The sequence below is a fragment of the Photobacterium jeanii genome (assembly GCF_001650345.1).
Lineage (GTDB): Bacteria > Pseudomonadota > Gammaproteobacteria > Enterobacterales > Vibrionaceae > Photobacterium > Photobacterium jeanii.
Window position 1 is genome coordinate 173,015 of record NZ_LVHF01000029.1, and the last position, 230,686, is coordinate 403,700.

A 230,686-nucleotide genomic window follows, 5' to 3' on the forward strand; every position below is an offset into this window, starting at 1 on the left:
TACTAAAAGTACTCAGCCCTTGTGCTCACAGAGTTGAGCACAACTGAAACACCTTGTGTTCACACAAGTTACTTAATTAAAGGAATAATAATGTTTACTATAAATAAAACGTTAATAGCGACCTCAATAGCCGCTATTCTCGGATCAACATCAGCATTGGCACATACTCCAATTGATCTCGCAATTGCCGATCAAGACCAACTTGCAAATATGCTTGTACGTAAAGGGCAATTAAGCGCTGACGCCTCACCTCAACAACGTGAAGCCGCAGTTCAAGCATATATTGAACGCAAGCTAAACCATGGGTTGCAAGGTGATGCCCAATTTGGCAAAAAAGCCTTAATTGAACGAGCAAAAGTCCTAAAATCTATTGAAGCCAACAAAGGGCCGCAAAAACAACGTTTGCTTGCTTTTGAAGTTGCGACCAAGCGAACCGACAAAGTACTGGCTCTGTTAGTAGATTTTCCCGATCTTCACTGGGACAACAATCGCCTCACCAGTGAGCATACCCAAATGCTCTACGATAACTACGATCACGACCACTATCAAAGCTTGTTGTTCTCAGACACTGGTTACACTGGTCCTAATGGTGAAAACTTCATTTCAATGCGCCAGTATTATGAAAGCGAATCAGGTAATACCTACAGTGTGTCTGGTGAAGCTAAAGGCTGGTACCGCACCAGTAAAAATGCCAGTTACTATGGTGGTAACTCACCAACAACCGATGGTGATAAAAATGCGCAAGAGTTAATACGAGAAGCACTAGCTCAGTTAGCACAAGATCCTAGCATTAACCTTGCTGATTACGATATCGAAGATCGATACGACTACGATGGCGATGGTAATTACCGCGAACCCGATGGCGTGATCGACCATTTGATGATCTTCCATGCATCTGTCGGTGAAGAGGCCGGTGGTGGTGTATTAGGCGATGACGCCATTTGGTCTCACCGCTTTAACCTTGGCAAACCTTATGTATTAGCTGGTACATCAAGTGGTATAGCAGATCGCTTTAATGGTCAGTACGCGGCTTATGATTACACCATTCAACCAATTGATGCTGCCGCAGGTGTATGTGCTCACGAATACGGCCATGACCTTGGCCTTCCAGATGAATACGACACAAAATACACAGGCAAAGGTGAGCCTGTTTCTTACTGGTCTATCATGTCATCAGGAAGCTGGGCTGGTAAAATTGGCGGTACTCAACCAACAGCGTTTAGTTCTTGGTCAAAAAGTTTCCTTCAAGAAGCTATCGGTGGTAATTGGGTTAACAACCAACAATTCTCTTTAGCAGATCTCACTAAAGAAGCGCAAACCGTTAAGCTATACCAAACAACTGATAACGGAAAACCAAACCAAGTTCGTATTGACCTGCCGAAGAAACACATTCCAGCTATCAAACCATTCGAAGGTGATACTCAGTTCTATTCTGATCGCGGTAATAACCTTCGCAACTCAATGGCTTCCAATGTACAAATTCCAGACGCGAGTAAAGTCACACTAAGCTTTAAAGTCTGGTATAGCATTGAAGAAGGCTACGATTTTGCCCGTATATTGGTTAATGGAAAACCTATCGCAGGTAATATCACCACCAATAATGATCCATATAAAACAGGACTAGTCCCTGCTCTAACAGGTGATTCAAACGGTTGGGTAAACGCAGAGTTTGATTTAACCGCGTATGCTGGCCAAGAAATCACGCTTGGTTTTGATTACCTCACTGATGGCGGTGTCGCTAAAGAAGGGGTTTACATTGATAACCTTACAATCCTAGCCGATGGTAGCCAAGTTGCTGTCGCAAAAGGGGAAAGTGACGATACCCTCGCCTTTAATATGAAGGGTTACGCGCTAAATCAAGGTTTCCACGAGGCAGATCATTACTACCTACTGCAATGGCGTAGCCACAATGATATTGATGCAGGCTTAGCAAACATCAAGCGCATGGGACAAATGATGAGCTTTGAACCTGGCTTAGTGGTTTGGTATGTCGATAAGTCATTGACCAACAACTGGGTAGGCAAACACCCAGGTGAAGGTTGGTTAGGTGTTGTCGATGCTGATCAACAAGCTCTTAAATGGGCGAATACAGGAACACCAGCACAAACCCGATATCAAGTACGTGACGCTGCATTTTCAAATCAGGACCAAGCACCGCTTCGTTTAGTATCTGCTAATGGCGATGTACTAGAAGACAGCAGCCTGATTGCTAACGCGCAATTCAAAGACGAGGATGATTACACCTCTCCTGAAATCCCAGATTCAGGTCGTAAGCTGACTCCATTTGGTTTAGAAATTGATGTCATTGAGCAAGCTGCCAATAACAGCTATGGCGTTGTTCGTTTATCCGTTAAAGAAGAGCCAAACGTGGCGCCAGTAGCAACCTTCAAAGCAGCGACCGAGGCTCTAACCTTAACCACGACCAACACAAGTAGTGATGAAGACGGTAATATTGTTTCTTATGCTTGGGACTTTGGTAACGGTGCTAGCAGCAATGAAGCTGCGCCAACCTACACCTATGACAAAGCAGGTAGTTACACTGTTACCTTAACAGTGACAGATGATCGTGGCGCAACTGCAACCCAATCACAAATCATTGAAGTGATTGAGCCGAACAAACTGCCTCAAGTTTCAGCTAAGTACATTCACTTAGGACGTTTAACCACACTATGGTCAACCAGTGAAGATGAAGATGGACGCATTGTTGATACCGAGTGGCACTTACCAAACGGTAAAGTAAAACGCGGCAAAGTCATCATGCACCTCTTCCCTAGCTATGGAAATCACGATGTTACTCTACGAGTAATGGATAACGATGGTGCTATCGTCACCAAAACCATCAAAGTAGATCTCTAATCTCATCGTAAAATGATACAGCCCACCTCAATCTGACAGCTTAATCTAGTAAGCACAAAGATAGAGCTGGGCTGTCTTTTTCGCTTCCGTGTAAAGTAATAACAAACCGCATGCACTGTTATTTAAATAAAAAAATCTACAACCAATAAAAACTCCACCACAGCAAAGCCATGGTGGAGATTGAGTTTAGTTATACTTAGTAAGCTCGCTTAATTGCTTACTTATCGCGGAACACATCAACGTAGCGTGATTGGTATTCAGCACCTAAATCTAACACTTTTAGGTTATCCATATCAGTCCCAACTGGAATGTTAGTCAGTTCACCATTAGACAATTTGTAACCTAAGACTTCTTTCGTGAATTTATTACGTAAGAAACGTTTGTTACTTACCCACTCCCATGTTTGAGAAAGGTTCGCACTACAAGTCTCAAGTTTGGTCACATCCATACCATCAAGACAAAGATTTGAATCCGTCGCACTTACGTAACGATTATCGGCATCAAAAATAAACGCTTGAGAATGTTTAGACGATTCACAACGACGAGTTTTAACCGTGTCATTAGCATTTAATTCAATACAACGATTATTAAAACTAGCAAGTTGCAAGTTAACAGGGCGAGCACCTGTAAATACCGGATGTTCCCAATTAATAGTAAAGCTTACATTCTTACCAACACGTTTAACTTGATTATCTTCGTCCTTAGAATAAAAATGACGTAAGCTAATAAACGGACGTATCCATGAGTAATATCTAAATCCAGTAATACCAACAGAAGAGTTAATATTTACTTTAGTCGCACCTGTTTCTTCTGGATTTGCAGAGTAGATTACCTCCATTTTAGGTGTAAAGTTAGCATAACCAATTGGGTTAATCTTATTCAAGTAAGCAGGAATCCCATTTGGTGCAGTGTAACCGTAAACAGGGTTATTCAAAATAGAATATGCTGTAGGATATTGCTCACGCTCCCATTTAAAAGATACGTTTTGCTCATTTCGATTAGCTTTCGTCACGCCATAGTCAAAAGTTTTAAATGTTAGGTGTTTTTCTTGCTTCCAAACTGCCGATGCGCCGAAATTACCTTTCGCTCCATCTTTATTAGCTTCTAGCGTGCCACTAATACCAAACTGGAAAGATGATGTTTCTTTATTATCATAATTGGCATTTAAGTTATTAGATGGAATCGTTCTTAAAACTCTTGCTTTGCGGTTTGAAGCGGTGAAATCAAAAGTGTAATCTCGAGCTATCGCTGTCGTTGTCCACTCGGCCTCATTACCACCATTAGGCCATGAAATGCCGTGGCTCGTTAAGTATAAACCGCGTAAGTTTTTATTCAGTGAGATCCCGCCCCCTGTAGTAGAGTCATCAATCGCAACCCTTACTAATTTGGCATCAGGTGTTGAGTCACCGATAGAACCAAACGCTAAAGAGCGCTGCATGTTAACCTTGTAGATCAAGGAGATATTAGCATCCTGACACATATCACGAGATTCTTTACCATCAAAGGTATTCCACTCGATTTTACAGTCTTGATCAGAGATTTGACGGCTAGCATTTACGTAGAAAGCCACATTAGGAACAGGAATCTGTTTAGGTACTAGCGGTTGATATGGGTCGTCAGACATTAACGCTAACGCCATTGGCTCATAGGTACGATTAAGAATAGTGACATTTTGATCGCCACTGCCCGTTAATTCCGTAAATAACAATGACTCTTTATATTTAGTAATTGCGACATAATCAGCGTCAAATGAGATACCAAAAATACGGCTGAATAGCTTTTTCGCTTTTATTTTATCGCTATAATCAAATATCTCAGTAAAATCGATTAAGTATCTTCCTCCTTCATCTTTGACAATCTGATCAACTCGGTCAAATCCTAATGAGAGATCATCATTATCATTGAGCCAATATTTGGCGTTAATATAACGCAAACCTTCTGGGTCATTGATACGACTAACGATATTAACAGCATCCCCTACTGGTTCATACATAGAGAATGCTTCTGCTTCGTGATATTGGCTAGCCTGAACTGAACAAGAAAATAATATTGCAGCAAGCGGCGTGAGTGCGAACTTATATTTATTCACCATTTTACCTTCCAATTATTGGTTAGATGGAATTTATTATTAATTCTTACTTGAATGTTGCCTGCATGATATTAATTGCACAAAAATGCCCCCACAATAATATAAGTTTTATTTTGTGCTAGATATCGAATTATTTATTCCATTGAGGTATAGATGGATGACAATATATTTATTACGATACAAGTGTATAATTAAATAAAAAGACGAGCACACTGCTCGTCATTTTATTTTTATAAAATATATTATCTAGCACTCGACTGGATAACGCGTCTCTGCGCCCCACTCTGTCCATGAACCGTCGTATACAGCTAAATTGGTTCTTCCTGTCTGCTCTGCTGCTAACGCGAGAATACAGGCAGTAATACCTGAGCCACATGTAAAGATGTACTGCTGCTCTTGCAGCTGAACATCAATGTCGGTTTTATCCAACGATAATGCTTCAAAGTACTGTGCTAATTTTTCACTCTTCGCTAAATGTCCATCTACAACTAATTTAGCAAAAGGTAGATTCTGAGCATTAGGCATATGACCACTGCGAACACCTTCTCGGGGTTCTGGTTGCTCGCCATTAAAGCGCGCCTTTGGCCTAGCATCAACGATGGTAACCGCGTAATTGTTAAGTTGACGATTAACAGTATCCGCATCCACCAGCCAATGTGGCTGAAAGTTAGCACGGTAATCAACGGTAGCGCTAATAGGCATCTCACCTTGACTAAGTTGTCCACCCGCTTGTACCCAAGCCGGCAAGCCGCCATCAAGCACTGCAACATGTTGGTGTCCCATTGCTCGAAACATCCACCACACTCTCGGTGCTGAGAAAATACCTTGGCTATCGTAAACCACAATTTTACTTTGATTGGTGATCCCAAGTTGCGTCACTTGCTCTGCAAACAATTCAGCCGATGGAAGCATATGCGGTAAAAGCGAAGCGTGATCTTTAATCTCAGTATCAAAATCAAAAAAGCGAGCCCTTGGAATCGCTTGCTGTTGCCATTCCTCTTTTGCGTTTCGCTCTGATCCCGGCATAAACCAGCTTGCATCAAGAACAACTAAATCAGGTTGGTCAATGTGCTGCTTAAGCCAAGCAGCTGTTACGAGTGATGAAGGTATTTCCACAGTTCGTCCTTACAAAATTGTCAATTTGTCAGATCCATCAGGGTATTAACGTCTTTCCTACTATAAATTTATAGAGTGTACTTACTCAAAGCATTTATTAGGCAGCGATGACAATAACAAAAATAGCATTGAAAAAAGCCATATTAGGTAGCGTCATTATTGCTTCCTGCCCTAATTATGCGCTTGCAGATACCAAGCAAACAGTTTCGTTCTCGATGGAGAACGATGGCATAGTGCAACAAGATAAAAACTACACCAATGGGATTTTTCTCGACTATGCCTCCGCAGCCAGCAAAGACATTAATCAAACGGCACCTTCCCCCTTTGCCACTGTCGCAAGTTGGTTACCTCTGCACGATGACAGTTGGCAAGGTTGGCGTATCAGCCTTGGTCAGCAAATGTGGACTCCGAGTGATATCACGTTAACCACACCACAACCCAATGAGCGCCCTTACGCTGGATTGTTATACCTAGATTTTGGTGTTCATCAATTTAATCATCAGGCCACTGATAAACTTACCTTAAAACTCGGCACCGTAGGACCAAATTCTTTTGCAGAAGATGCACAAAAGTTTGTCCACCGCATTACACCATCTGAACAACCTAAAGGTTGGGACTACCAAATCGATAATCAGGTGATTGTTAACCTCAACTATGAAGGACAGCGGTTGCTTCATCGAGCAAGTACACCATTAGGGCGTCAATGGGAATTCACAGGAGTAGGTCGACTTGATGTGGGTAACTTTCGCAGTGAGGCTGCCATTGGAGGCATGTTTCGGTGGGGAAAAAACTTAACCGACAACATGGGAGCAGCTAGCTTCAGCACTTCACAATTTAGTGATGTTGCTATGTTGTCTGCTAGCCAGTCGGGTTATTTCTTATTTGCTGGCGTTGAAGGTCGTTATCGTTTCAACGACATCACAATTGAAGGTGATAAACCACAGGAGGTTGATGATGTTACCCTTCAGCACTGGCAAGCTGGGGTCGTTGCTGGTGTGACTTTTTACCGTCAACGTTGGGGGATCAACCTCACAATGGCTGCTAACTCAAAAAATTATCAGGAAGATAATTTAGACGTTAACCTATTTGGCGCATTTAAAATTTTCTATCGCTATTAGCACTAATATCTTCATATTCGCCATCAATCACACGACTTTGCTGCTGGCGACCAAAACCTGCTGGACGTGAACCTTGCTCAAAATGTGCTTCAGCTTGAGCATAAGCCACTTTGCGTTTAATAAATGGCGTAGTAAGTAATGCTGCTACGCTTACAAATAAACCTACGATGGTGGCAAAAATCAAAGTAAACGCACCAACAATCAAAGCAACAATGCCAGTCAATAAATTCTTCATCTTTCTACCTCTTCTACCTTTTGATTTAGCCTAACTGAACCAAGATGAACCGTATCTGAACACAAGCACCATAATGCGAGCAATTTAACGTCGCTGAAAAAACATGCGAAATTTTTTCACCACCGTGACGCATATCAATTTAATTCCTTACTATTTAAATGAGAATAATTATCAATACAGTAAAAATAAAGGAAATGACATGAAAGCTGCTGTTGTTAATAAATTTAAAGGCCCGTTGGTAATCAAGGACATCCCATTACCACAAGTTAAGCCTCGCGATATCTTGGTTAAAATCCATGCTTGTGGCGTGTGTCATACCGATTTACATGCTTGTCATGGCGATTGGCCCGTTAAACCTAAGATGCCACTGGTACCTGGGCACGAAGGTGTGGGGGAAATTGTTGAAGTCGGCAGTGAAATCCAGCACCTAAAAGTAGGCGATCGCGTTGGTGTACCATGGTTATACAGTGCTTGTGGGCACTGTGATTACTGTTTGGAGGGGCAAGAAACACTGTGTTTGGATCAGCATAACGCCGGATATTCCGTCGATGGTGGTTACGCCGAGTTCTGTTTAGCAAACGGCGATTATGCAATAAAAATCCCTGACAATATCAGCTATGTTGATGCCGCTCCCCTCTTCTGTGCTGGAGTCACCACCTACAAAGCACTCAAAGTCACCGATGTAAAACCGGGGCAATGGGTTGCCATTGTTGGTGTTGGCGGTTTAGGTCATCTCGCGATTCAATATGCAGTGGCGATGGGCATGAACGTAATCGCGGTTGATACTGGAGCAGAAAAACTGTCGCTCGCCAAAGAGCTTGGAGCAACGCATTGTATTGACTTCATGAAGGAAAAACCTTCTCAAGCCATCCATAATCTGGTCAATGGTGTTCATGGCGTTGTTTGTACCGCAGTTTCAAAACCTGCGTTCGAAGAAGCTTACCGTGCAATTCGCCGTGGCGGTGCTTGCGTACTGGTTGGTCTACCACCAGAAGATATGCCAATCCCTATCTTTGATACTGTACTAAACGGCATTAAGGTAATTGGCTCAATTGTTGGCACCCGTAAAGATCTTCAAGAGTGCTTACAGTTCGCTGCCGAAGGAAAAGTAAAAGCCATTACCGAAGTTAAACAACTCGACGATATCAATGACATCTTCGATGACATGATTAAAGGCGAAATTAACGGTCGAATCGTGATGGAAATCGCCTAATCATTCCAAAGTCTATAATCTTAGACTTACACTTGCCTGCTGTAGACTTCTTACAGCAGGCTACTGAGGAATTAGAACGTAGAAAATACGTTATTTACTTGTACTCCCCCAATTCATCCAAAATAAAATCAATGAAGCTGCGTACCTTAGAAGACATGTGCTTACGGCTCGGGTACATCATATAAACGACAATCGATGGATTATTAAAGTCAGGGAAAAGCGGTACAAGCAATCCCTCATTGATTTCATTACGTAAATTAAAGCGTGGCAAACGGGTGATCCCCTTGCCTGCAATACATAAAGCGAGCTCCATTTCAGAGCTATTGGTCAATACCTTACTATCAACTTCCACACAAAGTTCACCGCCTTGCTTATCATGAAATAACCACTGATTTGGCGTTTTTAAATTGCTATAGCAAATACAATCATGATCAACTAACTCTGATGGGTGTTGCGGTGTGCCATGCTGTGATAAATACGCAGGCGATGCCAATGTTACGGCTTCAGAATGAAAAATGGGACGACAGATCAAACTGGAATCATCCATCACTGATGAGGCCCTAATTAGCAAATCAAACCCTTCTGCCACCATATCGACACGGCGATCATTAAGATCTAGCTCCAGCTTCACTTCTGGATACTTTTCCATGTACTTAGCCAAGATCGGACGTATTTTAGAGACACCAAGGTTAATAGGACAAGATATTCGCAATAAGCCTCTGGGCTCGACCAAGCCCCCCGTAATGGCCTGCTCAGCTTGCTCCGCATCTAAAATCAGCTGCTGACACTGCTGAAAATACACATCCCCTTCAGGCGTCAAACTTAAAGAGCGAGTCGTCCGATGCAGTAGCCTTACACCAAGCCTTTCTTCTAATTTATTGATTTCTTTGCTGATGTAAGATGTTGAGTGACCACTATTTTCCGCAGCTTTGGTAAAACTGCCGCTGTTTACCACCTCGACAAAAATCAGCATGCCATCAAGCAAATGAGGATTAAACGCCATAGCTACTCCTGTGTATTGTTGGTCTTGAAGCCGACACGACTATCCACTTTTCAATCACAATACCTTAGCCCAACCCACATTAATAGTCATATGGAAATAATCCATCCACATCTACCCTATTAATGAATTGATAGAACAAATCTATAGTAACTACATCAACAACGAAATCGGCGTTAAGCCAAATTCTTTGAATATACTAAGTAAAAGGCACCACCAGCTGCCTCTTGCCCTAACTGAAACAGGAAGGATTAACCATGAAAGTACTCGCTTTTGCCGCAAGCAGCAGTAAACAATCAATCAACAAACAACTTATCCAAGCATCAAGCCAATACCTAACTGATGCTGAAGTCGAAATCATTGATATCAACGACTACGAAATGCCGCTGTTTAGTGTTGATCGCGAAGCCGAACTTGGCCAACCAGAGCAAGCACAAGCTTTCTTCAAGAAAATTGGGGATGCAGACGCAGTGATCATCGCCTTTGCTGAACACAACGGCTCATACACCGCTGCTTATAAAAACTTATTCGATTGGACATCACGCATCGACCAAAAAGTCTTCCAAAACAAACCTATGGTGATGCTAGCAACGTCACCAGGCCCTGGTGGTGCACAAAACGTGTTAGCGGCAGCGGCTAATTCAGCGCCCTACTTTGCTGGAGACGTAAAAGCACATTTATCAATCCCAAGCTTTTACGATAACTGCGACCCACAAACAGGTGCAGTAACGAACCCAGAGCTACTTGATCAATTGAAATCAGCTCTGGCGCAATTGAAGTAATTCTAACTGACAAGCGGTTTAGATAGGAAATGATAAGCGGGTCATGATTGAGTGAATAAGATGAGACGATCAAATCACTTAATCATGGCTGTTTTTGGGGTGATAGCGATCCAACAAGTTAGTCATTAAACCTAGTTACTATACTTACGCTTATTCAACACGAACTGACTTTAGTTTTATAAACTTTTCATCAAGCATCTGTGTTTTATAACCATGAGTAATACTCAACCCCTTCGCTAGGGATATTGTCATCATCTTTGCTGATAACTGACCTTGCTTAGGCTCGAATACTAACTCAGGACTACTAAAAGATTGCTCATAAAGTTCACCAAATGCATTTTCAAGGTACAACTCCCCTCTAAAGTAGTAAGCCGTTTTAAAATAAATGGTTGAGTGTGAAAAAACTAAACGCCCTTGTTCGAACCTCAGAACCTCTCTAGCACCTTCTTTACTTCGACTGTTTATCAACTTGTCAGAGTTTTCGACATTAATGCGTTTTTTTGCAAATAAGCGATAAAACACCTCAGCCCTATCATGGCTGATAGCATGGTAGTTGACTTGTTTAACATTATTCATGGTGAAAACACCATCAAAAGCCGAGGCTAATGATGGCGTTATCAACAGAATAAGCGTGAAAAGCTTATTCATTGGCAAACTCTGTTAGTTATTATCTAAACAACTTACTTTTTTACCATCTTTCATGCCACACCAAACAACGTCGCTGAAGTTTGATGTTGCTGTTTCAGTCACTGAAATATCAAACTTAGCGCTAACCGTAGGAATAAATGTATGACTCCAGATTGTAAGCTCTGAACCATCCTCTTCTTTCGTCGTATCACTGCTATTTGATAGTGTTTGAATTAGATTGTAATTGGTGTATTTATATTCTCCATATTCATCTTTACGATGAATAATATAATTAGCATCATGACTACATGTTGGCACACCAAAGATTTTCGACAACTCTTCACTAAATTCTGCATGAGCGCCGTTCAGATCTGACTCGTCGCAGTAGTATTCGGAAACATCAATACGTACATCACTACGATCAACACCGGTATTAACGTTATAAAACTTATTCAAGTTAACAAAAACATCATCATCTTCAATGTAAGCAACTTTGCCAGACAAATGACCATCTACATTAACAATCAATTTATGTACAGCATTACGTTCATTTTCATCTTCGATGTATTTCTCTAATGCTACAAGTTTTGCCGTTTCGGTAGCTTGAACCAAACTCGCTTTTGCTTTAATCAACAACTCTTTAGCTTCAGCTCGATATGTCATGATTTCTGCAGATTCAATATTAGATTTTGGATCCCAGCCATTTACGGTATTAGAAACAGAAATATTTTGCTTTTCTTCAGTCCACGTTGTTGGGATATTCTCGTAATCACAATAGCCATTTTCGTCATCGTTACAAGTAATACGCTGCCCACCACGTTCAATTACCATATCAACATCTTGCAACTTATATTGCACAGGGAAGTAGAACTCATCGCTTCCTGCGTTATATGAAGCCGCTGTGTATAACGCATTTGCAACCGATAAAGCGCCTACACGAACCACTAGCGAATCTTGGTAAGTAATTTGGTCATCGGTATAAGGCAATACATAACCTTCACCAGGAAGAGCAACAGCTAAACGCTCGCTCGCATTCACCAAACGAGAGGCTAAGTCTGTAAGTAATTTTGATTCATTTTCAGTTGTACCTGTTGATGTCTCAATAAATTTTGCCACCGCTTTAGGGTTTACTGACAAATCAATAGCTTGTGCTAACATCTCGCTGTAGCTTGAGCCTTCAATACTCACACGATTAGCTACTTCAGGCTCATTTAGGATCTCTGCAATTTCTAAAATTGCACTCAGTGCTTTCTGATGAAGGCCGTTACTATTATCTGTCGCATCTAATAACTGACGAGCCGTATCAAGTTCAGATTCAATGTTTACTTTAGTAATATCACCAGCGAGAACTGTATTAACTCGTTCAATCACTTCAGCAACGTTTTCACTTTTATACGTTTTATTTAAATCATCTTTAGCTTCAGATGGTTTTTTAATAAATGAAGGATCTTCTTTGACTGATTCTTCAACTGTTTTCTTAACTTTATTACCATTGCTATCTTTAACAACAATAGCAACTTTATTTACAGCTTGAACAAAAGCGTCATCAGTTGATGCAGTTAATACTTCTTCAGGAATGGTATTCCCTACTACATCTGTAGTATCAATTTTGTTATCCGTTTTAATAACATCAATTGTATTTAGTAGCGCTGAAATATTCGCAGTATAGTTAGCGCTTGCCGTTGTCGCACCAAACGCACGACCGCTTACAGATGATTTAAGTGAATATGCAGTAACAACACTAGCTTTCTCGGTAATAGCATCTCGGTTGCTACCTAAAACAAATCCATCTAAGTCAAAAGTACAAATAGCACCTTCAGTGACTTTAAACTGGCCAATGTCATTCGTTTGGCCTTTATCACCAGTGTCACATTGGTATTGAACACCAAGAACAGCTTGTGAATCTAAAAATACCGCATCAATACGCGCTTTAGGTTTAGGATCAGGACCCGGCTTTGGATCTGGTGAATTAGAACCATCACCACCACATCCAGCTAATAATAAACCACTAATCGCCACTGCTAATAACTTTTTATTCATTATATTTAACCATAGAATTACAATTTGTATTTATTTCTATTGGATAATTATCCCAGTAATAATAAATCTCAAATGCAAAGATATACCTAGCCCCCCGATTAATAATCAGGGAATACATAAGTATTTAAGGTGTAGTAATTAACTCTGCTATTTACATTAAATGTATTAATGAGAAGGTCATCCAATTAGACGCCTAAATCATACAATATGAAACTTATCACAAATCATCCAGTAGCGTAATATTGTGACATGTATCAGCAAAAAATTGTCTCTATGCTACGTAACACTATGATTTTGAGCGTTTTTCGCTCAAATTTCTAAGACAAAAAACCAAAGCCCCATATAGAGGCTTTAATTTTTAGACTTAATAATTGAATTTCAATGTTAAACCGCAGCCACTGGCTTGGTATCTTTTGGGGTTTCTGACTCGTTATCAGCTGACAGTGCGTTGTACTTCTCTTTGAGGTGATCTTGCACTCGCTGGTGGAACGCTCCGTTTAGCTTGTAGTATCGGAAGTAGATAAACAGCGCGATAGCAAAGAAGATTGTAGGAAGCCCAATCATAATGCATTGCATACCAAATATGGTTTCCTGTGTTTGTTCAATATTAGGTACGTAATTAACCGCGGTTAAAGCAATACCAATAAAGAACGCCGCAAATGCTGAGCCTGCTTTTACCACCAAAGTTTGCACTGAGTACGCTACACTTTCACAGCGAACACCTAGCTCATATTCACCGTAATCAACGGTATCTGCCACCATAATAACGTTCAGTACCCAAAATAAAGCCGTTCCGATTTGAAGGAAGATACCCGCCGCAGAGATAAGCAGAACATTTTGTTGATCGTACATGCCAATGTAAATCAATACCGCGCTCCCTAAGATAGGGAAACCTGAAGCACCAGCCCATAGCATACGACGGGAGAACATCTTCGCCAGTTTAGGGAACAAGACCAAGGTAATTAAGTTCGCTACCCCAGCATACGCCATGTAGTAAGGGAACAACTCTTCGTTACCGACCACATAGGTAAAGTAGTAGACCGCAAATGCTGTAATGATGTTTGTTGCCAAGTTATAAGACAGAGCCATACACAACAAACTGGTTAACTGACTGTTCTTATAAATCAGTGACACCATTTCTTTTAGGGAAATACGCTTTTCTTCTTGGCTACTATCAAGTTTCTCGGTTGAATAACGCTCTTTAACATTACGCAGGGTAATAAAGGTTGAGAACGCGAAACAGACAATCAGCATCACGCTAAAGATCTGGAAACCATATCCTTTATCGTCACCACCGACATAATTAATGACGGGCATCGCAATCGCAGCCGTTACCATCCAAGCGAGGCTAGCGAAAAAGCGAGGGTATGGCACCAATTCTTCGCGCTCACGTTTATCAAGGGTAAGTGTCGGTACCAAAGACCAGAACGGAATATCCATTAAGGTGTACGTCATCCCCCACAGGATGTAAGTTACAGCCGCGTAAACAATCAGCCATGGACCTTCGAAGTAATGGGCGGTGAACAACATATAAAGCACCACCGAGTTCGCCACTGTACCAATTAAGATCCAAGGTTTAAATTTCCCCCAACGAGTGCGGGTGTTATTCACAATCCAACCCATAATAGGATCATTAACCGCATCCCAAATACGTGCCACTAAGAAAATAGTTCCGACGACTCCCGCTGAAATACCAGCCACATCGGTGTAGTAAAACATCAGGTACATATAAACGATGGTGATCGCAAAATCTTTACCAAACGCACCAAATCCATAGCTCAACTTGGTGTTCATAGAAACACTCATGATGACTCCTTTAGCCCCTAATTCATTAAAGGCTTATTCCGTTATTTTCACGTTATTGATAAGGGCGCAGTCACACGCCCATTGTTGTCGTTATATTATTTTTTGACGCGGGGTTACTGATAAATCCACTCAGGTAGCCAACCTTGATGCGCATCAATCAAGTCATCCACCAGCGCGTATATCTCTTCGATACCTAGTACTGCTGCGGTATGCGGATCTAACATCGCTGCGTGGTAAATACGCTCACGGTTTTCAGTGAGAATGGCTTCGGTCAGTAATGTTTGCACATTGATATTGGTTTGCATTAGCGCCGCAAGGTGGCTAGGTAAACGCCCTACTTTGGTTGGTTGAATACCATTAGCATCAACCAAGCACGCCACTTCAACACAGCACCCTTGCGGTAGGTTTTCGATTAAGCCTTCGTTTTTAACATTGCCGTAAATCACGCTTGGGGTATTGGTCCAAATCGCGTTAATAATGGTACTCGCGTACTCATGAGACTCTTTCACTTCAATAGTGTCAGCTTGTTTGAATGTCTCTAATTCAGCGTTCCAATTCGCAATCTGTTCGATACAACGTTTCGGATATTCGTCCAACGGCACTTTATAACGTTCGATCAAATCAGGACGGTTAGGCTTAATAAAGTAAGGTGTGTATTCGGCAAAATGCTCTGAAGACTCGGTTACGAAGTACCCTAACTTCTTGAACATTTCGTAGCGCACTAAGTTCACACAGCGCCCGTTATGGTGCAGTCCTGGTTTAGGTGCTTGCCCCGACTCAAAAGCGGCAAGCAAATCAGGGTAAATATCGACATACTCACCTTGCGCATTTTTCTTCTCTAGCGTGAGGTAGTACGCCATGTGGTTGATCCCCGCGCAGGTATAACGCATATCGCGGTAATCAATATCAAGATCACGAGCCAACTCTTCAGAGGTTCCTTGTACCGAATGACATAAACCCACTTGCTTGATCTGTGGGTATTTCTCATACATTGCCCACGTATTCATTGCCATTGGATTGACGTAATTGAGCATGGTCGCATCAGGACACACTTGCGTCATATCTTCACAGATTTGCCATAAATGCGGGATGGTACGCAGCGAACGCATAATGCCGCCAGGACCTAAGGTATCAGCGATGGTTTGTTCCAACCCGTGGCGTTTACACACGTCAAAGTCAATCACAGTACAAGGCTCAAATCCGCCAATCTGAAACGCCACAACAACAAAATCAGCATTTTCTAATGCCGCTTTCTGGTCTGTGTAACAATGGATTTCCCCTTTTGCACCCGCCGATTCCATCAGTTTGCTCACCACAATGTGAGACTCTTCGAGACGCACAGGGTCAATATCCATTAGCGCCACTTGCGCATGTTTTAACGCCGGCTTATGGAACACATCACCTAAGATGTTTTTTACAAAAATGGTAGAACCCGCACCGATAAAGGTAATTTTTGGAGCATTCATAGCTTTGTCCTTAACACTCAATGAATCTTGCGATGATTCAACATTACCTGTCGACAAAGCGCTTTTTCGTCTCGTTTAGCAAAACCCATCTCCTGTTTTCTCATATTTATCTTCAAGCAGGTAAAAATATGAGAAAACAGGAGAAAAAGAGGCATTTTGATGAGCTTTTAAAATAGACCAAGCAGCTAAACAACAAAGTGTTAGCCACATCTCGATTTGGAATTGGAATCTTTGATCTATCGCTCTAAAGCATAACTTACCATTGGTGAAATTCAGATCGGTTTGCTATATCCAAGCGACAACGATTTTGAGGCAAAGACATGAACTCTCCCCACTCTGAACCCGTGCTGATCTCAACCCAAGACAGTTATTCAGCAGAAAGTGTTTCTATCAGCCCACTGTCTCTTTTCTCGTCATACGATAAAGTCGATGTGGAGTTGCGGCGACCTCATGACATGCCCGGCTATCACTGGCATGGGCAAGTTGAAGTCAATATTCCTTTCGGCGGTGATGTCGAATACATAGTGAATGGCAACCCTATGGTGATTAAAGACGGACACATAGGGTTGTTTTGGGCATCGGTGCCTCATCGTCTCACTGACTGCGGTACATGCCATAACATGGGGATCATCAATATCCCTATTCACCATTTTTTGGCATGGCCACTGAACAAAGAATTGGTCAACCAAATAACACATGGCGCAGTACTGCAATCGAACAGCCCTATGCTGGTCAGTGAATTTGAAATTGAACGGTGGGAGAAAGAACTGACGCAGGCTGTTGTTGAAACCAGTAAAACAAAAACAGATAAAGCTGAAACTGCAAATACAGCAAAAACCGTTCATTTCACGGGTAATGAAAGCCGTCAGCAATTAGCCGCTGATGAAATTAGCCTAATGTTAAAAAGGCTGTGTTTTGATGGTTGGCACGCGACTTTAGCGCGAAGTGGTGAAAAACCAACGCAATCGGGTGTTTCGAAACATTCTCAGTTTTATGTCAGTCAAATGCTGGAATACATCGCTCGCCACCATGACTCGCCCCTAACCGTGAATCAAATAGCAGAACATGTCGGTTTAAACCCTAACTACGCAATGGGGATTTTCCAGCGCATGATGCAACTTACCATTAAGCAATACATCACAGCCATGCGGATGAATCACGCCAAGGCGTTACTGAGCGATACAGAACGCACGATCCTAGATATTTCGCTCACAGTGGGTTTTAACTCTAGCAGCCGTTTCTATCAAACATTTCAGACTTATTTGGGCGTGACCCCAACCCAATACCGCAAACTGAGCAGGAATGATCATCGTTGGGCAGTAAAAGGCACCTCTCCTCTCCAACAACTAGAAAAAGGCGCGTGTAACGGCAAACAACCCGTAGGTTTTGTTATGAAAGAATGATCTCTACTAACTAGGAATAAAACAACTTTGGCATGCTCAACACATCAGTATTCATTCTTAGGGAGTGCGTCTTGTATCTCGTAATAATCCCCTTTTTCTGCCACAAAAATATGTTGCGCCAGTTCTACATGTGTCGGCTGTTCAAACACACCCATGTAAATCCCAATCCATTGGTGTTTCTGCTTATCGATAGGATCAAAAAACAATGACGTTCCACACTTTGAACAAAAGCCACGACGTGCTTTCGATGATGATGCAAACCAAGTGATTGCGTCTTCACCCTCAATTTTGACACTCAATAACGGCACTTCGGTAGTTGCACCTATGTGACCAGAAAATTTACGACACTTGGTGCAATGGCATAATTCAACAGGCGATAATTTAGCATCAACTGAAAGTTTTACCGCACCACATAAGCAAGAGCCGTGATACATACATCCCTCCAATGTTCATTAAAAACATAAGGATAGCGCGGTTAAAAAAACATTATTGGAACATTGCGCCCATTAACGACGCTGACAAGACGTACAACCGCGACACGCAGAACGAGTATGTTTATCTAACCGACCACGCTGCACCTTACAATATGCATTTTTTAATGCACGACGTGCTGAGAACCAATCATCAGGCTTTGAGATCAGCAAATAACCATTAAAGCGTTTCATTAGCTCAGTACGGTATTCATTCAAGAAGCGGCTATCGCATTCAATTTCAAAGTGCTCAAACGCCTGCTCAAGACAGGTAAAGCTGGCTATTTTTTGTTGGATGTCAGTTTGGCTCATAATCTACAAGATTTTAGTATTTGCGTTAGTGTAAAACGATTAAAACAATGAATTATTGATGTAGCACGTCAAATACCAATAAAACGGAAACGCCCAAGGTTATTAGCCTTGGGCGTTTCTTCTGACAAATTCGTTTTTAGCATTCAACTAACAACCGATACTCACAACTTCATATGCAAAATAGGAAACGGTTTTCCCATATCATCTAACGGTGAACGAGAAATCACTTTAAACCCCATGTGCTCATAAAAACCAACGGCTTGGGGGTTCTGCTCATTAACATCAACCGCATTAACTGCAAACTCATCATAAGCATATTGAAGAAGGCATTTGCCTACACCTTGCCCTCTTGCTTCATCAAGCACAAATAACATCTCAACCTTGTGTTCATTAACACCGATAAAGCCAAGAATATCGCCGCCACAACTTTTCACACAGCGCAATGTTACTGCAGGAAAAGCATGGTCGATGATCATGGGCTTAAAAAAGCTGATATCAGCTTCAGTAATAAAGTCATGGGTTGCTAGGACTGAATTCTCCCACACGATAAGCAGTTCTGCGTAATCGGTAGGAAGCACATTTTCTACAATCATTTAATTCTCTCAATGTTAATGTAACCATGTGCAGCCGCGAAGCGTGATTATGACGCAACTTATTCTGGGAATAAAGCTCATCTCAGCCTACTCTAGAATCATCTCATTCACGTTAGGATAACCACGATGACAAACCTTACTATTGTTGCCAATATCATTGCCAAACAAGACAAAGTTGAGTTAGTAAAATCGGAATTGCTCAAGCTCATTGCCACCACACGCGCTGAAGAAGGCTGTGTGAATTACGACTTACATCAAGATAATGAAAATCCTGCCCATTTCTTATTCTATGAAAACTGGGCTTCACGCGAGTTGTGGCAACAACACATGGCAAACAAACATATCGCTGAATACCTTGGTACAACCGAAGGCTGTGTTGAGAGTTTCACCGTAAATGAAATGACAGTGATCGGTTAACATACCATCAGCTTTAGAGCGCTGAGGCGTCATGAGGTTTCTTTCGCTGCAGTTCACCTGTAAAGTACTGCCCAATTACACAGGCTAAACAGAATATTTGTTATGAATATCGGAAATGAAGTAATCGAAACCCTAGACGAACTAGAAAGTTTTCTTACCTCTGTGGAAGACGGTGGTCTGGGTCTAACCAATGTTGCAGGCGTTGCAATGGCAACCAGCAATGCAGATGGTCGCCCTTTCGTAGCAGTGCTTGATGACAAGCATCAGCTTCTACTTGGTCGCTGGGTTTCGCAAGACGTTTATGAAAACGGTAAAGACCTAGTTCGTACAGGTCCAAAGCGTAAAAAGCACTAAAGAATCTTCACATTCTCGTAGAAAAGCGAGCCGCATTTGGTAGCTCGCTTTTTATTTCGAATTATTTAGTTACTACTTTATCCACTGTGAGATTCAAAAAAATTCCAAACCATCATACCCACAGGTCCTAAGGCCTTACTATTTAACTTAGCAACATATACTGGCACAGTCATGACAGGCAGGTTATCTAACTTAATCAATGAGTTAGATTGACTTTCTTGTTCAGCTTCGTGTAGAGCGAGTCGCCCCCATCCCAAACCACTATGAATCAATGCTTTTTTTGTATTGTGGTCAGACACATACCACTGCAAGCCATCTTTCATAATCCCTGAATCAGGACCACTTTTATACGATGACTTCACTACAACTTGTGGATAAGCCAATAAGTCAGATAGCGTGATCACTGGCTGATCAGCCAACGGGAAAGTATTGGAGATGAAAACAGGTAATTCACACTGCTCAATACAGCGATACTTCACTTGCTGACTTCGCTCCAACACGGAGTATATACCGATATCGACAACGTCATCTAACAACATCCGTTCACCAGAAGCCGTTTCAATATTTAAATGGATGATTGTTGAAGGAAAAGATTGTTTTAGCTCTGATAAAAGTTGCGTGACTTTTTCCATCGGAAAAATAGCACTAAAACTCAACCGTAATTCCGTTTCCACCTCACTGCTCATTTGCTTTGCAAACATATCAAACTCATTCGCTTCATTAAGCAAGTGCTGAATTTTTTGTAATAAGATCTTACCGTTACGAGTTAGTTCTGGGCGATAAGTCTCACGATTGAATATTTCAATCTGGTAATACTCTTCAACTTGCTTCACAGAATAAGAAACCGCTGAACGTGCTTTAAAAAGCCGTTCACTGGCTTTGCGAAAGCTACCTTCTTGATGAATAACGTTGACGACGTGTAAATGTTCTAATGCAATCATGGTCTAATAATATGACCAAGACATTCTAAAAGCTATGCTTTTTTAGAACATAAGACCACCCTATATTAATCATATCGCCACCGAGGCAATCACTTAAAGCTAAGAATCACGATATAGGGAACTCACCATGAACATTGAATTTCTGACGACTCCTGAGCATTACTTTCAAAACTTATTAGATTACCCTTTTCCTCCTAATTACATTGAAATCGATGGCATGCGTATGCACTACCTAGATGAAGGTAGTCACCATAGCCAAACTATCTTCCTGCTTCACGGGCAACCTTCTTGGAGTTACCTTTATCGCAATATGATCCCATTGTTTGTTGAAGCCGGTTACCGCGTAATTGCCCCTGATCTCATTGGCTTTGGTAAATCTGATAAGCCTTTATCTAGCGAAGATCACAGCTACGCCAATCACGTCAATTGGATGGAGCAATTTATTGAACAACTAGGGATAACGCATGCAGCGGCATTTATGCAAGATTGGGGCGGCATGATTGGCTTGAGAGTATTGGCGCAACAACCACAATGGCTCGATCGATTAGTGGTTTCTAATACCGCACTTGCTGAGATGCGTGGACTCGAAAAATTTATGGTGCCAAAAGTATTAAAAGTCATGGCAGCACTCGCGGGTAAGCCCTCGTTATCAACACTGACCAATAAAATAAATTATGGCAACTGGGCTGGTTATTTTCGCCATGCATCAAAGCTCGAAATTGGACAAGTGTTACAAGCACTAACCACACAAACATTAAGCTTGGCAGAGATTCAAGCTTATGACGCCCCTTTTCCTACTTCAGAATACTATGCGGGTCCGCGCAAAATGCCTGAAATTGTTGCCTCAGACCTAGACGCAGTAAACGCAGACTGGGCAAAGCTTAAACAATGGTCTAAGCCAGTGCTCACTTTATTTAGCGCTCAAGACCCATTTTTGGCTGAGCGTGATTATGACAAGAAGTTTCAGCAAAACTTCAGCGGTGCAAAACATCAACCTCATGCAGTTATCAGTAATGCCTCACACTTTCTCCAAGAAGATCAATCTCAAATCATCGCAGACAAAGTGATCCATTGGCTAAAACAAACGCAATTTTGACCGATCCCCCCTCCTATCTCTTAAAGGAAAATACAATGAAAATTCTCGCAATTGGTGCCAACGGTATCATTGGCAGTGCTGTCGTTCGTCTATTACAACAGGATCACGAGGTAATTAGTGTTGGTCATCACCAGGGAGGTTTAACCGTGGATATTGAAAACACGGAATCAATCACTGCCTTATTTGAAACCGTAGGTAAAGTTGATGCCATCATTTGCATGGCGGGCAATGGCGAAATGGGGAGCTTACAAACCATGCCTGAATCTGGCTTCTTAACTGTGTTACACAACAAAGTCATGGGGCAGGTCAACCTTGCGCGCATTGGATTGGCGTACTTAACCGAAGGAGGCTCTATTACGCTAACCTCTGGTCAGGCTGCAAATATCCTAATGCCCAATACTTCTGCAATCGCAATGGGTGTTGCCGCAATTGATGCTTTCGTTGCAACCGCTGCATTAGAATTAGATTCTGGCAAACGCATTAACGCTGTCAGCCCCAGCATGGTTAAAGAAACCATGGAGCAATGGGGAGTTGATAGCAGCACCGGTATCCCAGCTAATGACGTTGCGCTTCATTATCAAGCCAGCATTCAAGGCACGGATAACGGAAAAACCTTCAATGCCATTCCGTCAAATTAATTGATGCTCAAGCCACCTGTTTAAGGTGGCTGAATGCAATTAATCTCACAAGTAAGTCATTGTGCAGACGCACTCTCGTTTTCTAACGCTCGGCAATACATCGCCACTGCCCCTTCGCACATTTCAATCGTAAGCGCGCCAGCGCTGCACTTCATGGCTAATGCAAAGCCATGCAAATAATCCACCAGCAGACCCAAAGCATCGTTACGGATACTCTCATCCAACGCTAGTGGCTCCAAAATACAGTTAAAGCGTTCAGTAAAGACCTGTGCAGGCCCTGTCGATTTCATCGTTAGCAAAGTTTCGAGTAACCCAGAATAACTTGCCAACAAACTTAAATAGCTATGGCAAAGCGACTCAAGTGCTTGTCGCCATGGCGTACCAAATTGCGGCTCATAAATATCTGTCACTAACGAAACTGTGATGGCTTCTAACAGTGCCTCTTTGTTTTTGAAATAGTGGTAAATCGCCATCGCATCAACATTTAGAGCCAAAGCTAACTTACGGATACTTGGGATTTTTCCTTCCTCCGCCATCATCACTTTTGCCTGTTCAATGATTGTAGCTTGGCTCAGTTGGCTTCCTTTACCACTTGGTCGCCCTCTTTTTTTCTCGTTGACACTCATCGCAAACACTCGCTAGAATTAATTTCTACACCGTAGAATTATTTTATCGTGTTTACTTGTTATTGCCAATACATCCTTAATACACAGCGTTGCGCTCAACGCGAACGGAGCTGAAAATGTCAAACATCGTATATATTGCAACCAGTCTTGATGGCTACATTGCAGACAAAGACAATAAAATAGATTGGTTACATGAAATCCCAAACCCTGAAGGTTCTGACATGGGGTTTGGCGCGTTTATGGATCGCATTGATGCGCTAGTGATGGGCAGAAATACCCTAGAAATGGTACTAAGCTTCGATTGTGATTGGCCTTACCCAAAACCTGTCTTTGTATTGAGCAATACTCTCAAGCAGGTGCCTGCAGGCTACGAAGATAAAATTTTTCTCGTCAGCGGTGAGCTTGAAGAAGTTGTCAAAACCATCAATGAAAAAGGCTATAACAGCCTCTACATCGATGGCGGCATCACCGTTCAAAACTTCTTAAAACAAGACATGATTGATGAACTCATTATCACCACTATCCCTGTTTTATTAGGCGGAGGAATTCCACTCTTTGGTGAACTGGCATCACCTCTCAAATTTAAGCACCAAGAATCTGAACAGCTTCTTGGCTGTATTGTTAAAAATACCTTCATCCGCACGCGATAATCAACGGCAAACTTGGTCGTTCAATATCACACTGATTAGGCGCTGCCTGTTTATTCACAAGGTAGCGTTCCACCTTGCCCTCTTCCTGCTCAAGCCAAACAAAAAGTAAGTTAATTAATAAAAGTTAAGAAAACTTCAGGATTACAGATATAAAAACAGTGTGTTTTAAAATGGTCGTATGATTAAATTTATATACAAAATCTAACTACATTCCATTAATAACAGCTACTTACCTGCTATAAACACAACTACCACGAGCAAAATAACAAATGAAAAAGCTACTTACTTGCGGCGCAATTCTAACGACAATCTTAACCGGCTGCGTATCTGCCGACTTTTTTTATGACTCCCTTCTAGAAGAAGTCGATACCAACAAAAACGGATCAATATCAAAAGCTGAGTATATCGCGTCATGGAAAAAAGATACGCAAGGTCAAACCCGAGCTGAAGTCGAAAAAGAGTTCAAAACATTCGATGTAAATAACGACGGTAAAATCGAACGCGCTGAATTTAATAAAGTCTTCAGCGGTAAATAAGCGCTAGCTACATACCGATACTAAACTAATATCACGCCATCATCAGATATGATGGCGTTTTTGATGGCGCGTTTAGCAATCATGGTCAAGACTTTCACTCAATAGCTACATTGTTCACTTCGCAACTCGACCACACCATCCCTACTCATCTCGTAGCCAAGAATTACGAGTAATAATGGTCTAACCCGAGAGCAAAAGTGAACAGCTAAAAATAACGAGCAATGCGCAGAGGGAAAATCATGGATAAGCCAATCATTGCAGACAATAAACCGATCAAGGTTGAGTTGACTAAAGGCCAAGAGTATTACTTTTGTGCCTGTGGACGTTCAAAAAGCCAACCCTTTTGCGATGGCTCCCATGTAGGAACCAGCTTGACACCCAAAGCGTTCGTAGCAGAAGAGAGCGGTGACAACTATTTATGTCAGTGCAAACAGACCGCTAACGCACCTTTTTGCGACGGTTCGCACAAGCAATTCACCACAGAAAAAGTCGGAATTGAAGCGCCAGAGCCCCAACAAACCATTCCTGTTTCACAAGCATCTTCAACAGCAGCACCAATGGCTGCGCCAACGCCAGAAGAGCCAACGGTTGCTTTTATTCATCAACTGGCAAGAGAAGGATTATCCAAGCTAGGGCATCATGGCACGATGACTTCCATGGGTGTTCCTCGTCATTTATTGCCCCATTGGGATGACTTACAAATCATGGTGGCACAAATGGCGACTAAACCTTTACTAGAAACAGAGCCCGTTGCCACCGAGTTGATCATTGGCCCACAAGCAAAAAAGCCGTTAAAACTCAGCATTCCCCTGTTTGTTTCTGACATGAGTTTTGGCGCTTTATCTGAAGAAGCCAAAACCGCTCTCGCCAAAGGAGCGGAGTTAGCAGGTACGGGAATTTGTTCTGGCGAAGGTGGTATGCTGCCAGAGGAACAAGCCGCAAACTCACGCTATTTTTACGAGCTTGCCAGTGCTCAATTTGGCTACGATGAAAAACTGCTGACTCGCGTTCAAGCCTTTCACTTCAAAGGTGGACAAGGTGCGAAAACAGGAACTGGCGGCCACCTGCCGGGCAACAAAAACACGGGTAAAATTTCACAGGTTCGTGGTATTCCCGAAGGAGAACCGGCGATTTCGCCACCGACTTTTACTCACCTTACGACCACAGCCGACTTCAAAGCCTTTGCGGATCATGTTCGAGACATCACTGGCGGTATTCCTATCGGCTTTAAATTAAGTGCCAATCACATCGAAGAAGATATTCAGTTTGCACTTGATGCCAGTGCAGATTACATCATTTTAGATGGTCGCGGTGGCGGTACAGGTGCGGCACCCGAGATCTTCCGTGATCATATCAGTGTGCCGACGATCCCAGCCCTTGCTCGCGCTCGACACTATCTTGATCAACAAGGCATGAGCGGTAAAGTCACACTGATTGTGACCGGTGGATTACGCCTTCCAATGGACTTTGTTAAGGCAATGGCATTAGGTGCTGACGGTGTCGCGATTGCCAACAGTGCCATGCAATCTATTGGCTGTGTTGCTGCTCGAATGTGCAATACCAATAACTGCCCAGCAGGGATCGCCACTCAAAAAGCAGACTTACGCCAGCGGCTAAATGTTGATAAGTCAGCCAAGCAACTACAAAACTTTTTCGAGGCATCGGTTACCTTAATGCAAGTCATGGCACGTGCTTGTGGTCACCATTCGCTTTCAAAATTCAATCCTAATGATCTCGCTACTTGGCACAAAGAAATGGCAGAGTTATCAGGTATTCGCTATGCGGGCGTTAAATTTAAACAAGAGTAAATGCGGCTTAAGTGTGAGCAAGATAGCGATAAAAAAGCAGCAATTAAGTGCTACAAATTATGGTGTTTGATCTATGTTTAAATGCCAGAAAAAAGCTCTATATTTTTGTATAAATTTGAGACAAACCGCCACTTTTCAACTTCTGATTGGTATTAAATTAAACGCAAATTACCAGCAACAAAACAAAGTTCTAATGAAGTAGTTAAATTTTACCTAATCAATCACCCAACATGGAGTTGTTAACGTATGAGTGATGCTGCGATACAAAAGCCAGGAAAGAAAAAGCTTAGCTTTCCTTCCGCTTACACTGTGTTATTTGCTGTAGCGGCACTGGTTGCCCTACTTACTTGGTTTGTAGATGCCGGGGTGTATAACAAGCTGGCATACCAAGGGAATGAATTTGTCATTACCTATGCTGACGGTTCAACCAATAGCCTTCCTGCAACCCAAGAAAGCTTAGACAGTGTCGGCATTAAAGCTGACTTAGAAAAGTTTGTTAATGGCGATATTTACAAACCCGTCGGTATTCCAAACTCTTACACCCAAGTTGAGTCGAATCCGCAAGGTGTAATGGATCTGTTCAAAGCACCTATTCAGGGGATGTATCAGTCGATTGACGTAGTGTTCTTTGTGCTCGTTATTGGCGGCTTCATTGGTATCGTTAACCACTCGGGGGCGTTCAGTGCCGGTATCAACCGACTGTCACATGCAATGACAGGGAAAGAAACCTGGTTAATTGTTATTGTTACTGCTTTGATTGCATTGGGCGGTACTAGCTTTGGGATGGCAGAAGAAACCATCGCCTTCTACCCTATTCTCGTACCCATTTTCATTGCCGCTGGTTACGACGCCATTGTTGCACTTGCTGCTATCTACTTGGGTTCTTCAATCGGTACTATGTGTTCTACCGTTAACCCATTCTCAACCATCATTGCTTCTAACGCCGCAGGCATTAACTGGACGCTAGGTCTGAACTCACGCCTTGCGCTACTTATCATCGGTACTATTGCTTGCATGCTGTACATCATCCGCTATGCAAAAAAAGTGAAGGCCGATCCAACGCAATCTCTGATCTACAGCCAGAAAAAAGAGATTGAAGAGCGCTTCCTTGGCAACATGACTTCTGGTGAAGACAATACCAAACTCAAAAAGCATCACTCGCTTATCTTGGCACTGTTCGCTTCTACCTTCTTTATTATGGTGTATGGCGTATCGTCACTTGGCTGGTGGTTTGAAGAGATGACGACACTGTTCTTCGTATCGTCAATCATCATTGCGATTGTTGATCGTATTCCTGAGAAACAGTTTGTTCGGGAGTTCATCCAAGGTGCTAATGATCTTCTAGGCGTTGCCTTGATCATCGCGATCGCTCGTGGTGTTACCGTTCTAATGGATAACGGTATGATCAGTGATTCTATCCTTCACACCAGTGCCGCTATGGTTGATGGCATGGACAAAGGATTCTTCATTGTTGTGATGATGTTCTTGTTCGCAGGGATTTCTTTCTTCGTACCGTCATCATCTGGCTTAGCGGTACTCTCTATGCCTATCATGGCACCACTGGCTGATGTTGTGGGCGTACCACGCGACAATATCGTCAGCGCTTACCAATTCGGTATGGGCTTAATGGCGTTTATCACCCCTACAGGTTTGGTACTTGCCTCGTTGGCGATGGTGAATGTGACCTTCGATAAATGGCTCAAGTTCGTCATGCCACTATTGCTTGTCCTCATTGGACTCTCGGCTGCGACGCTACTGGTTAGCGTGTACATCTAAACATTTCACTGATACGCAAAGACAAACAAGCCCTCACATCATGAGGGCTTGTTTACTTCTATGCGACTTTTCCAGACAAAAGCTACACCGCTAGCTCCATCTGCTCGTCAGTATTGGCATCACCTTCGTTGGCTGCCACCTTACGCTCAAAGTCCTGAACACTCTTATAGAGGATAGTAATCAGCATAATACCTGTCGCAGCGAGACCTAAACCTATACCGCCCCAAATACCTTCCAGCCCCATTTTGTGCATTAAGAACCACGCTGCAGGCAAACCTACGACCCAATAACCAACCACAGTTGAAATAGTCGGGACTATCACCACCTTCATGCCACGCAGAATACTGATTGCCGCAAGTTGCCATGCATCAACCACAAAGCACAGCGCCACCATGATCATTACACCCGGTAAGGCTTTAACTAGCTCAGATGCTAAAGCATCTCCTTCAACCGTAAAGACTTGCGTTAGAAACTCTGGGTAAATGCTCAACAGAATACCAATCACAGCACTGGTCGCGGTTACAACCACTAACCCTTGTTTCGCATAATGGCGTACTAACTTAGGCTCATTACTGCCGACATGCTGGCTAACCAAAATCGATACCGCTTGCGAAAAGCCAAAGGCAATATTCCACGAAAAGTTTAAGCACTGCATTGCAATCTGATTAAGCGCTAACGACACCGCCCCTAGCGTACCCGCCAATAAAGCCGCCCCTGAGAACAACGCATGCTCAAGTAAGGTAGCAATCATGATTGGCACACCAATTGCCAACAATGGTGTCATCGCACTTAGGCGATATTCATTAAAGCGATTGAAAGGCAAATACTTCGCATATTTAGGTTGAGTGAATACCCACACGCCGTAGCCAATCATAATAAGTAGTGCCGCCAGTGATGTTCCGTAGCCTAAACCTGCGATCCCCATATCCATGTGGAAAGCAAACAAGTAACTGATCGGCACATTCAATGCCACCGTCGCCAGCGACATCACCATCACCGAACGGGTATCACCAAAGGCACTCACTAGGCTACGCAATACCAATAAGAACAATGTTGGCAACATAGACCACTTCAGAGCATGGAAATATTCCATTGCCAGTACCACAGCTTGCGGATCTTGGTCTGCTTTTTGAAGCCATGTTTCAACACTGTAAAACAGCGGTTGAAGCGCCAAAGTTAAGATCACCGCTAACAAAATACCGCCTTTTAGCGATATACGAACCTCATTGTCTGCTTTTTCTGGTTGGCGAGCCTGCTTGCCATAAGCAATAGCGATCAAGTTGGCGACACAGCCCACTGTGCTACCAGCAATGATGAAAATAAAAGAATAAATAGAAGCCCCCAAACCACCGCCAGCAATGGCCATGATGTTGAGTTTCGCCATCATCCAGACATCAGTGAACATCAGCAATTGCGCTATCAATTGCGAGATGATCAAAGGAAATGCCAGGCTAACCAGTTTCTTCATTCGTTATTTGCCTACCTACAAAATCTAAATACAAAAAATCTATCAATGGAATGCTGAACAATTCAGCTAATGCTTGAGCATGCGCTCAGATTAAATAGCTAAGCAAAAAGCAGTTATAGCGAAGAAGAGGATTCAACAGAGTATGACTTACCTATAAACTGCCGCTTAATTTGGCTTAGCTTGAAAGAAAAATGTGATCTTTCACACACTCCAAAAGTAGTGGGATATCGATTGATTTTCAAACGAGTTTTCGGCACTCTTGCATTCATAAAACTCATGCGAAAGGTGACTCAAATGAAAAAACGACACGCAATGCTGCCGTCTTCACTTAATGGATTACGCGTATTTGAAACCGCGGCCCGTCATTTGAGCTTTACCCTCACCGCAGATGAACTCAATGTGACCCAAAGCGCGGTTAGTCGCCAGATAAAACAGCTAGAAGAACAACTCGGAATTACTTTATTTATAAGGGAACATAGAGCATTAAGTTTAACAGATGAAGGTAAATCGTTATCTGAATTACTGACACGCCAATTTAGTGAATTAAATGGTCATCTAGACCAGCTAAAAAACCAAGATGACAACACATTACGATTAAACGTTGCTATGAGCTTAGCGGTTCGCTGGCTGATCCCTCGCTTGCATTCCTTTAAAGAACAGCAACCCGATATCGATATCGTGCTGTCATCGATTATTGGCAATACCAGCGATGAGGTTAGCCTGAACAGTGATGAATACGATATTGCCATCTATAACTACGAACAAAAGCCACAAGATCCAAGACCTTCAACCTTTCTTCGGTTTGAGATGCTAGCGCCTGTTTATTCAGCACTCATATCTGCAGATAAAACGCCATTACCGCTTGAAGAAGCCTTATGTTTTCCACTATTGCACCCTACTAAAGACAGATCAGACTGGCGTAATTGGCTCGCTTATTCCGGCATCAACTTCACCCACCAAGATAATGGACTCACCTTTGACACCTTAGACATGGCATTAACCTCATGCATGGCCGGTCAAGGCATTGCAATGACTGATTTATTATTGGTGGTCGATGAACTAGAGAAAGGCTTCTTACAGTTGCCTCAGCCCGCGACCATCATAGAAGGGCCTTGGCGATACGCTTATGTCTGCCAAAATAACAGCCGAGTCACTCGTACCTTTATTGAATGGCTAGAGCAGCAAGTAAGACAAGAGCAAGCACAATTCTTCGCTTTAGCTCAACGAAAGAACTGGCAAATCCAACCAAGAGAACAGAATTAGCCTTTTGAGGGTATCAATACACTTATAGCCCTCACCTCTAACTTGGCTGTTCGATATCAGAAAAACGAGCAAGTTAACGCCAACATCCTAAAATTACTCACAAGCACAGCATTTCTTCATGCTGTGCTATTTCCGCTTGCGCTCGCACACCTCAAATGATAATAATTATCACTTCAATTTAATGATTTGGATTTGGTATGAAACAAGCAGCCAGCTGTTACCAAGCTTTCTTCTCCGCTGAAGACCGCTTTCTCAACCCGCACATCGTGCCGGGATTTGAACCTGATGTGATTGTCGATTTTATTCAATCTGGCTTAACACTCGCTGGCTGTTATCAATCGGGAACCCAAATGCCAAACCCACTATTACAAGAACTCTTTCTAAGGCGTGTGTTCTTCAATCTACTCCAAGCCATTAACCATAGAGGGCATTCTCGCATTTTCCGTCGAGTATGTTGGGACTACCTACACTGTCCCCTCCTCGCGCTGAAAAAGTTTTACGGCAATTCAGAAGATGGCCGCCGCCGATTCCAACGACTACAACGTGAAATACGACAAGTCCAACATAGCTCGGGCTTTTAAGGAATAACAATGACAACCGAATACCGAATTGAAAAAGACAGCATGGGTGATGTTCATGTACCCAAAGATGCGCTCTACCAAGCACAAACTCAACGCGCCATTGATAACTTTCCAATCAGTGGCATCCCAATGCCAACACAATTCATTCAAGCGCTAGCGTATGTAAAACAAGCCGCAGCTCGCAGTAATCTTGAGCTCAACTTGCTTGATGGCGATATCGCCCATGCCATTATCGATAGCTGCCAGCTGATCATTGATAAACAGCACCACGATCAATTCCCTATCGATGTATTCCAAACGGGCTCGGGCACCAGTTCCAACATGAATGCCAATGAAGTGATCGCCACGCTAGCCAGTCAGCAACTTGGTCGTGCCGTGAGCCCGAATGATCATGTAAATATGGGCCAAAGTAGTAACGATGTTATCCCTACTGCCATTCAAGTCAGTGCAGCACTGAGCTACCACCACCAATTAGCGCCCGCCCTTACCCATTTAATGGCGATATTAGACGAGAAAAGTGCTCAAGTAGAATATGTGATCAAAACTGGGCGTACTCACCTCATGGATGCGATGCCAGTTTCGTTGGCTCAGGAATTACAAGGCTGGAAAACGCAAGTCGAGAAAGCCAAACAGGGAATTGAACATGCGCTAGAAAACACCTGCGCACTCGCTCAAGGCGGTACCGCAGTGGGCACAGGGATCAACGCGGATCCTCAATTTGCCGCGACTTTTGCCAATAACCTTTCGATCTCAACTGAAATCCCTTTCACAACCAGTGATAACTTCTTCTATAACCTCAGTAGCCAAGATGCCATTGTCTCCCTATCTGGTCAGCTAAAAACCACAGCGGTTGCCATCATGAAGATCGCCAATGATCTTCGCTGGATGAACTCAGGTCCACTCGCTGGGCTGGGTGAAATTGAACTTGAAGCGCTGCAACCAGGTTCATCTATCATGCCAGGTAAAGTGAACCCAGTGATCCCAGAAGCAGCCGCTATGGTCGCTGCGCAAGTGATAGGCAACGACACCACCATCACTGTGGCTGGTCAATCTGGTAACTTCCAGCTCAACGTTATGCTACCTGTGATTGCGTATAACGTGATCCAAAGTGTTGAGTTACTTGCGAATGCTTCAGCGTTACTTGCTAACAAAGCGATTGCCAGCTTTACGGTACGTGAAGATAACCTACAACAAGCGCTGGCTCGCAACCCTATTTTAGTGACTGCGCTTAACCCTGTTATCGGTTACCTAAAAGCTGCAGAAATCGCCAAAAAAGCTTATAAGGAGCAAAGAGCTATCATTGACGTTGCGGCGGAAGAAACTGAGCTAAGCCGTGAAGAGCTCACTGCTTTACTCGACCCAGCTAAACTCACCCAAGGCGGGATCGCCCATTAACCATATCGTCGAGATAAAAAGTAAAACGCCACCTAAACTTATGCTTTGGTGGCGTTTCTGTATTCTGTTTAAAAACTGATGTTAATTGCTATTAGCTAGATATCGCTGTCGAAAGAGGCTGGCGAAATTCATTAAGTAACTTCGGGCGTCCGAAATAGTAGCCTTGCAAGTAATCAGCGCCTAACTCTATCGCTGTAATATATGCTAGCTGATCTTCGACACCTTCCAATAACACCCTTGCGCCAATGGATTTAGCCAATGCCATAGCATCCGTTAGCCGTTTAGTGTCCCCAGCGATGTACTCCTGCAACAACGATTTATCCATCTTAATGATGTCAGGCAATACACTTTTAGCACGAGACTCCGATGAAGCCTGACTGCCGTAATCATCAAGCGCAAGCTTTACACCTTTGTCACGCATTTGCTTAATGACGGTAAACAGATCGTCTTTGGCCTCGCAATGGTGTTCAAGCAATTCAAAATAAATATTATTGCAATCTAGTCCCAAAGATTTAACACGCGGAAACAAGAGTTTAGGGCCACTTTTGTTATTAAAGTTATCAATCAGCGCATCTGGACTCATGTTCAAAAACAAAGCACCAGCGTCAAAAAAACATGCAAAATTGCGAAGATGGATCACACGAGCAAGGCGATCAATATTGATTTTATCGTTGATTGGCAAGTCATTAGCGGTGAAAAATGGCTCGGTTTGAAAGCGAGAACCATCAAGATCATAAACACGCATTAATGCTTCATAACCAAAGACCTGTCCATCATGCGTTATGATTGGCTGAAACGCGCTTTTTATAACTTTGTCTTTATAAACAAAGCTATAACCATCACTCGCAGTGCCACGTAAATGGCATTCTAAATCGTCAACTGTGCGAAGAATTTTATTCACTAACAATCTCACCTAACAACATAACGACGGTTAAAACTCCAGCACAGGATATTTATAATATCTATGGTCGAGATACTTACACATACAAGTCTAAGATTATATAACTTGCGTCAAAAAAATACCGATAACGGCGCGCATTAAACAATTTATTGACTAAAAGCGCAATAGCGCTACAAAATTTAGTGCAACACCTTACATATCAGAACTTTAGCACACCAAGACCAAAATCCAGCATGTCTTACCATCAAAAATACACATTCTTGAAAAAGAATCGTCACATTCCGTGTCTAGGCTGAATGCAATCATTTAGAACAGTAATATTGATGGAATAACTTTAGTGTCAGTGAATAACGTACAACATCATCAGCCTTATTTAGCTATTTTTGATTTAGATGAAACGCTAATTGCGGCAGACTCCGCAAGTTTGTGGGCAGCGTTTCTTGTTGAGCAACAACTCGCTAGACCAAACTTACTGACAGAAGAACAAGAGATGATGGTGGCTTATGCCAAAGGTGACATGGATATGCACACCTATATGCAAGCAACCCTAGAGCCACTAAAAGGAAAAGACAAAGCGAGCATTGCAACGCTAGTTGAACAATTTATTGAGCAAAAGATAAAACCAGCACTATATCAAGATGGGCTTGAACGTATTCAATGGCATAAAAAGCGAGGAGATACCGTGGTAATCGCCTCTGCAACCTCTGAGCACTTAGTGAAGCCAATCGCCAATATGCTAGGTGTCGACGATGCCATTGCCATCGAACTCGAAATGCTAAACAACATCTACACAGGCAACACCAAAGGTATTCTCAGTTACCAACAAGGAAAGGTGACCCGTATGAAAGCATGGATTGCAGATAGCGAAACTCACTACCGAGGCTGTTACGGCTACAGTGATTCGGTGAATGATTTACCCTTGTTAAACGCAGTCGATAAACCCTTCGCTGTCAATCCCGATCCAACGCTAGCGATGCATGCACAAATGAAAGATTGGACCATCATGGATTGGCGCCACGACAATAACATTCTGCGCTAAGCGCCGTTTGGCTTGTTAGCGATTAATGTTGGCATTAAACGCTTCCCCACCTGATTTACCCAAATCATACTGTTTATTGAGCCCTCAACCTTGAGGGCTTTTATTGTTTTACGCCAATGTCATGCCAGCCTTAGAACTAACGCGATGAATTTAAAAATAATAAAAAACCTATAAGGTTCATTCGAATTTTTTGAGCGAGTCGTTCAAGCCCACCATCTGGTCACTATTCAAATTCAACCTACAATGAAATCAAAGGTCAGGCGTACCAAGCAAGGTCAACAAAGTGACCAGCAATTAAACAAGGTACACACTAAAAGAATTTGAAAGGACGAACTCGATGAAACGCAAAGCCACCAGCTATGATCCCGTTTCAATCACTATCCACTGGGTTACCGCACTCACCGTTATTGGGCTTTTTGCTCTTGGGCTATGGATGGTTGATCTCAATTATTACTCTCAATGGTACAAGCCAGCGCCCCACTGGCATAAATCCATTGGTCTATGCTTAGCTGCATTAACCCTTTTTCGCCTGCTATGGAAAAGCTTTGCCAATCACCCTCCTATTGAAGGTGCGCAGTGGGAGAAGGTCGGAGCAAAATTCGCGCACGGGGTCATTTACCTCATGTTATTTGGCTTGTTCATTTCAGGCTATTTAATTTCTACCGCTGACGGACGTGCGATTGAAATTTTTGACTGGTTTGCGATCCCTGCATTAGGAGAGTTATTTCCAAACCAATCAGACATTGCTGGTGAAGTGCACTACTACCTTGCCTTTGGCTTGATTGGTTTATCTATACTGCACGCACTTGCAGCACTTAAGCACCACTTCATTAATAAAGACAATACCTTAAGAAAAATGTTAGGAGCGACAAAGTCATGAAAAAGTCATTAATTGCCCTGAGCCTATTAGGTGCAGCCTTAACCCCGAATCTAGCAACGGCAGCAGATTATGTTATCGATACCCAAGGTGCGCACGCCTCTATTAACTGGAAAATCCAACACTTGGGCTATAGCTGGATAAAAGGTCGCTTCAACACTTTCGATGGTAACTTTAGCTACGACCCAGACAATGTTGCCGCCTCTAAAGTAAACGTGAATATCGACACCACCAGTTTGGATTCAAACCATGCTGAACGCGATAAGCACATCCGTAGTAACGATTTCCTTGATGTGAAAAAGTTTGGTAAAGCCAATTTCACCAGTACCAAGGTTGTCGATAAAGGCAATGGCAATCTTGAAATTCAAGGCAACCTAACCCTTCATGGTCAAACTAAGCCCCTCACTATTGATGCTCAGTTTGTCGGTGCAGGTGACGACCCTTGGGGCGGCTACCGAGCTGGTTTTGTTGGTACAACACGCATTGAGCTCGCTGATTTCGAGATTCCAGTAATGGGTGACTCTAGCTATGCTGATCTTGAGCTTCACGTTGAAGGTGTGAAGCAATAGTTTACCGCCTAGTTTCTAAAACTGAGTTTGTACCTCGCGGAGAAGCAGGCTTTTAGCCTGTTTTTCCTATTCTGCTTCATCCATTGCTACATCTGATCACACAGCTATACCCTGTCCCCTTTCAGCCAACGAAGAAAAAGTTGTTCCTCCCCCTCATATGGTGATTATTTCAGCTATTCAAGCCAAGTGTTACGCCAGTTAACAGATAGAAACATCTGTTTTAACGCAAAGGATAAGTATCTGTTGACCAAGTAATATGAATACTATTAATTATGTGTTCAGAGCATTGATGGTAATAACATAACAACAAGCAAAGCGCCGATTTCCGAGCGCTTGGCAAACAGTGAGAGAGTAACCATGACCCCTCAAGAAAAAGAGCTAATTCAGAACGTTGCTAGCAAACTAAAACAAAGCCCTGAAAAAACGAAAGATCAAGATGCAGCTGATTTGATCAATAATGAAATTGGCTCTCAACAAGATGCAATCTACAAACTAACACAAGCTGTTTTAGTGCAAGAAATGGCACTAAAAGAGATGAAGCAAAAAAACGAATACCTAGAGAAGTGTGTCGAGCATCATAAATCAGAAGCGAACCGTGGTACGTTCAGCAAAATGATGGGCGGAAATCGTCCAGCTCCTCAGCCGCCACAACCAGCGCACCAACCAAGTGCCTTTGGTAGCTTCATGCAAACGGCTGCATCTGTCGCTGTGGGTATGGTGGCAGGTAACATGATCAGCAACGCGCTATTTAACAATGATGATAGCCCAGCAGCTGCTGATTCTATGGCGGCAACCTCAGAAGATACTGGCAGCTTCCTCGATGACTCAGCTAACAACTTCGCTTCAGATCACACCGAGAGCACTGGTGGTTTTGGCGACGCAGGCTTTAGTGACTCTACCGATACAGGTTTTGGTGACGCTGGATTTGGTGATTCAGGTTTCGGCGATGCAGGCTTTGAGCAAGATACCCTAGCAAACAACAGCGATGACAGCTTGTTTGGTGGTGGTTTTGGGGATGATAGCTTTGGTGGGGACGACTTTGGCGGTTTTGACGACGTTTAATCTGCGTTAAAACTCATCCCCTATCACAACGATGAAAGGTAGAGCTATTTGAGCTCTACCTTTTTCGTATCATATTTACAGCTAAATAGGCATGTTGTAACTGCTGATATTATGATGCTGACAATGTCTCAGTACTTTCGTGAACTGCTTCTTATCAAGATGAATTAAGCTTTCGTGATCTCCTGCTTCTATGAACCAATCATCTCGTTCAAGCAAAGCATCATCCACTATCATAGGCACAGAGTATGCCCCACCCAATGATGGAATCGCCCCAGGCTCGCAATCTTGAAAGACCTGCGACAATTCATACTCACTCACCATGTGATAATCTTTTCCCGTTAACATACTTACTTTCTCAACCATCACTCGTCGGTTTGAAGGCACTACTGCTAACAAGTATTCATCTGCCACTGTTTTTAGCAGCACCGCTTTGGTCATATTAGCCGGTGGAATGTGTGCCGATATCGCAGAACTGAATGATGTATCAGTATGCCGATGATGCGTTAAGCTGAAATCAATGTGATTGGCGCAAAGAAACTGGCCCACTTTAATCGCCATAGCCATAAACACCTCCAACAATCTTGGTTAACCATTGTTGTACAGGCTAAGTATGGGTGTTGAATAAACAGTTAACCAGTTGGTACAAGAATAAACTCGTCACCTTTTCTTACTAGTGCCTTCGCTGTAGCTAGGAAAGACTAGCGAGCTGTTGGCATTCTTCGTATTTGCCAAAAAGTGCGACGCCAGTATGGATTATCAAGTCGCGATACAATCACGCCTTGCGACGTTGAGGCATGCAAAAACTCATCATTGCCGATGTAAATACCAACGTGACGGGTACGGTAGCCCGTTTTAAAAAACACTAAATCACCGTAACGAGCCTTATTCCTAGATACCCACTGCCCTACTTTCGCTAATTCAGAGGTAGTGCGAGGCAACATGGTTTGATACACATCCGCGTAGCCGACTTGAACAAAGGCAGAACAATCGATTCCACGCTTTGTTGTTCCGCCCAAGCGGTAAGGCGTCCCTTTCCACTCTTGGTAAACATTGACAAAGTTTACCTGTGGCGTCGGCTTTTTCGCTATATGGGATGGTTTAGATGAAGGTGTCACTGCTGAAACAGGTGCAACTGACGAAGGCGTCGAGGAACAACCGCTTAGTAGCAATACAGTCGAAAGACCAATAAAAAACAATTTGTTAGGCACGCGTACCTTAGCTCCCCAGCAATAGTAGTCACTCTGTGCCTATATCGTATTTTTACTGTCTTAAACGACACAGATAAAGCTGATTATGGATGATTATTCGTGACAAACAAAGAAAATACACAGATGGATACAATTTCAGAACAGTGTCATTTAGGAAGACAAATTGGCGATAAAAAAAAAGAGGCTTTGCAGACGCAAGCCTCAAACTCCACACAACAGAAGAGATTCAACATACAAAATCAGTCTCTTACCATCATTATTGCATTTAAGAACCCGAATCAATTCGGTAAACAAGGATAATGTGAATTGACATTTAACATTGAATCGAGAAGCATTTTTACATTTGAACACTGAATAGATCCAACTCTTTTTTAGTTACTTATTCATCAATTGAATTCACTTCACAGAAAAAATGCAAGTCATGATCAAACAAGTATAAAGAGAAGTTAAGCATCTCCATAAGTTATGCTGACTTATAACTCAATAACTTATATTTCTTCGTCGGGCACTTAATCACCCAACAGAGGTCAAAGTAAAAATCAGGTGAGCACAAGTGCGAGGCACTTGGTATGTTGCGCAAAATAGAAAAGAGGTTAAACTGACAAACCTCTTGAATTTGGCTACTGCAGGATTAACAGTTATCAGCTGGATCAAACCGCTGAATTTGTTACTATTCTGTGAATTAAATCCAGAACTATTACTCTAAAATCGGTAGAGTAAAGTTGAATTTATACGTTATCCGCATTCTGTATTCGAGAAACGCTTTCAGTGAAGGAGTTAATGTGCTTAGTTTTATCCGCATCGTACTTGCGGTCATTTTTATCGTTTTTACCAGTCTATTTGCCTTGGTGTACTGTTTATTCAGTCCCCGTGACCCTAAGCATGTTCGCTTTTTCTGCCGCTGGTTCAACCAACTCCATAAACTTGTCGGTGTTAAACTTGATCAACGTGGTCTTGAGAATGCAAAAGGGCTGGGTAAAAGTATCTACATATCTAACCACCAAAGCGTATTAGATTTTGTGACGGCGCCAGGCATGCTGCAACCTCGCACAGTGTCTATTGGTAAAAAAAGCTTAGTTTGGATTCCATTTTTTGGTCAGTTGTACTGGATCACTGGTAACATATTGATCGACCGTGAGAATAAATCCAAGGCACGTAACACCATCAAGCAAGTGGTTGAAGCGATTCACCAACGTAACCTTTCAGTATGGATTTATCCGGAAGGAACACGAAGCAAAGGACGCGGTCTGCTGCCCTTTAAAACAGGTGCTTTTCGTATGGCCATCGAAGCTGGTGTTCCTATCGTTCCAGTCTGTGTGAGCACAACCCACAATAAGATCGATCTAAACCGTCGTGATAATAGTGTTGTTATCGCTGAAATGTTAAAGCCGATTGATGTCTCTGGTTACGATATTACTCAAGCGCGTGAACTTGCTGAGCATTGTCACCAGCTAATGGCAGACAAAATTGCCGAGCTCGATGCAGAAATTAGCGCGATAGAAAGTGGTAAGACTAACGTACTAGCTGAAGCAAATTCCAAAAGCTAACACCCTAGCAAACCAGACGACAATTAGCTTACAGAAATCAAAGCCCAACCAAAGTTGGGCTTTGTTGTATTAGCGCTCAGCAAAACGAAACAAAGAATCGATGGCAATCGGACAATTACCAACTTGGTGAACAACATCTTCTACTTGTTGTAATGAATCGTAGCTACATGGGATGCCATAGGTATCTGTGAGTGGATTCGAATTTCCTTGCCCATCAATAAAAGTCACACTCCATCCCGCACTGAGAAAGTCATGTACAACCCTTGCTTCAACTATGCCATGTTGTTGGTAGAGATGTTTGCATTCTGAAAGTACCATGAGCACCTCCTTTCAAACTCAACAAATGACCCATTATTGAGTCATCTATCACTATCAATCAGTATAACTATAGCTCACCCACCTCATCCCTAAAGGACAACCCTCCGGGTTGATGCCATTCATAGCAGAACAAAAATCATACAATCATTTACCGTGCCTTTATCTCTTTTAATAAGTTTTAAACACCTCCCCCTTTTTTTATAAAACCAACCAAGTTAATGAAAAGAAAACATATTTTCTGGAAAATACTTCTAGCAAACCTATTAGCGATTCGAATACTGTTCAAATAAGCAGGCCTTACAATAAAACAACATTTTCTATTTCTACTTATTTAGTTATAAAATACATTTGAACCCAAAATTACACAGCATCAATGACTTTTTTTTTATTAGACTATTTGCACTAAGTATAGTTAAACATTTACACACGGATGGAATCTTGATGCTCAATTGCGATAAATTGTTTTCAATCAACGAATATAATTTAGCTTTTGCTTATTGTTGCGCATATAAAATGCGACACATATACTTTAGCACCTTATATGAAACATCCTTTATGGATTGCAAGTATATATAAAACATAGAATTATCGTTAAATGATTCCAATTTGAGCTTTGATCGTCAAAAAGCCATCAGTAAAATATTGCTAAACACACATATATCAGTATAGAATCACACACAAATAATACACCGTTCAAATACAGAATGGCGTAAGCATAAAATAATGATATTTTCACATCTAACTATTATTTTTATTGATAGTTTAGTGCGGACAGTATTAACGCTATAAACTACTCAATAAGAGGTAGTCATAGCCTAATCATGAAAATTACAAGAAGCGAAGATGCTATGGATAAACTAACAACTGACTTTAGATTTATGAAATCCACACCAACATTTTTACAATGGCTTGCTGATAACCACGACGCTCCTCAGAACCAAAAATCACCGTTAATTGGTTGGCAGCACCCATCTCAAGAAGAGATCAACGAAGCACTCGACGCACTAAAATCGCTGTTGGGTTTATCTGAAACCGATATCGCCTACATGCTTGGCTCCTCAGCCTCACGTGGCAATGCTGGTCGTATGATTAAACGCTGGCGTGACGGCGAAGCTAAAATTCCTTACGCAACTTGGTTAGTTACTCTATCCATGTTGGGTCGTGCTACAGTGCCAAACTTCAACCAAGTTAAAACAGCACCGATACTCGAAAAAGCAGCACTGTCAGAAACCTTTTAAGATTCCTTTGTCTTAGCAGGTTGTTCGTACTTATCTTGGGGGGACTGATAAGTATGTAGCCTGCTCGATGAATCATCACATTCTATCGACAAGCTTAATAGTTGTAGAAATCACAAGTGCTATCCAACCATAATGTTCAAAATGGTCGGTGAAGAAATTGCTCTTAATTGATTTAGGCTTTATAAGAATAAATCCCCTTACAAGTAAACCCTTGTAAGGGGATTTTTAGTATCTGCGCGGCATTACTCGGCAGCAGGGTTAGTCACTGGTAAGGTATCAGAAGGCGTTAGCTTTTCTCGTAACCAAATGCCTGACGACTTCATACAGTAACCAAATAATACACCGACCAATAGTGACGGTATAACCAGAGCCCAATCACCATTTGCAGCAAACGTTGCACATGAACCAATAAAAGTGCCTGGAATAAAGCTCAGCCAATTTAGCTTTGCCTGAGCACACATCACGAATGCTACAACAGCTGTAATCACGTAGCCCATGATTTCTAGGTTGATCATATCTGAAAACTTGATGATCACCATCGCCCAAAATACACCACTCAGGTTAGTCGCCATACTTAACGCTAAACCTTTAACTCCATCTTTTGGAGATGCAAAATAGGTAGTGCATCCAAGAAATCCCGCCCAGCTCAGCAAACCTAAAGTTGTGGCTACCCAGCCCCATACGCCAGACAGAATTCCTGTTGTGATAGCAATAGCAATTAATACAGACATCGTGTTTCAACCTTAGTAACCATTAAGGAAACAGTCTAATTAACCTATTCACTTACTGCATCTATACAGATCACACAAAATGAAAAACCCAATCACCATATCTCATAAAATTGAGATCTTAGTCACTTAATGCAGGATAAACAAGACAATTGAAAGCTGGTTTGACTACGTATTAAATTCCCTGCCTGTTAATTAATAAACTTACTGTTTCCATATAAAAACAATGTAAGCAGAACGATAGTCGTAAATTGATTCCAGTCGCATAACGTTTTCGGTTAACAACGAGTTTGATAAACTGTGCTATGTTAAGTTATCGCATCAAAAACAGTATTTTAGCGGAGTGACCATGGGTCCATTAATGCTTGATGTATCAGGCTACGAGCTTGATGCAGAAGAACGTGAAATTATTCAACACCCGACTGTTGGCGGGATTATCTTCTTCGCTCGCAACTACCACGATCGTGCCCAGCTTCGTGCTCTAGTGAAAGACATTCGTCAAACTGCCAAACGACCACTTTTGATCGCCGTTGATCAAGAAGGTGGCCGCGTTCAACGTTTTCGTGATGAATTTACCCTGTTACCACCAGCTAAAGCTTTTGCAGAACAAAACAATGGGCTAGAGCTGGCGCTACAAGGCGGTTGGTTGATGGCAGCAGAGTTGCTTGCGATGGACATCGATCTCAGCCTAGCCCCAGTACTGGATTTAGGCTTTGATTGTAAAGCGATTGGAGATCGTGCGTTTTCTGATGATCCACAACAAGTCTTCACTTACGCTTCACAGTTTATTACTGGTATGAAAGAAGCTGGAATGGCAGCTACAGGTAAGCACTTCCCTGGTCATGGTGGCGTCATTGCCGACTCTCACCTCGAAACACCGGTCGATCCTCGTGATAATATCAAACACCATGATATGACAGTATTTAAACAGTTGATTGATAACCAATTACTTGATGCCATGATGCCAGCACACGTGATCTTCGATGCTTACGATCCTCAACCAGCCAGCGGCTCTGATTACTGGCTTAAACAAGTGCTTCGCCAAGATTTACAATTCAAAGGTGTTGTATTCTCAGACGACCTCAACATGAAGGGAGCTGATGTGCTGGGTAATTACAGTGAACGCGCTATCGCTGCCCAGCAAGCCGGTTGCGACATGGTAATGCTATGTAATAACCGTGAAGGTGCAGTAGAAGCGCTGGATGGCTTACCGCAAACGCAAGTACCGCTGCTTGAGACACTATTAAAACGCCCTTGTGGTGAATACAGCGATTTGATTCGTACTGAACGTTGGAAGAATACCCAAGCAACTATCTACCGTTTACAGCAAGAGTGGAAAGCCAAGCACGCTTAATATTCTGTCTCACTCGTTACCATATCCAACGAAACAAGCCACTTTAATCAAAGTGGCTTGTTTGTTTTCCATCGCTATTTTCTGCAATTAGTATCTTTCCTACCGACATTACCTATCGTAGAGTACCGCTTCAGGGATTTGAAAACGTTCAGTTAACGGCTTACGAGAGACGATGCTTTTACAGTAATACGCAAAATCACGAAACGGCATCGGACGACCGAAGTAAAACCCTTGTTGAAGCGTAACACCATGCTCAGCGAGGTACTGAGATTGCTCCTGCGTCTCTACCCCTTCTGCAATCATTTCCATGTTAGCTTTACGCCCAAAAGCAATGATCGAATCCAGTAACGACAGTTTTAAGTCTGTTGTCCCTATGGTTTCAACGAACATTTTGTCTATCTTCAAACTACGTATGTTCAATTGTTGAATATAGCTAAACCCGCCATAACCCGTACCGGCGTCATCCAACTTCACATCAATTCCTTGGCAACGAAGCATTTCTATCACCTGCGAAGCCATAGCTAGGTTGGTGAAGCGTTTACGCTCTGTCACTTCAAACGCAATTTGTGAAGGCTGTAACCTAGATTGGTGGATCAACTTCAATGAACTTTCTAGTGTCTCTAACTGCTCAAGCTGATCTGGCACTACATTTACGCTAATGACCTGCTGCGTTTCTCCCCAGTTTAGCTTGCCTATCTCCGCTACTGTTTTTTCTATTAACTGGTCGGTAATTGGTAAAATCTGGCCACTCTTTTCGACATAAGGGATAAACTCCATCGGTGAAATTAGCCCCTGCCCTCTTCGCTTCCACCTTGCCAACATTTCACAGCCGTAAAGACTATTACTCGAAACATCAACAATAGGTTGGTAATAGGGAATAAACTCACGATTTTGGATCCCTCGCTCTACCAGTGTATGAAGCGATAGTTTCCGGAATTCTGACAACCTAATAGCGACTATCATCACCAAGCCCAGTGCTACCCCAACAAAAAAGAGCACAGGTAAAATCTGCAAACGGTACTTTTGCAATAACTTATCACTGACATAAACACGAATGTTTAAGCCTTTATCCACTTCATACTTAAAGAGTAGAAGCTGAGAAAACAAAGCCGCATCACCACGCCAAAACGCAACCGTCGGATTGCTGTCCGCAGAAATCGCGGTCAGTACACACTCACGACAGTAATTATTTCGCAGCGAATCCGTGATTAAAGGCTCCATATGCACAAACAAAGCACCACGTTCATCTTCACGCTGAACAACTAACAAGCTTTGATCATTCCCTGCAGAGTTGGTTACCCATAATGACGTATTTGGTGTTAAGAAAGGCAATAGCGGCGACAACGTTCGTTCACCATTGGCTCCAGCGAAACTTGTACAAGTTTTACCAGTACGCGTTTTTAAGGATAAACGGCGAATAAAGTAGTCCTTGTATGCAAGGTTCTCGAGCTGATACTGATCTAAAGGGCCACAGTCATAAAGAAAAAGATTGGAAAATTCAGCCAGTTTTCGCTCATAAGTTTCAATTTGCTTGCTATAGATACCAAGCATCGCTTCAGCATCACTATTTATGGTATGGCGAAGATAAAGCTTTGATACGTAACCACTGCAAAAAGTAGCAAGTAATCCACACAAAATTAAAATGACAAAACTGGATAACCAGTTACGGACATTCATTGAAGTAAACAACTCACTAACTTTCAACTTGGTTGGCGAGTGGTTAAATACAGACATAGCTAAGTAGGTAATTAGAAATCAAACAACACACCCCATGTGCAACAGCACACATCCAAACAGTGTCATCAAGATATTGAGAAATTGAAGGATTAACAAGCAGAAATGTGAATATCTATACGACTTGGATCACGTCCTGATTGATTATTTTATAAGTTGAAATAATTATGCGAGCAATAACTAGCATTCAAGTGAAGTATGAAGAAACACTTCGAACTAATTTGAGGATAAGTCTCAATCGAATGACGAAGCACTTGTCAGAGTCTATCTCACCCAATCGAAATCGAAACAGTTACGCATTAAAGTAGTAACCAAATTTATTTTACAAAAGCCCTAAACAACAAAGCCTTACTTGATTTCTCAAGCAAGGCTTTATCTGAAGATTTTCGCAAAGGAATAATTAAAATGCGTCGTGCGAATAATCAACATTCTTGGTGCATTTCTTTTCGCGAGTAATAACAAAGATACCACCGACGATGAATGCAAGTACCAATAAAACTTCCATAAACTGACCTTATAAGGTTACACATGAATCCTATTAGCTCTTAACCAATAGTTTTCAACCACTTAGTAGGTCTAAAAAATGACTCTGACCAGAAGCAATTTTTAGACACGAAATAAGATAACGCAAATCGGCTTTTCTTTCATCACAAGGTTATAATTTTGTGACAAAGAATACGCTACAGAGCTTACACCCATCATGCTAGATACAGCCTGCGCATGCAATCTCACTTAGATATGACATTAACAGCAATATCTATAGGATAGCTCAACACCAGTACGCATCTAACGTTATCTCTATCAATTATGAAAAAGCGGTGACTCAGATAATTGAGATCTAAGAATGTGTAATACAGTTTAACAACGAGTAGCACACTGATTGCCTTTTCGTAACGTGCGTATTTTGCCTTGCAATAACTTGCGCGACGAATGAATAAATCGCAAACCCAAAATTAGAAAATCTAATGACAAAAAGTCAACAATGCAAAATTCTGCATTATTGACTTTAAGTTCAATCAGTTAGAGTTTATACGTTTTGAGAATTCACCTTACTACAACCAACGAGCTTGAGTTGTAAAACAAACTGAAAGCCAAGTATCTCCTAACTCATCTTTCAATTGTTCCCAAATAACCTGACGAATGGCATCTTGGCGTTGGGGCGTCCAGCGAGAACTTTTATCGACCAAAATGTTAATTTCCAAATCGTACTGACGACCCGTCTTCGCTAAATGGTGGGTATAGTGGTCAAATTCATATTGCTTAGAAACAGAGGCGATCACCCCATCAACCCGCTCTTGCACTTTACCTTCAGGGGCAACTAACAGCACCTCCCTTAGGTTTCGGCTCAATACTCGAATCGGCAATACCGATGCTGCAATGGCTAACGCAGAGACTAAAATCGGGTCTACATAGCTATTCCAACGAGAATACCCCATCGAATCGAGTGCCATCACAACCAAAAAGCCCACAAGCAATGCCGCACTCAAGATACCGTCGATCATCCACTCTTGAGAGTCGACTTTCACCAGTTCTGATTCCGTGCTTTTGGCGATATGGGTTTCAGTAAAATAAATTCCAAAGCAGCACACCGTTGAAATAACGGCATACACTAGCGCATGCTCAAGCACAATATCGTGTCCGCCCTCGACAATGGATTGCACACCACCGATAAATGCCAAAAGACAGGTTATTAAGATAAGCAAGCCATTGACGACATTGATCAAAGGCTCGATATGCGCGTAGCCGAACTGGAATTGCCTATCATCAGGCTTAGTGACTAAGTAAGCGGTATAAAGGCTAAGCCCCGTCATCCCCATACTTAAAAGTGAAAACATGCCGTCGAGAAGAATAGCGTTGGATCCGACATACAATCCATAGCCAATACCCATTGCAGAAAGTAGAACAGTACCTACAAGGGACAATTTCAGTGCTAAACGTTCCTTACTGATTTTACGGCAAATAGCCATAGAACCTCCTATATTTCGTTAAAAATTAATTTGATAGTAAATAATCAATCCGTCACTTAAATGGCAAAACCATGAATTTAGCAACGACACTAATCACAACACAATATAACAACCACAAGGTTACATTGCTTTAACTATATGTATAAGCAAACACAACTTTAAAATCAAGCTGTTAAGAAAAGTGTCATGATCAAGAAGTCATCGCAGACAGGGATTATTCTGGTGTGCGCTGTAGCTCTAAGCTGGCAACATCATTGAGAAAGGTCACCATTTTAACGCGGCTGACATTGTATTCAAAGCGAGGCGCATCGCAATAAGGCGATGGTTGCACTTGGGAAAGATCACTGGCGTTAGATGCGATATAGCGGCAAGCAGCAAACTGTTCACAAGCTTGATTTCGTTCAACTTCTAGCTTGCTCCAGTAGGTAGAAAAGTGATTAAGAGCGAAATTTAATTGCTGAAAATTTTCATCCGTCAGCTCAGAACGAATAGCGTTCAGCTCGTCTTTACGATCATCAATGTATTCATCGAATGACGCCGACAAAGCTTGAGTAGAGGTGTTATAGCAAGTTTGTTCTACGTACTGACTGACATCCATCGTTTGGTCATTATCTTGCTGAGCACTACACGCGGTCAGCATCATGACTAACACTAACAACAGGTACTTCATATTAGCCACCACTCGATCAGACAAAACCCGGCACTTTATACCCCATTCGCTTACATGCTTTGGCTTAAGGGCAAAACAAGGTTAACGACACATTAGCCAGCACGTTAAGTAAGTATGATCGAAAACAGCGCCCCGAAATTCGGATGCGCTGTTATTCTTATGACTGAGACATTTAGGGGTTACGACAGCAAAGCCACAGCATCACCAACTTTGATCTCACCGTCTTCAATCACGCGACAACACACTCCGCCACGCCATTCTGAACGTAATGCTTGTGTTAAGCCTTGGTGTTGTTCATCCATGCGAGGACATGGATCTGTCTCACGCGTAATTTCTAATTTTAAATCACCAATTTGGATCACATCACCGACATTTTGCTCAGAAAAACGCACACCACGTACCAGCAAATTGGCACGGCGCAGTGTCCACGGCAGATCTGTGTCTACTTGCTGACAAGCATCTTGCCATGAATCTAAACTAAGTACGGTAACTTGGCGCTTACCCGGCTTGCCACGAAAATCACCTACCACACCTTCAGCGGTTGTCACTTTCGCGTGTTGCATCTCTTCCATTGGTGCCCGTGACTTTTCACGCTTTGCAATCGCTAACAATTCCATCATGCTTCCTTTTGTTGCTGTTTTACTGGCGATAATGCCACAAATTGTATATTTAATCTCCACCAAATAATCGACTAGTTTAAAACCAGCACGACGCAATAAATTAGCATTTCATTCTGTATTGATTACTTTACTGATTTATTCCTCAGTATCTCAAGCGAAATTTAACATCTTGGTTACACTTAACTTATTGCGTTTATCCTCACTTCTCTCTGAGTTTGATGGAGCAAACAATACCTTGTTCTCTCTACATTATTTGGCACAGAACAAGCTATCAGTCATGCTAATCGACCCTTTTAAGATCGATAGTGACCAAGGAAAGAACCCTATTAATCAGACGCTTACTCTGCTTAATGGCTCAACGAAAGATATCAGGCGTTCAATATGGTTCAATGAGATTGACGCTTGAACAGTAGGAAAACGGCTAGGTGAGAACAACTGGATAAACATGCCCTGATTTGTAGTTGAATTGACTACCAGACAAGGAGCTTGATATGAGTGTTCAAGCAATGCCAATGCACCGGTTTATTGATCATACTGGTACGCTCGTTTCTCCACTGCCAGCTTGGCTCACAACAGAGCAACTGGTGCAATTTTACCAAGACATGGTACTCACCCGTGTCTACGACAACAAAGCCGTTGCCCTTCAACGTACAGGGAAACTCGGTACCTACCCTTCTCACCTTGGTGCTGAAGCCATAGGTATCGCTGTGGGTCGCGCACTGCATCGCGATGACGTTTTCATTCCTTACTATCGTGACATGCCTGCCATGTGGGCACGAGGCATTGCGATGGAGAAAAACCTGCAATATTGGGGAGGTGATGAGCGCGGTAGTGATTTTTCACCACAAGACATGCCTGCTAATCAAAATTGTCGCGATCTACCTTTCTGCGTGCCTATTGCCACCCAATGTACCCACGCTGTGGGCGTAGCAGCAGCACTGAAAATAGAAGGCAATCATAAAGCGGCGCTGGTCACCTGTGGTGATGGTGCCACCTCCAAAGGCGATTTCTTAGAGTCCATAAATTGCGCTGGTAGCTGGAACCTACCGTTAGTGTTTGTGATCAATAACAATCAGTGGGCAATATCTGTTCCCCGAGAAATCCAATGTGGCGCTGAATTCTTAGCCGATAAGGCCAAAGGCGCAGGCATTGAAGGAATGACCGTCGATGGCAACGACATTGTCGCGATGTTTGATGCAATTCACACTGCCCTTGAACATGCTTATGTCGGTAAAGGCGCCACCTTGATTGAAGCGGTAAGTTACCGCTTAAGTGACCATACGACGGCTGATGATGCCAGCCGTTACCGCAGTGAAGATGAACTACAACAGGCATGGCAATACGAGCCAATCTCACGCCTTAAAACCTTTCTTGAAAAACAAAATCTTTGGGATGAAGCACAAGAACAAGCTTGGCTTGAGCACTGTAAACAAACCGTTGAGCAAGCGGTTGAGCATTACCTTGCTTTGATCCCGCAAGCCCCTGAGTCAGCTTTTGATTATCTCTATGAGTCTTTGAATGACGATTTGCACCAGCAACGTGACGCCATCATCAACAAAGCAATGCGTATGCAAGGAGCGAAACATGGCTGAGATGACATTACTTGAAGCGGTCAATTTAGCGCTCCACCATGAAATGGCGCAAGATCCTAGCGTTGTGGTGTTGGGTGAAGATGTTGGTGATAACGGTGGGGTTTTTCGCGCCACCGTCGGGCTTAAAGACAAATTTGGCTGCAAACGCGTTATTGATTCACCGCTAGCTGAAGCATTGATTGCCGGTGTTTCCGTCGGGATGGCAACCCAAGGGTTACGCCCTGTGGCAGAATTTCAATTTCAGGGGTTTGTCTTCCCGGGATTAGAACATTTGATGTGTCATGCCGCTCGTATGCGAAACCGTACCCGCGGTCGCCTTACCTGCCCTGCAGTGTTTCGTGCTCCGTTTGGTGGTGGTATTCACGCCCCTGAGCACCATTCTGAAAGCGTCGAAGCCCTGTTTAGCCACATTCCCGGTTTTAAAGTGGTGATCCCATCGTCACCACAGCGGGCATACGGTCTGTTACTTGCAGCAATTCGCAGTAATGATCCCGTAATGTTTTTCGAACCTAAGCGCATCTATCGCACCGTGAAATCCAATGTTGAAGACAATGGTAAAGCGCTACCGCTAGATACCTGTTTCACCCTGCGTAAAGGGCGCGATATCACCTTAGTCACTTGGGGCGCGTGTGTAGTGGAATCGCTGCAAGCTGCCGAACAATTATCGAAACAAGGCATTGAAGCGGAGGTGATCGATCTTGCTTCTATTCACCCACTTGATATGCGAACTATTTTTGCATCGTTAGAAAAAACAGGACGACTGCTGATTGTACATGAAGCCTGCAAAACAGGTGGCATTGGCGGTGAAATCTTAGCCCGCACCGCTGAAGAAGCGATGTGCTTACTAAAAGCACCACCGAAACGAGTGACAGGCATGGATACCGTGATGCCTTACTACCGCAACGAAGATTATTTCATGATCCAAGACACTGACATTGTATTAGCAGCCCGCGAGCTAATGGAGGGTTGGAAATGAAAGCATTTACGCTCCCAGACTTGGGAGAAGGCTTAGCCGAATCGGAAATTATTGAATGGCACGTCAATATTGGTGACGTTGTCACAATCGATCAGGTCATCTTAACGGTGGAGACAGCAAAAGCAACCGTCGATGTACCAGCCCCCTATAGTGGTACTATAGTGAGTCGCCACGGCCAAGCTGGCGATATCATCAATATTGGCAGTCTACTTGTTGAAATAGACGAACAAGTCACCGCCACCAGCGAGTCAAATACAGCGTCCCTCAATACAACCACCTTGAAGACAATGCCGCAGGTAACGGCATCTCAAAGTGTATCTAATGCTGAAGTTCAATCCACCAGCAGCAAAAACAATAAAAACGACGCAGCCACCGTAGTTGGTAATGTTTCGCAGCAGAGTCACAACATCAATATTGATGAATTCTGGATTGGCAGCGACAACCACAGCAACGAATCGAATACTGATAAGCCACTTATTACAGCGCTCCCCTCAGCACGGGTGCTCGCGCAAAAAATGGGGATCAACCTAGCCAATATTCAGGGCAGCGGCCCTGATGGCGTAATTTTAGATGGCGATGTCTATCAAGCTTGCGATAAACAGCGTCCTGGTACAGAAATGCTCAAAGGCGCTCGTCGCAGTATGGCGGCTAGCATGGCAAAAGCGCATCAACAAATCGCCGCTGTAACAATTACCGAGGAAGCTATTTTAAGCCGCTGGAGTACAAACGAAGATATTACGACACGCTTAGTACAAGCGATTGTCGCCGCATGCCAACACGAGCCAGCCCTTAATGCGTGGTTCGATCCTGATACCATGACACGCTGTGTTCACGACAGAGTTAACATCGGGATTGCCGTAGACAGCCAGTATGGCTTGTATGTCCCCGTGTTACGTCATGCCGATGAATTCAATGCCAGTGGCATCCGTAAATGGGTAGACGATACTGTTGCCGGAATCAAAGCACGCAAGATAGGCCGTGAGCAGTTACAACACGGTACGATCACCTTATCTAACTTTGGCGCAATTGCTGGCATCTACGCAACGCCTGTCGTGAGTCCGCCACAAGTGGCGATCGTCGGCGCAGGTAGGATCATTAAGAAAATTAGGTTGAATCAAGACGCCAGTATCCAACAAACGAATATCCAACAAGCGACTGAAGTCGATGTGTTACCGCTATCAATGACCTTCGATCATCGGGCTTGTACTGGCGGAGAAGCGGCGCGGTTTATGAAGGCGTTAGTTAATCACTTAGAAGGCTAATTTAGGCAATGAGTGGTGGGCAATGAGTGATAAACGATGGTAGATCCTGACTTATATAAATGAGGAATCGCTCAAATACCATAACCACCGTTTACCCAGTATTTACCGACAATACTGTAAATTACATAGCGATGCTGCTCAGGTTTGCATCTTGTAAGGTTCAGCTAAGAAACCTGTTCTAATACTTGAACAGCTTAAAAGTAGCACTATACGTACTCTTATTAGCTTACCGAACATAGATATCACTTTTTTGAGAGTCTACATCAATCAATTTGCAAATATTGATCTTATCTCTACGGTACACATGCATTGTGTACCGTTTTTTCTTTCCTCTCTTCCCCAACTCCCCGCCAAGATTGGAAACACATCAAAAAAACCAATGATATTGGTTATGCACATTCGCCAAAGTCATCCCCAAACGCTTTTTTATCCACTGGCTATGATAAATTCGCTATGCAACTTTTAGAGTAATAATCCCAAGCTCGAAGAATAACAAGGATCTAGTATGCCTGGAGCTTTTGCACATCTCACAGCAGTGAATCTCGCAGGAACAAACGACAATATAAAAGATATCGACATTCCTAATCCTGCCAAACTCGCATTAATCACCCAAAAAGCTTATTTAGAATTAGGCTGTGTCAGCCCAGATTATCCCTACCTTAAACTGGCAGATAAAGCTCAAAACCACTGGGCTGATTTCATGCATTATTACAAGGTCGGCGACTTCATTAAACAAGCGATAGCGGAAGTAAAGCAGCTCGACAGCCAGCATCAACCAAAAGCCTTTGCTTGGCTTTGTGGTTATCTGGCGCATGTCATCACCGACATTACCATTCACCCTGTGGTCGAACTTAGGGTTGGACCATACAAAGAAAACGCCAAAGCCCACCGAGTATGCGAAATGCATCAAGATACCTTCATTTGGCAGCGACTCAATCTAGGTGAATTAGGTTACGCTGAGCGCGTTCGGGAAAACATTGGCGCTTGTTCATCTTCCCAAAACTGCAATGACACTTCTCAACTCGATTCCACGATTAAAGCCTTATGGCAAAAGAGCCTACAAGCGACATATCCAAGTGAATTTAGTGAGGAAACACCTGACATTGACGCTTGGCATCGCCATTTTCTCGCCATCGTTGATAAAGCAGAAGAAGGACACAAACTCTTTCCTCTTGCTCGCCATGTGTTATCAGGAGCAGGGCTTACCTACCCTACAGTCGACGAAGTTCATAGTTCCTATATCAAGCAGCTACAAACACCAATCGGTATTTTGGACTACGACGACATATTTCAACGCGCTGTCACCAACATTCTCACCTATTGGCAGCATTTAGGACAGGCTATTTTCCATAACGGTAATACCAGTATGTTCTTGAACTGGAACCTAGACACAGGCCGCTGCGAAAACGAACAACTAACTATGTGGAGCTCACAATGAGATTGATTTCTTTATTCTTCATTCTAACTTTAGTGACAGGGTGTGCTGGCAAATATGAGCCCGATGAAATGTACCCTATGGCTTCAAAATTTAAAGACTTGTCTCAGCTTATTGATGGATTAGTGAAATTCAGCAACACACCAATCACCACAGAAAGCCAAGCTAGACGACAATTACAAGCTGAATACCCGGAACAACTGAAAGAGTTTCGCGACTACGATTTAAGAATCGATATTCAAGGTAAAAACACGGTGTTACTGCTATGTGATGGTAATACGGCCCTGTTTGAAGACGCAGGTTGTAACGGTAGCTTTGAATACCACCACTGGAAGAAGAACTACTCACAAGCCTGTGAATTTACAATCAACACCAGCAAAGTTTGTAAGTAATTCGTACTGTTAACCCACAAGCATACATGGGCATAGCCACTAACAGTATCAATAAAACAGCACGCTTAAACGCGTGCTGTTCGTCTATTGGATGTCGCTCACCACTGCTTTTTCTGTATTTTCGTCTAAGTCTATAACGATTAATTAATCATCAAATTAGCCATCTAGTTGTTCGATTAACTCAGGTAAAATTTCAAACAAATCACCAACCAACCCGTAATCCGCTACCTCAAAAATCGCCGCATCCGGATCTTTATTAATCGCCACAATCACTTTGGAATCTTTCATCCCTGCAAGGTGCTGGATCGCACCAGAGATCCCCACTGCGATGTATAAATCTGGAGCAACAATTTTACCCGTTTGCCCCACCTGTAAATCATTCGACACATAACCCGCATCAACCGCGGCACGCGAAGCGCCAATGGCAGCGCCAAGCTTATCTGCCAACTGCTCAACCATGGCAAAGTTTTCTTTGCTGCCAAGTCCACGTCCACCAGACACCACCACGCGTGCTGCAGGTAGATCGGGGCGAGCACTCTCCACCGTTTCTTGTGACACGAACTGTGCTAGCCCTAAATTGTGAACCATATTTAATTCCACAATCTCTGCACTCTTCGCGCCTTGCACCTCTACCGTATTAAACGCTGAGGCTCTCACTGAAATGACCTTAATGCTGTCGTTTGACTTAACCCTTGCTAGCGCGTTCCCAGCATAAATGGGACGAATAACAGTATCAGCCGATACCAACTCAATCACATCCGACAACATGCCAACATCCAGTAATGCAGCGAGCCTCGGCAGCAGATTTTTACCAAATGTTGTTGCCGCAGCCATAACATGGCTATATTCGCCGCTAGCGATGACGTCATGACAAAGCGCACCAAGGTTCTCTGCCAGTAAATGTTGATAACAAGCGTTATCTGCAACCAATACCCGCTCTACACCGGCTATTTGTTGTGCATAGTTAACGATCTCACCTGGTTTTTCCCCCGCTAATAACAACTCAATCGGCTGTGATAATTGAACAGCTGCATTAATCGTTTTTAACGTCTCTACCGCTAATGTATGCCCGTCGTGTTCTGCGATCACTAATGTCTTCATTCGATCACCTTGGCTTCATTTTTTAGCTTGTTCACTAGCTCAAGCACAGATCCTACTCTGATCCCCGCTTGACGAGCTGGCGGCACCATCACCTCATCCACTGCTTGGCGCGCACTCGTTACGATATTCAAGGTATCCAGTGGCAATACATCGAGCGGCTTACGTTTGGCTTTCATAATATTGGGGAGTGACGCATATCGGGGCTCATTTAGTCGCAGATCGGTACTGATCACCGCTGGAATAGTGAGGTTCAAAGTTTCGAGCCCACCATCAACCTCTCGCGTAACAGTAACTGTGTCATCTGACATCACTAACTCTGACGCAAAAGTCGCTTGAGGTAAGCCTAACAGCGCCGCTAACATTTGCGGTACTTGGTTGTTATCGCTATCGATCGATTGTTTCCCCAATAGGATCAATTGAGGTTGTTCTTGACCAACAACAGCTTGCAAAACCTTAGCAACGGCAAGTGGTTCTAGGGTGTTTTCTGTTTCAACTTGAATGGCACGATCCGCGCCTAACGCCAGCGCATTTCGCAGTTGCTCTTGACAAGCCTGATCGCCAATGGATACCACAACCACTTCATTCGCATGTCCAGCTTCTTTGAGACGAATGGCTTCTTCAACCGCAATTTCACAGAATGGATTCATCGCCATTTTGACATTGGTATCTTCAACACCGCTGCCATCAGGCTTTACTCGTATTTTGACGTAAGGGTCGATTACCCGCTTTATGGCGACTAGGATTTTCATCATCATTTCCTTCTAAAAAACGATTCACCCTTGATAGCACACCACACAGTTATACTTTTTTTATTGTTTTAATTCATAACGATAAATCACTACCAACACCTAACTGACAAAGCATAAACGCATGGCATAGGATTCTTTGAGCCTAGTTGAATTTACGTTTACGTCAACTGCGCTATATTTAAATTTATACTGTAAATCGGCCTCAATCCCCTGCTGTAGGAGTCGTCTGATGGAACGTGAATGCATGGAGTTTGATGTGGTGATCGTGGGTGCAGGACCTGCTGGATTAGCCGCTGCGTGTCAATTAATGCTACTCGCCAAACAAGCACAACAAAGCCCGCCAAGTGTTTGCGTTATTGAAAAAGGTGCCGAAGTGGGAGCCCACATTCTCTCAGGTGCAGTGTTTGAACCTCGTGCCCTTGACGAACTCTTTCCCGATTGGCGCTTGATGGATACCCCGTTAAAAACCCAAGTGACAGATAGCCTCACTTACTGGCTAACCACTCCTAGCAACCACCTTGCGATCCCAGAATCTGTTACCCCAGAGAGCATGGTTAATGATGGTAATTACATTATTAGCCTCAGTGAGTTATGTCGCTGGCTAGCCAATCAAGCAGAACAATTGGGTGTCGAGATATTTACAGGGTTCGCTGCAAAAGAGTTTTGCCTCGATCGCGACAACAATGTCACTGGGATCATCACTTCTGATATGGGGCTAGACAAACATGCTCAACCCAAAGCAAATTTCGAAGCTGGAATATTTCTAAAAGCAAAATACACATTATTTGCTGAAGGCAGTCGAGGACATTTAGGCAAACAACTGATCAAGCACTTTCACTTAAATCATAATAAGCCACCTCAACATTATGCATTAGGGTTGAAAGAACTTTGGCAGATCCCACCGGAACATCATCAAGAAGGCTTGGTACTGCATGGCGTGGGATATCCGTTATCTCAATCCGATACAACGGGCGGCAGCTTTTTGTACCATTTAGCGGATAACTTAGTGGCTGTCGGCCTGATCGTTGATCTCAATTACCATCACCCCTACCTCAATCCCTTCGAGGAATTTCAGCGCATGAAGCATCACCCACTCTATGCACAATATCTCCGACACGGAGAGCGTTTGAGCTATGGTGCACGTGCCATCACCAAAGGCGGGTTAAATGCGCTACCTCGACAGCAATTTCACGGCGGTCTGCTTATTGGCTGTGATGCGGGTACTTTAAACTTTGGCAAAATCAAAGGCAGCCATACCGCGATGAAATCAGGCATGCTGGCTGCAGAGGCGGTTTTTACTGAACTCAGCCAAGGCTTCACTCATACAGTGCCGGGTTATGATGCGTTATTTCGACATTCATGGCTGTATGACGAGCTTTTTCAATCGCGTAATATGGGCGCTTGTATTCACAAGTTTGGGCAACTCTTAGGTGGCGTCGTCACAAGCCTTGAGCAGAATTGGTTAAGAGAAAAGGTCGATTGGAATTGGCATGACGATACGCCCGATCATCTCACTCTCAAACCACTCGCCGAATTCAAACCAATTACTTATCCAAAGCCAGATGGCATTTTGAGTTTCGATAAAGCCTCATCCCTTTATTTATCGGGGACACAGCATGAAGAAAATCAACCTTGTCACTTGAATCTGACAGACCCCGATATCCCAATTAATAACCATCTAGAAACCAATGGTGAGCCTAGTCAGCGCTATTGCCCTGCGGGAGTCTATGAAGTTGTCGAAAGCGAAGGTTCAACCAAGCAATTTGTGATTAATGCAGCCAACTGTTTACATTGCAAAACCTGTGATATTAAAGACCCATCGCAAAACATTACATGGGCGCCACCAGAAGGCGGCGGCGGTCCAAACTATCGGTCAATGTAACCATCAAGCTTCTGAGAAGATTCTTAACTCGATTGCGCTGCTGTTATTTTCAGCCAAAAGGCTTGCTGACAGCTATTAATAAACTGCTTTGTTCTTGGTGTAATATGGCGCTCTTTAGGCTGGGTTAGTACTTCATAACTAATCCAGCATTCAGCACAAACCATATTACTTGCGGCATCATCGACTAGGGTTTGGCTTTCGGCTTGTTTAGCTTTAACAGGGTGATCAGACTCGACAAGGCGCTCAATGACCACACCGTTTTTAAACCTAAACTGGGTTTCAACGCTCTCAATCCAAATATCATCATCCAGATACGAGTTATCTATCACTCTACGTTCAGCAATGCACTCACTGTCATTACACTTTTCAAATGCTTGGATAGCCCTGACATAATCAGCCAAATCGTTGGTGGCAAGATCATTGGCATTCATCATTGATCCATCCAAGGTAATCTTTAAAGCCTGCGATGATCGGCAATTGGATAATTTCTGGCGTCTCGTAATCATGTAAACGAAGAATTTCAGCTTCAACTTGCGAATAGAGCGCGCACTTAGTTTTGATCATGACCTGCTTTTCAGCATCGCAATTCACTTCACCTTGCCAGTGATAGTAACTTTCAATCGCCTGAACCTGAATACAGGCAGCAAGGCGCTTCTCAATCAAACTATCGATGATCCTTTTACCCACTTTGTCATCAGCAAAGGTTGTCATCACTACACAATATTGCTCAGCCATCGCCCGTAACTCCTGCGGTCATAGTAAGAACAAAGGGAGCCGCAGCTCCCTCTATACAAAGTCAACACCATTATAGTTTCAGCCAACCAGCACTCACTTATCAGCTGAATTACAATATGTTATTGGCATTTTGACACCATAATCTCGCGAGGTCGACCATCATCGCTGAACTTCAGGCTCCATACATATCGACCATCTTGCGGAATCGTTACTGCAGTATCTTTGCCGTAACCACCGTAAGCTAACTTGGCTTCTTGCCCTACTTTGAGCTCTAAACCTTCGGCGGTGAACTGTGGTGACCAATCTTTACTGGCATACTGCATGCGGTACGCACCCGCTTTTTCATCCACTACAGCTTGGTAAACATTACTGCCTTTATACTGATACGCGCGCTGTGGCTTGTGCTGCCAACCAGAATCGGCAAAGTCACCCACGACATATAAAGTTTCAGCTCGTGGACCTTTTTCCTCTACCGTTGGATTATCACACTGTGCCATAAAACCTTCACCCGTTAGGCTCACAGCCGCCGCTTTTGCTATCACACCACTTTTGCTTGGCTGCTTAATGGCTAAAAAGCGCCCTTCAAAACCATTCAGTGGAATACGGTACTCACCATTCGCTAGTGTAAACACCTGCTGAGTTAAAAGATCAACCATCTCACCTTGTGAACCAATGTCTGCTGCTTGTAATACCTGTATCTGCGGCTTCTCTTGTGTGCTTACCATATACAACAAGGCTTCATTGGCATCTTGCTTGTGATCGATAAACACGGCGTCATCCGCTTTAATTTGGGTCCGTTTACCCTTGGCTATTACCGGGTGCTCAGCACGCAGTGACATTAACGATGCGACATAATCACGAAGTTGTCCCTGTTGCTTATTCAATGTCGTGGTCACACCATCAATTTTGGCACTGCTACGCGCAACATGATCATCACAATAACCCTGTAATGCACAAATATCACTTGACGCTTTATCGGCAAAGTTAGGTACTTCGTCACCCACCTCTTCACCGTAATACAAGGTAATTGGGCCGTTATACGCAGCAAGGAAAGACAGAGCGCCACGGTGACGTTGCCAATATTCAGGTTGCTGAGGATTCGCAATATTACCTCGTTGCAGCAAATCACCGATTCGGACTAAATCGTGATTACCCAACATCAAATTAGGCTTAGCATGATCTGGATAGAGACTATGAAGCGAGAGCCCTTCAGCAAGCCATTCACCGCCCTTGCCACCGTTTGCATTTTCATTAACCGCAAACGTTTCTAGCACCCGGTAGCGTAGCGGGAAATCAAATGCAGAACACAACGCAGGATCATCATCACTGCCGTAACCGGTTTGAGTGATGTAATTTTCATTGTTCCAAATTTCAGCCACCATATAACCCAACGGATGCACTTGGTCACCTGCGGCATTGGTATAGGTGACAGACTTAGATGCGTCATCAACGGATTTTCGGATTGCTTTCCAAGCTTGTGGCGGCACTTGATAGGCCTGATCTAATCGCCAACCGTCAATTTTGAGCTCTTTAACCCAGTAACTCGCCACTTCCTGATAAAAAGCGAGGCTTTGCGGATAATCAACCGGATTACTCTTACCAGCAGGTAAACGATCTTGTGGCGACGGCACGACATTTTCTTTATGGTGACCAAACACACCATCAAGGAAGACATACATGCCTTTCGCATGAGCCGCATCCACTAAGGCTTTCGCGGTTTCCATATCGCCAAAACGCGGATCAATCGCAAAATAGTTACTGGTAAAATACCCTGTTGCATCAAGGCGATCAGCCCAATGGTTCTGACCTTCAGCAGGTATAGAATGGAAAATTGGCGTTAACCAAATCGCATTCATACCCAGTGACTGAATGTAATCAAGTGAATCAATAATGCCCTGTAAATCCCCTTTATGATGGCTGGTACCGTAGCCAGTACCGTGACCGATACTGTCATCACCATTCACAAAGCTTTCCACCATGATCTGATAAATGCGCAGATCTTGCGATTGATCCATCATGGTTGCATCACAAACATACGGTTGTGTTAAGTAACCTTGGAGGTTGGCAGTCTGAGCGCTCTGTTCGTTCGTGGTTGAACTGGCTTGGCAACCCATTAGCGACACTGCGACGGCAACCGCAGCAGCCGAACGTAAATAAGAAAGAGAAGGAATGAGGGATAATGGCTGAGGTAAAATCCGATTTTTCACGATAAAGTCCTTGAAAGCCTGAAGCGGCAATAAGTGTAGAGTCAGGTAGTTAACATTATGTTTTATCGTGATTATCCAATAGGATGAAAAGCAATACCCCATCCTAGTAACACTTTTTCGCAGGCGTAGAAGTAAGGCTGAGAGATAAGGCTCACACTTTGTCGCCTACCAAGTGTGAGCCGAAGCAAGTTCGAGTTAATTGTCATCCCTTGAGACAGATGCAGCAGCCAAAGCTTGCTTTTGTTTGTTCGCTTGTTCGATTTTCGCCAACCAAATTAATGGCACAATAATCAATGCGGCACCTATCAGCATTTCTATTTCTGGCATTTCACCAAACCAAATCACACCAACAACTACCGCGCCAAGCAAACCGCTGTATTCGGCACTGGCAATTTTGTTACTTTCAGCAGAGCGGTAAGCGACTACACAGGTTGCGGCATAAATCAAAATAAACAAACTCGAACCTGTTGCCGTCAGTAGCGGCTCCCACTGCCAAGTTTGCCCTTCCCACAGTGCCAAGCCTAACGAAGCGGGCATGCCGACTAAATTAGTCAGTAGCAGGGTTTGCGGCACGCTTTGCGTGGTCGGTAACTTGCGGATCAACAAATTGTTACCCGCTAAGGTCAATGCAACCACCAAGGCCGCGATTGCAGCCCAATCAATATGGGTTGGACGGATCACCACCAGCACGCCAATAAAACCAATGACCCCAGTTAGCACTGAATATTTGGTGAGCTGCTCACGATAGAAAAACGCAGCAAGTGGCAACATGATCAGAGGCGCTGCGTAGAAAATCGCATTCGCTGTCGCCAATGGCATCGCATTAATGGCAAATACCATGAAAATCGCACCCACCAGCCAAATGTGTGCGCGTAACGCATGCCATTTTAGCCCTGCCGTCAGCTCTGCTCGTGAACTTTTCAAGCAAAAAGGCAGCACAATACACACCGCACTTAATTGGCGGAAAAAGACAAATTGAAACACAGGTACGCCATCGTCCAGCGTTTTAATTAAGGCATCAGAGAAGACTGCAATGATATTGCCTAAGATCAACAACATCATGGCATAGCCAACAGATTTATTAGACATTGAATACACTCTGCACAGAGGGTGGAATTTTTATGCAGAGTATGCAAAGTTAGCAATGAAGTATAATGATTAATATTACCTTAGTATGAGCTATTTCGATAATGAAGCTACCACCTCTACGCGCAGTCTATTGCTTTGAAGCCGTGGCGCGCTGTAACAGTTTTTCGCAAGCAGCAGAAAGCCTCAATGTGACCCAAAGTGCGGTCAGTCATCAGGTCAAATTACTTGAAGAATACCTTGGTAAACCCTTATTTGTGCGCCAAGGGCGCTTGCTGTCACTGACCGATGAAGGTAAACACTATTATGAGTCTATCCGCCATGCACTGCACGACATCGCTCATGCTAGCCAAAGCATTAAAGAAGGTAATCAAGGCAAACTCAGACTGGCAATGTACAGCACCTTAGCGGTGAAATGGTTGATCCCAAGACTTGATGACTTACGCCAACAGCACCCTGAAATCGATCTTTCATTGATCATGGTGTCCGACGATCCTAACTTTAACGATCACACGGCTGATTGTTTTATCACGGTTAAACCACCTAAAAAGCACTTTCATATTGAGCACTTATACCAAGAGCGTCTCTACCCTGTATGCAGCCAGTACTTATGGGAAAAACTTAAAAATCAGCCTCTACCTGAAAGCTTATGGCAATACCCGCTGCTATCGGTTACTTCTGCGACAGCTTCTGGCAAAGAAGGGGACGATTGGCGTTTATGGTGTAAAGCGGGTGATATCTCGCTACCATCTTCAGTACAAATGCATTATTTCAGCCACATGCTATTAGCCGCTGAAGCGGCACGCTATAACCAAGGGATCACCTTCTTAAACCACTATTTCATGACAGAAGAAGAACGCCACCATAGCTTTGTTCGACTACCTCTGCATGATCTTCCCACTGGCGATGATTTTTATTTCACTTACAAATCAACGCGTGCACAAGACCCACATATCGAGAAACTCGGTCGCTGGCTAAAAATACAATGTGCAGAGATGAATGCGGAAATGAACATGTAGTTTGTATGAAAGGAGTCGATAACAAAATTATTCACTTACCTCACAAAATCTAACGATTGCCGTCAACAGAGCGTCACTCACCGCCGTCAAGATAAAAAAGAAGTTCAATAGCGAATTTATTTGACGACGTTAGAGGTAAACCGTGAAAAAAGCCCTTATTTCTTTGGTAATTGCAGGCGCACTCATCGGCTGTGACGACACACAAACGGAACAAACGACACAGGTTAAAGTATTAACCGCGAACCTTTGGCACGATCTCAACAAAGGCTATGACGCAGGTTTAGCTGAAATGAAGCACAGCCAAGCTGACATCATCTTCACCCAAGAATCTGATGGTGTGAATGCCCGCTTGGCTGAAGATCTCAACATGCACATGTGGCAAGGCCCTGACGGTCGAGCATCGATAGGGATTTTATCAAAATTCCCTATTACCAAAGTGTTTGATGGTGAGGGCGAAGGGCTGGATCAAGATCGCGGTCATCAAATCGGCGCTTTACTCGATATTAACGGGCGTGACGTCATCGTGTGGAACAACCACCTCGATTGGAAAGAGTACACTACGGTTTCCCCTCGGGGCATACAAGGCAACGGTACAACATTCGATGGTTGTACGCCTGTCAGCGACAACGCAGAGCTTGATCGCTTAAATGAACAATCTAAACGCCCAAACCAAGTACGCAATAAGCTTCACCAGCTCAAGCCTTACTTGGATAACAATACTTTAGTGATCAGCGGTGGCGACTTCAATGAAGCCAGTGGTTTAGATTGGACAGATGCTAGTGCTGCCCTCTTTGACCATAAAGGGATCAGTCATGACTTCCTTTCTCATCGACTACTTCGTCAAGCGGGATTAAAAGACAGCTTCCGCGAACTCTACCCAGATGCGAACCGTTACCCAGGGATCACTTGGCCATTCCGAAATGCCGATAGTTGGACCACAGGAGCTAACGTTGTAAAAAGCTGCCAACGAGCAATTGATGATCGCGATCGTATCGATTTTATTTACTACAACCCAGCCGATGGGGTGAAGCTAGATAAAGTGGCTTTCATCGGTCCACGTTACTCAACGTACTTTAAAGCGCCGCATGGCTCAGATTTCACCACTTACGAACCGCACGAGGGTATCCAAGTCGACGCAAGTGGTGAACCAACATACGCCATTAATGATTTTCCGTCTGATCATCTGTGGTACAGCGCGACTTTCAACATTAAAACGCCAAACAAAACCAGTAAAAAGCCAAGCCTCAATTTCAACCCTAAATTTGAAAACACCCTATTAGGTACAGATGGTACGAACCTCACTGTTGGCTTTAACATTAGCAACTGGCAACACCATGAAGCAGAACGCGACTACTGGCTATTCATCACATCTCACGCCGCGAGCCCGAGCTCGTACTCTGGTGGACGCGTTGCAATTAAACAAAAACCGGATACCAAACACCCACTGGCGGTGACTGTTGATGAAACCTTCTTGCGAAGCTTAAAAGCCAATGAACAAAAGCTGCAATTACGCTTGTTTACCATGAGTGGTCCTTCACCAAAAATTTTGGCGTCGAAAACCTTTACTCTCGATGAAATTGAAAAAATCGTCGATGTGAAGGTACCAACTGTCAGTATCAATAATGGGCAGAGTTTAAATATCAACGCAGCGATCCCATTTTCTTGGGAAAACGCGACACAAAACCCAAATCAATGGATTGGTATTTACACAAAAGGTCAAAGTGTTAGTGAGCAAAGCAAAGGCTGGTTATATACAAGAACCGATCTCACAGAGACATCATCGTTAGCTGACTGGCACAGCAAACCAAGTAAAGGCAATGAACAAGGTAGCGTAACTTTGCCATCATTAAAGACGTTGCTACAAGCGCGGATGCCAAATGCCAAAGCTGGCGAGTATGATTTTTACTTATTCGGCGATAGCGACGGCAAAAGCAGCGTGTTAGCCAAACAAACAGTAACCGTCACTGACTAACTGATAACATGACTTAGATTTGATGTTTTTCACGAACTGAGCCGCCATAAACAATGCCCGCCCCATTGAGTAAAGTCAGGATGACATCTCGATTAGTCGGGCTTCAAAATTTTGTTGCAACTTTCCGCTCGAAACGACTGCTTGTTTGTGGCACATTAGCGCCAAAACAGGAGTCACTATGAACAAACTATTTACCTTACTCAACAAAGTCGCTGCTATTATCGCGATGCTAATGTTTGTTATTGGCGGTGGTTTAGCACTGTTTGTGCTTTTTTATGGGCCATAAATAAACCCAGCGAAGTGGCTCGCCGTTTCGCGCTACATGCGCATCCCACCGTCAATTTCTATCACTCGCCCTGTTAAATAATCATTTTCTAGAATGAATTTCACGGTATGGGCTATTTCAGCAGCATCACCAATTCGCCCTAGTGGCACCATTTTCTCAAGCCGTTCTATTGCTTCGGGTTTTAACTGATCTGCCATGGCTGTTTTAATCACGCCCGGTGCAATAGCAGCAGCACGAATGCCGTAACGGCTTAACTCTTTCGCCCAACAGACTGCCATGGTCGCTACTGCCGCTTTTGATGCCGCATAATTGGTTTGACCTATATTCCCCGCTCGCGCAACACTGGAAATATTGATGATCACCCCTTGGCGTTCTGTGGCTATCATTTTTGCTGCCGCCTCGCGACCACATAGGAAAGTGCCGTTAACATTCACCTTCATTACCAAGTCAAATTGCTCAAGCGACATCTTAGTAAGCTCATCATCTTTCTGTTTTACCAATAAGCCATCACGTAATACGCCAGCATTGTTAATCAAACCATCAAGTTGACCAAAATCTTCAATAATATGATTAAAAGTCAGCTCGACTTCCGCTTCATTGGTGACATCAGTTTTATACACCATGGCGCGGGCACTGAGCATGTGGCATTGGTCTTGAGTCTGACGCAGCGCCGCCTCGTTTACATCAATCAGCGCTAAATCCGCTCCCGCTTGTGCCAAGGTCAGCGCCATCATTTGTCCTAACCCTTGCCCAGCTCCGGTAATAGCAATCACACTTTCCTTAATGTCCATTGGCTATATCCTTATTTTGATTTGTAAAACTCAAACAAACTGGAGAAGTCTAACGCCTCGTGTCCCCTCGCATTGTGAAATGCATACAAATTTCGCGCTAAACTGCCCATCGGGATCGCTGAGTCACTTTTTAGCGCCGCATCCGCTCCTAACCCTAAATCTTTCAGCATTAACTTGCCCATAAAACCAGGCTGATACTGATTACTCGCAGGCGCGGTTGGCATCACTTGTGGGCATGGGTTATACAATTCTAGTGCCCAGTTTCGCCCAGAGCTTTGCAGCATGATGTCAGACAAAACCTTAGGATCGAGGCCATTATCAATACCTAAATTCAACGCTTCACAAGTGCCTGCCATTAAAATGCCAAGCATCAGGTTATTGCAGATTTTTGCCATTTGCCCATCACCCGCTTTACCAGCGTGGAAAATGTTTTTTCCGACATGTTTGAGCACTTGCTGCGCCTGTTGAAAGCCTTGATCACTGCCGCCAACAATAAAAGTTAATGTTCCGGCTTGTGCGCCAGCGACTCCACCTGATACTGGCGCGTCAACAAAGGTTAACCCTTTCTTGTCCGCTTCTGCTGCCACTAAACGCGCTGAATCCGGATCTATGGTTGAGGAGTCAATCAAGAAAGTATCAGCGGCAACCAAGTTCAACAAACCAACACCACCATGATGATCACCCAAATACACAGCGCGTACATGTTCACCGGCGGGGAGCATAGTGATCACCGTATCAGCACCTTGAACAACTTCATCTAGGTTGGCCGCAACCACAGCACCATCAACAGCTAGTGCCTGTGCAGCTTGGGCATTGATATCAAAGACCTGCACTGTGCAGCCAGCCGTCAATAGGTTTTTCACCATTGGCGTACCCATATTACCCAAGCCGATAAACGCGATAGTTTTCATGATGACTCCTAGAATTCAGGTTCAAGTTTGCTCTGCAGTATTTAGTGCTCACTCTTTACGTTCAACGCTTCACGCCCGATCTTCACACTCAACGATTAACAGCCGAGCTCTGCAAGCGGATGGTCTTGTGGTTTCCAATAAGAGGTAAAGAGTTGATCGATCACGCTCTGATCAACATGATCAACACTGTTAAAGCGCCATTGCGGATCGCCTGTTTTATCAATAAGTAAGGCTCGAACTCCCTCTTGAAACTCACCTAACTCGCCACAACGAAGCGATAAGTCCAGCTCAAGACGAAAACAGTCTGCCAGCGGCATATGGTGGTAATCATTCACTTGTCGAAAACAGATGTAGGCAGAAATAGGACTACCTGCTTGCATCGTCGCTTTGGCTTTTTCAATCCAGCGTCCTAAACCGTCAATCGCCATAATTTGTTGATAAACCACAGACAGTTTGGGGCTGACGCAAGCGGCTTGGATCTGAGCAAAATACGGAATCAGCTGGCTCGCAGGCATCGCTGGTACAACATCGATTGCGAGGTTAGCCAATAACTCATCCACCATTAAATGGTTCTCTTCAACGCTTCGCCACGGGTTATGTGTCAGTTGCTCAAATAGCTCTGCTTTGTGCTCAGCCCGCACCACGTGATCGGCAATACGAAGATCTATCGCATCGCTGGCATTTATCACCGCGCCCGTTAAGCCTAGAAACAAACCAATCCCTGTTGGGAGCTGATTCAAGAACCAAGTCCCACCCACATCAGGGTATAAACCGATCGTAATTTCAGGCATCGCCAGTTTGGAATGCTGAGTCAACACTCTGTGGCTTGCGCCAATGTACAAGCCAATTCCCCCACCCATCACAATGCCATCGCCCCACACAATAATGGGCTTGGTATAGGTATGAATTAAATAGTCACACTGATATTCCAGCGTGAAATACGCGGCAAGAAAGGGTTGTACCTGATTTTTTTTCGGGGGAGAGTTTTGCATTGCATGGTACATGGCGCGAACATCACCACCAGCACAGAAGGCTTTATCACCTGCCGCGCACAAAACGACGCAGCTAATGGTGTCATCGTCTTGCCATATTTGAAGTTGAGTATAGAGCAGCTTGATCATGTCATAAGTTAAGGCATTCAAGGACGACGTATTATCAAGCTCTGCGACCCCAATTTGATGGCCGCTAGTACATGAGAGTTGCTGAAAATTTACCGTGCCTGCCATTGGCTTTTCCTCGCTATTGATTCTTCCATTCAGGAGGGCGTTTTTCTAAAAATGCTTGTACCCCTTCTTGTTGATCTTGGGTATCAAACAGTTGAATAAAGAGTTCCCGTTCGCGCACTAAACCATGTTGATGAGAGTGTAAGCGACTATTTTGGATCAGCGCTTTGCACGCCGTGACCGATGAAGGCGATTGATTGGCAACGCTATGGGCTAACGCAAGCGCCTTAGAAAGGGCTTCACCTTGTTCCACCACTTCTTCGACCAAACCTATCGCTCGTGCTTGCTCTGCTTTCAGTTGTTCGCCACATAAAATAATGCGTTTTGCCCAGCCCTCGCCAACTAACCAAGTTAGGTTTTGCGTCCCACCCGCACAAGGCAATAACCCCACTTTGGCTTCGGGTAACGCCAACACAGCTTGCTGTTCGGCAATACGAATGTCACAAGCGAGTGCGACTTCTAAACCACCACCCATTGCATAACCATTAATAGCGGCAACCGAGACACCACGAAACGCTGATAATGTTTCAAACGCTTCACCGAAACAGCGCGCCATTTCAAGAGCGCGGGCTTTATCACCATCGGCAAATAACTTGAGATCCGCGCCTGCTGAGAAGAATTTCTCACCATCACCGGTTATCACAAGGGCGTAGATATTTTTATCGTCATTTAGGGTTTCAATAAGGTGCTTTAAGTCGCGCAAACTGGTTGCGGTCCAAGTATTGGCTGGCGGATTAGTCATGGTCAGGACAGCAACATGCCCATCATAGTGAATGTGAATTGCTTCATTTTTCTGTGGAGATGTCGAACCCATGATTCTTCCTCTTGTTCAAAGCACAATAGATAGAGCATTAACGACAAAAACAGTATGACAATAACAATTACAGTAGCTCTACGCCTTCCGCTAATACGCGACGAGCGATGATTAAACGCATGATTTCATTAGTACCTTCTAAGATTTGATGCACACGCACATCACGAAAATGACGCTCCAACGGGTATTCCTGAATATAACCATAGCCACCAAATATCTGTAATGCTTGGTCACATACCGTAAACCCGACATCGGTAGCAAAACGTTTTGCCATTGCACAATATGCTGTTGCTTCGGGATGTTGTTTATCTAGCTTATCAGCGGCATAGCGTACTAATTGCCGAGCAGCCACTAAGTCGGTCGCCATATCCGCCAATTTAAATTGCAATCCTTGAAACTGTGCGAGCTGACGACCGAACTGCTGGCGTTCATTCATATATTGGGTGGCGTGATTCAATGCCTGCTGCGCCGTACCAATGGAGCAACTTGCAATGTTGATGCGCCCACCATCCAACCCTTTCATAGCAAGCTTAAAGCCTTCCCCTTCTTTACCAAGCAAACCGGATTGTGGAACCTGCACATTTTCAAAGGTTACAGATCGAGTTGGCTGGCTATGCCAGCCCATTTTGGGCTCTTTGCGCCCGTAACTAATGCCAGTACTGTGCGCATCCACTACAAAGGCAGAAATGCCTGCCGCTCCTGCATCGCCAGTACGTGCCATCACCACCAACACATCGGTATCACCCGCGCCAGAAATAAACGCTTTTGCGCCATTAAGAACATAACTGTCGCCCTGCTTCACCGCTGTAGTTGTCAGTGATGCCGCGTCCGAACCTGCATTGGCTTCCGTTAAACAATAAGAGCCTAACTTGGCACCAGCGATGAGATCAGGGCAAAACTCAGCAGTGGCGGGTTCGGTACCGCTACTGGCGATCATCCAAGTGACCATATTATGAATCGTCATAAATGCCGTAGTAGAGGTGCACCCCATGGCTAATTGTTCGAAGATAATAGATGCATCTAACCGACTGAGCCCTAACCCACCCTGTGCTTCTGGGGTATAAAGACTCATAAAGCCCATCTCGCCAGCAGCTTGCAAAACATCTTTAGGGAAGGTTGATTCTTGATCCCATCGCGCAGCTTTGGGTGCTAACTGCTGCTCAGAAAACTGCTTGGCGGCATCAACAAAGAATTGTTGCTCTTGGCTTAAATCAAAGTTCATCTTCACACCTCCATTTCAGCAAGACAGCTCGCAACATGAACGCTTATTCACGCATATAGCTGCCTTAACAAGGCAAAAGAAAGGTTAAGAAAAAGGCAACCGGCAATGCCCAACCCTGCGTTACTTTAATTGGATACTCATATTGAGCGCTGCCGGAATATCATCATCGAACCAACGAGCGGTGACTGTTTTTGTCTCGGTATAAAAACGCACGGCTTGCTTACCATAGGCATGCAAATCGCCGTAAAAGCTGCCTCGCCAACCTGTAAATGAGAAAAATGGCAGTGGTACAGGAATAGGCACGTTAATGCCGACCTGACCCACTTGAATCTGATGCTGATACTTACGCGCTGCCGCACCGCAGGCGGTAAAAATAGAAGTGCCGTTACCGTAAGGGTTGGCGTTCACTAACGCGATTGCTTCTTCCAAGGTATCAACTGTCATGCACAGTAAAACTGGTCCAAATATTTCTTGTTGATAGAGCTCCATTGCGGGTGTCACCCCACTAAAGACAGTTGGTGCCAGCCAATTCCCTTGTTCATAACCAGCAACCGTATAACCCGTACCATCTAGCTCACATATCGCACCTTGCTGTTTACCTTGCTCAATTAACCCAATCACCCGTGATTTCGCGGCAGCACTGATCAAAGGACCATATGCGGCAGTCTCATCGTTCCATACGCCCGGCTTCACTTTTGCCATTTCAGCCACCAGCTCAGGGATCCACGCCTTGCTATCACCCACAAACACCGCCACAGAAATCGCCATACAGCGCTGTCCAGCGGCACCAACAGATGAACTCACCAAGTTAGTGAGTACCTGCTCTTTATTGGCATCAGGCATCACCACCATATGATTCTTCGCCCCAGCAAAAGCTTGGACGCGTTTAAAATGCGTAGTTGCCGTTTGATAAATGTATTGCGCCACAGGCACTGAACCCACAAACGAAATAGTGCGAATATCTGGATGAGCTAACAACTGATCAACTTGCGATTTCTGACCATGAACCACTTGCAGCACACCTTTAGGTGCACCTGCTTGTTCGAACAATTCCGCAAGTCGCATCGCAGTTAAAGGGACTTGTTCTGAAGGCTTCAACACAAAGGTATTACCGCAGGCGATCGCCATCGGAAACATCCACAATGGGATCATAGCGGGGAAGTTAAACGGGGTTATCCCACAGCACACACCGAGCGGTTGGATCAGCGAGTAGCTATCAATGTCGGTCGCGACATTTTCTACCGTCTCGCCCATCATCAAACTGGCGATATTGGCAGCCTGCTCCACCACTTCAATCCCACGCCATACATCGCCTTTGGCATCAACGGTCGTTTTACCCGTTTCTGACGATAGCAAAGCCGCGATCTCATCGTGATGCTGTTTAAGGAGGTGCTGATAATTGAGCATCAAGCGGGCACGCTCAGGGGTTGCTACTTCTTTCCAACTCATAAAAGCACGCTTAGCATCAGCAATAGCCGCTTCAATTTCGGAGTCGGTTGCGCAAGGTAACTTGGCAATCACCTGATTTGAGGCCGGATCTGTCACATCAACCCATCGTTGAGTCGCAGATTGACGAAACTCGCCTTCAATATAAAGCGGCACAGACTGAACCATAGTTGTATTCCTCTTTGCTTAAGCAATGATGGAAGTCGCTCACGGCGCGTTTTCATCACGCTTTATATCGTTTGAAAAATCCTAAAAACATCCAAAACAATTTGATATGGCTATCCTACAAACCTGCTGATTTAGGCAGTTCTATCGCCACAGCAGTGGCTTCACCACCACCAATACACAGTGATGCCACGCCATAAACTGCGCGGTTTTCCCCTTGGTTGATCAGCTGTTGCTGTAATTGTTGCAACGCATGGATCAGAGTCACTATGATTCGCGTACCGCTCGCACCAATAGGGTGGCCCAGCGCACAAGCACCGCCGTTCACGTTTACCCTTTCTTCATCAATGCCTAAACCTTTAATGGCGACTTGGGTGACGACCGCAAAGGCTTCATTGATTTCCCAACGATCAACCTTCTCTACCGACCAACCCAACTTATCGAGCAAGGCATGGCAAGCAAACTGTGGAGCAAGAGTAAACTCCGCGGGTTCTCTGGCATGAGTCGCATGACCGTGAAGGATCGCCAGCGGTAATATCTGATGCGCTATAGAAAGATCGCTATCAATTAACATCAACGCCGCCGCACCATCTGAAATAGCACTCGAATTGGCCGCTGTGATGCTGCCAGCACTTTCACCATCAGACGTTACTTTAGACGCTGAAGACGAAACAAAGGCAGGTTTAAGTTTGGGGATTTTATCTAGCTGAATCTCATTAGGGTGTTCATCATCTGAAACGATCTCAGGTATCGATTTATAGCCCGATTTCGAATGCGACTTTTGCTGTTGAGCCAATACCACGGGTACAATTTCATCCATAAACCGACCATCACTTTGGGCGGCTTTTGCCCGCTCTGCCGAGCGAATTGCCCACGCGTCCATTTGTTCACGACTGAAACCTTGCTCATCGGCTGTCGCTTGACCGTACACACCCATCAAATGCCCTTCGTAGGCATCTTGTAGACCATCAAAAAACATATGGTCTTGCGCTGTTTTGTGCCCCGCCCGAAACCCTTGTCGTGCTTGAGGCAACAAATACGGCGCGTTAGTCATGCTTTCCATCCCACCCGCAATAATGCACTGGCTATGACCAAGCAGGATCTGATCAAAGGCCATCATTACGGTTTTCATACCTGAACCACAAACTTTATTCACCGTGGTACACGGCGTCGCGTAGCTCAGCCCCGCTTGAATGGCTGCTTGTCGCGCAGGCGCTTGACCACACCCCGCCGTCAGTACACAGCCCATGTAAACTTCATCAATCGTGAAAGGTAAGGAAGTAGAAGATGGCAGCTTTTCGCTGGCTTGCTCTAAGGTAGCCGCAATTGCCCAGCCCCCTAGCTCTGGGGCAGAGAGTGAGCTTAATGTGCCTTGGAAGCTCCCAATGGGCGTGCGTTTAGCAGCAATAATATGAACGGTTTTCGCCATGACATCGTCCTTTCGATTTCTTGACGTATACGTAAGCATAGCACTAACATTTACGTAAACGTAAAGAAACAAATTGCAAACATTGCAGCCCCTAGTCGTACCAATGGCACCATTTCGTGACACGCTGGATTACAGGAGCTTTGCCATGGAAACTTTCAAGATCAGCGAGTTGGCAAAAGAGTTCGACATCACCACCCGTAGCATTCGGTTCTACGAAGACGTTGGCTTGCTCGCTCCCACTCGCAGTGGCACAACCCGTATCTATCAGCGGCGCGACAAAATCCGATTAAAACTCATTCTAAGGGGCAAAAGGCTAGGTTTTTCGTTGGCAGAAATTCGCGAACTGTTTGATCTCTACGATACCGATCAAACACATGCACAACTCAATCAAATGCTCACCATCATTGATGAAAAGCAGGCCGTACTCCAACAACAACTCAATGACATTAATGTAGTGATGAACGAATTAACGGCCGCTCGTGAGCGTTGCTTACTGGCGATCGGTAATAGTGATTTAAGCAAATAGGGTTATGCGCAAACTGTTTTCGTAATGGGAATTTTCGTAATGGTAATGCGACTTCGCTATTTCAATATTGCTGAGGAAAATCACCATGCTTGATGCCTATACTCCGCTCAACTTTGGCTTAGGCGAAACCCTCGATATGTTGCGTGACCATGTCCAAGGTTTCGCGCAACAAGCTCTCGCCCCGCTAGCGCAACAAGTCGATCAGGATAACCAGTTTCCTAATCAACTATGGCCTGTATTAGGAGAAATGGGATTGCTTGGCGTCACCGTCGATGAACGCTATGGCGGTGCCAATATGGGTTATCTCGCTCATGTTATTGCGATGGAAGAAATCAGCCGCGCTTCAGCCTCGATCGGCCTTAGTTATGGTGCGCACTCTAATTTGTGCGTCAATCAGATCTTCCGTAATGGCAATGAAGCACAACGGCAAAAGTACCTCCCCAAATTAATCTCAGGTGAATACATTGGCGCGTTAGCCATGAGTGAAGTTAACGCTGGCTCCGACGTTGTCAGCATGCAGCTTACCGCCACACAAGAAGGTGATCACTTTGTTCTTAATGGCAACAAAATGTGGATCACCAATGGCCCAGATGCCCACGTGTTAGTGGTGTATGCCAAAACCGCCCCCACCGCAGGTGCTCACGGTATTAGTGCTTTTATTATTGAGCGCGACTTTGCCGGTTTTAGCCATGCTCAAAAGCTGGACAAACTTGGCATGCGCGGTTCAAACACTTGCGAACTGGTATTTGATCAATGCCGTGTGCCAGCCTCAAACCTATTAGGCGAACTGAATAAAGGCGTTGAAGTTTTAATGAGTGGGCTCGATTATGAACGCGTGGTGCTCGCCGCAGGTCCTCTTGGCATCATGCGCGCTTGTTTGGATTTAGTCATTCCTTATATCCACGATCGGAAGCAGTTTGGTCAAGCCATTGGGGAATTCCAACTGGTGCAGGCCAAAGTTGCCGATATGTACACCCAAATGAACGCAGCACGCAGTTACGTTTACACCGTAGCAGCGTCCTGTGATCGCGGTGAAACCACCCGCAAAGATGCTGCAGGTGTGATCCTCTACAGCGCCGAGCTGGCAACAAAAATAGCACTAGATACCATTCAACTGCTGGGGGGGAATGGCTATATCAACGAATTTCCTGCTGGGCGACTATTACGCGACGCCAAGTTATACGAAATTGGCGCAGGTACCTCTGAAATCCGCCGAATGCTCATTGGTCGTGAGCTCTTTAACGAGTCACGATAAAGGAACGCATTATGACTCAAGCCAGAACGAATCTAACCAATAACACCCTTTCTAGCACACGAGTGATCCACACCAAGGTCGATCCTGATGATCCCATTTACGTTACCAATCATAAGATCATGTCGGTAATGGTGGAAAACCTGAACGCAAATCTCAAAATCATCGAAAAAGGCGGCGGCGACAAAGCACAGCAACGCCAAATCAGCAAAGGGAAACTTCCTGTTCGTCAACGCATTAGCACCCTACTCGATGCTGACAGTGAATTTTTAGAAATCGGTCAATTTGCCGCTTGGCGTGTTTACGACGACAACATTCCTTGTGCTGGCGTAGTGGCTGGCATTGGTAAAGTCGAAGGAATCAACTGCATGATCATTGCTAATGACCCTTCAGTAAAAGGCGGGACTTACTATCCGCTGACCGTTAAGAAACATTTACGAGCCCAAGAAATTGCCGAACGCTGCCAACTACCTTGCATTTACTTGGTTGATTCCGGCGGTGCCAACTTACCCCATCAAGCTGACGTATTTCCCGACCGCGATCATTTTGGGCGAATCTTCTATAACCAAGCGCGAATGTCTGCCAAAGGTATTCCTCAAATAGCCGTGGTTCACGGCTTATGTACCGCAGGGGGCGCGTACATTCCTGCCATGGCAGATGTGTCTATCATCATCAAAAACCAAGGCACCATCTTTTTAGCCGGTCCGCCATTAGTCAAAGCAGCAACAGGTGAAGAAGTCACCGCTGAAGCCCTTGGTGGTGCCGACGTGCATTGCATGAAATCAGGTGTCGCGGATTACTACGCCAACGATGAACATGATGCCCTCAAGCTTGCACGCCAAGCGGTACACAGCACGCACAAATCACCAGCATTATTGCATGGCCAACACGCTGACTTTACACCACCAAAATACGATATCGATGAAATTTACGGCATTACCAATGCCGATTTACGTAAGCCTTTTGATATTCGAGAAGTGATCGCTCGCTTGGTTGACGGCTCAGCCTTTGATGAATTTAAAGCGTTATACGGCAGTACCTTAATTTGTGGTTTTGCCACTTTGCATGGTCACCCTATTGGTATCGTTGCCAACAATGGCATTTTGTTTTCAGAATCTGCCCAAAAAGGGGCGCACTTCGTAGAGCTCTGCGCTAAACGAAAAATTCCTTTGGTATTTTTACAAAACATCACTGGTTTTATGGTCGGCAGCCGCGCTGAAGCAGGCGGCATCGCCAAAGATGGCGCCAAAATGGTGATGGCGGTTGCCTGTGCCGATGTTCCTAAATTTACAGTTGTGATTGGCGGCTCATACGGTGCAGGAAACTATGGCATGTGTGGGCGCGCTTATAGTCCAACCATGATGTGGATGTGGCCCAATGCGCGAATATCCGTTATGGGTGGAGAACAAGCAGCAGGTGTGCTGGCGCAAGTTACACGAGAAATCAAACAACGTAATGGCGAACCTTGGAGTGATGAACAAGAAGCCGCATTTAAACAACCTATTCTCGAACAATACGAGCAAGAAAGTCATCCTTATTACGCCAGTGCTCGGCTATGGGATGATGGGATCATCGATCCTAAAGATACACGTAACGTACTAAAACAAGCACTCAATGCTGTTGCTAATACACCAGTAGAAGAAAGCCAATTTGGCATTTTCCGCATATAGCAGCCGATGTGAGGTAACCATGAGTCCAGTTTCTATCGCGTCAACATCATCACCATCATCTGGTCAAACAGTGACGCTCACGATTGATGAAATGGGCGTAGCTTTTCTAACCCTTAATCGCACCGATAAACATAACGCCTTTGATGATCATCTAATCGCTGAGCTCATCAAACAACTGGCGCTATTGAGCACACACCCAGAGATCCGTGCGTTAGTCTTACAAGCCAATGGTAAACACTTCTCTGCTGGTGCCGACCTTAACTGGATGCGCTCGATGGCAGCGAAAACACCCGAAGAAAATCAAGCCGATGCCGAACAACTCTCATTGCTGATGCACCAGCTGGATAACTTTCCTCACCCCAGCTTATGTCTCGTTCAAGGTGCCGCCTATGGCGGGGCATTAGGATTGATTTGCTGCTGTGATATGGCCATAGCCCACCCACAAGCCAGTTTTTGTTTGAGCGAAGTAAAACTGGGATTAATTCCCGCCACAATCGGCCCTTACGTCTTACGAGCAATGGGCAATCGTCAAGCTCGACGCTATATGCTCACCGCCGAAATAATCAATGCCCATACAGCGCAAAACCTGATGCTGATCCATCAACTAAGCGATGATCTAACCCAAGCACGGCAAACTTGGTTACAGCATATTTTAGCGAACAGCCCGAGTGCCGTTAGTGCGGCGAAATCGTTATGCCTAAATTGCGATAATCATCCAATAGATGACAATCTACGTCATATCACCAGTGAAACCATCGCCACTCTGCGAGTATCACCTGAGGGACAAGAAGGGCTTAATGCCTTTTTTGAAAAACGTCGTCCACACTGGTATCGCCACATATCACCCGCATCTCAGCAACAATCACAATCTCCACAACAGGAAAAAATAACCGGAGATGAAGATGACTAATTACCCTGACTCCGTCCGCATCATAGAAATGGGAGCTCGTGATGGACTACAAAACGAAGCGAATGTGCCCACAACTGCCAAAGTAGCGCTCATTAATGCCCTATCACAATCAGGATTAACTCACATCGAAGCAGGCGCCTTTGTCTCTGCCAAACGGATACCTCAAATGGCGGATTCTGCCGATGTACTACAACAAATTACCCGCTCACCGGATATTTGCTACTCAGCCCTGACGCCTAATCTGCAAGGTTACCAAGCCGCGCGTAAAGCAAACGTCGATCAAGTCGCGGTCTTCACCTCATCTTCTGAAGGTTTTTGTCAGTCTAATATTCATTGCTCGATTGCAGAAAGTCTTGCTCGTTTTGCTCCTGTCATCGAACAAGCTAAAGCAGACGGAGTGCCCGTTAGAGGCTACCTTTCTTGCGTGGTCGAATGCCCGTACGATGGCCCAACAGCCCCGACTCAAGTTGCTCGGGTAGCACGGTCACTTTACGAGCTTGGTTGCGATGAAATCTCACTTGGCGACACCATAGGACGCGGAACACCGGCAAGCATTACCCCCATGCTTGAGGCCGTGCTCAACCAGATCCCACGACAAAAAGTCGCCGTTCATTTTCACAATACCTGGGGATTAGCCTTAGTGAATGTGCACCAAGCACTATCAATGGGCATATCAACCATTGATGCTAGCGTGGCAGGCCTTGGCGGCTGCCCTTACGCGCCCGGCGCAAGCGGTAATGTCGCCACAGAAGACGTACTGTATTTATGTGAGGGTTTAGGTATTAAGACTGGCGTTGATATAGAAGCGATTGCCAAGGCAGGTTGGGAAATATGTAGACACTTAAACAAAGCACCACAGTCAAATGTGTCGTTAGCGTTGCTTGGTAAATCAAATTAGCTACAACATAAAGCTCTCTGGCAACCTCTCAGTTGCCAGAGAAAAAAGCGTTTAATCTATAGTAAAATTAAGATCAACACGGTTCCATTCAATGACATGGCTTGGCTTTTCTTGGCCATGAGAATGGGCTCCACCGTCAGTATACAAACCACCAAAATCAGTTGCAGCAAACTCTCTTGGGCTATAGTAGTAGAAAACAAATGGCGTTACGCTTTCCCACTGTCCTGGTGATAACTTCTCAGCGCCTATCATAACGAAAGATAGATAACGTTTCGTATCAAAGCCTGTGTACTTACAATAATCACCATCTTTTACATTCACAATGCTTTTACGCATCTCAGTATGTTTTAAATTACAACCTTCATAGCGTTGAACATAAACCATAGCCTGTCTTTGTTCAGAAGCATCTTTACTTCCAACTGGCTTAACCGTGGTTAGTAACCTAACACCATCACCATACTTATCCTTAAGCTCTTGATTCGCAGGCAATTGCTTGACGACACCCGCTAATCTAACTTCCAAATCTTGCAAATGTCTAAATTTAGAACCATTTACACGATCACTTGAATATATGACACCGGATGGATCTGTAATCGTAATATCATTGTTAGCAGAACCCAATTTAGGGGGCAGAATACGAATTGTCTTTTTACCCAACTCCCCAGTTTCTGAATCCAACGCTAAGTAGTTATCACTTTCTTCTTCAGCTATAGATAGCGTAACACTCGCTAGTGCATTTTCGCTAAAGTAATCGACTAAAGTTAACTCGCCAGTATTAGGATCTAAGGGCTGATTTAAATCACTTGGCTTACTCGAAATACCATAACTACGCTTACCCAAAGGTTGTGGCAAGAAGGTTGGAGTAACCTTCTTTAATGGCTCAAACTCAAAAGATTCAGAGCTAAATGCAATACCAGGGTGTTTGGCTTTCTTTACTTCACCTTGAACAAGGAAACTCTTACGCTCGTACTTACTTGATGATTGTGCAGCCACTTCTATTTCATATTTACCAGCAGACTCAATACGTACCTCGCCCGTATTAGCATTTATGAGTGATACGACTGCGCCATTATTCTCAACTTTATAAGTTAAAATCGATTCAACATTATCCTTGACAGGTGTGATTGAATCACCTTTTTTATATGTCTTAGTTGGGTAACTAACAGTTACAGGATTCACTGCTTTTTTGATTTTTACTGGATAAAGAACAGTCGCCGCCTTGAAGCCAGATGTACTTGCAGACGTTACTTTAATGATAGTTTGACCCGCTTTTAAAACCTTCAAAGCACCTTTAGAGCCTAACGTAACAACATCTTTATCTTCACCATCAACAAAGGAAAAAGTCAATTCACCTTTTGCTCCATTTACTTGCGGAGCTTTTATTTCTAAACCGGGTGAAAAGACTACATCAACTTCTTTAGGCTCAACAGTTAACGTAGAATCCGCAGGTTGTATCACAATTGCAAATTCCGCAGGCTCAAAAGATTGATAGTCAGTATTACCGTCATCAGTCACCGCAAAACGAGCAGTGCCTGCTTTTTGCACAACAAAGCGCTTATTTGCTGACTCATACTTTACTGCAGCATTCGTATCACTATCCAGCGGCTTAATCGTAATATTACTCAGTAGTTCTTCTTTAATCCCCTTAACAACCAACTCACTTTGAGGAATAAATAGACCATCACTGTATACTTTAACTGAACCTTTTACTTCAACTTTAGGGTGCGTTGCAGGTAAGATAACTAGTGAAACTTCTTTTGTTGTCGGATGATAAAAATCCCCTCCATTATCAGTAACTTGAAGCTTCACAGTACCAGCGTGCTTAATGGTTAGCTCATTTCCATTTGCTTCAACAACATTACTACTAGTAGGAGCACTAATAGTTAGTACGCCTTGCTGTCCGTCTAAATGAGGGATGAATTTAGTGTGAACATCGCTAAACTTAGTTTCTATTTTTTCCTGAGCAATACCGGGGTGCGTACCACGCTCAATCGTGTATTCAAAAGTTGTTGAAGATGGTTTGAAATTCTTATTTTTATCATCCGTAGCTTTAATTATTGAAGTGCCGACCCCAACAATTTTGGGTTCACCCGTATGCGAGTCTATTTCAATTGAGTTCCCACTAACCACTTCAAAAGAAAGATCATCGATTGCATTTCTAGCAATAACCTCTTTCCTTTCATTTTTAACATAAACATCAGACATTTTATCCACAACGAGAAGCTTACGCTCTCCTTGAGAAATATTGACATCAAAATATTCCTCTTGAGACGTAACAGAGTAACCTCCGCTAAAGTCTTGAGTTACTTTGATCTTTGCCTCACCAACGCCTGACACATCCATAAAGCCAGTTTTTGGATCTATAGTTAATACACCATCTTTCGGGTTTTCATAAGCAATCGAGTAACTTAACTCCCCCTCTTCACCACCACTTAATTTCTGAGGCTCTAGGATCATATTACGAGTAAATTGCTTATTGATATCCTCAAAGCTAAGCTCACCTGGTGCTATCGCTTTAATACGTACCTGCACTTCTTTACTTGTTGGAAGATAACGGCGGTTTCCCATATCTTTAATAATAACGGTCGCAATTCCTTCCCTACCTTGTGGCGTCATCTCCCCCGTTTGGCTATCAATAGCGAGTAAGTCTTGGCTGTCCGACGCCACACTGTAAATCAACTCCCCACGTTTACCACTTACTGGTAACTTAATTTTCTTAGTAGATAATGTCGGAATTGTTTGAAAATCAGCATCTAGATCAGAGTTAGTCGCTTGCTCAACATGCACAGTAAAAGTATCAGAAGACGTTTGATAAACCGAACTGGTATCTTCAACCACTACGATTGCATCTCCTGGATTTAAAAAGGAAATCTGGCCTGTCTGTTTATTGATAATAATAACATCTGTTGGTTGGCCATCAGCTAAACGATAAGACAACTGACCGAAGACATTATTAATAATTGCTTTAGGCTTGTAATTGGGATCATCCGAATAGACTGCATTAACATCTTGCGCCATCAAAGGATCACGAGCATTTTTTTTCTTTATTGGTGCTTGCACACTTGAACTGTTGTCAGATGACGACCCACCGCCACCACACCCGCTAAGTACAAGCGAAGCACTGATGCATAGTGCTAAATATATTTTTTTCATGATTTAAGCAGCCTTAATGATTGCCATCGTAGTTTAATGGCAACTTGTAATGGTTTTGACTGATGATTCTGAGGCGCTAATTATAGGTTTAATATGAAAACAAGATCAATACATTTCATTACATTTAGAAATACTTTAAGCCAAAACATACCCCAAAGGTATTAGCGCATGTGTTTTTTGGTTATTTAAAGACTTTAAAATATGAATAAAATAAAACAAAAGAACTGGTGCGATATAAAACCAAACCCTAATAAGTAAATAAATACCTGCTTTATAAATGCAACTTTAATATCACCATTTCAAGTCACAGCTGAAGAAAGTTAATTTTATAACATCTCATTAAATGTTACCGATTACATTTACGGAAGAAAAAAAGGCGGTAACTGGAATACCGCCGAAGAGCCAAGAAAAACAACATGAAATAGTTTATCACTCAGAATAAAGTCATCCTTTATTAAGTGATATTTAAAATATACATTTAAATAGCAAAGTGATTATTTGATAATTAAGAATAATCACTTTCAGAACGCAAACAACGCTGCTCAGATTCAAGCTCATTCACCGCTCGCCATAACTTCTGTTCCCGCAATTGATGTTTATCCGTCGTATGATGGATCCCCTCGACGGATAATTCATCCATTGGGCCAATATACTGCTCTGCCTTATGTGAAAAAATCGTTCGAAACTCTTCCATCGTCGGTAAGCGATTGTTTTCCTCCTCAAAGCTATCAAAGATATCTGTCACCGTGACTGAAATATCACGTTTGATTCCGTCATGATCTGAACTATCCATATCAACCTCAACGATAAAATTACTCTGATCTCAATAAGAGTGAGTCATAAATGAAAACCAGACAAGCATGTCTATTTTTTCGTTAAGGGTAAGTGTAGTTGAGCCCGCGAATATCGCACGTAATTCACGGGCTAAACTAAAAATAAATTTAAGCCATTGTTTATAAAGGATTTTACTGGAAAGAAGTGCTACTTGAGCTTAAACTGAACACCGAGTGTAATACGTTGAGCATCCACTTCTTTTAAGCCAACTAATGAGCTGGCTTCTATGTAGCCGTACCAATCATCGTGAAACTGCCCTGCCATGCCGACGTGAAAACGCCCAAATACCGCGTCATCAGATTCAATCACTAATGGTAAATACGAACCATATTGTTCCGTTTGCAACTGGCTTATCACTTTTTGGCCACCATTATCGAAATCGTAATGAACATAACCTCTCATATAAGGCTGAAACAAGCCTATACTGGTGCGAAATGGATAGGTAAAGCTTGCTCCTGAAATCAGCATACTTGAACCTAACTGGTTGATATCATCAACAACCGACAACAAGTAGTTCGCATTACCACGCGAAGGTCGCTCTGTATAACGATCAGTATCAGACAAAATATGCTGAAGGCTACTTTCAAGTGCGATATCCCAATGTTCATGGCTGATCAGATATCCTGCTCCTAGCGAAAATACCCAAATATCTGAGTCTGCTTTTTCCTGTCGCGCAAATGGAGAGCTATCAAAGGTGGAAACGCGACGCTCAATATCAGTATCCATGACCGCATAACTGGCACTGAAATCGATATACCAATCATCTTGAAAATAACTGAAATACCCCGATGCCATTAAGCCATCAACTTCAAGATCCGACTGCTCAGTAATCCCGTTTTGCTGATAAGGTAACCCCAGCGCCACCCCAAAGAGGTAATGATCATTAAGCAAGTAATCACCGCCCAACGTCACTGTGTAGCCATCTTCATAATGGCTACGATTAGCATGAGATTGGGAAGGAATTGTTTCTTGATCTATCCGAACGTACGCCCCTAATCGCGATTGCTCTTTTCGTCCGAAACCGCCATCACTGTACAGAAGTGTTTCTGAAGTCGTACTTGAATGATAACTAGATAGAGAAGATTGAGCAGGCGTGGTTTGATAAATAGTCGTGTGGCCAGCTTGGTTATGGTAGCCATGATGATGTACCGAAGATTTACCCTCGTTATTAGTACTATAAGTGTCATGCCGAAAATCACTTATCACCCCTTTAACACCGGAGGATAAGGCTTTATAAACCGCTTCACTGTAAGTTAGCTCTTGCGAAGCCATCGCTTGAGTGACCCAAGTAGAAAGCCCCGAAATGACAAATACACAGACACACTTCTTCTGAATGAACATGACACGCCCCCAAAACACACAACTGAAGCTGCAAAACTTTGCGCTCTTTGGCGCAAATTCATCATAGTCACTTCAACAGGTATCAATTGGTCAATGGTAAAAGCCATTGACGCTCAATACTTATGCGTCATCCATGCCACATCTCAGAACTCAGAAAACTCCAAGCACACTGTAAAAGTAATACCTAAAGCATAGACAGCAGTGCTTTACCTCGCCTCTTTGCCCAAGAGGATTCGCATTAAAAAGCATCTTACTTTCGCGACAACCTTGGTGATAAGCCCACCTAAAGCCACTCGGAAAAAACAGCGCTATCACCTCCCACTCACTCTACAGCCAATATTTCGCCCCCCAAAGAGCACTTTGATATCAACATGTAATTTGATGTAATACATCTATAACTGGTTGCCTTGTACATGTATATTCTGGCAGAATGCTTGGCATAAAACATATAAATATTTGATAGTAATTAGCCATCAAACCATAGCTATTTAGAGTCATAGGCCAACAATGTCTGCTCAACAACAAAATAATGACGCTTATCAACTCGGCAATGCGTTTGTGTTTGTTTACTCAACACAGACGCTTTACTGTGAAAAACAGACGATCAGCCTGAACCGTGCCGAGCGTGAAGTCTTAACTTATCTGATCCAAAACCACCATCGCGTGGTGCCTTTTGACGAACTGATTGAAGCAGGTTGGCCACATAAATCGGTTTCACGTACCTCACTGATCCAAACCATTCGCAATTTGCGAATAAAACTGCGTGAAACAACCAAAGGTGAAATTTTTGAAACGGTCGCGAACCTTGGTTATCAAGTAAAAGCAAAACCGACAGATGAACATCCAATCACTGAAGCAGACAACCCACAAAGCCAGGCTGATAAAAGTGACAAACTAAGTCACAACAAAAAACTGTTTGCCTGCGGCTTTGCCCTTGTTATTGCAGCCTTCACGGCCTTTATCTTTTTTTCATACTTACAAGAGCCGAGTTACCACTACCAAACCGTTTACGATGATGACAACAACACTATCGTCTACTTTAGTGAGTCCAAAGAAAGCGTGTATTTTTTGAAGAAATACGCCAACACTTACATCACACCAACCAAGCTAAACAATCGCTTCTTTTTCATTGGTAAATACCAAAACTATTACTCTGTTGCCTTTTGTGACAAGAATGAGCAAAACCAGTGTGATCCTGCTACTGCTCGCTCTATCACTTTTTACTACAAAGATGTGGAGTTTTTCTGGCGTGAATTAGCAAAAAATGCCAACTCGAATATCAATATGGCTTTAATGCGAAACCAAGAGAACGTGAAAAATACCGGTAAAGCGTATAATCAATATATTGATGAAGGCAGATTCATTTCAAACATTAACCAGTTATATCTCCAGAAAGACGAAGGTAACAGTTGGAATTTCACACTGGTGAACTATCGTAAATTCAAACCTAACGAAAGGTTTGTTCCGCTTACTTTTACTGGTGGAGAAATGCTACTTAACTCAACACAGCAAGCGCCATTTATCGCTGAAGCTGTGCTTGCGCCACACTGTATCCACTCAATCTTACCACTTAAGGAAATTGAAAGACGCAGTGACGGTCCTGCCGGCAAGCTAGAGCGCAACCTCAACAAAGCTTTCGAGGGCAAAGACAAAGTCCACTTCATGATGCTATACCGTCAAAACGGGCTGATCCTCTGGTTCAATAAGCTACATGGCCTATCTTGGTTTCATCAAGATAACATCGTAGACTCAGAATTTAGGCTATTGATCGATTTCGACAGCGATAAAGATTACCTTCATCTTGAAAGCCTAAAACACAACTAACCCTTCACTACATCATCCGCAGGTTTGCATCTGCGGATGACGTATCGTTCTGAAATGCAATGACACAATTATCAAAGTTACATAAAAAACAAACATGTTAAACTTTGGCGAAATAATCGTGCTTGCCGACTTACGCATAGATCTCAGCCTATTCGTAATAAGCTAGCGCCCAAAGTTACGCAGGCAGAGCATAAATAAAAACTAACTGGACAAATAAATGGAATTAAAATTAGAGAAAGTTACGCCACACAACTTACGCGAAGTCATTAACTTAGAGCTAGAAGAAAGCCAAAAGTCACTACTCTCACCCAATGTATTTTCTATGGCACAAGCTGCCGTAAACCCTAAATATCAACCACGTGCGGCTGTAATCAATGACGAAGTTGTCGGTTTCGTAATGTACAGTGAGTGGTTAGATGCTGACTGGGCTAAGGAAAACAAACCGGGAGAATATTACATCTTTCGCGTAATGACAGACAAAGCATACCAAGGAAAAGGATACGGGCGAAAACTAATGAAAGCAGTTATCGCCGAAATTGAAGCCAATAATCCTAAATCTATTCATATTGGTTATTGTGAAGAAAATACCGTTGCTCGTAAGTTTTACGCAACCCTTGGCTTTATCGAATATGGTAATGCCGACTGGGGAGATATTATGGCAGCCAAGAGCTACAGCTAGCGGCTTAGAAAACCCTTCAAGCCAATTGATAAGTCATAGCAAATCACACACTCTTCTTTTAGCGACAGAAGAGTGTGTCGCTGCAAACCAACTTAATCAGCAGTCAGTTCATCAGCAGCCAGTAGTTACCATTTTATAAATGATTCGCTGGTAGCCGTAATGATTCACCACTTCCAAAAAGCACTTATCTTTTTCCGTGTGACCTTCAGCGGTCACAATCGCGACAGCTGTTGATAATTCAGCATCTTGCGTCGGATTTGCATCAACCACAACCATATCGGTATCGACAGCTTTCAGGAAATTGGGGCGTGTCATTACAATATTGCCGTGCATCGTATCGATAGCAGTAGCACCAATCGCTGCCTTACCACTCTCTTTACCATCAATCGCAGCTTTACCAAAAACAATGCCATTCGCTGACTCAATTGCCCCTTTTGCTGCTAACAAAGTCGCAATACGCGCATCAGACTGAACATTCAAAAAGCGTGGTGCAGCCGTCACCGCGATAATGCCTAAAACGACAATCACAGCAACTAGCTCGACTAAGGTAAAACCTTTTTGAATTTTCATGAGGCACCTTACATAGCTAAGTGCAATATAGTTATAACAATGCCCATATTAAACCAGAAAACCGAACATAGTTATAGAGCTTATTAGACGCTGAACCTCATTCACTACCTAACTAACATCCAATATGAAGCACATTGTTCATAGCAATCTAAGCAAAAAGAGTCCAAAAAGTGAGAACATGGCACTAAAGCAGCGTAATCAATACGCAATAAAAAAGGCCAATAAGCTTTCACTTATTGACCTTCATGGTAATCGCTCAATTAGGTTCTATATAGCACTTTAATGATGTGATAACCGAACTTCGTCTTCACAGGACCAAGGTTTTCTAACACCTTGCCTGAGAACACAGCTTTATCAAAAGCAGGAACCATTGCACCTTTACGGAATTCACCTAAGTCACCACCACGCTTACCAGAAGGACACGTTGAATACTTCTTCGCTAATGTCTGAAACTTAGCACCCTTTTTCAATTGCTTTAGGATGTCGTCCGCTTGTTCTTTGTGCTTAACAAGAATGTGAAGCGCTGCTGCTGTGTTAGCCATGTTGATTCTTACCTTTTACACTCATGAATAGATTCATCGATGTGAACCCGCGCATTCTCCTATGTTGTTTATTATTGTTCAACACTTGAAGTCATGCTCATGGCTTTTTTACCTTCCTTGCTTTTAATGAATAGATAAAAATAGAGCCCATTAGGGCTCTACAAACAATGGTGGGCTAATTAGGCTTACAAGCGATTAGCAAGCAATTGAGATATTACGTCTTCTCAGTGAGTTCTGCAGAACGTACATGACAAAACACAAACCTACCCCTGCAATGATCGCAATTTCACCCATGCTAAAGAAGTAATCAGCATAAGCGTGTAGCGAACCTATTTTATCAGTGCTGCCATGAGGCACAGCCACCAGCTTACCTAACTGACCAGAGATCAAATTAGACATAGATGATGCTAAATACCAAGCCCCCATCGCGAAGGCAATCATTTTAGGGTGGCAGTACAAACCAATCATAGAAAGACCAACCGCACTCACAAACAATTCAGCAATAGTTACCAGAAAGTATGACAACCCAACATAGTTCGCATTCACAATACCTGTATCGTAAGACTGAGTAGCACCAAACCAAAGTGCCATCATAGACACACCAGCCAATACAACCCCTACTGAGAACTGATAAGGAATAGTGAAGTTCTTATACTTGGTATAAAACTTAGGCAGCGCAGAACCAATTAATAAGATAATAAATGGGTTAATCATTTGAAATTGTGCTGCTGACAAACTAATACCCAGTAAAGATAAATCGGTATTATTCTTGGTGAACATCACCATGGTTGTCGCCATTTGGTTATAAAGCACGAAAAAGATAATAGCGACAACAATTAAAAAAGTAGCAACAAGTTGCTTGGTACGATCGTCGCCTGTTAATAAAAGCGTTCTGATACAGAAGGTAGAAATACCAGCGACACAACCAATACCAATGATGTAAGTACTCACATGAGGATTAAGATAAGCAAAGAAAGCAACTGCGTAGCCTGCAACCAAATAGCACACCACTGGGATGATTCTATCTATGGTCATTTTAGTTTTATCTTTGTCATCAATAACGTTGTCATACAGCTTATGCTTAGCCACGAAATTCAATGCCGCTAAAGCTTTACCAATAACAACAATACCTAAAACTGACATAACACCGTATTGGCTATCCATCAACATAGGTGCAATACCAATACCCACCAAAGAGCCAATATTGATAGACATGTAGTAGTAAGTCATACCGGATTTACTACCCACTTCATCCTGTTTGTAGATCTTACTGACTAGTGCCGATGAAGGTGAACCAACTAAAGCGTTAATGGCAGGCACTAAAGCATAAGCCGCGATAAATGCCGTGGTACCAAAGACATGTACGTAAGAACTACCTAAATACACAAGACCATAAGCAACGGCTAATAGCACAATCCCTAAAGTTATACCGCGTCTAAGTCCTAAGTACTTATCGATGATGAAACCCGCTAATATCGGCATCATATAGCCGATCGCTTGAGTAACCCCCATAAATTCATAGGCTTCTTTTTCTGTCATACCTAAACCATCTTTTACTAACGGCATCGTTAGGAAAAGAATGAAAATAGACATAATAGAATAAGAGGCAAACTGACCTAAGAAAGTAATGGTTGTTACATTGAATACCTGACTTTTTATAAGACTTTTATCTATCGAGTTCGTTGTGTCCACTTTGTTTACTACCTGAGCATTTAATTATGAACTTCTATTAATATCACACGTAACAAACAATCATAGTTATTAAAAATGAAATCTATACTTTAGTAATTAACCGCTATGAACATTAAAAACTTAATATAATTAAGTATCCGCACCCATAGTTAACATCACTATCAATAAGGGATGTGAATTCAATATTTCATTTAAACTCAGGTGCAAATATTTTTGTAATAAAAAGAAAGAAAACAATATTTTTTGCATCTACCAAGAATGAATAATGAGGGGATTTATTAAAGCTTCGTTATTAAAAAAGGTATTCGAATAAATTCCTATTGTAGAGCTAAGTTAAATATCTCCGATAAACAACCCCACACTGAAAAGTAATATAAAAACAAGAAAGCCCAACAGATGACGTTATAACCATCGTTGGGCTTTATCTGTTTTCAGGCTAGTACTAACCGCTATTTCGCTTCATCATCAACTAAAGCTTGTAGCGACGAACCTCCGCCTCTAGCTGATCAGCTAACACTTTCAAGTCCTCTGCTTGACGAGCAGCGGCGATTGCATCACTTGCCATCTTGTTCGCCACTTCTTGAACACCTTCCGTATTACGGCTAATTTCAGCAGTAACACTCGATTGCTCTTCAGCCGCAGACGCGATTTGCGTCGACATATCGTTAATCACGCTAATCTGACCCGCGATGTCTTCAATACAAGTCCCCGCTTGATCAACATCTTGCACACTGGTTTCAGCCAACTGATGGCTATCTGACATCACATCCACCGCTTGTTTAGTGGTTGATTGCAGTGTCTCGATCATGCCTTGGATTTCTTCTGTCGAGGTATGAGTACGTTGCGAAAGTACACGTACTTCATCGGCTACCACAGCAAAACCGCGACCTTGTTCGCCAGCACGTGCCGCTTCAATCGCAGCATTAAGCGCCAACAGATTAGTTTGCTCTGCGATATCACGAATCGTTGCCAAAATTGAGCTGATCTTCATGGCATGTTCATTCAAGTGCTCAATAATGTTCACCGCGCTGTTAACTTCATTGGCAAGATTACCAATTGAAGATTGGCTCTGCTGCATTTGGCTATGACCCGTTTGCGATAAGCCCACCGCTTGCTCAGCACTTTTCGCGGTGTTTTCCGCATTATTAGCGATCTCTTGGGTAGCACTTGCCATTTCAGCCACTGCCGTCGCAACCATAGTTATTTCATCTTGTTGATGACGAATACTATCGCTGCGCTCAGCGGCTGAACTTGCCGTTTGTGCTGCCGCATGATTTAACTGCTCGGTAATATCACGCAATTTCGCCGCCATATCATGCTGACGAGAAACAAACTGATTAAAGTTACTCGCTAGCTTACCAATGTCATCGTCGGTTTTAACATCAATACGTACTGTTAAATCGCCTTCACCAGTGGCGATATCCGCCAGCGCATCAGACACTGTATTCAGCTCGCGCAGTTGATGCGTCAGCAGCCAAGCAACAAAAACTGAAACCAACAACATGATCACCAAGCCAATCATCACTTGGTTAAATAGCAAATCACGCAGTGGCGCTTCTAAGGTTTGTTGATCCATCACCAAGGTGATCGCCCACGAGGTATTTGGCACAGGCGTTACCACAACCGCTTTCTCTACCCCATTGATCTGAGTGAAGAAGAAGTGATCGCGTGCAATCTCACGGTTAAGACTATCAGCACTAAAATCAGCACCAATGTCAGTCAGTGGTTTAAGTTGCATCTCCTCATTCGGGTGAGCCACCACAATTTGATCACGAAGATCTAGCAACATTGCGTAACCATCGCCAGGTACAGAGATGTTCAGAACATCTTTTACTAGCTCACCAATCGCTAAGTTCGATGCGGCAACACCCACGATTTGCCCATTCTCAAACACCGGATTTGCCAGCGTTACCACCAAGGTTTGCATGGTATGGCTCACATACGGTTTAGTCGTAATAGGTTGGCGTGCAGAAAAGGCTTCTTTATACCAACCGCGAGAGCGAGGATCGTACCCTGCTTTATTCAACGACGGATCATGACGGTGCATCACACCTTGCTGGGTGCCGTAGTAACTTAAACCGAAGTCACCCGCGACCAAAGTTTGTTTAAGGTGAGAAACGATATCGAGCTGCGGATCACGCTCAATCGATTCTTTTAACGCCTCAATGGCATTTTGGCGACTTTTAAACCAATCGCCGATCCCTTTACTGTATGCGGTTGCTGTATTAAAACTTTCGCTACGAATTGCAGACCATGCTTGTTCTTTCATGCTTTGGTATGAAAACCAGCCAACAACTAGAATTGTCACAAAAATCAAGGATAAACTTGATAAAACTAACTTCTTCTTCAAAGATAACTGCATAATGTCCCTTATTATTATCCATGCATGTATTCATAAGGGATAATAATGATTTACTTTATAAGTTTCGGGACGCATATCAAACAAATCTAATTGCATAATACTGCATGCCGAAAAAATGTTCATTTAGGGTTCACTTTCTGCCAGATATACTGCTTTTATCAATGCTTAAACACTGCCACCAGCACATTGCTGTCGCAAACACGAGTAATTAGCATCAACTTAGGCACTATCGGCGGAGGTTGTTATGAGGATAATCACCATCATCAAATCACTGACTCTCAGCGCGTTACTGTGTTGGTCGGTTATCGCCAACGCAGCGCCAAACAGTCCGCGCTTAGAAATAGATGAAGATCACGATGACGTGATCGAAGCGGTAGAGAAAGGGTTAATCCAACCATTTTCTGCATTGCAAAATACCGTTGCCGATCAACTTCATGGTCGGATCATCAAAGTAGAATTAGAAGAAGATGACGATATTTGGATTTATGAGCTAAAACTACTCGATCCACAAAACAATATTGTCAAAGTCGAATACGACGCTCGTACCCTATCGATAATTAAAATTTCAGGGCGTCAATTAGAAAAAATTATCAAAGGCACACAATGAAAATTTTAGTGGTGGAAGACGAACAAACCCTTGGTAACCAAATCGTTGAAGGTTTAGAACAAAACGGCTGGGTTGCCGAGCTTTCCGGTGACGGTATTGACGCGCTCTACCGTGCAACCTCTGAACCTTGGGATGCCATTGTACTCGATTTAGGTTTACCCAAATTAGACGGCCTGACCGTGCTAAAAGGCATTCGCGATGAAAATGTGAATACGCCTGTTGTGATCTTAAGCGCGCGTAACGAACTCACCCAACGCGTTGAAGGTCTTAACGCTGGCGCTGATGATTACCTCACTAAGCCTTTCCAAATGGTTGAGCTGATTGCCCGTCTACGTGCGCAGCTTCGTCGCGCTTCCGGCAATGCATCTCCTGTGATTCAAGTAGGCGACTTAAGCCTAGATACCCGCACCTCAAAAGTGATGTGGCAAGGGCAAGCGATTGATTTAACTGCACTTGAATTCAAAGTGTTGGCTTACCTAATGCACAACACTGATAAAGTTATTTCCCGCTCTGAACTGGTTGAACACATTTACAAACAAGACTTCGACCGCGACTCGAATACCATTGAAGTGTTCATTGGTCGTATTCGCCGCAAGATTGGTGGTGATGTGATCAAGACAGTGCGCGGTTTGGGATACCGCATCAATGCTGATAGCTAACATGCTTAAACCTTCAAGCTTACGCAGCCGCTTACTCTTTGCGGCTGCACTTTGGCTTTTTCTGATTGTCGCGGCGGCAGGTTATATTGTGCCGAACTTCATTCACAACTACCTCGTCGACCAAGAGAAATCTCAGCTCTATCTCTATTTAGATGAAGTCACCGCCCTTGCCGATACCGATGCTAACGGCAAAATCACATTATCGGGTACCATGTCGAACCCAAGGTTTCAATCACCTTATAGCGGTTTGTATTGGTCACTGACTTCAAACAATGCCCAACTACGTTCTCGCTCTTTGTGGGACAGCCGCATTACCGGTGATGAAGAAGAAGGCTACCGAGGGCCAAATCAGCAAGATCTCCTTACCGTAAGTCGTAATATCTATTTGCCTGATTTAGATGATCCTGTGTCTCTCATCATCGCAATTGATAAAAGTCGCCTCAACCAAACCATCAAAGAGCTAAACCACGGTTTGTGGTTGCTACTGTTAGTCATGGCTATTGGTGTATTAACCCTCACTTGGCTGCAAGTGAGCTGGTCATTACTGCCACTTAAAAAGCTGCGCACCAATTTAAAGCAGGTTCGTGAAGGTGAGACCACAGAGCTAAAAGACAATTACCCAACGGAAGTACAACCCGTCATTGATGATTTGAACGCCCTGCTGTTCCATTATCAAGAACTGCTTGAACGCGCTCGAAACCAATCGGGGAATTTATCTCATGCCCTCAAAACACCGATCGCAATTTTGAACAATGAAGTCACAGTGTTACCTGATGATGCTAAAGCGAAGTTAGTACCTGCTATCAACCAGTTACAGCAGCACATTGATTATCATCTTGGTCGTGCTCGTATGGCTGGCGCTGCCAATATCCTCGCGGCTAAAACCGCACCTTCACCGCGCATTGATGCTATTTCTCTTGCGATGGACAAAGTTTACAGCCATCGCGAAGTGATTTTAGTCAATGAAGTGGAAAGCGATGTATTGGTGGCAGTCGAAGCTCGCGATCTCGATGAAATCATCGGAAACTTGATTGAAAATAGCTACAAGTGGGCAAAGAGTCTAATCCGCGTGTATCTTGCTCCACATGATGATAAAGACAACCAACTGTTGATTCATCTTGTGATTGAAGATGACGGACCCGGAATTGATGAGGCAGGTTGTAAAGAAGTGTTGAAGCGTGGAGTACGCTTAGATGAAACCACACCAGGCACAGGCTTAGGACTCAACATTGCCAACGAACTCACTCACAGTTACCGTGGTGAATTGACCTTATCGCGCAGTCAACTTGGTGGTTTGCGAGTGGATCTATTATTACCGATACCCAGAGGGTAACAAAGGTTATTACGAGGTGGTGTCATGGCACCGCCTCTCGTTTTCATTGAAATTTTGCAAAGATATCAAACAGGCCAGATCGTCAGATTTACAATACGCAGCACCACACCCAGCACAAAGCTAGCAACCCCTAAGCGATACCAGCGGTACTCGGCAATATCCATCCCGACGCGCTTATAAAACATGGTAAGTACCCCAAGCCAGTTTTGAGTGCGTTGCCCAAACTGGGCCATACTTTTGATAATCATCAGAACACCAAGACTTAACAACACGATTTCTGCAACGACTAAGCTAGTTTGTAGCATGGTAACCCCTTAGTATCTGAACTATATCTGATAACTATGATGCTTTTACTGTACTTTCAGCATACGATACCTTCCGTACACCACAATTAGACCTTAGTCGGTCAAAGCAGTTGAATATCCACCTCGACTCTCTATTACCTCAAGCTACCCACCCTATTTGGCATCTAGGTCTAAAATAGCATCATGCGATAACAAACCAGTCTTGTGGGCAATTTCCGTGCTTGGCTACAGTGAATAACGTCAATCAGCTCGGTTGAATTCAATGAATTACCTTAAAAGCTGCATGCTTATTTCACTGGTTTGGTGTAGTATCGCGTCCCCGGAAATGAACAACTATTGATATCGAGGCAACATGCAACTTCTCGAAGCCAAATTACACAAAATTGATCGACACAACTATCGTAGCTATTCAAGCCTACGTGGCGAATACCACTTCGTTGACTTCGACTTTTATATCGATATCACTCAAGCCGACCCTTATGCGCCCGCTTCACGTGTGCGCGCACGTCGTGCATGGTCGCTAACCGATCTTGCTTGGCTAAAAGACCAGTCAGCTGACTACCAACGTGCTGCTCGTGATTTCATTGCTCGTGCATTTGCCGATCTCGCGCAACAAGAGAATGCGATTCGAATCGACCGTCCGGGTCAAACCATTCTTGATCGCACTGCGGTTGTTTTTGACGATGAAGGCATCGAACTTCGTTTCCGCATCAACTTGCCTTCAGATGGTCGCACCATCATTGCTAAGAAAACAGCAAACCTACTGACGTTCACCATGCCTAAGATTATCCGTCGTGCCACTATTGCACGTGAACTGGATATCGAAGCGCTAAAACGTCACTGTGAAGCAGTAGAAGACCAAGTTGCGCTACGTCGCCAGCTTAAAGAACATAACCTATTAGCTTTCGTGGCTGATAACAGTGTGCTGCCGCGTCTAGCAGGTAACAACGATTCACCACTTGCCGACGCAGTACCATTTACGTCTCCTGAATCACTGGCTATCGAACTAGAAGCACCGCACAAAGGTAAGATCCGCGGTATGGGCGTACCAACAGGTATCACCATGATTGTTGGTGGTGGTTTCCACGGTAAATCGACTCTACTTAACGCTATTGAAAGCTCTGTATTCGACCACGTTCCGGGCGATGGTCGTGAATACATTGTGACCGATGAAACCGCTGCGAAAATTCGAGCTGAAGACGGCCGTTGTGTACATGGTGTTGATTTGTCGCCGTACATTTCAAACCTACCTATGGGCAAAGACACTGCGTCTTTCAGCTCACAAAATGCATCAGGCTCAACCTCGCAAGCAGCATGGCTACAAGAATCTATCGAAGCGGGTGCGCGTGCCCTGCTGATCGATGAAGATACCTCAGCGTCTAACTTCATGATCCGTGATGAGCGTATGCAAGCTCTGATTGCTAAAAACGATGAGCCAATCACCCCACTGGTTGACCGTGTATCACTACTGCGTGATCAACTAAACTTATCGGTACTATTGGTGATGGGCGGCTCTGGCGACTACCTAGATGTGGCTGACACTGTGATTCAAATGCACAACTACCAAGCCATTGACGTAACAGAAAAAGCAAAAGAAGTAGTAGCGACTCACCCAACACGCCGCACACTTGAAGGCACCGAGACACTACAACGCCCTCGCACACGTCAAATCAACCGTGCTGCATTAAAAGCACTATTAGAAGACGGTAAATTCCGTGTTCAAGTGAAAGATAAATCTGCAATGCGCTTTGGTCGTGAGTTGATCGATCTACAAGCCCTTGAGCAAGTAGCAGATTCAAGCCAGCTACACACTGTGGGTTGGTTATGGTTCCAACTGGCGCAAGGTAAAGGCTGGGAGAAAAACCCAAGCAAAGCCTTCGACCAAATGCTTGGCGAAAGCTGGTACAGCATGATGCCAAACTACGGTGACTTAGCGAAACCTCGCGTTATCGAAGTGATGGCTGTACTAAACCGCATGCGTAAAGCTGAATTTAAGTAAGCAATCCAGAAGTGCCTCAATTTATCTCAATACGAAATAAATTGTGGAATAAATAAAAAGCGGCTCGGTAATTTCCGAGCCGCTTTTTTGATCCTAAACCAATTCTTGATTAAATCGTCACACCACTTGCAATCAGTCAGTGTGCAAACTCTTCACAACAACTTATTCAGGTGGGTATCTCAAGATAAAAAATCATCCCATCGTCAGCTTTATCAACATGGTCCACTGTTATTTTTTCTGACGTGAACTTCTTATGGATCTTGAAACCGTATTTTTGATAGAAAAAGTAATCGCATTCGATATCTGTCCATAGAAATGTTGACTCTATATCATTGTTTTTACAATAAACCATATAACGGTCCATCAACATCCGTCCTAGCCCTTTTCCTTTTAATTCTGGGCTTACAATGAACAAATTAATTTCACTGTCAAACAACTCAGCGTCTTGTTCTCCCAGTTTATCGTTTTGAACAAATCGAGCGAACTCACGCTGTGCTTGTTTAAGCTCACCAAAAGCACCTTGTTTAAGCTTTTGGTTCTTCCACTTGTTAATTTTCCTATCTTCGCGAATGTGGAATAACTCTTTAATGAAGGAGGTTTTCTCTTTAGAAGCAAACAATACCCCTTTCACATTCTCTTGCCGATCAACAATGATATCTAAATGATCATTCCAATTTAGGCACATTTTAAGGTAATAAGCATATACAAGCTCATCATCTGTAATGGCTTCAAAACCAGCATGTAAATTCCAAGTCGCTTTTACAAGGCTAACGCAGCTATCAAAATATGATGGTTCATACCTTTTAAAAAATAAACTATTCACAACACACCTCAACTTCCAATTTTTATCATGTCACTAATAGTTTTATTGCTGCATAGCTTGTTTTGCAGCTTCATCTCCAGAGCTAAAAGCCGCTTCAATCGTGGGATATTTCATGTAGTCTCCTGCGAGATAAACACCATTGAAACTCTTTCTTAATGTCGCAAGACGCGAATAAGCTCCCGGCGTCATGACTGGATAAGCATATTTGAAGCGCTTGATATCATAACCAGTAACTTTCTGTTTGATGTTTGGAATAACTTTCGATAACTCATCGTAAGTCGTTGCCATAAGCTGTTCATCTGTTAATGCCAATAGCGATGTATCTGCCGCACTTTTCGGAGCAAGGTAGGCGCTTGCAATGAACTCCTTCACCGTTTTCAGCTCTGGATTATAATGACGTTCAACCCAAGTTGAATCATACAAATCAGTCACCACCTCACCATCTAAGATCGCCAAATCAAACGCTTGGTCAAATATCGGTGTCTTTGAAAACAGTGCTATCGTGACGTACTGTGCATACTTCACTTGTGACAATAATGTTTTTTGCTGCGCAGTCAGTACATCTTTCGCAATCCAAGCTGCAATTGGAGCAGGTGTGGCAACAATGACTTTTTTCGTCAAGACGACAGATTCTTTTTTTGTTTGGCGATCAGGCAAAGATTGAATAAAAGTGACTTGGTATTTATCTCCTACTTTAGCCACCTTAGTCACCTCACTATTCAAGCGAAGACGCGAGCCCAAACTTTTGGCGATGGTATCTGTAATAAGACTAATACCCTGCTTGGTTGTCCACGAACCCGATTCATCTGATGGCATTAATAGTTCGCTATACGAATACGTATCTAAATAATCAAAAGCCACCTCAGGTAACACACTCAAGGCTGAAATGTCATTAAGGTTGGCACCAAACAAGCCACGCGCCATCACGTCATAACGACGCTGGATAAATGGATCGACCTTATTGTCGTCAAACCATTGCTTGGCCGTTATATTATCTAGTGCTTTTAACTCCGCCTTCGACAACATCCGCAAGTTACTTTTTAACACATGCAGGAAGTGCTTAAATTGTTTTTCACCTGAGACTTTATCAGTCAGCAGCGCTACTTTGTCGCTGCCAACGTGCATTTTTCCTTGGTAAAAACTTGCATCCATTGGCGTCGGAATTTCCACCATAGGAATATTGAGCTTGTTAACAATATTTCTTAAAGCACCGTACGGTTCACCTAAATATTCAGTGCCTTTAGCGTAATGGAACTGCCCTTTTCGACCATTTTCAGCAATACCACCAACGCGATGATTTTTCTCTAAGATCAAAAAATCTTGCTTCGCTTCATTCAGCGTGAACGCAGCAGAAAGCCCAGCAGCACCCGCTCCCACCACGATATAGTCATATTCCTTTTGTTTGGCATTGACATCGGCATTGACGTTAGCGGAAAGCAACAGTCCGCCGACAATCACAGCAACTAACTTAGATACCTTTTTCATTTCAGCCCCTCTTTCTCATCATTTTTTGTCGTAATGAGAATACACGCGGGGCGGTTATCAACCGGTTATCAAAATCAGAAACGCAAACTTGCTGTTACCGTGTCAGCATCTGTTTCCATCTCATAGCGGTAATGTACCTTGTCGCAAATTTTTTCGACTAAATACAAGCCAATACCATAAGACTCATAATCTTGTTCGCTCTCGTCACTGTCCACAGGATTCACAATAGTAAAAAGACGATCTGCCACTACAATCCTAATCTGACCTTGATGTGAATATTGAAACGCATTACGGATTAAGTTTTCAAACAACAACTGAAGAACATTATCGTTCGCAATAATTTCAGCACCGTCATCAATATTGACGATATCTAAATCCACGCTTTTGTCTTGCAGCAAGTAACGATTATCTTCAATGACTCTATGCACCACTGACGATAGATTTACGGTTTCGGTAGGCAAAGATGCATCGTTTTTTCGCGATAGCCATAACAGCGTTTGTACCAATTTTTTCATATTGGTCACGGCGTACATAATACGCGCCGTTGCACGCTCCGCGCCTTGGCTTAATTTTGCATCTTGATTGGTATTAACCTTTTGAGTGGCTATCACTCGCTCCATCAACTCAACACTCGATAGAATAATTGCGATAGGCGTCCTGAGTTCATGGCTCAGCGTACGTAAGAAAAATTCCTCACGTTTAATAAATTCTTTTTGTTGCTCGCGATTTGTCTCAACACGCTCAACAATTCGATTCAGCTCTTTATACTTAAGTTCTTTTTCTGCCGGTATTTGCACTTGCTCTGAATGCGTGATCCAATGAAACATTCTTTCAACCGGGTTTAGCAAGCGCCAATATAAGATGGATGTAAAAGCGATGATCGTCACGAGGATAAGTATCAAACCAAAGGAGATCAAAACAAGATTTCCCCTTTGAATTTTGTCGTCGTATTTTATTTCATTTTCTAAATCATCTAAGTAATTCAATACGATATAAACGTGCTTACCAAGATGTTCGATAGGATATTTCATGGCATAGATGTAACGCTTATTGCCCTCATCATCCACTACATATCGCTCAAGCATCTGACGATTTTTCATTTCAGACCACCTAAAGTGCGTTTTTAGGTACGCCGGCATCTCATCAATATCGTTATAAATAGTCAGCATGCCGCTGTCCGTCGATGGTGGCAAAACGCCAGTTTCATCCACCGCTTGTGCCAATAACGCCCCTTGGTAAATCATGGTGTTTCGCGTATCCGTGCTAATTCCATAATTCACATTAATGAACATTAACGACGCGAATAACAAGATAAGTAGCACCACAAACAAGCTCAGCAGCTTAACCACTTCGCGCTTAATGCTCAGCATGAATGCTCTCTCCTCAGTACGAAACCAACTTTAGGAACCGATTGGATCAAAGAAAAGGCAAAAGGCTTATCGACAGACTGGCGTAACTTATGAATTTGCACTTTAAGGTTATTCGTACTGATTTCATCGCCCCACACTTCTTGCTCCAGCTCCTCCCTTGTCACCACTGCCGGACTCCGCTGAGCAAGCACTAATAATATCTTCCAGCTTTGAGGGGAAAGTATTAATGATGTATCGCCACGGTAAGCTTGGTGGTTATCAAGATCTAACGTTAAGTCTTCAATCTGAATTCGAGTGGCAACTTTACCTTTACTGCGCTTAACCAAGGCATGAAGCCTGGCGTACAATTCCGCCATCGCAAAAGGTTTAGTGATGTAATCGTCAGTACCGACATTAAAGCCTTCGAGCTTATCATCGAGCGAATCACGGGCGGTCATCATTAAAACAGGGGTTGAAATACCACGCTCACGTAATGCTTTGCAGACGGAAAACCCATTTAATTTGGGCAACATAATATCTAATAAAATCACATCATAAGCGTTTTCTGTCGCCAGCTTCAGCCCTGACTCACCGTTATATGCGTAATCCAATTCGATATCATCTAACGCAAGGTAATCACTTAACGCCGAGGCGAGCACCTTGTCATCTTCAATCATCAAAACAATCATTTATTAACTCAACTCTGGCTATTTTATCTTTTGCAAAGATAGCATAAGCAAGGTTATCGCTAAGTTATTAGCTATCAACCATTTACTTAGCATGCTAAGGCGTAACAGGTGCGGTACCGCTAAAGGTTGTTCGCCATTGCATTGGAGTGATCTGAAACGCGGTTTTAAAATGCTTGCGGTATACACTTTCAGACCCAAAGCCTGATAGCTCAGCAACTTGCGAAATTGAGTAGTTTGAGCTTTCGAGCAACTGCTGACTAAGTTTAAGACGCTGATCTAATAACCAATGGTTAAAAGTACAGCCATAAGCCGCTTTGAACTGACGTGTAAAGGTGCGTCGACTCATCGCACATTGCGCAGCTAAACTATCAATACTGTGAGCTTGGTTAATGGCTTTTTCCACTTGATCAATAACTTGCGTTAAGCTGGTTACTTTTTCAGGACGTGCTGCTATCGGGCTAGGAATGTATTGCTGCTGACCGCCCGATCGAAACGGTGCTGTCACCATGACTCTTGCCAGTTGATTGGCTAACTCACTCCCGCACAATCGTCGAATAATTTGCAAACAACAATCTAGCGACGCCGCTGTTCCTGCGGATGTGATCAGCTGGTCATGTTCAATAAATAACGGCTGGCTATCAAACTCGACTTTAGGAAAACGCGTTCGAAACGCCTCTGAAAAAGCCCAATGCGTGGTTGCTGTTTTTCCATCTAACAACCCTGTTTCTGCGATAACAAAAGCGCCCAAACACAAGCCCACCAACATTGCCCCTCGAGCATGTGCATGTACTAATCGCTCGCGTAATTCAGCGGGTACTGGCGGTAACGAATTCGGCCAACTCGGTACTATCACAATATCGGCAGCATCGAGAATATCGAGCCCTTCATCAACCACAATGCCAAAGCCTGATCCGGTGGAAATTTCCCGCTGATGCAAACTGCAAAGACTAAGCTCAAACATGGGTTGGCGATCAATAAAAGCGTCTTGAAATACCAAACAAGGTACAGACAAATGAAAAGCACTGATCCCTTCAAAAGCGACCAAAGCGACTTTTTTAACTGATGATTTACCCATATTGACCCAATTTGCGCGTTTAGTGTCCTTTAGGACAGTTTTGCACAGCTAAAGCCTATTGCAAACTAGATGACACTGAATCTTTGTTGTTAAGTATTGTTCAATAAAAGGCTGGTTAAAATGAAAATACACCACTTACGTAGCGCAACTTTTGTTATTGAATCTGGCGAACATTTTATTTTGATCGACCCTATGCTGGGCGAAAAAGGTTCCTTACCACCTTTTTCTATGGTCCGCTTTAAGTTAGAGCGCAATCCAACCGTCGACTTACCTGATAATGCCGAACGTCTACTGAGTAAAGTCACCCACGCCTTGATTACTCATAGCCAAACTTTCGGATTTAAACCCCTTCAACACAGCGATCATTTAGATCCCGCAGGTGAACGCTTTTTAATTGAGAAGAATATTCCTGTTATCACACCTCTCAAAGACAAAAGTTATTTAGAAAAATACGGTATCACCGTTTCCCACGGCATTGATGACTGGCAAACCCTAGACTTTCTTGATGGCCAAATCACCGCAATACCGGCACAGCACGGGCACGGTTGGATCCACAAAATGATGGCAAATGGCAGCGGTTTCTTTTTAGCGCTACCAAACGAACCGTCTATTTATATCAGTGGTGATACTGTACTAACTGAAAATGTAAAACGTGCTCTTACCGAATTAAAACCTGATATTACTGTGGTCGCCGCTGGGCAAGCACAGATGGATGTCGGTCAACCTCTATTGATGCCAACCGATGAAGTCATGGAGTTCATTAAACTGTCACCGGGGCAAGTTATCGCTAATCATATGGAAGCTTTAAACCACTGCCCTGTCGACCGACCAACGCTTCGCCAATCACTACAAGCGCAAAATTTAAGTGAGAAAGTCTTCATTCCGAGCGATGGTGATGTTCTTGAATTTGCTTAAAACCAATGAAAGATAAAAAAGGGGAGCCAATTCGGCTCCCTTTTGCTTTAGTACAATAATGAATCAATAGTCAGCGATTATTGAACAATCATGGTATGCATTGATGATGAAGATTTACCTTTATCGTCAGTTACCGTTAATTGGAACGTCAATACTGCATTAGTAGCAGGTGTCAGTGCGTAAGCATAGCTGCTGTTTGGGTATGCAATTTCTGTTTTAGGACCAGAAACTTGGCTCCACTGATAGCTGCTAATCGTACCGTCTGGATCTGAAGATTTACGCCCATCCAACGCTGCCCATTGAGAGAATGAAGCCACTTGCTGCTTCGCCACGTGTGCGATTGGCGCTTTGTTGTTATCTTCATTCTTCGCTTTAACAACGATCGTTTGGATCGCAGAGTCAGTATTGCCCTGCTCATCTGTGATCGTTAGTTTAAACTTCAGTGTGGTACTGAAATCAGGCGTAATCGCATAAGCATAGCTTTTAGTTGCGTGATCAACGCGTACTTTTGGGCCTTCAACTTGCGTCCACTGATAGCGCACGTTAGTGCCTTGCTCGATAACAGATTGAGTACCATCAAGTGCTACCCACTGATAAGCTGGCGCAACTTGGCTTGCCGCTACTTTCGCTTTCAGTTCAGTGTTACCACCTACCGTAATGTTACCTTCGTAAGCTGTTGCGTTGTGCTCAGTCACTGTTACTGTCATTGACTCAGTCGGCGCAATGTCAAAGTGCGCAACACCGTTTTCATCCGTTGTTACAACATGAGATTGACCAGACTTCTCAACCAAGGCTACGCGTGCATCTTTAAGACGGTTGCCATTAGTTTCAACCACAACATCAAAGGCTGATTGGCTACCACTCTCCATGCTTTGAGGGTAAGTGACAGTCAGCTCTTGAGGACGATCAGTACGTAGTTCAAGTTCAGGATCACCGAACCAGCTAAAGAAACGAGCGGTTGATAATGCTGTACCGCGAGTGCCGTAATGACCAAATAAACGGTGCTTAGCACGGTTCATTGCCATGGCTGGGCGCCATGATACAGGGTAAATATCGCTCGACCAGTTACCGTCATAGTCATCCCAGAAGCTATCCATGATCGCTGCATGCATTAAATCGTTGTAGCCTGAGTAGCTCACGCGAACCGCACCAGTAAAGCCTACAGCACCACCATTCGGGTTACGCATCCAAGACTCAGCAAATGAGTCCTTACCATCGAACCAACCCGTTGCACAGTTAAGGCTGAAAACAACTGGCGACATGTTGCCATTGGCTAAACCATTTACTTCTGTCGCAGTGAAACGAGGATCAGCCCACCCCGAACCATCGGCATAACCGTGGTCACGGTGCATCACTAAGCTAACCCCTTGGTTAATCGCATTCGTGATTTGAACATGGTTACCGTTACCTTGGTTTTTCCACGCTTGTGGCACTACACTTGGTGGTAATACACGTGCACTACCGTAATCCCAGCCACCGTATTTCAGCTCTTTAGTTAGATCTGCATCCCACTGAAGCGCGGTGTGAATATTAAAGCCTTTGTTAAATAGGTCGCCACGACCCGCAAAGAAATCAAAATCAGGACCTAAGAAATCAGCTACGCGATGGAGATCTTCCATAAACATGCGGTCTGCTTTTCTGTTTCCGTCATTATCTTGATACTGACCGGCTAACAGAACGTCTTTGTACCGCTGAGAATCTGTAGGTGTTTTCTCGTAGTTAATTGTACGCGTCACCATGCTAGTGATTTGTGCTTCAGTATCACCCGGTAAACGACCTAACACTAAGTCAGGGTATTTATCATTACCGTCTACTAACGTGTACTCAAAGTCAGTATGCCACTTGTGGTTTGCACCGTGATAACCGTGACCTGTAATTTCCCAGCCAGGAATATCTTCATGATCACCAACAAATAGCACATACGAGGTCATCGTACCCTTGCTGTAAGAATCAGAGATGTACTTTTTGATGTCAGCTTGGGTATTACCCGTTTCCGTCACCGTTGCAACATGTACTTGGTAGCCTTTCTGACGCTTCCATGCCGCCAGTGGTTCAATCGCATCTTTGAAACGATCTGCGGTAATGATCAGGTAATCTGCTTTCTGTGCCGGTGTTAGTGCCGCATTATTTGGATTTTGCTTTCCCGCAGGCACAGCCGAAGCAGCTTGCTCTGCTTTGGAACGAATATCGAGCACAGCATTGGCTGGTGCCTCAAAGCCTAATTGATCTGCTCGCTTAGCACGCGAACCTTGGCTTTCGGATAGAACGTAATTAACGTGAAAACGTACTTTTTTTGCAAAGCGGATGGTTTTTGAGATTGGATCAAAATCCATTGGGCGATATGAAATTACCGCATAACTCTTACCGCGAACACGTACAGTTTCAACAACTGAAACAGGAGGCAATTGAGTATCTGCAACTAAACCGTATGCTTCTTCATCTTTAACGAATGGCATATTTTGGTCTGGACGAGTGCCATCCATTTCAACTACATCTGGGAAAGGTAATTGAACAGGATCAACAACAGTATCTTCAAACGTTTTAGACCATTCAACATCATCAATAATAATATCTAACTTCGCACCATCTGGAATACGAACCATTTGTTGGTAACCCGTCAGGTTCGGTTTACCCGGCTCTACTGGACCGCCGCCATCAGGTAAGATAATACGATCGTAAACATTACCATCCGCCATTTTCACTTTAGCCATAGTTAACGATGTTAATTTCGCTTCAAACATCGCTTTACTACTATCAACGCTTAATAATGAAAAATAAGGGCTGGCTTGTTCTTCATCTGCAATAGCTGCAACATCTGCAGCCAAATCAAAGTTGATAACGCGCTCATTAAAGATTGAAGCATCAACATGCTCCACTGCAAATGAGGAATTAGAAAATAACGCGAGAGTTAAGAGTAACCTCGTTTTATTTAATTTCATGATTGTCTCCTGTATGTGTTGTGTAATATTGCTTTTTTATGGAAATACAAAGCCATCAAAAGAGCGCAACGAAGATACGTTACACCTCTTAAGGCTTCGTTATTCCAAGACTTACTTGTGCCTCTTATTTTTTGTTTTATTGATTAAATAAAAAGCCAGGTAATTTTTATAAATTGTTATTATTTTAGACATAACAATTGAGTTATACGCCATAGGCATAAAGTGAACGTAAAATAAGGATCACCCCTTATAATAATGAATGAAACACGCAACTACCCACCCAAATCACAAAGCACCACACTATTGCAAGTCATTGTTTAGTATCAGGTAAATATGAAACTTTATAATTAAAAGCACCACATTATGAATGTAGTGATAGTTCCATCATTCTCAATTTCAATTAATTCATTTGTTATGTCTGATAATTTAGATATGTCATAAATATAGAAATAGATAGCAAAAATCTACATGCACACTCTGCTTTTGTAATACAAATGTGATATTACTCTAATAAATATTAGAAACGATCTTATTTAACTTGTTTATTTTGACTCAGTTAAAGAAGGTCAAATCAACAAAAAAATATTATTGAACCTATCAACAAAGTCATTTTAAATAATAAAGAGATACACTCACCACATTTATAATCTTAGGATTAATTTATAAAGCCAATCTCACACCTTCGCAAAGTAAAACGATTACAAGAAATACATAACCAATTCAAAAAACAGCTGAACTCAAAAATACTAAGCCACGATCTAGTACGTACTCTGTCATGTTCAAGGAAACATCGACACTGACTCAATGAATGAAAACCCTAAGTAAGTGGCATAAAAAAAGCCAACAGCAAAGCTGTTGGCTTACATAATCAATCAACACATTATCGAGACAAACTTAATATAACCAATAGCCAGTTAAGTTTGTTTGTACTCAAGCTCGCTATTTTACGTTCTGCGCCGCTTCTGCAGCAGTAAAGGCACCATCAATCACGTTAAAGAAAGTCGCAATCATGCTTGGACCAGATGCTTTACCAAAGCTCGAAAAAATAGAAAGCGTGTTACCTGTTGTCCAGTCAATCACATTGTACTGACCGTTTACACCAACCATCGCTGAAATCTTACGGCCGTTAATGTGTACCGTACGGAATTGGTTAGTATAAAAACCTTTAGGATCGGCAACTTGCTCTTGGTTATCTTTGTATGCCCATGCACTGCGAACTTCATCATTACCATCACGCACCGCATCAACAAACCATTTAGGCACTAACTGCTCACCTTTAAAGTTTTTACCGCCGTGAGACATAATCTGCGCCATCAACGCAAAGTCACGAGCGGTTGGGTTCACGCCTCCGCTATACGGCATACGCCCATGATTTAAGTCTGAATACACAGCAAGCGGAGTTTGAAATCCACCTTTAGTCCAAAGCTCAGTTTCCATGAACTCATTAAAGGTTTGTCCTGTCGCCTGCTTAATTGCACGCTCGGTTGCTAGGCCAAGGATTTCAGTGTTAACACACTTGTAGTTATAACCTTCACCATGAGCATTTCCTAATTTCACTTTATCGGCTAATACAGTGAGGAAATCTTCGATCCCATCTAAGCGACCATGTGCACCTTGCTTGTTGATCTGGTTACCATTTTCATCGGTATCAAAGCCGTTATAACCCGCAGCAAGAGGCATAGCCCAATCCCATGTTGACCACTCACCCATTGACCAATGGTAACCATTTTCATCATCGTATTTAGCATCAATGGTGCGCACACCCGCTCGCATATCAGCAAAGTGTTGCACTGTCGCACCTTCTAATGGCGAACCTTTGAATTCAGGGATCCATTTCTCGATAGGGTCACTCATATTCAAGTAACCTTTTTCCATCGCAATCGCAGCTGTCATCGCTGTAAATGACTTACCTGCTGACATTGCATGGTTTGCGGTATTGATATCAGTACCGTTCCAGTAATCTTCAGCCATGATCTTACCTTCACTATCCATGAGCACGAAGTTATGGATGTTGGCGCGATCACGCATAAAAGAATACAGATCCATCATCTTAGTACCACCAAATACCTGCACTTTAGTGATATCAACTTGGGTATCAGACGCCACCATTGGCGCTTTGTCTTTTGCATTATTCGCGATGTAAGCATGCTTATGGTAAAGATGCGCATCAGGATAAGTAAACGCGCCTAAGTGCGCCATTTCCCAATTCGCAATTCCTGCACCAAACTGATTCAAGCCAACTTCCACGTCCTTCACAGGCTCGTGATAGGTGACAGCATTAACATTAAACGCAGACATAGCTACAACAAGCGCAATAAGTGATTTTTTCATCTTGATACCCCTAAACGGTAACTGGGTATCGAGAACTCAACCCAGCAAATACTTCGATATTGAACACTTTACACAAAAGATACTTCAACATCAAACATTTCACTGGGGAGATATCAATTTAAGCCATCAATGCTTCGCTACATACATCTCTACTTGAGCGCGATAATTTGCTTTAAGTTCATCACTAATAAAGCTGCCGTTAATCGCATTAATCGTAAATTGTGCTAACTCTCGCTTACTCATTGGGTGTGCCTGATTTACCGCTAAGAAGTTATCCGTCATATAGCCACCAAAATACGCAGGATCATCAGAGTTAATGGTCACAGCAACACCTTTGCGAAGAAGATCGGCGATATTGTGTTGGACCATTTCATCGAAAACGCACAGTTTAATGTTAGAAAGCGGGCAAACCGTTAACGGCATTTTGCTTGCAATGAGAGCGTCCAGTAATTGCGGATCTTCAACGCAGCGAACACCGTGATCAACACGACTCACCCCTAACATCTCTACCGCATCCACAATATTCTGTGCCGGTCCTTCTTCTCCAGCGTGAGCTACAGTCAGTAAGCCTGCTTCTCTAGCTTGTTGGAATACACGCTTAAACTTCTCTGGCGGATGCCCTTGTTCGGAAGAATCTAAACCAACACCAATAATTTTATCTTGATGCTTAAGAATTGATTGCAATGTCTCTATCGCGCTTTGCTCTGATAAATGACGTAAAAAACACGCAATGATCTGCGAGGTAATGCCCAGCTTTTCACGCCCATCTTCCATCGCACGGTAAATACCATTAATCACAGTGTCGAAGTGAATACCGCGCTCAGTATGGGTTTGCGGATCGAAAAAGATCTCGGTATGAATAACATTATCAGCTTTGGATTTCTCCAAGTACGCCCACGTCAGATCATAAAAATCTTGCTCAGTAATCAGAGCATTAGCACCTTGATAGTAGATATCTAAGAAAGATTGTAGATCTTCAAACTCGTAAGCTTTACGCAGTGCTTGGGGGGATTGATATGGAATGTCGATGTTGTTTCGTTGCGCTAACTCAAACAATAACTCTGGCTCAAGCGAACCTTCGATATGTAAGTGCAACTCTACTTTTGGTAAACCCTGAATAAATGCGTTCATATTCTTATCCCACTATTGTTATGGCTATGGTGGATGCAATAACTCTAAGAATAGGAACAAATTGGAGAAAAATGAACGCCATTACAAAGAGTCAGATCCACGGTGATCTCAACTCTTCGTAATCAGCACTTTAAGGGAGCTGGTAGAGACCCCCAAACCATATCATTGGGGTTATACGAAGCAAACACCCAAAATTATACGGAAAAAATCAAGATTAGCTAGAGCTGGATAAATTGACCAAACACCATCAAGCGCTAACTCAACCGTACCGCTATCCCATTTATATCAAAACTTCCGGCTTCGCCCATGCCACGTTCATTAACATCGATTGACGTTAAAACATTATAGTTAGATGCAAATACTCCGCCTAAGGTTGCCTCGCCTTGTTCAGGATACCACCAGCTAAGATCGGCGACGGCGACATTCGGGGCTAGCTTGTCATCCAGCTTAAGTATTTGCTGAATTGCATGCCCATTAGCAGCCTCTATTGTCACCTTTTGCCCTTCCACTAAACCATATTGCAAGGCGGTATCAGGATGCACTCTAACCAAAGGTTGCGGCTCAGATTCACGAAGCTGAGTAATTTGACGACCGTGAGAAAACATATAATGTTTTGATTTTGCCGTTGTTAACCGCAATGGAAAGTCAGGGTTTTCTGGTATTGCTCTGTAGGTTGGTACTGCATCTTTCCCTAACTTTGCCAGTGTTTGGCTGTATAACTCAACTTTGCCACTAGCGGTAGGAAAACCTTGAGTAAGGTATTTTCGATAACGTTTCGGAGTGGTTTCTAGTGTTTCTTCAGGCGTAACGACTTGCTTCGCCCTTAACTTAGCAAAATCTAAGTCTGAGCTATGATTTGAAATAGCCGGATCGGCTCCCAAAAATGCATTCCAATATTGAGTTTCATCATGCGCTGGCATAACGCCCATCGCCGCACCAATATCAGCAATGATTTGGTGATCAGAACGGGCTTCACCGACTTGGCTCAATTTAGGTTGGAAGCGCACGCTGCCATCGTTACCTTGAGTTATCCCTTCGTATTCGAGAAAACTGGCTGCAGGGAAGACAATATCAGCCATCATTGTCGTTGGGGTCATAAACAATTCGGATACCGCCAAAAACTCAAGCCGCGAGAAAGCTTGGTGCACAGCATGCGTATCTGGCCAACTGAGCAACGCATTCGCCCCAACAATAAACCCAGCTTTTACTGGCTCTGCCCCGCCTTCCAATATCGCTTTAGTGATCCCTTGATTGGTTGCGCGGAAATATTCAGGGAGCACGGGCGTACCAGCACTTTTAGCTCTGTGCTCAGCAGAGATCGCATCGACATCGCAATCATCATAAGGCCAGCGACCAGAGATTAACGATGGTTCTTGGCTGCAGAATTGCCCACCAGGTACATCTAAGTTACCCGTTATTGCCATTAAGCAGGCGATAGCTCGATTTACCTGAAAGCTGTCAGCGTTATGATCTAACGCATTACCACTAACAATCACCGCAGGTTTTGCCTCTGCATACAGGCGAGCCGCAGCTTTAATTTCGATCGCGCTAAGCCCTGTCTCTTGGACTAATGCAGATAACTCATAATTTGCCACATGCTGTTTGAGCTCAGTAAAACCTTCACACCATTGCGCCACAAATTGTGCATCGTAAATCTGCTCTTCAATGATGACTTTCAACATGGCTAGTGCCAGTGCTAAATCACTCCCTGGTGTGAGTGGCAACCAGTGATCTGCCTTTTGGCTATGGCGAGTACATTGAGGGTCTATCGCAATAGTTTTCGCCCCCGCTTTAACCGCTATTTTCAATGCTTTGACATCGTTAAAACGCGTTTTGTATTTGTTCACACCCCACAGCAAAATGCATCGCGTTTGGGCACTAATGTCATGAGATGGGTTATAGCCTAAGGTATATTCCCGTCCAAGCTTGGTCGGTGCCCAACACACGGTTTCAGGACCTACAATATTGGCTGTTTTCATTCCATTTGCTAGGCGAAGTAATTGGGTATTAATAAAGTCTTTCGAATGACCATAAGCCATAAAGACACTGTTATTCCCCCACTGCTGCTGAGTTTGCTGTAGCTGCTTAGCAGTGTAATCAATCGCTTCTTGCCAGCTAATCGCTTGCCATTGCCCACTTCCCTTTTCACCCACGCGTTTAAGCGGTTGAGTTAATCGCTGTGGGTGATTCATAATTTCCAGCACATGGCGCCCTTTTCGGCATAACTGACCTCGCGACACAGGATCAGTTTTATCACCCATGACTTTCATTTTCCCGTCGGCTTGTTGAGAAACAATTAAGCGACAGCCACCACCACAAATATTACAGCTAGTATTGAACTGCTTATGTTGCTGCGGTGCCAATGGTTTGAAATCAGAGAAATGAAACATGGCTAACTCCTTAATATCCAGTGCTCTAACAGGGTAAATTAAGCCTTGATATCTGTTGTATTAGGCTCATAAGCCACTTCAACAGCAGGTTGGCTTAACGCAGCAATCTCACTTTCATCAGGCAAAGGCTCACTAGGATCTTGCTTGATCAATGTACGTCCCATCCCCACCAGCAATACAGACACAATTGGGGTCAGCCAGACATACACAGCATAAGGGGCATACACCAATGGGCTAACGCCTAAAGTGGCAGTCATGAAAGCGCCAGCTGTTGTCCAAGGTAACAACATGCCAGATGTCATCGAACCTTCACTTAGCAGGCGACTTAGCATTTCAGGTTTAAAGCCTCGCTCGGCATAAACGCCTTTGTAGAGCGAACCATTAAGGATCATCGAAAGATAGACTTCACTGGTGGTCACATTCCCCAACACACAAGTGCACAATGTGGTGAAAACCAAACTCACGTTACTTTTAATTTTTGGCAGAATGCGCTCTAGCATCACTTGAAGGAAATGCGCTTTTTCCAATAACCCGCCCATGCAAAGAGCGATGAAAGCAAGCGAGAACGTCCACATCATGCTTTGAATGCCACCGCGCATCAGCAGCTTATCAGCAAGTTCATGACCTGTTGCGTGAGTAAAGCCATAATTCAGCGCGGCAAAGATGTCAGTAATACTATTTTGCTGCACGAACCCAGCTACGAGGCCGCCCACTACCACACCGCAGAACAAGGCAATTTGCGATGGAATTTTGGCAAACGTCATCGCCAAGGTGATCACAATCGGTAATAACACCAAGATGTTCATGTTAAAAGCTTGGCTTAAGGTGGTTTGTAATTCAGTAATATGCCCTGTGCCGCCCGTTTCTGTTCCTACGTACAAGGTACCCATAAAGTAATAAGCAACGGTTGATAACAGTAAGACCAAGCGATTCACTTTACCTACGGCTTTTAAGTGATTACTTACTGTAGTGCCAACGGTGGCTGACGCTAGAATAGTCACGTCGGATAAAGGCGATAAGTTCACCCCGAAAACGCCACCTGAAATGATCATCCCAGCAATCACTGGAAGCGGCACACCCAAGCTGATCCCCATCCCAATTAAAGCAACACCAATGGTAGAAGCTGCGCCCCAGTTAGTGCCGGTAGCATACGTAATACCGCAACACACCAGAAAACCCGCAGGCAAGAAAAAGGCAGGTGAGACAATATCGAGCCCGTAATAAATCAACGCAGGGATCGTACCTGCTAAGATCCACACCCCAATGATCATGCCGATCAATATAAATGCGAACATCGCACCGGTGGCGTTTTTAAGGCTCTCCCCCATGATCTCTATTTGCTTGTCGAGGTTGTAGCCACAGCGCCAGCAAAACAACATTGTCAGCACAACAGAGATGATCAGAAGAATGTGGACATCAAGGTGAAAAACCAAGATGCCAACAATTAACGATAGGGTAATAAATGAGAGTAAGAATACCGCTTCACCAAAAAAGGGGCGTCGGATATCTTCTCTTTGATTAAGAGATGAACGGCTTTCCACAATAGCTTCCACTTCAGTAAGATGAATGGACGCATTGTATTAATCAACTGATTGAATACCGTGAGGTAAGCCATTGTTTTAGGATGAATTAGGACCTTTGATAATTCTTGTAAGCAATATCACTAGCACTCATGTACCCAAAAACTACTCAATAATTCATTTCAGTGAGCAATTTCTCATTATGAGTTTATGACTGTCTATTGGGTACACAAGCTTTCAAATTGTGTTTTAACCAAGCCACAAATTCAGCTTCGAGCTCATCGAGTTCACGGTTTTCGCTCAATAGAATATACTTATGCCCCGATAACTTAAAACCAAACGGCGCCACCAAATTTCCACGTTTCAAATCATCGACCACCAAGGGATAAGAACCCAAAGCCGCCCCTAACCCATCAACCGCTGCTTGAAAGCAAAAATAGAAATGGGCAAAACTCTGATGACCACTTCCAAATTGATCACCTTGTATTTCACTGGTTAACCAATGATCCCATGCGTGAGGACGAGTATCACTGTGTAAAAGCTTTATCTGCGACCAATCATCTTTAACTAACTGCCAATATTCAGGAGAAAATACAGGCCCAACCCACTCATCTACCAATAGCGTTTTGTTGTAATTGTGAATGTCTTCAAAGTCATCACGTCGTATCGCTAATGATAAGCCCGTCATCCCCAATGTCACAGGTCCGCCTGCCGTGGAAAGCCTAACATCAGCATCGGTTTCACCATGAAAGTCAGCTAATCTTGGCATTAACCACCGCATGGTTAGCGTCGGCTCACAAGACACTTCAAGGCACTGATTATTGAGTTGCTGCACCTTGGTGACTCCCACATCTAACGCCTGAAATGCTTGCGCTGTATACGCTTTCAGTAACTCACCTTCTTGAGTTAGCAGTACATTTCGCCCTTGACGATAAAATAACGGACGAGAAAGATAATCTTCCAGCACTTTGATCTGCTTACTCACCGCACCATGGGTAATGTTGAGTTTTTGCGCAGCTTGAGTGTAACTTGCGGAAGAAGCCGCCACATGGAAAACATGAAATGCTTTGAGATGTCGCATGTGTGAATTTATCTCACAGGTTGTTGGCGTTTATTTCGATTATAGTCGTGCCGTTATGCTCTTACAATGCAGGAAATTGATATAACAACGACAACTCAATGGGAGCAATCATGGAATTTATCAGTCTTGCCATACTTGGCATACTCATCGTTATTAGTCCGGGAGCGGATTTTGTCTTGGTGTTAAAAAACAGCCTTAATAAAGGGCGAACAGCAGGGATTTGGACTGCCTTAGGCGTGAGCTTGGCGATATGCGTGCATATCAGTTACTCGCTACTGGGGATCAGTTACCTAATTTCACAAAATGAATGGTTATTTAATGGCATCCGCTATGCTGGCTCTGCTTATTTGATCTACCTTGGGATCAAAGGCATCTTGGCCGCTGGTAGCAACGATCAAGCCGATCACACTCCATCACATCCAAGCACTCAGCAACAAAGTATTAAGCCACATCGCTATCTTGCTCAAGGCTTTTTATGTAACGTGCTCAACCCAAAAACCATGTTGTTCTTTCTTAGCATTTTCAGCCAAGTGATCTCTCCTGACTCGGGCACTTACAGCAATGCGTTAATCTATGGCGTGTATATGATCGTATTGCATGGGATTTGGTTTAGTGCAGTCGCAATGCTATTCACTTCCCAAAGCTTGCAGCAAGGCTTATTGAAAATGAAAAAGCGCATCAATCAATTGTGTGGTGCCGGACTCATTGGCTTTGGCGCTATGCTATCGCTCAAAGCTTAAGATAAAAAAGCGCGCACCGTTATTTGTTCAGATAACTCAAACATTCTCTACAGAACGTCTTAGCTCTTCCTCAAATTAACGGTGCGCCTTAATCTATTGACAGTAGACGACAAGCCTAGCTAACTGGCTTGTGGTTGCTCTGAGTCATCCTCTTCAATAATTTCAGCATAGCCTTTTGGTGGTGGTGTCCAACCGCGCTCAGACCGCGCATGTTTATCACTACGATCGATTTTCATCTCTTCCGCCATCACTTCTTCAAGACGAACAAACAACTCACGGTAGTTATTATCAAAGCGTTCTTCTTCTGAACCCGCTTCCCACGCTGCATAAAGCTTGTCAGATTTACGGTCTTCAACCCGCTTATAGGTGAACTTTTGCTGTTCAATATAAAACGGGTGTAGCCCCATGGCTTTCATCGCATGACCACCTATCTCTAAGGCTGAATGATAAGTTTCAGACTCTATGATATCCGCACCCGCTTGGCGAAGTAGATAACCATGACCACGATCGAAGGCACGAGCGATAACCTTAACTTTCGGGTAGGTGTGCTTAACGTATTTGACCAGTTCAATACTGTGCTCTTGATGATCAATCGCAACGACTAATGCGGTGGCATGTTCAATCCCTGCGGTATGCAGTAAATCAGGACGAGTCGCATCACCAAAATAAGCTGGCAACCCAAACTGTCTTACCGTATCAACTTGATTAGCTTGATGATCCAAAACGACGGTTTTGACGCCATTCGATGCCAATAGGCGATTAACAATTTGTCCGAAGCGACCAATACCAGCAATGATCACTGTGCCATGCTCATCGATAACGTCTGTTTCACGATCGTTAGAACTTTGTTCAAAACGAGGCAAAATCACCTTATCAAACAAGATAAAGAGCCCCGGGGTTAGGAACATCGACAATGCCACCACTAACGATAAAGTTTGCGCGATCTCAGCTGGAATAACATGGTTTTGCAGTGAAAAGCTCAGCAGCACAAAGCCGAACTCACCCGCTTGTGCCAAGCTCAAGGTAAACAGCCAACGATCGCTACCTTTGATACGAAATATCAACGCTAGCGCAAACAACACAAGGGCTTTCACCACCATTACACCAAACGTCAGAGCAATAATGACAGCGAAGTCGTTAAACAGTACCGAGAAGTTAATACCCGCACCTACGGTGATAAAGAACAAGCCCAATAACAAGCCTTTAAACGGATCAATATTCGATTCTAATTCATGACGAAATTCACTGTTCGCCAACACCACGCCAGCCAAGAAAGTACCTAACGCAGGCGATAAACCGACCAAACTCATCAATGCAGCAATACCAATCACCAGCATTAATGCGGTCGCGGTGAAAATCTCACGCAAACCAGAACTGGCAACAAAACGAAACAGCGGACGACTAAGGAAGTGACCACCCACTACCACGGCAACGATTGATCCTGTTATCACTAAGCCGTATGCCCATCCCGGTAGCCCGGCAACCAAACTGAGTTCTTCATGGTGTTCTGCCGCTTGTGCCACTGCACTTTGCGCCTGCGCAACCAATTCGGGTAACGCCAATAATGGGATGAAAGCCAGCATTGGGATCACGGCTATATCTTGGAATAGCAACACTGAGAATGCATTTTGCCCACCTTCCGTTTTGGTTAATCCTTTTTCATTAAAGGTTTGCAGCACAATCGCGGTCGATGACAAGGCAAAGATCAAACCGATAGTGAGCGCTATTGTCCAAGGTTGTCCAAAGAAGAGAGCTACGGCCATAACAACGGCTGCCGTGCCACCAACCTGTAAACCGCCTAGCCCCATCAAACGGTTACGCATCGCCCACAACATTTTAGGCTCAAGCTCTAGACCGACTAAGAACAGCATCATCACTACACCAAATTCAGCAAAGTGCTGGATCGTGGTGGTTTCTTCACCGACTAAACCAATAATAGGGCCAATCACAACCCCAGCGATGAGATACCCTAAGACCGAGCCTAACCCTAAGCGTTTGGCGATAGGCACTGCGATAACAGCAGCAACAAGATAAACGAAGGCTTGTAGAAAAATGCTGGTCATTTCACTGCCTCCGCTTGGTTATGGAGCGATTCTAGGTAGTAATTTAACTTAGGTTGAATAGCCGCGACTTCACGTTCGATCACGCCAGTTACCAGCTTTTCAAGCAAATCGCGCCATTTATCAACATGAGCGGGGATCCGATTTTCTTCCAACGCCGTTCGAGAACCAAATAGTGCAAAAGGCGGCAGATAATGCATTCCGGTTAGACCTGCCATTTGTTCCAGCGGATACAACAATTCTCGAATCGTAAAATGGTTATAACCATCAGCATGGTAAGCCTCTGCTTTACCACCAGCAGTTAACGCACAAAAGAAGGTTTTTCCTTCAAGGGCATGTCCGTCAGTACCGTAGGCAAAGCCATATTCCAATACTAAATCTTGCCACTCTTTCAAAATTGCCGGGGTGGAATACCAATACAAAGGGAATTGAAAAATAATCACATCGTGCTCAACCAAACGTTGTTGCTCACGGTCGATATTAATGTTGAATGTAGGATATTCGTGGTAAAGGTCGATGACGGTAACACCTTCAACCTGCTTAGCGGCGTTATAAAGCGGCTTATTCACTTCAGAACGATGTTGCGATGGGTGGGCAAACAGCACCAATACCTTCTGACTCATAATCTTCCTTAAAAAACACTGAGAAGTTGTTCTTATCATTGCTTCTATATTAGGCGAACGAATCAAAAAAGGAGTGAATCAGTTAGCATTACTCAAGGTTAGGCGCAGAAAATAAAAAGCCCCGACGCTGTGAACATCGGGGCTTAATCAAATATTTTAGCGACAGCTACATTAGCTTTGGAACTGGCGCATTAAGCGGCTAAGTCCTTCAAGGCGCTCAACCAAACGCTGGGTGCTTTCTACAGAGCGATCACTAACCGATGATGTTGCAAAAGAAAGCTCGTTGATGTGTTCAACGTTACGACCGATTTCATCCGAGACACCCGCTTGCTCTTCAACGGCAGCTGCGATCTGGTGGCTGTTATCAGTCACACGGTTTAGCATTTCGTTGATGCGTGTTAGTTGATCACCTGTCTCAAGTGCGCGCTCACGACATTGCTCAGAAAGCTCACCACCGCGCTCAACCGCATTAACGGCTTGCTCTGCCGTTTGCTGAAGGTTGGCAATCATTGCCTGAATTTCTTCAGTCGAAGTTTGCGTTTTCTGCGCAAGCGAACGTACTTCATCAGCAACAACCGCAAAGCCACGCCCTGCCTCACCAGCACGTGCAGCTTCAATCGCAGCATTAAGTGCTAGCAAGTTTGTTTGATCGGCAATTGAGCCAATCACATCCAAAATACTTTCGATCTGACGGCTACTGTCAGAAAGCGCATTAATTACGTCTTTCGAATTATCTAACTCGCTGTGAAGCGCTTGCACTGAGTCAATCGTTGCCGATACATGGTGTTGACCATCTTCCGACATCGACTGTGCTTGTGATGTCAGTTCAGATGCTTGGGCTGCACTTTCTGCCACTTCACGAATAGACGAAGTCATCTGCCCCATCGCAACACCAACATGCTCGGTCGCTTCAGTTTGGCGCGCTAGGTTTGTTTTGATCTCTTGTGAATTAGCACGTTCATCTTCCGCTGAAATCAAAATATCAGACGAAGTTTCACTGGCACGGCCAACAATCGCACGAAGCTCTGCTTGGCGCATACGAAGTGCAAGCTCTACCGCCGAGTAATCATCTTTACGGCCGGTATAAACCGCTTCCATTAATGGGTTATCGTAAGCTTGTGCCGCTAACTGATTCACCTGCGCCTGACGTTTACCCATCACACCCGATAAACCAAGCGCTATCGATGAAAGAGTAAGCATACCAATAGAGGCGAAACTAAAATCAGAAGCAAACATTTGATAGCCAGCCAAACCCGTTACAGCTAACAATAAGCCAGTTAAAATTTGACCTTGGCGTAAACGAGGACGATCTGCGATGCCCGCTTTTTCGCCTTTTTGTAGCTTGCTGTAAATCTCAGTAGCGCGATTAATTTCATCACGATTAGGGCGACTACGTACCGATTGGTACTCCACAATCTGACCACGCTCATCGGTGATAGGCGTTACAAAAGCCGATACCCAATAGTGACCACCGTCTTTACAACGGTTCTTTACAATCCCCATCCAGCTTTTACCCGATTGAATGTATTGCCATAATTGGGCAAACGCAGCTTTCGGCATATCTGGATGACGAACAAGATTATGAGGCTGACCGAACATTTCATCAGCTTGATAGCCTGCTACATCGCAAAAATGTTGGTTAGTGTAAGTAATGTGGCTCTGCGCATCGGTTGTCGAAATCAAATTGATTGACGCTGAATACTCACGCTCTTTTCCTTGAGACGTGATATCCATCTGAGGCTTTGTTTGACTCATGTTCGCCCTTAAAAAATACAGCAATCAAATACCGCACAAGAATAGCGGCATATTATTATTCTTTGAAGAAGTGTGATCTGGATTCAATTCTATAGGGGTGTGGTAGGAGTTAACAAGTCAACAAAGCAGAAAATTGGTGTTATTTTGTCAGTGTGATTTGATATCAATCATTTTATGTTTATTTTTAGAAAGCATATGAACAGAATTCACATGCTTTTATTTGTTAAGCATCTAACTGGTAACAAGTTATGAATTAAAATTAACAAGCAATTATTTGGTTGTTGCACGCAAAATCTTACATAACTTTAATCCATTATCATTACGCTAAATCTTAACCGAATTAGTCGCGGCAGGCTTTAAAGCCAACAAAGCGTTAAGCTGCGGTATTTGCGCCTTCATTGCTTGATAACCTGCTCGCATCGCTGCTTCTCGCGCCTGCTGATCGCCAAAATTAACCAAACTAGGATCGCTTGGTTGAGGGCGAATTACAATATCAGCACTGTTGGTTTCAGCTCGCGATGATTCACAACTTTGTAGCCAATAGGTGTTTGCCATTACATCAACCGCCCTTTCAGAGAGCGGAGGTGGTTGGCTACAGAATACATCAATCGCCAGCACGATATCGGCATCTAGCTGACGCGCTGCATACACAGGCACAGGCGATACAACCCCACCATCAACTAACCATTGTTCTTGGTGTTCAACAGGCACAAACACACCTGGCACGGTTGATGACGTTTGAACGATTTGACCTATATTACCTGCGGTAAACATAACGGCCTTTTTCGTTGTAAGGTTAGTGGCGACAACGCCGGTAGGAATTGGGAGCTGGGTAATATCGTCCACTTCAAGCTGTTTGTTAATCCAGTTCGCAAGGGCTTTACCTTTGATTAAGCCATTTTTCGCTATCTGAAAATCCGTAATTTCATGTTCTGAAAACTCGTAAAGTGTACGTTCTATTTCAGGGTAGGTTTTCGCACTGTACATCACAGCAGCAATAGAGCCTACCGAGGTGCCTGTGACTAAATCCGCTTTGATCCCCGCTTCCTCAAGCGCTTTTATTACCCCAAGGTGCATCATGCCTCGGGCTGCACCACCACCAAAAGCAATCGCAAACTTTGGCGCATGTTCTAAACCTGTGTTCTGATCGCTCGCATGAAGAGAGCTGACACGCTGTGATGAAACTGCCTCAGCTGATACTTGTGAAGACGCAGCGTGCGTTGCAGAAGTAGCAGAAGGAACCTCAATATCGGTAGTCGATAAGTGATCATAATGATTATGACCACTACAGCCCGAAAGTAGCGCAAACGTCATGCTAGCCGCGATCAGCGATAACTTTTTTCTCACTTCCTTTCTCCTTCTGTATCAAGCTGCGCTTGAATTTCTAAGTTCGCTAACACCTTGTTGTCTTCAATTTCAGCGTAATTAGCAATGGTTTGAAACGCGGTATGCACTATGCCTTGCTGCCATACAGAGTCGGGCATATGAGCAAAGCTTGGCTGGTAGTTTTCATCAACCTCCAGCACTAATTGCGCTAACTCATCAAGCGGCAAACCGTATAAAGAATCAGCCAAAGCTAACTCAGTCGGCTGGCTATTTGCTAGCTGCTGCAAAGTAGCATCATTGTTCACCGCTGCCTTCGTGGTTGGCACTAAATCTGCGGTCAAAAGATACGGCGTTTGATGATCACCAAGCTGATAGTGGCGCTTTAAGATCATAAATTTGCTGGGAATACTTTGCTTTGAGTCCCACCAGTGACCATCAACCGCAGCTAAAACCGCCTTAACGGCTTCTTTTGGTTGCGCACCTAGCTCTGCCAAGCTCGCATTCAACCACAAGGTCAGGTTCTGATTGTATTGGCTTTCACTCAGCATCTTCCGCTGTTGGATCAAAGTCAGTGATAATTTCGCGCCCAGCATATTGGAATAAAGATCTTCTAACGAATAAGCCGAAATAGTTTCAGGCCATTGTGAGAAGCTGCTGTAACCATGCCATTGCGCTATTTCGTGAGATTCTGCTTTAAAATATGCTAACCGTGCAGCTAAATGCGCGGCAAGTTGCCACTGTTGGTCTGCAGACAATCCCTTAACATCAAACGATTGCATATTCACATATCGAGGCCCTAACTCACTGGGTAACTCAATTCGATGCTCTTTGCCTAAGTGAGTGAGTACCTCAAAAAACAGTCCAATCGTATCATCAGCAGTGTCTCGCACATGGGCAAGATCGATAAAACCGCCATACTGGGTATACATCAAACCATTATTTTCGCCCCCTGCCACACCTGACGCAGAAGCTGATGATGAAGTGTAATGGTATATACCGCTAGCGAATTTATGCGGTCCTACCGCTTGTGGGCTTATCACATTGTTTAAGCGAAAGAAGGGAACTGGGATAGGTCCCAGTTTTACCCGTTGCATGTCACCAAAAGCACAACACGGACGAACATTTTGTGGCACAGTCAGCGACGCGCCAATCTGCTCATCCCATTGCCATGCCGTTGCAGAAACCTTGTCACCAGCCAACATCGCTTGCACTTGAGCATGAGATGGCTGCGGATACACTTGCCAAGCATAGGAACTGCAACCGCTCATAATACTGACAGCCGCCATCACTGCCGCTACTGCGTATGCTTTAGGGCTTACCTTTGCGCTTAACGGCTTGGCGACACTCTTTTTAGTAAAACTTAGCGCTATCAATCTGCTCATCGTTAGAACGCCTCGTTAATCGCAAAGTAGAAACCGCTCTCACCGTTACCAAAGCCCATATCAAGACGAAGGTTTACACGTTGCTTGATCTCAAAGCGATAACCGACACCAAGCGTATGTAACCATTTCTCTTGCCCCAGATTGCTAATTTTATCGGAAAGCGTGCCTACCCCTGCCCAATAAACCATGCCATGACGACCAGCCAGCGGTTGACGGTACTCCACCTGTGAAATCAGCATATTACGATCGCGATAGTGTCCCTGCTCATAACCACGAAGTGCATCGGCACCGCCGAGTAAAGCCATTTGATCCCAGCTGACATCACCAAAGTTAGCTTGTACCAAAGCTTGCCAAGCTATAACCCCATCAAATGAAGTCGAGGAGTAATAATCACTGTAATTTACAGAAACCCGATCAAACGGATTATCCGAGCCCAATCGAGTACTAAAGTGGGTGTAATCCAACTTCAATAAACGTCCTTCACGAGCATTAAGGGCAAAATCGCGAGAATCATAAGTAATGGATGCTGTAACCCCAGCGCTGAATTGCTTGTTAGGGAACATCGCTAACGTATCACCCTGCCAAGGCTTGTCAGGATCCACACTTTCCACTTTCGAGGCTTCGTTTTGCGATAGCTTTACCCCCGCGCCTAGGTACGTATTGGGAAGCACTTGCATCAGAGCTATAGCAGAGGCGGCATAGGTACGACGCGTGTAATTCACTCGTGCATTATTACGCCCAGCGTCCATGCCAATACCGTAGAAGATATCGGGCGAATCCATGACTTCCGCATCAAGAAACACGCGGTATTTATCATGAGCCAAGTAATTAGCATTGCGCAGTGCCACACCGTATGCGCCATTGATAGAGCCAAAGCCATTAATGGTGATCGAACTTGGCTGAGAAGTACTATCCTCATCAGGCAGGTATAAACCGACCGCTGAAACGCCGATCCCAAATTGCTTTTCTGGGGTATAAAACGGCCCAGGCATAACACTCCAATCTACCCCTTTATCTGGGTTAAATTGCCCATCAGCACCGAGTTCCAGCAGCATTTTATTTAGCCATTGCTGATAGCGCTGATAGGTAGTGAGCTCTTGCGATTCACTCGCATTTTCTGCGTTGCTAACAGCGCTGTTCTCTGCATGATCATTGAGATCCAGTTCGGATTTAGCCGCCGTTACTGCGCCAACATAACCCGATAGCGTTAACCCCATAACCAGTGGTACTAATTGCTTCATGATGACCACCTAGAATCGACGCCCAAGGGCAACAAACATGGACTTGCGATCACCAAAGCCCGCTTCCACCAGTACATCCCAATCTCGGTTAAAGGCATACTGCGCCCCTAAGGTGCCATTCCATTTCTGGTTCGAGTGCTGACTCACCTCAAAGCTGGCATCTGGTGCTAACTTGTCGACCACCGCATTCACTACTGATGGCAAACCAAGGCTCGCCAAATCCCCTGACAAATACTGATCGATACTCTGGTACATCGCCCCAACGAACACACGTAATTCACGCCCGCTATCGTACTGCCAACGATGACCAATGCGAGGTGCTGCAACGAAAGTACGAATATCACCATCAATGGCTGAAATGCTGGTGTAGGTGTAGTTCATATCCAGCAGAGCAAACCAATCACCCACACCGCCCGCTAAAGTAGTACCAATGCCGTAGGTTCCACCATCCATTTTCAGGTTGAATTCGGCACTTTCAGGTAGGCGAGAACCAACAGCATTAACCACCGCACAGCCTAAATTCCACTTACTAAACTTGGCTTGATCGCAGCTGACGCTGTTAATTTTTGCCTTGCTCTCTCCCTTGGTGTAACCCAAGATGCCGTACACGTTCATGAAAGGGAAAATCCATACATCACCACGCACAGTAATATTGCTACCCGTAAAGTGAGCTTTATTAGCATCAACATCAATGGCTTCCAGTAATGGATGACCGCGAAGCACAATGCTATCAACTGTGATTGGGTTACTCATATCCATATAGGAAATGGACAGACCGTAAGGCTTGGGCAAGGTGTAGCCTAGCTTTTCGGCTTCATCGCCCCAAATAGGAAAAAATGAATCTTGTGCTTTTGCGGCTGGCACGAGCATAGAGGCCAACAAAAGTACAGCGGCTGTGGTTCTCAATGTATTTTCTCAACTAGTAATAACGCTCACCTGCGGTCTATTCCATTAAGACTTCTTGTTGTAGGTGCGTAAGTTGGCAATATCCCGATGAGATTGCTACAAACGGCAGCCTTCCCATCACCAACTTTTATTCAGTAAACCTTGTTACCTATTACTCATTCCCTAACGATTTTATTTTTTACTCGTCACGAGCTCTTCTGCGGAGCAATCACAACCAGCCGATTTTGAATAAGGATGAGTAAAGATTTACTTTTATTCGTGTAAAGCGTTTAAATGTACGACAAATGTTTTTTACGACGTATTAATTTGCCAATAACAGCATCAAACACCCGCTATCGGTCTTTTAGGCGCAAGGTTTTACGCATAATTTGTAAGTTAATGTTTTAATTGAACATACGTCGATTAGAAGCGAAAAATATCCCTTAAAGAAATATTCAACGTGGGAATAATACATTTGCAGCTAAGGTTTGACCAGTGAGTAAAATCTTACTTCACGAACAAATATTTTAACTAATCCTTTGATACATATAAAAAAGCCCACATGAGAAATGTGGGCTTAATGTATTACTGAAATAAAGCTTTACGATTTAAATGCGTAAATCACAGTTGATAATGGTGGCAAGTCAATCGAGATTGAATTTTCCAAACCGTGCGAGCTTTTCTCTTGAGTGGCGATGTCTTTTTCAATCAATGCACCACTGCCCCAATATTGCTGATCATCGCTATTTAGCAATAGCTCATAACGACCGGCTTTTGGCACACCTAAGGTGTAACCTTGACGAGGAACTGGAGTAAAGTTTGAAATCACTAAGACCTTGTCGCCGTTGAGTGCAAAACGCTCGTGAGCCAAAATACTTTGCTCAGCGTCATCCATTAGACGCCACTCGAAACCATCTGGAGAGCAATCTAACTCATGCAACGCAGGTACAGAGGTGTATAGCTTGTTCAAATCGCGAACAAGAGCTTGAACACCGCTATGACGAGGGTATTGCAACCAATGCCATTCAAGTTGCCCTTCATGCGCCCATTCTGCGCTTTGCGCAATTTCAGCACCCATGAAGTTCAATTTCTTACCCGGCTGACCGTACATGTAACCTAAATAAGCACGTAAGTTAGCTGTTTTTTGCCACTCATCACCTGGCATTTTGTCCAGTAGCGAACCTTTCCCGTACACAACTTCATCGTGGGACAAAGACAGTACGTAGTTTTCACTAAAGGCATAAACCAGCGGGAACGTGATGGTATTGTGGTGGTACTGACGGTGGATCGGCTCTTCTTGCATGTACGATAAGCTATCGTGCATCCAGCCCATATTCCACTTAAAGCCAAAGCCTAAACCACCCATATCGGTAGGCTTAGATACGCCTGGGAACGCTGTTGATTCTTCAGCAATGGTCATCGCATTTGGATAATGACGGTAAACTTCTTCGTTCATCCAACGTAGCAGGCTGATCGCGTCATAGTTCTCGTTACCACCATTGTGGTTCGGGATCCATTGATCATGCTCGCGTGAGTAATCGAGATATAGCATAGAGGCCACAGCATCAACGCGTAAACCATCAATGTGGAAATGCTCGAACCAAAACAGTGCATTCGACACAAGGAAGCGACGAACATGCTCGCGCCCGTAATCGTAAATGTAACTTTGCCAATCTTGGTGCCAACCACGACGCGGGTCCGGATCATTGTATAACGCCGTACCGTCGAAGTTTGCTAAGCCGTGATCATCTGATGGGAAGTGGGCTGGAACCCAGTCCAACACCACACCTAGCCCTGCTTGGTGGCACTGATCAACAAAGTATTTGAAATCATCTGGCGAACCGTAGCGGCTTGTTGGAGAGAACAAACCAATCGGCTGATAACCCCATGAACCATAAAAAGGATGCTCAGAAACTGGCATCAGTTCAAGGTGGGTATAGCCCATTTCCACCATATAAGGGATCAAACTTTCTGCAAGTTCACGGTAGGTGTAGAAGTCACCATTTTCATGACGACGCCACGAACCCGCATGCAGCTCATAGAAAGACAGGGCTTGCTGATGTTTCGGCGTTACTGGGCGTTGTTGCCACTGGCTATCCTGCCACTGGTACGCAGATTGGTCATAAACTTTAGAGGCAAAAGAGGGATGCTGCTCAGACGCATAACCCCAAGGGTCCGCTTTATGAGGAAGACCGTTACCTTGGCTATCTTTTAACTCAAACTTGTACAGTACGCCAGCTTCAAGGCCTGGGATAAATAGCCCCCAAACACCATCATCTAAACGCTGAAGCGGATGACGACGGCCATCCCAAGCATTGAAGTCTCCGACAACACTCACGGCAGACGCATTCGGTGCAAACACTAAGAAACGTACACCTGATACTGATTGACCACCTTGGCTCAGCGTCACAAGTTGAGCCCCCATTTCACTGTGCATTTGTGACGGGGTTGTCAACGCTTCAACTGATGGCTGAATACCGTGGAAAAAGTATGGATCTCGAAGAGTTTGTTCGCCTTGCGGCCATTGAATATGAAGCTGATAAAAAGCAGTGGTGAGGTCCGTATCGCCTTCTAGAATGAATCCGCTATCGGCTTCACGGGTTAACGGGTGTTTGTCACCGTTCGACAGTTCTAACGTCACGCTCTCAGCGCCCGGCATCCATACCCTGTAGGCAATGCCGTCAGCCTTGTATTGCGGACCTAAGAACGAAAACGGGTCTGAAAATGCAGCTCTTTCGAGCTGCACGTATTCCTTATCACTGCGGGTCACTTGGGTGGTGTCCAACGCATTACTCCTGATTTGTTTTTGGACTAGCTTTCGCTCGTGTTTCCGTTAAACGACGAGTCAGGTCAATGATATCTTGGCGGGTAAATAGATCGTCCAAAGTAGTAGAAAGCTTACGACGCCAGTTTGGATATTCATTCACCGTACCTGGAATATTGACTGGTTTATCCATTTCTAACCAATCTTCCAGTTGTAGGCTTAATAAGGCACTTGAACCTGCCGCAAGGTGAAGTTGCATGCCTTCACTCAAAATGCGATCCATAGGTACATATGCAGCATTATGCCCAACACCTTGTGGAAGGTAACCGTGCCAGCTCAAACTATCAAGGATTTTTTGCTTACTTTCAGCTCGGCTGTCGAATAATCCTTTGAGTTGCTCTGAATCTGGGTACAAACCTAATTCTTCACCCATTTTCAGGTCATCACAGTGCCAGAAACCACGTAAGGTTGGCATGTCATGAGTACACAAGGTTGCCATAGATTGGTTCGGGTAATGGCTTGGTGAGTAGTAACCGCCATCTTCTGCTGTTTCGAAGAAGAATACCTTGTAAGAATGGATGCCCGCTTCGGCAAGTTGGTCTACGATTTCATCCGGCACTGTACCTAAGTCTTCACCGATTACGGTACATGCGTGGCGGTGTGATTCTAGGGCGAGGATCGACATCATGTCTTCCACAGGGTAGTACATGTACGCCCCTTCTTTTGCCGATTCACCTTTCGGAATCCACCATAGGCGTAGCAGGCCAAGTACGTGGTCGATACGTAGTGCGCCACAGTTGCGCATATTGGCACGAAGCAGATCAATGTACGGCTGGTAAGCACGCTCTTGCAGCACTTGTGGGTTAAGCGGTGGCAGACCCCAGTTTTGACCTAGAGGGCCTAAAATATCTGGTGGCGCACCGATGCTCACATCTTGGCACAAGGCACCGTGGTCAGCCCAAGTCTCTGCGCCTGAGTCACACACGCCAACCGCTAAATCGCGGTACAAGCCCATTACCATGCCTTTTTCTTCAGCTAATTCGTTGACTTCTGCTAGCTGACTATCTGCCAACCATTGCAGGTACATGTATAGCTGAACTTCGTGTTCGTGTTCTTTGATAAAAGTCTTAACCGCTGCATTATCAAAGTGACGGTATTCTTGTGGGAAAACAGGCCAACCCCAAGTGTTGTCATCTTGTGCTTTGAGATGTGCATGTAATGCGTCGAAGGCTGCTTGGTGCAATAGGCTCTCACCGCCCTCTTCAACAAATTTCAAGAATGTCTCAGCACGCGCTGTTTTCTTCGATAAGTGACGCTCAACAAATGTCTTAAATAGCAGTGGTAGCACCGCCATCTTCAGACACGACACTTCACTGTAGTTCACCCAGTTCGTGTCTCGCGCTTCTACTAAACGCTGTTGGAATTCAGGGCTGCCTACTAATTGCTGTGCTTCATCACACTGCGCAAATTCAGCCACTGAGCTCACATCGATGTACATTAGGTTCAGCCAACGGCGTGATGACGGACTGTACGGGCTTGCTCCCTCTGGGTTCGCTGGGAACAAAGAGTGAATTGGGTTAAGCCCAACAAAGTCACCACCACGGGCTGCAATATCAGCAACCAACTGCTTCAGATCGCCAAAGTCGCCCATACCCCAGTTGTGGTTGGTGCGTACTGAATACAGCTGAACACTCGTACCCCATAGTTTCTTCTCATTTAGCAGTGCTTCCTGCTTGAAACATGAAGTCGGAGTAACAATCAAAGTCATTTCAAACGGTGATTTACGACGCTTACGGAAAACCTCTAACTTGTGGTAACCCCAAGCCAAATCGTTTGGAAGTGAGAAAACGAGTTCGCCACCTTGCTCACGCTCGTCTTTGACAAGCTGAGACTGTAGCCAGCCTTCCATCACATCGCCCTGCTCTGTTGTTAAGCGCCAGCTAAAATCGCTGATTCGTGCGCTTACACCTAGCTGCAGGCTAATGTGCATTTCTTCACCACTACGCACAACCTTCACCGGTGCCAGTACATCTGGACGGTGCTTTTTGCGCGCCGATTCTAACAAGGCTTCATCGTTTTTCGTGTCGTAACCTAAAGCCATGAGTAAGCGTCGAATGGTTTCATCTTTAACGCTAGCCTCATCGCCCCATGCGCTGACGTAGCTGTCGGCAATTCCCACCATTTCAGCAACTTGTTTTAATGCTTGATTGTCTTTCATCGTTCTCTCCGTTAGCGGCTCATCTCAAGCCGCTACGATGTTTTGCTGATATTTTTAATAGTGGGCGTATCAGTATGTACGCCCTTTATTTTGTGTTAATCACCGGAAGCGATTAACGTTTCACCGCGTCTAGTTTCCAAATGTTTTTCACGTAATCACGGATACTACGGTCTGAGCTGAACTTGCCAACTAGCGCCGTGTTCAGAATCGCCTTACGTGCCCATAGCGCTTGATCTTGGTATTCAGCATCAACACGCGCTTGTGCTTTCACGTAATCGGCAAAGTCAGCCAATACCATGAACGGGTCACCGCCGTTCAATAGGTTCTGACGAATAGCCGCCAATTGACCCGGATTACCTGGTGTGAACTCATCGGTTTCTAGTACATCTAGCGCTGCACGTAGCAAGCTATCTGCATTGTAGTAACGGTGTGGGTCGTAACCCTCTTGTTTCAGTTTTTGTACTTCATCAACCAGTAGGCCGAAGATGTAAATGTTTTCGTCACCCACTTCTTCGCGGATTTCAACGTTCGCACCATCCATAGTACCGACAGTCAGCGCGCCGTTTAGGGCAAGCTTCATGTTACCTGTACCCGATGCTTCAAAACCGGCGGTTGAAATTTGCTCAGACACATCCGCAGCTGGAATGATGATCTCAGCTAGGCTCACGCGGTAATCAGGAACGAATACCACTTTCAGTTTGCCGCCTAGACGTGGGTCGTTGTTCACCTTCTCTGCCACTTTATTGATAGCGAAGATGATGTCTTTCGCCAGTGCGTAACCCGGTGCTGCTTTCGCTGCAAAGATGAATACACGTGGGTGCATGTCAAATGTTGGGTCGTTCACTAAGCGATGGTAAAGCGCAAGGATATGAAGCAGGTTCAAGTGCTGACGCTTATATTCGTGCAGACGCTTGATTTGCACATCGAAGATTGCGTTAGTGTCTAACTCAATCCCCATGTTCTCCATTACCCAGTTAGCCAAACGTTGTTTGTTATCTTTTTTCACTGCCATGTAGCGTTTTTGGAATGCTTTATCATCCGCAAATTTCGCTAGGCCAGATAGTTTTTCAAGGTTAGCAGGCCAATCTTTGCCCACTTTTTCGTTAACCAGCTCAGTTAGACCTGGGTTACAGAATTTCAACCAACGACGTGGGGTCACACCGTTTGTTACGTTTTGCAGGCGACCTGGGAATAGCTCATTGAACTCTGGGAACAAGTCACGCTTCACCAGCTCAGAGTGCAATGCTGCCACACCGTTCACCGCGTAAGAGCTCACTACACATAGGTTCGCCATGCGCACCATACGCTGTGGACCTTCTTGGATGATAGAAAGCTTGCGTTTCTTATCGTTATCGCCCGGCCATTTCGCTTCAACTTCAAGCATGAAACGGTGGTTGATTTCAAAGATGATTTCCATGTGGCGAGGTAGCATGCTCGCAATTAGGTTCTCGCTCCATGTCTCCAACGCTTCAGGCAGTAATGTATGGTTAGTGTAAGCAAATACTTTTGAAGAAATTGCCCATGCAGCATCCCAACCTAGGTGGTACTCATCAAGCAGAATGCGCATCAACTCAGGGATCGCAATTGTTGGGTGAGTATCGTTAAGTTGGATTGTTTCAAACTTCGCTAAATCTTCAATCTTATTACCAGCCGCTTCATGGCGACGTAGGATATCAGCGATTGAACATGCACAGTGGAAGTACTGCTGCATTAGACGTAGTGATTTACCTTGGTCATGATTATCGTTCGGGTACAGCACTTTAGTCACGTTTGCCGCTTCTAACTGACCGTACTGTGCACCAACGTAGTCACCATCGTTGAAGCGTTGTAGGTTAAATGGTGCTGATGAACGACACTCCCATAGACGTAGTGGGTACACACTCTTGTTGTCGTAGCCAACGATTGGTAGATCCCAAGCCACACCTTCAAATTGCATGCCTGGAACCCAACGACGACAAGCGACACCGTTTTCATCCGTGTAAGTCTCTACGTGACCGTAAAGACCAATAGACTGAGTCAGTTCAGGACGAACCACTTCCCATGGGTAGCCTTCAACGCCACGCCATGCATCCGGTGTTTCAACTTGATGACCATCTTCAAAAGACTGACGGAATAGACCGTATTCATAGTGTAGGCCGTAACCTACAGCAGGGAATTCTTGTGCTGCTAATGAATCCATGAAACATGCAGCAAGGCGACCAAGACCACCATTACCTAGTGCAGGATCGCGTTCTTCTTCAAGTAAATCGGTTAAATTTAAACCTAATTCTTCTACCGCAGCGCTCACTTCATCGTAAAGGCCTAGGCTGATCAGGTTGTTACCTGTTAGACGACCGATAAGGAATTCAAGTGATAGGTAGTTAACGCTACGTACGTTTTTCTCAGCAACATGTTGTTCAGTTGCAAGTAGGTTACCCGTACTTATTTCTGCAAGTGCGCGACCAACAGCTAAATACCAGCTGCGTGCATCGGCAGTTGCTTTAGTTTTCCCGTAAGTGGCTTGGAGGTGCTTTTCTACTGAAGCCTTAAAAGCCGCTTTGTCAAATTGTTGTGCTTGACCACGTGTAGTCATGGTTCATTCTCTCTCTGGGTGCTCTCAACTGTTTTCTATGCTGCCCGTAATTCCCAGTGGAAACATCCTCCTAAAATGCTGGGATGAGGGAGGAGTAGCAGGGGCGTAGCTAAGTTAAAACGCTACTTTTTGTGACCAGCCACAAAGTTCAAGGTGGAGAGCAATCCATTTAGTGAAATTTAATGCAACTAGACTCACAAAATACAAGCTAATTTGTTCGTGCAAATTGTCATAAATTATTCTTGAGGGATTAGTGCATTTGTGACTTAGCTCATAAATACGGGGATGAGAGACCGATGTTTGGATTAAATTCAAGTTTTGCTAGGTAAAGTATTGGTCAAGATCAAATGGTGAACTATGCATTTGAGGCATGATTCTTTGTGCCAATGGCGCATATTATAATCAGCAGCCTAAAGCACTCAGCTGATTGAGCAAAAAACGTTTTCGCTTGGGGATAGCGATGCGAATGGATTAGTGCTCAGTCCCTAATTACCTAGCAAATAATTATATTTCAATGGGTTATTAGGATGAAGCGATCAAGTGTGGCTGCAAATAACGGATTAAACAAAAGAACGATTATGTGGATACCATCGAAGCTAACGCGTCCTGCACGCCTGCACAATGCCATCCTTCGCCCTCGCTTGCTTGATAGTTTAGATCAGGCACCTTTCTACCGTATGGTATTGTTTCGCTCACCTGCGGGTTACGGCAAAACCACTATGGCAGCCCAATGGTTAAGTGATCACCCCCACACGGGTTGGCTTAACATTGATGAAAGCGATAACGACACTTTCCGCTTTGCTAACTATTTACTCCAAGCCATCAACAAAGCGACCAACGGTGCTTGTTTACGGACTCAGTCGATGGCGGAGCGTCGCCAATTTGCCTGCTTAGCGACCCTTTTCAGCGAACTTTTTGGCGAAATCGCCGAATATCACGAACAAACTTACATTGTTCTCGATGATTACCATGTGATTGTGAACGATGATATCCACGATGGTATGCGTTTCTTCCTAAAACACATGCCAGACTGCTTTACCCTAGTTGTCACCAGCCGCACCCAACCGCCGCTTGGCACTGCCAACTTACGGGTGCGCGATCTACTGATTGAAGTTGATAATGAGCATCTTGCTTTTGATCAGGAAGAAACCGAGCGTTTTTTCCATAAACGAGTGAGTGATGACATTGAGCTGGCGGTATTAAATGCCTTGCGTGAACAAGTTGAAGGTTGGCCTTCAGCACTACAATTGATTGCCCTTCACGCCCAGCAGAAACCGCAACACTTAGCAGAATCTGCCAACTCGATGGCAAACTTCAATCGTGGTCACTTATGGGATTACCTTGCAGAGGAAGTGTTTGATCAACTGGATCACGACACACAACAGTTCTTACTACAATGCTCGGTGCTCGATATTTTCAACGCTCAGCTCGTCACTGATTTAACCGGGCGTAACGATGCATTGGCAATGCTCGAATCGCTTAATCGCTTTGGTCTATTCCTGAACACCTTGGAAGGTAAAGACAACTGGTATCGCTTCCATAATCTGTTTGCCGAATTTCTTCGCCACCAGCGTTACTCGCAAATTCCACAACAACGCAGCGAACTTCATACCCAAGCCGCGCACGCATGGCTAAAACAAAATAGCCCACAACAAGCGCTGATCCATTCGCTGAAGAGCGAAAACCAAGACCTAACGGTTGAGATCTTGTCTGATCACGGTTGGAAAATGTATCACCACGGTGAGCTAAAACTGCTGGAAGATGCCATTGCGGCGCTGACTCGCGACAAATTGTTCTCTTCCCCTCGCCTAGCGCTATTGCGTGCGTGGTTAGCACAAAGTCAGCATAGGTATAACGATGTTGGTGAACTGATCAACGAAACCAAAGCTGAGTTGAACGAACGTAACATCGCCCTTGACGATGCCCTTGAAGGTGAGTTCAATGCCTTACTGGCGCAGGTGGCAATAAACCAAAGTAAACCTGAAGATGCCTTGTTGTTATCGGAACAAGCACTCGGTCAGCTACCATCAACCACCTACCGCAGCCGTATCGTGGCGACCTCGGTAGTAGGTGAAGTCCACCACTGCTTAGGTAATCTAAGCCGAGCACTACCTATGATGCAGCAAACCGAGAAAATGGCACGTCAGTACCACGTGTACCATCAAGCATTGTGGGCGCTACTGCAACAAAGCGAGATATTGGTGGCACAAGGCTATATTCAATCTGCGTTTGAGCTATTGGATCAAGCCTTCAAACTGGTTAAAGAGCAGCATCTCCAACAAGTACCACTGCATGAATTCCTCCTACGCCTGCGTGCGCAAATTCTGTGGTGCTGGAACCGATTAGACGAAGCAGAAGAATGCGCCCATAAAAGTTTGGAAGTATTAGCCCCGTTTGATGAAACTAAATCACTTCATGCTTACTCCATGCTCGCAAGGGTCGCGATTACGCGTGGCGAACTCGATAAAGCTGCACGTTATCTTGAACTATGTAATAGCTTGGTTGACCGCTCGGTGTACCACATTGACTGGCGTGCAAATACTGACTTTGCCAATATCCTTTACTGGCAAGCCAAAGGTGATAACGACAGCTTGGCAAACTGGCTAAAACACGCAGAGCGCCCTGACGGTGCCTGTAACCACTTCCAGCAATTGCAGTGGCGCAATATTGCCCGCGCTCACATCACCTTAGGTGAATATGCTCAGGCACAAGAAATCGCACTTTCACTGCAAGAAGATGCACAAAAGTACAATTTAGTCACAGACAGAAACCGCAATCTCGTGGTACAAGCGGTATTAAGCAAACATCTGGATGATCGTCTGTCGGCGTTGGCGCATCTTAAATCAGCGCTCCATCTCACCAACAGCACGGGCATGATTGGTAACTTCCTTTGTGAAGCAGACACCATTCGTGACTTGTTGAAAGAGCTAGTCGATACCAGACAATTAAACGAGCTAGAGCTGCATCGTGCGCAACAACTGCTTCGCGATATGACCAGCAAAGAACGTAACCGCTCAGTTCACTTCGACGAAAACTTTGTTGATAAACTACTCACCCTACCGGATGTCCCTGAGTTAGTACGCACTAGCCCGCTAACCCAACGTGAGTGGCAAGTTCTAGGTTTGATTTACGCAGGTTACAGCAACGAGCAAATTGCTTCTGAGCTGGATGTGGCATCAACCACCATCAAAACTCACATTCGTAACCTGTACCAAAAACTCAATATTGCAAACCGTCAGCAAGCGATTGAAACAGCAGAAAGCCTATTAGGATTGATGGGATACTAGCTACCAGCTTTGCTGGATAACAAAGCGATGCCGAGCCTTGAACCATAAACCGTGTTAAGCGATAAGTGGGTTCAAGGCTGGCAAACTCTATGGTGTAACACAACGTTAAGGATGACCCTGTGTTAATAGAATGGTGTCGTGATCGAATTTGGTATCAAGATATACCGCTCAAGGTGAGCGGTATTCCTGTTGGCGCACGGATGACGGTGGTTAAATTGGCAGACAATAAACTGCTGATCCACTCCCCTATCCAGCTAACAACTCAACTCCAACTCGCCCTGAGTAAACTGGGGCAGGTGCATGCCATTGTCACCCCGAATATGAGCCATCATCTGTTCTTGTCAGAGTGGTGGTTAGCCTACCCCGACGCCTATTTTTTTGCGCCGCCGGGCTTACAACAAAAACGTTCAGATCTGATCTTTGATGACGCGCTTAGCGCGCAAACGCCGTCACTATGGCGTGATCAGCTTTTCCAAACTTTGGTGCGTGGCAGTGATAGCATGGAGGAAGTAGTGTTCTGTGATCCACAATCACAAACACTGATCTTGGGTGATACCCTGGTATGGCTCAAAAACAGTACCAACCTGCTATCAATAAGCCTAGCGATCCTCAACGGTTGCTATTACAAACCCGCCATGCCGTTTTACTGGCGAGTTTCGTTCCAAGACAAAACACGCTTACGCCAATCATTACAAGAAATACTCACTTGGCCGTTTGAGCGGATTATCTTATCGCACGGTCAGTTAATCCCTGAAAACGGTAAACAATACTTTGCCGATGCTTTTGCTTGGGCACTAAAATCACCTTCGCCTATCATCACCAACAAATAATTAACTCTTCTCTATTTCCTTCTTAGGCTTCAGTTTAGACATAAAAATAGCGGGCAAATGCCCGCTACACATCCCCTTTTCATCACCCTACGTCCCATGAGACCAGATCATTTTGATCTCACTACCAAGCCTCATGATAAAAAGCATTAGTAGGTTTGAAAGGGGTCTCTCCCGAAGTTTATAGTCGCTCAACTTCACCCGTCGAGGTCGGGTTTATTGTATCGCCACTCCATTCGTACCAACCACCATCGTAAACGCTGATGTTTTTCCATCCCATGACATAGGTGTAGAAGAAGACTTCCGACGCACGCCAGCCAGTACCACAGTAGAAGGAAACTTCTTGGTTACGATCAATATTCCAGCGATGCCAGAAACGCTCGATATCGTCAGGGCTCTTCATGGTTTCATCCGGGTTGCGGAAGTCTTCCAAGCTATTAGCATCGCTACCACCATGCCCCCACTTTGCACCTGTAATACGTCCTTTCGGCTTAATGTAGTTATAGCCGCTCACCTTACCGATGAACTCTTCCCAGCTACGAATACTCACCAAAGAGTGAGTCTGTTGCGATCCATTCAGCAACTCTCGCGCTTTTTCAATATCGACAAGATATTGTGGGTTAGCGGGGATTTCACGACCAAACTCCACTTTCTCGGTATTTTTAACCAGCATAGGCTCAGTAATAAAACCAGCATTGACCCAAGCTTTCCAACCACCATTTAATAAGCGTACATCTTCGACGCCCGCGTACATCATAATATTCGCCACCCGTCCGGCAGCCATATTATCGCGCCCATATAAAATCACCGTAGTATCGTGACTAATTCCAAGATCACTAAATACTTTCTTTAATTTATCAGGGCTAACACGGTTCCAAAGCGGCTTGGTTTCAATATCATTGGTATTTAAATACAAAGCGCCTGGAATATGAGATGCAAGGTATTTTATTGGCGGTCCATAAGCCACCTCTACCACGCGGTAACCTTTTTTCGGTGAATATAAACTTGGCTCACCGTTTATCACTTGCTTAACCCACTCTGGTGACACCAACTGCTGGAACTGTGGTAAAGCGGTTAGCTCACCTTGGTAATCAGCCAAAGATTGAGTCATTAAGTGAAGATCCGAAAAGCCTTGTTTTTCAAGAGCACCTTTCATCTCTTGTTGCGCAGTTTTGCTGCAATAAAGATACGTTGGCTTATCTTTAACCAACTGTTTTTCTTTTATAATCGCACTAAATTGTGCGTTTTCCATCAAGGGTAGCCAACCACTATCGACGTTGATTGCACCGGGAAAGTGCCCGCCTTTTTCTGCTTGATGTTCGGGCCAGCCATTAAAGAAGTTACTTGAACGACAGTCGATCACTTGTACTTCATCCTGTGATTTTGCCGACAGTTCATTAAACGTCATGGCTTGAGAACCAGCACTAGCCAAGGCTAACGCTGGTAGAATAACTTTAGTAATATTATTCATCCGCGAACCTATATTAATTCTCTGAGATATTTAACTGAGATGAATTATATAAACCCATGAAATATAAAAAGAAGATTAAGATCTCAAATCATCAAAAGCAAAAACAATAATCAAAGAACTATTAACCAATCCACAATAAAGCAACTAATTAACAATTATTACCTCTGGGCAATATATTCAGCCTCATCTGTTTAAACCCAGCAAATAGATATATAAACACAAGAAGAAATAACCATCTTTTATAAATAAAAAAAGAGCACGATTTTCATCGTGCTCAATAACGTTAGGATAAGCTTGTTATTATATTAACTTTACTTAGCTAATAAATTCCGCTTTGACCAGTTCAGCTTTCGCTGCTTCCAAATCATCTTTGGCAACCAGTACAATCGGGCCAGTACAACCCATACCAGTACGCGCAAAGATGTTGGCTTGCCATAGCGCTTGGCAGGCATCTTCGATTTCAAGGATGTCGATGCCGCCAATATCAGCGTCAGTCACCTTTTCAGGTGGAGCAGTCACTGTAGGTTTGGCTTCTGCTGCCGGCTTCGCCTGACAGTATTTCGCGAGCACACTATTCATCCCTGACAGTGTTGCCGCTTCCCATTCCTCATCCACGCGCTTCATTACCTCTCCTTTGGCTGCATCTGCACACAGCCTCATGGCGCCAGCCACAACAGGAGCACCCGATGCACGTGAGATGATATTTACAGGTTGTTTGGTCGATCCTTCGCCCAAGCCTGGGCCGTAGCCAAATCCTGACGCTTCGTAGCTACCACCTGTGGTGAACGATGAGAACATCTTCATCAGCAGGTTGCCCGTTAAGCTGTCAGTGACCATGACATCTGGCGTACCTTGTAATAAATCATTGCCTCGCATTGCAATCCCGCCATCGGCACGGCCGGATTCTGCAAATTGAATATCGTAGCCACCTTGTTGAAGTTCGCGTAAACCGCGTTCACACAAAGCTGCACCATCAACATTCAATACACCCACAGTCGGTTTTTTAATACCTGTCGCTTTCGCTAGTGCTATGCCGTAAATCGCATTTTTCAGCATCGCCGCTTGGCGTTGGGTATCTGTTGTACCTGTGGTTGATGCAATGATCATCTCGCGACCTGTTGATGGGGTCACTACTTTACCCATGGTGCTCACACCGAGTGGGAAAGCGTAATGTAGAGTGACACAACCATCGAGTTTCTGTTCAGCAAACAGGCTTTCCATCACCTTATGACATGCTGTGAGGTCTTCAGCTGGGTAGCATTCGAATTCACATTCAGGGCTATCACAACCAATTAAGACAGGTTCAATATCACTGTGTTGGCGCGCCACCATTTGGGCGCCGCGCAACAGTTCTTGTGAACCATGTTCACTGCCAACTAAGGTCAGGCCGATGCGAAGTTTTTTGCCAAACTGACCACTTACCAAGCCATCTGCCATAGCATTGAAAGTATCGGCCAGCTGTTGATTCATATTCGCCATCTCAGCCTCCGGTTACTGCTTGTCCTGCGCTGCACTCAGCAAGTTTTCAGCCACGTCACGCATTGCTTGCGCAACCACTTGTTTCACTTGGTGCTCATCGAACGCTTGATCTTGTTGACCACTGTTTTTCTGAACTACAAAGCTCAAACCGTCAAACAAGTTCGTCATACGACCTAGGAACAAGCTACCTTTACCTACCATCATGAAGTTTTTGATTTCATCATTGATGATCATTTCACGGCCAAAGCCTAAGAAAGGTACACCCGATGGGATATGACCTTGCGTTGGAGCAAAACCAGTCATGCCGTGGTTCGCTACAAAGCCAGGAAGCTCTGTACGTTCCATTTGACCTTCTTTCACTGCAAGTGCTGCAATCATCTTGTAGTTAGACTCAGGCACATTACCTGCACCAGCAGGTTTAGTGATTTCAGGGTTTTGCATTTCCACCGAGTACTTGTCGATGTCAGTCATCTTCATGCCAGCCGCTTTAAGTGGGTTAGCAATCAATGCTGTCATTACAGCTTGTGGTGAAGAACCTGTACCAATTTGGTGACGACCAATAATGTCGGTGTTGATTTCTGGGCTCACACCGTCATTTTCCGTTACCATGCATGCAAAACCAGCTAGGCAATCTTCTAGCACTGGCATGTTTTGTTTCACATGGTCACGACCATTCATACCCAGTTTGGCAACAGCGCCACCCGCAACAACCATCACGTTTTTAAATACGCCAGATTTAACAAGCGCTGCAGCAATTGTCATTGCATGCGCAGGGGCAGCACAGAAACCACGAACGTCTGAACCTGTTGCAGTGTTACAACCGATGACTTCACCAATCGCTTTCGCGAAGTTACCACCACCACGTTGGTTAATATCACCACACGCTTCTTCAGAACATTCAATGATGTAGTCGACTTTATCCAGTTCGATACCTTGCTGCTTAAGAAGCATCGCTGCCATTACACCAGAGGCTTTGGTGCAAAGGTTTTCCAGCATGATATGTGCAGACAAGTTTTCATCTTCATCGTGAGCGGCTTTCACACAGCCGACTAACTCACCGTCTAACATCAAGACTTCTGCTTGATGTAGCTCAGCCAAAGCTAAGATTTCATCTTTGGTGATCACTTGGTGATTAGCGAACAGATCCACGTCATCGTATAACGGGTGTTGACCCGCAGTCGCTTTGTGGTTGTCGACAAACTCTTGAGTAAGATGAACCAAATTGAACACGTCAACGTGATTCAACATGGCATAAAACTGAGGTTGGCTGTAAATTTCACCGTACTTACCTTGGTGAGCATTGTGCTCTTTGTTTTCGTACCAAGGTTGAGGGATATCTGCCAGTTGTTGTGGGGTTAGGTTACCAATGTAACATTGGTTAGCTGGGTAAGAGACGACTTCTTCAAATGGGCGAAGGTGGTCTTTTAGTTGTTTTAAGTACTCATCAGAAGGGTCTTTTGCTCTGGTTTGTACTTGTACTGAACCGTGTTGAATTAATACATCAGGGGTATGCGCGAGCACATAGCTCACACCTTTGATTACTGCGTATCCCATTGTTACTCCTGCATCCGAGCCGGATAAAAGGTTCGAACCCGCCGTAATAAACAGATCCGAACCAGCATTGAGATATACTTATGCTAATGCAGTTTCGCTGCGGTATTGTTGCATTTCCGCTTTGATAGCATCGACATCAAGTACCATTTCCATCATTCCAACCTGCTCATCATAAACAGCCGGATCGACGGCATTTTTAACTTCGTCTTCAACCACGTGATAACAGGAGAGTCCTAACTGGACTCCCGCCAATGGTCCTGCAAAAGTCGGATCACCTGTGGTGACAGTTTCACACGCTAGGCCAGAAGCTTCAGCTTCTGCACCACCAAGAATCACGACTAGATTCTCAGCGCCTTTTTCATCGGCTAGTGCTTTAATCCGCTTTTGGTTTTCCAGGTCCATTGCGCCAGCGCTTGTTCAGACGAAACATTCTGTAGTAGAGAAAGCAACGTGAGCACCTGTCGTTTTCATACAAGCTTCAATAGCTTGTCCAGGTACGCCATCGCGGTCTCCAAGAATGATCACTGTTTTGTTAGCGAACACAATCTTGCTCCCGATTAAACATACTTACCAAATTGCTCACGATACTCTTTTACCTCTGCCACGATGGCATCGACGTCAAGTACCATTTCCATCATGCTTACCTGCTCGTCATAGATAGCAGGGTCCACATTGTCTTTAATTTCCGGCTCAACCACATGATAACAAGAGAGTCCTAACTGGACTCCGGCTAATGGTCCGGCAAAAGTTGGATCGCCGTTTGTTACGGTTTCACATGCTAGGCCAGAAGCTTCCGCTTCTGCACCGCCAAGTACGACTACCAGATTCTCTGGGCCAAACTCGTCAGCAAAACCTTTGATCCTCTTTTGGTTTTCCAGATCCATAGCACCTGCGCTGGTTCAGACGAAACACTCAGTTGTGGAGAAAAGTACATGCGCACCAGCTGATTTGATACAAGCTTCGATAGCTTGTCCTGGTACACCGTCTCTGTCTCCCAAGATAACTACTTTCTTATCTTTGAGCATTGTTCACTCCAAGGGTACAGATTACTACGTTCATACGTTGTGCAAGCACGCGATATGAGGGTTAACTATTGGTGATCACTCACCCATTTGCGCTAATGGGAAATCCCATTAAAAACAAATTCTTTTACACTTATGCAGGCTGTGCTGATAAGTCTTTGATCATGCCTTCAACATGTTCAATCTCTAGCTCTTCGCCAGAAAGGTGTTCAATTTTCTCGCCATTGCGGTAGAACACGAAAGAAGGAAGACCCATTACTTTCTGTGCCATCGCTAGACGACGGTTGCCCTGAATGTTCAGTTTGCAGAATTTCACGTTTTCACCGTATTGTTCTGATAACTTCACTACATCTGGCATTAGTTCGATACAACGGCCGCAGCTTTCACTCCAGAAATCCACTAGCACGATGCCGTCTACTTTCACTTCCGCATCGAAATTTTCTTTATTCAATTCGATCATTGTGTTTCCCTTAATACAGCGTTTCTAATTCAGCGATATCCTTCACGTCTACACGCTTGGCTTCCTTCCCAGCGTCAAATCGAATCACTACCGGTACATCGGTAACCGAGAAGCGGCTAGCAATATTCTGGCTCTTATAGGTATCAATGGTCACAACACGCTGCTCTGGGTTTTCTTTGCAGTTCAGCTCAAGTTGGTTGATCACATCTAAGCTTTCTTTGCTCAGTGGGTTCCAGAATGCCACCATCGCGGTGCCACCGAACTCTGCCACTGACTTACGCCAGTTCTCTTCTTCTTCGATGTAACGGTCTGCCGCAACCGCAGCTACTGCACCGTCCCCTGCCGCCGTCACTACTTGGCGAAGGAATTTGTCGGTAACATCACCTACCGCAAAAATACCTGGTACGTTGGTTTCTTGCTTCTCGTTAGTGATGACATAACCTTGCGGTGTTAGCGCAACCATATCTTTCACGAAATCTGTTTTTGGCACTGTGCCAACAAACATGAATACACCATCAGTAGTTAGCTCACTGATCTCACCTGTTTTTAGGTTTTTCAGCTTAACGCCGTTCACCAATTCATCACCGGTGATTTCTTCAACTACTGAGTTCCATACAAACTCAATCTTATCGTTAGCAAAAGCTTGCTCTTGTGCTGTGCGATCTGCATCTAGTACGCCTTGATCGTGCAATACAACCATGGTCACTTTGTTCACAAACTTAGTAAGGAACACAGACTCTTCAACTGCAGTGTTACCTGAACCCACTACAACTACGTCTAGTTCTTCGTAGAAGTCTGCGTCACAGGTTGCACAGTAAGAAACACCTTTACCACGGAATTCAGACTCACCTTTAATACCTAAGATGCGTGGTGTTGCACCGGTACCAATGATGATGCTTTTCGTTTGGAAAGTTTCGCCTTTATTCGTTGTTAGCGTTTTAATAAAGCCATCTTCAGCAATAGCAATATCAGTCACCAAACCACGAGCGAACTCTACTCCGAACTTATCGCAGTGCTCACGGAACATGTCCATTAGTTGAGGACCTGTCGCTTCCAAGATACCTGGGTAGTTTTCCATTTCGCTGGTCGTTGCCGCTTGACCACCCGTGTTGCGTTTTTCCTCAATGATTAGGGTTTTCATTTTACCGCGCGCGGCGTAAACCCCTGCTGACATACCACCAGCACCGCCACCAATGATGATGACATCGTATAGTTCTGACATATTTTCCACCGATTGCTATTTCACGACTACATGCCCAATTCCCTTTCAGGTATATAGAGGACATATTTAAAACAAATCAGTATTTCGACAGCTTCACTCATTAGGTAGCAGCAATAAAGAACTCACTAAGTTTAATTAGACCTATGTATTAATGAGCTGTGAATTTAGAACGAGGGCAGTTAAATATACCGATACTAATCTTACAACTAGATATAACTGCTTATTCATTTAACTTGTAGGTGATTATAATTAGTAATGTTTATTTTTTTGTGAGCAAAAGCTAATTACAGTACAAAATCTTTCACCATCTAAAAATATGATACTTAAATCATAAATAAACCAAACCAAAAGACATATGTAACCACGCCAATATAACCAAATGAAATATAAACGCTTATTTTTGTGCTAATATAGGAAATATTGACGCTTATAATCATCAAAGCTTTCTATATAAGAAGAAAATACCACTATTTTCATTTTTGTATCACGCTTTATGTCAACAAGATATTGCAAATAAAACATTTCATTTACAAGATTAGAAAAAATAATCTCTCGCACTAGATATTCTAGTGCGCGCATTTTTTCTTTATTTCATTAATTATCGCTCTAGTTTTCAAAGCTTATTTTTACAGCTATAGCTTATGTAATTTATTTAATTATTGTCAGTTTATTTGTATAAGATTTTCTTTCATGCCTTTGTATTCCGCCCTCCTCGATTACAAGTTTATTAAAAATGGTATTTCCCTCTTGAGAACAAGGATAACTTCTCACTGGTAACTTTTTAGTTTATTTATTTACAAAAAACTCAATTAACAAGGCAATAATTTTGGAAATTTTATATTAATAAGAAGATCATTCTCACAAACCATCAATAACATAGAATGATAATCTCCAGCCGAGTATTCAACACACACATCTGGAGTAATGGAATGGAAACGCTGGAATTTAAAAACGGCTGGCTAAACCTCAAAGATGACCAAGTTGAGGCAATTGAGCATTTTTGTGATAAATACAAACATTTCTTAGATATTGGCAAAACAGAACGTCAATGCGTTAAGGAATCAATTAAGCAAGCTGAACAACACGGCTTCCGCCCTATTAACGAATTTGCAGAATTAAAAGCTGGCGATAAAGTTTACTTTATCAACCGTAACAAAAACGTAGTGTTAACTGTTGTTGGTCAACGTCCAATCAGTGAAGGGATTCGCTATGTTGTTTCTCACATCGACTCCCCTCGATTAGATATCAAACCAAACCCAATTCATGAGAAAAGTGAGTTGGCGTTAATGCGCACCCACTATTACGGTGGCATCAAAAAATACCAATGGGCTTCTCGTCCTCTAGCCTTGCATGGCGTGGTGGTGACCAAATCTGGCCGCACTATCGAGCTTGCTATCGGTGAAGACCCACAAGACCCTGTATTTACAATTCCTGATCTCCTTCCTCACCTTGATCGCAAAGTACAACGCGAGCGCAACGCTGCTGAAGTACTAAAAGGTGAAGAGCTTCAAATCATCATTGGTTCTATTCCAATGGAATTTGACGATGACAAGATCAAAAACAAAGTGAAGCACCATATTCTGACCAAGCTGCACGAAAAATACGACTTCACAGAAGCTGACTTTATCTCTGCTGAGCTAATGCTTGTGCCTGCAGGTAAAGCTCGCGATGTAGGTATTGACCAAGGTATCGTAGGTGCTTACGGCCAAGATGACCGTATTTGTGCTTACACTTCACTTGAAGCGATTTTAGATATTGATACCCCAGAGCAAACTGCGGTGTGCTTCTTGGTTGATAAAGAAGAAATCGGCTCTACGGGTTCAACCGGTCTTGAGTCTCGTTACCTTGAATTCTTCACTGGTGAACTTCTACTGCGTCAAGCAGGTGCTAACTACAACGATCAGCTACTTCGTCGCTGCTTGTGGAACTCTTACGCCCTATCTTCTGACGTTAACGCGGGTCTTAACCCATTGTTTGAATCAGTTCACGATGCACAAAACGCATCAAAACTGGGCTATGGCTTAGTGCTAACCAAATACACAGGTCATGGCGGTAAAGTGGCTTCAAACGATGCTGATGCTGAGTACGTTGCATCACTACGTCGTATCTTCGACGAACATGAAATCAGCTGGCAAACCGGTCTGCTAGGTAAAGTAGACGAAGGTGGCGGCGGTACTGTGGCTAAATACTTAGCGCATTACGGTATCAACACCATTGATGCAGGGGCAGCAATTCTGTCTATGCACTCTCCATTCGAGCTTGCGTCTAAGTTCGACATCTATGAACTTTACCGGGCTTACAAAGCCTTCTACGCAAAAGCGCTCTAATCCAGCGCTAGGGGAGACTTAGTCATGAAAAAACGTCATCCGTTGACCTTTTATATCCTATGTACTTGCCAATTCTGGTGGGCGCTATCTTTCTACAGCCTATGGGCAATCTTGCCAGTATTTTTAGGTGATGAACTTGGGATCGATCAGAAAACGTCTTTTGCTACCTTTGGCGCATTCGCTGCCTTAGGTGCAGCGATTCTGTTTATCGGTGGCTGGTTAGCCGATAAGGTCTTAGGGGCGAAACGTACCTTGGTATGGGGTTACTTCTTCCAAGGTCTGGGCTACTTCATCATTGCTTACTCGGCAATTACAGCTCAACCGCACTTTGTATTCATTGGTTTGGGTACAGTCGCTGTGGGTCGCGGTATTGGTAGTGTGGCGCCACCAACCATTATTGCTGCGTCTTATGATAAAGACGATCCACGCCTAGATGGTGCTTACACCTTGTTCTACATGGTTAACAACATTGGTGCATTCTTAGCGCAACTAGGCGCCCCTATCATGGCGTACAGCATTGGTTGGACTTCAGCGTTTATCTTGTCGGCCGTAGGTATGACAGTCAACGTGGTGACGTACTTGATGTTCAATAAGAAAATCAAGGATGCAACCGAAGCAGACATGCAACCTGTACCGGTTAAAACCAATGGTATCTTCTTGGTGGGTACTTTGCTGACTATTGCGACAGCAAGTTACCTACTAACTAACTTGCCATTAGCACAAGCAGTATTGGGCTTTGCAGCCTTGGTTATTCTGTTCCTCATCATGAAAGAGATGAAAAAAGAAGAGCCAATCAGCCGCAAACGCATGGTAGTAGGTTTGGTATTAATGGTACAAGCACTGGCGTTCTTCGTGCTTTACAACCAAATGCCAACATCACTTAACTTCTTCGCTATCAACAACATAGAGCCTGAGATTTTCGGTATTCCAGTTAACCCTGTGTCTTACCAATCGCTCAACCCTATGTGGGTTATCTTCCTAAGCCCTATCCTTGCTCATATCTACACTACGTTAGGTGAGAAAGGAAAAGACTTGTCCATGCCTGGTAAGTTTGCGCTAGGGATGTTGATCTGTGCGGCAGCATTCGCTTGTGCAGGCTTCTCCCAATACTTTGGTGACGAGAACGGCATGCTAAGCCCATTCTGGATTGCAGCGCCTCACTTCTTGTTCGCGATTGGTGAGCTATTGATCTCTGCACTGGGTCTATCTGCGATTGCCAAACTGTTCCCAAGCCGTATTCGTGGTTTCATCTACGGTGCGTGGAACATGACCCTAGCATTAGCATCAGTAGCCGGTGCTTGGGTGGCAGGCTTGTCGTCAAGCGGTGATGTGGAAATGACACCTGTTGAGAGCTTAGCGTCATACGGTAGCTACTTCTACATGCTAGCTATTGCCTCTGCGGTTGTTGGTGTGGTGTGTGTATTCTTGGCACCGCGTCTTAACAAACTTATTGAAGCGGATGTGGAGACACCAGTCGACACAGACAAAGCACAAACAGCGTCATAATCGATACTCGTGCTACGGCTAAGCCGTAGCACGATATAATAACTACAGCCTTTCCAAGGAAAACCAAAGCCGTATAGCCTCGCTATGCGGCTTTTCTTTGACATCTTCTCTTTGCTCCCCTCGCACCATGTTCGCTATAAAACAACAACCACAACAAGCCAAAGCGAACAGAATTTAATTCGTCATAAAACCTCACTCAAAACAAGGCATTCTCTCGCATGGGCGTGCAGGTAGAGACACTAGGTGAACGGCCACCTTAACCAAGCTATTTTAAACCGCTGTTTTTAGTCAACATTTCCAATGTATGCATGGTGCTCTACTTTGCTACCGTCTTTACATGCCTTTATTTCTGGATCTATCCACTTATATCTTCGTTAGCGTTCTACTCTTATTTACCGTCATAATATTCCTATATTATTGCTATAAATCCCTATTTCACATATAGCATGCCAGTCGGTATTAAATATAAATCATAATAAATAATTACTTACATAATGGTAGAGACCGCACCTTATATTCATCTGCATATTGCGTTTTTAATGGTATTAATTATTTGCCAGTAAACATATCAAAACAGGAGATGCTCGGTATTATATGGATTTATTTAGGTCTATAATTTGATGATATCTTCCTGCGCACCCTGTTTGCCAAAGGTAATACCATGAGATTCGATAAACTAGAAATTATTACAAACAACCCAAACATTTCCGCTCTGCACACAGAAATTAACATCAACCATCAGCCGAACGTGAATAGTGTTTTAACCACCACTCGTAATAAAGTGCACGCTGGCAGTGAGATTATTTCCCACCCATTGGCCGGAAGTGTAAAACCTCACGAAACCCCATACCGAAGTATCATTATCTATAATCAAAATGACACACTTGATATGGAGTCATTAAATACTATCGAACAAGCTATCGAACGCTACCAGCTATTATGTAAGTCAAATTCAGACATTTTAACCTTCTCGCCAGAAGACATCGAAACCAAGTTCCCGGCAAGAGCCGCTAACGACTTTCGTTTAATCGACAAACAGCTTATTCTCTCTTGTTTGGCATCGTTAGGGTTTAAATACGCCTTGGCTTAGAATAAAACCAATCAACATTTATTATTTATTAATACGCTAGACCAATAAATAAAACGCCGCTGATAAGCTTAGCTATCAGCGGCGTTTTCTATTTACTGCCATTCTTCTCCCCTCGCCTGTCTTCCCTCATTGCTTACTGCTTACTGCTTACTGCTTACAGGAAGTGAAAATATAAAAAAGCCAGTTGATTGCTCAACTGGCTTTTGAATCATTGTTTACTGCTTAGTAAGCCAAATTAGAAAACAGTTTGCTCTGTGATCTTAGTTTGAAGCGCGTTAAGTGCTTTTTCAACTAATTGACGACGAGCGTATTTCTCTTCTTTAGGCTGCATTTTTGGATCGCCCAATGGGTGAGGGATCGCAATCGCAGGAACAATACGGTTTGCACCAACTGTTTTAGAGATTGGCACTACTGTAAGTACGTGAACTACAGGCATTACTTTTTCGATTTCTTTTAGCATCGTTGCGCCGCAACGGGTACAAGTGCCTCAAGTGGAAGTAAAGATAGCTGCGGTAACCCCTGCTTTTTGCAGTTTCATCGCAATCTCTGCGCCGTATTCTTTCGCCTTCGCAACCGCCGTACCGTTACCGACCGTGGTGTAGAACATGTCGTGCAATCCACCGATAACGCCTTCTCTTTCCATGTCACGCAACACGTCGACTGGTAGAACGCGGTTAGGGTCTTGGTTACAAGCAACTGGGTCGTATCCGCCGTGAGCTGTTTCATGAGTCTCCGCCGTTAGCGTTTCAAGACCAGCAATGCTGTACTCACCGTACTTAGAAGCACTTGATGATTCGATGTGGTCTGGGTTGCCTTTAGGAACAACACCGCCTGAAGTAACAAGCGCAATCTTAGCTGTGCTCATCATTTCTACTGGTGGTTGTGGTTCAACACGGTCAAACGCTGGCATTGGGTATTCTGTAGTAAACTCAGAACCCGCAAGCTTAGCAATCAACAAGTCAACTGCACGCTCTGCACCACGTTTTTCAGCGAAGAAGTTTAGGCGAATACCGCGAGGCATGTAGCCCGCTTCTTCTGGGTATCCTGGTTCGCCATCAGTATCGATGTAACGGTCAATTAACTTAACCATTGCAGGGATCGCTTTACGCATGCTTGCTGCACTGTTACCAGTTTCAACCATGTAAGCGTACTGACGGAATAGCTCGTAACCAGGGTTTTCAGGATACATACCAGTGATAGTAGTGATGCCCATTTCGTGAGCCACTTTTGCTACCGTACCACAAGCCATACCGTAACGACCGGCGTTAAATGCAGGGCCTGCTACCACTAGATCTGGTTTGATCTGCGCTAGGATCTCTTGCAAGCTATGGCAACACAAGCTTTCATTTTCGTTGAAGTATGAGTCACCACAAACAATAGTGTGCGTAACTTCAGCTTTTTCACCCAGCATGGTGTTAACCTGAGTACCAACACCGATGGTGCCCTCGGTCACTTCCATTGGAATGTGTGCCATTTCTTCGCCACCTTTCTGAGCGAAGAACTGGTTCAAATAGTAAACGACTTTCAATGTCATGTGAGTATCCTCGCTTAGCTCGCTTTAGTGGTCAGGTTATGGTATCCAAGTTCACTGGTTGCGCTAAGAATAGCTTGAAGTTCAACCGTGATAGAGCCATCTTCGTGCAAGCTGCCTTGGAAACCACCCGCAACCATGTCAGCGTAACGGTCATGACCGATCACTTTGTCCATTGCAGGAAGGGTGATTAGCTGGTTTGCGTTACCGTTTGTTACAACGGCATCTGCACTCTTATGAGAATCAGCTAGCGATTGGCTTTCACCGTTTTGACCAGCGTATTCATCAGTTAGCAATACAGTCTTGATGCCAGCCGCTTCTAGCTTGGCACAGTTCATCATAAGGTCAGCATCTGGGTTACCGAAGCCTTCCTCACTCACGATTGCCGCTTCCCAGCCCATTTGCTTAGCAAGCTTAACAACGTAGTTAGAAGAACGTTCTTTATCACGAAGAGTAACGTTTTCGTTAGTAACAATTACCCCCATGAAGTTGTACTTCGAACCGTGGTGACGGTATAGGTCGTAAATAACTGGGCTGTTCTGGTGAACAAAGCTGGTGTTCTTATCACACGCAGACACACAGTTACCACTGATGATTGCACCGTCCATGACTTCTGTTGGGTAAAGAGGTGTTGGCAGCATACCTTTCACGTCTACACCGTAGCAGTACGTATCGTGTAGAAGGCCTTGGCTTTGCAGCATGTACACATAGCCTACTTTTGGTAGGTTTGGATACTCAGCAGCTTGCTCAAGCAAAGGTTTAGTTTCGTAAGTATGGATCTCGTCTGGTTCTACATCCGCAGCCAACTTACCAATCCAACGACCCGCTTCCAAGCCAACCAAACGAAGTACACCTTCGTGATCGTATTGGTCACAACTCTCATCCACTTCACACTGGATAACAAGGTTCATGGTTGAAGAGAACGGCGTGTAGTCTGCGCCTGGGCCGCTCATGTCCAAAATACCTTCTTGGAAACCAACAACTTCACCAGTTGTGATAACAGCCATACCTTTAAGTACATGGGTACGACCTTCACCAACCATAGACTCTTCACCTAAGTGACGTCCTGGGAAGATGCTACCGCCACCGCTCACTTTCACGCGAGGTTCAATCGCATCTTTAACTGGCATGATGCGAATGCTGTCGCCAGGTTTTGCAATTGAAAGTTCAAGAGAGCGGATACGGTGATCCAATTCTGACAAGTAGCCAGTTAAGGCTTGCTTATCGATCACCACAGTGTTTTCTTTTACTTCGCTCACTGAGCCAAAGGCCAGATCGCGAACATGGATATTGCCTAGTTCGAGTTTCATTTTTTCTCCAAACAAGCGTCTGTGTGGGCTTGAGCCCTGAAGAGATAACGATTTAGCTAAGTGACCCAGAAATCCGAGCCACTTATAATTATGAAGTTAGGTTAACTAACACGAAGACCTGCGCCTTCTTCAGCAAACCCGACAACCCAACAAGGTTCCTCATTGATGCTAAATTCAGTTAATAACGCATCCAGACAATCAGCAGGCACAGCTGCAAGTAAGCCACCTGAGGTTTCAGGGCAACATAGCTTGCGATGCCAGCTTTCAGCTAAAGACGGATCGAATTCGATATCTTGACGATAAGCATCAAGGTTTCGTTTCGCACCGCCAGGGAATAATCCTTGCGCGGCGTAGTCTTCAGCTTCTGGTAAAAACGGAACTTGCTCAGCCTTGAAGTGCATGCAAATCTGACTTTTCTCTGCCATTTCATGGGCGTGGCCCAATAGCGAGTAACCAGTCACATCGGTACATGCTCTTACCGGGTATTTCGCAAAAATTTCAGCCGCTTTACGGTTCAGTTTCTTCATGCTGTCGGTCGATGCTTTGATCGCCTCGGCTGAAGCTTTACCGCGTTTCGCTGCTGTTGATACCAAACCTGTGCCGATTGGCTTAGTCAGGATCAATACGTCACCGCTTTTTACCGCTGCTTTTGTCTGAACTTTAGAAGGGGAGATTGTGCCCATTACAGACAAGCCAAATTTTGGCTCGCTGTCTTCCACTGTGTGGCCGCCAACCAATACCGCGCCAGCTTCACGGACTTTCTCCGCACCACCTTTGAGGATTTGGCCAACCACTTCCTGAGGAAGATCCGCTGGTACACAAAATATATTCATCGCCAATGTTACTTGTCCGCCCATGGCGTAAACATCGCTTAATGCATTCGCAGCAGCAATGGCACCAAAGTCGTACGGGTCATCAACAATTGGAGTAAAGAAATCCAATGTTTGAATAACGGCAACATCGTCGTTGATCTTATAGACGGCAGCATCATCACTTACCGTCAGCCCAACCAAAAGATCGGGGTACGCTTGTTCGGGAAATAGGGGGGTAATTGACTGCAGAACCTGCGTCATGGCCTTAGGGCCAATTTTCGCTGCTCACCCAGCTTTTTTGGTCATCTGAGTCAGACGTACTTCTTCTGTCATCTCTAGATCCTTTACAGTGGACAGTAAGCGCACGAATCTCGAAAAACGATTCCTGCTGCGTTCCTTACCAAATAGTGACGTTGTCACTAAACTCAATCTCTTGGTTTAGCACTTCGTACCCTATCTAGTACCCATACAGTTTGCTTTTCTTGCCTGCTCTACACAGGTAAATGCTAAACAAACTGTCACTAACACCTCACATTCAACACCTTACTGTGTTAAACCTAAGCTATTAGCAGCTACTACTTACCTTTCACTTAGCTTGGTAGTTAATAGCCTTTAACTAAACTCAGTGTTGACTAAGCTTACTTAAAAGCCTTAACGCTATTGCTGACAATAAATAAAACCGACAACTAAGTTCAAAGGTTTATATACTTTAAATAAAGCCAAAACTTAAATTTATTAACTATAACTAAGTTATAGAGAGCGATTTTATATTTCATTTAACGTTAATCTCGAGATGATTTGATTATATGTAGCAACAGATTATTTATTGTGATCTAAATCTGATACGGGGAATCATCCGCAACCAATTTAATAAAACTCTACCTATCGCTCAAAATAAACCACTACAAGTTAAGAAAACACTATGATTGTTATCAATATTGTTAATAGAAATGGCAATTTAATAATTCAGCAACATAAGTGAGTTTTTCTAATGCTTATTCGGTGTCATTTTGGCTGTCACCCACACCTATAGAGTGTCATACGCAACGCTACTAGCGCGTTCTGATATGAAAAAACGTTAACTAGGTAACTTATTAAGATATAAGTTGCATAAAATTTTGAGTTTGCAAAAGATATCACAAAACCTAGGTAAAACAGTTTTAAGTCATTAAAAATCATGGTTATATTGACTCATCAAAACGCGGAAGTGGATGGGGTCTGGTGGCCCTCTCGGTCTTCAAAACCGATGTAAGCTGAATAGGCTTTGGTAGGTTCGATTCCTGCTCCTTCCGCCAAATTACTCAGTGCCTTGTATAATATTCCTCCTATTGATTAGCAAATCTAATAGCAAGCAGTAGGAAAAGTAATGTTAATGGCGGTATGACTTCTCTTAAGCATTGTCATATTGGCTTCATCTTTCTACCCCGTTAACAATTCCCTCACACTGGAAAAGTATTAAATAGGCAGTCAGAATAAGTTCACTTGAAAATTTGATGACAGTCTACAATAACTTAGTCATTACTGAGGCTTTATATGACTGTAAGTACCTTATCTTCCATCCCCCAAATTGAAAAAATCCTGCAGCAAGCATTTATTTCTCCCTATATTGAGCGACTTAGTCGACCTATAGTGACAAATATTATTCGAGATCAAGTTAGTCGCTTTAAAAAACAAATTTTAAGCGAACAAAATAATACTTCGTTTTCTCTCGACCAACTTTATAAAAATATAAATAACGCTTGTTGGCAGATGCATCAACAACGTTTACAACGTGTTGTAAACGGAACCGGAGTGATTGTTCACACCAATTTAGGCCGTTCTCCTATTAATGCCGAGCTATGGCAGAGCGTGGGCGACGTCAATACCCACTACAACAACCTTGAGATCGACCTCCACACAGGTAAGCGTGGTAAGCGCAAAGGCATTATCACCGAGCTCATGACCCAGCTGGTTGATGGTGAAGATACCCTAGTGGTGAACAATAACGCCTCTTCTATTTACCTTATGCTGCACGAGTTGGCGCAAGGTAAAGAGGTGATTGTGTCACGCGGTGAGCAGATTCAAATCGGTGGTGGCTTCCGCATCCCTGATATTCTTGCCCTCTCGGGTGCCAAACTGGTTGAAGTGGGCACCACCAATATCACCACCACCCAAGATTATTTAGATGCCATCACCGAAGACACTGCAATGGTGATGATCATCCATACCTCGAATTTCAAAATTCGCGGCTTTACCAAATCGGCAGATATCAAAGAATTGGCAAAAAATCTGCCCGATCATGTGGTTCTGGCGGTTGACCAAGGCTCTGGCACCACAACAGAGAACATGCCAGACGAACCAACCGTTACCAGTTACATCCACGCAGGTGCAGACATTGTGTGTTTCTCTGGCGATAAAATCTTAGGCGGACCACAAGCAGGTTTGATCACAGGTAAACAAGATCTCATCAAACGCCTTGAGAAGAACCCGATGATGCGTGCATTCCGCCCTAGTCGCATTGTTTACTCGTTAATCGAAGAATTAGCAGTACGCAAACTTAACCAGCTTGAAAGCGGACAAGGTGTTGCCGAATACCGCAGCACAGCAGCAGAACAAAGTTTGCAGCACCGTGCCGAACAGCTGGCAGAAGGCTTTGGCGAACAAATTCAAGTCGTACGCTCAGAAATGACCGTAGGCGGCGGTTCACTGCCCGACCAAACCACACCATCGTGGTCAGTAGAGCTCTATCCGCAAGATCAAAAATTGCAGCGCTCTGCTGAGAAAGTACTGAAAATAATGCGCAGCTGGCCACTACCTGTCATTGGCGTGATCAAACACGATAAAGTTCAGCTAAACATGGCAACCATAGATGATGCTGAAATTGATTATCTACGCCGCCAACTTGCGGAGGTGCTGCAATGAGTTATGTAGTAGGAACAGCCGGACACGTCGATCACGGTAAATCTGCTCTTATTAAAGCCTTAACTGGGATTGATACCGCTCACTTGCCGCAAGAAAAGAAGCGCGGCATGACCATAGATTTAGGTTTTGCCTTCTTCAAACACCAAGACGGTACACCGATTGGTGTGATTGACGTCCCTGGGCACGAGCGCTTTCTACGCAACATGGTAGCTGGGGTGTGGAGCCTCGACATGGTGCTGTTTGTAGTGGCTGCCGATGAAGGCTGGATGCAAATGTCGACAGATCACCTCAAGGTTATTGCCTCTATGGGGATCGAAAATGTCACCTTGGTGATCACCAAGTCTGATTTAGTCGACCAAGACATGATTTCTATCGTCGAAGAAGAAGCGCTAGAGCAGTTCTTAGATATCGCAGGCTTTATTCCTGATTCCATCGTGGTATCTGCCCACCAGCAAAAAGGGATTGATACCCTACGCCACCACATTTGCCAAAAACTAGATCGCTATACCCCATCGGAAACGCACCCTCGCCAACAACAAGCGCACCTTTATATAGATCGTGTGTTTACTGTTAACGGCATGGGCACCACGGTAACGGGTAGCTTGTGTGGCGGTGAGTTTGAAGTGGGGCAAAAACTGGTATTGCAACCATCTGGCGAACGCGTGCAAGTAAAAAGCTTGCAGTCTTACCACCAGAACATCAAAACAGCCGAAGCGGTATCGCGGGTTGCCATTGCCCTAAAAGGGGTTAAGAAAAAAGATGTCCAACGCGGTTTTTGCTTAACCACGACACCGCAAGCAGGCTTTACCACCAACGACATGATCATTCGCCTTGATAGCTTGTTGTTTAAAAACAAGTGTCGTAACAACAGCGAAATCGAAGTGGCATTTGGTACCTTCAATACACTGGCGAAGATCTTTGTATTCAAAGGCACGAACTTAGCGCGGTTGCGACTTAACGAACCCGCTTGTTGTTTTTGGAATCAACGAGCGCTATTAATTCAGCACGGTGGTAGCCAAATCCTGAATTGTGGTGCCATTGTTTGGTGTGGCGAAGTTGAGAAACAACACCGTACCAAGCTTTACGAGCTGTTAACGGCTATGCCAGATCATCCTTCATGGGAAGACTATGTGATGATCAACATGGCACTGTACGGTTATGCCAAACGTAACGAGCATCAGCTTGATGAATTTGGTTACAAATCCAGTGGCGAATGGTTGTTTACCGAAGAATTCTACGACAACACTTACAGCCAGCTAGAAACCATCTTTAATCAAGAAAACATCGACCTTTCCGCTAACGAGCTAAGCGGTAAATTACAGCTCCCTGTCGAAACCTTATCAGCGCTATTAGCGCTCTATGGTAGCGATGGCAAGCTTCGCCAAGACGGAGATCTTTACTCGCTTGGCAACGGTCGCAGCGAAGCCCAACTGTCGCCTATCGCGAAGCAAATTTTATCGCGAATGAGCCAAGCAGGTAAGCAAGGCTACGAGGCAGAGAAAGAGAAGATCCCGGGCGCGCAAAAAGAGCTACGCAACCTAGTTCGCCAAGGATTTGCAGTACCGTTAGAGGGTAAGATTTACTACGAAAAAGCCCTATACGAACAACTGGTCGCCGATGTGATGACGGGATGGGCTGTCGATGAAAAATTTGGTATCTCAGATGCCAAAGACAGAACAGGCTTATCGCGTAAATACATGATCCCACTACTGAACCGGATGGAATCCGATGGCTGGATCAAACGGGTTGATAACGATCGCCAAGTATTAAAAGCCTACGCGCCTAGCCCTGTCTAAATACCTCTATTACCGAACGGTACGTATTGGTAAATAAGGCTAAACCACTAGCAGTGAGCAAAAAAACTCACTGCTAGTATTACCCCCTCAACACCCTTGCTGAAACATCAAAACTTGAATACCAACCTCTGCTCAACCCCATTTTCACTACATTTACACTTCTCTCGTTTATGACGAGACGCAGGACTTTGCTATGACGGACACCACCACACTGAAGACACACTCTCAAACACCAGCTCTGACTCAATTAAGCGCCAAAGGTGGCTGCGCGGCTAAAATCGGTCCTCAAAAAATGGCCGAAGTACTTGGCGCTATCGCCCCCATGTTTCCCGCAGAGGCGTCACCCAATTTAATGGTGGGCTTAAGCGTCAGCGATGATGCAGCGGTCTATAAAGTTAACGACGACGTGGCTGTGATCCAAACGTTGGACTTTTTTACCCCAGTTGTGGATGACCCGTACGACTTTGGCGCCATTGCTGCTGCCAATGCATTAAGTGATGTTTACGCCATGGGCGGTAGAGCAACACTTGCGATGAATATCTTTTGTGTTCCACAAGATCTACCTCAAGAGGCGGTCGGGCAAATCCTTAAAGGCGGTGCTGAAAAAGTCCGTGAAGCTGGCGCGGTATTAGTTGGCGGTCATACCGTCGAAGACAGCGAACCCAAATTCGGACTATCTGTAATGGGGATGACTCATCCGGAAAAAGTGCTCACCAAAGCGGATGTTAAGATTGGCGATATGTTGATCCTTACCAAACCACTAGGCACTGGCTTTGTCACCCACGCCCATAAAAAAGGGCATGCCAGCCAAGAAGCACTAGCAGCTGCCACTCACAGCATGAAAAAGCTAAATAAAGCAGCCGCAGAAATCTTAGCTCGTCACCCAATCAAAGCCTGCACCGATGTCACTGGTTACTCTTTGCTAGGCCATGCTCACGAAATGGCAGAAAAGAGCCAAGTGGCACTACGTCTTCACTCCGCGCAATTACCATTATTACCCGAAGTGCAAGCCTACTTTGACCAAGGTGTGATCCCTTGTGCAGCAAGGCGCAATCAACAAGCCTACCAAGCACAACTACACCTTGACGGTCAAAGCGCTGAGAATGCCCTACTCTACTTCGGCCCTGAAACGTCAGGTGGATTACTCTTTTCAGTTGCCCAAGAGCATCTCGCAGCTGTACTGGCGGACTTTGATGCTCAACAAGAGCCCTACTGGATCATCGGCTGTGCCGAACAAGGAAATGGGACCATCTTAGATTAAAAGCAATATTTAATTCGTAATGGCACAATTTGATTTGTATGACATATATCAAAATAGGTTATTAAACTAGGCGTATAGTTGATGCGAACACTTTTTCTACACTTCACGACATACGAGGGACGTAAACCGTGAGCGCATCCAAAATTTACCTACGCGATATCTTAGGGCTAGGGGTAATTATTCTGTCGGTCATGGCGGTGATCGGCACGCTATTTTCTATACTCGCCATGCTTAATTACATGACACACGAAGATGCTATGGCAGCCAATTTCATCACGGAAGCGATTCCATTGCTGCTTTGTAGTATCCCTGCTTTCATACTAGCGAAGTTCATCAACAAACCGGCATGGGTCATTGCCACCGATGATTTCCGCCTCAAGTCAGCGCGAGACAAGTCATAACGCAACACCTAATCCTTTCACATTCACTTTCGTGATTCACACTTCAGACAACAGATAGCGAAAGTGAATAGTGAACGGAAAATGAATTAAGCCCTCACGTCTTATTCAAACCACAGGGTTCAAACTACTCCTAAATCGACCGGACACTCCCTTCCTTAACTCGGTCACTTTAGGAGTATGTTATGAACCCTATCAGTATTGTTGTTATCACCCTCAACGAAGAAAAACGCATTGGTCGTCTACTGGACGATCTCAGCAAGCAAACCCACCAGCACTTTGAAGTCATTGTGGTTGACTCCAACAGTGACGATAACACCCGTGCAATCGCCCAAGGCTTTGACAATGCCTTACCCGATCTCACCGTTCATAAAATGGAACAGCGTGGTACCAGCTTAGGCCGTAACACAGGAGCAAAACTCGCTAAGCACGAACGTTTGTTATTCCTTGATGCTGACGTTCGCCTAAGCCCCACTTTCTTAACCGAAGCGTTGCACAAGCTAGAAAAAAGTAAGCTCGAAGTCGCAGGTGTTTATATGGGCGCAGAAAGCTTATCGCTGACCTACCGCTTAGGCTACGGTGCTTTCAATGCTGGGCTTTGGGCAACATCGTTTTTCTTCCCAACAGCGGTCGGCGCTTGCATTTTCTCGACTAAACGCGCTCACGCCGATATTGGCGGTTTCGATGAAGACATTGTGCTGTGCGAAGACTGTGATTACGTACGCCGTGCCGCTCAAATCTGGCGCTATCGCATGCTACCAATCAGCTTCTGGTTCGACCCACGTCGTTTAGAGCAAGATGGTTTCTTTACCATGGGGCTGACCTACCTCAAAGCTAACGTTCGTCGTTTCTTTTTAGGCGAAATGCGTAACAACGAAATGCAATACCAATTCGATCATTACCGTCAGTCTTAACTGACTAAGGCAAGCAATATGGACTTTTCTTGGTGGTGGCTATTTGTTGGTAGCTTTATGGACGCACTAATTGGCCCTAACCTAGTGGTACCGGGTGAACCCTTCTTCCTTGCTGCGGGTTTTCAGCTCAATCAAGGGATAATGACAGGGGTGATTGCCGTGATAATCGGCGCCATTATAGGTGACCAACTCAGCTTCGCGATTGGGCAAACCATGGGCAGTAAAGGGCAACGTCAATTACGTCGTCGTTTCCCCAAAACACGCCGCGCCACCGCCAAAGCCAAGCTTGCCCTCAAAAAATACGGCATGGTGATTGTGGTTGCCGCTCGCTTACTCGGTCCCATTGCTTGGGTGATGCCTTTCTTGGCGGGTAGCTATCGCATGACATGGTGGAAATTCAGCGCATGCTCCCTTGTTGGTGTGACATTGGGAGTCGGTCAATTCATCTTTGCAGGCGCGATGATGGGTCATGGCATTAGCTTATTACCCAATGCCGATAGCATTTGGCTATTTGTTCAAGAGCATTGGTTGTTATTCACAACCCTGACTATATGTGGCGCAGCAAGTGTTTGGTTTTACCGCCAACATAAAGCGAAATGGTTCAAAATATTAGGCGTATGGCTGGTTGGCTTGAGTGCGATGAATTACGTCCACTTCTTTATTAATAGCCATCAAATAGATACCGCATTTATCAGTCAAAGCCATGCGGCAACGAGCGAGTACCCAAACACTAAGCAACCATACACTAAACAGCCATACACTAAACAGAAATGGCAACAACTCGGCACTATCACTGATTACCGTGACTTGCCGTTTGAGATCTACCCTGGGCTTGCGCCTGTATACCAAGCACAACCCATTAATGTGATTTATTTAGGCAACAATCCCAATAACCTGATGACTGACTTGGGCTGGCAAAAAAACAAAACGTTTTCAAAAGATAAAATCACGCTAGATAACTATCTTGATTTAATCGAAATTCAGCAACCACCCGTATCTGATCTTTATTGGGATCAACAGCCACAATGGTCGGCTTATCAGCTCAAAGGGGATTTGTTAAAACGTAGTCATATCCGTTGGTGGTACGCAGGCTTCGATGAAGATTCGCAACAACCATTGTGGGTCGGTGCTATCAGTTACGATAACAAGCTTAAAGTCGCTCATTATCAAGGCATAGTCACTATTCTTCACGCTATAGACCCTAACGTTGATGAAGAGCGTGACCGTTTTGCAACCCAAAGCCATAACAAAGGTTGGCAAGTCATGTGGCATGACTTACTAACCCCAAAGGCATACAGCAAAGAAAGCCATTACTTTACCGATGGCAAAGTCGCTGTCATTCAAGCGAAGAACGATATCATCGCTAAGCGTTAACCTAATGCTTAAACCCTATCAAACAGAATTCGATTATTGAACTGCCTTACTCAAACAAAAACGCCAAGTCACAAAGTGACTTGGCGTTGTTTTGAATAGTGCAATATGACTGTGAAAAATCAGTTTTAACGTGGACGAGCGAACACTTGAGTCCAATAAATATTATATTGAGAGCTTGCATTGGTTTCTGAAGCTGCGCCCATTTGGGTGTAATTGCTATTCATGATGTTCTTACAATGCCCTGGGCTGTCTAGCCATTTTGACATCACGATATCGATAGTTTGCTGACCTGCTGCAATATTCTCTGCTACTGCGCTCCAAGAATAACCTTGATCATCCACACGTTGTGAAACGCCTTTTCCGTCTAGGCCGGTATGGCTAAAGAAGTTATAGTTCGCCATATTGCCTGAGTGAACTCTCGCAGCATCTTCAAGCTTAGTATCCCAAGTTAGCGGAGCTGCTGCCGGGTAAAATGTTGTACCACAATTACGGCCTACAGCACGGGCAGCATTTACTGCAGTTAGCATTTGCTCAGCAAAAGTGCCATCGTTTGGATCTGGTGTTACGCCACCGCCTGAACCACCACCGGTATCACCACCAGAGCCGCCACCGGTATCACCGCCAGAGCCGCCGCCGGTATTACCGCCATCATCGACACCATTACCGCCGCTACCTGAATTCCCAGTATTATCACCATTGAAACCACCGGAGTTATCGGAAGACGATCCTGATCCGCCGCAACCAGTGACTGTTAATGCTGTTAGTAACAATAATGAAAATATTCGCATAGGTACATCCAATATATTTATGAATTTAACCATTAATTAGCCAACAAAAAGACTATTAAGCCTGGTGCTTACAGACTAATAAATGGTGAAAACTGTCTATCTTTTGTGCGAATCACTATAAGAGTTAAGAAAATCGATGCAATATTCACCAGCTCAATCAGCGCTCTTTTGACAAAACACTGACAAAACCATCAATAAAGATATTTGGATTAGTCACTACCTATCAGTAAGTTAGTATTGCTAAGCTAACTTTTAAGACATCTAACAACATAAAATAAGGCAAGTACGCATAAAAGCACATATTCAGTTACGCCCAAGTGATTGATGCGCCACAAAAACACATTTACCCTGACTTTAATGCCGAGAATCTAAGCTATGCTTAGAGAAAATAGGATTTTATACAAGGAGGTGCTTATGAAAGCGACTATCACTCGCAGTATACGTACCTGCACACCTCAAGGCGCTCAAACACAGCCTGCCAATGCCATATCACCTCAAATCGCTATTAGCAGCCACACGCCAATGACGCACAAGTTTTTACTAAACGAATTACGTGCGCTTAAAAACCAGTTACCTCAACATTGCTTTGCTAGCGACAATAATTATTTGGCAAATATTATCGAAATGGACTTTCGCTCGGCACTCAATACAGTGCGTGCCATTGCGCCCGAACTGATCAGCAATCAGACCTATTTTAAGATTGGAATATGTAATGATCTCTGCCAAGACATTCCGCTGAAACTCACTGAATTAAAAAGTGAATCAACAACAAGCAATGAAGTCACACTATCTATTTCTTCACATTTGTTACTCAGTGCCATCTGCCAGCGTTATCAGGTTCAGCAGCTAAACCCAATAGAGCAGACGCAATACTCCATTTGGCTTCACCAGTTGATCCATTTAGTGATCACCCGCCAAAATCAACACACCTCAAGCGAACACAAATACCAGCAGAAACGCACTCTACTTGAACAGAGTGGGCAATTTGATCCAACAGATGAAGACAGCCAACAATGGTCACTCAATACCGTGATTGCCAACTGCTACTTTGAAGGTATCGCAACGTTAACCCAATGGTTATGCGAACAAGACTCACCACAAGTCTTCGGTGTTCATGCAGCTAAGCGTGTCTTTAATCAGCATGTACACCCAATCCAAAAAATTGCCTCTCACAGTCTAAGCAGTAGCACCAATATAGACTGGGTCATTTACGAAAATAGCGACATCCTCTACGCCCTTGCCTTAAAAGTGGGCGCTTGGATGACACTTGATTTCGGCTGCCATCATAGTGATCCCATTATTCGTAATATTGCCAATGCACTGGTAGAGCGTTTCAAACATGAAGGACGGTGGGTGATCAGCCTCTCCGATCGCAATACTTTGATCCATGCCCTGATCCAGCAAGACATTCATCATGTAGTCTATAAACTTAAGCGCCTCGACTACCCTGATTTACGCGCGATTTAGCTCGACACAGAGATGATTTAGATGGAACTAACACCTTTTTCAAAAGCTGACATAGCTCAGCTGATCAAATGGATCGATTCGCCTCAGCTTAACTATTTATGGAGTGGTCCTGTTTTTCAATTTCCACTCACCGAGGCGCAAATCATTGACCACTACAAACAAAAGGAAGTGATTCCTTATCTTTGCCAAGTTGATGGTCGTAATGCAGGCTATATTGAGCTTTTTCGCCAAGGTGGTGGTGAGTTTCGATTATGTCGTGTGTTTATCTCCGCTCCGTTTCGTGGACAGGGCTATTCGCACAAACTAATTGATCTCGCCATCCACAAGGCTTGTGCTGAATTCGGTGCTAACAAACTAAGCCTCGCTGTTTTTTCGCAAAATACCCCAGCAAAACGTTGTTACCACTCACTGGGTTTCGTCACCACAAAAGTCGAATCAGGGACTCGTAACTTCAATGGCGAAATATGGGATCTCGAAATAATGGAGAAAGCTCTGCCAACCTCAACGCTGCCAGCCTCAAGTCATTATCTCACTTCCATTTAGCTTCCCTTCCACTCGCGGAGTTTGACTGTCACAAGTAAATACATCACATCAATTTTTATCAGCTTGTGACGAGAGATAATTAACTGCAACAAACTCAAAACATCATCATGATTTATTACATCTTACTGCCGTTATTCGCCTTTGTTTCTTATTGATATGAGACTTGCTTCACTGAAACTCTCTATGTAAATCAAGACTATAGTCATCGCCTCCTTAAGTCGGCGGCACTGTCCCGTACGCGGGAAACGTATTCGGTGTTAGATAAGAGAGTAGCCATGATTTACCTTGATCACGCAGCCACTAGTAACCCTAAACCCGCTTCCGTTGTTGATGCGATGACCCACTTCATCAGTCAAGGCTGTGCTAATCCCGGGCGTGCAAGTCATCCACTTGCTAACGATGGGGCGCGACTTATCTTTGAAACCCGCGAAAGATTACTGAGCTTTTTTAATGCAGAAGAAAACGCTCAAGCCGTTTTCACCGGTAATATCACCGAATCACTCAACTTGGCACTAAAAGGCTTATTAAAAGCCGGAGACAACGTCATCGTCAGCAGCATGGAACACAATGCCATGATGCGACCATTACGCCAGCTTGAGCAAGATGGCATTACTATTACCGTTGTTGCTTGCGACTCAGAGACGGGGCGCATTAATGTCGAAGACATTGCTACCAGCATTACACCTGCCACCAAGCTGATTGCGATTAACCATGCCTCCAATACCTTTGGCACCCTACAGCCAATCGAGGATATCGGCAGACTATGTCGCGAACAAAACTGCTTATTTCTGGTTGATACAGCACAAACAGCAGGCTGTATTACCATTGATATGGTGAAAAGTAATATCGATTTTCTAGCATTCACTGGTCATAAAGGACTGCTTGGACCGATGGGAATTGGCGGTTTAATTCTTAGCGAACAAGCACAGAATGCAGGCATTACGCCTCTCATTACAGGTGGCACTGGCAGTAACTCTGAGCTGGAAACACAACCAGATTTTCTACCCGATGCACTTGAAAGTGGCACCCCTAACCTACCCGGTATCGCAGGCTTAAATGCAGGTCTTTGCTGGCTTGAGCAACAAGGTGTCGCCGCTATCCACCAGCATGAAAAACAACTCACACAGCAGCTACTCGAAGGCTTAAGTGCCATTCCAGCTGTAAAACTGTTTGGTCCTACAGCCGATATGCCACGTGTGGGTGTGGTTTCACTGATCATCGAAGGTAAAGACAATGGTGAAGTCGATGAAGCGCTTGCTTATGACCACGAAATTTACTGTCGTACAGGACTGCACTGTTCACCCGCTTCCCATAAAACCATGGGGACTTTTCCTAATGGCACCGTTCGCTTAAGTGTCGGCGCATTTACCACCGCCAAAGATATCGACCAAGTGATCGCGGTGATCAAGCAAATCGCTGAATAACCCATTTAGTCATAGTCATCCCCGACTAACGAAACGCGCGTCGTTGATAACGACGACTTAGAGAGATACGGATCATGATATTCCAGTACTGGAGGTGTTCACCTAACAGTGCGGCTTATCATACTTGTTAAAAATCAAATAGATAAAAACCTTTAACAAAAAGGAATGCAACGATGGCAATGAGCAATACTGCGGTACAAACACCGGCTTCTCAAAGCCCTGATAACGCTGCACTTGACTACTTCAAGAGCGCGATTTCCGATGAAATTCGCTATGTTTCGGAACAAAAAGCCGCAGGACGCGGTATTGTTGGCTTTTATTGTGAATTCACCCCACGGGATTTAATCCTCGCTGCTGATGCAGTGCCAATTTGTTTGTGTGGCACCAGTCAAAACACCATCAGCCATGCTGAAACAGTGCTTCCTGCCAACCTGTGCCCAATGATCAAATCCTCATTTGGCTATGCGCTCACAGGTGGTTGTCCACTGCTCAACGACTCTGATCTTTTGGTTGCTGAAACCACTTGTGATGGCAAAAAGAAAATGTACGAAGTGCTATCACGCGATAAAAACATGCACGTACTTGAGCTTACCCAAAAGCAAGATGAAGAACGCGCCTTCCAGCATTGGTTAACCGAAGTTGAAGAGCTTAAAGAAAAGCTTGAACAAACCTTTCAGCTCAAAATCACAGAGCAAAAGCTACGTGATGCGATCAAAGCGATGAACGAAGAGCGCCGCCTGATCTTGGCTATTCAAGAGTTAGGTAAACACAAACCCGCTATCGTTTCTGGCTATGAAGTTGCTCAAACTCGCTACCGCGTTGCTGGTTTCCAACAGCACTTAGAGCAGATGAAACACTTCCTAGCCATGGCACAGGAAAGGGTTGAGCAAGGCTATCAAGCCGCCCCTACGCATGCCCCTCGCATCTTGCTGACGGGTTGTCCAACCGGACACGGCACTGAAAAACTCATAGAGATCATCGAAGAATGTGGCGGTGTCGTCGTTGTTCAAGAAGCCTGCTCTGGCATTAAAGGCGTGTACGAAGAAGTGTCTGAACAAGGCGATCCTCTTGAAGCCATTGCTCGCAAACACTTCAATATTCCATGCTCATGCATGACGCCAAATAAGAAACGTGAAGACATGCTACAAACCCTAGCGCGTGATTATCAGGCTGATGCCGTGATCGATTTGGTTTGGCAAGCCTGCCACACCTACAACGTCGAGTCGGTATTAATCCACGACTTCGTGCGTAATGAGCTAGGGCTACCTTACATGAAAGTAGAAACCGATTACTCAAGTTCAGACCGTGAACAACTCAAAGTTCGCGTACAAACCCTATTGGAGCTAACACAATGATCACATGTGGCGTCGATATCGGCTCACGCACTATCAAAGTGGTTCTTTTTGATGGCGAAAAGGTTCTCGACTCCGCCGTTACATTGAGCGGGTCAGCCCCGCAAGAAAATACAGAACGCACCTTTCTCGACTTACTGGCGGCTAACCATTTAACCCGCTCAGATGTCGCAATGACCATAGCAACAGGCTACGGGCGAAACTATTTCGAGCTGGCAGATAAAGCCTCGTCAGAAATTATTTGTCATACCGCTGGCGTTGCTTTTCTGTGCCCTGAAGCGAGCACCATCATTGATATTGGCGGTCAAGACTCCAAAGTGGTGCAAGTATCTCAACAAGGTAAAGTGGCAGACTTTGTAATGAACGATCGCTGCGCAGCAGGCACAGGCAAATTCATTGAAATGGTAGCGCATACCTTGAACATGCCGATCGACGAAATCGGTCAAGCGGCTTTATCAAGCAATGAAACCTGCGAAATCTCTTCCATGTGTGCCGTTTTTGCCGAGTCTGAAATTATAGGGCTATTGCACAAAGGCATTCCTGCCGAGGTGATCTTACGTGGGGTGTTCAAATCAGTCGCCAAGCGTGTGGTTTCACTTGGGCGCAAAATTGGTTTCCAAGGACAAATCGTCTTCACTGGCGGAGTGGCACAAAACCCAGGTGTTCTTGAAGCCATTCGCGAGCAGGTCGGCGATCCCACCATTACTGCGCCTTGTCACCCTCAACTGACAGGCGCACTGGGCGCCGCCATTATTGGCCACCAAACCGTATCGCAAAATCAGTAACAGGAAACAATATGACAGCGTCAGCAGTAACAGCGATGGATTACATCGTGACCTTCACCTCAAGTCATTTTGCGCTCAAAGCAGAAAGTGCCTTGAAGAAAGCTGGAATGGCTTCACGCCTTATTTCAGCGCCAAGAGCAATCAGCTCACAATGCGGCTTTTGCCTCTTACTTGAAAACTGTGACTGCCAAGACTTAGCCAACAAGCTGGAGCTGCTGACCGTAGCCTTCTCACATATTTACACCAGACAACTTATCGATGGAGTGAAACACTATGCACAACAAGATTGATGTTCGCGGTATCCAACTCGATCAAGCGCTTACGCTGCTAGAACAAGCGTTAACCGCAGAAAAGCACGCATCTTTGGAAATTCAAAGCTCAGAGCAAGAAAACACGACAGCACTACTGAAAGCCCTTGCCGAACACGGTGCTAGCTGTGAAGTGCTTCAAGCAGAAGAAGGGCAAACCATCATTGCTAGCTTTGCCGCTGAACAAGTCATGAAGCAAAAATCTTATGTGGTAGGTTCAGACACCTTAGGCAAAGGTGACGATGTGATTGGTCACAAACTGATGAACGCGTTCTTTAATGTCAGCTCTGACTACGAACAAGCTCCAGCCTCTATTTTCTTCATGAATACAGCCGCAAAACTTTGTGTTGAAGGGGCTGATGCCCTTGCCGCGCTACAAAAGTTAGAAGAGAAAGGCACCGAGATCATCGTTTGTGGTACCTGCTTAGACTTTTTCGGTATCAAAGACAAACTGGCGGTTGGCCGTATCGGTACCATGCATGATTTGATTGGTATCTATCATAACCAGAAAGAAGTGATCAGCTTGTAATAAAAAAGAAGAGGCATATTTTGCTATGCCTCTTCAAATAACCCAGCGCTAAGCTACTGGCAAATTGGACAACAAGAAAACAGAAATGTAGAACTTACTGATTTACCAATGCTCAAAATAAATATGGCTTGCTTGCCAATCGACTTTTTGAGGGTCATCCGTAAGTAGTGCTTTTGCCACGGTAAAAGCAAACTCAAAGCTAACGCCAAGCCCTTTACCGCTAATAAATTTACCGTCAATCACCACTTTCTGATCCACAAAATGACCGTCTGCAAATTTCTTCTCAAGACCACCACCTGTGGTGTAGTTACGTCCCTGTAACAAGTTGTGTGCTGCAAGCACTTTTGCGCCCGATGAACATAGCGCGCAAATGTATTTATCAGCGGCAATGTGGCGTTGTAAAAACTCAATCACCATAGGGTTAGCGGAAAGGTTATCTGTACCCTTTGGCCCACCCGGCATCATCACCGCATCATAAGTGTGGTGACATTTATTCGCTAAGGTGTCATCGGCACTGATCCGTGTTTCAAAGTAGGTTTGCAGCGCCGTGGTTTCCATGCACGACAACACATCCACTTTAATATCGAGGCGGCGCATGATATCGATAAATACCACCGCTTCACCTTCTTCAAAGCCATCGGCCAATAGCACAGCTACATGTTTTCCCATTGTCATCACTCCTATTAGCTTTGGCTCTGGTTAGGGCTTTGGTCTAGCAACTTACAAGTTTCACGCACATTAGTCGCAATGCTTTGCCAGTCATTCGCTGCAATTGCCGCTGTTGGTGCAATCCATGTACCGCCACAGGCAAACACTTGTGAAATAGCAAGATAATCCATCAAGTTAGTTGGCTTTACCCCACCCGTTGGCATTAATTGAATATTGCCATAAGGGCCAGTGAGTGATTTCAGCATGCTGATCCCACCTGAGGCTTCGGCAGGGAAAAACTTCATCGCTTGAACGCCCATTTCAAGCGCTTGCTCAACTTGGCTAGGGTTATTAACCCCAGGAATGATTTTAATGTCGTTATCTAAACAGTATTTAACTGTGGTCGGATTAAAGCCCGGGCTTACGACAAAATCTGCGCCAGCGGCAATTGCTGCATCAGCCTGTTCTGGTGTTAGTACAGTACCCGCACACAAGGTGATTTCTGGGTATGCCGCACGAATATTGGCAATCGCTTGGGCTGCGGCTTGAGTTCGAAACGTAATTTCAGCGGCAGGAAGGCCATTTTCCACCAGCACTTTTGCTAACGGCACTGCATCATTCGCATTTTCAATTTGAATAACAGGCATCACACGTAAATCACGTAGCGCATCTATCCATGTATTAGTTTTCATTTTCTTCACTCATCGCTGTAGTTATATGATTGATTTCTTTAGCAGGAATAATGGCGCCTTTAAATTGAATCACTTGAGCAGCTAACTGATTTCCCCAATAGCACGACTCCGCCATCTCCATACCGCGACACCAAGCCGCTAAATAAGCCCCGTTAAATGAATCGCCCGCCGCCGTTGTGTCGACCACTTGCTCAACACCGTTTCCAGCGACAACGCCATGCCCTGTATGAGTCGACCACATGGCACCGTCGGCACCTAATTTCACCACAACTTGCGCAATCCCCAGCTTGTGAAGGCGCTCTGCAATTTGCACTGATGGCGTATTGCTTTGTCCGAGCAACAAGTCTTCATCATCCCCAGTCACTAAGGCAATATCACTCAGTTGGTAGAGCTGATCTAACCATTGCTTAGCAATAGAGGCGCTTTCCCATAAACGTGGGCGATAGTTGGAATCCACAGCAATAGTCACTCCGCACTGCTTAACCTTGCGCAGTGCCTCAAGCAATATGGCTTTTCCTTCATCGGACAAAATCGCTAACGAGATACCCGACAAATAAATAAGATCCATGGATTTAAGCTGTTCAACCACAGCAAAAAAGCCACTGTGTTCGCACAAATAACGCGCTGCAGAATCATTTCGCCAGTAATGAAAACTGCGCTCACCAAAGTCATCAATTTGAATGGCGTAAAGACCCGGTAACTTATCTTCGGTTGTCAGTACCAAAGAAGTATCAATCCCTTCCTGTTGCCACATGGCTTGCATTTGCTGACTGTAGCTATCGCTACCTAATGCAGTAACGTAAAAAGGTGTTAAATCGTGACTAAGTCGAGAAAGGTACACTGCGGTGTTGAGAGTATCACCGCCAAAATGTTGGGATTGAGTTTCAAATGGTTTACCACTCAGCTCAATCATACATTCGCCAATGATGGCTATTTTTTTGTGGGGAGTTGGCTGTGAATTTTTCACCATTTTTCGCCCTAAAGAATCAAAATAAAAAAGGCTATGGTATTAGTTATGGGGGAACACCAATATTCATAGCCAGGAGCATTTGGGAGTGTTTTGACCAGCAGGGTTACAGTTTGCCTTCGCTGCCACACACTCGAATTTTATCGATGACCACTTGTTTCATTGCTGCCTTTCCCGGAACAATGTAGTGACGAGGATCGTTTGCAGTAGGGTTGTCTAAGAAATACTGTTTAACCGCATCAGAGAAAGCAATTTTAAGCTCAGTTGCAACGTTAACTTTGGTGATACCCAATTCAATACAGCGGCGAACATCTTGATCAGGCACACCCGATGCACCATGAAGTACTAATGGCACGTCGGTTTTGCTACGAATAATGCCAAGGCGATCAAAATCTAAACACGGCTCTTCTTTATACATGCCATGCGCGGTGCCAATGGCAATCGCTAACGAATCAACCCCTGTTTTTTCAATGAACTCAATCGCGTTATCTGGATCGGTAAATAACGCATCTTTGCTATCAACGATCAGATCGTCTTCTTGTCCACCTAAGCGACCCAGTTCAGCTTCAACCGAACAATCCCAGCGGTGACAAAAAGCCACAACTTGTTTCACTAACTCGATGTTTTGTTCAAATGGAAGGTGAGAGCCATCAATCATGGCAGACTTAATACCCGCCTCTATTTTTTGACGAATGTCTGAATACGACTCATGGTGATCAAGGTGTAAAGCAATTGGCATTTCATAACGCTTTGCCGCTTCTTTACAGATCCCCACTAAATAATCAGTACCCGCATAAGCAAAGGTGCCCGGTGTGCCAGCCAAAATCACTGGCGACTGCATTTCTGCTGCCGTTTCCACGACTACCTGTACCGTTTCTAAGTTATGAATATTGAATGCAGGCACGGCGTAACCGCCTAACTGCGCTTTATGAAGCATTTCTCGCGATGAAACCAAAAACATATAAAACCCCAAAAGACCTTCGTTAACTTTCGATTTAATCTTATTCGAAAAACAAAGAAAGTAAATAGATCAAGATCACACTGCGCTTTCAAAGTGAAAACTTACGAAACTAAAAGAAATGAGACATTTTCGATGTATAACAGGTGATCCCTTTGCGTAATAGGTTGTTTTTTGGTCGTAATGCACGTCCTGATATCACCTCCAACACCTTATTAGGCAAGCTCTGACGCAATAAACGGCGAGATAACGGCGTTTGATCTTGGGTATAATCAGTCGTGAAAAGCACTGTCACCTCTTTCGTTTTGAAAGTACCAATCACATGCGCGTCAATCGCAGGTAGACGAAAATCAAAATCCCCCTTTTCGATCTCCAATGGTTGCTCTTCGGCTTGCCATAAACCTGTTCGTCCACCCATATATAACGCAAGGTTCAACGCCCTCAGCGACCAAAAACTACTGGCGGGGCCACTATAGTTATCGACGAGGCGACCATCATCTTCGAAAACCCCTTGGGTGGGCGCCCCCGACTTAAGTGCGCCATTCGAAATGAAATATTGAAGGTTGGTCTTAAACGCTCGCTTGGCCTGCCCGATTGTGATGGCATCGGATTGATAATCTACCGCCGCCAGTAGAGGCACAGCAGCAGATAAACGGTAGCAAGCGCTACGCCCAAACAATGGCAAACCTTGAGGAGTAAAGAAGTAACGATAACCCGCCACAAACTCAGACATCGCTTGACGAATAAATTGCGGGTCATAGTCAGGATCTATCTGATCGATCCAATACAATGAATAGAAGAACCCCCACACATTGTAATAATCGTAATTGCCATTGGCGCCATCACGAAACCAACCATCACCTACATAAAACTCTTTGATCCTGTCGTACTTAGCCGCATCTACCCAGTCTTTACCCGTAAGATCTTTTAAAACGAAACTCACGGTTAACGTGAAAAGCTGCCAGTTATTATCAAGTGTTTTCAGCGGCGGAACTTGTTCGAACCAAGTTGTAATTTGAAGCTGCTGTTTAGGGTTGAGGTGTTGCCAGATATAGGACTTAGTTAACCAAAGCGTGAGCGCTAAGTCAGCGCTTTCACAAATCCGCTGATCATAATCATGCAACTTGCCCCAGTACCCTTTATGGTGAGGATCTGTACCAGCAAGTAGCGCAGAACGAATAATGCCAACCACATCAATAGGTTTACCATTTAACCCCGTTAATTGTGGCGCATCACTGTCTTGGGTATACAACCAAGTTGCCAGTGTCGGCAGCACTCGGCTGACTCCTTCAATAGCATCGGTACGGGCTGTCTGTTGGCTTGGGCGTCCCGGATAATACGCATGGCTGTAATCCCAAACCGCATAATGTTCAAACGCTTCTGCGGTGTAACTCACTAGACTTTCGCATAAAGTTCGAAGCGAAGCTTCCTCGTTAGCGAAACACTGACGAATGGTGTCATCATGCTGTTGATATGCAGATTTACGGTGACGTAATCGGATGATATTTTCTTTGAATAACTTCATATACATCGCCGCGTCGGGGTGTTCATAAGGAATCGTTGGACGAGGCGTCGCAGTAATGATCTTAGACATGGTCAATCTCTTGGTAATTTATCGTATTAATTCGGCTATAAAGATAAAAAAGGCCTCCTAAGAGGCCTGTGGTGGGTGTGATTACTTCGCTGAGTCAGTCAATATCTGATAGCGATCTTGCCCCCACGCAATAGGTGCTGGCTTGGTTTTGATCCAATCGTAAAAAGCCATTTTTAGCTCTTTCACTTTTTCTGGATACTGCTTCGCTAAGTTCTTAGACTCCGCTGGATCTTTGGCGTAGTTATAAAGCTCATACTCACCTTTGCCATCATCGTAATAATGCAACGACCAGTTTTGATCTTTAATCGCCCACTCCCCTTTCGAATGCTTTTCAATGTAAGGGCTTGGAATGAATTCATTGGTTTCAAAAGTGATCCATTTCCAGTAGTTACTCCAAAAATCAGCATTGCTTGAATCGTAGTGCAGTGCGCGTGGACCTGCCCAGTACAGGTATGGGTGAGGCTGCTGTGGTTTCCCTTTTAGCAGCGGCATAATATCTTTACCGTCCACTTTCATTTCTGTCGGGATCTTAATGCCAGCAGCAGCCAGTGCAGTTGGCAGAATATCCATCGCAGAAATCATCGTATTGTCTGAACGGCCTTCTGGAAGATGCCCTTTCCAATGAGCAATAAACGGAACATGCACCCCGCCACGGTAACGCTGGCCTTTAAATGCGCGATCCATACCGTTCATTGGCATTGGTGATTCATGCACGGCACCGTTATCTGAAAGGAAGAAAATCAAGGTGTTCTCGTACTCACCCATTTCTTTCAGTTTAGCGATGATTTTGCCGATGCCTTCATCCGACGCATTCACATGGGCATAGTATTTATCGACTTCAACATTACCAGTATTAAAGCGCTCCATGAATTTTGCTGGCGCTGGCTGTTCCAATGGAATATGCGGCACACTAAAGGCTAAGTTGATAAAGAAAGGTTGCTTTTCTTTATCCGCTTTTTCAATAAACTGGATAGCCTCATTGGTCAGGTTATAAGTAAGGTAGCCCGGCGCTGGAATGTTTTCTCCGTTACGAAATACCGTTGGCGAGTTGTAAAGCGCGGCACCAGAAACGTAGTAACTGTAAGAGTAATCAAACCCTCGCTCTTCAGGACCATAGCCTGGCTCGGCGATCGAGATTTGATTGTCGTGATAGTCACGACTTTGTTCATCTTTCGGAATGAACTCTTTGCGAACTTTGGCGTTGTGGTACTTACCAATATTGGCCGTTGCGTAACCATTTTCATTCATTAGCGCAGGCAACAATTTGATATCGAGTGGGATACCCAATTTAGCGTCGTCATTACTATAGGTACCAAAGCTATGTGGGAAGCGCCCTGTCATCATCCCCGCCCGTGAAGGGCCACAAACTGGTGTCGCCACATAGGCGTTTGTCATACGCACGCCTTCATTCGCCAACTTAGTGATATTTGGCATCGAGCGCTTAGCGGCATCATAAAGCTGATCAAAATTGCCATCGTAACGTTCAGGTACCGGACGTTTAACCAACTCTTCTTTATTGATGTTATCCATCGCAAAATCCAGCTGCGCTGAACCTAAATCATCCATCACGATCAATAACACATTGGGCTGTTCCACTTTCTCTGCGGCCTGACTCAGCGCCGGAGTAAGTGTACAAGCAGCCGCAACAAAACCAGCAAGTATGGTTTTTTTCGGCAGTAACAGATCCATTCTCCACTCCTTTATTTGGGATATAACTGTTGATTTGTATCCGAGTAAAACTAACGAGGTTGTTCGCTATGCTTTAAATTTTTAAGAATCGGCATTACGCTCGCTGCGACACCACCACGTTGGATCTCTTGACTCATTAGGTGCATTGCCGGTGCTGTATGATGAAAAATACGTTGATAGGAGGAACATAAGTAATTCTGCTTATGTTTCTCACCTGAGATAGGCGTAATACGATGTTTTGGGCAGCCGCCATAGCAAAGCGCATGAACATCACATTGCTGGCACTGGGTCGTTAATTTGCTGTGTTTCGCTTTACCAAAGCGCTGTTGTTGCTTGCTGGTTGCTAATGCTGCGATATTTGTCGTCGCAATATTGCCCAGCTTATTGGCGGGATAGACATAATGGTCGCAAGAATACATATCGCCGTTCGCTTCCAAGATCATGGCTTGACCACACTCTTTGGATTGCACGCACACAGACGCTGGATACCCCATCCAAGTGGCGAGAATACTGTCGAACATCCGAACAAAAATACGTCCAACATCTTCTTTCACCCACTCATCAAACACGTCAGTCATGAACTGACCATAACCGTCTGCGGGCACAGAGAATGGGGCTAATGTTGCTGTCGGCGTTGGTGTGTAATGGCCGCTATCGGCGCTTTGACAACTAGGCTCAACTTCAACGATAGGAATGAACTGCATAAACTCGGCACCCAGTTGTTTGAGTGCGTGATAAGTCTCTTTCCCACGGTGCCAGTTCTTATCGTTAATCACCGTGAGGGTATTGAATTCAACCTGATACTCTTTGAGTAAATCAATCGCTTGCTTAACACGTTCAAAGGTTGGTCTTCCGTTTACCGAAATACGATACTGATCGTGTACTTCCGCTACACCATCAATCGATACCCCAATCAAAAAGTTGTGCTGCTTAAAAAATGCCGCCCATTGGCGATTAATCGCAATGGCATTGGTTTGAAAACTGTTGGTAATGGTTTTACCGTTGGCATACTGCGCTTGGTATTTCACAACGGATTCATAAAATGCCAATCCCGCCAGTGTTGGCTCACCACCTTGCCACGCAAAGTCGATGGTATCGGCATCTTGAGATCGAATGTAATCACGCACATACCGCTTTAGCATCCCATCCGACATACGATCAGATGACATACCCGCAGGCGTAGCCTCACCGTTATCGAGCATGGTTTCTTTTTCAAGATAGAAGCAATAGTCACACTTTAAGTTACAACGATAACTCGCAGGTTTTGCCATCATATGAAAACGGGCTTGCTGTGTAGGCTTCATCTTGACACCATTTCTCTAAATCGAAGAAGTTTGAAAATAATACGAAAGAAATCGTAAAGATAAAATGACAAAAGTCACAATAAAGACCATATCAAAAGAATTTGAAAGCCAGGGAAAAGCTAAATGTCGATATAAAGCGAAAATGAAAGATATTGATAGGCGTAAATGAAAGCTAAAACACTAACTAAAGAACAAAAGTTAATGTAAAGAAGAAAGACCGATAGCACCCACTATCGGTCTCAAATACACAGTTTATCGTACAGAGAATTGGTAACTCAGCCCTTTTAACCCACTAACGTCAACCACTACTTCATGTAGGCCATTCACTTGAACACGGTTTTGTGGATCGTTCACCACATTTACTGGACGAGCAAATTTCAAGCGCAAGCTTGTTTGTTGTTGAGTTGGATCGGCAATTGCCACTTGCTGAGTCGCTTGAGCAGCAGGTTGTATCATCACAGACATCGGATTAAACACGGTCAATTGATCAGTAATTGTTACTTCAGCATCTTGCCATGCATTCACCGCGAGCAAATCTAGCTTCTTATCTAGAATCGCATGGGCAAAAGCATCATTTTTCACCACCGTCAGCATTGGATTCTTCGTATAACTCGCAGTTTGCTGAGTATTAGCATTAGGTAACAACACATACGCATACTGACTTTGGCTATTACCATGCTCCAATAGCGCTGTAATAAACTCACCAGTAACAGCACCTTTACGGGTACCAATATCAGACCAATTACCCTGACGCTGTTCACGCTTCATCGCAACAGTCGTCGGATTAAAAAAGACATAACTTAGATCGCTATTTGCCAATTGGTTGTTACGAATACTTAGCGAACTTACACCTGTCACAGCACCGCTGTTTCCACTCCATGCAGCGCCATTAACCCACACACTGGTACTGCCTTTAGACGCAACTTTTCGATTGGTTAATACCGTCGTCAGAGGTGCAGCTGTCGACGATACTAAATCTGAACCTAGCATCACGACTTCATCATCAAGCATAAACCAAGACTTCTTAGCTGAAAGCGTGTCATCCCAGTTGGTAAATGCCATACCCGCAGCGCCATAATTACCAAGTTTGACGGATCCTACCCAATGCATACTAGATTTACGCCCACCTTTAATCTGGTTGCGTTGACCTTTGCACTCTTGCATGACTTGATTATCGACAGTGGTACCCGCTAAATACTGGCTATCCACAACAGGCCAATAATCTTCATAATGATCTTGTTGTCCGTTATACAGGTACGTCATACCATCACCAGTAAACCACCCCTTACGGTTTTCACGATTCATGCACTCAAAATTACCCAGACGGCTTGAATGCATAGCTAACGCAAACACCCAGCCAGGGCGACGATGCACGGAGCGATCCATAGCTGGGAAATTATAATGCCCAATCAATTCAGAGCGTGGCGTCACTGAACTGCTTTGTACTATCGCCTGCGCTTTTTGGTAATTCGCAATATTTGATGGCGACGCAAAAAAGTCTTTATAAGTATCTTCTTGGATCAAAGCTTTAATCAATGATTGAAGACGCGCTTTGTATTGCACTGGCGCCCCATCGATATAGTAAAGAATAGAGCTCATTACATGATGACCAACATCGTGGTCTTGTTCGCTATTACGTGAAATTGCACGCCCATTCACAAAATCCAGCATCATGCCTTGGTACAAGAGTGGTTCATAACTTTTGACAATGATCGGATAGATTTCTTGCAATGCAGGATCATTGGCAGGCCACTTTGAACCCGCCATTAGGTTTATCTGTAACCCTAGTCCCCCCAACAACACGTTACCGTAAGTACCGTTGTAAGCAATATCACCGTGTTGAATAAAAGAACCGTCCTGATAGAAACCATCATGGCTCGTGACATACTCCAATACAGGTGGCAAACCACTAATTGCCGCATTCACTTCCGCTTCATTATTCGACAGAATACCGCGGATCAACACAACTTGAGTATTATCAGTTCTATTACCGCCAGTTGATTCACGGTATCTCGGATTTGACGAATATTTCGCACCCGGCCCAACACCAAGATGGGTTGCTTTAGGGGTAAAATAACTTGTTGCTGCTAAATGATCTGTTACTAATTGCGCTGGTACATCGTCATAAATCAAAGAAAGCGTATTATGAATATCTCGTGGAATAGCAAGCTCCCAATGCCACCAATTCCCCCATTCTTTACCACCAACTTGATAGTAGTTTTGGTTAAGGAATGTCATACCATCAACAATAGCGGCCAATAGATGGGTATTCCCCGCCAATGCTCCATTACGAAGGCGATAAGCTTTCGCCATAGTAAATAAACGCTGATAAGAAGAACGAATTGCGGCTCCCAGCTTTTTCTGACCATCTGGCGTCACTTTATCAAGTACCAAATCATCCCATAGGTTTTGGCGATTCGGACCAGTATTCATTGCAGTCCATTGTTTTTGTGCACTGTTGTTCGTGCTTACTACCATTTTTTGTAGCGTTGCATCAAAAGGGGCATTCGGGTCACCTAAGAAATTCTGTGCCCAACGAGTACGTAATCGCTGAAATTCTTGTGCAACATCAGCAGTAACAGCCTGAATTACAGGCTGGGATGAGGATATTGTCGTAACACCACTAAGGGATTGATCGGCATAAACCCAATTCGACGTCGACGCTAAGGTTAAAGAAAGCAGCACGCTCAATGTGGAAGGTTTTATCATTTTTATCTCCGTTTATTTTCGTTATTGGCATAAGCACCCTAACAAAAGCTACAAACCGAAAAACAACAGAGTTCAAATAACCAACAATGCAGCATATGATCTTTTAAAATACATGCAAAATATCACTCTCGAAAGTCATCCCAAACTAAAATCGAAAGCACACAAGTCTAAAAATGCCAACAAAAACTAATAATGAAACACTATGAAATGTGACAACCGATCAAATAAGCAAAGATGAAAACATTTGAAAGCCGGTAATAGCTCCTCACTGTGAGATCGCTCAATAAAACACCTAAAAACTTTCATTACCCTTCGTTATCAAATAACGTAAGTAAGGGAAAACAATGAACACAACAAAATGGTGTAAACCAAGCTACCTCGCAGTCAGCTTGTTATTGGCCTTAACGGGCTGTAATAGCGAAAATGTTGAAAGCGACAAAGGCGGAGCAGGAAAAACCGAACCCGGCGGTTATATGTATTTTTTTGAACAGGGACTCCCCTCATCCATTACAACAACGTCGATAAAGCCATTAACGATCAGCAATAAACACTTTAAAGATGGTAATAATGCTTTGCAGTGGCGTTTTAACCCTAATAGCCAATTAGTTTTCTCCCAAGATATTGGCTACAAAACCGATGACAGTGACATCACCCCCTACACTTTCATGGCGTGGATCTACAACGAAACGCCGTCGGATCAATCCCTCACTTTTCAATTTGGCACTGATGACAGCCAGCAAAGTCAATTTAGCTATGGCTTAAACTTCAAAGGGTGGCGCGGTATATCTGTGCCGTTTAGGGATATGAAAGGCACGCCTAGCGCAGGCATGAACCGCTTAACCGTTACAGCTCCCGACACCAGTGGTACGCTTTATTTTGATCAAGCAATGATGGCAGTTCCTGTCGATAACCGCTGGCCGACCGCCGATATTCAGCAGCCTTTTGTTAATCCTAATGTCGTTAACATGGCCAGTAAAAACTGGACGGCATTATTGATGTACGATCAAATGCTGCGCGACCAACAGCCAAGCTTTAACTACGACCTTGCCTTTGATGACAGCCAAGGTGATACGGCTGTCTTGTATCAAAACTTCGATAAACACTTAGGGGTAAATAGTCAGCAAGTCATTTCCCAACAAAAGGTTGATGATAACTTAGCGAAATACCAAGCATTTATGATCAGCCAAAACAGTGATGGCAGCTATGTGGGTAAACCACTCGATCACCCTAAAAGGCACAACTTCCTAAAAACAGGCATAGTGAGTGACGATACTCTGGCCATGCTCACCGACACCATGAGTATTCGGACGCTGGGTAAAACCATGCTTGAAACTGCCAAGTACCTTCGCAGCCAATCACTCTCAACTGAAAACAAAGCGGCGCTAGAAAAAGCCTTCACCGACGCAGCGCGATACGCCTTTGACCAAGGTTGGGAAGGTGGCTCTGGTTTCCAAATCATCACTCATGTTGGTTACCAGACACGAGAGTTCTTTGACGCGCTCTTTCTTAGCCGCAAACTGTTGGCAAAAGAGAAGCTACTGCAACAAGCCCAGCAATCCATGATGTGGTTTAACGCGACAGGCCGCGTATACGAACAAGAAAAGGACATTAACTCTTCTAACGTGGATATTCTTAATACCCAATTGCAGTGGATGACAAAGAGCTTTTTGTTACTGCCCGATCAGGCGCAGCGCCAAACCATGCTTCATCAGTTGCAGTCATGGTTAAGCACCACACTCTTAAGCTCAGATGGTTTAGGCGGCGGCTTTAAACCCGATGGCAGTGTATTCCATCACTCACAACATTACCCAGCCTACGGCAAAGATGCTTTTGGCGGCTTATCTGGGGTTATTTTTGGTTTAAGTCACAGTAACTACCAGATCTCTCAACAAGCGCATGAAAGGATCAAAGACGTCTTACTCAAAATGCGGGTTTACACCAAAGAAACTCAAACCCCAATAGTACTAAGTGGTCGTCACCCAGACGGTAAGCAAAAGATATCTGCGACCCCATTTAAGTGGATGGCACAATCTGGCGCTCCTGATCAATCCGATGCTATCGATCACGAACTTGCTGCTGCCTACGCGAACTTAACCAATAAGCCGAGCTTTGAAGGAATCCCTGCCGAAAAAGAACCGACTGGGGTATGGGCAATGAACTACGCATCTATGGCGATCGCACGAGGCGCTAACCCTGTTGATGCCACACAGTCTTGGCTCGCGACCGCAAGAGGATTTAGTCGCTATTTAGTGGGCAACGAAACCTACGCCGCCAACAACCTGTATGGGCGTTACCTGCAATATGGTCAACTGGAGATCACCCCAGCCGATCTGAGCAAACGGGCGTTTAGTCATGATGGCTGGGACTGGAATCGCTACCCGGGCACAACCACGATTCAAATGCCAAATAACGAACTTCGTGCTCAGTTGAACCAATTGCCGGGAGCTGGCATTGAGGAGATGCTGTTATCAACAGAAAGCTACTCTGGCGCGAATACGCTAGGCAACGACAATGCAATGTTTGCGATGACGCTGCACGGGCATAAAAAATACCAACAGCAGAGCTTCTACGCCCATAAATCCTATTTCATCTTTGGGAATAAGGTAGTCGCGCTGGGGTCTGGCATCAAAAACGATATTGCTGAGCACGAAACCCAAACGACGTTATTCCAGCACAGTGTTAAAAACCTTGAGCCTGTCGAAATCAATGGACAACAGATTGATACACTTGGTACCGATTCTATCTACGCCAACGACACCACTTTGCTAGACCCAGCAGGCAATCGCTACTTTGTGACCAGCAGTGCGGGACAACAAATTCACTTCACCTATCAAACGCAGCAATCCAATGATGAAGATGATGGCACCCCAACTACAGGTCAATTTGCGACCGCGGTGATAGAGCATGGCAAAGCGCCGACCAATGGCAGCTATGAGTATGCGATTAAGATTGCGGCTCAAGATGCTGTGAAGCCAATCTATACTGTGCTGCAAAAAGACCAAAAACTGCACGCGGTAAGAACAGAGCAAGGTGTCGAAGGCTATGCGTTCTTTAGCCCAACAACAACCAATCAAGCAGGTTGGGTATTGTCATCGGCAAGCGCAAGCCAAATCATGCTTCAAGCAAATCCAGCTCAAGATCAGTTATCACTGAGTGTGGTGAATCCAGATCTCGCGCTCTACCAAGGGCAAGATCCTGACCAAGTAGACGCCAATGGTGAGCAAGTCGAAGTCAGTATCTACGATAGAGATTGGCGCTTTAACCTATCACAACCCGTCAGCAGCGAGTTTTCGCTCAAAGGGCAATGGCAGTTGATAGGCAGCAACAGCCAAGTCTCTGTCCAATCTACTACCGAAGGAAACACCAAAGTACGTGTTACCACCAAAGACGCTAAACCTGAAAAATTCATGCTGAAAAAAGTATAAGTAAGAAAAAACCAGCAGCGATTACAGCTGCTGGTTTATTTATTAATTATTGCTCAATCGCGTAGACTTTAAAATCATCAATTCTTAAATGGCTTTTCCAAGTCCTAAAACCAAACTTACCAGATTCAAACATCTTCTCGTCTTCGATGTGATATAACAATTTATCATTCGCATAAACAAGAACTTCATCATCTAAATTAAATATTTTAATGTTGGTATATTTATTAGGAACATTCATAAAAGCAGGATCTTTTACATCATATTCAGGTAAAAGTGGTCGAGTACCATCGCCAGGGTAACGACGAAAGCGTGTTGTTGAATTATCATTAGCGCCATATCCAATATAATACAGTCGCATCGGATCATATTTACGCATATTACCAGAGCGCCACTCAGACTTCGCAAAGAAATCCGTACTGCCTGGTTCTTGCGCCATCCAGAAAAAATTCAGATCTGTACCACGATCGTTTTTGCCACCAGCAACCACGACACTACCATTAAACTCAATCACAGAAGGCGTACCAATATCCTCCTTAAACCATACTGTTACGCCCGCACCATCATCAATATCTAATGATTGTTCGATAATACCTACTTCTGTTTTATCTGTTTTTTCAACCACCCATTGTTCCATCGAATGATTAAATCCATCTGAATAAATCAGTTTTCCATTATCCTGTAATAATTCAAGGTAATTAATATTATCTTGGGCAAACGAAATCCCGCTACTCATTATCAAAGGTATTGCAATTAGTGTGCTCAATTTTTTCATTACATTTCTTCCTATTATATAAATGAAAATTAAAGACGAACAAAAACAAAAGCCGAATCAGGCTGATTCGGCTTTTCTAAAAATTTAAATAATAATTAAAACTAAATAACGAAGATGATCATTCAGCAAGTCGCGCAACTTCTGTCGCCGCTAACATAAACGCACCTGCACCGTAATCGATATTATGCTCAAATTTCACATCTCGCGGATTAAAGGCAGGGAGTTGTACCCAGCCCATCATGCCGTTGTCGTGAATACAGCCCTGCAAAGCGGCCCATGCTTTTTCAACCACTGGAAGGTAGGTATCGCGATCAAGTTGCTCGGTATTAATCCCCCATGCCAAGCCATAACAAAACAGCGCAGTGGCACTGCTTTCAGGTGCAGGGAAGCTTTCAGGGTCGAGCAAACTGGTTCGCCAAAAACCATCATCTTGTTGGTATTTCACTACCTCAGCCGCAAGATTATTAAATAACTCAAGGTAACGACTACGTTCGCTATAGTCTTCTGGCATGCGTGCCATTAATCGCGGTACAGAGGCTAATACCCAACCGATACCTCGGCTCCAGAACACTTTATTGCCATTCGCTTCGCGCAATTCATTGCCACTGCCATCTGGAATGTAGCGATGATCGCGATAGAACAAACCGGTCTCTGGATCAAACAAATGATCAACTGAATCCCAGTAAGCGGTGTTCATGTAATCAAGGTATTTACTGTCACCGGTTTGCTGCGACAAGGCAGCAAAGGCTGGCGGCGCCATAAATAATGAATCACACCACCACCAATCTTTACGTCCTGGCTCTGGGCTCTCAACCATCATCTCCAACGCTTTGATCGTCGGTTCAAGGGCTTCAGGTTGATTCACCACAGGGTAAACATCAAGGTATGCCTGACAACAGATGTGGTCATCGGCAAAACGGGCATTGGGACCTGTGCGAAAACCGGTGTGCAGCGCGTAATTCATCACGCCGTCGAGGTATTCAGAGTCATCGGTTGCTAGCCATGCTGCCGAGGTACAAGACCAAAATACACCTCGTTCCCAATCGGTATCTTTAATAAAGCGCGTTTTACCGCTACGACGGATCACGCTACGGGTTTGATTAGCCGCTTGATAGCGATATACCCGCTTCATGGTATCGAGAATGGCTTGTTTCGTGCCTAACGTCATCTTGCTTCTCCCTTATTCCCTTTTCTTTCGCCTGCTTGCTTAACGCGCCAACCAACCACCATCAACTGCAATGGTGTAGCCGTTGACGTAATCGCTCGCAGAAGAAGCAAGGAATACCGCTGGGCCTTCTAAGTCTGCAGGCAAACCCCAACGATTTGCAGGAATACGCTCTAAAATTGCTGCATTTCGCGCTTCATCCGCACGCAGAGCCGCAGTGTTGTCGGTTGCCATATAGCCCGGTGCAATCGCATTAACATTAATGCTGTGCTCGGCAAGTTCCGTTGCCAAGGCGCGGGTTAAGCCCATCACCGCTGACTTACTCGCAGTGTAAGAAGGAACGCGGATACCGCCTTGGTAAGACAGCATTGAAGCGATATTGATGATCTTGCCGCCATTGCCTTGTTTAACAAATTGCTTAGCAACCGCTTGTGATAAGAAGAACAAGGTTTTCTGGTTAATGTTGATCACATCATCCCAGTCGGATTCTGAGAATTTCAGTAGATCTTCACGGCGAATAATGCCTGCGTTGTTGATCAAAATATCAACCTGCCCCATCACCTCAACCGCTTCCGCTACAATGGCTTCAAGCTTGTCTTGCTCCATTAGGTTAGCCGTAATGTAGTGGAACTTACGACCCAGCGCTTCCACTTGTTGTTGGGTTTCTGGAGCTGCTTGGTGACCCACACCAACAATATCTGCGCCCGCTTTCGCCAGCCCTAACGCCATACCCTGACCAAGACCCGTATTACAGCCAGTTACGATGGCAACTTTGCCTGAAAGATCAAACATATTCATTTGGAATTCCTAATTTAAGCTGGGCGGTATAGCAAGCAATGAAAAGCCAATTGCTATTCGCTATACCGCTAATTGAGAGAGTGTTACTTCAGATCGCTCATCGCGACGTGGTCCATGTCATGGAAGGTTTGGTTCTCTCCCACCATGCTCCAAATAAAGGTGTAAGCCGCTGTGCCAACCCCTGAGTGAATTGACCAGCTAGGGCTGATCACCGCTTGTTCGTTACGCATCACAATATGACGGGTTTCTTGTGGCTCGCCCATGTAATGAAAAACGATGTTGTCGTCTTTCATGTTGAAGTACAGGTACACTTCCATGCGACGCTCATGCGTATGGCAAGGCATGGTATTCCACAAACTACCCGGAGCCAGTTCAGTTAGCCCCATCAATAGCTGACATGTTGGCAATACCGCAGGATGCAGGTACTTATTGATGGTACGAACGTTGCAGTTTTCTTGGCTGCCTAGGGTTTCTGGTGAGGCATCTTCGCGAGTGATTTTACGGGTTGGGTACGTCATGTGGGCTGGCGCACTGTTCACGTAAAAACGTGCAGGTTTCTGTGCCGATACACTTTCGAATTTAACCTCTTTAGCCCCTTTGCCGACGTAAATCGCTTCACGCGTACCAATCTCGTAAGTTTCACCGTCAACAATCACCAAACCCGGCTCGCCGATATTGATCGCACCTAGTTCGCGACGCTCAAGAAAATAATCAACACCGATTTCTTTACCGCCCTCAAGCATTAACGCTTCATCAGTCGGTACAGCACCGCCAACAATAATGCGGTCGATATGGCTATAAGTCAGATTAAGTTGACCTTCTTGAAACATATTTTCGATAAGAAACTGCTCACGAAGCCCGGCGGTATCTAATTGTTTAGCGTGTTCACTATGAATTGGTTGACGAATTTCCATGTTAAACCTCGTATTCGTTTGTTTGGCAAAAAACCTGACCCTATTGGGTCACTTGTGTTTGATAGGCCCACTCGCCTTTAATTAAGGTTCCTTGCACTTGTAATGTTTCATTCATCACAATCAGGCTGGCGTCCATGCCTGCGGCAATACTGCCGAGACGATGAGCAAGCCCTAGGTAATTTGCGGGAACAGACGATGCCATTTGCACCGCTTCCCATTCAGGAACATGGCAGTCGAATACCATGTTGCGTAATGCTTGATCTAAACTGCAGGTACTGCCTGCAAGGGAACCGCAAGCAGTGCGAGCTGCGCCATCCGTTACCGTAATGGTCTGCGCACCAAGTAAGTATTCACCATCGTCCAAGCCACCAGCGCGCATACAGTCTGTGATCAGCGCAATACCTTGATGACCTTTAAGGCGATAAGCCAATTCCATCATGACGGGATTCACATGGATCCCATCAGCAATCAATTCAGCGAGCATGTTGTGATAGAGCACCGCGCCACAACATCCCGGTTCACGATGGTGTAAACCGCGCATCCCGTTAAATAAGTGCACTCCGCAATCCGCACCGCGTTGATGCGCTTCAGTCACCTGCTCAAACGTTGCATCAGTATGAGCAACTGACGGTTTAATCTTTTGCTCGGCTAACCAGCTAATCGCAGCCATTGCTCCCTCTGCCTCTGGCGCAACCGCCACGCGAAGTAATGAATCACCAGCGACTTGGTGCAGCTGCTCTAACTCAGTGATAGAAGGTGATTTCAAATACGCCGTTGGATGAGAGCCACGATGAGGCTCGGTAAAATACGGCCCTTCTAAAAAACTCCCTAACAATTCAGCGCCTTGAGACTGAGCTTGCGAAGTGAAATGACGAACTTGACCAAGCGCATTCAAAATATCGTCCCACGGCGCAGTAACCGTTGTGCCGACCCAACCGACGACACCCGTTTGAGGCAGTGCGTTGGCGATGGTTTGCAACGCCTCATCAGAGGCATCCATCACATCAGCGCCCAAGCGACCATGGATATGGATATCAACGAAACCGGGCATCAAAGATTGACCTTCAAGGCGAACAATCGGGCAATCATCAGGAAACACCGTCGTGACAGCTTCAATTTTTCCATCAGCGACAATCACTAAGGTATCTGTCTCTATGCCTTTGGGCGTAAACACCCGATCGGCGTGTAAAGCGTAACGCATAGTTATAGTCCGTCTTCGCACTCAGCCACTGGCTCTGGCTGCATCAAAGCTTCGACTTCTTTGCGCATGTCTTGCATGCACGAAGTACCAATTTCCAACAACATCGCGACCAAATCTGGTAAGTTAGCGTCTTCACGCTCGAATGCTGCATTCGCAATCATTGGCAAATTAGCACCGCCAATCAGCTCAATATTCGGGGTATCCATTAGAATGGCTAGTGCACGATTACACGGTGAACCACCCGGAATATCGGTCAGAAACAAGACCCCTTCGCCTGAATCTACGTCTTTCGCTGCTGCGCGAAGTTGCGCTTCTAGCTGTTCAGTCGACATTGATTCCACAAAATCAATAAACACCATTTGTTCTTGCTCGCCAGCAATAGCTTTCACTGCTGACTGCATGCCGGTGGCGAAATTAATGTGGCCTGAAACTACAATACCAATCATCTTAAAATCCTTGATAAGGGGGGGATGAGTGACTCCCCCCAAGCTATCGAAACGTCTGAGTTACAAAATGCCGAGGAAGTGACCAACTACACCAGCGGCAAGCGTTGAGAAAATCAACACTGGTGGTTTCGCCCAGAAACCTGTGCCTTTCACCATTTTGAGCATGAAGAACACCAAGGCCAGCGGCAGAATGTTCGGCATGATCTTGTCGAACAAGGCGCTTTGCAGCTCTACGACCTTACCGCCGAGTTCGAGTGAGGCCGTGGTTTGCACCCGTATAAAGGTGGCCGACAGTGCCCCAATCACGAAGATACCCATGATATTGGCGGCTTTGGCGAGCTTCTCGGTGGCGTCACTCATGTTCACCATCGCAGCGGTACCCGCTCTGTAGCCCATGAACATCAAGCCAAAGTAAACCGCGAAGTGCACAATTTGGTATAGGAAGAAGAACACGAATGGACCAGCAATCGAGCCTTCCATCGCAATCGAAGCACCCAGTGCCAGAGTCAGTGGCATCAAGGTCATGTGGTCGATTGCATCACCGATACCGCCCGTTGGTCCCATACCCGCAACTTTCATCACGTTAACGGTCGATGGTTTTTCTTTGTTCTCTTCCATTGCGATAGCTGTGCCGAGCAAGAAAGTGAACAACTTAGGGCTGGCATTAAAGAACTGCAGATGGTTCTTTAATGATTTCGCGAAATCACGCTTGTTATCGCCGTGGATCTTTTTCAGTGCTGGGATGATGGAATAAGCAAAACCACCCGCTTGCATACGTTCAAAGTTAAAGTTACCTTCCATGAACAGGCCACGTAACGCACAGATCCAAAGATCTTTTTTCGAAATCACTTTGCGTGGTGTGGTGTCTTCGTATGAATCAATATCATCAACCAGACTTTCCTGAACCTTGGTGTTTTTACCGGCTAAAGTGCCTGCTGTGATATCAGATGCCATCTTCGAATTCCTCTACTTGTTGGTTGTTTGAACTTCCATTGTTGCCACTGAAGAAGTAGTAAAGTGCTGCGGCTGAAGCGCCTAGAATTGCAACCGCCATAATTGGGAGCTTGAGGTACGTTGTCATCACAAAGCCAATGAAGAACACACCCGCCACTTCTTTTGACCACATGATTTTAAGTAGCATTGCGAAACCAATCGCAGGAACCATCTTGGCACCAATGCCTAGACCTTCTAGCAATACTTTCGGTGCGTTTTCATCAATCCAGCTTGCTGCGTGCTCACCGAAGTAAACGGTGATGAAAGCAACCAAGGCATACAGCAAAGAGCGTAACGAGATGGTGGTGATCAGTAGCCTGTCTATTCCTGCCGAGTCTGCACTTTCAGCAAAACGATCCGCTTTACCCATGGTGAATGCAGTCAGTGCGAAGAAGCCAATCACCAACATTTGCATCAATACCGCAATCGGCATACCCACACCCATTGCAACTTCGGCTGATTGACCTGTCATGACAGCGAAAGCAACCGCAGCAATCGTACCCATGGTGACATCAGGCGGCTGAGCACCTGCGTTCGGCACCAAGCCTAGCCAAGCCAACTCCAAGGTTGCACCAGCAATAAGACCAATTTGCATATCACCCATAATCAAGCCCACCACCGGGCCTGTAATGAGTGGACGGTGGATGTTCAACGCGACATCGTATTTATCGATACCACAGAAGAACGCCCATATTGCGACCAGCGTAGCTTCAAAAAACATGATTTATTCCTTGTTTAAATCTCTGTTTGTAGTGGGGTATGACGCGGCTTACGCCGACGTCATGGCAAGTTCAAGAACGTTAACCGGTGATTGATCTGGCGTGTTTTGCACAGTACAAGTCACACCACGAGCCACCATACGTTCAAAGGCATTAATATCTTTCTCATCGACCGAGACCGTCTTGGCGATCTGACGTTTCCCCTCATGGAAATGCATGTTGCCAACATTGCAGTGCGTTAACGGCACTCCACCTTCCACTAACCGAGCAACATCTGTAGGGTTGTTACATAAGATGAAGATCTTCTGTTTCTCCGATGCCTTGTGGATCACATCGATCGTTTTTTGGATAGAGAAAAAGCGAACAGCATACTCACCACCAGCAGAGGCTTTCATTCCCGCTTGCATAAAGGCAGCATTAGGCCCTTCAGCGGCTTCATCATTGGCAACGAGGATCAAGTTAGCTTCCGTGTGCTTACCCCAAGTGATGCGGATTTGACCGTGTAATAGGCGCTCATCAATTCGGGTCCAAACAATGTTAGGTGCAGTCATAAGAGTTCTTCCTGTCTACTTACTAAAGTTATGAATAGTGACACCTTGAACAACTCGGTTTACCTCACCGGTAGGACAAGGGTTATCAGGGGTATTGCCCAGCACTAATGCACGGTGGAACGCATAGATTTGAGCGAAAATAATGTATGGAAAAAGGAGCTCGATATCGGTCGCGGTTTCCATTGCAGGTACATGCCAGTAATCACCGCTGGTAACTTGCTCATCAAGTTGGGCAGTAATTGCAATGACTTTGCATGCGATTTTGTCGCGTCGAAGTTCAGCGAGTAGATCGAGATCGTATTGACGGGTATATGGATTATTCGAGATATACACCACGATCAGCGTTTGCTTATCCACAATGGATTTAGGTCCATGACGAAAGCCCAATGGTGAGTCGTATGTCGCCACGACTTTACCTGCTGTTAGTTCGAGGAGTTTCAATGCCGATTCCTGAGCGAGCCCTTGCAAACCACCACTTCCAAGGTAAATGACGCGGCGAATATCCATGCTAGCCATATTACTGATAGGTATATTAATTTCCTTGATCAGCCCCTCAGAACATAAGGATATTCTTTCAATCTCTTTCGAATGATCCTGTTTGTGATCAAGAATCGAAAATGCCGCCATCATCATCGAAGAAAAACTTGAGGTCATCGCGAAGGATTTATCATTGGTTTCTTCTGGCATTAACAGCGCAAAACAACGGCTATCATCAAGGCTCTTTTGATAAAGTTTTCCTTCACCGTTACACGTCAGTACTAAGTGATAGCAATCGCTTAAGCATTGATTAGCCAGCTCAACCGCCGCCACACTTTCAGGGCTATTACCAGAGCGAGCGAATGACACCAACAACGTCGGTAAATCTTCCGCAAAATACTGATATGGGTTTGACACCAAATCGGTTGTTGCTACAGCTTCCACTCGGCGACCTGTTTTTTCTGCTAATGCTGGTGCTAACGCACGCCCAGCAAAAGCCGAAGTTCCCGCTCCCGTCATCACGATACGCAAGTCGTGGTGTGCTAACACCTTGCTCATAAACGTATCGATAGCAGTAAAACACTCACTGAATGTCGCTTGTGTTTTTCGCCAGCAGGCAGGCTGTTGCTCAACTTCTTTCGCGGTCCAGAAAGCTTTTAAGCTTTCGAGATCTTGCTCTGAGTAGCCCAAATATTGGTTCATGTTGTACCTCTTAACCTTTAATTTGCTTACAGGCTTTCGCATAGCTGCGAAGCACCTGCTGAATTTTGTCGAGAACCAAAGCTTGCGGCTCAGATTCAATCAGCCCTGCACGAACCGCTTGAAACTGTTCAGGCAAATACTGACTTAATAGGGGAAGTGGAATGCCTATGCGCGATAAGTTGGCAAACAACTTTTCTTGCGCATGATGAATTTGTTCATCTGGCCAGTAATATCGAATACGGTCACTGAAGCTGTAACAGCGGGCAAAGCGCTGTTGATGTTCATCACCGTGGTAGTACTTGTTCCAATAATCGGGTGCGCTACACATCTGCTGCTCGATCATTTCTCGCAGATTGGAACAGTGCGCTTTAGGGACAATTTCTTCTTCAATATCGCAAAGGTTAAAGAGCGCTTCTCGCATTGCGAAAGTTAACGCAGGGCCCACTTTCAAAATCGCAAAATGACCTTCAACTAGAGCTTGGTAGGCTTTATCGGTTTGGTAATCGGTCGAATGGGCTTCAAAAATCAAATGATCGTAATCATTGACGACCGCGCTCAGCGCGACGGCTTTGTCAGGGCAGAAATCAATCACACCTGTGTGGTCAAACTCCACACCAGGTTGCACCACTAAACCAAGCACTCGAGACCAACAGTCAGCGACTCCCGCCTTTTCGAAAGCAGCCTTGTGACACTCAATCGTTTTTACCGCCGCTTCAGGAGAGGTAACTTCCAGCTCATTAAGCGCTTCTGCCGCCCCACCCGGTACCGGTACTTCAGTGCCAATCACATAGGAAAGATCGCTTGAACCAAAAGTTGAGATCGCGGTGCTTTCCGCAATTTTCGCCAATCTTGCTGCACGTTCTGCAACAATTTCATCCGATAAAGGAATAGGGTCACCAAGACAAGACATGCTGCAATCGAGGTGAATTTTCTTGAAACCAGCCGCCACATACGCCGCAATCAAATCATCAGCGTTACGCATAGCTTCTTCAGCGTTAAGCGCTTGCCAGCGGTTGGGGCCTAGGTGATCGCCACCTAAAATGAGGTTTTCCGTTGGGAATTGAAGTAATTCCGCTTGCTCCAATACATAGTTGCGAAAGTCGACAGGTGTCATGCCTGTATAACCGCCGAACTGATCGACCTGATTGGAGGTAGCTTCAATTAATAATAACGAATCGTCGTTCAACGCCTGTTTAAGCGCCGCTTCAATCACCAGAGGGTGAGCAGAACAAACGGCATAGATACCATTTTGATCACCTGCTTTATGGCGTTGAACGAGATTTTGAAGGGTGTTCATGTACTAACTCCATAATCCACATCTGAAATGCTGTTATGGAGTTAGGCGGGAAATTACTCTTTATCGACGATAATCACTTCAACTTTCATTTCACGAAGACCCTGTACGTAATCTTCAGGAATGTCAGAATCGGTTACTAAAGTATCAATGTTTCCGAATTCGCGGATCATATGACAGCTACGTTTACCAAACTTACTTGAGTCAGCAACTGCGATCACTTGTTCAGAAATTTCACACATCAAACGGTTAAGACTAGCTTCCTGTTCGTTGTGTGTTGTGATACCTGCTCTTAAATCAAAGCCATCCACGCCTAAGAACACTTTATCAAAGCGGTAATTCTTTAAGCTATGTTCGGCTTGTGAGCCCGAAAAAGAGAGTGCATTCTTACGAAGTACACCACCCGACATCAGAACCTCTACTCCAGGTGCTGACGCCAACTCCATTGCAACATCCAGACCATTGGTCATAACCACTACATCTTCCAGCGACTTCAAGCTGGTTGCGATTTCTCGCGTAGTCGTTCCCGAATCCAGAATTACAGTGTCACCACTTTCGATAAGTTTCGCTGCTGCCTGACCGATAAGAGATTTAATGCCGGCATTTTGGCGGCGCTTCTCATGAACAGTCAGCTCAGCAATCACCCCAGTATTTGGAATGGCTGCGCCGTGTGAACGAACAACATAACCATTTTTTTCCAGAAAACTGAGATCACTACGAATAGTGACACTAGAGACATCAAACTGTGCGGCAAGGTCCTCGACACGGGCTTTTCCATCACGGTTAACCACGTTGACAATTTCCATGCGCCTTTCGACTGCACTTTTCACTTTTACCTTGTCTCCTTACGAAACCAGCGAAATCTCTTTCGCTTGATTTCGAATACAGCTTACACCTAAAAACGAAAGCAACAACGCAAGAAATGAAAACTTTTGATCTCTTTCACAATCTTTCGTGTTGTTGCGTTTACTCTTACGTACTCTTACGCATTTGTTCATATCATAACCCTCGTAATAGCGAATGCCAAACGTAAAGCCACAATCCAGCCTCCAACTTACACGATTTGTGTGACATATCACCGTCGGTAGCTTTCGGTCATAGCGCTAAAAAGCTTTCGATTTGTTTTTTGTGATCAATTACACAGCCATTGACATTTCGATCACTTACGATCCGAAGCAATTCGCAAGCAATCGAACATTTAATTGCTTGGCTAGGTGTAAAAAATAACAAAACACAAGGGCGATGAAAGGAATACACCCTTTCATTTGTTTTTAAACATCCAATACGTTTCACTTCAGGAGAACCTATGTCTATTTCGCGACGTAGCTTACTTAAAGGCATGGCAGCCACCAGTGCTGTTGCGGCAACAGCAGGATGTGCAACATCGCCTTCCTCGTTAGCATCGAGTGAAGGGCTGGCAACGCCGAAAAAGAAACCCAATCTGCTGATCGTCTTTCCCGACGAAATGCGCGCTCACGCTCTGGGCTTTATGAAGCAAGACCCATCGAGCACACCTCATTTAAACCGTTTTGCGAAACAAAGTGTGGTGCTTCGCCAAGCAGTCTCTAATTTTCCACTTTGTACCCCTTTTCGCGGCATGTTGATGACAGGGCAATACCCGTATCGCAACGGTATCCAAGGCAATAGCCATACTGCGATGCCTGGTAAATTCGGCGGGAAAGACTTTGGTATTGAGCTGAAAAAACAGACCACGACTTGGTCTGATATCTTGAAAGATCAAGGTTACAGCATGGGTTATATCGGCAAATGGCACCTTGATACGCCTGAAGCGCCTTTCGTGCCGAGTTATAACAACCCAATGGAAGGACGTTATTGGAATGATTGGACAGCGCCAGATCGACGCCATGGTTTTGATTTCTGGTATTCATACGGTACTTACGATAAACACCTCACCCCAATGTACTGGACCAATGAAACACCGCGTGATCAACCTATTCGCGTTAATCAGTGGAGCCCTGAACATGAGGCCGATATTGCGATTAAGTACCTTCGAAACGAAAACGGTGCTTACCGTGATAACGACAAACCTTTCACGTTAGTGGTGTCGATGAACCCACCGCACTCTCCTTACGATCAAGTACCACAAAAGTATCTCGATCGCCTCAAAGGACAAACATCAAAAAGCTTAAATACCCGCCCAAATGTGCAGTGGGATAAAGAATACCTTGAGGGGTACGGACCTGAGTTCTTTAAAGAATACATGGCCATGGTAAATGGCGTTGATGAACAGTTTGGTCGTATTGTCGATGAACTGGATCGTCTTGGTCTCGAAGAAGAGACCTTAGTTGTGTTCTTCTCTGATCACGGTTGCTGCCTTGGTTCACACGGAAAACCAACCAAAAACAATCACTACGATGAATCCATGCGGATCCCTATGATGTTCCGCTGGCCTGGAAAACTGGCTCCGCGCCAAGACGATCTTCTCTTCTCGGCCCCTGATATTTACCCAACCTTGTTTGGCTTAATGGGTATGCCTGAGCTGATCCCAGATACCGTAGAAGGCACCAACTTCGCCAATACCTTGCAAGGGCTTGAAGGCGATACCAAGCCAACATCCCAGTTCTACACCTTTATGCCTTACGGCGGGCAATCTTATGGTCGTCGCGGCGTAAGAACCGATCGTTACACCTTGATGATGGATCGCAAGATAGGCAAACCGCTCACCGTGGTACTGCACGACAACCAACAAGATCCTTATCAAATGCAAAACATCGCCGAGCAAAACGAAAGCCTAGTTCGTCAATTAGTAGAAGAGGAATTGATGCCTTGGCTTGAGCATACCGGTGATCCTTGGCGCCCGACAGAAGTGCCAGCCAATACAGCGAATGCTTACACCTAATTTACCCATCACAACTAGATCCAATACCAACTTAAAAATAAGGTTATTATGAACACAACAACCAAAATTATGCTTGCCTCTTTATTAGCAGCATCATCAGCACAAGCCTTTGCCAACGACTATAAAACCACGGTTGAATACCGCCACCAATATCTAGATGGTTCAGAAAAACACGCTGACCGCTTTAAAGCATTCCTAGATACAGGTAAAAACATTGGTTTTGAATTAGATGCCCGTTACTCCAACAAAGAGGGTGCGTTTGATTACATGACAATGAATGGCTCTGAGTTTTCTGCGTTTTACTACAAAAAACTCAACAAAAACATTGTCGGTCTAGCTGGCGCTTCACTGGATTTCACCTCGGCTGGTCTTGTATACGTGCCTTATGTACGCTTGAACTACGCGTTTGATAATGGCTTCCGTGTCCAAGGCCGTTATAAGTGGAAATTCTGGGACTACGGTCAACAAGGTACTGACGGCAATAGCTACCATTCGAAAATCCAACAGTTCGATACATGGCTAGGCTATAAAACAGGTGATTGGGATTTCCAATACGAATTCCAATTCTGGAAAGAAATGGCCAGCAACGCGCAGCCACTATTTGATAACGGTTCAACCGACTACCTTCACAACGTGCGCGTTATGTACTCAATCAAAACAACCGATGGTGAAAACTGGCGCCCATTCGTTGAAGTCGGTCAAGTAAAACAAAGCCGCACCACGGATGAACGTCAACTACGCTACCGTGTAGGTATTAAGTACACTTGGTAATCAGTCTGCAATAACACAATAAGCAAAAGCCTCCATCAGGAGGCTTTTTTCTTTTTCAAATAGCTAAAATGCTGAGCTCTTATCTGCCAACAACTTCTCAATCATTGGTGATAACTGCTCGTAAGGAATGTAACCCGGAATTAATTGATCACCAATTAAGATTGCTGGTGTACCACGCACCCCGAGATCATTAAATAACTGGTAATTTCGTTGTGCCATTTGGGTTGAGACTGCGTCTTCTGCCACATATTGCTCTACATGATTGGCTTTCGCCACCGTCATAATTGAACGCGCATCATGCAAACCCGGTTTACTAATGAGCATTTTATTCACCGCATCAAACTTATCACGCTGCCCTTTCCATACATTGAGGGCAAAGGTAGTCGAGTTGGTAGTCAATGACATTTCTTTCAACGGCACCAAAATATTGATCACTTTGATCTCCTCTGGGTGCTCCTTCGCGATTCGATGCACAACGGGATCTAGCTTCTTACACCACGGACAACTAAAGTCAGTTAATACAACAATCGTCAGTTTGGGATCACTAGCTCCAAACCACGGCAGATCAGGGTTGTTGTATATGTAATCATGATTATCACTTAACACCTTTTGAAACTGCTTTTCCTGTGTAAAGTAAGCATGCAAATTATCATATAGCGGATCGATAACACTTGGGTTGTCCTGAAGCATCTGATTGATCTCATCTATCTTTTGTTGCTGAGTCTTAGCAAAAGATAAAGGCGAAAAAGCGAAAGCCAGCGCTACCATTAAGGACAGAGTTACACGGCTATTAACTTTGGTTTTAATTGAGGTTTTCATCTTATTTTTCCTATGCGCTCGCACACTAAATCGAGTTGCGAGCTAATGTCTTATACCAACCCAAATAACCAGCTAACGCTGATTTACTGTATTGGCATTACTCATCCCCCTCTTTCGTGAACACATCATAATGACGAAGAGCTAATGCCGATTAAGCATCGCTCTCAACGTAGTCAATAGAACACAGTCGTCAACAGAACCACGTCACTCACAAAGTAGAGGTGATATTCGATATCAGGCATACGCCTTAAAGTTGTCTTAGGCCAAAGGCTAAGGCGTTATTCCCGAAAGACACACAAGGTAAGATGAAGCCGCCTTCCCTGTTGGAGAATAGGCTCTGTAAATATAGGAAGAGAATGAAATGCGGAGCGAAGCCCTATAACTAAGATCAACGCAACCAACAACGTCAGCAAAGCATATTGGGCAACTTGCAGTTGCTCGAACGTAATCAAGTGTTCAGATAGATCGCACTTGGTGCTCAAACCTTTACTATCATGCTGTGCAGCGGCGGTATCAATAGCGTGATGGTTTACACTGACATAACCAACTGAAGTGACCTTTTGTACCGATTCAGTGTGACTTAGCGATTGAGTACATCCACTGAGTAATCCCATGTTATTCGCTAAACACACACCAATAACCCACCACACTAACAAGAGTGTCAGGTTGGTAAATTGTGTTTGTTTTCGCTGAGCGATATACATGAAATCGAGTGTCAATGTTGGTACGAAGTAGGTTATGACTGATCAGCGCTTGGTTAGTTCCCTAAACAGTACAATTAAACATTCTAAATCGACAAAATACAGACACAAAAAAGCCGACCCAAGGTCGGCTTACTCTGTATTAACCATTCAATGGAACAGTTACATTTGCGAGAACATGTTCATTATCACACCACCAGTGATAATTAGGCCCATCGCAAGCACGGCTGGGAAATCAGGTTTTTGCTTGTAAAGCACCATAGAGAAAATGGTCACACCGATGATACCGAAACCACACCATAGTGAGTACGCGATACCCACAGGGATGTAGCCCATCGCTTTCGTTAGCGCAAAGTAACAAGTACTGTAAGCCGCAATCACCAAAACAGAAGGACCTAATTTACGGAAGTTATTGGTCTTCTTAATGAAAGAGGTGCCTGTGATTTCTGAACAAATTGACAGAGCCAACCATAATACGCCTGCATTTAACATTGTGCTTCTCCATCTTTTTGTACTACTGGTGCGGTTTCAGTTTCTTCACTTTCTTCTTCACCCATTTTCGAGAACAGGTTCATAATGATGATGCCACTGGCAATAATGGTCATCCCGATCATTGCTGCCATATCAGGGTGCTGACCGTAGAACACCATACCTAAGGTTGATACCAACAAGATGCCAGTACCCGACCACGTTGCGTAAGCAAGACCAACAGGAAGGTATTTCACTGCTTGAGACAGTGAGTAGTAACACACCACGTATAGCAGCACGATCACGGCTAGTAACGCAGTTTTAGTAAAGCCCACACTGGTATCAAACATTTTGAGGGTTGAGGTCGCTGATGTTTCAGACGCAATAACTAGCGCCATCCACAACCATTTTTTTACTGATTCAGACATTTTATGCCTCCTAACTTATTTAAATTTTTGTCTAACGATTGGATAAAAATAATCACTGAATTTGTTGTTGTTCTTTTAAATATTCCGCCGCGAGATCGGTTAAGTTATCTCGCAACGTGAATGCATTTACTCCCTTGCTCATCACCTCGTTCAAGGTGATATATCCTGATGTTGATGATTCTGGTGCTAATGGTTCTGATACTGCTGTATTTGACGAGAGTGGCGCAGGTTCTGCCTGTTTGGCCTCGGCTTGTCCCAACATTGCAGCTTTGATTTCAGCGAATGAGCCTGTCACAGCCCCTAACTGCGTTAGTGTTGCTAGCTGTGATGTGGCGCGCTCACACATGGTTTGATTGCTGGCGAGCCCCAATAGCTGGTTCAATTCACTGGTTAAATCACACTGATAATTCAGCGCATAGGTTGGTAAACCTTTCATTAACGCATACTGAAATACCTGCCCTGCGGGGGTCAGGTGTAAGCCATTACTGACTTCCGCCAAGGTAGCGACATCCAAAAATGGAAACAGCACCTGTTGATATTGATCCAGCCAAGTTACGGGCTTGCTTGCGTCCCATTGCACTTGAGTACCTAAATGCTGCACCGCAGCAAACTCATTTGGTGTGTCGGGTAGCGTCAAGATATGCCATTGGATACCTTGCCAAGTACCCAGTTGCGATGCGATTTCTTGGCGATACCCATTCGCAGCCGTCAGTACCAGTAAGGTTGGCTTTGCCATCTGTGCCAGCACCTTCTCAACTAGTGCTTTGATGGTGTTGTCATTGAAGTCTTGTGCATCCATGGTCAACTCCATCACTCAACAATATAAACCGCTTCACCGTTGCGAATACCTGCTGCATTGGCTTCGTCAGTATCGATATGAAATTCAAGCGCATAGCGACTATCAACTCGCACTACCACTTGCTCGAACACCAAACCACATTGCTGACCCGCACTAACACGCACCTTCTGGCCATTCTCCACCCCAAGCATCTGCGCATCTTGCGGTGTCATGTGAATATGGCGCTGGGCGCAAATCACTTTCGATTGCAGATTGGCGTGCCCTGCGGTGCCAACCAATAACGCATCGGCGGATTGGTACAAGTCTCCCGACTCACGCACTGGCGCTTTAATCCCCAAGGCGTAGCAATCGGCTTTCGATACTTCGAGCTGAGTTTCTGGTCTTGCTGGGCCCAATACGCGTACCTTGTTGATACTGCCTTTCGGCCCCACCACCATCACGCATTCTTTCGCCGCGAACTGCCCCGGTTGGCGCAACTCTTTTAATGGCGTAAGTTGATAGCCTTGACCAAATAGCGCTTCGATATCCGCCTGTGATAAGTGCACATGGCGGTTAGACACCCCTGTTGGGATCCCCATTGCCGCACTGTGAGTTTCAAATCGCGATACGTTTTGACTCGCAGGAAGGCGTTGTTGGATCTGATCCATTAATGCTGCATTGATCATTTCTTACTTCCTTGCGACTTACCGCTAGTTCGCTTACGACGTGAAGTCGCAGACTTACGGGTAGATGCTTTATCTGCCGATACTTCTGTTGGTTCTTGTGTTGCTGAAGTATCAGCAGACGCCGCAGTTTGTTGCTCCATTGCTGGTGGAACAGTCTGCTCTGATGGTTGCTCGCCTTGCGGCTCAGAGGTTGTGTTCGCCGCAATTGTTGTTGTATTCCCTTCCTTCGCAATCACGGATTCAGGGGTTACCTCTTCTTCTGTCGAAGTCTGTTGCTCGCTAGGGGTTTCTTGCACGGGTTGCGACTGAAGTGCTTTGCTCTCTACTTGTACCAGCGGACCATGCGCTAACATCGCAAGCACGCTGCTATCAGGACGAGCCATCACTAACGACATGCACTCTGTCACCTGATCACGAATCGCATCCAAACCACATTCCACAGCGGCGTTTACCGCACTGATTTCACCTTCGAAATAAACCGAAACTAAACCAGAACCCGCTTTTCGGTAACCGGTTAGGTGCACCCCTGCCGCTTTACACGCTGCATCGGCGGCGTGAATAGCACTGGTTAAACCTACGGTTTCGATCACCCCAAGACTTATCGTCATAATTGCTCCTTAATGTCGAACTAAGCGAATGTCGAAATCGAACTGGGTAAAGAAATCACTCAGTTTCGTCAGTTCTTCTTCGCTATATCCAAGGTCTTGTTTGATGGGATAGATCATGTCGAGCTTGTCGTATTTGGTCTTACCAAACTGGTGGTAAGGCAAAACATCGATGCGTTGGATATTACCGTTGCCACGTTTCGCAAGATCCATCACGTATTCAAATGCACCGGTGATCGAATCATAAGAATCGTTATAACCACGGATCAGCGGCATGCGGATCACGATATTGGCACCGAGCTCAACCAAGCGTTCAAGGTTACGTTTCACCCCTTCGTTACCAATTCCGAATAAATCTCGGTGTTGATTGGTATCGATTTGCTTGATGTCGAATAGGAACAAGTCGACGCACTTAGCTAACTTTTCGTAGTTCTCAATTCGCGTTGTACCTTGGGTTTCGATCGCGGTATTGATCATCTGCTTTTTGCATTCAGTTAGCAGCGCCGCCGCAAAATCGGTTTGCATGCTTAACTCACCGCCACCCAGGGTCACACCACCACCTGAAGACATGTAGAAATCATAATCTTGCATAATGATTTCCATCAGCTCCGCCACAGTGACGTCTTTACCCATCACATCGAGCGCGTCGCCCATGCACACTTCTTCACATTTGCGACAGCCAATACAATCCACGGTACGATCCACTTTATGAACGCGATTACCGTTGGCATCAGTGGACATCAGGTGCACGCCCGCCGGACAAACCTCAGCACATTTGCCGCATTGCACACACTTATCGTGGCTTACCATCACTTGGAACTTACTGCTTAGCCCTTCAGGGTTGGCACACCAGTCACAACGCAAATTACAGCCTTTGAAAAAGATCAGCGTGCGGATCCCATCACCGTCATAAATGGAGTATTTTTGAATATTAAAAATACGTCCCTTTAGTTCTGTTTCATTACTCACTTGTGCTATCCCAGTCATTGTTATTCTCCTCACTTCGCCTGTGCGCTTGCCTGTGCTCACGAGATCAGGCTTGGTGTTGGTTTGTAATTAAGGGGGCTTTATGCCCCCTTAGGCTGGGTTAGAATTTCTCAAGTACGGTACGGCTGATGATTTCGTCCTGAACTTCTTTACAAAGCTCTACGAAGTAAGCACTGTAGCCCGCCACACGCACGATCAAGTCGCGGTATTTCTCTGGCTCAAGCTGCGCTTTCTTCAACACTTCGTTATCAACGTAGCTGAACTGCATTTGACCGTTACCAAGGATTGATGCGGTACGTAGCAAGGTGATCAAACCGTTCTTACCTTCTGGCGTATCTAGCAAGCCTTTCAAGAACTTGAAGTTGTGCACCATACCGATGTTCATGGTTTCAACATTCATCTTGCTCACTGACTTGATGATTGCCGTTGGGCCATGTTTATCTGCACCTTGAGTTGGGCTGATACCGTCCGACAATGGCATCCATGCTAGACGACCATTTGGTGTCGCATTGGTTAGCTCACCGATTGGGGTGTTGTTAGAGATAGACAGGGTGCCGTGGCTCATGGTGGAGTACAGCATTTGATAATCACGACATTCGCGTTCAGTCCACTCGGTAATATCCAAAGCAAACTCATCGGCGTAGTTGTCATCGTTACCGAATTTCGGTGCGTTCAAACAATCGCGACGTAGCTCTTCAAAACCTTCAAAGTTCGCCAGCATCGCATCACGCATTTGCTCTAGGGTGTATTTCTTATCTTCAAAGACCAGTTTGCGGATCGCAGCCATTGAATCGACGTATGTCGCTAGACCCGAGAAGATCAAACCAGGACCGTGGTTGATCACCGCACCACCAGCAGCAACGTCTTTACCTTGTTCCATACAACCTTCAACCATCAGAGACATCAGTGGTTTAGGTGCAACATCACGGTGAACACGTTGGCTGATCACGGTACCGATCGCCGACAATTTGATGATGTGTGCGACTTGCGCTTTCACTGCTTCATCGAACTGTTCGAAAGTGTGGATCTGATTGAGATCGCCCGTATCCAAGCCTTGGTAGCTATCAAATAGCACCATACGACCACGGTTTAGCACGAACTCAATTGCAATCGGCCATTGGGTGTAACCTGTTGATGTCCACTGGTAAATACGACCTGATTTTTGAGGTTCTACACAACCCATCAAGCAGTAGTCACGTGCATCTTCAAAGTCATACCCTTTGCGTAGCATCATCTTGATATGAGAGTCATCGAAGTGACACGCAGGGAAGCCCATACCCGCTTTAACCACATCCACAATTTTCTCAAGGTAGTTCTGTGGTGATTGGTTATGAATACGACACGCAAGCGATGGTTGGTACACTTTGACGTAGCGAACAGCGTCCATGATCATCAGGGTTAGATCATTGGTCGCATCACCACCTTGACGTTTCTGACCACCAACCGTTAGGTTGATGAACGGCTGGTAACCTGCAAAGTATTTCGCGCCAAGTTCGCTCGACATCCACATCAGCTCAGCACACTTGATGATGAAAGCCTGCATCATTTCCAATGCTTGATCTTCCGTCAGGCGACCAGAATCGATATCCGCACGGTACATTGGGTAACAGTATTGGTCCAAACGACCTAACGATAAGCCTGTTTGGTTTTCTTCCACTTCAAATAGCGACTCAATAGTCCAGATGCTTTGCAGCGCTTCTTGTAGTGTTTTCGGGGGATTAGCTGGCACATTTTCGTTAGTTTGCGCGATAGTCAGCAGTTCTGCACGGCGTTGTGGATCCGTTTCTTTTTCTGCTAGTTCAAGAGCATGAGCCGCGAGACGGTGAGAGTAAGCTACCACACCTTCACAAGTTTCAATCGACGCTTTGTAGAAGTAAATCTTGTCGATGTCGTCTGGGTTTTCCATGCTTAGCGACGCCAGTTTCTCTTGCGCGTCAGCTTTGATGCCGTTCATACCTTTGGTGAACAGTAGGATGTCGTAACCCGGGCAAGTATCACCGCCACCATTGATTTGGTGGTAAGACAAATCACTGACAAAAGTCTCGCCACTGAAGTCCCACAGACCGGCTTCACGGTATTGTGCTTCACAGATTTCATCCAGTGAGCGACCTTCCCAGAACGGTACGATTTCTTCGCGGATCACGCGCTTGTCTTCTTCAGAGATCTCAAACGGATCCTGTGGACGCGTGCTCATGGTATCAAGCTCGTCGCGTACCCAGCGCCATGCGATATCTGGTGAGAAAGCACCTGCACGAGGCTTACCACATGGGTGACCAACGATTAGCTCGTCATCTTGGATCAATAGTGGTGCCGTTTCACACGCGTAACGAAAAGCTTTAGCTCGCAATAGGATCAGCGGTAAACCTTGGTTTTTCTTGGTTACTTCGGTGAACGCTTGCGCACGGTAGATAGACACACTTGGACGCGCTTTCAAGTAGTTGTTACGAAGGCGCTGCATACGTGGCGTTAAGCCTTCCATCTCTTTCACATCGCACGCGCTATCCGTTGCTGGCGCAAAACAAGGTGTTGCTGCTTGTGGTGCAACCGCTCCCGCTTGGAACAAACGCATTTGCAGGCCGTTGTTCAAGCTGGCAAGGTTGTTACGCGCCGCCAGTAACATAGCTGACAGTTCATTTTGAACCAGTTGGCTGTCGGTCATTGCACCGCCCTGCACCATCCAGTCAAACATTGGGTAGCCTGTATTCGCCATATCGGCACGCACTTCAGACAGCTCAACCAATTTCAGCCATAGGCATTCAATCACTTCGTACGCTTGTTCTGGGGTGATCACACCGGCATTAATATCACGTTGGTAGTAACCGTATAGCGCCTTATCGAAACCGATATGACCCACTGCGTAACCGCCGTTATCAAGGTGCATCATCAATTGAATTAGGTAGAACGCCTGGCACGCTTCTTTAAAAGTGCGTGCTGGTTGACCCAAAATATGACGTAGCGTTGCTGCTGATTCTTGAAGTTCCGCTTTGCGGTATGGGTGCATTTCAAGGTTTGCTTTCGCTTCAAGCTCAGCCGCCAAGCGTTGCGTTAAGGTTTCAGCACCTTTGCACGCAAGCAGCATTGCTTTGCCTTGGTTTACTTCGTCCATACCGTTGCGGCTAATAGCACTACCGATATTTTTCAGACGTGATTCCATGTGTTGTGCTAGCACATCAAAACCTGTGCTAATCACTGTCATGTAATCGGGTGTATCTGTGTTGTCGCTATTTAAGAAACCAAATACTGATGGGCTGTTTAGCTCTTCTTCAGTGTGGAAAATAGCACCACGAAGGGCTGATGATTGACTACCCACAATCAGTTCGTCTTGACCAATGTAGAGCGGTAGATCTGCCATCAATTGGCTAAAGTGTTGCGCTTTTTTCACTAGTGGTGGCATACCAGCAATATCTTCACCGATTGATGCCAAAATGGTTGCGCGCTCAGAATTAATTGAGCTGTTCTTCGCAAGTAATTTTTCTGCCAGCATTTTTACGCGTGGCGTTAGAGAATAGTTGGCCATGTTTAGCCTCTCCTACTATTTTGTTTCCCTGTGGCCAGCAGAACTGGCCACTTGAATATTGGATAAAAACTGAAATCAGATTAACGGCTAACGCTAAGTTAACGAGGCCGATAGAAAGCTCTGGCGATACAAGGTTTCCAGTTCTGTTTCACTCGCTGAGCGTGGACTGGTTGGGGTACAGTTATCTTGTTTCGCCAGTGTCACCATCGCAGCTAACGTGGCATTAAAGTCGTACTCTGTGATCCCGCAGGCTTGGATATTGGCAGGCAAACCCAATTGCTCACGCAACACGTCAATGGCAACAATCAAGCTACGTACACCTTCCCGCGCATTTGCGGCTGGTAAACCCAACAATGCTGCAAGACGGGTGTATTTTTGCGCTGCGAGTGTGTCGCACTGGCCTTGATAATCGGCGTTGAACGCTACCACTTGGCTCATCAACAAAGCATTGGCACGACCATGCGGTACACCAAACTTGCCGCCGAGGGCGTGAGCTAAGCTGTGCGTAATACCAAGCGAAGCATTAGTGAACGCCATCCCTGCAATGCACGATGCGTTGTGCATTTTTTCGCGAGCATGCAAGTCACTGCCTTGCTGGTAGCAATCAAGCAAATGACGGAATACCAACTGCACTGCTTTTTCAGCCAGCGCATCGCTAAAGTCCGACGCTTGGTTAGACACGTAAGCTTCAAGCGCATGGCAAAGCACATCCATCCCGGTATCAGCGGTAATACTGGCTGGCACTGATTTCACAAGGTTCGGATCGAGAATGGCGAGATCTGGCAGCATGTACTCATCCACCACCACCCATTTTTCGGTATTCGATTTAATCACCGAAAATGCCGTTACTTCTGAACCAGTACCACTCGTTGTTGGCACGGCAACAAAGTAAGGTTTTTGCGCCAATTGACCGCCTTGCGCCAAGGTGTAAATCACCCCTTTCGCTGCATCGATCACCGAGCCACCACCCACAGCCACCACCACATCAGGCTGTGCTGCCACAAAGGCTTTCATGCCATTTGCAATCACAGAAAGATCAGGGTCTGGCGTGACATCAGCGAACACATCAACCGTCATGTGATTGGCTTGCAATGGTTGAGTTACCATCTCGGCAATACCAAATTTCACCATGGCTTGATCTGTGATCACCAATGCTCGCTGACCTTGTAAGGCACGCAGCTTATTCAGTGCATCCGCACCAAATTGAATTGCTGGTTTGATTTGAAAATCATTCATGGTTGTGCCTTTTCCTATCGACCTTGATGGATCTTTTCGACAATCGCGACAATCGACATCGCTTTGTAATCATGCTTGTGCAATGCGAAGTACTCTTCGACTAACACTTGGTCACCAACCCCAGCACCAACACTGTCGACCGCGACATAAGTGCGATCTTTAATCGGTTCTAGGTCATCACCCAATGCCGTAACCAACAACAAATTCGAGCCACGTAGTTCATCACTCTTCTGGGTCGCGACAACGTGCCCAGTCACTGTTGCAAGAATCATCTTCTTACCACCTTGGTTATTCGGTTATGACGCCATGCGACCCATGACTTGTTTAATGATTTGCTCGACTTGTGCTTCCGAGATGTCATTACACGCATCGTGTTTTACAGTGTCATTGGCTGGCGCAATAGGTGCTGCGGTTGAGGTAAAACGATCATCACCATTTGAAGTCGTCGCCACTGGTGCTGTCGCGGCAGGCGAACCGCCAGTGAAACGGGTATCTTCAAAGATACTGACAGGTTTATTCGTTGCCGCAGGAGCTACGGGAGCTGGCTCTTGGTACGAGGTGTAGCTTGGTTCACAAGCAGGTACTGTTGCCGCAGAAACAGACGCAGCAGGCGCTGTCGGTTGACGCAACTCTTCAATCGAACGTACGCCGTAACCCACTTTTCTCACGTTAAGCAAGTTCATTGGGCCCACGTTGTCAGAACTTGAACCACCACCAAGCGCACCACAACCAAGAGTCAGTGCTGGCGTCAGATTTGAGGTTGCACCGATACCGCCAAGCGCAGCTGGGGTGTTCACTAACATTCTGAAAACAGGTTTTTCCAACGCGAACTCACGCACGATGTCGGTGTTTTGGGTATGAATCACCAAGGTATGACCCATGCCTTCGTTGGTCAGCAGTTCCATGACACGCGCACAAGCGGTATGCCAATCTTCTTCAACATACAGACCTAGCACTGGGCAAAGTTTTTCGCGTGAGTATGGATTCTTCGGTGAAACCGTCGTTTGAGGCGAGACCAATACTGTGGTGTGAGCAGGAACACTAAAGCCCGCTTTTTGCGCCACAGTCAGTGCACACTGACCAACCATTTCAGGGTTAATCATGCCGTTTGGACGTAGCAAGAGCGCAGCCAATTTCTCTGACTCTTGTTCGTTCATCAGGTAAGCACCCTGACGGATAAGTTCTTGATGAACTTGATCGTAAATACAACGCTCTACAATGATGGATTGCTCAGACGCACAAATCACACCGTTATCAAACGTTTTGCTGGTGATAATGTCTTTCACCGCTTGCGGCACATTCGCGCTGCGCTCAATGAACGCTGGACCATTACCCGGACCGCCACTGATTGTTGGCGTACCAGAAGCATAAGCCGCGCGTACCATGCCTTCACCGCCCGTTGCTAAGATCAAAGACACGTCTTTGCTCTTCATTAGCGTTTCAGTCGCTTGCATAGTTAGCAATGTCACACCATCAACGATTCCGGCTGGCGCACCTGCTTCTTGAGCTGCACGTTTCACCACTTCAATCGCTTGTTGGCTACACACTTTTGCATTTGGGTGAGGCGAGAAAATAATCGCGTTACCCGCTTTAAGCGCAATCAGCGTTTTGTAGAAAATGGTCGACGTTGGGTTTGTCGACGGAACAAGTGCGGTGATCACACCAAGAGGTACACCGACATCCATGACCTTATTCGCTGAGTCATCAGCAATAATGCCCACAGTTTTCATATCGCGGATATGTTCGTGTACTTGGGTTGAAGCAAATAGGTTTTTAAGTACTTTATCTTGCCAACGACCAAAACCTGTTTCTTCGTGTGCCGCTTTTGCTAATGGTTCAGCGTGGCGGGCAGCTTCTGCTGCAATGTGAGCAACAATTTTATCGACTTGTTGTTGTGACAACTTCGCAAATTGGCGCTGTGCATTTTTCGCATTCTTCACCAGCTCGCGAGCGGCTTGAATGGATTGCAAATCTTTATCTAACATCATGACCAATAATCCTTCATCTTACTTCCCGCTAGCGAGGCAAGCGCCTTGCCAGCAGGATCACCCTCATGCTTGATGCTGAGAGGCAATTTTTTCGATGTCGTTATGAGGGCGAGCAATCACACGATGCGATACAACCACACCAACTTTACGAGCCGCTTCGATACCAGACTCAACCGCTGCATTCACAGCGCCTACATCGCCTTTCACCATCACGGTGACCAAGCCAGAGCCCACATTTTCGTAGCCGATAAGTTCAATATTTGCCGCTTTGCACATAGCATCAGCCGCTTCAATACTCGGAACTAACCCTTTTGTTTCGATAAGACCTAATGCGTCTTTCATAGGATTTTCCTTTATTCAGTCACTGTGTATTGAGAAACGATTTTCTCAATGTCAGCATGAGGACGCGCAATCACAAGCGAAGTCACGACTTCACCTACGCGCTGAGCAGATTCAACACCAGAATCAACTGCTGCTTTAACCGCACCCACATCACCACGAACCATGGCAGTCACTAAGCCTGAACCCACGTTTTCGTAGCCAATTAATTCAACATTGGCAGCCTTACACATCGCATCTGCCGCTTCGATACAAGCTACTAAACCTTTGGTTTCAATCAGCCCTAATGCATCTTTCATTACTAAACTCCTTGCTCGCCTTAGGCTTTGTGCTTAATAACGATTTTGTCGATGTCGTTGTGTGGACGTGCAATCACAAGCGAAGTCACAACTTCACCCACACGTTGTGCAGACTCAACGCCTGAATCAACCGCAGCTTTCACCGCACCTACATCACCTTTCACCATTGCAGTGACCAGACCTGAACCCACGTTTTCATAGCCAATTAGCTCGACGTTAGCGGCTTTACACATTGCATCTGCAGCTTCTACACACGCCACAAGACCTTTTGTTTCAATCAAACCTAATGCGTCACCCATGTTTGATTCCTCCGTTACTGGGATTAAATATTGTTATTGGAAGGCTGCTAAATGACTGAAGGCTTGTTGTGATAGAACGAATTGAACAAGCCATTAGCGACCTCGGAACGACTATATCGCCCCAAGATCGCCAATGGCAGATTACTCGGCATGGGTGAGATATTTAGTTTATTACTCTATAAATAAGCGCTATTTATCTTTTCTTTTATGGGTTATTCCTGTTTTTTATCTTTTTACGATTTTGCCTAACAGCATATTTCACCTTATATAGCGAATTAGCGCCGTTAGAAATCCTTATTGAAAATGGTTCTTATCTGCAGGCAAACTCAGTCCTAAAACTGTGAACTGCGCCGTCTTGTAATCGCAGTTTGAAAGTAAGGTGAAGGAAGAATTGAGCGGAATTTGACTAGCAAATACGGCACAAGTCAGTGTTGAACAAGCAAATGAAAAGCCAAGCACTAGGCCAAGAGTAAGTAACTAATGATAATTTGCTTATTAGGGTTTTCGACCGACAGCCAAGCCACTCAAAATAACGCAAAATGGTAAAAAACGGCGTGACCAACTTTGCCAGCAGGCTGGCCTGGAGCTAAAAACGTTGAGCACTTAGAGCGACAAAATCACGCAACGACATTCAGTTATTAGTAAACCGCAGTTATAAATGAGTGACCGGTTATAGATAGGTCAGTTCTGATTGCGTTTAAGTTTAGGGCTTGGGGCTTGGGGCTTGGGGCTTGGGGCTTGGGGCTTGGGGCTTGGGGCTTGGGGCTTGGCAAGATGAAGAAGTCAGATAAACCGCTAAAAACAAGTAAGAATGAGCAAAGACTCATTCCTACTTGATACCAGATTAACCCGTGATAGAGCAGACAAACAGAGGCGAGTTAATTGAGCTCAGCAACACAGTATCGTGGTTAAGTTGCTGCACTTGTATTTGCAACGCGTGGTTACTGTCGGACATTTCACGCATAAAGTAATCGAAAATTACATCCGGCGTTTCATCAATGGAAGATTTGCTTGATGACCAGCTTTTTACTTTGTACATCCGCTCAAGATCAGAGACCCGCTGGCTATAATACTCAAACTTCACATACCGCTGCATGTAAAGCCAGCCAGCCTTGGAATCTGAATAACCTTCCACCACCATCGAGCCAGTGCCGCCGGTAGCAAAATGGAAATGCACATTTACATTCACGGTTTCTGTCTCAGTATCTTCAAAGTGCATGATGGCGCGAGCGGCACACTTCATTTCGCCGCTATTCTCAGGCATCACTTTAGATAAAAAAGGCAAAGTACAAAGCAAAAACAGAATAAGCGCATAAAAGAAAAAGATCTTACCGCCTTTATTTGAGTGCATGCTTATTTCCAAGAATAGTAAAAGTAGTTATCGCAATAGGCATAGGGGTTATTGTCGTTTTTGGCACACTGCGCCATGAAAGTGCGCCCTAATCCTTTATTTTTAAATTTATCACTGTAATAAAAAATAAATCGCCGATCATCATTACATTCTAAGCCGAGTTTTTTCCTCACCGCATCGAAACTATTTCGGTAGCTTTTTGCCATTTCAGAATTAATCATGTTTTCATTCGAAAACAGCTCACAAACACCCGATGTCACTTGGTTCAGTTGAACGATATTGATCGAACGTTCAGAAATAATAGCCGTCCATAACAACACCAATGCAGCAGTAAACAAGGCTGCACTAGCCATCATCCAATTACGCTCTTGCTCCTCTGTTTGCTCTGGTAAGTCATCATCACTGTGTTTAGCCTTCGCTGCTTTTTCCGGCGTAACCTCTTGATTGGAAAAGATAGGATGCAGCGGATTATCGTCAACGACTTCAATCAACAGATCTTTATTAATTTCCAGTCGACCACGAGCAATGGTGACAATCACATCATCGATCTGGTAATTACGAAACGATTTGCGTAATAAACTCAGATACTGATTAAGATTGCTGTTTGATGAAGTCAGCCCATTATCGTCCCATACTTTTTTCATGACTTCATCACGAGTGATCACCCCAGGGTGCTGTAATAAAAAATACAGTAAGGCATTCGCAGTAATAGAAAGGTGGGTATCTGAAGTACCATTATCATCAATGCTTAATGTTGCATCGGTAGCATCATAATAAAGAAATCCATTAATCTTGTACTTCATCGCTCGAAATTAAATCCATTTAAATAAACATTTTATATACTACTTCATTCGCGCACACTCACTCTGTGGTACGACACCAGCATGCTTTATTCATATTTATGCAGCAGTAAAAATAAGCCACATAAATACTAGTGATATGGCAATTCCGATTCATGATTTAGATCAATTTATACTTGTCGTACCAGTATGTAATTCATGGTTCTGTCAACTAAATCACATCTCACAAATTTTATTGAAGAAGAATGGGTAGAGACTGCCCTAATAAATATTCCTTTTAAGAAAAGTTTTAATGAAGACTTTAGAATTATTACTAAAAAGGATACGTATGACATATCTAACCTTTTACTCTTCCTTTCATATGTCTACTCTCTATCAGCTAATGCTGTCACTTCTGACAAAAACAGCTCCATAGCAGCATTCATTGGTTTACCTAAAGCCCATATCACTTCTGTCGACCATTGATTTGGCCGAGTCGTTTCCGTCGGGCTTAAGAAAAACTGTTCTACGTCACCATTTTTCAAAGCTGAATAACATAAAAACTCAGGTAACAGCCCCCATGTAGGGGAAGACTTAATTAGTGCTAGAGTGCTTTGCATATTATTGCTATATAGCATTCGATTACTAAAGTTATGCGTTTCCTCTTGGCCCAACTGCTTCATAAACAAAGCGCCAACTTGCAACTCACCTCGGAGCTCTTCCGCACTCACCACTTTGTTTTTCAATCCAAGAGATGGCGAAGCAACCGAAATCACTCTAAAACGATAACCATCCGCAACCGACAACTCATGATGACGATGAAAAGTATTCAGACTAAAGCCAATATCTGCTTGGCTCGTCAGCACCCAACTTCTGACCTGCATTGGATCACCGTTTAGAACCTGTAACTCTAGCGTTGGATATTTTGTCATGATTGAAGATAAAATCTTAAACCATCGGTCATCCGTTAAGCACAAATCAACAGCAATCGATAGCTTAGTTGGCACACCTTGTAACAGGCTATTTGCCTTTATTGCTAGATGTTCATTCTCACGAATCACAGATTTGGCATACTGATAAATCTCTTTACCATATTGAGTAATTTCTAACGAACGCGGCTTTCTAACAAAAAGATCTAACCCCATTTCTGCTTCAAGATTTGCCACTAACCCACTGATTGTTGTGGTGTGTTTTCCTAAACGATAGCTAGCTTGCTTGAAGCTTCCTCTTTCTACCGTCTCAACAAAAGCCTCAAGTTGCTCCAAAGTTACTGCCATATATCCCCCACATTTACTTCACTAACAAAAATAGCAGTTAGAGAGGGTTTAAGCCACTCTTGGTGATGTTCACTGTCTACGACGTAACGATGATAATGGCGCCATCCAAACGAAAAGATTTGCAGGTCATATCATTATTACCTGCACCTCCCAAGCCAAAGGTGTGATTATGAAATCGACAAAGCTAAACAAAATTACCATTGCCGCTCTTGCTGCTGTTTCTATTTCAGGTGCAATCTCAACTGCGAACGCATGTTCTCGTATCATTGCCGATACGGAAGCTCATGGCATTACCGTTGCACGCTCATACGATTGGGGGGAGCGTCTATCAAGTGTTGCTAAGGTATCACCAATTGGTATGGAGCGTTCATCTCGCCAAGTGCCAGAATATACCAACCCAGCAACATGGAATACGAAATACCAAACTGTGTATTTTGAAGAAATTGAAACATTCCATGGCACAACAGGTGAAGCAATTAATACCGAAGGATTCTCAGCTTCATTGCTTTATCAAGACCCATCAAAAGCCTTTATTAAAGATGCGGCTGATAACGGTACACCAGCTCTTCATCTATCAGATATTGTGCCTTTCTTAGTTGAAAACTTTAAAACTGTTGATGAAGCCGTAAATGCATTTAATAACGGTGAGTGGCAAGTTGCTTGGAAAACCGGAATTGCGGGTCATCAACATGGCTTCCACGTATCTGTGCAAGATAAAGCAGGTAATATCGCCTTGTTCCAACTTAATGCGGGCGGAGAAATGAAAGTTCACCGTGGCGATGCAAATTCTGACTTACGTGTTATGGCAAATGCCCCGCTTCAGCAAGATCATCGTGCTTATGTTAAGACATTTGATATGACTGACGCTGAAAAACTGCCAGGTTCTATTTCATCCCGTGATCGCAATGTTCGTGGCTTATATAACTCAGCCAATACAAAGTGGACTGCGGATGAAACTTGGGAACAAACTAGAGGAAAAATGAAAGCAATGTTTGATGCTGGTAACCTCGTTAGCCAAGATGTTATCGACCCAACGAATGGTGCAACATACGCAACATGGGAGACTTTCGTTTACAACCTAGAAAACGGAGAGATCACGTACTTTAATGCTGATACCGCGACACAAGTCTCAATGAACCTTAACGATATCAAGCAGTTTACTACGCCAATGTGTGCTGATTTAGTCTCACAAGCGAGTAATGGCGGTAAATTAACCTTTACTACCTGTAGCTAATTTTTGTTACTCACTTCGATGTTTGCTTAATGATTACTCAGGATAACAATCCTTCTACATGAGTAAAAACATCCCCACCTTGTGTAATGCCAATGTGGGGATGTTTGCTTTAAATCAGTTAGACTCGTGTACGTGCCTATACCTCTGTTCGCTCTAATTCCGAGCTCAACTCACCCTCTTTATTAAACACACCCTCTAGCATTAGAGTAAGCGCGCCGTCACCTGTCACATTACATGCGGTACCGAAGCTATCCTGCAATGCAAAAATCGCAATCAACAAGGCAACACCGGCAGGATCAAAGCCAACGACACCGACCACGATCCCCATAGAGGCCATCACAGTTCCTCCTGGAACACCTGGCGCACCAATGGCGAAAATACCAAACAACAACACAAACAACGCCATAGTGCCAACTGATGGAATAGCACCGTAAAGCATCAGTGAGATCACCATAATAAATAGCGTTTCAGTTAGAACCGAACCACATAGGTGAATGGTGCCGCCTAGTGGAACCATAAAGTCGACCGTTTCTTTACTTAGCACTTTCGACTGACGAGCACTGTTTAATGCCACGGGCAAAGTCGCTGCGCTCGACATAGTGCCGACAGCAGTTAGATAAGCAGGGCCGTAATGCTTTAACACTTCCCACGGATTTTTACCGGAAACAGCACCCGCTAGCGTGTAAAGCACTGCCAACCAAATCATGTGACCAATCAGTGCAAGCACCACGATTTTTAAAAACACGGGTAATTGCAGCGTCAACGTGCCTTCGTATGCCAACCCAGCAAAAGTACTTGCAACAAAGAATGGTAGCACTGGGATCACGGCTGATTTGATCACCAACAGCATCATTTTTTCAAACTCATGCAGTGCTTTTTCAAACACTTCCGCTTTGGTTTTAAGCGTGGTGATACCTAATAGAATTGCAACAACCAGCGCTGTCATCACCGACATCACAGGTGGAATAGCAAGTTTGAAACTGGCGTCAGGCAATTCTTGCAAGCTGTTCATTACATCGGGTACTGACAAATGCGGAATAATCACCAAGCCAGCCGTATAAGCAAAAGTTGCCGCACCAACCGCCGATAGGTACGCCATGCCAATGCCCATACCTAACATTTTATTGGCGTTATTTTTTAACTTAGTAATCGCAGGCGCGATAAAGGCAATGATCACTAAAGGTACAGTAAAGAAAATAAACTGCCCTAACACATATTTGATAGAAACAACCACTTCCATCACAGATTCATTTGCCAATAAACCGATGACAGAGCCAAACACAATGCCCATTAGAAGCTTAATGATCAAAGACCATTCGCTTTTCACTTTTTTATCTTTATTCATAATATGATTTCTCAATCCATTTATAGAAATACACAAGTAATTCCAAGTAAAACAAAACCACCTAAGGCACTGAAAGAAGCACAAAGAGAGAAATAAGCGATTAACTTATTCGTTAACGAATAATATTTGCGCTAAGCGGCTAGAAACCGTCTTAATTTATAATATTCAATAGGATATAAGAAAATCGCCATAATCAAATGAATGATTTGGTATATATTATTCGACTCAGGCTGTTTTATTACAAATTTGAAACAGGATTATAAATGAACACTGACAATAAAAAGTGACACGTAACATAAAAGTAGTTATCTGCTTTATTAATAACCACTTTTAGTTCGCATAACGTGATTTAACTAAAATTTAAATTATATAAAATTGAGCTTAAAATAACCCATTTCACAACTTTCACGTCATCTTCAATAAATTAACTCTCGATATTACAGCCCCCGCAGAATGCGGTGCTCTGCAATGCTAGAAAGCACAAACATCATCATATAGCCCATGCAGAGCGCCACTATGATCGCAACAACGTTGGCAGTAAACAAAGATAACAAATAATACGCACCAACTAAGGTCACAATGCCACTCAAACGGATCAGTAAGCTTTGCGTAAAGTGACCATGCGCTTTGATATAAGCCAGTTGATAGGCGTTCAGCATCATAAAAACAAAGAAAATCGAGAAGTGAAATAGCACAGGTACAGCACCACTGTACTGTGGCGGGAATACCCACATTACAATTTCTCTTCCCCACAATAGCATGGTAAGGAAAAACGTAGCCCCGACAGCAAATGACAATCTAAAGACCCAACGACGAATGTCTCTAATTTGCTGATGTAACCCCTTACGAACACATACCGACAGTTCAGGCAGCACAAACCGATAAATAGGAAAGACAAACAACATCGTCATATAAGTAAATACTGGACGAACAACAACTTGGAAATCCCCGAGCTCATCAAGGCTGAAGTGGCTGATCGTTAACAGAACAGTAATGTAAATCATCAGAATGCTGGCTCCAGCTTCAAGTGATGCCGTAAAGCTTTTTTTCACATAACTGATCAAAGTGGGATCAAGATGAACGGTTGTCAAAGGTCTAGTTGCAATCTGTTTTCGACGGCTAACATACATAAAGAGTGCAACACCCAATGACGACAGACTCAAGCCATAGAATAATGACGACAACGCATCAAGCTGAACCACATAATAACAGAGCAAAAATAGCACCACATTACTCAGAGGCTCCAGCCACGTGACCCGGTTTGAGATACTGTAAAGGCGATACATGGCAACCAAGTTCGTAAAGTAAACCTTCAGCCCCATACTGACGATAACCCCTACCAACTGGAGATAACCAACATTGATGTGTAGCTCATGTTTGATGTATGGCAATACTATCCCCCAAGTAACCAACACCATCAGAATCAAGCTAAAACGAAAGATATTGATAATATCGTGATCATTTTTTGTCTGACCATAGCTCACCACCATCGATGAACGAAAGCCGGTCATTAAGATCAAAGATAACGAGATAATATCAATCACACTGTTAAAGAGAGCGAGATCGTTTTTTGGCACCCATTGTGCCAACCAGATTTTAAACAAGAACCCAACCGAGATACTGGCTAGTGTTGCCCATACCCCAGTAATGAAAGCTTGTTTCAGGCGAGGTAAGACTTCTTCTGGCAAAGAGGAGGATTGAACATCAAGCTTAGACATATAGAAACAATAATAACTAGTTTGTCAGCATGTTAACGGATTTACCCTATCAAATCCCCCTTACACGATAAGTTAAAAGGAAAATTAACCTTACCAAAATGATGATTCATGCTCATCAGCCTGCCACTCTTTAACACCTAAAGTTTGTACTATCTGTCAGCTTTGAAAAACTGCCACAATACAAAAAGTTACTGATTAAACGACTCGACTACTATACAGTGATCATTCGCCTCACTCGCTTCTGGAGATCATCTATGCCATCAAACAACAAACTGGTACGTTACCAAAGTATTGAAGTTAACGCTGCGTTTGAAAAAGAGAGTGAGTTACTTCAGCAAGTTCAAAACAATGAATTAGCGCAGGTGCTTTTGCTGTGGCAAGCCAAAACACCAACTCTAGTGCTACCTGCTGGCAATAAGTGGCAAAATACCCCAGAAAACGAAGCGCAATTACTGCAAACAGGTTGGCAACTCTGTGCACGCAAAACTGGTGGCGCTCCTGTACCGCAACAACCGGGGATTATTAACCTGTCCCATATTTATCATTGGCCACAAGGTGAGGCTTACAATATCCAACAAGCTTACCTTAGCCTATGTCATGTACTCACTGCATTCTTCGCGGAATTAGATGTTAAAGTTGATATCCATGCCACACCAGATTCGTATTGTGACGGCGATTACAACTTAAATATTAATGGGCAGAAAGTGGTGGGAACTGCGCAACGCGTGTTGCTGAAAAAAGGTGGCGGACAGGTAGTACTCTCTCAGGCCTGTATATTATTAGACGTTGATTTAGTCAAAGCGGTGCAACCCGTAAACCTCTTCAATCAACTCTGCGATAACCCGACGGTAGTAAAAGCAGAAGTGCATACCCCGCTCTTTGCGCACCTCAAAACACCGCTCGCCGTTGATACCTTATATCAAAAACTCACAGAGGCGTTTCTTCAATACACTGACCATTCCAGTCAATAAGCGAGAGCTATTTACTATTGGTTGCTGAACAAATGACTTGGCACTGAAAAAAGACATTTGAATTTAGAATCATGGCATCGAGCTTTTCATTATCAAAATGCTCGTCGAGTGCTCTTGCAATCCAGATTAAGCTCAGCCCGAACAAACAAACCAACATCAATAATACTGCCTTGGTGATCACTTTCGGTTATCCTCATATCCTGGTTAGTATTCCAGCCTGAAAGCAATGCGAAGCTTGTCGGCGGTTTATAGAAATTACGATGTAATCTTTCGATATCACGCACTATTGCCCATTACATCGAGCAATAGTACGTAACCTTATACGGTGGTCACTTTATGGTCTGAGATTACTTTTCATGGTGAAAGTAAGAAGCTAAAAGTTACCAACCTTCTTTAGATATATTGTTGAGCAACTTTAACCGCTTTAGCCAAATCTGGCGTAGTCGTTAACTCAGGCACACGCTGGATATGACGGATCGTGTTTGTTTTATCAACGACAATAATGGTTCGAGTTAATAAGCCAATGCCATCAATTTGCGTCCCCGTTTGATTACCAAAGCTATGTGATACTGAGTCTGATAAGAAAGTGACTTTATCGCTAATCTTGGCGGTTTTAGCAAAACGCGCCTGAGCAAAAGGCGTGTCAGCACTTACAGCCAAAAATTCAATGCCTGCGATAGAATTTGCATTAAGGTAATCACTTAGTTCGTGTAATTGCTCGTCACATACCGGAGTATCAACAGAAGCAATAACACTATAAATACGAACATTTTTAGCTGTGATAGTCGTATCAAAGTCACTTAAATCATTTTTTTTCAATAAAACACTTGGCATTTTCTCGCCAATTTTCACAGCTTGACCTGTTAAGCGTAAAGGAGATGATTCAAGTGTCACAATATTACCTACTCCTAACGGTGCTGAATCATTCACAGTTGTAAATTTATCAGCTGCTAACGCAGAAGTTGATATCAAGCATGAAACTAATGCAGAAACTAAAGTTTTTTTCATAAAAAATCCTTTTGGAGACTTTAATAACATAGCTATTATTATCATTTTATTTTGCTATGTTTTGTCACACAACAAACCACGTTAAAATGTACTTAACCTTGGAATTATCGTGTTATCGACGTTACTAATGGTAATGTTAAACGAAAAGTATTTAAACGATACTCGTTATGCTAACACATACTTAATTTAAGCTGTTTTTCCATATCAATTAAGATATCAAGAGCTTCATAATTATCAGTTAAGTCGCAAAATATAAACTCAGATTTAATTTTACGTAAGATACCTTTCGCCAAAATATCTTTATCTTGAGTATCAAGAAACTTACTTTTAATATAGAAGCACTTAACATATAGCTTTAATTTATCTATGTTATCACCTTCAATTCCAGTGACTTCCTGATACTCTTCGATTTTCTCAAGTACAGTTTTCATAGTAAGTGCTTATACTCGCTAATTTAAATACTGGCACACACCAACAACCAAACTCACACTCGCCAAGTAAACTATTTAAAGGCCGTAAATACAATATTCCGACTAAATCATCCTAACCTGAAGGGGGGATGGTTAAGATAAATTCTGTACTTCATATGGTTAAATGCGACACTATAATAATTACGTCTTAGCGTTTAAGACGTTGTCATATGTAGTCAGAAGAATAAAAGAGCGCTCAAAGGCGCCCTTTTGTATCAATACATTAAGCTTATAGAGAAGCAAGTGCCGCTTCGTAATTTGCTTCTTCAGTAATTTCAGATACAAGCTCGCTATGTAATACAGTGCCTTCTTCATTTAGAACAATAACAGCACGTGACGCAAGGCCTTTTAGCGCACCTTCATCTAGATTTACACCGTAATCTTCAGTAAATGAAGGAGAACGGAAGAAAGAAGCCATTTCAACTTTATCTAAACCTTCCGCGCCACAAAAACGACCTGTCGCGAATGGAAGATCAGCCGAAATACACAGTACTGTTACATTGTCTAAGCTTGAAGCTCTTTCATTAAACGTGCGCACGCTCATCGCACATACAGGCGTATCAATACTTGGGAAAATATTTAATACAGCTTTTTTCCCTTTTAGACTCTCTAAACTAAAGTCACTTAGTTCTGCAGAGCATAATGTAAAATCAGGTGCTTTTTGACCTACTTGTAGAAAAGAACCTGATACTGAAACAGGGTTTCCTTGAAAAGTAATTGACATAACTTTATTCCTTTTTTTGTTTTATTAACTGACTTATTTAAGTTGAGGCGATAGTACTTGTATAAATAAAAGTTACAAATCCGACCACCGTTTATATTTCTTATTAATCGATTACATTTGGATGAAGTTATATGTAAATATATACCACCCTAATTTTATAAATCACATCTAAAATATGATATTTCGATCTTTTCAATTGATATTTATATCAATTGACTGGTAAAAGCCACCATAAACCATCCTTTTATACTTGCATGGTGACGTTAATTTGACAATTCACTAAACAATGTTTGACAGGGGAAATATATTGAACAGTGTTTTAAGCGTAAAAAAATATACATACCACTAGGAAAATATAAAATTTAAATTTCATATAAATATAATACACCTTTATTTATTGGAAATGTTCGTGTGTTTTTAGAGTGTTTGGATTTCAATATTATTCACCATGCAGCATATTGCTTTTAGTTTATTGAGCACCAATCCTTAAAGAGTATTTACTCTATCATTCAGAGTCTTCACCTTTTATATAGACGACTCTCTAACCATCTCGCTGTAACATTAGATTCTCGACAACATAATTTCACTTAGACCTAGGCGATAACATCAAACCCGCTACTTAAAGTAATTCAACGTCTTTAAATGTTTCTTGTATAAATCAGTATCCAAACCACGCTTAGAGCTAGACAAAAAAGCTCCAAGCAACAAATGATGCTTGGAGCTGTTTACTCGGTTTACCTATGGTGACTAACTATTAATGCTTCATACTAATACACGTATTTAACACAGGTTGCCCAACACAGTTAGCACAAACTAAGCTCAACTTGCCGCCAACACCCAGCTTTGGGCTTGTTGTTGCAAGTGCCAAAGCTCATGGTACAAGCCGTGATTGTGGAGTAGCGCTTGGTGCTTGCCTTGTTCGACAATTTTACCCTTATCTAGCACCACAATATGATCCGCGTACTGAACCGTTGCGAGCTTATGGGCAATCACTAATACGGTTTTGCCTTTGACCAATGCCTGCATCGCAAGCTGGATATCAAACTCATTTTCCGGATCCAACGATGCGGTGGCTTCGTCTAAAATCACCATCGGTGCATCTTTTAAAATCGCTCGAGCAATCGCGAGCCTTTGTTGCTCACCACCCGATAAATGCACCCCACCCGCCCCCAACTCAGTTGCTAAGCCATTAGGCATCATGCGCACACGCTCAGCCAATTTAGCAGTTTCAAGTACTTGCCATAGTTCTTCATCACAGGCATCGGCTTTGGCGACGCGAAGGTTATTGGCGACAGTATCATTAAAAAGATAACTGGATTGGAACACTACGCTGACATGTTTCAACCAATACTCTTCATCCATGTCGGTCAGCCTCACCATATGTTGCTGGCTTAGCGGCTGCCCACTTAGTGGCACGCTATCTTTATTGCCTCCAACCCAAATATCGCCTTTATCTAACTCCCAAAAGCGGGCAATTAAGGCAGCTAAGGTCGATTTACCTGAACCTGAAGGTCCTACTAACGCAGTCACAGCGCCGTGTTTAATCGAGAGATTAAGGTCTTCAAACAATGGCTTAGCGCCGGGATAAGCAAAAGTCACATCCTTAAGCTCAACATTCAGTTGGTCAAAAATCGGGGTCTGATTTCCGTTCTTGAGCTGAGGCAATGCCATGATTTTCTCTAATCGCCCAACAGCTAAACCAAAGAAATTAAGCTCAGCCATAAAGATAGACATACTTAACAATGGTTTGAAAAAGCGGGTCGCGGCAATCAAGAACAATAAGACTTCGGCTAAAGTCAACGTTTGACCTAACCAACCCCATGTCACTGCCACCAGCAAGATAATGAATCCAACTTCGACTAAGAAGTTAAAGCTAAACACCGGATACACCGCAGCTACTTCGGCTTTTAGTGCATTGTTGCGGGTATTGCGCAGCACCTCGTCTAAGCGAGCGAACATCCCTCCCACCATACGGTGCGCTTTCAGCTCTTTGATGCCATCCACATACTCCATTACCGCATCGTTAAGCTGATGCATCAAACCTTGCATATAGCTTTGCCACTTTCTGGCGTAATTGCGGGTTAACCAGTAAGCCAACATCGCCAACGGCAAAGTCGATAACATGGCTAACCCCATCCGCCAGTCGGTTGCTGTTAAGCCAATAGCAAAAAACAATAACACGGCAATCGTAGCTATCATTGGGGCATACAAGTGAGTGAAGATCCGCTCAATTTGATCAATGTCTTTCAGCAAGCTGTTATTCACATTGCTAAAGTCGGAGCGCTGGAAAAAGCCCATCGGCAGCTTACGTAAATGGTTACCCAGTTGCTCACGAATTTGTCGCCCTGCGCCAAAACCAATCAAATTGATTTGCATATAAATGGTACGAGCCAATAAAGCCCGTATTGCCATCATCACCACACACGCAAACACCAATCCAAATTGATACTGCACATTGGGTGTTACCGATAACATATCGAGCAAGATGTAATACAGAAAACCAAACGGTGCTGATGCTAAAAACGCATCCAACACAGTGAGCATCAAGGTTTTACGAAAGCCTTTTAATGCGCTGCCCGTTAGTTTATTTAACCGTCTAAGAACTAACATGTTTGCTCTCCTTCACGTGTAGCCACCGTCTCTTCTAACTCTGGTTGTTGACCTCCTAAATGCCATGATTTAGAACGCTGGTGAGCCTCCCACATCGAGCGATAAAGCTCACACCCTGTAAGTAACTGTAAATGCGTACCTTCACTTACTTTACAGCCATCTTTCATCACCACGATTTTATCGACTTGCGTTAAGGTATTAAGGCGGTGAGCAATCACCAGCACGGTTTTTCCTTTCATTAAGCGCGAAATTGCTTGCTGAATACGGACTTCGTTACGGGCATCGGCATACGCTGTGGCTTCATCCAAAATCAAGATGGGTGAGTCTTTCGCTATCGCGCGCGCTATGGCGATACGTTGCGCTTGTCCACCACTCAAACTGCCTTGCTTCACCTTGGTTTGATAACCGTGCGGAAGTTCTTGAATAAACTCATGGGCGCAAGCTGCCTTCGCTGCATTTTCAATGTCTTGAACCGTTAACGCTTCGTTACCCATTCGAATGTTATCGGCAATGGTCTGCTCGAAAATAAACACGTCTTGGAAGACAAAGCTGATCAACGACATCAATTGATCGATTGGCATTGTCTCTATCGCGACGCCACCAATCGAGATGGTGCCTGCTTGATGATCAAAATAACGCGGGATCAATTGTGCGATGGTGGTTTTACCCGCCCCTGAAGGGCCGACAATCGCGGTCACTTGACCTTGCTCAGCAACAAAGCTGACATCGGTTAAGGTATTTTGCGCTGCTTGGTAATGACGAAAATCGACCTTATCAAACACAATATCGGTTGAGGAAATCGACTGCTCTTTGCTGCCTTCGTCTTGCGGAGGGTGAGTACAGAACTGCTTGATGGACTCGACCCCTTTGAGCATTTCACTAAACATGCCACCAAATTGAAGCAAGTTATTCAGCGGATCCATCAAGCCTACGCCCAACAGCATAAATACAAACAAAGTAGGTAGCGCTAAATCGCCCGTCGAATACAACCACACACTAACCGGCAGCAAGAAGACAAAGCCAAGTTCTAACGACAACTTAAACAAAGAAGCCGCTGTTTTGCTGTCCCACAGCCAATCAGTGATCAATTGGTGGTGTTCATCAACCGAGTTTCGGTATTTTTTATGCGAGTCCACTTTCATGTTGAAGGCTTTCACAACCGAAATAGACTTCACGTAATCGACAATACTGATGTGAAGGTTATTCACCACTCGGTAATAGCTTTCGACTCTGTGATTAAAGTCTTTGAACATCTGCATCTGGAGGAAAATCGCAATCGGCAAAGGTAGCAATACCCAAAAAGCCAACCGCCAATCAATGTAGATCAGTACACATGTCGCCATGAGTGGCGTTACTATCGCTGCCGCCATATCAGGCAAATGGTGAGCAATGAAGTTTTCCATCTTCTCGATATCATCCGAGATGATCTTTTTCATGCTTGCCGATGCCTTTTTATTACTTTCACCTAGCGTTAAATGCCCGACCCGCTCAACCACGGTTTGGCGCACCTCAAACAACAGTTGGAAAGCCGCTTTATGAGATAGCAAGCCCGAGGCCAGTTGAAAGGCTTGTTTCGCGATGAGCGACCCACCCGCCGCTAACACCCACAACCACACTTCATTACTATCTGTGATTGTGCCCTGCACAAAACCATCAACCATATGGTAGATAATCAAATACGGCACAATGGCAAATAAGGAATAGACAACCGCCAAGCACATTGACGTGATGACACGTTTTTTCTGTGTGCCGACCAATTCCATCAGCCAGAGGAAGGATTGGTTCTTCATATTTCATCCCTAAATCAAAATTTAAAACACATTAAGAACATGCAATACCGCACAAGGTTGAGCCCAAACAGAAGGCAAAAAACCAAACAATGCGAAGGAACTGTGGAGAGAATTTAAGAAGGCGTGAGCAGCCAAGTCGCGATAAGGCAAGCGTGAGATGTACGCCCAGTTGCGGCATTTACAGGAAAAACATCAAGGGCAAAAAGCACATTTAAGCGCTGGTTAACATTCCATTGATTAGAGTGAGCTTTCATACCGTCATCCTTTGACAACCCGCAGATATGAACAAGTGCGTACAAAGTGCCCACATAGTAGAACTAAACTTTATCGCGATCAATGATAATAATTATCATTTACCCTTTTGATTTTTCTATCAATAGCTACTGGCAAGTGAATTAAACCGATGGTAACACGCACTAGGTATATCATTGACCGTCAAAGAGAAGTTGCAATACTATGGATTGCAGGAAATTGACCTCACTACAGGATGTAGAGCAATGAACATCAGTTATCAAAAAGTCAGTCGTTTTAACACCAAAGCGATCATCGGGCTTAGCGTTCAAGAAGATCAGGATCATCTCATTTCATGCAACACCCGATGGCTACTAGAAGCGGCCAACAATTGCGCCAGCATTGATTATGGGATCTACCTTGACGGTCAACCTGCGGGATTGATTTCACTGATCGATCCGCGAATCCTAGCCCCTGATGAGCATTTTCATCCCGATTGCTTATATGTTTGGCGTTTTATGGTTGATCAAAACTATCAAGGTAAAGGGCTCAGCAAAAGTGCGATCAACTTTGCGAAAGACTATGCCAAGTTAATGGGGTTAAATGGTGTCACCCTCACCACCATGGATCAAGAAACGGGCAACGCATTACCTTTGTATTTAAAGCATGGTTTTACCCCAACAGGTCGACGCCTAGACGATGAAATTGAACTGAAATATAGCTTTAACTCTCAGTAGAACGAAGGTTTCAGTGTTCGTCACGCTTTAGTTTTCACCTCTAACCTCACCACGGCTTACGAGTAGCTGCTCATAAAACGCTTGGGCAGCAACTCCCGTTTTTCCCCCTTTGGGTAGAGTGATGTGCAGCGGTACTTGGTAACAGCTGGCTTGCTCAATCTCCAACGCCACAAGATTTTCATTGCTCTGTTTAGCCAGCATATGAGTAGGCAAACGGCAGTACCCTACCCCATTTTCGACCGCCGCAAAGGCATGCGAGAAATGATCCACGGTGATCCGCTGACGTGATTTTAGCCAACCAACATTCTGAACATTTGATTTTTCAGCATCATCAAACAAACTTGTATCCCCTAAATCGCGGATCACAATTTGTGGCACTGTCGCTAAGTCATGTAACCCAATTGCTTGCAGCTCTGTTTGTTCAATTGGCTCAGATTGTGCTGTTAACCCAAGCTGACATTCGGCTAACGGATGGCTTGCCGCGACAACAGGCACCATGCTGACATGGCCAAAAGCTTCAGCTGGATAGTTCGTGATCGGCAAAGTGATAATCGCAATATCCGCTTGCTCATTGGTGACCATGTGCGTGGTTTTCGATAGCGAGGTTTCAACCACCTGAATGGATGTGGTGCTATTCGTCGCCAAAAACGCAGCCATTGGCTGATAAATCCAATCTAAATTGCAAAGGTGATCCACCGCAATTACGATCTCAGATTCAACCCCCTTGGCAATTTGCGTCCCCATCTCTTCCAGTTCGCGAGCTTGCTCAAGCATACTCCCAGCACGGCGTAGCAAAGACTGTCCATCTTCCGTCAACACCGCACGTCGTCCTTCCACCTTCAGTAAGGTAACACCAAGTTGTTGTTCCAGCTTTTTAATCGCATAGATCAAGGTGGTATGGCTTTTATTTAATGCCTTTGCAGCCCCTTGAATGCTACCTGCTCGCTCTACCTCAGATAAGGTAAGCCACTGCTCTAACGTCGTCTTTAATCTCATTGGTCTATTTTATCTACCATTAACCGCAAAATTATGAACTTTTCTGTTTAATTTTTATAGCTAAGATTGCAATCAAACGAAACATAAACGGAGATACACACGATGAAAAAGTTACTACAAGTTGATTTCGCTTTTGATGGTCCTTTTGGTGATGAGATGGCGCAAGCCCTGACAGACCTTGCTAAATCCATCAATGATGAACCAGGTATGATTTGGAAAATTTGGACAGAAAATAGCGAGCAAAAACTCGGCGGTGGGGTTTACCTATTTGAAGATCAAGCGAGTGCAGAAGCCTACCTTACAATGCATACCGCTCGATTGAAAAACTTAGGTGTCAACGAAGTGCGCGGTGTGATTTTCGATATCAACCAACCGCTGTCTACGATTAACCATGCACCCATTTTTAACTAGGACCAAACCATGAGTAACCGTACTTTTCTGCAGCTTCACGGCATCATTTACTTGGTATTTGCCTTAGCACTCTTTGTACTTCCAACAGTGATGTGGCCTATGTATGGGGTAGAAATCAATGATAAGTATGCGTACTTCTTGTCACAGCATACCAGCATTTTCTTAGGCGCCATTGCAGCGGTGAGCTTGTTACTAAAAGACATCGAACCGGGAGAAACAGCCAAAAAGCTACTGCAAGCCTTACTGATTGGTAATCTGTTAGGTGTATTAATCACAGGGTACGCTGGCGTTACCGGTATTTTCACCGGATTTGGTTGGAGCGATCCTGCCTTCTTTCTACTGCTATCTTTTTTGACTTTCAAGCAAGTTCAAAAGCAGTAACGGTAAACTGTAATTACAAACGACGCTTGCTTGGCAGTGACATAGTTCCTTATTTGCTATGTCACTGCAGCAGCTTCATCACTCTCATCACAATTCGAACTTACCCCGCCTTTACTTCCAGCGTATCCATCGTTTCTAAGGCTTGAACCCGACGCTGTTGATTCGGTGGAAAAGTCTGTTTTCTTAGATGCTCAATTTCTTGCTGACGCGTTTGTAGATCGATACTTTCATCAGCCAAAATTGCCTCACGATGCACCAAATATTCATTGAGGGTTGATTGAAATGCCACGCGCTCATCATGCAACTGCTCTAAGCGAATCGCAGCTTCAGTTCCAACCAACGCTTGCTGCTGCAAAAACCTCTCCTGATCGTCTAACGCTTGCGTATGCTGCAAGTTAATCAGCAGGCTGGCATTGCGGTAACTCTCTTGTAATGCAGGCGGTAGTTTTTCGAGCTCTTGCTGCCATTGTTGCTCGTAATCTTCGATATCAATCGCTTGCTGTTTTAACTGCAACTGCAGTAGTGCCAAACGGCGAAGTTGATTCTCTTCACCAAACAATAGCTGTTGCTCGTCGACAGTAAAAAACTGTAATTGGAGCGCAATCAATTGGTCATAAAGGTTCTGTAACCCATTAACATCCGTCAATTGTAAATTATCAGGATCAATCGCGACTAACGCTGCGCGATATTCGATAAAGCGATCAAAAAGCGCAGGATCAAGCTGATAGGCTTTTGCTTGGGCTTGATTGAAGGTAGTGAAATGCTGGTGAAGTTGACTCAATTCCGCTTCACCGACGCCAGATAAGAAATAATCGAAAGTATCACGCGCAGAGTCTTGATCAACGGCAGTATCAGCCTGCGAAGCAACCTGAAACGTACTAAACTCGGCATCCGGTAATACGGATTGGTACGCTGCACCACCCACTGCAGCGAGGCACAGAATTGACAAAAGGACCCTTTTCATATGAATAACCTCCTTGTACCAATTAACATCATCAGGTTACTGCGCTAGCACAGCAACCTAATCACAACTATAAGCTTACAAACCTTGTTGTTGTAAGCGATTGGCATGCTGGCGATAGATCGTCGTTGGCGCCGTTTCAAACAAGTGTGTAATACCTAACAAGCCGTTGATTTCATCTAGGTGATTCATTTTATAGTCATTACGGATCACCTTACCAAGGTGCGTACTACATTGACCGACAAGACCATCATTTGGCTCATCAAACACTAAGCCCAATGCCACCATGGCGCCATCCGTTGGATCCAGTGCATTCGTAAAATTGCGTGTTCCTGTCCACGAGTAGTAGTACACGCCATTAGGTGCCAAGTAATCCCCTTCACCACATGCCGTTGTCGGCACGCCTTCAGGGTATTTTTGATTAAACTTGAGTGAGCCTTCTGTGGTAAGCGCTGCCAGTGACGCCAACGGATCTTGCGGTAAATCACCACCGCCTGAGAGCAAGTTAATCAATGTCACCAACCCTTCGGCTAACTTCACAGCCACACCTTCAGAAATTGAACCTTCAGGTACAGTACCACGCACAATATCCGCCACCCGAGAACCTTTATTCACCCCACCGATACTAGTCACAGATGCCACTAAATCTGGTGCGACAGAGCCAACATAACGCGCCGTTGGACCACCGTGACTATGACCAATCAGGTTCACTTTTTTGGCCCCAGTAACCGCAAGTACTTCTTCCACTTGTTTCAGCAATTGCTCGCCGCGCACTTCGGTACTATTGGTCGCTGAGATTTGCGCTACATATACTTTGGCACCACTTTTGGTTAACGCTTGCGGAATACCGTAGAAATAATCAATACCCGCCAATGTATCAAAACCAAACAAACCGTGAACTAAAACAATGGGATACTTAGTTGCAGTGTAGCCTTTCTGGCTTGCGCTATCTGCGCTAGTCGCTGCAAAACTAGATACTGATATGAAGCAAAATAAGAGGGATATCATTAAACGTTTCAATTTTACTCTCCTTGTGTGACCTCCGATGAGTAAAATAAAACCTAGTATGAACCACAGCGCACACAAATAAGATAAGCAAGATTGTGACGCTAATATGATTTTTTCTTTTAAATTCAGCCTTTTTGGCAACTCAGCTTGAAAATTTGTCGCTTAAGAAAGAAGTAGAAAGAAAATAAGCCAAGGGAATAAAAATAATAAGAATGCAGCGAAGAATTACCAGGATCACCAATCTGCTGGCACCTCTTGCTTGAGATACCAGCCATAACATTTCAGCTATGCATTCGTAGTATTCACCACCTCATCACTCTGTCGAGTTTGTGCTTCCACTGCGTTCAAAATAGCGTGCAAGCCTTGAGTTCGTGTCGGTGTTAAATGCTGAGTCAGTTCCAACTGTTCAAACCAAGCGCGAATATCAAACGCTCTGGCATCTTCAAGCGACTGTTGATCATAGGCAATGCGAACCAAAGCCAATAAACCACGTACAATGGCGGCATCGCTGTAAGCATTTAAAACCAGCTTAGAAGATAACTTTTCACTCGATTTTGTCTCTGATGGTTGCTGCTCAATCGTCAGCACGAGCCATACTTGGCTCTGGCAACCTGAAACTAATGCTTCAGCACAGCGCTGTTCAACAGGCAAGGTCGCGTATCGCTCGCCCAACTCAATCAAGTACAGATAGCGATCTTCCCAATCTCGGCAACGTTTAAAGTTACGACTGATCTTATCGGGGGTCATTTTCTCTCTCCAAACAAACCTTGAATGCGACATAAACCTTCAATCAACTGATCCACATCGTGCTGGTCGGTATATAGCCCTAGCGACACTCGACATACTGACGACTGCCCCAACGTTTTAAGCAAAGGCATCGCACACAGATGGCCGGTGCGGATCGCAATACCATAACGATCCAAAAATGCGCCAACATCAAAAGCATGCAAACCGTTAAGATTAAAACTCACCACACCAATAGTAGGTAGTGACGATGAGCCATAAATCTCTATTCCATCAATATCTTGCAAGCCTTTAAGCAAAGAACGCATCAGGCTCGATTCATGTTTTTCAATCTCAACCAAGCCTATCGATGTAAGGTAATCAATCGCGGCCCCAAAACCCAAGATGCCAGCAATATTGGGCGTTCCAGCTTCAAAACACCACGGCGCTTGAGTAAAGCCCGTACCTGTCGGCAGTCTGACCTGCTCTATCATGGCACCACCGCCTTCCCACGGTTGCATCTGGCTTAAACGATTTGGCTTAACGTACAGTGCGCCGACACCCGTAGGGCCATAGAGTTTATGTGCAGAGAAAACATAAAAATCGCAATCTAGCTCGTGTACATCAATACGCTGATGCATGACCGCCTGCGCGCCATCCACCAGCACAGCAACATCGGCTTGATGGGCGATTTCAATAAACGATTTTATAGGGTTTACCGTACCCAATACGTTAGATACATGCGTGATCGCTAACAATTTCGTGCGTTGAGTGATCAGTTGCTGCAAAGCTTGTTCATCAAGCTCATGTTGCGCATTGAGCCGCCATACTTTGATGATTAACCCCAAACGTTCTGCCAACATCTGCCAAGGCACAATATTGGCGTGATGCTCCATTTCCGTGATGATAATTTCATCACCCGCCTGTACGTTATGAGCTAAATAACTGTTCGCGACTAGGTTAATCGCCTCTGTCGTCCCCTTGGTGAAAATCAGTCCTTTAGTCGCTGAACTTTCAGGTGAGTGTTGACGATAAGCTGCCGAAGCACCGATAAAATCAGCCACTTTGCTACGTACAAATTCAAGATTTTCAGTCGCGTTGGCACTCAGCTTATGAACGCCACGGTGAACGCTGGCATATTCATGATGATAAAACTGGTTCATCCGCTCAATCACAGCCGTTGGCGTTTGTGCGGTTGCTGCGGAATCTAGATACACTAAAGATTTGTCGTAAACCTGAGTTTGTAAGGTTGGAAAATCCTTACGCCACGGGCTTGTTAACACTGAAGCTGATCGAGATGGGGTTAATAATTCTGTCGTTGATGTCACCATCACTCTTTTACCTCCCAAATATGATTCCAACGGCGACTGGCGTAGCGCCTCACGTAGTCATTCGGGATTTTTTCAATCACTTCAGCCGCAAAGGCATAAATGATCATTTGCTCTGCTTGGGGCTTAGCAATCCCCCGCGCTTGCAAATAAAAGAGTTGTTCTGGGTCTAATTGCCCTGTAGTTGCTCCATGGCTACATTTGACATCATCGGCATAAATTTCGAGTTTAGGTTTGCTGCTGATCTTAGCGTTATCACTCAAAAGCAAATTATGATTATCCATTTGCCCATCGGTTTTTATCGCCTCTGAATCCACTAAAATCATGCCATCGAAACTACCAATGGCTTGTTGCTGAGCAATAACCTTATGGCATTGTTGGCTGCTGCAATGCGCTCCTTGATGACGTAAATACGTACGGGTATCAAACACCTGCTTGCCTCGT

199 protein-coding genes, 1 tRNA gene and 1 riboswitch (1 of these 201 only partly in view) are annotated in these 230,686 nt (G+C 44.3%); of the genes, 73 read left to right on the forward strand and 127 right to left on the reverse strand.

Translation table 11 applies throughout. From position 1 onward, the window contains the following. Positions 1-90: 90 nt before the first annotated feature. Entirely contained in the window at positions 91-2,856 is a 2,766-nt protein-coding gene (locus A3K86_RS15595) for an immune inhibitor A domain-containing protein (RefSeq protein ID WP_068333090.1), read from the forward strand. Positions 2,857-3,073: 217 nt separating this feature from the next. On the opposite strand, the gene A3K86_RS15600 is transcribed toward A3K86_RS15595, so the two are convergent. Next, on the reverse strand, positions 3,074-4,948 hold the full coding sequence (locus tag A3K86_RS15600; RefSeq protein WP_068333093.1) for a leukocidin family pore-forming toxin: 1,875 nt from the start codon (positions 4,946-4,948) through the stop codon (positions 3,074-3,076). Positions 4,949-5,191: 243 nt separating this feature from the next. Further along, complete coding sequence (locus tag A3K86_RS15605; protein WP_068333096.1) at positions 5,192-6,061, reverse strand: sulfurtransferase; 870 nt, start codon at positions 6,059-6,061, stop codon at positions 5,192-5,194. A 128-nt stretch (positions 6,062-6,189) separates the two neighbouring features. Here A3K86_RS15605 and A3K86_RS15610 point away from each other — a divergent pair, with 128 nt between their 5' ends. After that, positions 6,190-7,179, forward strand: coding sequence for a lipid A deacylase LpxR family protein (locus A3K86_RS15610; RefSeq protein ID WP_232322012.1), 990 nt, complete (start codon positions 6,190-6,192; stop codon positions 7,177-7,179). Here the strand turns inward: A3K86_RS15610 and A3K86_RS15615 are convergent. After that, positions 7,157-7,414 carry a hypothetical protein gene (locus A3K86_RS15615; RefSeq protein WP_068333104.1) on the reverse strand — a complete coding sequence of 86 codons (258 nt, stop codon included), beginning with the start codon at positions 7,412-7,414 and terminating at the stop codon, positions 7,157-7,159. The two genes, A3K86_RS15610 and A3K86_RS15615, sit on opposite strands and share 23 nt — an antisense overlap. A 199-nt stretch (positions 7,415-7,613) precedes the next feature. Here A3K86_RS15615 and adhP point away from each other — a divergent pair, with 199 nt between their 5' ends. Beyond that, positions 7,614-8,627: an alcohol dehydrogenase AdhP gene (gene adhP / locus A3K86_RS15620; protein WP_068333107.1), complete on the forward strand. Its 1,014-nt coding sequence runs from the start codon at positions 7,614-7,616 to the stop codon at positions 8,625-8,627. 94 nt (positions 8,628-8,721) lie between these two features. On the opposite strand, the gene A3K86_RS15625 is transcribed toward adhP, so the two are convergent. After that, the gene (locus A3K86_RS15625) at positions 8,722-9,630 is read right to left on the reverse strand and encodes a LysR family transcriptional regulator (protein WP_068333110.1); all 909 of its coding nucleotides are present in this window, start codon (positions 9,628-9,630) and stop codon (positions 8,722-8,724) included. A 254-nt stretch (positions 9,631-9,884) separates the two neighbouring features. Here A3K86_RS15625 and A3K86_RS15630 point away from each other — a divergent pair, with 254 nt between their 5' ends. After that, a complete protein-coding gene (locus A3K86_RS15630; protein WP_068333112.1) occupies positions 9,885-10,409 on the forward strand; it encodes an NADPH-dependent FMN reductase in 525 nt (174 codons plus the stop codon). A 150-nt stretch (positions 10,410-10,559) separates the two neighbouring features. Here the strand turns inward: A3K86_RS15630 and A3K86_RS15635 are convergent, their stop codons facing one another. From A3K86_RS15635 to melA, 4 genes are all read right to left on the reverse strand, one after another. Next, a complete protein-coding gene (locus A3K86_RS15635) occupies positions 10,560-11,057 on the reverse strand; it encodes a hypothetical protein (RefSeq protein WP_068333115.1) in 498 nt (165 codons plus the stop codon). 12 nt (positions 11,058-11,069) lie between these two features. After that, positions 11,070-13,076 carry a hypothetical protein gene (locus A3K86_RS15640; RefSeq protein ID WP_068333118.1) on the reverse strand — a complete coding sequence of 669 codons (2,007 nt, stop codon included), beginning with the start codon at positions 13,074-13,076 and terminating at the stop codon, positions 11,070-11,072. Positions 13,077-13,460: 384 nt separating this feature from the next. Then, positions 13,461-14,882 carry a melibiose:sodium transporter MelB gene (gene melB, locus A3K86_RS15645; protein WP_068333121.1) on the reverse strand — a complete coding sequence of 474 codons (1,422 nt, stop codon included), beginning with the start codon at positions 14,880-14,882 and terminating at the stop codon, positions 13,461-13,463. 113 nt (positions 14,883-14,995) lie between these two features. After that, entirely contained in the window at positions 14,996-16,348 is a 1,353-nt protein-coding gene (melA, locus tag A3K86_RS15650; protein ID WP_068333124.1) for an alpha-glucosidase/alpha-galactosidase, read from the reverse strand. Positions 16,349-16,668: 320 nt separating this feature from the next. Between melA and A3K86_RS15655 the strand changes: the two genes are divergently transcribed. Continuing rightward, on the forward strand, positions 16,669-17,751 hold the full coding sequence (locus A3K86_RS15655) for an AraC family transcriptional regulator (protein ID WP_068333127.1): 1,083 nt from the start codon (positions 16,669-16,671) through the stop codon (positions 17,749-17,751). A gap of 44 nt (positions 17,752-17,795) precedes the next feature. Here the strand turns inward: A3K86_RS15655 and A3K86_RS15660 are convergent, their stop codons facing one another. The 3 genes from A3K86_RS15660 to A3K86_RS15670 form a co-directional block, all read right to left on the reverse strand. Continuing rightward, positions 17,796-18,185 (reverse strand): GFA family protein, encoded by a 390-nt coding sequence (locus A3K86_RS15660; protein WP_068333130.1) that lies wholly within the window; start codon positions 18,183-18,185, stop codon positions 17,796-17,798. 72 nt (positions 18,186-18,257) lie between these two features. Then, on the reverse strand, positions 18,258-18,533 hold the full coding sequence (locus tag A3K86_RS15665; RefSeq protein ID WP_068333133.1) for a nitrogenase-stabilizing/protective protein NifW: 276 nt from the start codon (positions 18,531-18,533) through the stop codon (positions 18,258-18,260). A 161-nt stretch (positions 18,534-18,694) separates the two neighbouring features. Continuing rightward, the gene (locus tag A3K86_RS15670; protein ID WP_068333135.1) at positions 18,695-19,126 is read right to left on the reverse strand and encodes a GNAT family N-acetyltransferase; all 432 of its coding nucleotides are present in this window, start codon (positions 19,124-19,126) and stop codon (positions 18,695-18,697) included. A gap of 126 nt (positions 19,127-19,252) precedes the next feature. Here A3K86_RS15670 and A3K86_RS15675 point away from each other — a divergent pair, with 126 nt between their 5' ends. Together A3K86_RS15675 and A3K86_RS15680 are read left to right on the forward strand one after the other, a co-directional pair. Further along, on the forward strand, positions 19,253-19,543 hold the full coding sequence (locus A3K86_RS15675; RefSeq protein ID WP_068333138.1) for a putative quinol monooxygenase: 291 nt from the start codon (positions 19,253-19,255) through the stop codon (positions 19,541-19,543). Between the two features lie 102 nt (positions 19,544-19,645). Next, positions 19,646-19,897 (forward strand): hypothetical protein, encoded by a 252-nt coding sequence (locus A3K86_RS15680; RefSeq protein WP_068333141.1) that lies wholly within the window; start codon positions 19,646-19,648, stop codon positions 19,895-19,897. A gap of 77 nt (positions 19,898-19,974) precedes the next feature. On the opposite strand, the gene A3K86_RS15685 is transcribed toward A3K86_RS15680, so the two are convergent. After that, positions 19,975-20,838: a LysR family transcriptional regulator gene (locus tag A3K86_RS15685; protein WP_068333144.1), complete on the reverse strand. Its 864-nt coding sequence runs from the start codon at positions 20,836-20,838 to the stop codon at positions 19,975-19,977. Between the two features lie 127 nt (positions 20,839-20,965). Between A3K86_RS15685 and A3K86_RS15690 the strand changes: the two genes are divergently transcribed. Then, the gene (locus A3K86_RS15690) at positions 20,966-21,934 is read left to right on the forward strand and encodes a haloalkane dehalogenase (RefSeq protein WP_068333147.1); all 969 of its coding nucleotides are present in this window, start codon (positions 20,966-20,968) and stop codon (positions 21,932-21,934) included. Positions 21,935-21,969: 35 nt separating this feature from the next. Continuing rightward, positions 21,970-22,572: a short chain dehydrogenase gene (locus tag A3K86_RS15695; RefSeq protein ID WP_068333150.1), complete on the forward strand. Its 603-nt coding sequence runs from the start codon at positions 21,970-21,972 to the stop codon at positions 22,570-22,572. A gap of 56 nt (positions 22,573-22,628) precedes the next feature. Here the strand turns inward: A3K86_RS15695 and A3K86_RS15700 are convergent, their stop codons facing one another. Beyond that, positions 22,629-23,198 carry a TetR/AcrR family transcriptional regulator gene (locus tag A3K86_RS15700; protein ID WP_068333153.1) on the reverse strand — a complete coding sequence of 190 codons (570 nt, stop codon included), beginning with the start codon at positions 23,196-23,198 and terminating at the stop codon, positions 22,629-22,631. A gap of 116 nt (positions 23,199-23,314) precedes the next feature. On the opposite strand from A3K86_RS15700, the gene A3K86_RS15705 reads away from it, so the two are divergent. From A3K86_RS15705 to A3K86_RS15720, 4 genes are all read left to right on the forward strand, one after another. Beyond that, positions 23,315-23,848, forward strand: a complete 534-nt coding sequence (locus A3K86_RS15705; protein WP_068333155.1) for a dihydrofolate reductase family protein — start codon at positions 23,315-23,317, stop codon at positions 23,846-23,848. A gap of 269 nt (positions 23,849-24,117) precedes the next feature. Continuing rightward, on the forward strand, positions 24,118-24,384 hold the full coding sequence (locus A3K86_RS15710) for an EF-hand domain-containing protein (protein WP_068333158.1): 267 nt from the start codon (positions 24,118-24,120) through the stop codon (positions 24,382-24,384). Between the two features lie 239 nt (positions 24,385-24,623). Next, positions 24,624-26,192, forward strand: a complete 1,569-nt coding sequence (locus A3K86_RS15715) for a glutamate synthase-related protein (RefSeq protein WP_068333161.1) — start codon at positions 24,624-24,626, stop codon at positions 26,190-26,192. Positions 26,193-26,438: 246 nt separating this feature from the next. After that, positions 26,439-27,968: a YfcC family protein gene (locus tag A3K86_RS15720; protein WP_068333164.1), complete on the forward strand. Its 1,530-nt coding sequence runs from the start codon at positions 26,439-26,441 to the stop codon at positions 27,966-27,968. 82 nt (positions 27,969-28,050) lie between these two features. Here A3K86_RS15720 and A3K86_RS15725 read toward each other — a convergent pair whose 3' ends face one another. After that, positions 28,051-29,436 carry an MATE family efflux transporter gene (locus tag A3K86_RS15725; protein ID WP_068333167.1) on the reverse strand — a complete coding sequence of 462 codons (1,386 nt, stop codon included), beginning with the start codon at positions 29,434-29,436 and terminating at the stop codon, positions 28,051-28,053. A gap of 294 nt (positions 29,437-29,730) precedes the next feature. On the opposite strand from A3K86_RS15725, the gene A3K86_RS15730 reads away from it, so the two are divergent. From A3K86_RS15730 to A3K86_RS15740, 3 genes are all read left to right on the forward strand, one after another. Then, a complete protein-coding gene (locus tag A3K86_RS15730) occupies positions 29,731-30,699 on the forward strand; it encodes a LysR family transcriptional regulator (protein WP_068333170.1) in 969 nt (322 codons plus the stop codon). 197 nt (positions 30,700-30,896) lie between these two features. Then, the gene (locus A3K86_RS15735) at positions 30,897-31,280 is read left to right on the forward strand and encodes a hypothetical protein (RefSeq protein ID WP_068333173.1); all 384 of its coding nucleotides are present in this window, start codon (positions 30,897-30,899) and stop codon (positions 31,278-31,280) included. A 9-nt stretch (positions 31,281-31,289) separates the two neighbouring features. Then, complete coding sequence (locus A3K86_RS15740; protein ID WP_068333176.1) at positions 31,290-32,675, forward strand: class II fumarate hydratase; 1,386 nt, start codon at positions 31,290-31,292, stop codon at positions 32,673-32,675. Between the two features lie 91 nt (positions 32,676-32,766). On the opposite strand, the gene A3K86_RS15745 is transcribed toward A3K86_RS15740, so the two are convergent. Next, positions 32,767-33,576 (reverse strand): EAL domain-containing protein, encoded by an 810-nt coding sequence (locus A3K86_RS15745; RefSeq protein WP_068333179.1) that lies wholly within the window; start codon positions 33,574-33,576, stop codon positions 32,767-32,769. Between the two features lie 337 nt (positions 33,577-33,913). Here A3K86_RS15745 and A3K86_RS15750 point away from each other — a divergent pair, with 337 nt between their 5' ends. The 4 genes from A3K86_RS15750 to A3K86_RS15765 all read left to right on the forward strand — a co-directional run bounded on the left by A3K86_RS15750 (position 33,914) and on the right by A3K86_RS15765 (position 37,123). Then, positions 33,914-34,615 carry an HAD family hydrolase gene (locus A3K86_RS15750; protein WP_068333182.1) on the forward strand — a complete coding sequence of 234 codons (702 nt, stop codon included), beginning with the start codon at positions 33,914-33,916 and terminating at the stop codon, positions 34,613-34,615. Positions 34,616-34,952: 337 nt separating this feature from the next. Then, entirely contained in the window at positions 34,953-35,495 is a 543-nt protein-coding gene (locus A3K86_RS15755; RefSeq protein ID WP_068333185.1) for a cytochrome b, read from the forward strand. After that, on the forward strand, positions 35,492-36,061 hold the full coding sequence (locus A3K86_RS15760) for a YceI family protein (protein WP_068333188.1): 570 nt from the start codon (positions 35,492-35,494) through the stop codon (positions 36,059-36,061). The genes A3K86_RS15755 and A3K86_RS15760 overlap by 4 nt, the downstream gene beginning before the upstream one ends. 357 nt (positions 36,062-36,418) lie before the next feature. Next, the gene (locus A3K86_RS15765; protein ID WP_068333190.1) at positions 36,419-37,123 is read left to right on the forward strand and encodes a DUF2076 domain-containing protein; all 705 of its coding nucleotides are present in this window, start codon (positions 36,419-36,421) and stop codon (positions 37,121-37,123) included. An 81-nt stretch (positions 37,124-37,204) separates the two neighbouring features. Here A3K86_RS15765 and A3K86_RS15770 read toward each other — a convergent pair whose 3' ends face one another. Continuing rightward, complete coding sequence (locus A3K86_RS15770; protein ID WP_068333195.1) at positions 37,205-37,687, reverse strand: YbaK/EbsC family protein; 483 nt, start codon at positions 37,685-37,687, stop codon at positions 37,205-37,207. Positions 37,688-37,821: 134 nt separating this feature from the next. Then, positions 37,822-38,331, reverse strand: a complete 510-nt coding sequence (locus tag A3K86_RS15775; RefSeq protein WP_068333198.1) for an NlpC/P60 family protein — start codon at positions 38,329-38,331, stop codon at positions 37,822-37,824. Positions 38,332-38,430: 99 nt separating this feature from the next. Between A3K86_RS15775 and A3K86_RS15780 the strand changes: the two genes are divergently transcribed. Both A3K86_RS15780 and A3K86_RS15785 read left to right on the forward strand, forming a co-directional pair. Continuing rightward, complete coding sequence (locus A3K86_RS15780) at positions 38,431-38,631, forward strand: hypothetical protein (RefSeq protein ID WP_068333201.1); 201 nt, start codon at positions 38,431-38,433, stop codon at positions 38,629-38,631. 482 nt (positions 38,632-39,113) lie between these two features. After that, the gene (locus tag A3K86_RS15785) at positions 39,114-39,878 is read left to right on the forward strand and encodes a 1-acylglycerol-3-phosphate O-acyltransferase (protein ID WP_068333205.1); all 765 of its coding nucleotides are present in this window, start codon (positions 39,114-39,116) and stop codon (positions 39,876-39,878) included. Positions 39,879-39,947: 69 nt separating this feature from the next. Here A3K86_RS15785 and A3K86_RS15790 read toward each other — a convergent pair whose 3' ends face one another. Further along, positions 39,948-40,196, reverse strand: coding sequence for a hypothetical protein (locus tag A3K86_RS15790; RefSeq protein ID WP_068333208.1), 249 nt, complete (start codon positions 40,194-40,196; stop codon positions 39,948-39,950). A gap of 848 nt (positions 40,197-41,044) precedes the next feature. On the opposite strand from A3K86_RS15790, the gene A3K86_RS15795 reads away from it, so the two are divergent. Then, positions 41,045-41,434, forward strand: coding sequence for a hypothetical protein (locus A3K86_RS15795; RefSeq protein WP_146145603.1), 390 nt, complete (start codon positions 41,045-41,047; stop codon positions 41,432-41,434). A gap of 242 nt (positions 41,435-41,676) precedes the next feature. Here the strand turns inward: A3K86_RS15795 and A3K86_RS15800 are convergent, their stop codons facing one another. Beyond that, on the reverse strand, positions 41,677-42,165 hold the full coding sequence (locus tag A3K86_RS15800; RefSeq protein ID WP_068333215.1) for a DUF1097 domain-containing protein: 489 nt from the start codon (positions 42,163-42,165) through the stop codon (positions 41,677-41,679). A 346-nt stretch (positions 42,166-42,511) separates the two neighbouring features. Between A3K86_RS15800 and nagZ the strand changes: the two genes are divergently transcribed. After that, positions 42,512-43,516, forward strand: coding sequence for a beta-N-acetylhexosaminidase (nagZ, locus tag A3K86_RS15805; RefSeq protein WP_068333218.1), 1,005 nt, complete (start codon positions 42,512-42,514; stop codon positions 43,514-43,516). A gap of 108 nt (positions 43,517-43,624) precedes the next feature. Here the strand turns inward: nagZ and A3K86_RS15810 are convergent, their stop codons facing one another. The 4 genes from A3K86_RS15810 to A3K86_RS15825 form a co-directional block, all read right to left on the reverse strand. Continuing rightward, positions 43,625-45,250, reverse strand: coding sequence for an EAL domain-containing protein (locus tag A3K86_RS15810; RefSeq protein ID WP_232322013.1), 1,626 nt, complete (start codon positions 45,248-45,250; stop codon positions 43,625-43,627). Between the two features lie 1,052 nt (positions 45,251-46,302). After that, positions 46,303-47,217, reverse strand: coding sequence for a cation diffusion facilitator family transporter (locus tag A3K86_RS15815; protein WP_068333221.1), 915 nt, complete (start codon positions 47,215-47,217; stop codon positions 46,303-46,305). 214 nt (positions 47,218-47,431) lie between these two features. Beyond that, entirely contained in the window at positions 47,432-47,887 is a 456-nt protein-coding gene (locus A3K86_RS15820; RefSeq protein ID WP_084406642.1) for a hypothetical protein, read from the reverse strand. Positions 47,888-48,066: 179 nt separating this feature from the next. Beyond that, a complete protein-coding gene (locus tag A3K86_RS15825) occupies positions 48,067-48,507 on the reverse strand; it encodes an MOSC domain-containing protein (RefSeq protein ID WP_068333952.1) in 441 nt (146 codons plus the stop codon). A 491-nt stretch (positions 48,508-48,998) separates the two neighbouring features. Between A3K86_RS15825 and pdhA the strand changes: the two genes are divergently transcribed. The 5 genes from pdhA (at position 48,999) to A3K86_RS15850 (ending at position 54,164) form a co-directional block, all read left to right on the forward strand. Then, the gene (gene pdhA, locus A3K86_RS15830; RefSeq protein ID WP_068333224.1) at positions 48,999-50,099 is read left to right on the forward strand and encodes a pyruvate dehydrogenase (acetyl-transferring) E1 component subunit alpha; all 1,101 of its coding nucleotides are present in this window, start codon (positions 48,999-49,001) and stop codon (positions 50,097-50,099) included. Continuing rightward, the gene (locus tag A3K86_RS15835; protein ID WP_068333228.1) at positions 50,092-51,075 is read left to right on the forward strand and encodes an alpha-ketoacid dehydrogenase subunit beta; all 984 of its coding nucleotides are present in this window, start codon (positions 50,092-50,094) and stop codon (positions 51,073-51,075) included. Before pdhA ends, A3K86_RS15835 begins: the two co-directional genes overlap by 8 nt. Further along, a complete protein-coding gene (locus A3K86_RS15840; RefSeq protein WP_068333232.1) occupies positions 51,072-52,337 on the forward strand; it encodes a dihydrolipoamide acetyltransferase family protein in 1,266 nt (421 codons plus the stop codon). Before A3K86_RS15835 ends, A3K86_RS15840 begins: the two co-directional genes overlap by 4 nt. Before the next feature lie 505 nt (positions 52,338-52,842). Continuing rightward, positions 52,843-53,775 (forward strand): zinc dependent phospholipase C family protein, encoded by a 933-nt coding sequence (locus A3K86_RS15845; protein WP_068333235.1) that lies wholly within the window; start codon positions 52,843-52,845, stop codon positions 53,773-53,775. Further along, positions 53,772-54,164: a hypothetical protein gene (locus A3K86_RS15850; protein WP_068333238.1), complete on the forward strand. Its 393-nt coding sequence runs from the start codon at positions 53,772-53,774 to the stop codon at positions 54,162-54,164. Before A3K86_RS15845 ends, A3K86_RS15850 begins: the two co-directional genes overlap by 4 nt. A 156-nt stretch (positions 54,165-54,320) precedes the next feature. Here the strand turns inward: A3K86_RS15850 and A3K86_RS15855 are convergent, their stop codons facing one another. Further along, positions 54,321-55,265 carry an electron transfer flavoprotein subunit alpha/FixB family protein gene (locus tag A3K86_RS15855; protein ID WP_068333241.1) on the reverse strand — a complete coding sequence of 315 codons (945 nt, stop codon included), beginning with the start codon at positions 55,263-55,265 and terminating at the stop codon, positions 54,321-54,323. Beyond that, positions 55,262-56,014, reverse strand: coding sequence for an electron transfer flavoprotein subunit beta/FixA family protein (locus A3K86_RS15860; RefSeq protein WP_068333246.1), 753 nt, complete (start codon positions 56,012-56,014; stop codon positions 55,262-55,264). The genes A3K86_RS15855 and A3K86_RS15860 overlap by 4 nt, the downstream gene beginning before the upstream one ends. A gap of 229 nt (positions 56,015-56,243) precedes the next feature. Here A3K86_RS15860 and A3K86_RS15865 point away from each other — a divergent pair, with 229 nt between their 5' ends. Further along, a complete protein-coding gene (locus A3K86_RS15865) occupies positions 56,244-57,896 on the forward strand; it encodes an electron transfer flavoprotein-ubiquinone oxidoreductase (RefSeq protein WP_068333249.1) in 1,653 nt (550 codons plus the stop codon). A gap of 23 nt (positions 57,897-57,919) precedes the next feature. Here A3K86_RS15865 and A3K86_RS15870 read toward each other — a convergent pair whose 3' ends face one another. The 4 genes from A3K86_RS15870 to A3K86_RS15885 all read right to left on the reverse strand — a co-directional run bounded on the left by A3K86_RS15870 (position 57,920) and on the right by A3K86_RS15885 (position 61,927). Beyond that, positions 57,920-58,330 (reverse strand): hypothetical protein, encoded by a 411-nt coding sequence (locus tag A3K86_RS15870; protein WP_146145604.1) that lies wholly within the window; start codon positions 58,328-58,330, stop codon positions 57,920-57,922. Continuing rightward, positions 58,314-58,631, reverse strand: coding sequence for a divalent-cation tolerance protein CutA (gene cutA / locus A3K86_RS15875; protein ID WP_068333255.1), 318 nt, complete (start codon positions 58,629-58,631; stop codon positions 58,314-58,316). Before cutA ends, A3K86_RS15870 begins: the two co-directional genes overlap by 17 nt. Positions 58,632-58,750: 119 nt before the next feature. Next, complete coding sequence (locus A3K86_RS15880; protein WP_415860041.1) at positions 58,751-60,841, reverse strand: alpha-amylase family glycosyl hydrolase; 2,091 nt, start codon at positions 60,839-60,841, stop codon at positions 58,751-58,753. A 192-nt stretch (positions 60,842-61,033) separates the two neighbouring features. Next, positions 61,034-61,927, reverse strand: a complete 894-nt coding sequence (locus A3K86_RS15885) for a DMT family transporter (protein WP_068333258.1) — start codon at positions 61,925-61,927, stop codon at positions 61,034-61,036. 101 nt (positions 61,928-62,028) lie between these two features. Between A3K86_RS15885 and A3K86_RS15890 the strand changes: the two genes are divergently transcribed. The 3 genes from A3K86_RS15890 (at position 62,029) to A3K86_RS15900 (ending at position 65,201) form a co-directional block, all read left to right on the forward strand. Continuing rightward, positions 62,029-62,943 carry a LysR substrate-binding domain-containing protein gene (locus A3K86_RS15890; RefSeq protein ID WP_068333261.1) on the forward strand — a complete coding sequence of 305 codons (915 nt, stop codon included), beginning with the start codon at positions 62,029-62,031 and terminating at the stop codon, positions 62,941-62,943. Positions 62,944-63,085: 142 nt separating this feature from the next. Beyond that, the gene (locus tag A3K86_RS15895; protein ID WP_068333264.1) at positions 63,086-64,915 is read left to right on the forward strand and encodes an endonuclease/exonuclease/phosphatase family protein; all 1,830 of its coding nucleotides are present in this window, start codon (positions 63,086-63,088) and stop codon (positions 64,913-64,915) included. Between the two features lie 178 nt (positions 64,916-65,093). Further along, complete coding sequence (locus tag A3K86_RS15900; protein WP_068333267.1) at positions 65,094-65,201, forward strand: 3-ketoacyl-ACP reductase; 108 nt, start codon at positions 65,094-65,096, stop codon at positions 65,199-65,201. Between the two features lie 32 nt (positions 65,202-65,233). Here the strand turns inward: A3K86_RS15900 and A3K86_RS15905 are convergent, their stop codons facing one another. From A3K86_RS15905 to A3K86_RS15935, 7 genes are all read right to left on the reverse strand, one after another. Then, positions 65,234-65,992 (reverse strand): SDR family oxidoreductase, encoded by a 759-nt coding sequence (locus A3K86_RS15905; RefSeq protein ID WP_068333270.1) that lies wholly within the window; start codon positions 65,990-65,992, stop codon positions 65,234-65,236. A gap of 11 nt (positions 65,993-66,003) precedes the next feature. After that, positions 66,004-66,903, reverse strand: coding sequence for a 3-hydroxyisobutyrate dehydrogenase (mmsB, locus tag A3K86_RS15910; RefSeq protein ID WP_068333273.1), 900 nt, complete (start codon positions 66,901-66,903; stop codon positions 66,004-66,006). Between the two features lie 95 nt (positions 66,904-66,998). Beyond that, on the reverse strand, positions 66,999-68,129 hold the full coding sequence (locus A3K86_RS15915; protein ID WP_068333276.1) for an enoyl-CoA hydratase/isomerase family protein: 1,131 nt from the start codon (positions 68,127-68,129) through the stop codon (positions 66,999-67,001). Between the two features lie 13 nt (positions 68,130-68,142). Next, on the reverse strand, positions 68,143-68,940 hold the full coding sequence (locus tag A3K86_RS15920) for an enoyl-CoA hydratase (RefSeq protein WP_068333279.1): 798 nt from the start codon (positions 68,938-68,940) through the stop codon (positions 68,143-68,145). A gap of 67 nt (positions 68,941-69,007) precedes the next feature. Beyond that, the gene (locus A3K86_RS15925; protein ID WP_068333282.1) at positions 69,008-70,162 is read right to left on the reverse strand and encodes an acyl-CoA dehydrogenase family protein; all 1,155 of its coding nucleotides are present in this window, start codon (positions 70,160-70,162) and stop codon (positions 69,008-69,010) included. 120 nt (positions 70,163-70,282) lie between these two features. Beyond that, positions 70,283-71,776, reverse strand: coding sequence for a CoA-acylating methylmalonate-semialdehyde dehydrogenase (locus tag A3K86_RS15930; RefSeq protein ID WP_068333285.1), 1,494 nt, complete (start codon positions 71,774-71,776; stop codon positions 70,283-70,285). Positions 71,777-71,891: 115 nt separating this feature from the next. Next, entirely contained in the window at positions 71,892-73,202 is a 1,311-nt protein-coding gene (locus A3K86_RS15935) for a thiolase family protein (protein ID WP_068333288.1), read from the reverse strand. Positions 73,203-73,347: 145 nt separating this feature from the next. On the opposite strand from A3K86_RS15935, the gene A3K86_RS15940 reads away from it, so the two are divergent. The 5 genes from A3K86_RS15940 (at position 73,348) to A3K86_RS15960 (ending at position 78,458) form a co-directional block, all read left to right on the forward strand. Next, positions 73,348-73,728 (forward strand): MerR family transcriptional regulator, encoded by a 381-nt coding sequence (locus tag A3K86_RS15940; RefSeq protein WP_068333290.1) that lies wholly within the window; start codon positions 73,348-73,350, stop codon positions 73,726-73,728. A gap of 85 nt (positions 73,729-73,813) precedes the next feature. Further along, positions 73,814-74,983 carry an isovaleryl-CoA dehydrogenase gene (locus tag A3K86_RS15945; RefSeq protein ID WP_068333293.1) on the forward strand — a complete coding sequence of 390 codons (1,170 nt, stop codon included), beginning with the start codon at positions 73,814-73,816 and terminating at the stop codon, positions 74,981-74,983. Positions 74,984-74,994: 11 nt separating this feature from the next. Beyond that, positions 74,995-76,650: a carboxyl transferase domain-containing protein gene (locus A3K86_RS15950; RefSeq protein ID WP_068333296.1), complete on the forward strand. Its 1,656-nt coding sequence runs from the start codon at positions 74,995-74,997 to the stop codon at positions 76,648-76,650. A gap of 91 nt (positions 76,651-76,741) precedes the next feature. Beyond that, on the forward strand, positions 76,742-77,560 hold the full coding sequence (locus A3K86_RS15955; protein WP_198160442.1) for an enoyl-CoA hydratase-related protein: 819 nt from the start codon (positions 76,742-76,744) through the stop codon (positions 77,558-77,560). Then, positions 77,547-78,458 (forward strand): hydroxymethylglutaryl-CoA lyase, encoded by a 912-nt coding sequence (locus A3K86_RS15960; protein ID WP_068333303.1) that lies wholly within the window; start codon positions 77,547-77,549, stop codon positions 78,456-78,458. Before A3K86_RS15955 ends, A3K86_RS15960 begins: the two co-directional genes overlap by 14 nt. 51 nt (positions 78,459-78,509) lie before the next feature. Here A3K86_RS15960 and A3K86_RS15965 read toward each other — a convergent pair whose 3' ends face one another. The 3 genes from A3K86_RS15965 to A3K86_RS15975 all read right to left on the reverse strand — a co-directional run bounded on the left by A3K86_RS15965 (position 78,510) and on the right by A3K86_RS15975 (position 83,786). Next, complete coding sequence (locus A3K86_RS15965) at positions 78,510-81,611, reverse strand: cadherin repeat domain-containing protein (RefSeq protein ID WP_068333306.1); 3,102 nt, start codon at positions 81,609-81,611, stop codon at positions 78,510-78,512. A 505-nt stretch (positions 81,612-82,116) separates the two neighbouring features. Then, positions 82,117-82,404: a hypothetical protein gene (locus A3K86_RS15970; protein WP_068333309.1), complete on the reverse strand. Its 288-nt coding sequence runs from the start codon at positions 82,402-82,404 to the stop codon at positions 82,117-82,119. Positions 82,405-82,592: 188 nt separating this feature from the next. Then, positions 82,593-83,786, reverse strand: coding sequence for an autotransporter outer membrane beta-barrel domain-containing protein (locus A3K86_RS15975; protein WP_068333312.1), 1,194 nt, complete (start codon positions 83,784-83,786; stop codon positions 82,593-82,595). Positions 83,787-84,293: 507 nt separating this feature from the next. Between A3K86_RS15975 and A3K86_RS15980 the strand changes: the two genes are divergently transcribed. Next, positions 84,294-85,610, forward strand: a complete 1,317-nt coding sequence (locus A3K86_RS15980; RefSeq protein WP_068333315.1) for a winged helix-turn-helix domain-containing protein — start codon at positions 84,294-84,296, stop codon at positions 85,608-85,610. Between the two features lie 217 nt (positions 85,611-85,827). After that, positions 85,828-86,289 carry a GNAT family N-acetyltransferase gene (locus A3K86_RS15985; RefSeq protein ID WP_068333318.1) on the forward strand — a complete coding sequence of 154 codons (462 nt, stop codon included), beginning with the start codon at positions 85,828-85,830 and terminating at the stop codon, positions 86,287-86,289. A gap of 111 nt (positions 86,290-86,400) precedes the next feature. On the opposite strand, the gene A3K86_RS22515 is transcribed toward A3K86_RS15985, so the two are convergent. From A3K86_RS22515 to A3K86_RS16005, 4 genes are all read right to left on the reverse strand, one after another. Further along, positions 86,401-86,859 carry a type II secretion system protein gene (locus tag A3K86_RS22515; RefSeq protein WP_084406645.1) on the reverse strand — a complete coding sequence of 153 codons (459 nt, stop codon included), beginning with the start codon at positions 86,857-86,859 and terminating at the stop codon, positions 86,401-86,403. Positions 86,860-87,119: 260 nt separating this feature from the next. Then, positions 87,120-87,401: a peptidylprolyl isomerase PpiC gene (gene ppiC / locus A3K86_RS15995; RefSeq protein WP_068333321.1), complete on the reverse strand. Its 282-nt coding sequence runs from the start codon at positions 87,399-87,401 to the stop codon at positions 87,120-87,122. A 195-nt stretch (positions 87,402-87,596) separates the two neighbouring features. Then, complete coding sequence (locus tag A3K86_RS16000) at positions 87,597-89,093, reverse strand: peptide MFS transporter (RefSeq protein WP_068333324.1); 1,497 nt, start codon at positions 89,091-89,093, stop codon at positions 87,597-87,599. 469 nt (positions 89,094-89,562) lie between these two features. Beyond that, positions 89,563-91,455 (reverse strand): methyl-accepting chemotaxis protein, encoded by a 1,893-nt coding sequence (locus A3K86_RS16005; RefSeq protein WP_068333327.1) that lies wholly within the window; start codon positions 91,453-91,455, stop codon positions 89,563-89,565. A 244-nt stretch (positions 91,456-91,699) separates the two neighbouring features. Between A3K86_RS16005 and A3K86_RS16010 the strand changes: the two genes are divergently transcribed. The 3 genes from A3K86_RS16010 to A3K86_RS16020 are packed head-to-tail and all read left to right on the forward strand — an operon-like array spanning position 91,700 to position 94,054. Beyond that, positions 91,700-92,062 (forward strand): PepSY domain-containing protein, encoded by a 363-nt coding sequence (locus A3K86_RS16010; RefSeq protein ID WP_068333330.1) that lies wholly within the window; start codon positions 91,700-91,702, stop codon positions 92,060-92,062. Then, positions 92,059-92,721 carry a response regulator transcription factor gene (locus tag A3K86_RS16015; protein WP_068333333.1) on the forward strand — a complete coding sequence of 221 codons (663 nt, stop codon included), beginning with the start codon at positions 92,059-92,061 and terminating at the stop codon, positions 92,719-92,721. Before A3K86_RS16010 ends, A3K86_RS16015 begins: the two co-directional genes overlap by 4 nt. Then, complete coding sequence (locus A3K86_RS16020; RefSeq protein WP_068333336.1) at positions 92,708-94,054, forward strand: ATP-binding protein; 1,347 nt, start codon at positions 92,708-92,710, stop codon at positions 94,052-94,054. The genes A3K86_RS16015 and A3K86_RS16020 overlap by 14 nt, the downstream gene beginning before the upstream one ends. 65 nt (positions 94,055-94,119) lie before the next feature. Here the strand turns inward: A3K86_RS16020 and A3K86_RS16025 are convergent, their stop codons facing one another. Continuing rightward, positions 94,120-94,359: a hypothetical protein gene (locus tag A3K86_RS16025; RefSeq protein WP_068333339.1), complete on the reverse strand. Its 240-nt coding sequence runs from the start codon at positions 94,357-94,359 to the stop codon at positions 94,120-94,122. Positions 94,360-94,711: 352 nt separating this feature from the next. On the opposite strand from A3K86_RS16025, the gene A3K86_RS16030 reads away from it, so the two are divergent. Next, positions 94,712-96,358: an ABC-ATPase domain-containing protein gene (locus A3K86_RS16030; RefSeq protein ID WP_068333343.1), complete on the forward strand. Its 1,647-nt coding sequence runs from the start codon at positions 94,712-94,714 to the stop codon at positions 96,356-96,358. A gap of 166 nt (positions 96,359-96,524) precedes the next feature. On the opposite strand, the gene A3K86_RS16035 is transcribed toward A3K86_RS16030, so the two are convergent. The 5 genes from A3K86_RS16035 to A3K86_RS16055 form a co-directional block, all read right to left on the reverse strand. Continuing rightward, a complete protein-coding gene (locus tag A3K86_RS16035; protein WP_068333346.1) occupies positions 96,525-97,181 on the reverse strand; it encodes a GNAT family N-acetyltransferase in 657 nt (218 codons plus the stop codon). A gap of 42 nt (positions 97,182-97,223) precedes the next feature. Beyond that, the gene (locus A3K86_RS16040; RefSeq protein ID WP_068333348.1) at positions 97,224-98,666 is read right to left on the reverse strand and encodes a flavin monoamine oxidase family protein; all 1,443 of its coding nucleotides are present in this window, start codon (positions 98,664-98,666) and stop codon (positions 97,224-97,226) included. 74 nt (positions 98,667-98,740) lie between these two features. Then, positions 98,741-99,910: a sensor histidine kinase gene (locus A3K86_RS16045; protein ID WP_162844318.1), complete on the reverse strand. Its 1,170-nt coding sequence runs from the start codon at positions 99,908-99,910 to the stop codon at positions 98,741-98,743. Positions 99,911-100,029: 119 nt separating this feature from the next. Continuing rightward, the gene (locus tag A3K86_RS16050; RefSeq protein ID WP_068333354.1) at positions 100,030-100,704 is read right to left on the reverse strand and encodes a response regulator transcription factor; all 675 of its coding nucleotides are present in this window, start codon (positions 100,702-100,704) and stop codon (positions 100,030-100,032) included. Positions 100,705-100,798: 94 nt separating this feature from the next. Then, positions 100,799-101,779, reverse strand: coding sequence for a GlxA family transcriptional regulator (locus tag A3K86_RS16055; RefSeq protein WP_068333357.1), 981 nt, complete (start codon positions 101,777-101,779; stop codon positions 100,799-100,801). A 120-nt stretch (positions 101,780-101,899) separates the two neighbouring features. Here A3K86_RS16055 and A3K86_RS16060 point away from each other — a divergent pair, with 120 nt between their 5' ends. Further along, on the forward strand, positions 101,900-102,694 hold the full coding sequence (locus tag A3K86_RS16060) for an MBL fold metallo-hydrolase (RefSeq protein ID WP_068333360.1): 795 nt from the start codon (positions 101,900-101,902) through the stop codon (positions 102,692-102,694). 77 nt (positions 102,695-102,771) lie between these two features. On the opposite strand, the gene A3K86_RS16065 is transcribed toward A3K86_RS16060, so the two are convergent. From A3K86_RS16065 to A3K86_RS16090, 6 genes are all read right to left on the reverse strand, one after another. After that, on the reverse strand, positions 102,772-105,633 hold the full coding sequence (locus tag A3K86_RS16065; RefSeq protein WP_068333362.1) for a C25 family cysteine peptidase: 2,862 nt from the start codon (positions 105,631-105,633) through the stop codon (positions 102,772-102,774). 939 nt (positions 105,634-106,572) lie between these two features. Next, positions 106,573-107,964, reverse strand: coding sequence for a serine hydrolase domain-containing protein (locus tag A3K86_RS16070; RefSeq protein WP_068333365.1), 1,392 nt, complete (start codon positions 107,962-107,964; stop codon positions 106,573-106,575). Between the two features lie 126 nt (positions 107,965-108,090). Beyond that, on the reverse strand, positions 108,091-109,095 hold the full coding sequence (locus tag A3K86_RS16075; RefSeq protein ID WP_068333368.1) for an adenosine deaminase: 1,005 nt from the start codon (positions 109,093-109,095) through the stop codon (positions 108,091-108,093). A gap of 99 nt (positions 109,096-109,194) precedes the next feature. Next, positions 109,195-109,294, reverse strand: a riboswitch (purine riboswitch). A 55-nt stretch (positions 109,295-109,349) separates the two neighbouring features. Continuing rightward, positions 109,350-111,485: a molybdopterin-containing oxidoreductase family protein gene (locus A3K86_RS16080; RefSeq protein WP_068333371.1), complete on the reverse strand. Its 2,136-nt coding sequence runs from the start codon at positions 111,483-111,485 to the stop codon at positions 109,350-109,352. A gap of 38 nt (positions 111,486-111,523) precedes the next feature. Further along, positions 111,524-113,026 (reverse strand): Na+/H+ antiporter NhaC family protein, encoded by a 1,503-nt coding sequence (locus tag A3K86_RS16085; protein WP_068333374.1) that lies wholly within the window; start codon positions 113,024-113,026, stop codon positions 111,524-111,526. A gap of 187 nt (positions 113,027-113,213) precedes the next feature. Next, a complete protein-coding gene (locus A3K86_RS16090; RefSeq protein ID WP_068333377.1) occupies positions 113,214-114,086 on the reverse strand; it encodes a LysR family transcriptional regulator in 873 nt (290 codons plus the stop codon). 110 nt (positions 114,087-114,196) lie between these two features. Between A3K86_RS16090 and A3K86_RS16095 the strand changes: the two genes are divergently transcribed. Beyond that, positions 114,197-114,826: a LysE family translocator gene (locus A3K86_RS16095; protein WP_068333380.1), complete on the forward strand. Its 630-nt coding sequence runs from the start codon at positions 114,197-114,199 to the stop codon at positions 114,824-114,826. A 119-nt stretch (positions 114,827-114,945) separates the two neighbouring features. Here A3K86_RS16095 and A3K86_RS16100 read toward each other — a convergent pair whose 3' ends face one another. The 10 genes from A3K86_RS16100 to A3K86_RS16145 all read right to left on the reverse strand — a co-directional run bounded on the left by A3K86_RS16100 (position 114,946) and on the right by A3K86_RS16145 (position 131,652). Then, complete coding sequence (locus A3K86_RS16100; protein WP_068333383.1) at positions 114,946-116,889, reverse strand: monovalent cation:proton antiporter-2 (CPA2) family protein; 1,944 nt, start codon at positions 116,887-116,889, stop codon at positions 114,946-114,948. Next, a complete protein-coding gene (locus A3K86_RS16105; protein WP_107270348.1) occupies positions 116,886-117,512 on the reverse strand; it encodes an NAD(P)H-dependent oxidoreductase in 627 nt (208 codons plus the stop codon). The genes A3K86_RS16100 and A3K86_RS16105 overlap by 4 nt, the downstream gene beginning before the upstream one ends. Before the next feature lie 168 nt (positions 117,513-117,680). After that, on the reverse strand, positions 117,681-119,264 hold the full coding sequence (locus tag A3K86_RS16110; protein ID WP_068333389.1) for a methyl-accepting chemotaxis protein: 1,584 nt from the start codon (positions 119,262-119,264) through the stop codon (positions 117,681-117,683). A gap of 324 nt (positions 119,265-119,588) precedes the next feature. Next, positions 119,589-120,611, reverse strand: coding sequence for a patatin-like phospholipase family protein (locus A3K86_RS16115; protein WP_084406648.1), 1,023 nt, complete (start codon positions 120,609-120,611; stop codon positions 119,589-119,591). Continuing rightward, on the reverse strand, positions 120,608-121,972 hold the full coding sequence (locus A3K86_RS16120; protein ID WP_232322014.1) for a DUF4056 domain-containing protein: 1,365 nt from the start codon (positions 121,970-121,972) through the stop codon (positions 120,608-120,610). The genes A3K86_RS16115 and A3K86_RS16120 overlap by 4 nt, the downstream gene beginning before the upstream one ends. Positions 121,973-121,974: 2 nt before the next feature. After that, positions 121,975-123,213, reverse strand: coding sequence for a BamA/TamA family outer membrane protein (locus A3K86_RS16125; protein ID WP_084406649.1), 1,239 nt, complete (start codon positions 123,211-123,213; stop codon positions 121,975-121,977). 9 nt (positions 123,214-123,222) lie between these two features. Next, the gene (locus tag A3K86_RS16130; RefSeq protein ID WP_232322015.1) at positions 123,223-124,119 is read right to left on the reverse strand and encodes a hypothetical protein; all 897 of its coding nucleotides are present in this window, start codon (positions 124,117-124,119) and stop codon (positions 123,223-123,225) included. 580 nt (positions 124,120-124,699) lie between these two features. Continuing rightward, positions 124,700-126,883 (reverse strand): 1,4-alpha-glucan branching protein GlgB, encoded by a 2,184-nt coding sequence (glgB, locus tag A3K86_RS16135; protein WP_068333395.1) that lies wholly within the window; start codon positions 126,881-126,883, stop codon positions 124,700-124,702. 4 nt (positions 126,884-126,887) lie between these two features. Further along, positions 126,888-129,080, reverse strand: coding sequence for a 4-alpha-glucanotransferase (gene malQ / locus A3K86_RS16140; RefSeq protein ID WP_068333398.1), 2,193 nt, complete (start codon positions 129,078-129,080; stop codon positions 126,888-126,890). Positions 129,081-129,192: 112 nt separating this feature from the next. After that, positions 129,193-131,652, reverse strand: a complete 2,460-nt coding sequence (locus A3K86_RS16145) for a glycogen/starch/alpha-glucan phosphorylase (protein WP_068333402.1) — start codon at positions 131,650-131,652, stop codon at positions 129,193-129,195. A gap of 578 nt (positions 131,653-132,230) precedes the next feature. On the opposite strand from A3K86_RS16145, the gene malT reads away from it, so the two are divergent. After that, positions 132,231-134,939, forward strand: a complete 2,709-nt coding sequence (gene malT, locus A3K86_RS16150; RefSeq protein ID WP_068333404.1) for an HTH-type transcriptional regulator MalT — start codon at positions 132,231-132,233, stop codon at positions 134,937-134,939. Positions 134,940-135,058: 119 nt separating this feature from the next. After that, positions 135,059-135,769 carry a DUF4336 domain-containing protein gene (locus tag A3K86_RS16155; protein WP_068333407.1) on the forward strand — a complete coding sequence of 237 codons (711 nt, stop codon included), beginning with the start codon at positions 135,059-135,061 and terminating at the stop codon, positions 135,767-135,769. Between the two features lie 178 nt (positions 135,770-135,947). On the opposite strand, the gene A3K86_RS16160 is transcribed toward A3K86_RS16155, so the two are convergent. The 7 genes from A3K86_RS16160 to trxB all read right to left on the reverse strand — a co-directional run bounded on the left by A3K86_RS16160 (position 135,948) and on the right by trxB (position 142,974). After that, a complete protein-coding gene (locus A3K86_RS16160; protein ID WP_068333410.1) occupies positions 135,948-137,237 on the reverse strand; it encodes a rhodanese-like domain-containing protein in 1,290 nt (429 codons plus the stop codon). 315 nt (positions 137,238-137,552) lie between these two features. Next, the gene (gene grdD, locus A3K86_RS16165) at positions 137,553-138,716 is read right to left on the reverse strand and encodes a glycine/sarcosine/betaine reductase complex component C subunit alpha (protein WP_068333413.1); all 1,164 of its coding nucleotides are present in this window, start codon (positions 138,714-138,716) and stop codon (positions 137,553-137,555) included. A gap of 12 nt (positions 138,717-138,728) precedes the next feature. Next, the gene (gene grdC, locus A3K86_RS16170) at positions 138,729-140,270 is read right to left on the reverse strand and encodes a glycine/sarcosine/betaine reductase complex component C subunit beta (protein WP_068333415.1); all 1,542 of its coding nucleotides are present in this window, start codon (positions 140,268-140,270) and stop codon (positions 138,729-138,731) included. A gap of 78 nt (positions 140,271-140,348) precedes the next feature. Next, positions 140,349-140,813, reverse strand: coding sequence for a glycine/sarcosine/betaine reductase complex selenoprotein A (gene grdA / locus A3K86_RS16175; RefSeq protein ID WP_084406650.1), 465 nt, complete (start codon positions 140,811-140,813; stop codon positions 140,349-140,351). Positions 140,814-140,827: 14 nt separating this feature from the next. Then, a complete protein-coding gene (gene grdA / locus A3K86_RS16180) occupies positions 140,828-141,295 on the reverse strand; it encodes a glycine/sarcosine/betaine reductase complex selenoprotein A (RefSeq protein ID WP_084406651.1) in 468 nt (155 codons plus the stop codon). A gap of 130 nt (positions 141,296-141,425) precedes the next feature. After that, the gene (gene trxA, locus A3K86_RS16190; protein ID WP_068333424.1) at positions 141,426-141,752 is read right to left on the reverse strand and encodes a thioredoxin TrxA; all 327 of its coding nucleotides are present in this window, start codon (positions 141,750-141,752) and stop codon (positions 141,426-141,428) included. Positions 141,753-141,762: 10 nt separating this feature from the next. Beyond that, on the reverse strand, positions 141,763-142,974 hold the full coding sequence (trxB, locus tag A3K86_RS16195) for a thioredoxin-disulfide reductase (RefSeq protein WP_068333429.1): 1,212 nt from the start codon (positions 142,972-142,974) through the stop codon (positions 141,763-141,765). 929 nt (positions 142,975-143,903) lie between these two features. On the opposite strand from trxB, the gene A3K86_RS16200 reads away from it, so the two are divergent. From A3K86_RS16200 to A3K86_RS16210, 3 genes are all read left to right on the forward strand, one after another. Beyond that, positions 143,904-145,301 carry an aminopeptidase gene (locus tag A3K86_RS16200; protein ID WP_068333432.1) on the forward strand — a complete coding sequence of 466 codons (1,398 nt, stop codon included), beginning with the start codon at positions 143,904-143,906 and terminating at the stop codon, positions 145,299-145,301. Between the two features lie 24 nt (positions 145,302-145,325). Then, a complete protein-coding gene (locus tag A3K86_RS16205; protein ID WP_068333435.1) occupies positions 145,326-146,807 on the forward strand; it encodes an oligopeptide:H+ symporter in 1,482 nt (493 codons plus the stop codon). A gap of 661 nt (positions 146,808-147,468) precedes the next feature. Continuing rightward, complete coding sequence (locus A3K86_RS16210; protein WP_068333438.1) at positions 147,469-147,897, forward strand: GrdX family protein; 429 nt, start codon at positions 147,469-147,471, stop codon at positions 147,895-147,897. A 235-nt stretch (positions 147,898-148,132) separates the two neighbouring features. On the opposite strand, the gene A3K86_RS16220 is transcribed toward A3K86_RS16210, so the two are convergent. From A3K86_RS16220 to selD (A3K86_RS16230), 3 genes are all read right to left on the reverse strand, one after another. Then, positions 148,133-149,431 carry a glycine/betaine/sarcosine/D-proline family reductase selenoprotein B gene (locus tag A3K86_RS16220; RefSeq protein WP_084406652.1) on the reverse strand — a complete coding sequence of 433 codons (1,299 nt, stop codon included), beginning with the start codon at positions 149,429-149,431 and terminating at the stop codon, positions 148,133-148,135. 14 nt (positions 149,432-149,445) lie between these two features. Continuing rightward, positions 149,446-150,738 carry a glycine/sarcosine/betaine reductase component B subunit gene (locus tag A3K86_RS16225; RefSeq protein WP_068333447.1) on the reverse strand — a complete coding sequence of 431 codons (1,293 nt, stop codon included), beginning with the start codon at positions 150,736-150,738 and terminating at the stop codon, positions 149,446-149,448. Between the two features lie 101 nt (positions 150,739-150,839). After that, positions 150,840-151,883, reverse strand: a complete 1,044-nt coding sequence (gene selD, locus A3K86_RS16230) for a selenide, water dikinase SelD (protein WP_084406653.1) — start codon at positions 151,881-151,883, stop codon at positions 150,840-150,842. Positions 151,884-152,753: 870 nt separating this feature from the next. Here selD (A3K86_RS16230) and A3K86_RS22700 point away from each other — a divergent pair. The 7 genes from A3K86_RS22700 (at position 152,754) to A3K86_RS16260 (ending at position 160,194) form a co-directional block, all read left to right on the forward strand. Continuing rightward, positions 152,754-152,845 (forward strand) — tRNA-Sec (locus A3K86_RS22700). A gap of 238 nt (positions 152,846-153,083) precedes the next feature. Continuing rightward, positions 153,084-154,451, forward strand: coding sequence for an L-seryl-tRNA(Sec) selenium transferase (gene selA / locus A3K86_RS16235; protein ID WP_084406654.1), 1,368 nt, complete (start codon positions 153,084-153,086; stop codon positions 154,449-154,451). After that, the gene (gene selB / locus A3K86_RS16240; RefSeq protein ID WP_068333456.1) at positions 154,448-156,247 is read left to right on the forward strand and encodes a selenocysteine-specific translation elongation factor; all 1,800 of its coding nucleotides are present in this window, start codon (positions 154,448-154,450) and stop codon (positions 156,245-156,247) included. The genes selA and selB overlap by 4 nt, the downstream gene beginning before the upstream one ends. A gap of 193 nt (positions 156,248-156,440) precedes the next feature. Further along, positions 156,441-157,508 carry a selenide, water dikinase SelD gene (gene selD / locus A3K86_RS16245; RefSeq protein ID WP_084406655.1) on the forward strand — a complete coding sequence of 356 codons (1,068 nt, stop codon included), beginning with the start codon at positions 156,441-156,443 and terminating at the stop codon, positions 157,506-157,508. A 128-nt stretch (positions 157,509-157,636) separates the two neighbouring features. Further along, positions 157,637-157,909: a D-fructose-6-phosphate amidotransferase gene (locus A3K86_RS16250; protein WP_068333459.1), complete on the forward strand. Its 273-nt coding sequence runs from the start codon at positions 157,637-157,639 to the stop codon at positions 157,907-157,909. Positions 157,910-158,091: 182 nt separating this feature from the next. Beyond that, positions 158,092-158,820 (forward strand): glycosyltransferase, encoded by a 729-nt coding sequence (locus A3K86_RS16255; RefSeq protein ID WP_068333462.1) that lies wholly within the window; start codon positions 158,092-158,094, stop codon positions 158,818-158,820. Positions 158,821-158,838: 18 nt separating this feature from the next. Next, positions 158,839-160,194, forward strand: coding sequence for an LssY C-terminal domain-containing protein (locus A3K86_RS16260; RefSeq protein ID WP_068333465.1), 1,356 nt, complete (start codon positions 158,839-158,841; stop codon positions 160,192-160,194). A gap of 125 nt (positions 160,195-160,319) precedes the next feature. Here the strand turns inward: A3K86_RS16260 and A3K86_RS16265 are convergent, their stop codons facing one another. Continuing rightward, positions 160,320-160,982 (reverse strand): CAP domain-containing protein, encoded by a 663-nt coding sequence (locus A3K86_RS16265; RefSeq protein ID WP_068333468.1) that lies wholly within the window; start codon positions 160,980-160,982, stop codon positions 160,320-160,322. A 414-nt stretch (positions 160,983-161,396) separates the two neighbouring features. On the opposite strand from A3K86_RS16265, the gene A3K86_RS16270 reads away from it, so the two are divergent. The 7 genes from A3K86_RS16270 to yedF all read left to right on the forward strand — a co-directional run bounded on the left by A3K86_RS16270 (position 161,397) and on the right by yedF (position 167,390). Further along, positions 161,397-162,449 (forward strand): hypothetical protein, encoded by a 1,053-nt coding sequence (locus tag A3K86_RS16270; protein ID WP_068333471.1) that lies wholly within the window; start codon positions 161,397-161,399, stop codon positions 162,447-162,449. 21 nt (positions 162,450-162,470) lie between these two features. Next, a complete protein-coding gene (locus A3K86_RS16275; protein ID WP_068333475.1) occupies positions 162,471-162,992 on the forward strand; it encodes a GNAT family N-acetyltransferase in 522 nt (173 codons plus the stop codon). A 275-nt stretch (positions 162,993-163,267) separates the two neighbouring features. Beyond that, positions 163,268-164,416, forward strand: a complete 1,149-nt coding sequence (locus A3K86_RS16280; protein WP_068333478.1) for an aminotransferase class V-fold PLP-dependent enzyme — start codon at positions 163,268-163,270, stop codon at positions 164,414-164,416. A 173-nt stretch (positions 164,417-164,589) separates the two neighbouring features. Beyond that, the gene (locus tag A3K86_RS16285) at positions 164,590-165,771 is read left to right on the forward strand and encodes a double-cubane-cluster-containing anaerobic reductase (protein WP_084406656.1); all 1,182 of its coding nucleotides are present in this window, start codon (positions 164,590-164,592) and stop codon (positions 165,769-165,771) included. Then, a complete protein-coding gene (locus A3K86_RS16290; protein ID WP_068333481.1) occupies positions 165,768-166,553 on the forward strand; it encodes an acyl-CoA dehydratase activase in 786 nt (261 codons plus the stop codon). Before A3K86_RS16285 ends, A3K86_RS16290 begins: the two co-directional genes overlap by 4 nt. Before the next feature lie 11 nt (positions 166,554-166,564). Then, complete coding sequence (locus A3K86_RS16295; RefSeq protein ID WP_068333484.1) at positions 166,565-166,843, forward strand: DUF3343 domain-containing protein; 279 nt, start codon at positions 166,565-166,567, stop codon at positions 166,841-166,843. Continuing rightward, positions 166,827-167,390, forward strand: a complete 564-nt coding sequence (yedF, locus tag A3K86_RS16300; protein WP_068333487.1) for a sulfurtransferase-like selenium metabolism protein YedF — start codon at positions 166,827-166,829, stop codon at positions 167,388-167,390. The genes A3K86_RS16295 and yedF overlap by 17 nt, the downstream gene beginning before the upstream one ends. 102 nt (positions 167,391-167,492) lie before the next feature. Here the strand turns inward: yedF and A3K86_RS16305 are convergent, their stop codons facing one another. The 8 genes from A3K86_RS16305 to A3K86_RS16340 all read right to left on the reverse strand — a co-directional run bounded on the left by A3K86_RS16305 (position 167,493) and on the right by A3K86_RS16340 (position 177,951). Next, a complete protein-coding gene (locus A3K86_RS16305; RefSeq protein ID WP_068333490.1) occupies positions 167,493-168,065 on the reverse strand; it encodes a DJ-1/PfpI family protein in 573 nt (190 codons plus the stop codon). Positions 168,066-168,073: 8 nt separating this feature from the next. Continuing rightward, entirely contained in the window at positions 168,074-168,730 is a 657-nt protein-coding gene (locus A3K86_RS16310; RefSeq protein ID WP_068333494.1) for a bifunctional 4-hydroxy-2-oxoglutarate aldolase/2-dehydro-3-deoxy-phosphogluconate aldolase, read from the reverse strand. After that, the gene (locus tag A3K86_RS16315; RefSeq protein ID WP_068333497.1) at positions 168,720-169,700 is read right to left on the reverse strand and encodes a sugar kinase; all 981 of its coding nucleotides are present in this window, start codon (positions 169,698-169,700) and stop codon (positions 168,720-168,722) included. The genes A3K86_RS16310 and A3K86_RS16315 overlap by 11 nt, the downstream gene beginning before the upstream one ends. 103 nt (positions 169,701-169,803) lie before the next feature. Then, the gene (locus tag A3K86_RS16320; RefSeq protein ID WP_068333500.1) at positions 169,804-170,658 is read right to left on the reverse strand and encodes a tagatose bisphosphate family class II aldolase; all 855 of its coding nucleotides are present in this window, start codon (positions 170,656-170,658) and stop codon (positions 169,804-169,806) included. 109 nt (positions 170,659-170,767) lie between these two features. After that, the gene (locus A3K86_RS16325; protein ID WP_068333503.1) at positions 170,768-172,249 is read right to left on the reverse strand and encodes a DUF2264 domain-containing protein; all 1,482 of its coding nucleotides are present in this window, start codon (positions 172,247-172,249) and stop codon (positions 170,768-170,770) included. A gap of 81 nt (positions 172,250-172,330) precedes the next feature. Beyond that, positions 172,331-173,938, reverse strand: coding sequence for a sulfatase family protein (locus A3K86_RS16330; RefSeq protein WP_068333507.1), 1,608 nt, complete (start codon positions 173,936-173,938; stop codon positions 172,331-172,333). Positions 173,939-173,988: 50 nt separating this feature from the next. Beyond that, positions 173,989-175,242, reverse strand: coding sequence for an anaerobic sulfatase maturase (locus A3K86_RS16335; RefSeq protein WP_068333510.1), 1,254 nt, complete (start codon positions 175,240-175,242; stop codon positions 173,989-173,991). 252 nt (positions 175,243-175,494) lie between these two features. Beyond that, the gene (locus tag A3K86_RS16340) at positions 175,495-177,951 is read right to left on the reverse strand and encodes a polysaccharide lyase 8 family protein (protein WP_084406657.1); all 2,457 of its coding nucleotides are present in this window, start codon (positions 177,949-177,951) and stop codon (positions 175,495-175,497) included. Positions 177,952-178,295: 344 nt separating this feature from the next. Here A3K86_RS16340 and A3K86_RS16345 point away from each other — a divergent pair, with 344 nt between their 5' ends. Next, on the forward strand, positions 178,296-181,376 hold the full coding sequence (locus A3K86_RS16345; protein ID WP_068333513.1) for a chondroitinase family polysaccharide lyase: 3,081 nt from the start codon (positions 178,296-178,298) through the stop codon (positions 181,374-181,376). Between the two features lie 46 nt (positions 181,377-181,422). Here A3K86_RS16345 and A3K86_RS16350 read toward each other — a convergent pair whose 3' ends face one another. The 12 genes from A3K86_RS16350 to agaR form a co-directional block, all read right to left on the reverse strand. Continuing rightward, a complete protein-coding gene (locus A3K86_RS16350) occupies positions 181,423-182,148 on the reverse strand; it encodes a DUF6250 domain-containing protein (protein ID WP_068333516.1) in 726 nt (241 codons plus the stop codon). A 118-nt stretch (positions 182,149-182,266) separates the two neighbouring features. Next, the gene (locus A3K86_RS16355; RefSeq protein WP_068333519.1) at positions 182,267-183,316 is read right to left on the reverse strand and encodes a glycoside hydrolase family 88/105 protein; all 1,050 of its coding nucleotides are present in this window, start codon (positions 183,314-183,316) and stop codon (positions 182,267-182,269) included. A gap of 39 nt (positions 183,317-183,355) precedes the next feature. After that, the gene (gene kduD, locus A3K86_RS16360; protein WP_068333522.1) at positions 183,356-184,111 is read right to left on the reverse strand and encodes a 2-dehydro-3-deoxy-D-gluconate 5-dehydrogenase KduD; all 756 of its coding nucleotides are present in this window, start codon (positions 184,109-184,111) and stop codon (positions 183,356-183,358) included. An 83-nt stretch (positions 184,112-184,194) separates the two neighbouring features. Next, the gene (gene kduI / locus A3K86_RS16365) at positions 184,195-185,025 is read right to left on the reverse strand and encodes a 5-dehydro-4-deoxy-D-glucuronate isomerase (protein ID WP_068333525.1); all 831 of its coding nucleotides are present in this window, start codon (positions 185,023-185,025) and stop codon (positions 184,195-184,197) included. Between the two features lie 40 nt (positions 185,026-185,065). Then, a complete protein-coding gene (nagA, locus tag A3K86_RS16370) occupies positions 185,066-186,226 on the reverse strand; it encodes an N-acetylglucosamine-6-phosphate deacetylase (RefSeq protein WP_068333528.1) in 1,161 nt (386 codons plus the stop codon). Positions 186,227-186,228: 2 nt separating this feature from the next. Then, positions 186,229-186,672, reverse strand: coding sequence for a PTS galactosamine/N-acetylgalactosamine transporter subunit IIA (gene agaF / locus A3K86_RS16375; RefSeq protein ID WP_068333531.1), 444 nt, complete (start codon positions 186,670-186,672; stop codon positions 186,229-186,231). A 60-nt stretch (positions 186,673-186,732) separates the two neighbouring features. Beyond that, positions 186,733-187,626 carry a PTS system mannose/fructose/sorbose family transporter subunit IID gene (locus A3K86_RS16380; protein WP_068333533.1) on the reverse strand — a complete coding sequence of 298 codons (894 nt, stop codon included), beginning with the start codon at positions 187,624-187,626 and terminating at the stop codon, positions 186,733-186,735. Further along, positions 187,616-188,386, reverse strand: a complete 771-nt coding sequence (gene agaW, locus A3K86_RS16385) for a PTS N-acetylgalactosamine transporter subunit IIC (protein WP_031847730.1) — start codon at positions 188,384-188,386, stop codon at positions 187,616-187,618. The genes A3K86_RS16380 and agaW overlap by 11 nt, the downstream gene beginning before the upstream one ends. A gap of 48 nt (positions 188,387-188,434) precedes the next feature. Continuing rightward, entirely contained in the window at positions 188,435-188,935 is a 501-nt protein-coding gene (gene agaV / locus A3K86_RS16390; protein WP_031847731.1) for a PTS N-acetylgalactosamine transporter subunit IIB, read from the reverse strand. Positions 188,936-188,950: 15 nt separating this feature from the next. Next, positions 188,951-190,114, reverse strand: a complete 1,164-nt coding sequence (locus tag A3K86_RS16395) for an SIS domain-containing protein (protein WP_068333536.1) — start codon at positions 190,112-190,114, stop codon at positions 188,951-188,953. 10 nt (positions 190,115-190,124) lie between these two features. Beyond that, on the reverse strand, positions 190,125-191,411 hold the full coding sequence (gene kbaZ / locus A3K86_RS16400; RefSeq protein ID WP_068333539.1) for a tagatose-bisphosphate aldolase subunit KbaZ: 1,287 nt from the start codon (positions 191,409-191,411) through the stop codon (positions 190,125-190,127). Positions 191,412-191,464: 53 nt separating this feature from the next. Beyond that, complete coding sequence (agaR, locus tag A3K86_RS16405) at positions 191,465-192,238, reverse strand: transcriptional repressor AgaR (protein ID WP_046874374.1); 774 nt, start codon at positions 192,236-192,238, stop codon at positions 191,465-191,467. A 476-nt stretch (positions 192,239-192,714) separates the two neighbouring features. Here agaR and A3K86_RS16410 point away from each other — a divergent pair, with 476 nt between their 5' ends. Further along, positions 192,715-194,268 carry a sulfatase family protein gene (locus tag A3K86_RS16410; RefSeq protein WP_068333542.1) on the forward strand — a complete coding sequence of 518 codons (1,554 nt, stop codon included), beginning with the start codon at positions 192,715-192,717 and terminating at the stop codon, positions 194,266-194,268. Between the two features lie 48 nt (positions 194,269-194,316). Beyond that, the gene (locus A3K86_RS16415) at positions 194,317-195,039 is read left to right on the forward strand and encodes an oligogalacturonate-specific porin KdgM family protein (RefSeq protein WP_068333544.1); all 723 of its coding nucleotides are present in this window, start codon (positions 194,317-194,319) and stop codon (positions 195,037-195,039) included. A gap of 63 nt (positions 195,040-195,102) precedes the next feature. Here A3K86_RS16415 and A3K86_RS16420 read toward each other — a convergent pair whose 3' ends face one another. From A3K86_RS16420 to A3K86_RS16505, 17 genes are all read right to left on the reverse strand, one after another. Then, entirely contained in the window at positions 195,103-195,858 is a 756-nt protein-coding gene (locus A3K86_RS16420; RefSeq protein WP_068333548.1) for a DsbA family protein, read from the reverse strand. Between the two features lie 863 nt (positions 195,859-196,721). Then, positions 196,722-197,051 carry a DMT family transporter gene (locus A3K86_RS16430; protein ID WP_068333552.1) on the reverse strand — a complete coding sequence of 110 codons (330 nt, stop codon included), beginning with the start codon at positions 197,049-197,051 and terminating at the stop codon, positions 196,722-196,724. Next, positions 197,045-197,455 carry a DMT family transporter gene (locus A3K86_RS16435; RefSeq protein WP_068333554.1) on the reverse strand — a complete coding sequence of 137 codons (411 nt, stop codon included), beginning with the start codon at positions 197,453-197,455 and terminating at the stop codon, positions 197,045-197,047. Before A3K86_RS16435 ends, A3K86_RS16430 begins: the two co-directional genes overlap by 7 nt. 52 nt (positions 197,456-197,507) lie before the next feature. Continuing rightward, positions 197,508-198,254, reverse strand: coding sequence for a hypothetical protein (locus A3K86_RS16440; RefSeq protein WP_068333557.1), 747 nt, complete (start codon positions 198,252-198,254; stop codon positions 197,508-197,510). Positions 198,255-198,265: 11 nt separating this feature from the next. Further along, positions 198,266-198,919: a phosphate propanoyltransferase gene (pduL, locus tag A3K86_RS16445; RefSeq protein WP_068333560.1), complete on the reverse strand. Its 654-nt coding sequence runs from the start codon at positions 198,917-198,919 to the stop codon at positions 198,266-198,268. Further along, entirely contained in the window at positions 198,916-199,527 is a 612-nt protein-coding gene (locus A3K86_RS16450; protein WP_068333563.1) for a BMC domain-containing protein, read from the reverse strand. Before A3K86_RS16450 ends, pduL begins: the two co-directional genes overlap by 4 nt. Positions 199,528-199,536: 9 nt before the next feature. Next, the gene (gene cutD / locus A3K86_RS16455) at positions 199,537-200,511 is read right to left on the reverse strand and encodes a choline TMA-lyase-activating enzyme (RefSeq protein WP_068333566.1); all 975 of its coding nucleotides are present in this window, start codon (positions 200,509-200,511) and stop codon (positions 199,537-199,539) included. A 100-nt stretch (positions 200,512-200,611) separates the two neighbouring features. Next, entirely contained in the window at positions 200,612-204,028 is a 3,417-nt protein-coding gene (gene cutC / locus A3K86_RS16460) for a choline trimethylamine-lyase (protein ID WP_068333569.1), read from the reverse strand. Positions 204,029-204,121: 93 nt separating this feature from the next. Further along, positions 204,122-205,264 (reverse strand): 1-propanol dehydrogenase PduQ, encoded by a 1,143-nt coding sequence (locus A3K86_RS16465; RefSeq protein WP_068333571.1) that lies wholly within the window; start codon positions 205,262-205,264, stop codon positions 204,122-204,124. A 14-nt stretch (positions 205,265-205,278) separates the two neighbouring features. Then, positions 205,279-205,536 (reverse strand): EutN/CcmL family microcompartment protein, encoded by a 258-nt coding sequence (locus A3K86_RS16470; protein ID WP_068333574.1) that lies wholly within the window; start codon positions 205,534-205,536, stop codon positions 205,279-205,281. A gap of 24 nt (positions 205,537-205,560) precedes the next feature. Continuing rightward, on the reverse strand, positions 205,561-207,252 hold the full coding sequence (locus tag A3K86_RS16475; protein WP_068333577.1) for an acetaldehyde dehydrogenase (acetylating): 1,692 nt from the start codon (positions 207,250-207,252) through the stop codon (positions 205,561-205,563). A gap of 63 nt (positions 207,253-207,315) precedes the next feature. After that, positions 207,316-207,594: a BMC domain-containing protein gene (locus tag A3K86_RS16480; protein ID WP_068333580.1), complete on the reverse strand. Its 279-nt coding sequence runs from the start codon at positions 207,592-207,594 to the stop codon at positions 207,316-207,318. Positions 207,595-207,605: 11 nt separating this feature from the next. Further along, positions 207,606-207,890 (reverse strand): BMC domain-containing protein, encoded by a 285-nt coding sequence (locus A3K86_RS16485; RefSeq protein WP_068333582.1) that lies wholly within the window; start codon positions 207,888-207,890, stop codon positions 207,606-207,608. A 20-nt stretch (positions 207,891-207,910) separates the two neighbouring features. Continuing rightward, entirely contained in the window at positions 207,911-208,189 is a 279-nt protein-coding gene (locus tag A3K86_RS16490; RefSeq protein WP_048899356.1) for a BMC domain-containing protein, read from the reverse strand. An 844-nt stretch (positions 208,190-209,033) separates the two neighbouring features. Then, positions 209,034-209,540 carry a FidL-like protein gene (locus A3K86_RS16495; RefSeq protein WP_068333586.1) on the reverse strand — a complete coding sequence of 169 codons (507 nt, stop codon included), beginning with the start codon at positions 209,538-209,540 and terminating at the stop codon, positions 209,034-209,036. A gap of 2 nt (positions 209,541-209,542) precedes the next feature. Further along, entirely contained in the window at positions 209,543-210,343 is an 801-nt protein-coding gene (locus A3K86_RS16500) for a winged helix-turn-helix domain-containing protein (protein WP_068333588.1), read from the reverse strand. A gap of 362 nt (positions 210,344-210,705) precedes the next feature. Continuing rightward, complete coding sequence (locus A3K86_RS16505) at positions 210,706-211,584, reverse strand: LysR family transcriptional regulator (RefSeq protein ID WP_198160439.1); 879 nt, start codon at positions 211,582-211,584, stop codon at positions 210,706-210,708. Between the two features lie 181 nt (positions 211,585-211,765). Here A3K86_RS16505 and A3K86_RS16510 point away from each other — a divergent pair, with 181 nt between their 5' ends. Next, on the forward strand, positions 211,766-212,830 hold the full coding sequence (locus tag A3K86_RS16510) for a linear amide C-N hydrolase (protein ID WP_068333594.1): 1,065 nt from the start codon (positions 211,766-211,768) through the stop codon (positions 212,828-212,830). Between the two features lie 136 nt (positions 212,831-212,966). On the opposite strand, the gene A3K86_RS16515 is transcribed toward A3K86_RS16510, so the two are convergent. Next, positions 212,967-214,175, reverse strand: coding sequence for a dicarboxylate/amino acid:cation symporter (locus A3K86_RS16515; protein ID WP_068333598.1), 1,209 nt, complete (start codon positions 214,173-214,175; stop codon positions 212,967-212,969). Between the two features lie 437 nt (positions 214,176-214,612). Next, a complete protein-coding gene (locus A3K86_RS16520) occupies positions 214,613-215,893 on the reverse strand; it encodes a lipopolysaccharide biosynthesis protein (protein ID WP_068333601.1) in 1,281 nt (426 codons plus the stop codon). A 254-nt stretch (positions 215,894-216,147) separates the two neighbouring features. On the opposite strand from A3K86_RS16520, the gene A3K86_RS16525 reads away from it, so the two are divergent. Next, on the forward strand, positions 216,148-216,864 hold the full coding sequence (locus tag A3K86_RS16525; RefSeq protein ID WP_068333604.1) for a lipoate--protein ligase family protein: 717 nt from the start codon (positions 216,148-216,150) through the stop codon (positions 216,862-216,864). Between the two features lie 393 nt (positions 216,865-217,257). On the opposite strand, the gene A3K86_RS16530 is transcribed toward A3K86_RS16525, so the two are convergent. The 6 genes from A3K86_RS16530 to A3K86_RS22705 all read right to left on the reverse strand — a co-directional run bounded on the left by A3K86_RS16530 (position 217,258) and on the right by A3K86_RS22705 (position 223,720). After that, positions 217,258-217,872, reverse strand: a complete 615-nt coding sequence (locus A3K86_RS16530; RefSeq protein ID WP_068333607.1) for a redoxin family protein — start codon at positions 217,870-217,872, stop codon at positions 217,258-217,260. A gap of 170 nt (positions 217,873-218,042) precedes the next feature. Then, positions 218,043-218,303, reverse strand: coding sequence for a hypothetical protein (locus tag A3K86_RS16535; RefSeq protein WP_068333610.1), 261 nt, complete (start codon positions 218,301-218,303; stop codon positions 218,043-218,045). A 268-nt stretch (positions 218,304-218,571) separates the two neighbouring features. Then, a complete protein-coding gene (gene tpx / locus A3K86_RS16540) occupies positions 218,572-219,066 on the reverse strand; it encodes a thiol peroxidase (protein ID WP_068333612.1) in 495 nt (164 codons plus the stop codon). Positions 219,067-219,885: 819 nt separating this feature from the next. Continuing rightward, the gene (locus A3K86_RS16545; protein WP_068333617.1) at positions 219,886-221,676 is read right to left on the reverse strand and encodes an ABC transporter ATP-binding protein; all 1,791 of its coding nucleotides are present in this window, start codon (positions 221,674-221,676) and stop codon (positions 219,886-219,888) included. Then, positions 221,670-223,466, reverse strand: a complete 1,797-nt coding sequence (locus A3K86_RS16550) for an ABC transporter ATP-binding protein (RefSeq protein ID WP_068333620.1) — start codon at positions 223,464-223,466, stop codon at positions 221,670-221,672. Before A3K86_RS16550 ends, A3K86_RS16545 begins: the two co-directional genes overlap by 7 nt. Before the next feature lie 113 nt (positions 223,467-223,579). Next, positions 223,580-223,720, reverse strand: coding sequence for a hypothetical protein (locus A3K86_RS22705; RefSeq protein WP_157599469.1), 141 nt, complete (start codon positions 223,718-223,720; stop codon positions 223,580-223,582). 243 nt (positions 223,721-223,963) lie between these two features. On the opposite strand from A3K86_RS22705, the gene A3K86_RS16555 reads away from it, so the two are divergent. Next, positions 223,964-224,434, forward strand: a complete 471-nt coding sequence (locus A3K86_RS16555) for a GNAT family N-acetyltransferase (RefSeq protein ID WP_068333622.1) — start codon at positions 223,964-223,966, stop codon at positions 224,432-224,434. A 27-nt stretch (positions 224,435-224,461) separates the two neighbouring features. On the opposite strand, the gene A3K86_RS16560 is transcribed toward A3K86_RS16555, so the two are convergent. After that, positions 224,462-225,430 carry a LysR family transcriptional regulator gene (locus tag A3K86_RS16560; RefSeq protein ID WP_068333625.1) on the reverse strand — a complete coding sequence of 323 codons (969 nt, stop codon included), beginning with the start codon at positions 225,428-225,430 and terminating at the stop codon, positions 224,462-224,464. 102 nt (positions 225,431-225,532) lie between these two features. Between A3K86_RS16560 and A3K86_RS16565 the strand changes: the two genes are divergently transcribed. Together A3K86_RS16565 and A3K86_RS16570 are read left to right on the forward strand one after the other, a co-directional pair. Continuing rightward, the gene (locus tag A3K86_RS16565; RefSeq protein ID WP_068333628.1) at positions 225,533-225,841 is read left to right on the forward strand and encodes a monooxygenase; all 309 of its coding nucleotides are present in this window, start codon (positions 225,533-225,535) and stop codon (positions 225,839-225,841) included. A gap of 9 nt (positions 225,842-225,850) precedes the next feature. Beyond that, positions 225,851-226,222, forward strand: a complete 372-nt coding sequence (locus A3K86_RS16570; RefSeq protein WP_068333632.1) for a hypothetical protein — start codon at positions 225,851-225,853, stop codon at positions 226,220-226,222. Positions 226,223-226,322: 100 nt separating this feature from the next. On the opposite strand, the gene A3K86_RS16575 is transcribed toward A3K86_RS16570, so the two are convergent. From A3K86_RS16575 to sufD, 5 genes are all read right to left on the reverse strand, one after another. Beyond that, entirely contained in the window at positions 226,323-227,186 is an 864-nt protein-coding gene (locus A3K86_RS16575; protein ID WP_068333634.1) for a lipase secretion chaperone, read from the reverse strand. Positions 227,187-227,261: 75 nt separating this feature from the next. Beyond that, positions 227,262-228,191 (reverse strand): esterase/lipase family protein, encoded by a 930-nt coding sequence (locus A3K86_RS16580; RefSeq protein ID WP_107270232.1) that lies wholly within the window; start codon positions 228,189-228,191, stop codon positions 227,262-227,264. A gap of 285 nt (positions 228,192-228,476) precedes the next feature. Next, positions 228,477-228,938: a SufE family protein gene (locus A3K86_RS16585; RefSeq protein WP_068333641.1), complete on the reverse strand. Its 462-nt coding sequence runs from the start codon at positions 228,936-228,938 to the stop codon at positions 228,477-228,479. Further along, complete coding sequence (locus A3K86_RS16590) at positions 228,935-230,245, reverse strand: SufS family cysteine desulfurase (protein WP_068333643.1); 1,311 nt, start codon at positions 230,243-230,245, stop codon at positions 228,935-228,937. Before A3K86_RS16590 ends, A3K86_RS16585 begins: the two co-directional genes overlap by 4 nt. Beyond that, on the reverse strand, positions 230,245-230,686 hold the 3' end of the coding sequence (gene sufD, locus A3K86_RS16595; protein WP_068333646.1) for a Fe-S cluster assembly protein SufD. The gene runs 833 nt beyond the window's last position; the window shows 442 of its 1,275 coding nt (coding positions 834-1,275); its start codon lies beyond the right edge, outside the window; its stop codon occupies positions 230,245-230,247. The genes A3K86_RS16590 and sufD overlap by 1 nt, the downstream gene beginning before the upstream one ends.

Coding starts and splice junctions, on each gene's coding strand:
- A3K86_RS15595 (WP_068333090.1), top strand. CDS start 91: ATGTTTACTATAAATAAAACGTTAATAGCGACCTCAATAGCCGCTATT.
- A3K86_RS15600 (WP_068333093.1), bottom strand. CDS start 4,948: ATGGTGAATAAATATAAGTTCGCACTCACGCCGCTTGCTGCAATATTA.
- A3K86_RS15615 (WP_068333104.1), bottom strand. CDS start 7,414: ATGAAGAATTTATTGACTGGCATTGTTGCTTTGATTGTTGGTGCGTTT.
- adhP (WP_068333107.1), top strand. CDS start 7,614: ATGAAAGCTGCTGTTGTTAATAAATTTAAAGGCCCGTTGGTAATCAAG.
- A3K86_RS15625 (WP_068333110.1), bottom strand. CDS start 9,630: ATGGCGTTTAATCCTCATTTGCTTGATGGCATGCTGATTTTTGTCGAG.
- A3K86_RS15630 (WP_068333112.1), top strand. CDS start 9,885: ATGAAAGTACTCGCTTTTGCCGCAAGCAGCAGTAAACAATCAATCAAC.
- A3K86_RS15635 (WP_068333115.1), bottom strand. CDS start 11,057: ATGAATAAGCTTTTCACGCTTATTCTGTTGATAACGCCATCATTAGCC.
- A3K86_RS15640 (WP_068333118.1), bottom strand. CDS start 13,076: ATGAATAAAAAGTTATTAGCAGTGGCGATTAGTGGTTTATTATTAGCT.
- melB (WP_068333121.1), bottom strand. CDS start 14,882: ATGAGTGTTTCTATGAACACCAAGTTGAGCTATGGATTTGGTGCGTTT.
- melA (WP_068333124.1), bottom strand. CDS start 16,348: ATGAATGCTCCAAAAATTACCTTTATCGGTGCGGGTTCTACCATTTTT.
- A3K86_RS15655 (WP_068333127.1), top strand. CDS start 16,669: ATGAACTCTCCCCACTCTGAACCCGTGCTGATCTCAACCCAAGACAGT.
- A3K86_RS15660 (WP_068333130.1), bottom strand. CDS start 18,185: ATGTATCACGGCTCTTGCTTATGTGGTGCGGTAAAACTTTCAGTTGAT.
- A3K86_RS15665 (WP_068333133.1), bottom strand. CDS start 18,533: ATGAGCCAAACTGACATCCAACAAAAAATAGCCAGCTTTACCTGTCTT.
- A3K86_RS15670 (WP_068333135.1), bottom strand. CDS start 19,126: ATGATTGTAGAAAATGTGCTTCCTACCGATTACGCAGAACTGCTTATC.
- A3K86_RS15675 (WP_068333138.1), top strand. CDS start 19,253: ATGACAAACCTTACTATTGTTGCCAATATCATTGCCAAACAAGACAAA.
- A3K86_RS15680 (WP_068333141.1), top strand. CDS start 19,646: ATGAATATCGGAAATGAAGTAATCGAAACCCTAGACGAACTAGAAAGT.
- A3K86_RS15685 (WP_068333144.1), bottom strand. CDS start 20,838: ATGATTGCATTAGAACATTTACACGTCGTCAACGTTATTCATCAAGAA.
- A3K86_RS15690 (WP_068333147.1), top strand. CDS start 20,966: ATGAACATTGAATTTCTGACGACTCCTGAGCATTACTTTCAAAACTTA.
- A3K86_RS15695 (WP_068333150.1), top strand. CDS start 21,970: ATGAAAATTCTCGCAATTGGTGCCAACGGTATCATTGGCAGTGCTGTC.
- A3K86_RS15700 (WP_068333153.1), bottom strand. CDS start 23,198: ATGAGTGTCAACGAGAAAAAAAGAGGGCGACCAAGTGGTAAAGGAAGC.
- A3K86_RS15705 (WP_068333155.1), top strand. CDS start 23,315: ATGTCAAACATCGTATATATTGCAACCAGTCTTGATGGCTACATTGCA.
- A3K86_RS15710 (WP_068333158.1), top strand. CDS start 24,118: ATGAAAAAGCTACTTACTTGCGGCGCAATTCTAACGACAATCTTAACC.
- A3K86_RS15715 (WP_068333161.1), top strand. CDS start 24,624: ATGGATAAGCCAATCATTGCAGACAATAAACCGATCAAGGTTGAGTTG.
- A3K86_RS15720 (WP_068333164.1), top strand. CDS start 26,439: ATGAGTGATGCTGCGATACAAAAGCCAGGAAAGAAAAAGCTTAGCTTT.
- A3K86_RS15725 (WP_068333167.1), bottom strand. CDS start 29,436: ATGAAGAAACTGGTTAGCCTGGCATTTCCTTTGATCATCTCGCAATTG.
- A3K86_RS15730 (WP_068333170.1), top strand. CDS start 29,731: ATGAAAAAACGACACGCAATGCTGCCGTCTTCACTTAATGGATTACGC.
- A3K86_RS15735 (WP_068333173.1), top strand. CDS start 30,897: ATGAAACAAGCAGCCAGCTGTTACCAAGCTTTCTTCTCCGCTGAAGAC.
- A3K86_RS15740 (WP_068333176.1), top strand. CDS start 31,290: ATGACAACCGAATACCGAATTGAAAAAGACAGCATGGGTGATGTTCAT.
- A3K86_RS15755 (WP_068333185.1), top strand. CDS start 34,953: ATGAAACGCAAAGCCACCAGCTATGATCCCGTTTCAATCACTATCCAC.
- A3K86_RS15760 (WP_068333188.1), top strand. CDS start 35,492: ATGAAAAAGTCATTAATTGCCCTGAGCCTATTAGGTGCAGCCTTAACC.
- A3K86_RS15765 (WP_068333190.1), top strand. CDS start 36,419: ATGACCCCTCAAGAAAAAGAGCTAATTCAGAACGTTGCTAGCAAACTA.
- A3K86_RS15770 (WP_068333195.1), bottom strand. CDS start 37,687: ATGGCTATGGCGATTAAAGTGGGCCAGTTTCTTTGCGCCAATCACATT.
- A3K86_RS15790 (WP_068333208.1), bottom strand. CDS start 40,196: ATGGTACTTTCAGAATGCAAACATCTCTACCAACAACATGGCATAGTT.
- A3K86_RS15795 (WP_146145603.1), top strand. CDS start 41,045: ATGGATAAACTAACAACTGACTTTAGATTTATGAAATCCACACCAACA.
- A3K86_RS15800 (WP_068333215.1), bottom strand. CDS start 42,165: ATGTCTGTATTAATTGCTATTGCTATCACAACAGGAATTCTGTCTGGC.
- nagZ (WP_068333218.1), top strand. CDS start 42,512: ATGGGTCCATTAATGCTTGATGTATCAGGCTACGAGCTTGATGCAGAA.
- A3K86_RS15810 (WP_232322013.1), bottom strand. CDS start 45,250: ATGTCTGTATTTAACCACTCGCCAACCAAGTTGAAAGTTAGTGAGTTG.
- A3K86_RS15815 (WP_068333221.1), bottom strand. CDS start 47,217: ATGGCTATTTGCCGTAAAATCAGTAAGGAACGTTTAGCACTGAAATTG.
- A3K86_RS15820 (WP_084406642.1), bottom strand. CDS start 47,887: ATGAAGTACCTGTTGTTAGTGTTAGTCATGATGCTGACCGCGTGTAGT.
- A3K86_RS15825 (WP_068333952.1), bottom strand. CDS start 48,507: ATGATGGAATTGTTAGCGATTGCAAAGCGTGAAAAGTCACGGGCACCA.
- pdhA (WP_068333224.1), top strand. CDS start 48,999: ATGAGTGTTCAAGCAATGCCAATGCACCGGTTTATTGATCATACTGGT.
- A3K86_RS15835 (WP_068333228.1), top strand. CDS start 50,092: ATGGCTGAGATGACATTACTTGAAGCGGTCAATTTAGCGCTCCACCAT.
- A3K86_RS15840 (WP_068333232.1), top strand. CDS start 51,072: ATGAAAGCATTTACGCTCCCAGACTTGGGAGAAGGCTTAGCCGAATCG.
- A3K86_RS15845 (WP_068333235.1), top strand. CDS start 52,843: ATGCCTGGAGCTTTTGCACATCTCACAGCAGTGAATCTCGCAGGAACA.
- A3K86_RS15850 (WP_068333238.1), top strand. CDS start 53,772: ATGAGATTGATTTCTTTATTCTTCATTCTAACTTTAGTGACAGGGTGT.
- A3K86_RS15855 (WP_068333241.1), bottom strand. CDS start 55,265: ATGAAGACATTAGTGATCGCAGAACACGACGGGCATACATTAGCGGTA.
- A3K86_RS15860 (WP_068333246.1), bottom strand. CDS start 56,014: ATGAAAATCCTAGTCGCCATAAAGCGGGTAATCGACCCTTACGTCAAA.
- A3K86_RS15865 (WP_068333249.1), top strand. CDS start 56,244: ATGGAACGTGAATGCATGGAGTTTGATGTGGTGATCGTGGGTGCAGGA.
- A3K86_RS15870 (WP_146145604.1), bottom strand. CDS start 58,330: ATGATGAATGCCAATGATCTTGCCACCAACGATTTGGCTGATTATGTC.
- cutA (WP_068333255.1), bottom strand. CDS start 58,631: ATGGCTGAGCAATATTGTGTAGTGATGACAACCTTTGCTGATGACAAA.
- A3K86_RS15885 (WP_068333258.1), bottom strand. CDS start 61,927: ATGTCTAATAAATCTGTTGGCTATGCCATGATGTTGTTGATCTTAGGC.
- A3K86_RS15890 (WP_068333261.1), top strand. CDS start 62,029: ATGAAGCTACCACCTCTACGCGCAGTCTATTGCTTTGAAGCCGTGGCG.
- A3K86_RS15900 (WP_068333267.1), top strand. CDS start 65,094: ATGAACAAACTATTTACCTTACTCAACAAAGTCGCTGCTATTATCGCG.
- A3K86_RS15905 (WP_068333270.1), bottom strand. CDS start 65,992: ATGGACATTAAGGAAAGTGTGATTGCTATTACCGGAGCTGGGCAAGGG.
- mmsB (WP_068333273.1), bottom strand. CDS start 66,903: ATGAAAACTATCGCGTTTATCGGCTTGGGTAATATGGGTACGCCAATG.
- A3K86_RS15915 (WP_068333276.1), bottom strand. CDS start 68,129: ATGGCAGGCACGGTAAATTTTCAGCAACTCTCATGTACTAGCGGCCAT.
- A3K86_RS15920 (WP_068333279.1), bottom strand. CDS start 68,940: ATGGGTTCGACATCTCCACAGAAAAATGAAGCAATTCACATTCACTAT.
- A3K86_RS15925 (WP_068333282.1), bottom strand. CDS start 70,162: ATGAACTTTGATTTAAGCCAAGAGCAACAATTCTTTGTTGATGCCGCC.
- A3K86_RS15930 (WP_068333285.1), bottom strand. CDS start 71,776: ATGGTTCAGTCTGTGCCGCTTTATATTGAAGGCGAGTTTCGTCAATCT.
- A3K86_RS15935 (WP_068333288.1), bottom strand. CDS start 73,202: ATGGCGAAAACCGTTCATATTATTGCTGCTAAACGCACGCCCATTGGG.
- A3K86_RS15940 (WP_068333290.1), top strand. CDS start 73,348: ATGGAAACTTTCAAGATCAGCGAGTTGGCAAAAGAGTTCGACATCACC.
- A3K86_RS15945 (WP_068333293.1), top strand. CDS start 73,814: ATGCTTGATGCCTATACTCCGCTCAACTTTGGCTTAGGCGAAACCCTC.
- A3K86_RS15950 (WP_068333296.1), top strand. CDS start 74,995: ATGACTCAAGCCAGAACGAATCTAACCAATAACACCCTTTCTAGCACA.
- A3K86_RS15955 (WP_198160442.1), top strand. CDS start 76,742: ATGGGCGTAGCTTTTCTAACCCTTAATCGCACCGATAAACATAACGCC.
- A3K86_RS15960 (WP_068333303.1), top strand. CDS start 77,547: ATGAAGATGACTAATTACCCTGACTCCGTCCGCATCATAGAAATGGGA.
- A3K86_RS15965 (WP_068333306.1), bottom strand. CDS start 81,611: ATGAAAAAAATATATTTAGCACTATGCATCAGTGCTTCGCTTGTACTT.
- A3K86_RS15970 (WP_068333309.1), bottom strand. CDS start 82,404: ATGGATAGTTCAGATCATGACGGAATCAAACGTGATATTTCAGTCACG.
- A3K86_RS15975 (WP_068333312.1), bottom strand. CDS start 83,786: ATGTTCATTCAGAAGAAGTGTGTCTGTGTATTTGTCATTTCGGGGCTT.
- A3K86_RS15980 (WP_068333315.1), top strand. CDS start 84,294: ATGTCTGCTCAACAACAAAATAATGACGCTTATCAACTCGGCAATGCG.
- A3K86_RS15985 (WP_068333318.1), top strand. CDS start 85,828: ATGGAATTAAAATTAGAGAAAGTTACGCCACACAACTTACGCGAAGTC.
- A3K86_RS22515 (WP_084406645.1), bottom strand. CDS start 86,859: ATGAAAATTCAAAAAGGTTTTACCTTAGTCGAGCTAGTTGCTGTGATT.
- ppiC (WP_068333321.1), bottom strand. CDS start 87,401: ATGGCTAACACAGCAGCAGCGCTTCACATTCTTGTTAAGCACAAAGAA.
- A3K86_RS16005 (WP_068333327.1), bottom strand. CDS start 91,455: ATGCAGTTATCTTTGAAGAAGAAGTTAGTTTTATCAAGTTTATCCTTG.
- A3K86_RS16010 (WP_068333330.1), top strand. CDS start 91,700: ATGAGGATAATCACCATCATCAAATCACTGACTCTCAGCGCGTTACTG.
- A3K86_RS16015 (WP_068333333.1), top strand. CDS start 92,059: ATGAAAATTTTAGTGGTGGAAGACGAACAAACCCTTGGTAACCAAATC.
- A3K86_RS16020 (WP_068333336.1), top strand. CDS start 92,708: ATGCTGATAGCTAACATGCTTAAACCTTCAAGCTTACGCAGCCGCTTA.
- A3K86_RS16025 (WP_068333339.1), bottom strand. CDS start 94,359: ATGCTACAAACTAGCTTAGTCGTTGCAGAAATCGTGTTGTTAAGTCTT.
- A3K86_RS16030 (WP_068333343.1), top strand. CDS start 94,712: ATGCAACTTCTCGAAGCCAAATTACACAAAATTGATCGACACAACTAT.
- A3K86_RS16040 (WP_068333348.1), bottom strand. CDS start 98,666: ATGAAAAAGGTATCTAAGTTAGTTGCTGTGATTGTCGGCGGACTGTTG.
- A3K86_RS16045 (WP_162844318.1), bottom strand. CDS start 99,910: ATGATTTACCAAGGGGCGTTATTGGCACAAGCGGTGGATGAAACTGGC.
- A3K86_RS16050 (WP_068333354.1), bottom strand. CDS start 100,704: ATGATTGTTTTGATGATTGAAGATGACAAGGTGCTCGCCTCGGCGTTA.
- A3K86_RS16055 (WP_068333357.1), bottom strand. CDS start 101,779: ATGGGTAAATCATCAGTTAAAAAAGTCGCTTTGGTCGCTTTTGAAGGG.
- A3K86_RS16060 (WP_068333360.1), top strand. CDS start 101,900: ATGAAAATACACCACTTACGTAGCGCAACTTTTGTTATTGAATCTGGC.
- A3K86_RS16065 (WP_068333362.1), bottom strand. CDS start 105,633: ATGAAATTAAATAAAACGAGGTTACTCTTAACTCTCGCGTTATTTTCT.
- A3K86_RS16070 (WP_068333365.1), bottom strand. CDS start 107,964: ATGAAAAAATCACTTATTGCGCTTGTTGTAGCTATGTCTGCGTTTAAT.
- A3K86_RS16075 (WP_068333368.1), bottom strand. CDS start 109,095: ATGAACGCATTTATTCAGGGTTTACCAAAAGTAGAGTTGCACTTACAT.
- A3K86_RS16080 (WP_068333371.1), bottom strand. CDS start 111,485: ATGTTTCATTTCTCTGATTTCAAACCATTGGCACCGCAGCAACATAAG.
- A3K86_RS16090 (WP_068333377.1), bottom strand. CDS start 114,086: ATGCGACATCTCAAAGCATTTCATGTTTTCCATGTGGCGGCTTCTTCC.
- A3K86_RS16095 (WP_068333380.1), top strand. CDS start 114,197: ATGGAATTTATCAGTCTTGCCATACTTGGCATACTCATCGTTATTAGT.
- A3K86_RS16100 (WP_068333383.1), bottom strand. CDS start 116,889: ATGACCAGCATTTTTCTACAAGCCTTCGTTTATCTTGTTGCTGCTGTT.
- A3K86_RS16110 (WP_068333389.1), bottom strand. CDS start 119,264: ATGAGTCAAACAAAGCCTCAGATGGATATCACGTCTCAAGGAAAAGAG.
- A3K86_RS16120 (WP_232322014.1), bottom strand. CDS start 121,972: ATGAGCAGATTGATAGCGCTAAGTTTTACTAAAAAGAGTGTCGCCAAG.
- A3K86_RS16125 (WP_084406649.1), bottom strand. CDS start 123,213: ATGAAGCAATTAGTACCACTGGTTATGGGGTTAACGCTATCGGGTTAT.
- malQ (WP_068333398.1), bottom strand. CDS start 129,080: ATGAAAGACAATCAAGCATTAAAACAAGTTGCTGAAATGGTGGGAATT.
- A3K86_RS16145 (WP_068333402.1), bottom strand. CDS start 131,652: ATGACTACACGTGGTCAAGCACAACAATTTGACAAAGCGGCTTTTAAG.
- malT (WP_068333404.1), top strand. CDS start 132,231: ATGTGGATACCATCGAAGCTAACGCGTCCTGCACGCCTGCACAATGCC.
- A3K86_RS16160 (WP_068333410.1), bottom strand. CDS start 137,237: ATGAATAATATTACTAAAGTTATTCTACCAGCGTTAGCCTTGGCTAGT.
- grdD (WP_068333413.1), bottom strand. CDS start 138,716: ATGGCGAATATGAATCAACAGCTGGCCGATACTTTCAATGCTATGGCA.
- grdC (WP_068333415.1), bottom strand. CDS start 140,270: ATGGGATACGCAGTAATCAAAGGTGTGAGCTATGTGCTCGCGCATACC.
- trxA (WP_068333424.1), bottom strand. CDS start 141,752: ATGATCGAATTGAATAAAGAAAATTTCGATGCGGAAGTGAAAGTAGAC.
- trxB (WP_068333429.1), bottom strand. CDS start 142,974: ATGTCAGAACTATACGATGTCATCATCATTGGTGGCGGTGCTGGTGGT.
- A3K86_RS16200 (WP_068333432.1), top strand. CDS start 143,904: ATGGAAACGCTGGAATTTAAAAACGGCTGGCTAAACCTCAAAGATGAC.
- A3K86_RS16205 (WP_068333435.1), top strand. CDS start 145,326: ATGAAAAAACGTCATCCGTTGACCTTTTATATCCTATGTACTTGCCAA.
- A3K86_RS16210 (WP_068333438.1), top strand. CDS start 147,469: ATGAGATTCGATAAACTAGAAATTATTACAAACAACCCAAACATTTCC.
- A3K86_RS16225 (WP_068333447.1), bottom strand. CDS start 150,738: ATGAAACTCGAACTAGGCAATATCCATGTTCGCGATCTGGCCTTTGGC.
- selA (WP_084406654.1), top strand. CDS start 153,084: ATGACTGTAAGTACCTTATCTTCCATCCCCCAAATTGAAAAAATCCTG.
- selB (WP_068333456.1), top strand. CDS start 154,448: ATGAGTTATGTAGTAGGAACAGCCGGACACGTCGATCACGGTAAATCT.
- selD (WP_084406655.1), top strand. CDS start 156,441: ATGACGGACACCACCACACTGAAGACACACTCTCAAACACCAGCTCTG.
- A3K86_RS16255 (WP_068333462.1), top strand. CDS start 158,092: ATGAACCCTATCAGTATTGTTGTTATCACCCTCAACGAAGAAAAACGC.
- A3K86_RS16260 (WP_068333465.1), top strand. CDS start 158,839: ATGGACTTTTCTTGGTGGTGGCTATTTGTTGGTAGCTTTATGGACGCA.
- A3K86_RS16265 (WP_068333468.1), bottom strand. CDS start 160,982: ATGCGAATATTTTCATTATTGTTACTAACAGCATTAACAGTCACTGGT.
- A3K86_RS16270 (WP_068333471.1), top strand. CDS start 161,397: ATGAAAGCGACTATCACTCGCAGTATACGTACCTGCACACCTCAAGGC.
- A3K86_RS16275 (WP_068333475.1), top strand. CDS start 162,471: ATGGAACTAACACCTTTTTCAAAAGCTGACATAGCTCAGCTGATCAAA.
- A3K86_RS16280 (WP_068333478.1), top strand. CDS start 163,268: ATGATTTACCTTGATCACGCAGCCACTAGTAACCCTAAACCCGCTTCC.
- A3K86_RS16285 (WP_084406656.1), top strand. CDS start 164,590: ATGGCAATGAGCAATACTGCGGTACAAACACCGGCTTCTCAAAGCCCT.
- A3K86_RS16290 (WP_068333481.1), top strand. CDS start 165,768: ATGATCACATGTGGCGTCGATATCGGCTCACGCACTATCAAAGTGGTT.
- A3K86_RS16295 (WP_068333484.1), top strand. CDS start 166,565: ATGACAGCGTCAGCAGTAACAGCGATGGATTACATCGTGACCTTCACC.
- yedF (WP_068333487.1), top strand. CDS start 166,827: ATGCACAACAAGATTGATGTTCGCGGTATCCAACTCGATCAAGCGCTT.
- A3K86_RS16305 (WP_068333490.1), bottom strand. CDS start 168,065: ATGACAATGGGAAAACATGTAGCTGTGCTATTGGCCGATGGCTTTGAA.
- A3K86_RS16310 (WP_068333494.1), bottom strand. CDS start 168,730: ATGAAAACTAATACATGGATAGATGCGCTACGTGATTTACGTGTGATG.
- A3K86_RS16315 (WP_068333497.1), bottom strand. CDS start 169,700: ATGGTGAAAAATTCACAGCCAACTCCCCACAAAAAAATAGCCATCATT.
- A3K86_RS16320 (WP_068333500.1), bottom strand. CDS start 170,658: ATGTTTTTGGTTTCATCGCGAGAAATGCTTCATAAAGCGCAGTTAGGC.
- A3K86_RS16325 (WP_068333503.1), bottom strand. CDS start 172,249: ATGTCTAAGATCATTACTGCGACGCCTCGTCCAACGATTCCTTATGAA.
- A3K86_RS16330 (WP_068333507.1), bottom strand. CDS start 173,938: ATGGATCTGTTACTGCCGAAAAAAACCATACTTGCTGGTTTTGTTGCG.
- A3K86_RS16335 (WP_068333510.1), bottom strand. CDS start 175,242: ATGAAGCCTACACAGCAAGCCCGTTTTCATATGATGGCAAAACCTGCG.
- A3K86_RS16340 (WP_084406657.1), bottom strand. CDS start 177,951: ATGATAAAACCTTCCACATTGAGCGTGCTGCTTTCTTTAACCTTAGCG.
- A3K86_RS16345 (WP_068333513.1), top strand. CDS start 178,296: ATGAACACAACAAAATGGTGTAAACCAAGCTACCTCGCAGTCAGCTTG.
- A3K86_RS16350 (WP_068333516.1), bottom strand. CDS start 182,148: ATGAAAAAATTGAGCACACTAATTGCAATACCTTTGATAATGAGTAGC.
- A3K86_RS16355 (WP_068333519.1), bottom strand. CDS start 183,316: ATGACGTTAGGCACGAAACAAGCCATTCTCGATACCATGAAGCGGGTA.
- kduD (WP_068333522.1), bottom strand. CDS start 184,111: ATGAATATGTTTGATCTTTCAGGCAAAGTTGCCATCGTAACTGGCTGT.
- kduI (WP_068333525.1), bottom strand. CDS start 185,025: ATGGAAATTCGTCAACCAATTCATAGTGAACACGCTAAACAATTAGAT.
- nagA (WP_068333528.1), bottom strand. CDS start 186,226: ATGCGTTACGCTTTACACGCCGATCGGGTGTTTACGCCCAAAGGCATA.
- agaF (WP_068333531.1), bottom strand. CDS start 186,672: ATGATTGGTATTGTAGTTTCAGGCCACATTAATTTCGCCACCGGCATG.
- A3K86_RS16380 (WP_068333533.1), bottom strand. CDS start 187,626: ATGGCATCTGATATCACAGCAGGCACTTTAGCCGGTAAAAACACCAAG.
- agaW (WP_031847730.1), bottom strand. CDS start 188,386: ATGTTTTTTGAAGCTACGCTGGTCGCAATATGGGCGTTCTTCTGTGGT.
- agaV (WP_031847731.1), bottom strand. CDS start 188,935: ATGACTGCACCTAACATTGTTTGGACCCGAATTGATGAGCGCCTATTA.
- A3K86_RS16395 (WP_068333536.1), bottom strand. CDS start 190,114: ATGAACCAATATTTGGGCTACTCAGAGCAAGATCTCGAAAGCTTAAAA.
- kbaZ (WP_068333539.1), bottom strand. CDS start 191,411: ATGAACACCCTTCAAAATCTCGTTCAACGCCATAAAGCAGGTGATCAA.
- A3K86_RS16410 (WP_068333542.1), top strand. CDS start 192,715: ATGTCTATTTCGCGACGTAGCTTACTTAAAGGCATGGCAGCCACCAGT.
- A3K86_RS16415 (WP_068333544.1), top strand. CDS start 194,317: ATGAACACAACAACCAAAATTATGCTTGCCTCTTTATTAGCAGCATCA.
- A3K86_RS16420 (WP_068333548.1), bottom strand. CDS start 195,858: ATGAAAACCTCAATTAAAACCAAAGTTAATAGCCGTGTAACTCTGTCC.
- A3K86_RS16430 (WP_068333552.1), bottom strand. CDS start 197,051: ATGTTAAATGCAGGCGTATTATGGTTGGCTCTGTCAATTTGTTCAGAA.
- A3K86_RS16435 (WP_068333554.1), bottom strand. CDS start 197,455: ATGTCTGAATCAGTAAAAAAATGGTTGTGGATGGCGCTAGTTATTGCG.
- A3K86_RS16440 (WP_068333557.1), bottom strand. CDS start 198,254: ATGGATGCACAAGACTTCAATGACAACACCATCAAAGCACTAGTTGAG.
- pduL (WP_068333560.1), bottom strand. CDS start 198,919: ATGATCAATGCAGCATTAATGGATCAGATCCAACAACGCCTTCCTGCG.
- A3K86_RS16450 (WP_068333563.1), bottom strand. CDS start 199,527: ATGACGATAAGTCTTGGGGTGATCGAAACCGTAGGTTTAACCAGTGCT.
- cutD (WP_068333566.1), bottom strand. CDS start 200,511: ATGACTGGGATAGCACAAGTGAGTAATGAAACAGAACTAAAGGGACGT.
- cutC (WP_068333569.1), bottom strand. CDS start 204,028: ATGGCCAACTATTCTCTAACGCCACGCGTAAAAATGCTGGCAGAAAAA.
- A3K86_RS16465 (WP_068333571.1), bottom strand. CDS start 205,264: ATGAATGATTTTCAAATCAAACCAGCAATTCAATTTGGTGCGGATGCA.
- A3K86_RS16470 (WP_068333574.1), bottom strand. CDS start 205,536: ATGATTCTTGCAACAGTGACTGGGCACGTTGTCGCGACCCAGAAGAGT.
- A3K86_RS16475 (WP_068333577.1), bottom strand. CDS start 207,252: ATGATGTTAGATAAAGATTTGCAATCCATTCAAGCCGCTCGCGAGCTG.
- A3K86_RS16480 (WP_068333580.1), bottom strand. CDS start 207,594: ATGAAAGACGCATTAGGTCTTATCGAAACAAAAGGGTTAGTTCCGAGT.
- A3K86_RS16485 (WP_068333582.1), bottom strand. CDS start 207,890: ATGAAAGATGCATTAGGGCTGATTGAAACCAAAGGTTTAGTAGCTTGT.
- A3K86_RS16490 (WP_048899356.1), bottom strand. CDS start 208,189: ATGGGTGACGCATTAGGTTTGATTGAAACAAAAGGTCTTGTGGCGTGT.
- A3K86_RS16495 (WP_068333586.1), bottom strand. CDS start 209,540: ATGCACTCAAATAAAGGCGGTAAGATCTTTTTCTTTTATGCGCTTATT.
- A3K86_RS16500 (WP_068333588.1), bottom strand. CDS start 210,343: ATGAAGTACAAGATTAATGGATTTCTTTATTATGATGCTACCGATGCA.
- A3K86_RS16510 (WP_068333594.1), top strand. CDS start 211,766: ATGAAATCGACAAAGCTAAACAAAATTACCATTGCCGCTCTTGCTGCT.
- A3K86_RS16515 (WP_068333598.1), bottom strand. CDS start 214,175: ATGAATAAAGATAAAAAAGTGAAAAGCGAATGGTCTTTGATCATTAAG.
- A3K86_RS16520 (WP_068333601.1), bottom strand. CDS start 215,893: ATGTCTAAGCTTGATGTTCAATCCTCCTCTTTGCCAGAAGAAGTCTTA.
- A3K86_RS16525 (WP_068333604.1), top strand. CDS start 216,148: ATGCCATCAAACAACAAACTGGTACGTTACCAAAGTATTGAAGTTAAC.
- A3K86_RS16530 (WP_068333607.1), bottom strand. CDS start 217,872: ATGAAAAAAACTTTAGTTTCTGCATTAGTTTCATGCTTGATATCAACT.
- A3K86_RS16535 (WP_068333610.1), bottom strand. CDS start 218,303: ATGAAAACTGTACTTGAGAAAATCGAAGAGTATCAGGAAGTCACTGGA.
- tpx (WP_068333612.1), bottom strand. CDS start 219,066: ATGTCAATTACTTTTCAAGGAAACCCTGTTTCAGTATCAGGTTCTTTT.
- A3K86_RS16545 (WP_068333617.1), bottom strand. CDS start 221,676: ATGTTAGTTCTTAGACGGTTAAATAAACTAACGGGCAGCGCATTAAAA.
- A3K86_RS16550 (WP_068333620.1), bottom strand. CDS start 223,466: ATGAAGAACCAATCCTTCCTCTGGCTGATGGAATTGGTCGGCACACAG.
- A3K86_RS22705 (WP_157599469.1), bottom strand. CDS start 223,720: ATGAAAGCTCACTCTAATCAATGGAATGTTAACCAGCGCTTAAATGTG.
- A3K86_RS16555 (WP_068333622.1), top strand. CDS start 223,964: ATGAACATCAGTTATCAAAAAGTCAGTCGTTTTAACACCAAAGCGATC.
- A3K86_RS16560 (WP_068333625.1), bottom strand. CDS start 225,430: ATGAGATTAAAGACGACGTTAGAGCAGTGGCTTACCTTATCTGAGGTA.
- A3K86_RS16565 (WP_068333628.1), top strand. CDS start 225,533: ATGAAAAAGTTACTACAAGTTGATTTCGCTTTTGATGGTCCTTTTGGT.
- A3K86_RS16570 (WP_068333632.1), top strand. CDS start 225,851: ATGAGTAACCGTACTTTTCTGCAGCTTCACGGCATCATTTACTTGGTA.
- A3K86_RS16575 (WP_068333634.1), bottom strand. CDS start 227,186: ATGAAAAGGGTCCTTTTGTCAATTCTGTGCCTCGCTGCAGTGGGTGGT.
- A3K86_RS16580 (WP_107270232.1), bottom strand. CDS start 228,191: ATGATATCCCTCTTATTTTGCTTCATATCAGTATCTAGTTTTGCAGCG.
- A3K86_RS16585 (WP_068333641.1), bottom strand. CDS start 228,938: ATGACCCCCGATAAGATCAGTCGTAACTTTAAACGTTGCCGAGATTGG.
- A3K86_RS16590 (WP_068333643.1), bottom strand. CDS start 230,245: ATGGTGACATCAACGACAGAATTATTAACCCCATCTCGATCAGCTTCA.